This window comes from Exiguobacterium sp. RIT341 (assembly GCF_000632205.1).
Lineage (GTDB): Bacteria > Bacillota > Bacilli > Exiguobacteriales > Exiguobacteriaceae > Exiguobacterium_A.
The window spans coordinates 519,044-749,729 of sequence record NZ_JFYW01000001.1 but is presented as its reverse complement, the minus strand read 5'-3'; the positions used below and the strand labels follow the sequence as shown (position 1 = coordinate 749,729).

The window sequence follows — 230,686 nt, the reverse complement described above, 5'->3', positions numbered from 1 at the left end:
GTTTAAGCATTGGAATACCAGAAGAGCAGAAAGCTTCGCTAATCAAATTAAGCAGTTCGCTATTGAGAATGAGCGACTCCGTCTAAAGTTATTTTTCTTAAACAATTAAAGAAAAACGAAACGAGGCGACGTTAACACAGACTCGTAATTGTGATGAGTGACTAAGCCATTCAATTATTTACAGAATAATAAGGATATTACCTCATATCAGTACAAAAGCTTGATGAGGTACTTCGAGCCAGATTTTACAAATTTATAAATTATATATCGACGGTACAGTAAGACTAGTATTTCAAAGAACAAGTCAAGTACTTTAAGATGAAAAATATTGCATAAAAAATTAAGGATCATGCTTTAAGAAGGGAATTCGCGACGAATTAGATCTAGATACAAGTAATAGACGAACTGAGAATAGTATCTCGTCACGCGATTACCCAATCTGCTCAAGATGTCTTGATACGTCCACTACTATCGAAGAACTTGTCTGACAGGTTAAATCAAATATGTATTGATATAGTCAGCTATTCTAATGATTTACCACAAATAAATGATTAGTGTCCTATCTCCGTACAGATGTGCTACTCGAAGCTCAAGATTTTCTTTATGGTTTAATAACTTCACCTCATCTCATATGCTATATTTATTTAAAATGTCTAATCTGAATGAGGAAGTATCGTTCGTATAATGAGAAGATGAGTCGCACCGAATCTTCTACATCGGAATCCTACAACTTTCTATCAGGCTTCATGAAATGTATGAAAATTTGCGAATAAATCACATAACTTTATCTTTTGGGAGAGATGTTTAATTTGGTTATTTAATATGAAAATTGATTGAGAGTTATAGTCACAAATATTTTATTCTGTTCAAAGCATGGAATACTAATATCTTTAGATTATCAAAACACTTTACGAGAAATGAATCACCCAAAGTACGCTTCTACTCTATGAATGCAACCATAGAATGATTTTTGCGTTCTCAAGTCTGAACTTTTCTCTCTTAAGAAGTTCAACTAAATGAATTATTTCAAGTATGAAATTTAGCACTCTAATGATTATTATAATCATCTTTATACTATGACAAACTCAAAACCTCTTTCCTCAGATAGTTAAGTTCAAATAATAAATTACTTATTTTATAAATTGTTTTATTAATCTCTACAATTTAAAATTATATTCTTATCAATATGAGATTTATTTGTATTACTGAAGATAATTACAATTCACATTAGCAACTCCTCAATTGAATGACTCAATGCTTCTTCACAAAACCATTCACTATCTGCCAAAGCTTTAAACAAAGCAGTCTTCCACGAATTTTTGTGATTATACCGAAAGCTATCTAAAGATTTATTTATATCCTCCTTAACTGCTTTTGAACCACCACTTTCAAATATTATCTTTAATATATATATTTTCTCGGAAAGCTCTTCACTAACATAACTACTATATAGTTGACCTAAGTGAAATTTTTTAAAATGGTTTTTAACTCTCTCTTTTTTTATTTCACTCCATGTTTCAGGCGGCATTACTCTATATCGAACAGTAATTGGTACCGACTCTAATACTTCCGAGTACAGCCAAAAATCATCATCGATATCATCAAAATACGGATGCAAAAATTCCTCAGCTGCTGTAGTGGGTGCTCCTTCTCCTTTCTTTTTATTACATCCTAAACAGGCTGGAATTAAATTTATTGGACTAATTGCAAGTGCAGGAAACTTTCTTTTAGGCAAATAGTGATCTAGACTATCAACTGGTCTGTAACCACAAAAAGGACACATGTTATTTTTAGCCGAATTTTTTATCTGATTATAAAGTTCTCTACCAGGTCCCGTTTTCTTTGCGAACTTATCGTCATAAATATTGACCATTTCATTACTACTAACATTCTGTGGGATACATAAGTCCTTGTTGATTGTATGTACTGTATTGTTTATTATATTACCCTCAAAAATTTCGGCCCATTCAGTTAATTCTCTCTCAGCAGATTTTAAACGATCAATTAAATCCTTGTCCTGATAATTTGCAATAGATGTCAAAAGTATTTCTTTAGTAGAAAGGCTTGGTCTAGGTATTTTGCGCATTTTTAATTACTCCTTATACAACAAAAGTGATCTTAAGATACCTCGTGCTTCCATCCCTAATTTATCATCAAAAATTTGTAATATTTCTTCATATTCCTTTCCTTTAGCTACTAAATCCTCTAGAATTTTGTGGAATCCAGAGTAAGTAACTTCTAGTCCAAAAACTTCTCGAGTTAATGTACCGACATTTTCCCCAAATGTTTCAATTTCAGGTCGTTTCACGCTTCCACTTTCACCGTTTCTTTTAATAATAGAAATACAACTACTTGGTAATTCTTGCAAAATCACTGGTGAATGTGTAGCTATAATCGCAACTCCATTTTGAGAAATTAAAATATCTGATAATGCTCTAATAAATGCAGAAAGTAGTGGCGGATGTAAGTGTGACTCTGGTTCATCCAGAACTATTAATGATCTTTCGTCCACTTTTTCAATTAACTTGGTGAGCGTCAACAAGATAACTTTATGACCCGAGCTTAAGCCCCGAAAAGCTTCTTTTAACTTTTCAACATCCTTAGACTCCATTTCTTTTAAACCAAAATTTTTAAAGAGCTGATCGCTTTCTACTGTTGCTATCGCTTCTTTCCACTTTTCTAATTTTCTGGTATCACTCGACTTTTTTATAATCTTATAACTTTTTATAAGTTCATCAATTAACTTCTCAGGTGTCTTTGAAATAAAATTCTCTTCATCTTCATTACTGTCATTTTTGTTTAACTCGCTATCTTTCAAGCCAATATAAGAATATAGCATCCCTTTCTTCTCATCTTCTTTATCTTTAAAGTGATCAGTATTATCAAACGCACTAAAAGAGATGAAAATAGTATTGGCAAACAAGTTTCTTGTACTTTGTGTTTCTGAATCGTAAAAAACATTATCAGTCGACGTTACATCATCAATATTTATTAACGAATTAATCATGTTGTTAATTATCGTTGTCTTCCCTACTCCATTACCACCTATCAAGGCATGTATATTTGTAGGAGGCATAGAATTAGGCTTTACATTAAATTCGAACGTCATAGCTTCTTGATTGTTGTAAACATGATTATATTCAAATTGGTAAGGCGTAAGAAGAACACCTCCCTGTGTCATCCTGTGAAATTGATTTTTAATAGTAAAAGTTTTAATATCTCTTAATAAAGAAGTCTGAGTAACTTCATGCTCGCTGACTTTCTCAAATAGAGTTAAGTCTGTAGCTATGTCGTTTAGACCTTCTAAGATAGCATCACGAATTGCAGGTCCTAACTTATTTAATCTGCTATAATATTCTCTACTTTGTCCTAAGCTGAAATATGTATTTTCTAATGAGTCAAATTCTGATGGTATGACAGTGCTTTTCTCGTTATTAGTCATCCCAATTTTTACATAACCAATGTCGTGTTTCTTGGTTAATTCATCTACGTAATACAATCGAAAAAGAGTATAATATCCCCAATCATTCCAATTATCTGTTACTAAGTAAGCTCCTGGGATATTTAAAATTTGCCTATAACTAGCTTTATAAAAAATCATTTACCCAACTCCTTGATGTGAATTTTCAACATATAAATTCCTATAAAAATTAAGTTCTAATGAGCGACTTTTGTGTTAAGAAGAATTTAGAACTTTTTTTTAATTTTCGACTGTCATATTTTTAATTGATTTGCAGAGGGTTACAATTTTAGCATAACAGGAGTAATTACTAGATACTTTGTATTTTAATATTGCAATCTAATTCTTCGAAAGGAAAAAGAATAAAAATACTAATAAATATTTTTATTGAGTTAATTATTACAAAATTAGACTATTTATCAACTTATATTTTTTAATTTCAATTCATACGAAAAATGGCAGAACTTATTCCTCGATAATTTTATAGCAATTCATTTTGATGTTAATGTCGTCAGTTATGCTTAATTTTAAGTTTTATAAAGACGGATAGTATCTTAGTTCGTTCTTTTCTAGAAAAAGTTTTTATCGTTTGAACCTTATATACTTTTGTCATTATTTCTTCAGCTTTTTAGCTTATTGTTTTAATCTAAAGTAAATGAATTCAAGACTTTCAAGCGCTTATACATAATATCATAACTAAACCAAGCTTCATCTCTTCCCTCCTTTTCAATATTTTACCATCTCCACTCTAGCTCGGAGTGATTTTTCTTTCTTTTCAGTCAATTTTTCATTAGAGTAAGTGATGACTCTCAATAAAAGGACGTGACATCATGTATCTTCCAAGTTTTTCGTTAACCGATCAGACATTTCTCATCACAGGAGCTGGTCGAGGCATCGGACGTGCGCTCGCCATCGGAATGGCAGAAGCAGGTGCCGACATCATTCTCGTCGCCCGGACGGAACGCGATTTGAAAGAGACGGCACAAGAAATCGAACGACTCGGTCGAACGGCTTACATATTCCCGTGCGACATCACTGACCGGAAACAAGTCGTCGAGACGGTAGCTCGTGCCTACGAACAAGTACCGCAGATTGATGGGCTCGTCAACAATGCCGGAATGAACATTCGTTCGAAGGCACTTGATGTGACGGAAGACGAGTGGGAAACGATCCAGCAGACCAATCTGAAATCCGCGTTCTTCTTTGCTCAAGAAATTGGTAAACGGATGCAGGAGACAGGTGGAAGCATTTTAAATATCGCCTCGGTTGCTGGTCACGTCGCCTTACGGACCGGCGTCGTGTATGCGACGACGAAAGCGGCAATGATTCAGATGACGAAAGTACTGGCGCTTGAATGGGGACCACAAAACATTCGTGTCAATGCGATCGGACCGTGGTATTTTAAGACACCATTAACGGAACCATTACTGAAAGATCCTACATACCTGCAAGAGATCGTTGACGTGACACCGCTCGGTCGGGTCGGTGAATTAGAAGAACTGGTTGGACCAGCTGTCTTCTTATCGTCTGCTGCAGCCCGTTACGTGACCGGACAAACGCTTTATGTCGATGGTGGGATGACGATTAAAGGTTTTTAAAGACAGAAGAAGACGGATGCGCATCTGCCCATCCGTCTTCTCGTATCTGAAAGGAGTTTCATCATGTCAAAACGGATTGCACTCGTCGCTGGCGCCTCGCGTGGTGCCGGACGTGGCATCGCTTATGCCTTGGGTGACGCTGGAACGATTGTCTACGTCACAGGACGGAGTACGAATGAACAGACAACGGATCAACGAAGCGAAACGATCGAAGAGACAGCTGCTGGTGTCACAGCACGCGGCGGACTTGGCATCCCAGTCTTTTGTGACCATACGAATCAAACGGACATCGATCGTCTGATTCAGCAGATTCAGCACCAACATGGTCGAATCGATTTCCTCGTCAACTGCGTGTTCGGTGGTTCGGAAAGCCACTTGCCGTCTGGAACCGGACGACGGTTTTGGGAGCGACCACCGGAACATTGGGACGCGATGATGTCTGCCGGACCAAAAGCGTATTTGTGGACGATTCGGGCTACGATGCCATTGCTACAACAAAGTCCAGCTGCGCTCGTCATCAATTTGACGTCATTCACTCCAGATCAGGTGGCCGGAAACCTCTATTATGATTTGGCGATGCAAACGATTAATCGAATGACACACGTCATGGCGCAGGAGTTAGCTCAGACGACCATTTCTGTCATCGCGCTCTGCCCCGGTTTCATGCGGACTGAACGGGTCGTCGATGCTGGATTTGCGAGTGCTGCGACTGAATCGACGACCTATATCGGACGAGCCGTTACAACGCTGATGGCGGATGACGCCGTTAGCCGTTATTCTGGACAAGCCGTCTTCGTTGCCGATCTCGCGAAGACCTATCACTTTACGGATCAGGACGGAACGCAGCCACTACCGTTTTGAGCTATACCGTTTGAGGAGCGTGAACTATGTGTCCTGAAGATAATCAATTGATTTCGATCGCTCTATCACGATTTGGGATTTCATATGATTCTGCTATTGATCATTCAATCTCTTTATCGACTTTCGGAATTCATGGTGACAAACATTATCGAATAATCTGTAATAGTAACGCTTATTCTTTACGCCTTGTTGCGGATGATCGATATAGTTCTGAGACAGAACTTGCCTCTGCATCTGATTTGAATCAGCAATTATACGCAACTGATAGGATACGTGCACACGGACTCCCCTTCATGAAACGCGTTCAACCGACAACTGACTCAAATACATTTTCATTGATTCGGGATGATGCTGGTCAAGCATGGCGCTGTGTCCTCTTTGATTGGATAGACGGCACACATATTACTGCACAAACTAAATCATCAGCGTCAAAAATGGGTGCGTTGCTCAGGCAACTACATGATATACCGGTCGATTCGCAATTTTCTTTTCCGGTCGTTGACCATACCGTCGCCTATCAAAAATGGCATCATGATTTATCAAAGGTGGATACTGTCATCACCTCAATAGAACAACAAAGGTTAGGTAACTATCTCGATCTCGTTCAGTTCCATATCTATCAGGCACAACGCAGATCGAAGAACGATATGCTACCTGTTTTATCAACAGACCTCAATGCACTAAATATATTATGGAAGAATGATCATATCGTCGGAATCGTTGATCATGAACATATCGGTTACTCTGATCGTATACAAGACATCGCATGGATCCTTAAATGGTACGCACGGAATGAAGGGATTCATTCTTTTAGCGTGTCCCCTGAACTAGCGCAAACGATTTTAGGAAACTATGACATGAATATTTTTGATCACGATGATTTTGTTCGACTTAAATCGTTACTCTGGCTTTCGGGTTGTTTCAATTTTCATTTCGTTCGACAAACATTTAATCTTTTATCTGATTCTATCGTTTCAAACGAGGAATTGAGCAATCACCTAGAACGTTACCGTCAAAGAGGAAAAGCTCTTCTCTCACTACTAGCTAGTTGATCAATCGAAGGACCATGTCACTTCCGTTCCGGTCGTGCTGGATCAAAGACCTCTTTCGCATCAAAGAATGGATCTAGGACGCTCGTCTTTCCAGCAACGGCTTGACGTAAACGAATCCCATCAACGTTGATTCGAGCTTGGCGGAAGTAGTCGGGTCCAACTTGTTTCCACGCATGTTGACTCGCATCAACATTGAAGAAATAACGGAAACCGCTATCGATGAGCAAACGATATTTCTCACCCGAATACTCGTGCCAATCCCCGACATCACTGCCATATGGATAAATCAGTTGCGTCGTTTTTCCGATCAGCGGGGCAACGTCCTGTTTGTAGCGTTTAAGATCCGCGCGAATCGTCGTGACTGATTCTTTCCCGACCCAAATATGTCCGTACGTATGACTCGCGAACTGCCAGCCATCCTGTTTTAATGCGACGGCGGTCTGTTTCGCTTGTTTTCGTGCCGTTTCGACCTGTTTATTGTGTCCGTACTGGTTGTAGGAGGAACGATACCCGAGCACCCCATTATAACCTGTAATACCGAGCAACCCTTTTGCTCCTTTATAGGAAAAGTCAGGATGAGACTGGACGAACGCATCGACGATCGGTACGAGATCATAAGCGCCATCCGGCTTTCCGACCATCGTGTTGACGATTTTGCCATCCTTCACTTTTAAATTCTTCGCAAATCCATCGCCTTTCATGTATTCGTAATAATTGACGTCGTCCTGCGAGAGCACGAGCGGGTGTTTTCCTTTTGGTAAACGGACGGTTGTCTCGACGATCTTCCCGTTCACCTCTTTTGCTAAATCTGTTGGTCGGACGAGTACGTAGTTGTTTTTGTACAACGCATCTAAAATCCGTTCGAACTCCTGTTGTGTCACCATGTAATCATCGTATCCCGCTTCCTTCCGGTCGCCATCAAATGCTTGATTTGGATCAGCAATCAATGAATGGAAAAAGAGATGTGGCACAGGTTTCGTCACAGGCAGGAGCGTCTGCTTTTTCTGTTCGTATTCTTCTTCCCTCTGTTTCGTCTCTTTTGTGCGTACAGGTTTTAATACCTTGATTGCTCGCTCATAATCGTACTGGGCAGCGTAACGCTCGGCACGCTGTATCGTCTTTTCTATGTATGCTTGCTGAGTAGCTTGCCTTTTTTGTTCAGTTTCTCGTGGTTTTTCAGACTTTTTCTCGGCGACTTCGCTTCCCCCACATCCACTTAGTAGTAAACTTAGCACCACACCGCTAATGATCCAGTTCCGTTTCATGACTTTCGACCCCTTTATCAATTTTGACATTTTCATTCCCCATTTATTGTAACTGTTCCCGATTATTCAGTCGATTAACTATTTTTTGAGTCATTCCGTTTCGTTATGACTGTCCATCCAAAGCGGAACTTCCGTTCACTCGTCTTGAGGTGTTTAATAAAGAACGTAACGAAATTCACGGAGGTGCAACAAGATGATTGAAAAGAACTTAATTAATGGGGAATGGTACGATAAGTCAGAAACGATTCCGGTCTATGACCCAGCAACGAAAGCGTTACTCGGACATGTTCCGGCCAGTTCAGCGGAAGACGCACAACGTTCCGTTGATGCAGCGAGCGAAGCATTCGTGAAGTGGTCAAACGAAACCGCAGACATACGTGCGAATTTAGTCGACGCCTGGTATCGCTTGATCAATGAACACCGCGAGGAACTCGCCCGAATCATGACGACGGAACAAGGGAAACCGTATGTCGAAGCGCTCGGTGAAGTCGATTACGGCAATCAATATGTTCGTTGGTACGCTGAAGAAGCACGTCGGATTTACGGTGAAACGATTCCGGCTTCCGTTCCAGGAAAGCGACTGTTCGTCGAAAAAGAACCGGTTGGTGTCGTTGCAGCAATCACACCGTGGAACTTCCCGGCAGCGATGATCACACGTAAACTCGCACCGGCTCTTGCAGCGGGTTGTACGATTGTCCTTAAACCATCGGAAGAGACACCGTTTACGGCACTTCGCCTCGTTGAACTAGCAGAAGAAGCAGGTATCCCTAAAGGTGTCATCAATGTCCTAACAGGTGACGCGGCAACAATCAGTGGTGTCTGGCAAGCCGATTCCCGTGTCCGGAAGATCACGTTCACAGGTTCAACAGCCGTCGGGAAATTGATCATGCGTCAAGCAGCCGATACGATGAAAAAACTATCACTTGAACTCGGTGGTCACGCACCCTTCATCGTCACGGAAAATGCGGATCTCGATAAAGCTGTCGAAGGGGCAATGCGTTCAAAATTCCGCAACGGTGGTCAAGCGTGTGTCGCGACGAACCGTTTCTATGTGCAAGCATCTGTCCTTGATGCATTCACGGAAAAATTCACAGCAGCCGTCAAACAACTACAAGTCGGGAACGGCATGGACGCTGACTCGACAGTTGGTCCATTGATCAATGCGAAAGCCGTTGCAAAAGTCAAAGCACACATCGATGACGCTGTCGCAAAAGGAGCAACGATTTTGACTGGTGGTACGATTGACGAATCGGTCGGCTACTTCGTCACACCGACCGTGCTTGCGAATGTCACGGAAGATATGCTTTGCATGCAGGAAGAGACGTTTGGTCCGCTCGCACCGATTTCTGTCTTTGAGACACTTGATGAAGTCATCGAACGGGCGAACAACACACCATACGGACTTGCGGCTTACGCGTTCTCTGAACGCATCGATGAAGCATTGATGCTCGGAAAACGACTCGAATACGGGATCGTCGGTCTGAACGATGGTGCGCCATCAGCTGCACAAGCCCCATTTGGTGGCTATAAAGAGAGTGGTCTTGGCCGTGAAGGTGGCGTCTACGGCATCGAAGATTATCTCGAAGTCAAATACTTGTCGCTCGGTTAATCCATCAGACATTTCGTTTGAAACGAACCATCTTTATTCATAGGTAACCCCTCATTTCTAAATCGAAATGAGGGGTTTTTGTACGGCTGATGCTTACATACTATTTTGTAAGGTATGATTGAATTCAAATGATTATACGAAAAGGAGTGATTAAACAATGGATGTCATCACATTCGGGCAGAGACAACAGAACCAACACTACATCACGAGACCTGCTGTTTATGCGGTCATGCGCGACCCTCAAACAGGTAAAATCGCCGTCATTCAAAAAAAGGACGGCAAGTTGTTTCTTCCGGGTGGCGGTATTGAGGCCAATGAGACGCCAGAAGAATGTTTAAAAAGAGAGGTACTTGAAGAAACGGGAATGGACGTCAATATCGGTGATTTCATCGGACGAGCCAATCAATATTTCTATTCACAAAATGAAACGACATATTATTTGAACGAAGGGCAGTTCTATCGTTGTGATGCTGGAGAGGAAGTACAAAGTCCAATCGAGGATGATCATGTCTTACAATGGATCGATCCGTCTGATGCAATCGATCATCTATTTCATGAACATCAAAGATGGACTGTTCAGAATGCACTAAAGAAAAAATATAAAAGTGTGTAAAAAAAGTAAAATCAGGGACTATCAATTGGCTGTAAATTCATGATTGCTCCGTAGTATTGAGATGCTGTACAAAATGTAATGAATGCACATAATTCACTGATTTCTGGAATAGTAAATGTTTCATTCATGAGTAAAAATATTGAATCAGGGATATTTCCTTTCACCTTTAAAAAAAGATCTGCAAATCCAGTTGCTAAAATCATTTTTTCATCCATCATTTTTTTCTTTGGCTTTCCTTTTGCCTTGCAATATGCACATCCATTTGATTGCGCTAATGTTCTTCTAACTTGTTCTTTCACATCCGAACTTAAGGCTCCCTCTTCAATCAAATCTTTTTCTAGCCTTGTCCAACTGGATAAGATTTTAGGATTATGACCTAGTAATTTTTGAAATGGTGTTTCTCCTATTTGGGATAAAGGTATTTTTGTCATTTTATTCACTCCTTCTACAATAATTTTATATAATGATTAAAAATTATCACATTTCATTTGAAACAAATATCGAACTAATACTTTATATCCAACAACTTATTTTGAAGGAGGATTTACATTTGAAAATCGATATGATTGATCGACAAATATTAAATGAACTGGCTCAAGATAGTCGACTGTCGATGCGTTCATTAGCTAAACGAATTAATTTATCAGCTCCTTCCGTAACAGAGCGTGTCCGACAAATGGAATCTTTTGGACTCATTAAAGAATACAGTTTAAAAATCGATTACGAAAAGCTAGGTTCTCCTATTGAATGTTTAGTAGAAGCAACCATTAAAGAAGGACGGTACGATTCATTTAAAAATCATATTCAGCAACTTACTAACGTTGACTTTTGTTATCGAATATCTGGTGATTCTTGCTTCATGCTAAAATTACATTTCCAAACGTTTCAAGAGGCAGAATTTTTTATAGAACAAATCCATCCTTATGCGCATACAGTTACTCGTTTTATTTTTTCAGAAGTTGGCACTCAAGTCGTGATATAAAAAAAGACAAGAAGAGCATTAAAAGTTTGCTCTTCTTGTCTTTTTTTAAATATTATTCAACGTATTCGTAGAGAACGACACTCTCGATATAGTGAATGAAGCGGCGTAACTCCTTCTCCTCTTCGTTCGAGAGATCCCCTTCTTTTGACATATTGGCGATTTCAAGACGCTGGACTTCGATGGCTTTCAAGCAGAGCTCTTCCTTCTGCTGATCGACGTCCTTGCCACCGATTGGTGATGACCAACGCGTATGTTTGAAACGAAGTCGTTTATAGAACTCAAGCACACTTTGAACGACGTCTGGTGGATAAGACGTGCGGCAATTCTCGAGACGTTCGATGACTGTGCCCATGACCTTTTCATACAGATCATGCTCGACTTGCGTCATTTGAATTAACGCATCCGACGACATGTTCGATCGTTTCCGTTTCCACCACAATTTACGAATCGGCTGGACGATCTGGAAACGCGAATCCTTACCGATCGCCTTGCGACGATTTTCAATCGAGCGGAAAACATCCTTTTTCAGCAGATCCGGCACCTTGTTCTCAGCGACGAAACGTTTTGATTCTTCCTTTTCCCACTGGACGGCTTCAAGACGAAGTGCCTTCAACTGATCATTGAATTGATCGAGCTCTTCTTGACTTTTTTCCTGCGCGCGCAACAACCGGAGCATCACATGATACTCATTGAGTAAATCAAACGCAACGACCGCATTGTCTTCGTCCGTCACTTGTTTGATCTCTGAGATCGCCCGGCGAATCATCCGTTGTTTTTGGGCATTCAGGTCGAGTGCGATCGGCGTTGCCGCCTCACCACGGTTCAATACCGGTAAGAGAATCGTCGCGAGAACGAGCGTATAGATGATGACACCCGCTGCAAGGAAGATAATCAATGAGCGTTCGGGGAAGGCTTCGCCGGACTCCGTCAAGAACGGTAATGACAAGACCCCGACCATCGTGATCGTTCCGCGAACCCCGACCAGTGTCGTAATTAAATCTTGTTTGAAGGACGGTCGACGATGATCGCGGTCCTCTTTTTTAAAGAACCGATGATCGAACCAATTGAAGAACATCGTCCAGACGAGACGGATCGCGAGAATGAATGAACCGATTTCGATGACATATAGCATGAGACGCCAGTTGTTGATCGCGTCATCCGCAAAAATCTCGCGTGTCGCTTCTGGCAACGTCAAACCGAGCAATAAGAAGATAATCCCGTTTAACGTATACGCAATCATCGTCCAGATGTTATCCGTCAACGTCTGCTCTTGCGCAAAGAACGTTTCTGTTCGTTCTTTGATCAAGGCATGCAAGATACCACCTGTGACGACGGCGATGACGCCTGATGCATGAAATCCTTCTTCAGCAACGAAGAAGATGATAAATGGTGTCAGGATTTGCAGTAAAGCGTAGAAGACGACATCTTCAATACCCGCTCGACGCAAGCGTACCTTGAGAAAGTTCATCGTGAGCGAAATCAACAATCCGATCAAGGCTCCAACGAAGAACATGTAAAAGAACTCTGTTGTCGCACTCTGAATCGAGAAGTAACCCGTGACAACAGCGGCAACAGCATAACTGAACGCGACTAATCCCGATGCATCATTGATCAGCGATTCTCCGCGAACGAGTGTCAAGATTTGTTCTGGAATCTGGACACGTTTTGCAATTCCGTTGACGGCAATTGGATCCGTTGGCGATAAGATTGCGGCTAAGGCAAACGCAGCAGCGACTGGAATGACCGGAATCAACCAATTGATGAAGTATCCTCCGACGATCGTCGTCAATAAGACGAGGATGATTGCATTACCGAAGATCGCTGTGCGCATCCGCCACAAATCTTCGCGCGGAAAGTGAGAGCTATCGTTATAAAGTAACGGAGCAATAAATAACAGGAGGAACCATTCGGATTCGACCTCAATCGTCAAGCCACTCATCAGGAGAGCGGCGACGGTTCCGGCAATGATTTGGATCAAAGCCGTTGGGATGAAACGGATGTAATGTCCGACGACTTGCGTCAGTAAGATGAGCGCAAGCATCAATAAAATCAGTGATAGTGTTTCCATGGAAGACCCCTTCCTCTATTGTTTCTTTCTAGCTATATCGTAACATAGTTTTTTGATCAATTCTGTCCGAACGGCTTATCGGACTGTTGCACAGCGATCATTTTTTCTGCTTGACGAATCAATTGTTCGCGGAGATCCTGCGGTTCTATGACTCGAACTTCCGGACCGAGCCGCATCAATTGTCGTCCTAAAAAAGTGAGCTCGCGAATCGGAATTTGCCATGTTCGGTCACGACGAAGAGGTAAAATGCCTTCGAGCATTCGTTCACCTAAAGAAGTTAATTCTAGTTTCACCGTCGTCATCGGTACATGTGTCATGTTCTTTTCTAAATCAGAAAAGGTCAAATCAGTTGCAGGCAACTCATGAAGCGATACACCTAGAACTCGGTCGACACGGAACTGCCGAAATCCACGGTCAGTCCGTCCATAAAAATACCAGCGATTGTGTTCGAACGATAAGCCGATCGGATCCACTACGATCGACTTTTGACCTTTTGTCGTCTCATAGAGAATATTCCCCATAAGTCCGCTCTCTAAAAGGTCGAGTAACGCAGGATTTCGCGGTGACGGTGGTGTATCGACCGCTTGAAATCGAAAGCGGTCTTTCCATTTTACAATCTGTTGCTCCGTCATCTTCGGTAACTCGTTCGCATAGCGTTCAGCGACTTCCTGGCGGATCGTCCCGAACGGAAAATCTGGAATCTGACCGACCCATTCGAGTAGCATGAACAAGACAATCGTCTCTTCATTTGTCAAAACGAGTGGCGGCATATTCCGGTGCGGCAGCATCCGGTAGCCCCCGGCTACGCCCGGTTCACTATAAATCGGATAACCATTTGCTTCAAGAACCGTCATGTCTCGTTGAATCGTCCGGATCGATACCTTACATTCTTCCGCTAGCATACGTGCAGAAAAGTGTTCCCCCCGGTTTAATAAACGGACCAAACGCCATTGTCTCGTATTCATAAAGTTCCTCCTCAAATGACGACATCTTTTGTCGTCATTATACGCTAAGATGAAGTCACACAAATCCTAAGGAGGAATTTTAATGTCTCAATCTACGACCGTACTGTATATCGCTTGTAGTCTTGATGGAAAAATTGCTAGACACGATGGTTCCCTCGACTGGTTATTTGCTGTTGCTGGAGACGGTGATAATGGCTATCAAACTTTTTATGAACAGATTGGTGCCGTCATCATGGGTCGAAAAACGTATGAGGAAGTCCTTCAACTCAGCGAGACGTATCCATACGCGGATATTCCAAGTTATATTTACAGCCGGACGCAACGAACGTCAGAGACGGTCACCTATACGGATGAACCGCTCGATCAATTACTTGAGCGGATCACACCGACAATTGATGGCAAGGTCTGGCTTGTTGGTGGCGGCGAATTGATTCAAGAAGCGCTACGGTTACAGTGCGTCAGTTCAATCGAACTCGCGATGGCCCCTGTCATTCTCGGAACGGGTATCCCGTTATTTCCAGAAGGAACCGTTGAAACGAATCTTCACTTGAAGGACAGTCGTCAATCGGGACAATTCCTGATGGCGACATATGATGTCTTGACTTAAACAAAACAACAGCCAGTTCGAGAAATCCGAACTGGCTGTTCGTTTACATCGTATTACGCATTTTTCTTTGTCTTTTTCTCTTTCGGTTCCGTCCATTTGAAGATTTTATTCATGACGTTGTAAATGCGTTTCGATTCCTTTGTCATCAGTGGTCCGAGAATCGCGAGAATCAAGACGTACAGAGCCGAAAATGGTGACAAGATATCCATCAATCCACCGGCGATTCCGAGATTCGCGACGATGATCGAGAACTCCCCGCGCGAGACGATCGTCAAGCCGATGTTCGATGAAGCTTTATGCGAAAGTCCTGCTTTACGTCCTGCAATCATTCCCGCGACATAGTTTCCGACAATCGTGATGACGACGGCACCAAGTGCGAGCCAGACAGCATCTAAGAGCATCGTTGGATCGATACTCAATCCGAAACTAAAGAAGAAGATGGCACCGAAGAAGTCACGGAACGGGACGACAAGATGTTCGATCCGCTCTCCTTGATCGGTTTCCGAGAAAACGAGACCGAGTAACAAGGCACCAATTGCTTCTGCGACATGAATCGTTTCCGAAAAACCAGCAACGAAGAACAGGGCAGCAAAGACAACGATGATGAAGACTTCATCCGAAGCGATTTTTAGCATTTTGTTCAAGAGTGGTGTCGCTTTTCGAGCAATGATGAAGAACAACAACATATACCCAAGAGCAATCAAAATCGATGTGACAGAAGACATTAAGGTTGTTCCGTCACCAAGCAAGAGTCCAGATAAAACAGACAAGTAAACTGCTAGGAAAATATCCTCGAACATAATGATTCCAAGGATCAATTCTGTCTCCGTATTACCAGTCCGACGTAAGTCGACTAAGACTTTTGCGACGATCGCACTCGAGGAAATCGTGATGATTCCAGCGATGATCAACACTTCGTAAAGTGGGAACCCGGCGATGAATCCATAGAGTAGACCACCCGTAAAGTTAATGGATAAATAAATCGTTCCACTCGTAACGATTGATTTCCCAGACCGGATCAATTTACCAATCGAGAACTCGAGTCCGAGATAGAATAAAAGGAACAGGACGCCGATTCGTCCGAGAAAACTGATGAACTCAGCACTTTCGATGAACTTGAAGTCTAGTATCCCGATTGTCGGAGCGTGCGGTCCAACAATCATTCCTAAAACAATTAAAAACGGAATGATCGAGAAGTTAAGTTTGTTCGCGAGCAACGCCGCGATCGCCACTAAGATAAGCGCGGTACCGACTTCAAATATGAGATGATCCATATATTATCCGCCTCCTTCGATTGAGAATAATGCTTTCGTGATGTGACGGACGTTTTGACGCTCACCTGATAAGACGATCGTATCTCCCACTTCAAGACGCGTTTCTGGTCCAGGATTCAGCGATTTTGAACGGTCATGCTTGAGCACGGCAATAATCGAGATATCGTACTGGTTGCGGATATCGAGTTCCCCAATCGTTTGATTGTTGACTTTTGAATCCTGACCAACTTTAAACCATTCGATCACAAGATCATCAAATGCTAATTCGATTTTCTCGAGATCTTTCGGCTTATAGGACAGTCCTCCGAGAATTCCTGCCATTTGACGAGCTTCTGCGTCATTAAACGTCACACTCGAGATGCTCTCATCAAAATCATCATCATCATAATGATGGACCTCTCGACGTCCGTCGTCGTGAACGATGACGACCACCTTATCTCCTCGTGTCGTGATGCCTTCGAACTTCCGTCCGATTCCTGGTAAATCTACTTCTCGCATATCCATGTTATATTTCCTCCTATTTTTAAATTTTACAAATGGTGATTCGCTTTGTGGATGAGTGCCTTGAACGTCTCATCACTCAATATATCTTGAAGATCATGCAGCTGTTTCAAATCCGCTTTCGCCATGATGACAAATCCGTCCTCCTCAATGAATGCCACGCGATCTCCTTCCTCCACTTGCAAGGCTTGCCTAATTTTTTTTGGAATGGTGATCTGTCCTTTTGACGTTAACTTTGATAGCTCCATTACGAACTTCCTTCTTCCTGTGTTTTTCTTGTATTCCTTACTTCCTTACTTTTCTTATTTCCAATATATCATAAAATTAAACTTATTCCGAGTTTTTTGCTTTGAATTAAAATTTAAAAAATGAATAAAGAAAAAACGCATCCTAAGCTGAGTGGATGCGTTCTTCGTCTTATTGTTATTCGGAGGTGATTTTATGTCGCAATTATTTTTAATTGCGTTTGTAATCTATATTTTATCGTTGAACGTGGCAGCAATCTATCTTATCTATAAACGAATCGTACCAGCTTTAGTCGCTGGCTTAACAATTCTCTTCCTGATTCCAACCGTCAGTTGGACCGTCATGGTACTTTTTGTATTCGCTTTATTCGTCACACCAGTCATGGATTGGTTTGAAGGTTTAGAAAGTCTGATTAACCTGATGTGGATTGGTCTGCTGAACGGATGCTGCTACATCTTATTCGGAACCGTTAGATGGATCAATTCAATGATTCGGAGATGATTCTTTGGCTGTATCGATCTTTAGCCCTTTTTCACCTAAGTGATGGATGGACCGTTCAATCGCTGTTTCGATGTATCCGTCCAATTGATGCGGCAACAAGATATCATATTCTTGTGGCAGAACGGTTCGTCGGTCCTCTTCTACCTCGCCAACAAATTGTGGAAGTGTTTTCCACCTCGACTGTACACTCACTTCATGAAGCGCTCCGTTGATCGCTTGTTCATTCCATTTCACGAACGGAGCGATGCGTGTATTGTACCGCCTAAAGTCATCATGATATCTTGAACCGATCGAGGCGTCGGCTATGATCGCTTGTCGTAACCACCCCATATAAAAACCGCGTAACCAAATATCGTCCGCTATCAGATGGACGTAGTAGCCACTTCGAAAAGATGGATTCCAAGACGTCGAGTCTCCCCAAAATGCTTCGTAGTCAATTGTTCGTGTCCCGCTCGCTAATTCACCCGTATAATAGTGGGCTTGCTCCTTCTCGTCATAGCGTGCATCAGGAGCGATCGTACCGAGAAGAAATCGAGCGGGGTCAAGTTCCGGTAATGACGTAATCAATCGTTGTCCGATGTAGGCATGCATCAGTCGTGAACCCATCGCTTACCTTCCTTCAAAATCACTACGCGTGATCGCATAAATCTTTAAGTCCCAGAAACGCTCTTTAACAAATAAAGCACTCCGCGAGATTCCTTCGAACGTCATACCGATCTTTTCCATGACACGAGCAGATCCATCATTTGCAACAAAACAACGAGCTTGAATGCGCTCGAGTCCGAGTGTCTCAAAACCGTACTGTACAAGACGCGCTGCTGCTTCCGGCATCAAACCTTTCCCCCAGTACTCGCGCGACAGCGCATAACCGAGTTCTGCTTGCTGGTGCTCAAACGAGACTTTGATGAAATCAATCGTTCCGATGACCCGTCCGCTCGTTTTGTCTTCGATTGCCCATGGTGCAGGATTCCCTAGTTCGTATTGGCGAAGGATGTGTTCGACGAATTGTTCAGAATCCGTAAGGCTTTTATGCGCATGCCAGCTGACATATCTTGCTGTCTCTTCATCTTTCGTATAGGCATAGATATCTGCTGCATCTTCTGTGCGAACTGGTCGCAAACGGAGTCGTTCCGTTTCAAGTACAGGCAAAGCTTGATATAAATCGATGGTCGTTAACATGATCGAACCCTTCTTCCTTTGATTTTTTCCAAGTATACCCACTCTTTCTTAAAAAGTATAGAGATATATGAAAACGTTATCTGAATTTTCTGGTATACTATTGGAAAATGATGTAAGAAAGGATGCTGTCATGTCTTCTCGTGAACGGACGCTCCTAAGCGCTCTCGGTATCTCACAGTTCGGCGACTTCATTTATCTTGTTGCGATTAACGTTTATATTTATCGCTTAACCGGCTCCGCGTCCGCTGTTGCTGCGCTTTGGATCATCAGCCCGGTCGTCTCACTCGGCATCAAGTCGTTCGCAGGTAGTTGGGTCGACCGATCCGACTTACGTCGCTTATTGATTCAGACCGATCTACTCCGTGCAATCTTGATTGGCATTTTGCCATTTCTACCACTATCCATGCTCTATATCAACTTGCTTGCCTTAGCCGTCATTAAATCTATCGTCGAACCAGCGACCTTAACCTATATCACGACGCTTGTACCGAAAGACGACCGGACATCATTTAATGCCTATCGTAGTCTGATCACGTCTGGTGCTTTTTTAATTGGTCCAGCTCTCGCTGGTGGACTCTTATATGTCGCTTCTGCTGACGTTGCGATTTGGCTCAATGCCGTCTCATTCCTCGGATCAGCGGTTCTGTTGATGCGGTTGCCGCGTTTTTCCGCTTCGGTCGATCGAGGGATGCAGCTACAAGACATCCTGTCCGATTGGCGGCTTGTCTATCAGTTCAGTAAAGACGCGCATTATGTGACTGGATTGTATGTCCTCGCGATGCTAATGATGATTGCGACGCTTGCACTCGATACGCAAGAAGTCGTCTTTTTACAGCGAAGCATCGGCTTATCGGAAACCGATTATGGTTTACTGATGAGTCTGACTGGGATCGGTTCCGTCGCCGGCAGCTGGGTCGTCGCCCGCTACGCCAAAACACTCTCCGTTCGGATGATGCTAATGATTGGCTATGTGTTCGTCGCGGTCGGTTACATGCTGTATGCGAGTGCGAATTCATTTTCAATCGTCTGTATCGGTTTCTTGTTACTCGGTTGTTTCCACGCATTTGCGGGGACCGGTTTCCTAACGTTCCAACAGACGAATATTCCACTACACTTAATGGGACGCTTTACGAGTCTTTACGGAGTCGGTGTCAGTCTGCTACAGATTCTAGCAATCGTCGCGATCGGTCTGCTCGGTGACATCTGGTCGATTCGCTTCAGTACGATTCTATTTGCCTGCCTCCTCGTGATCGTGACAATCTGTTTTCTCGGATTGGTTCTCCTCCCGAGCAAGCAACGGTACTTTACGACGAACGAAGTTGAAGCAGAACGACACGCCTAAAAAACAGGGAACCCCGTCAACGCGGTGTTCCCTGTTTAAATTGCTGTTCTAGCCGTTCTTTTATCACTTCTGCGTGTGTGACGAGCAGAAAAGTTCCATTTTGTAGTTGTTTCTGCAATTGTTTAGCTTCCACCCAAGCGAGCGTGTATTCCGCTTCTGAGATAATCCCTTGCTCCTGCGCTGCTTCCAGTTCGTCCGCATCGACTAATAAGACTTCTCCTGATGGCAAAACGATCAGATCGAGAAACAGATCCTCCCAGTAGACTCGTCCGTCCTCCACTCCGGTACGAAGACAAATATCGATATAGGTTTGTACCAACTGACCTGTGGCGTCAAACATCGAGGTCACGGCATGATGAGCATCGCTTGGGAATTGTTGTACCCAGACGTAACCAGCGTCAGCGATTCGAATCGTTTCGTCACCATAACGGACATCTAACGGTGAAGCGACTTCAATCAGTTGAAGAAGTGTCACATGTCCGTTAAACACTTCGTTTTCTACTTGTTCATGAACATAGTGTCGTTGTGTGATGCGACGCCAGTCATGTCGATCGGCATAGCGTTTTTTGATCATTTACCGGTCCCCCGTTTTTTCCTTAGTGTGCCATACCCCACTACTTTTTCATTCTAATTCTTAAAAAAAAGAGGCAACGGATTTTTTCCGTTACCCCTTACATCATCATTTGGCCGTCTCTGAACTGTGTAACGCAGCACCGTTCGTCTCGATGACGTGACGGTACCAATCGAACGAATCCTTTTTCATCCGTTCCATTGATCCTTTGCCCTCGTTATCCCGGTCGACATAGATCATGCCGTAGCGCTTTTTCATCTCTCCTGTCGTAAAAGAGACAATGTCGATGACGCCCCACGGCGTGTAGCCGATCAATTCGACGCCATCTTCGAGCACGGCTGCTTTGAACGCTTCGATATGCGCACGCAAGTAATCGATCCGCGCTGTATCATGAATCTGACCATCCTCGATCGTATCGATCGCACCGAAACCGTTCTCGACGATGAACAACGGAATCTGATAGCGGTCATAGAGACGATTCATCGCATAGCGCAGACCAACCGGATCAATCGCCCAGCCCCAGTCGCTCGACTGGATATATGGGTTCTCGACACCATTCGCGAGACCACCGTTAACGATGTTACCTGTATTATTGACGACGGCATCATGTTTGACAGTCGTCGACATGTAGTAACTGAATCCGAGATAGTCGACCGTTCCGTTACGAAGAATCTCCGCATCTCCGTCTAAGATTGGAATGTCATATCCTTCTCGTTTGAACTCATTCAATGCGTAAGACGGATAATAACCACGGACTTGAACATCCGGGAAGAAGTAACGCTGACGCATCGATGTCTCAGCAAGTAGAATATCTTCCGGGTGCGATGAGTACGGATAGATCGGTACGTGCGAAACCATTGCTCCGATCTCGAAGTCTGGGTTGATCGCTTTCCCTTTTGCGACGGCAAGCGCACTTGCGAGCAATTCATGATGTCCCGTTTGATACATGACTTCCATCGCGTTCTCTTCCGGATCGAGGAGGACACCGGAATTCGTCCAGAGGAACAGTGGATTGCTGACATCCATCTTGTTATTGATCTCATTGAACGTCATCCAGTACTTGACCTTGTCTTTATAGCGCGTGAAACAGACTTCTGCGAATTTCTCGAAGAAAAATGCCACTTTCCGATTACGGAAACCGCCATATTCACGCGCAAGGTGAAGCGGCATCTCAAAATGTGACAACGTAATGATTGGTTCGATACCGTATTTGAGTAGTTCGTCAAAGACGTCATCATAAAACTTCAGTCCTTCTTCGTTCGGTTCAGCTTCGTCTCCGTTCGGGAAAATCCGGCTCCAACCGATTGACGTCCGGAGACATTTCAGTCCCATCTCAGCGAACAGGGCGATATCTTCTTTATAACGGTGATAAAAATCAATCGCCTCGTGATTCGGATAGAATTCATTCTCCTCTACTTGATCCGTGATACGTCGTGCGACGCCGTGTGCTCCTGCCGTCAATACATCAACGACACTCGGTCCTTTGCCACCAGCGTTCCAGCCACCCTCAAATTGATGCGCTGCTAGCGCACCGCCCCATAGAAAATCGTTTGGTAATGTCTTCATTTTCATGTCCTCCTTCTATTTCTCTTACTTGATGATTGTTAAAATCCTTGTGTTTGCCGTCGTGGCGGTCTCGTCCGTCGGTAAGATTTGCGCATAACTTTGGGTGTTCGTGATGATGATCGGCGTAATCGTCTCGAGTCCATGCGCTTCAATTGCTGTCGCATCAAACGTCAACAAGCGGTCACCGATCGTCACAGCTTCACCTTCTTTGACGTGTAACGTGAACGGTTTACCGTCGAGCGTCACCGTTTCAAGTCCGACATGAATCAGAACTTCAACGCCAGTCGTTGACCGTAGCCCGATTGCGTGGCCGGACGGGGCAATCATGACGATAGTCCCATCAAATGGTGCGTTTACCACATTGCCTGTTGGACGAATCGCTACTCCCTGACCCATTGCCCCCGAAGCAAAGACGGGATCCGGTACATCCGATAAGGCAACGATTGTTCCTTCAAGCGGTGCACGTAGCGTCTCTTCGTTCGTTAGTGTCACACTGACTTCTTGTTCAACAACAGGGGTCGCTGTCGTTTCCGTTGCGACGACTGGTCCTGCTTGTTCACCAAAACCGAATACTTGAATCAAGACAATCGGCAGGATCAAGGCAATCGCTGTTCCGATCAATAAACCGATGATGGACGACGGGTAGTCGGAATCGATTCCGTTGACGAGCGTCAATGGTCCCGGTAATCCGGCGTAAGCAAAGTAATACGGTTTAAAGAAACTCGCCGTGACAGCGCCGATCGCACCAGAGATACAACCGTAGATGAACGGTTTCTTAAAACGAAGCGTCACACCATAGATGGCTGGTTCTGTAATGCCGAAGATACCTGTTAGTCCTGCTGAGACACCGACTTTTTTTGTTTCTTTGTTTCGTGCTTTTAAGATGACGCCGATGACAGCACCGATTTGGGCGATGACGGCAATCGTTTGATACGCCTGGAATGAATCACGACCATATTGTTCGAAGTTCGCAAGCACCATCGGCGTGACACCCCAGTGGACACCGAAGATGACGATGACTTGCCAGAAGCCACCAATGATCAGACCAGCGACCGCAGGAGCATTCTCTGCTAAGTAGTTATACCCATTTGCAATCCCTTCTGCACCAAGTGTCGTAATCGGTCCGATCAAGAGAATCGTGAATGGAACCATCAACACCATACTAAAGAATGGCACGAACAATGGACGAACGACTTCGTGGATCGTCTTGTTCAGGAATCGTTCGACGTAGGACAAAATCCAGACGAGGAATAATGGAGGTAAGACCGATGATGTATAAGTTGTTCCGGATAAAGCAATTCCTAGAAACGTGATGGATTCACCTGCAGTAATGCGCGCCGCGATGTCTGCCCATGTTGGACTGACCAGTGCCGCACTACACGCAACGGCAATGAATGCATTGACTTTAAAATGGTTCGCTGCCGTGATGGCAATGAAAATTGGCAAGAACGTAAAAGGCGCCCACGAGATAAAGCTGAAGACTTCATAAGTGCCCGTCTTCGCGAATGCCGGAAAAGCAAGTGTGGCTAAAATCAATGTTCCCTGCAGAATCCCTGCTGCAGCTAAAATATAAACGAACGGTGCAAAAACGGCTGACATCGTCGCTATGATTCGGTTAAGGACCGTCCCTTTCGGTGCCTCTTCCGTGTCCGGTTGCTCTAGATCGACGAGTTTCACAAATTCTTGATGGACTTCTCCAACGTGTTGACCAATGACGATTTGAAATTGCCCGCCAGACTCAACGACCGTAATGACGCCAGGTAATGCACTGACCGTTTCTTTGGCTACTGGATCTGAACGTTTTAAGACAAGACGAAGTCGTGTAGCGCATCGAACAGCACTGATGATATTTTCTTCTCCTCCGACCGCTTCTAAAATCGAGTGCGCCAGTTTTTGATAATCGCGAACCTTGCCCATATTGTGTACCTCCCCTGAATATGAAGCGTTGAATACCTTTTCATTTTAATTGTACATGCACAATTAATCAATACATAAATAATTTAATTAACTATTCTATTTTGGAGACATCAATAATATGCTAAACTCACATTAGAAATCAGTTCGTGAGAAAAGAAGGTGTCCTATGCTGAAATACCAGCAAACTGCCGATGAAATCGAGCAATACATAGAAAAACATGAGTTAAAGCAAGGCGACAAACTACCCATCCTCGAAGAACTAATCCGGCAGTTCGCCGTCAGTAAAACGACGATGACAAAATCACTCGAATTGCTTGAACGAAAAGGCATCATCTTTCAAGTCCGTGGAAGCGGGATTTTTGTCCGTAAGACGAATCGGACCGGCTATATTCGACTGTTCTCGACTCAAGGATTCAAGCAGAATCTCGTCGGTCATACGATTGAGTCAACTGTTCTCGTACTCGAACCAATCGATGCAACGGATAATATCGCGAAGAATCTTGGGATCGAATCGGGTGAGACAGTCTATTACGTTAAGCGAATCCGTTTCATTGACGGCAAAATCCTCTGTCTCGAAGAGTCTTATTATCGTCAATCGATCGTTCCGTACTTAAATCGCGAAATCGTCGAACAATCGATCTTCGAATATTTAGAGACAGCACTGCAATTGAACATTGGATTCTCGGATATGTACATGCACGTCGGGAAATTAAGCGCAGAGACGGCTCGTCATCTGGATCTCGCCGAGGGCGATCCTGGATTGACGATCGAGACAGTCTTTCACTTAACAAACGGTCGTCCGTTCGACTATTCCGTCATCACCTACCACTACGAACATTCACACTTCGTCGTCCAGGCGAACGGACTATATTTATGAGAAACGGAGCAAACTTGAATGAATCGTGAACTTATTCAATACTATGGAATGCTCATCCTCGGAATCATTACACTTTTTGGCGGCGTTTTTTTTACGATTAGTACATGGAAAGACTCAACAGAATCATTTAAAACCAAACTTCAATTCATCTTGATCACGTTATTTGGAGTTGGACTACTCTACTGGACGGTTCCTAGCCTTACGCAGATCGTTTTCAAGAACCATGCTGTCATCAAAGGTGACTGTTATGTAGAGGAAAACTCGGGCAAGACTCACTCCATTTCTATTATTTTCGACTCAACAGAGGATTATGAGGATTTCACCTTCCTAGAAAATCCGGAATTAGGAGCGTACGGAGAAGACGTGCCCTATTATTGTCGCGTCATTTCAACGAAGAATCATCAGTTCCCGATTTCCTATAAAATTTATGATTCTAAGACCCATAAACAACTCTCCTCTTCTAAAGACGATTAAAACAAAAAGGATTGCATGAGCCAGTGCCATGCAATCCTTTTGAAGTTCTTACAGCAATAATCCAATCATGGCCTCATTTTGTGATTTTATAATCGAATGTCTTCTTTACTAGAATTTTCGAGATACAGTTCCCCATCAAATGTCGTCAAGGCAACCACTTTCCCTTCTTTTTCATACCACGCGGTTGCGCCTTCACGATCAAATTCTTCCCAACCGGCTTGTCGGATCCGAGTTCTATACAGTAAACCCGGTCCATCGGTTTCCGAGACAAGTCGAGTTTTGATCTTCCACTCACCTTGTTTTTCAATTGCCGTAGCAAATCGCGGCACCGGAAAACCAGATACTTGTGATTCTTTAAAACTGACATACCAACCACCAATTATTACAATGAGACCGATAACCAGAATTGCGATCCATTTCTTTTTCATATGTACTCCTCCTTCACTTTTCCATCTGAGTTTTTAACTTACCAAAATATGGTCCTCCTGCCCTCCTTCTATAGGCGGATTACTGATTTTTTAAATTATGAAAACACATGAAAATTGTTTCGATTTTAAGAAAACATCTAAAAAAATTTCAATTTTTTTCATAAAAAATGCACACCCCTGTTCGTCCTTAGAGCATCAACGGTTTGACAACCCCCGGCATAGAGCCGTTTTCAGTCATTTTCAATTGGTTAAGCACATTGGTAACTTGACTTCATTTCTCCCTATGGTACGATACAAACTTATCAAAGGGAGTGAACAGAACTTATGAAATTCAGAAAAGAAAAAGTCAATGTCGTTGACATGCAGCAAACCAAAAAGAGTGTCTACGCGACCGGAATTGGGAATGCGATGGAATGGTTCGATTTTGGTCTTTATTCCTATCTCGCAATCATCATCAGTCAAAACTTCTTTAGCGCTGTTGAAAATGATGAACTGAAGCTTGTCTTTACTTTTGCGACCTTTGCGATCGCTTTTTTAATGCGACCAATCGGCGGAATCGTCTTTGGACGCATCGGAGATCGACTTGGACGGAAGGTCGTCTTAACGACGACAATTGTTATGATGGCCGGTTCAACGCTTATCATCGGATTATTACCGACCTACGATCAAATTGGAATTTGGGCACCCATCCTTTTACTATTAGCCCGCATCTTACAAGGGTTCTCGACTGGCGGAGAATATGCCGGAGCAATGGTCTACATTGCCGAGTCGTCACCTGATAACAAACGGAGTGCTCTTGGAAGTGGTCTTGAAATCGGAACACTCGGTGGGTACATTCTTGCCTCATTACTTGCTACAACACTTTTTGTCACTTTATCAGATGATCAAATGGCATCTTGGGGATGGCGGATTCCATTCATCCTTGGAGCACCACTCGGTTTATTCGGTCTCTATTTACGTCGTCATTTGGATGAGTCGCCAATCTTCGAAAATGAGATTAATGAAAATACAGAAGAACCCGCGACATTCCGCGAAATCTTACGCGATCATAAGCGTGATATCATCCTTTGTTTCATTGCTGTCGCGTTCTTCAACATTACGAACTATATGCTCTTGTCCTACATGCCATCATACCTTGATGAAGTCATTGGTATGTCAAGTTCGACAAGTACGATTCTCATCACCGGTGTCATGGTGATCATGATTCCACTCGCTTATTTCTTCGGAAAACTAAGTGATAAAAAAGGCAATCGCAATATCGTCCTCTTCGCGTTAGCAGGACTATCGTTGCTTTCGATCCTGTCGTTCTTCTTGATTGGTCTTAAACCACTCTTGTTCGTCGGAATCGGAATCTTCATCCTCGGATTCTTCTTGGCGATCTTTGAAGGAACGATGCCTAGTCTGCTACCAAGTATCTTCTATACGGATGTCCGCTACCGGACACTATCCGTGACGTTCAATGTCTCGGTCTCGATCTTCGGTGGAACGACGCCACTCGTTTCGACTTGGCTCGTCCATGAGACGCAAAATCCGCTCGCTCCTGCTTTCTATTTAACAGCAGTCAGCGTCATCGGATTCGTCACGTTCTTCTTCCTCTTTAAAAATACAGCCGGTAAAGCACTTAAAGGATCGCATCCGACTGTATCGAGTGAAAAAGAAGTCGCGTCGATCGCAAAAAAACCAGATGATGCCCTCTGGTGGGCAGAATAATTGCTACAAGTAAGAGCCGTCTTCCGCAGAAGACGGCTCTTTTTTTAGTAGACAGCACTCAGCTCTGTTACGATTCGGTCCGCGACTACGAGTTCCTGCTCTTGCGCAAAATCGAACTGGCAACCGATTGCTACTAGTCCGTTCGCTTGCGCCGCTTTGAAATCGGACAATCGGTCGCCGACGACGTATCCGGACGAGATGTCGTGCGTCTTACAAATCTCTCGTACGAGTGCTGATTTATCGCCGTAACGAATGTCTTCAATGCTATAGACATGATCGATATACGCCTCAAGACCATACGTCGTTACGATCGCTGATAGGTAGGACGGCCACCCGTTACTAGCGATATAGACCGAGTGACCCGCTTGTTTCAAACGAGCGAGCAACTCGACCGTTCCTGGATATAGACAACCATGCCCGGACTTGACTGCCTGCTCTAAGCTATGTCGAAACTTTTGATCCACAACCTGTTGGTCTGCGGCTGAAAAATCCGGAAGTAATGTCTCCCATACTTTCGGTAGCGAGACGCCCATGATCTTCTGATAGAGCGCGAGTGGAGTCTCTCCTTCCCAGCGCCCCGTCTGACGCAATTCATGAAAGACCTCTTCTAACGTATGCGCAAGCACAGCATTTGTTTGAAACAATGTTCCATCCATGTCAAAAATATAGTGTGTCATTGACTCTCTCCTATCTGCTCACGCTTTATTATCTGAATCATGGCTTCTATGGATCTATCCTCAGCAATCAGACGATCCGTCGGGCGGTGATCCTGATCAATCCACCAGCGTTTCATATCCGTCTCAGAAAACTCCGTCGGCTGGCGCATTGCGTGGCGACGGACGGTTTCTTCGAATGAAACGTCAAAATAATATGCCACGTACCGTGAAGTAAAGCGTCGTTCCAACCGGTCAATCATCTCACCGTACCAATCCTGTGCGAGAATTCCTTCTAGCAGAATCGTCGCATGACGTCCGTCAGCAAGTCCAACCAACTCCTCGATCCAGCGAATCGTCGGATTTCCTGGTCCATCTTTTACGTTCAACATTTCTCTACGGATGACATCTTGCGAAAACAGGATACTATCCGGTAAGACCGATCGTAATGCCTTAGCTAGCGTCGTTTTTCCACTACCGGAGTTTCCACGGATGACGATCAAGCGCGACTTCATGTCGTGAACCAGTCTCCGTTCAAGGCAGCAATGTACCGCTCTGCAGAGCGCGCTACAGCTTCAGACGCACCGGTTTCGATCTTCCGATAAAAGGCGTCATATAATTTTTCAAAGCGAAGCGGGCGTATCGTTTCTGCCATGCGCGCGACCGTCTTTGCAGGAAGCGGAATCATATTCGGATAACTGTACATGAAACTGACCCATGCCCGATCGGCAACGATTCGAATGATGTCTCCTGTCAATAAAAGTCCTGCTGACGCATCTTTTCGTTCACAGATGACTGCTCCTTTGAAGTGACCACCGACGCGATGTAACATCAAATCTTCCGTTAACTCCAAGCATTCACCACTCCAGAATACGATGCGCTCACTTGGTCGCGTCACGAACGACGCATCGTCTTCATGAATATAGATCGGTACGTCAAAAGTCTCCGCCCATTCGACTTGTGTCGCGTAATAATGCGGATGTGATAAAGCGATCGCCTGAAGCCCGCCTAATTCGTCAAGCTGCTCTTTCGTTGCGGAATCAAGATATGTAATGCAGTCCCATAACAGGTTGAACGATTTTCCTTGGACGAGATATGCCGTTTGACCGATGCCGAATGCTGGTGTCGTCTGAATCGCATAGACACCTGCTCCGTCGTCCATAATGATATTTTGGTACGTTCCTGACGCTTGCATGGCAGCGAGTGTCGTCCATGTTTGACCGGTCGGATTGACATACTGTCGTTCTTCTAAGCAAATCGGACACGTTTCGCGATGCGGATTGATTTGTTCGACACCACACGTCGTACAGATGATGGTTTCCATATCATCATTCCTTTCCAATTCGTAAATGATTTTCCTGATACATCATAACATATTCCAATTATAGGGATTAAGATGTGCTCGCTGAAATGAACATGTATGAAAAATGAAGCATGAGATTATTATGTCGATTTCGTTTCCTCTCATTGTGCACTGTTTGAACACTGTCTTTTAGATGTAAAACGTTTCGCCGCTTGGTATCACTAGTTACTTCAGCTGCCGTTTGATTCGTTATGTGTCACGTCAACTGTCTATAATAATCCCTTCGAAGGTCCAGCTCGTTTAACGCTCGATGATCACACGAATGACGCAATAGGCATAAGATAAGACAAAAGCAGGTCGAACCACTGATGTGGCTCGACCTGCTTTATTTAATAAGACGTTCGATCGTCAGTTATGACGCTTTGAAAATGTTCTGTGAATCGATTGATCGCTTCTTCTGTATCAAGATTTCCAGAAAACCAGATCTTTTTGTCTTCTGAAAATGTAAGATGCAATGAGTCATCTATTGTAGACTCCACTTTAAGTGTAGCAATCGTATCTGACTTCATTAATGTCTTTTGTGATAGAGTGACCAGTTCATTCGTCAACGTTTCGCGAGTATCTTCTGACGTCTTTTCCTGAAGAAGATCAACTGTTTTATGAAGCAATACGGCTTTTGAGACACGCGATAGATTCAACTCTCGAATTTCAAACATATAAGCGTCCTCGTGTTCATGCTGACGCTGGACGATGAATCGTGGAGAATGTACTAAATGTTGAACGAAGTGAACGAACATTTCGATGGTCATTTCGGACATACCGAAACCCTCCCTTTTGCATGGATCAACGGACGAATGCCTTTAATCCTTTATGTGAATGGACAGTAAGAGTCCTGTATGAAATCAAGCAGGTGAATTGGGAAAAAAACCTCCCTTCTGTAAAGTTATACCACAAAAACAAGTACAAAGTGTACATGTTTTTGTTTCAAAACTAAGATTCGAATAGCCTCCGAATCTTGTTTATAGTAACATAAAAGATACTAGTTATAATCATATTTAATATGATCATCTGATAAAAATCTGCATGACTGGAATATGTACACGGATAAAGAGCCAGAGATCATCTATTCCTCTCTGACTCTTCCATCAATCGTTCATCGTTGGCGCGATTAAATCTTGTAACGTATATGCCTGCAGCGCGTGTGTAAAGGACGTGAATGCTTGATCGAACGCTTGTCGTGTGTTTTGCAAACTACCATTTTTATTTGGAACTGTCACATTTTCAAGATAGGATACTTCTTCAAATAAATGAACGATTTCTCCTAACGTAATCGTTTCTGGGGATTTTGCTAATTTGAACCCACCATTACGACCTTGTACAGAAATGATGAGACCAAACTTGCTCAATGAATGGACAATCTTCATCAAATGATTTTTAGAAATATCATAATGGGTTGCCACTTCCTGAATTTGCACGAGCCGAGTCGGATGCGACGCTGCGAAAATAAGCACACGAATGGCATAGTCCGTAGAGCGAGTCATCTTCATCCATTTCACCTTCTTTTTCTTTCCTTTATATAGACATAGTACAGAAGCTCACTCATTTTCACAATCAATAGTATGGCTTAAAGTGTCGTTTATAGTGGTTTTGCACATATGTATATCGTTTATCTTAAAGGATATGAAGTGTCAAAATCTAGGCATTTCTCGGAAAAAGTAAAATGATATTTTAATTTGATGAAGCAAATTATTTAGTTATTTCAAGTCTATGATAAGATTCTTTTAAACATGTACGTTTAAAGTTTATTTATATATTTTTTAGAAAGAGGTCTTGTCATGAATTGGCTCTCATCAAGTATGTTCCATCGGTTTTATATTTTATTGTTTTCGAATTTCTTAATTTTTGCAAGCATCAGCGTCTTAACATTTTACATTGCTCAAAAAGAGCTAGAGCAACACCGAACTTCATCACAGAAGATCACATTACAAAAAACGCAAGCTCGCACGCTTTGGAATGAAGCACAACAAGTCAATCTCCAAGTCCAACAAATTGATTTTAATGATCAAGATGATCTGAAGCAAATCAATAAAAGATTGAAACGTTTACAAAAAAACGTTGAATCGTTCAGTCAACGTTATTCAGATCCATCAGACGAACGATTTGCGCATCAACTCGTTCAATTTTCAAGATTTTTGGAACAGGAAGTCACTTTGCAAATACGTACGGATAATCAAAAGCTGGTTCAGCAGTCTGACTTCGTCGTTAACGACTACTTTCGAATGATTCATAATGAAGAGAAAAACGCACAGCAGTCGCTACAACAAAGAACCGCTGAAGTATTACGCTACGCCTTTGGTGTGATGATCATCGCTTTTTGTCTTCTCAGTTACTTGATTTTAAGACTTGTGCGGTCTTTTCGAACAGATTTACTCGATCTCGTCGATCAAACGAAACAGCCTGATCGATTGGAACAGAATGATTTTCAGAACCGTTACGATGAAATTGGTACACTTGGGCGATCGATGCAACAAATGACGACGTTGCTCGCATTTGAACACCAGCAAACACAAGTTGCTAATTTACAACTTCAAGAGTCTTTATACCAACAAAAAACAATCGAGCGACAACTTCAATTTCAAAATCAGTTAGCCACTCAAATTTTGCGTCATCAATCTACTTCAGGTCTTCACACCTGGCTACAAGTAATCGGTAGTCATTTTCGGGCGGCTCATATCTATTTTTCACCGCAGTCGGAGAATTTTGAACCTGTCCATATCGCACTATCAGACGAACAAATTTATGACAAAGAACGGTTGGAGTTAGAAGCGAAGACCGAGCTAGATACATCCATCCATCTAATCGAGAAGGAGCAGTTGACGTTATGTGCTCTCCCTTTACACAGTCCGTCAAAATTCATTGGTTCATTGACGTTACAATTTAATCATCGTTTTACTGAGACTGTCGCACTTCAGAAAACGACTCATTTATTAAATATCGGGTTGATGCGATTGCTTGATGACATCCGTATAAAAGAACACCATCAATTGATTCAGCGCATTTTAAATGGTTTACGAGAAGCTATCTTATTCGTCGATGTGACGAATACGAATATCTTTACGAATCGCGTGTTTCATCAATTATTTCCGAACTGGTCACCTTCTGAAAACCAATCTGAAAACTTAGCATTCGTCATCGAAGCCTTCGAACCGTTGATTCTCGAAACAGAGGCGTTATATGCATATGTCGAACAAATCAAAGCAGGCTTTGACCACGCATCAGTTATTCCAGCTCAGGATTTTTCAATGCCAGACGATCGTCATTTACGACTTTACACAGAATTTTTACCCGAACGTCAAGGTATTCTATTTGTTTTTCGTGAACGCACAGTTGAAGTCAACCATGCTAAAAAGGAGCAAAACTTCATTTCGGTTTTATCACATGAGCTTCGAACGCCACTTGCATCCATCGAAGGGTTCAGTGAATTAATGTTACACCGGTCGTTATCTCCTTCAAAACAGCGAAAATATTTAGAAACCATGCGGAGTGAGACACAGCGACTCAGTCAACTGTTAACCGAATTCCTAGATTATCAGCGACTTAGTCATCAAAAAGAATCCTATCAGTTAGAATCATTTTGCATCGAACATATGCTCATCGAGTTAACAGAGTGGTTGAACGTTGCGACATCGACGCATCATTTGCAAATCCAAACTGACGGTCCTTGCCTGATTACGGCTGACCAAGAAAAAATCCGGAGGGTCTTATTAAACATCTTGAATAATGCGATAAAATACTCTCCCGTTGATTCAAATATCCAAATCTCGTTAGCGTGCTGTGAAGCTGAAATCGTCATCACCATTAGCGACGACGGATATGGTATCCCAAAACAAGATCTTCCCTACCTCTTTGATCCGTATTACCGTGTCGAACAAGCAGACCACCTCCAAGTTCAAGGAACAGGTCTCGGTTTACCGATTTGTAAGGAAATCATCGAAGCGCATGGTGGGAGAATCACCGTTCATTCAGAAATCGGAAAAGGATCTGACTTTTTTATCCGTTTACCTCGTGATGAAGAGTGGAACACAACCAATAACATGTACAATAACAGTATGAATAATCTACAACTAGGAAGTGAAGAACGTGGAAGCTGATTTAAATCAAATCGTTCACTGTTTAAATCAAGATTTTAAACAGCATAAAACTGTCTTCAGTGCAATGGCACTGAAAGAAACCAACCCCTGCATCGTCTTGATGGAGGATCACCGCAAAAGACGATTGAATGATGCTTTGTATCAATACTCTGATTTCATCGCTGAATTGGAATCACTTATTTATCGCTGTTTAATCGATGTCCGGGGAGCCCGTGAATCAGCCTCCCCTTCCGAGATTTTTATCTCTAAAGCCCAACTCTATTCGCCTTATCATTATTTGATTACTTTTTTATGAGAGGAGTCCACCATGACTGTTCAAGAAAATACAGCATTGTTGATCATTGACGTCATTAATAAGATGGATTTTGAAGGAGCTGAGCAGTTAATGCAACAAACGCTCCCTATCCTCTCACCACTCACAAAATTAAAACAACATTGTAAACGTCAAAATATTCCCGTGATTTACGTCAATGACAATTTTGGTCTGTGGCAGGAAAATGTCAATCAAATCATTGATGAGTGCCGCGGGGGTCTTGGGGATGTACTCATCGAAGCACTTCATCCAGAAGAGGATGATTACTTCATCATCAAGCCCAAGCACTCAGGTTTTTTCGGTACTCAGCTCGATATTTTATTGAAGCATTTGGATGTCTCGCGTCTTATCATCACCGGTCTAACGACCGACATGTGTATCTTATTTACAGCAAATGACGCCTATATGCGGGAATATGCCATTCATGTCCCTGCAGACTGTACGGCAGCAGAAACCGCTGTCGCAAAAGATCATGCCTTAGAAATTCTCAGTTCGACATTATCACTGGATTGCTCCTCGAGTTCATGCTTGATGAATAAGGAGGAATAACCATGCTTCATTATTTTTCTGGAACGTATGAATCAGCACGCGAACGTTTCAATGAGACTGCACAGTGCATTCTTTCTCAGCATTATCCGAAGCTAACGCATGATTCACTGGAACAACGAGCGTCACTCTATTCCGATTGGTGGCACGGCCAGTCCGGTAATAATTCAACATTATTGATCCTAACCAGTGGACTACATGGAATCGAAGGGTACGCAGGGAGTGCCATGCAGCTCCAGTTTTTATCAGACCATATGAAACAGGTAAATACGGGAGAAGTCGATATTTTGCTGATCCATGGTATTAATGCATATGGGATGAAACATCATCGAAAAGAAACACAGCATAACCTCAATTTAAATCGAAACGCGATTCACGATTTTTCAAAGGCAGATTTACGCAATCCGGGTTTTGATGAGTTGCAATCTTTGTTTATAAAACGGTCAGGTTCAGGACGGCGTCTGGATTACATACCGTTTACACTGCATGTCTTATACGACTTGCTTCGTCTAGGTCCACACGCTTTTTTAAAGGCTGCGACACTTGGACAATTCAAGCATCCGACCGGATTCTATTATGGCGGACATACGCAAGACGCTTACTTCTCCGATGTGTTAAGTCGGCTCGTCGATACACTATCTGCTTACCATACGGGTTATGGACCAGCGGGTCAAGTCCAACTCGTCATGTCGTCGGAAGATCCACGACACGCTAGGGAGGTAGAAGTATACACACGTTATCCGATCGTCGATCAACCACGAGATCAACAGTTTTATGCAATTGAAGGAGAATGGTTAAACTATCTGTATGAAGAAACAAAAAAGCGACACATCGGTTTTTTAGGTTTAACATTAGAGTGTGGAACGCTTGGAAAGCATCCTTTTGCCCTACTCCGAACGTTAAAAGCAACGATTGATGAAAATCGTCTCTTTTTCAATCAAGCAGTTGCCCCTCGACGGATTAGAGAGCGATTCGATGCACTTTACATCCCTAAAAATAAACAGTGGCGACGGTCCATCTTGAACGAGACATTCTTCATCTTTAACAACATCACTGAATGGATCAATGATCCTAAAAGTCATTCTTTGATTAAACGTTCACTTCAACCTATCGAAAAATAAGGTAAAACAGGTTTGAAAGAAACTGATTAAGGTATATAACATGTGTAAATCGCATATGTTTAAAACTTAAAGGGGGTTCTTTTCATGTTTCGCCATCAAAAAGAATTACAATTCGAAGTCAAGGTTGATCGACCCGATCCAAAGGTTGCTCGGGCCGTGCAAGAGGTACTCGGTGGACAATTCGGTGAGATGACGGTCATGATGCAATATCTTTTCCAAGGCTTCAATTGCCGTGGTGAAGAAAAGTACAAGGATATGCTGATGGATATCGGGACGGAAGAAATCGGGCACGTTGAAATGCTGTGTTCCCTCATTTCTCAATTGCTCGACGGGGCGTCACCGGATGATCAGGCAGAAGCTGCCAAAGATCCAGCGACGGCAGCAATTCTCGGGGGTATGAATCCACAGCATCTTCTTGTCAGCGGTCTCGGTGGACTGCCATCGAACGCCAACGGCATTCCGTGGAACGGATCTTATATCGTCGCGAGCGGTAACTTATTGGCAGACATGCGTTCGAATTTACATGCTGAATCACAAGGTCGTCTTCAGGTCGCTCGCCTCTATCATATGACGACGGATGAAGGCGTTCGCGCTACCTTCCGTAAGATGCTCGCTCGCGACCGGTATCATCAGTATCAATGGATGGCTGCGATCGAAGAACTGGAGACGAAAAATGGAGTTGTCGTGCCTGCTACTTTCGCACCGGAAGATGAGATGGAAGCGCAACCGCATGCTTATGAGTTCTGGGACCTATCGGAAGGCACAGCTTCAAAAGAAGGTCGCTGGGCTCAAGGGGAAGCGCAGGATGGAACCGGTGAATTCGTTCATCTAGAAAATCCTGCACCGCAAGGAAATATTCCGAACATGAAGGTACCGGCACACAAACTTCACCACGACCTAGCAGAAAAAACAGGTATGCAAAACGTCAAAGATACTGTCAAACGTATGTTACATGATAAGGAGTGAGATCGATGGCTAAATCACCACTTGCAATCCATGAAACACTCGAAATTCATTAGCCGTCCCAGTCGACGAGTTGATTGCGACAGACTTCTTGATCAGCAGCAAATCACTTGTCCGCGCTTATGCTGTTGCAATTACAGAAACGGCTTCTCCTGACGTTCGAAAATTCTTGACTGAACAGCTGAACAAAGCCATTCAGACTCACGCAGCAATCGCCGGATACATGATCGATCATGAGATGTATCACGTGCATGACTTGAAAAAACAATTAAAACACGATCAAGAAAAACTAGAAGTCGCTAAAGGCTTACTATGACGTTCCCCCTTCCCTTCTGATTTCGAAGTGGAAGGGGTTTTCTTTCAGAATTCGTGTAAGGAGCGATCAGTCTCATGATTGACATCAATCATATTCAAATCAAACAAAGTGGAGAAACTGTTTGTCTCACCTGGGAAGGGACAAGTAACGTCCGTCTCTTATTAAATAGTAGACCGTGTTTCATTCAGAACTCGAATAGCTATCAAACGGAGACACTTCCTTTATTTGAGCCTTTGTCATTCGAACTGATCGATTCAGATTCGAAGACACGTATCGTCACCGCTCTTGTTTCAAGTACAGATGATTTGTTCTGGAACCGAAAAATGACTGTCCTGATCCAACAAGATCATGCTGTCCGACTGTTGTGGGGTGAAATCCCAGAGGTATCGCATTATACGGTATTTCAAGATGGGCATCGATTAGGTCAAACTGCGTCACCCGAATGGAAAGGAACGATTAACCCTGAACAATTTACACGTTTTGAAATCCGGGTGCTCCGTCCAATTTCAAGAAAATCGATGCCATTCGCACGGATGATCGAGACGTTCGCTCGCGTTACGAATCAGATAAAACAGGAACAAGACCGTGAACGAGAATTTGAACAATTCGTGCTCTATTTTTCTTTGTACCCGCTATCCGCTTCACATAAGAAGGTTTCTTCTTACCGATTGCGTGTACTGACGTTCATTGCTCCTCCAATTCTCATGAACCCGAATCCGTTTTCTCCGCATCGTTATTTCGAAGGCGATGCGCGACAATATTCGCCTTTTTCAAAAGAGTATCGCACCTTTACAGAAGTCCTGACATTTGATGGTGAAACCACTCATCAACTATCAAAACAAGCAAACCCTACCCGATCTTTTGATGCTCGTCATCAGTTATATCGAGAAGATGTAGCGTCGACTCAGCGGGTCTATTTATCAGATCAATCAAAAGCACGATATACGCTCCACCACTCTGTCGGCAATCCGCTCGTCGTCTCACCTAATATCGACTACGAAATCAAGGTAGCGCATCATGCAAATCTTTGGCGTATCGCAGGAACACATCTCCAATCACCGCACCATGAAGTATATCTGGATGAAGGAGACGATTGTTTTGAAACAATCCACCAAGCCCATGATTTAGGTTTAAGTTTCCTCGGCAATCCGTTGCCAAGTTGTCACTGGTTGCATGTGACCAACTAATGAACAGAAGAAAACCGCGACCGATTCGTCGCGGTTTTTCATATTTAGTCGTGAAATCGAGCACGTGTCTCCGGAGACGGCAGTGCACACTGCTGCTTTTGTCCAAACCAACGATGACGATTGTTTGCAACGAAATCATAGACGCGATCCCGGAGTGAACGTGGAACAATGCGAAGCACTCTCAACAGACGCCATCCACCTCCTAAATGACCGGCAATCCGTAACGCAGCATCCGATTTGATATACGGTACACCCCGGTCAATTACGACGACACTGTCAATCGTTTCCGGGAGATTGTGGCGCCTTACGAGTTCTTGCCCTGTCTCCCCTTGTAACGATGCAAAATCATGGTACCCCTGGTCTCGTTTTAAGATGAACTGGACGCTCGCGTCACAGAGATTGCATTCTCCATCGAATAATACGATTGCTTTCATGATTGATTCACCCTTCCCTACCTGTTTAACGAATGATTTTGTACACTTTTCCTTTACCACACTTTAGGTATAAACATGCAATTATTTAGTATGTTAAATCATGATAACGCTTTCTCTTCTTCTCTTCATTCCGTTATACTGATTCTGTAAACATTTGGTTTTTACAAATCCATCTACTTAAAAGGAGCATATATATGACAAAACGATCGATTGCCATCGTGACCGGTGCCAGTCAGACACGCGACATCGGAGCTGCAATCTGCCGCCAACTTGTCTCTTCTGGACATGACCTGGTCTTTACTTATTTTAAAGCAACAGCGGATTGGGCGGCTAGTTTTACAACCGAACTCGAAAATCAAGGTGCCCGAGTCCTTGCGATTGAACTTGATTTAAGTCAATCAAATGCTGCTGACGAGTTATTCGCACGCATAGAAGATGTTGGAGCACCAAGCATCCTGATCAATAACGCTGCTCATTCGACAATGACAGATTGGCAAACGCTCGATGCAGCAAGCCTCGACCAACACTATGCCGTTAATCTCCGGGCACCGCTATTACTCGCGACACGTTTTACAAAGCGATTTGCTGAAGCACATCTAACTTCCGGTCGTATCATCCAATTGACGTCCGGACAAGACCTCGGTCCAATGGCTGACGAGATTGCGTACGCTACGACGAAAGGTGCATTGTCAACATTTACGAAGACGTATGCGGCAGCCGTAGCACCGCTTGGTATCACCGTTAATGCCATCAATCCGGGTCCGACTGACTCGACTTGGATGGATGAAGCAACACGGACAGCGCTTAAACCTAGTTTTCCATTTGGGCGAATCGGTGCGCCGGAAGACGTTGCACGATTGATTCAATTCCTCGTTAGTCCAGACGGTGGCTGGGTGACCGGACAAGTCATTCATTCCGAAGGCGGATTCGAACGCTAAACGTGTAGCATGCAAAAACATCCCTCTGACGTCAAAATCAGAAGGATGTTTTTCATTATCGAAAGACCGGACCCATTTCCGTCAAAAAATCGTTCCAGGCGACTTGATGCAAGTCGCTATAGAGTTCTGGCATCTGGTCTCTTTCAAAAAAGGCAATGTCCAATGATTCATTGGAGTCGATCGTTAACTGTCCTCCATTGACTTGGCAAACAAAAAAATGAACGATTGGTTGGGCGACATCCCCATTCGGATAAATCTCTTCGTACTGCGAATAAACACCACTCAAACGTTCAATCGCGACATGAATTCCGGTCTCTTCGAAAATCTCACGCTTGGCTGCTTCGACAATCGACTCTCCGAGTTCCAGTGCGCCGCCGGGAAAGCCCCACGCTTGTTGCTGCCGCCGTTTTTGTAGAAGAATGCGTCCCTCTTCGTCGAAGACGATGCCACCTGCAAAGTTCAACATCACTTTTTCCTGACCGACCTTACTGCGGAGAAAACGTATATAGTCCATCTGTCGCCCCTTGAAGTTTGACTTGCTTCACCCAGACAATCAGTTGTTCGATCATCGCCTCCGTCACAGTATGATTCACACCCGGAAAAACACATAATTCAGTCGTTTGCGTCATACCTGCTTGAACTGCTGTTACGTGATAGTACTGCTGGATTGATAGTGGAATATGGACATGAAAATCAAGCTTCATTTTTTAGCTTCTCCTGGTTCAAGCGGACGATCGTTCTCGCAAAGTCATCTTCCGGTAATCGTTGTCCGTTCTCGAGAAACGGTTTCCAGTACGGTCGAATCTTAAACAACGAGACCGTATCGCGATAAACTGTTCGACGGACGATTTGTTTCGTCGTCAACGGCAATCCGTTCTCGCTCTCGACCTGAATACCACAGATCTGACCACCAATCGTTTTTCCATTCAACAGTTTTAATTGCGCGACTTCTCCTAGAAAACTGATCGTCGGTTGTGTCACGACGGCGTGAACGACTTCTGACTTCACACGTCGTAATACCGTTTTTTCGATGACGACGGAAAGTCCGAGATAGACAGCCTGGTTGATGATATACGCACCGATTCGTCGTTTTGTTGTTGAGTGCATGGATGATCCTCCTTATACGTTAAAATAGACGACAGCGCCGAGTGCACTGACAGCAATCAAATAAAAGACGATCGCGAGTCGTTTGTTTGCGGTAGAGATATCTTTTCGGACAAGGATTTTACTGTACCGAAACGTCAAGAATGCGAACACGAGCAAAGCCAAAATCAATAAAGATGCCATACAAGAATCTCCTCCTCCATTTTTATCATACATGAAATACGCTATCGAATTGTTATATTTTACAAGTGAATTGTGGTATGCTTACACATATTTGGTTCTTTATTGAAATGGGGTTTGCATTTTGAACACTACAACGACCTGCTGTCTCGTTGAGCTGAAGAAGCCTGGTTATCTCGTTCGGAACCTACCGCCGCTCGGCATCCATGACGTCCACGTCCGCACCCTTGCCGGTGCCATCAGTATCGGTGCTGAACTTTCTCAATGGCTTGAACAAGATATGACTGAAACCGATTATGGCTATCCGCTAGAGACCGGATATGAAAATTACGGTAAGGTGCTTGCTGTTGGTGAAGCGGTCCAAACCGTCAAACCCGGTGATCGGGTCGTCGGCTTCTATGGTCATTAAGATCAAGCGGTCGTACCTGAGTCGAAGGTCATTTTGATTCCTGCTTATGTCTCACCACGTGAAGCCTTGCTACTGATTCTATCTTGTGACGCGGCAAAAGGCGTCCGAAAACTGACATTGACGCCCGACGCGAGAGTCTTAGTTTCTGGAATGGGTACGATCGGTTTGTTGACGGTACATTACTTACGGCATTACGTTAACGTTCGCCAGATAGATATCATCGAGCCGCTCGCCTCCCGAGCTGAATTAGCACGTCAATTAGGGGCACACATCGTCACGCCGGATTCAGACACGTATGACGCCGCCATCGAATGTTCCGGGCGTCAAGCGGCCTTTGCCGAACTTCAATCCGCTGTCCGTCCTCATGGTGCAATCTGCGTCTTATCGGACGGCAACCGTGAATCCTTGACGTTGACGCCCACGTTTCATGCAAAGGAACTTCAGATCATTGCATCGAGTGACGGTTGGAGCTACCATATGAACGCGGACTGGCTTTTTTCCAACGATCGTCACGCGACATTACCTGCTTTGTTCGAACAGGAAACTTCGTTTTCGGAGCTCGCCAACTGCTTCGCTGCCTTAATGGCATCGACCGATCTCCCAATCAAAGTCTTCGTTGATTATGAGCAGACGAGCTGAACACCGTTCGGATCCGTGCCTGCTAGCGATACGTCGGAAAAGACTGCTTCTTGCAAGACGGTCTTCTCCCCGCGGACGGTTTGGATTTGCGGAACCGGTTGATCGAACAGTTTCGCTAAATCCGCCTCTAATCCTTCGAGCGGCGTCGCTAGGATCAGACGCTCAAGTGTCGTTCCATCCGTATCCGCAATCACATCTTCATGGATTTGCAGTTCAATCCGTAATCCGTATGGTGTCTGCAAGAACGTCCGACGCTCATTCGGTTGGGCTGTAAACGAAAGTGTTTCTGCACGGTCAAGGATCATTTGCAAGTCATCTGATTGAATCAAAAATCCGATGTGGTCGAAGCGAATGACCTTCCCGTACCCGATAGTCACGTTCACTGCCCCGCGTTTCATTTCAATGATCCGAAACACAATCTTATCCGTTCGAAAATCGTTCCATGTCAGAGGTGGATTAAACGAAGAAAATTCTCCATTTTTCTTCCCAATGCGCTGGGAAACGTGAAATCCGCGTGCTGTGTACCAGGCTTCTGTTTCCTCCAAATGTGGTGTCCAAATATGGTAGTGAAATAGCATTTACATACACTCCTTATACTTGTTCCAATCGTTCCATGTCATCACTACAACTTGGTTCGATTCATTTAAGTATTGTCTTAATAGCGGAAGATGCGCAGCACCGTACAAACAGACGATTCGCTCGGTCGTCTGGGCAAGTTGCAGTAGACGATCGGCAATCTTTTGATTACGGGCATGCCAGTAGCATTCGATCCAAATCCGCCCGTTTTCCAGCTGTTCGATTTGATCGTAGACCTTAGCGGACGCTGCAATCGTCTCTTCAGCGTGCAATCGATCGAGCCATTCTGAAAAGGATAACTGCTCCATCGCGTTCTCTAACTGTTCAGTCCGCTTCATCTCAGCAGTGACGATTGTCTCGAAAGCTTCCGGATGATGTGAACGGACTATTCCTAAATCCGGTACGCCTGGTACGATTTCGTTCCAATCGATTCCATGCAACTGTGCTAATCCTGCCATCCGGGCTAGGCGAAAGCCGATTTGTTGCCGTTCATTAGCGGTTAAATCACTCTCGTGTTGATAGGTGTCATATATATGTTGCAGGTCACTTATGCGTTCAGGTGACGTTTCAAGAGCAATGCAAGTCGGTTGAAATCTGTTCAATCGAACAACGACTTCCTTAACTTCCTGTTGCCGTCTCTCTGATGCGACATCAAAAATTACTGGACGAATCAGATCACCATTTGCCGGTCGATCAAGATGGAACATGCCTAACAGTAAAATCTGGGGCTTCATCTACATTCCTCCTTTTCCTTATTTTACCTTATATTTGGTAAAGGAAGCGACCTTTACCTATTATGAATTTACGTTACCATTCAACAAATACTCATATAAGGAGGTTCCGATGAAAAGGATATTCGTCATTGTGTTCATTGGATTTTTATTCGGATGCAATCAAACCGGTATAGAGGATGAAACTAGTTATGCCATGATCGTCATTGTGAACAATAAAGAATATAACGGAACAGAAGCTGAATTGGACGCATCTAAACAACAAGGAGAAAAAATTAGTATGATACTAAAGAAAACAAAAGCATACGAAATGCCCCAAGCGAACAGTCAATCGAATCTCTTTTCAGTCGGATCCACCATCTATGCTGTTAAAGGAACAGAAGATTTCATCATCGTAAAAGACAAAGAAAATAAAAAATGGCTTTTACAAAAGGTAAGGGATATCGAAAAAAATCTAAATCAATGAGGCACTTTAACACTTTTAACGTGGTACATCTTTAGAAATACTATCAGCGGAGATGCTTTTTACTTTTACACGAGGTATGGTGAGAAGAAATTAGAAAGGGGCTGACTCAAAAGTCAGTTTCTACAAAGATAAGGGTGGTAAAATAATGATCTGCCACCCTTATCTCATAACCAAAAGAATGACGCGTTTCACGCAACTCTTACAGGAAAAAGCGCATCTTTGCGCTGTCAGAGACAAACAAGACCCGCTTTCCTGCTTGAATGAAACAGGAAAACTGGCTCGTGTCTCGTCTGAAGACAGGGCGTGAAAAGACACGTCATTCTTTTTTTGGGTCAACCTCTTTCTTTTATCCTGTTAAGCTTGATTTAATGAGCAAAATCTTTCCGCTTTCCTCAGCATCGATATATGAAACGGCTTGGACATCAAGTTTGATATCACGACCAAATAAACGGTACAGACGCTCCATCAGAAGGTGTTCGTCTGATTGGCTGAATCGCTCCGCGTCAGGAACGTAGTAGATCGATACGCTATCCGGCGTCGATTGGACATATTGAATACGCTCGATATTGTTTGATAAATGTTTGACGATACTCGACAGTTGCGCTTCAAAAATCTTTTGACCATCCGGTTTTTGGATGAACGCCCGCCCCCTTCCGTCAATTGATTCGATGATTGGTCCCGGGTGACCACAGGAACAGGTGCACTGACTGAGCGTCATCCGATCTCCGACCCGGTAGCGAATGAGGGGGGTGCCGTGTGTATCAAAACTCGTCACGAGAATCTCCCCGTCTGTATCGAGTTCGATGATCCCCATCTCATGATGCAGATGTTTTTGACCAAGTCGACATTCCGAGACGATTGGTGCTCCTTCAGACGATGCATATTGATCAAAAACTGGTCCATGAAACACTTCTTCGATGACCTGGCGCTCTTCCGCATCGATTCGTTCAGCCGTTGGAAAAATCGCAATCGGTTGACATGTCAAGCGGATCCCTTCTCGCTTCGCAAACCGGGCGAGTTCAATCATCGCTGACGGAAGACCATCGATTGTTTCTGGTTGAAAACGTTCGATGGCTTCAAGATACGCTGCCATCGTCCGTGGGGATAATCGTTTTACCGTGAATAAGAGTTGATTCGCCGCTCGATTCATCCGCCAGTAGACGTCCGTCTGTTGACGCTCGGGTACGAGATCCTGTGCCGTAAAGCTGATCCGTCGCATGCCACGGTAGACATTGTGGGTCGCCTTAAAATAATCCAGATGGGCCATTCGAATTTGCATATCCGGTATCGTATATCGTACTTGCAGTGATGTGCCTGTTGTTCCGCCAGTTTTCCCTATAATTGGCGCAACAACATCTGTTTGAATGTCCTCCATTTGCGTTCGTAATATTTCTTTTGACAGTACAGGAATATGTTTTAGTTCGGATAGGTCCTTTAACGGTAAAAGAATGCCATGCAAAATGAAGAGCTGACGATAATAGGAACTGTATTCAATGCAAAAGCGAAGGAAGTCATTTAAACGGTCAAGTTGTTCCGCTTTGACGTCGATCGTCGATTGTTCTCGTTCGAGGAGCATCCGAAACCGTTCTTGATAGACCGGTCCATAACGTTCGCGATGCAATTGATACCCATAGAGGGTTGTGAAGAGGTGCTGGAGAAATAGAGGAGAGCGATTGTAGATTTGCTCTTTGATACCCATGTCATCACGTCCTTTCGCAAGGGAAGTAACGGTTTCGATGTCTCTACGATAGCCTATGTACCTGACAAGAATATGACAAATACAAGGGAACATGCATCCTGACAAATTGATATCACCTTGGACAGGTCCGATGATCAACGCTCTACTATACTGAAAACAAGGAGGTGACAAGATGTGGCTCGAATCGATTCAACGCGTCATTGACTATATCGAAGATCATTTAGAAGACTCGATTGATCTCAACGTTTTGACAAGCGTGGCGCAGATGCAAACGTATACTTTACAACGAACGTTTTCCTTACTTGCGATGATGACCTTACCGGAATACATCAGAGGGCGACGTCTGACGCTTGCTGCGCAACAATTGACACAGACGGACGAAAAAATCATCGATCTTGCCTTACGTTTTGGTTATGAGACACCGGAAGCTTTCACAAAAGCTTTCAAACGTCAGCATGGTTGTTCCCCGACGTTGATGAGAAACGAGCGACGTCGGGTTCACGCCTATAACCGCCTGAGCATTCAGGTGACTTTGAAGGGACTGGATCAAATGGATTATCAACTCATCGAACGACCTGCTTTACAGATTTCAGGATGGCGAAAACATTTCCCTACGCAAGATGGTGCCCAACAGCAACTGATTCCATTGTTTTGGAATGATGTGAATCATTCCGGTCAAGATGCTACCTTGTTCAAACAAAATGACGGTCAGATTGATGGTGTGATTGGTGTCTGCTCCAATTTCACCGAAGCATCGATGGATTATTGGATCGCGACGACGACAACGGAAGTCCTGCCTGGTCAGGAAACGATGACGATTCCGGCGAGTCTTTGGGCGACGTTCCCAGTTGTCGGTCCGATGCCGCACGCCATTCAAGAGATGTGGCACCGCATCTACCAAGAATGGCTTCCGTCACATGGTTATGAGCCGTTACCTCATGCAGAACTCGAAGTCTATTCGGCAGGCGACCCGTCTGCCGCCGATTATCAATCTGCCATCTGGATTCCGGTGCGTCCGCGCGACTGATGGTTTCAGGACATACGAAAAGGCGAGATCATCGGCGATCTCACCTTTTCGTATGTCATACATACTGTTGCTTAATCAGTAGCGTCTTTCCACTGATTTCTTTCGGAATTTCGGGTACGGCACGCATGACGACATTCAGTTGTCCTTCAAACAATCGGTCAAGAACGAAAAAGAGTTTCTTCTCGTGTTCTTTTTCGAAACACCGTTCATCTGGTACATACAATAACACAATCTCATCCCGCGTCTCTTGAATATATTGCACACGTTCGATACAGTTCGGGAACGCTCGAACGATTCCCGCGAGCTCCCCTTCAAAGACACGGTGTCCATTTCGTAATTGGATGAAACTTCGTCCTCGTCCGTCAATCGAAGCGATGATCGGACCTTGGTGACCACAAGGACACGTTTCCTGGCTGAGCGTCATGCGATCTCCAACTCGATAGCGAATAAGTGGTGTGCCGTGCGTATCGAAGCTCGTCACGAGAATTTCGCCATCCTCATCGCGTTCAATGATTCCCATCTCATAATGTAAATGTTTTTTGCCATACGGACATTCCGCGACGATCGGAGCCCCTTCTGAAGACGCATACTGATCATAGATTGGCGCATGGAAAACATCCTCGACAAGTGCTCGCTCTTCTGCCGTCATCATCTCAGCCGTCGGAAAAATCGCTTTTGGACGAAATGTGCAAGTCAAACCATATTTTTTAGCGTATCGTGCAACTTCGATCATTCCTGAAGGCAAACCATCAATTGATTCCGGCTGAAACCGATTGAGTTGTTCAATATATGCAGCTGCGGTTTTCGGATTGATGTTTTTGATCGAGAACAACATTTGATTGATGACTTTATTTGTCCGCCAATAAACCGGTGCCTTTTGTTGAGGCGAGGCAAGCATTTGACCGGTAAAACTCGCACGGCGCATCCCTTGATCGACGCCATGTGTCCATTTGAAAAAGTCGAGATGCGCCATGCGGATTTGCATGTCTTCTTTCGTGTAATGGACTTGAATCGATTTGCCGGTCGTACCGCCCGTTTTCCCGAGAATCGGAGCATGGACGCGCGCATGGACATCCTCATTTTGTTGTCGTAAGATTTCTTTCGTCAAAGGAGGAATTTGTGTTAGTTCGTCAATCGATCGTAGAGGGAGCTCTAACGCAAGAGAGGAAAACAATTCCTGATAATACGGACTATGCGTTTGGCAAAAAGAAAGGAAGTCGTTTAATCGATGCAACTGTTCCGCCCGTATGTCATTCGGTCGTCCTAACTTCTGCTTCAGTTCTTGTAGGCGTTGTTGATAGGCTGGACCATATCGTTCGTGGAACAGGCGACGTCCTTGTAAAGTCGTCAACAAGTTTTGGATGAAGATCGGTGAGTGAAAGTAGATCGATTCTTTGAGCTGCATGATGTCACTCCTTCCATAGATAAACCACCTTTTACTGATACTTTCATCTTATTTCCAGTCGTCGCCCACCTCAATTAGTTCTTCGTGAATAAACTTAGCTTTTATTTTCAGGACGATTTATTTTATTGAACTCTAATTTACGAACATCTTCTCATCGATTCTTGAACTTACAACTTTTCTTCCATCATAAAAAATCCGACCGACGAATCAGGAAATCTCTTCGTCGATCGGATTCATATACGTGTACCATTACGATTTCGCGACTTTTTGTAGCATCTGACACCCGTAAGCCCGTAATTTAATCGATTCGAGTACAAGCGACATCTGTTGTTCATCCAATCGTTCAATCAACTCGATGATCGTTATCGTCGTTCGCCCATTATATAATTGTACGATCAAGTGGATGATTGCTTCTAACGCTGGACTTGGATAGGGTTCTGACAGAAATTCACGATCAAAAAACTCACCACTATCCGGAAAGAAATAATCCGAGAATCGTTCGAGCACTTGTGGCTGTCCTGTTGCGAGATACAGCATCGAGACCATCGCTGCATCTTCTCGTTGTTTCGGCTTTAAGCGTCTCCACAACAGATCGAATCGTCGTTCATGTTCCGCTTGCATGAATTGTATCGTCTGCATGGTTGAAGCCTCCTTTGTTTTTCATTCTTCCTGTTGATTCTTTTCCTTATATTTTTATTCCCTATTCCATCCAACTGAATCATCTCAGCGTATCCTCTTGCGATTGAACTGACACGATTGGGGGTACATTACAACAGATATAAGAGAGGAGTTTACATCCATGCCAACGCGCCTAGCTTTAGCCGGAGCTACCGGTTACATCGGTCACAATCTACTGAACGAACTGAAGAAAAAATATGACGTCATTGCCCTTTCTCGAAACGGCGATGATAAGGACAATGAGGAACGTGTCGAATGGCGATCGTGCGATCTCTTTTCTCTAGACGATACGATTGCTGGTATGAAAGGAGCGGACATCGCTGTCTACCTCGTTCATTCGATGATGCCTTCTGCTAAATTGACACAAGGATCGTTTGAAAACATGGACTTATTGTTAGCCGATAACTTTGCCCGTGCAGCAAAAGAAAATGGTATCCGACAAATCATTTACTTAAGTGGTATCATTCCTGAGGAAACAGAAAATCTATCGCGTCACTTAAAGAGCCGACTCGAGGTCGAACGCGTTCTTGGTGCTTATGGCACACCGGTGACGACGATCCGTGCCGCATTGATTGTCGGTCCAAAAGGCTCATCTTTCCCAATCTTATCGAAGCTTGTCAAACGCCTCCCCGTCATGGCACTCCCACGATGGACACGTAACAAGACACACCCCGTCGCTTTACCGGATGTCATTCATGCACTTGGTGAAAGTGTCGATCGCGATGATGTTAAAGACCGGGCAATCGATATCGGTGGACCGGAAGCGATGACCTATAAAGAGATGATCCTTCGAACTGCTGACATCATGGGAAAACGACAACCGACCATCGATATTCCTTTATTGACCGTTAAATTATCTCGACTTTGGGTGACGCTCGTGTCTGGAGAACCAAAAGAAACCGTCTATCCACTCGTTGAAAGCATGGTTCATGAGATGGTTGCAGATCCAGAAAAAATGGTTCCAGGGATCAGTGACGGAAAAATTACATTCGAACAATCGGTCCGTGATGCGCTAAAAGAGGAGGAAGAAAAAAAAGGTTCTTCTTCCTCGTCGTCTTCAACACCAGACGCCCTTGACGTTCGTTCAGTTCAACGTGTTCTTTTGCCGAAGGATCGCGATGCCGACTGGGCAGCTGACGATTACATGGATTGGTTATCTTCGTTTGCGCGTCCTATCCTATCATCAACTATGAAAGATCAAGTCGTTGGAATAAACATTCCATTTTACGAACAACCCCTACTTGAATTGACGAAGGAACCGGTTCGTGATCGACAAATGGCGACATACCGGATTACCGGCGGACTGTTCGCAAAAGTCGAGGAAGATAGCCGGGGTCGGATTGAATTTCGGCAAATTCCCGGTACACAGGAATGTATCATTGCCATTCACGAATTCGTCCCTGCTTTACCGTGGATACTCTATAAGGTGACGCAGGCGAACGTTCACTTGCTCGTCATGTATCTCTTTAAATTACACTTATTGCGTCGAATTCATTCGACGGAACAAGAATCAACACACGCAGACGAAATCGTTCCGTCATCTTGATCCCGATTAAAACGATCCGCCTCTTCCTTGGCGGATCGTTTTTTGTGGCTTGCAGAAGGATGACGAAACTAAAAAAATCGTGATACACTGAACGATGACTGAAAGAAAGGGGTTTCATTGCATGCGCTCATTTGAGGAACGATTATCGAACCAACTCGAAGCGACAGCTTCACTCGCCACGTTGATTCAACCTTCAACGGATCAACTCCGTTTAGATAAACTAGATAAATTCGCTATGAAACTATTGAAACGAGAGTTCACGATTGCTTTCGCTGGTCATTTCTCGGCTGGAAAGTCAAGCATGATCAACGCCTTGACGGGTGAATCGGTCTTACCGACAAGTCCGATTCCGACGAGTGCGAACATCGTGACACTTCAACAAGGGGACACTGATTCAGCGATCGTTCACTTTCATGAACAGCCTTCTGTTCGTCTGACAGCAACAGAGCAAGAGGAGCATCTTAAAACACTTGGGAAGAGTGGTGATGTACGTCAAATCGATTTGACACATGCTGCTTCCGATCTGCCTCCTGGTCTCGTCTTGATGGATACACCAGGCGTCGACTCGGTCGATGATGCCCACCGTGTATCAACGGAATCCGCCCTTCACTTGGCTGACATCTTGTTTTACGTCATGGACTACAATCATGTTCAATCTGAATTGAACTTCATAGTGACGAATGAATTACAAGCTGCCGTACCGGAACTATATTTAATCGTCAATCAAATCGATAAACATCGTGAAGATGAACTATCATTCGACGCCTTCCGCCGCTCGGTCCATGCATCTTTCGCTGAACATGGCGTCGCACCGAAAGGGATCTTCTTTACAAGCCTGCGGAAACCAGATCATCCGTATAACGATTTCATGGAAGTCGAACAGCTCGTCAAACAAAGCATTCGTGATGCTCAACCGAAGTTGTTGGCTTCTGCCGCTTTAACGCTTGAAAGTCTTCATCAAGAGCATACACGTTATCTCACACGTCTCGTCTCAGAAGCCCACGAGACGATGGCTGAACAATTGAATGACGCTGAACGACGTGATCCAGAGACGATCGAAACCGAATTAGCCCACGTTTCGCAACAATTAGAAGCACGTCAGCCGGACCGCTGGGTACAGACGTTTTCGTTGCATCGAGATCAACTATTGAAAAATGCGACATTGATGCCGTTCGAATTACGCGAGAAGATGCGCCGTTTCCTCGAGTCACGCCAACGCGACTTCAAGGTCGGATTGTTCCGAAGTACAAAAAAAACGGAAGCGGCTCAAGCAGAGATTGCACAAGATGTGTTGCGTGCCTATCAGACGGTGACCGCTTCCGAGATTTCGCTCCATTTACGTAACTTGATGAAACAATCGTTACGCGACCTTGGTCTCCTGCAGGATATGCATATCGTCGCGATCGATCAGCTTTCACTCGCCCCGCCGCTTTCCGTACTCGAGAGTGCCCTGCCGACTGGCATTACGATCACGGGTGAATCGGTGCTCCAGTTCACGAATCGTGTCGCCGAACAGACACAAGCTTGGTTCGTCAAGGAAACGAATGCGTGGCGGGAGCATGTTCGACTAGAGTTGACATCAACTTTCCCGAAAGAACAAGCTGAGCTATTGCAACAACAAACGTCATTACAGCATAAATGGGACAACGTTCAAGCATGGCAACAGGCTACCGTAGCACTCGAGCGATATGAGCATGGCGTTGCCAATCCATCTGACCAACAGTTCGAACAGGCTCGGACACAAGTTTCAGTCTGGGAAGAGCAATTGATTCAGCAAGAAGCGACAATCGTTTCCTTTACCGGGTATGAATCGGTGACAGAAACAACTGCGTTTGAGCTCGCGAAGACAATCAGTGAGCAACAATCCGTCCGGTTTACACCAGAAGATGTTGCTCAAATCCGTCAGCAGCTGAATGGTCTACAGGGCTTTGAAGAAGCCGTCGCTTATTTAAATGACAAATTGGATCGACTGACACACCAATCGTTCACGATTGCCTTATTCGGTGCCTTCAGTGCCGGAAAATCATCGTTTTGCAATGCTTTGCTCGGAGAGAAGGTACTACCCGTCTCTCCGAACCCAACGACCGCGTCCATCAACCGGATTCATCCCGTTGACACTACACACTCGCACGGCGTGGCAGAAGTCACATTCAAGTCGGAAGCAGCGATGCTTGAAGACTTAAATGAAGCGATGGTCGCAACGATGACGTTCGAGTCAACGAAACAGGCATACGATACGCTCTTACCACGTGCCGCATCGCTGACGGATCCGTTCTTGCGTGCTTTCTTGACAGGATTCCCAACCGTTCAATCATTCATCGGTACCGTCCAGACGGTCGATCAAGAAGCTTTTAAACAATATGTCGCACAGGAAGAACGAAGCTGTTTCGTCGATGTCATCGATTTCTATTATGATAGTCCCTTAACTCGTCTCGGCGTGACACTCGTTGATACACCAGGAGCGGATTCAATCAATGCCCGTCATACCGATGTCGCCTTCGATTACATCAAAAATGCGGATGCAATCTTGTTCGTCACGTACTTCAACCATGCCTTTGCTCGCGCTGACCGTGAATTCTTGATTCAACTCGGTCGTGTCAAAGATGCGTTCGAACTCGATAAGATGTTCTTCCTCGTCAATGCGATTGATCTCGCTGCTTCAGAAAGCGAACGTCAAGATGTCTTGAACTATGTCGCTACGGAACTGCAACGCTTCGGGATTCGGTCGCCCCGACTGTATGGAGTCTCGAGCTTACAAGGACTCGCCGAAAAGCAGCAAGAGCGAACGGATTCAATTTCCGGTTTACCCGAGTTCGAGGAGGCATTCCATAACTTCCTAGCGGAGGACTTGACCGGTCTTGCTAAAGTATCGTTGTCTGAGCAGACGGAAAAGACCGTCGAGCGCCTCGAACGGTTCATCGTTGCGACTGAAGCAAACCTCCTGCGAAAAGAAGAACGGCTGGCTGAACTGTCTACTTTAGAACAGCAGGTCACCGATCGTTTCGAAGACAATCGTGCTACTTTGATCGAACCTGCACTCAAAGCAGAGATTCATGAACTGTTGCACCATGTCGTACAACGCATTTATTACCGTTTCCCTGACTTCTTCAAAGAAGCCTATAATCCCGTTCGTTTTGCTCAAACGAGTAAAGGAGTAGCACTACAGGAGGCCTTGACGGAACTGTTGACATTCCTCCGGTTCGACTTTGAGCAGGAGCTCCGGGTCACGCATTTCCGCGTCGACCAATGGCTTGAAGCGGCCTTAGTCCGTCGTCAGCAAGAGGAGCAACAGTTGCTTGAGCAATGGAACGAATCTTTCCAGCTGGCGCCTGTCACGGTCTCTCGGTTGAACGAAATGACGTTCGACGGACCCTTCGAGGATGCAACCCCTTATATTGGTGTCAAACGCCACTTCCGGAATGCGAAAGCCTTCTTTGAGAAGAATGAGAAAGAACAACTGAAGGAAGAACTGGCGACGTTAACTAAACAAGAAGCACTCGCATACACTACTGCTCAAGAAGAGCGTTTGCTGACAGTCGCGACGGCACATCTAGATGTCTCTTTAACATCCCTTTCAGAGCACCTGTTACGCCAAGCACTCGAACAACTCGAGAGTGAACGTGCGACGTTACAGGCACAAGAGACACTGACACCTTATAAACAAGCTGCCGCAAAAATTCGCAATCTGATGCAGCACGTCACGTCATGAAACATGATCAATCCATACAAAAGACCGGAGCGCGACGCGTTCCGGTCTTTTGTATTTTCTTCACCGCACAGGCGTTGGCCAGAACGATTGAAAATAGTGGACGATGTATTGATGGACGTGCCGGACGACTGGGCGTAATTCTGTCCCGACAAGTCGGTTCAACGAGACATCCCATAACATCGGCGGCTCGAACGGGATGATTTTAATGTCATCCGCATGATGAAACCGCAGAATCGGTTCCGGTAGGATCGAGATGACGTCGAGTTCTTGAACCATCCCGATCAACAAGTCCCATGCACCAGACATGAAGAAGATATTCGGTTCTTGCTGCACTTTGCGAAACTCCGATAGTATTTGATGATGTAACATGAATCGATCATTTAAGATGACGAGTGGTTCATTTCCGATATCACTATAAGATAGAGCTTCTTTTGCTTGAAACGGATGATTTGGGCGAACGGCAACGACGACTTCATCTTCAATCAATCGAAAACGTTCAATGCCATAGGATTCACCTGGTTCGATCAAAATGGCCAAATCGAGTTCTTCAAGTAGCAGTCGACGTTTGAGTTCAAACGCCCCTTCTTCGATGATTTCGAGTTCAATCCCAGGATGTTCCGCCATGAACTTCGGGATTAACTGTGAAAATAACACAGGGAGAATGACAGGCGGGATTCCGAGACGGACTTTCCCTCGGACGACGTTTGAGCGTTCGCGCAGATGCCCCATCAATGCTTGATGACGTGTCAGAACAATCTTCGCATCTTCATACAATTGACGTCCCGTTTCCGATAACCCTGTCAACCGTCCGTGCTTTCGAATGAATAGTTCCACTTGCTCCAGCTGTTCGAAGTCGCGAATCATCTGACTAAGCGCCGGTTGCGAAATCGACAAGTGTTTCGAAGCACGCGTTAAGTTATAGCCTTGCTCGACAATTGTCGTAAAAAAAAGTAACTGTCGAATATCCACTTACATCTCTCCTTATTCATCAAACCAACGATTTTTTTTGAAGAACAGAATCATTCCTAAAGCAAGAAGTCCCATTGCCCCTAACGTCACGAAATAACCATACCGGGTGGTCAGTTCTGGCATATGTTCAAAGTTCATGCCATATATACCAGCGATGAACGTCAACGGCATGAAAATCGTCGTAAAGATCGTTAACGTCTTCATGATGCTATTCATCCTGTACGAGTTGAGGGAAATGAAGTTATCCCGAAACTCAGATGTCATCAATCGGTTGTATTCAATCATTTCGGATAACTTTAGTAAATGATCATACAAATCGCGAAAGAATGCTTGCTTCTTCGGATGAATCGATAACCGCTTCGATTCGACGACCCGATACAATAAGTCCCGCATCGGCATGACCGTCCGTGAGATTCGAAGTAACTGCGCTCTTAGTTCGAAAATTTCTTCCATCAACCGACGATCGTTTCCGCGTGATCGATAGCGTTCCTCAAGCGCAAACAATTCATCTTCTGTCGCATGGACGATCGGAAAATAACCGTCGACGATCTTATCCATGATTTTATGTACGAGATCGACCGTTTCTTGTGTGTGTAGGCAATGAGTGTATTGTTCAAACACGACGTCAATTTCCGGCGAGGATTGCTCATGGTAGCTAACAAGATGCCGATCACTTGCGAACAAATTGATTTCACGACTCATCAACGTTCCTTCATCAAGTGCATGAAGGACAAAAAAACTATGATCCGCATAATACTCGAGCTTCGGACGTTGTAAATAATGAAAACAGTCTTCAATCGCCAGCGGATGAAAATCAAAGACATCGATCAATTTTTGCTTTTCTGTATCTGTCGGTTGATTAAAATCAACGAAATAGCGTTTGATACCCGGCTCTTGTATCCGAAATATATCATCTGTCAAAATGATCGTATCGTTCGCATCGATCAATATACAACGAATCAAGTTCCTCTCCCCCCTTTTATTATTTAAGCGTACTATATTTTTTCAAATGCAACAAAAAAGGATTCCAGAAAGGGAATCCTTTTTCTTACGAACGATTAACCATGTTCAATATAAAAACCGCTCCAATATACTTGACGATACGTAAATTCTTTACCGCTTTTCGTCGTTACAAGCATTTCATCTTCTGCCATGACGGCGATTTTAATCGGAACTTCACCGTGATCCGTCAAATAATTGAGGATCTCAAGATGCCGATTCAACCAGAGACGACGACGGAACCATCGAAAACGACTAAACGCTGCACTGAAGTGGAGTAAAGCGAGTGACAGAATAATCAAGGCAAATGGAAGTGGAATATCGAACAAAGCAATCAAATATACATCTGCGATGAGTAAAGATAGCGAGAGACCCATTTCCGTCATCTCCATAAAAGATGCTTTATAGGTCGCGAAGTAGGTCATCACGCGAAACAACAAGATGACCGTTAGATACGGTACGAAATACATTTGAAACACATGGTCCGTGCCACTGTTGACGAACATGAGCAGTGGCAGGAAGAATAGCAATTTCCAGATTAGGATGGCGGAATAAAATAAAGTATGATCCGTGTAGCGTTTGCGTACGATGGCTTGACTCATATTCATTGCCTTCCCCTCCTTCATGATGGACCGTTTCAAAGTCAATGATGACAGGACATGATGCCTATAAGGGTATGTTTCCAAATTCAACTGTTTCTAATCATCTAATTCACAGTTTATAGAAACTGTATATTTAGTATACGTGATTGGTTTCGAAAAAGTTCACTTTCCCCATCATTTCCCATTATTCGATGTGCTACCGATCCGATTTTCACTCTTGCTAGTCCTCCGGATCTTCTACTGCTACAATATAAGATATTCCAATTGAATAGAATCGAGTTGAATTTTTCATGTACACCCATATCATTGTCGGTGCCGGAATTCTTGGTGCCTCGACAGCTTATCATTTATCAAAGGCTGGTGAACGCGTCTTACTCGTCGATCGGAAGGAACCCGGTCGCGCCTCCCATGCGGCAGCCGGCATCATCTGTCCATGGATGACACAACGACGCAATAAAGCATGGTACAAGTTAGCGAATAACGGTGCTCATTTTTACAAGACATTGATTCCTGAACTCGAAGCACTCGGTGAGACGAGCACAGGTTATCAGCAAGTTGGAGCGATTGCCTTACACGAAACATCAAAAATCGATAAGATGGAGACGATTGCGCAAAACCGCTTTCCAGAAGCCCCTGCTATCGAACGGATCGAACGACTCGATCAAGAACGTGTCAAAACGCTGTTCCCGCTCGTTGAACAGATCGAAGATGCCTTATTCGTCTCTGGCGGTGCACGTGTTGATGGACGTGCCTTATGTGCCGCTATGATCCGTGGTGCTGTCGAACACGGTGCGACTGTACTAGAAGGAGATGCTTCTCTTGTCGTAGACAAAGGAGTCGTCACCGGTATAACCATGGAAAACGAACAGTACTCGGCAGACCACTTCATTTTAACGGCAGGCGTTTGGTTGAATGACCTTCTTCGGCCGCTTGACCTTAAAATCGATTTGCACCCAGAGAAGGGACAAATCCTACAACTCGACTTGACGGATTCTACATCAACGACGTGGCCTGTCGTCATGGGACAACGCGGATTGTACCTGGTTTCGATCCACGAAAAGAAACTGATCGTCGGTTCGACACACGAGAAACAGACCGATTACAACTTAAAGCCGACCGTCAAAGGAATGCATGCTTTATTGAATCGTGCTTTACCTGTCTTACCAAGTCTCGAGGAAACAACAATTGATGAACTCCGTATCGGCTTACGTCCCTATACAAAAAACTCGTTACCAGTAATCGGACCGCTTCAAAATCATCCAAACGTGTTCTTAGCAAACGGACTCGGCGCATCCGGTTTGACGATTGGACCTTATCTCGGTAGCCAATTAGCGAAGCTTGCAAATCATCAAACGCTTGATATCGAATGGCAGACCTATGAGCCGACATACGTCTCTTTCGACTCCTAACTCACTTTATGCTTTCTGAAAGGAAGTACGTCATTGTCCATGAAACCAGTAGTTTCACTTAAATTATTTGATGCTTTAGATATTCGTGTCGGTACGATCCAGTCGATTTCGAATCGCACGGATGGCTCAATTCAGCTTGAGCTACAATTCGACGGATTTACACGTTCTTTTTCACTCGCTTGGGATTCACTACGACCTGATGTCCACGAGCTGCTTGGAAAACAAGCGATTGCTGTACTCAACGTACCTGGTCGTACGCCAGAAGAGTCCGGACGAGTGCTTGAGATTGGGCGTTCAGAACAATGGATGCCGATTCTCGTCGTGCCGGAACATCCGATACCTGAAGGTGCACGGATCGAATAAGACACTTTAACCTATGAAAAACACTCCCCAGTCATGCTTTTGACGGAAGCTTACGTGTAGGAGTGTTTTTTAGTTATGACGCCGTTACATTTTTTCTAAATAATGCACGCTAAATCGTTTGTCATCATCAATCCAGCAATTGACCGGATGAAAACCACTTTGACGAGCGAGAGTCTCAAACTCTTCTTTACTGTATTTATAGGAGTTCTCCGTATGAACCGTCTCCCCCTGTTTAAACGGAACCGTCACGTCTCCGACTTGTACTAATTGATCAAGTTGACTCCGAAGATGCATTTCGATTCGTCCTTTTTCTTCATTATAAAAAGCATGATGTTTAAATCGGGTCACATCAAACGTTCCATCGAGCATCTGGTTCAAGTGCGTCAACATGTTCAAATTGAATGCTGCCGTGACACCGGCTACATCGTTATAAGCACGTTCAAGGACATCGGTCGATTTTTTTAGATCAACGCCGATCAAGAATCCATCTCCACTTTCAAGGATCCGCGATGAATGACGTAAAAAGTGCATCGCTTCCTCCGGTTCAAAGTTCCCGATCGTCGAACCCGGGAAAAAGATGACCCGTTTTTGAGACTCCTCTACCGGTAAGGAAATGGCTTGTGAATAATCTCCACAAACAGCTTTAATATGCAATGCAGGATACCGCTCCGATAATTGACGAGCAGATTCCATCAAAAAGTCTTTTGAGATGTCGATCGGCATGTACGTATCCAAGTGCGTAAACGTCTCAAGCAACATCTGGATTTTACGACTGCTTCCGCTTCCATATTCGATCAGTGTATGCACATCCCCAATACTCTGAGCGATTTCCGCTCGGTGTTGCTCCAAGATAGCAAGTTCCGTTCGTGTCGGATAATATTCCGGTTGTTGCGTGATCTGCTCGAACAACTGGGAGCCGATATGATCATAAAAATATTTCGCCGGTAAGACTTTTTGTTCGCGCATCAGACCTTCGATGACTTCTAAACGCATGTTTTGTTGCGGAGTGTATAAGTCGTAGCCAATGACCGTCTCGCGCATCACATATCACCCGCCAATCGGAAGCCGCCAAATAACCAGCGTTTATCGGGTGGGAAGAAGTTTCGGTACGTCTCGCGAATATGATCGTCAGGCGTCACGCACGCTCCTCCACGTAGTACCATTTGATTACACATGAACTTCGCATTGTACTCTCCAAGTGCTCCCTCGAGTGGTTTACTGCCTGGGTACGAACTATAAGGACTTGATGTCCATTCCCAGACGTTACCGAACATGCTCGCAAGTGTCGTCTCTGACTCTTTGACTACGACTGGATGAAACGTACCGTTTCCCATCATGTTGCGCTTCGTAACGGAATCGACTTGACGAGAAGCCCATTCCCATTCCGCTTCTGTCGGCAAACGCTTCTCTTTAAAACGGCTGTAAGCATCCGCCTCATAAAAGCTAACGTGACAGACTGGTTCGTCGAGCCGTAATGGTTCGACGCCATTCATCGTAAAGATCGTCCATTCTCCCGCGTCATCCTTCATCCAATATAATGGCGCTTTCCAGCCTTCTTTTTGAACCGTCGCAAAGCCATCAGATAACCAATACTCTGACTTTTCATAGCCACCTGCTTCAATAAATGCCAAATACTCCCCGTTCGTGACAGGACGTGTCGCTAATTCAAACGGATGCAGCCACGTTTTATGGCGCGGACTCTCGTTATCAAACGCAAAACCGTCTCCTGTATGACCAATCTCGACGAGTCCTTCCTCAAATGGAATAAAGGATGTTTCCATGAGTGCATTTTCAGGCACGTCCGGTTCTAACGACTTTGACTGATAGGCAGGTAATAACGGATTCGTGAAAAAGTTATACTTCACGTCCATCAAAATCAATTCCTGATGTTGTTGTTCGTGTTGTAGTCCCATCTCGACCAATGCTTCGATTTTTCGTTGATCTTCTGGAGTCCGTTCTTCTTTCAAGAACTCGATCATTTGTCCATCGACATATGCCCTATAAGCGATGATGTCCTCGACGGTCGGACGTGACAACATTCCCCGTTGTTGACGAGGTTGATAAGGTCCGATTGAATTGTAGTACGAGTTAAACAAATAATTGTATTTCGGATGGAAGACTTGATAGTTTTCACTATATTCCTGTAGTATCATCCGTTCAAAAAACCAAGTCGTATGGGCAATGTGCCATTTTGGCGGACTCACGTCTGAACTAGCTTGAATGATGAAATCCTCTGCTTCGAGCGGTTCGATTAAGGCGATCGTTTGGTTGCGAACGGTTGCGAATTTTTCAATTAAGTACGATGTCGTTTCAAATAGCATGTCAATCACTCCCTATCCAAAATATTCCGAATTTTTTGGTCCATTTGACTTATACCCGTCCTATGGAAGAGTTATGCTAAGGAAACAAAAAAAGTCCGCTCTGTTAAGAGCGGATTCATCATACTTAAAATACTTTATCACCGTTGAAGATCGAGTTTTTGACGACAACGTAGTCGACCGTCCGAATCGCCTTCAATTTATTTCCACCAGCGTATGAGATCGCTGATTGCAAATCTTGCTCCATTTCAATCAATGTATCTGCTAGACTTCCTTTATGCTCGACGAACATCTTTTTCCCTTCAACATTCTTGCGTTCGCCTTTTTGGAACTCAGAAGCAGAACCGAAATATTCCTTGACGAGCACCCCGTCCACTTCATGTGTCTCACCAGGCGATTCTTCATGCCCTGCGAAAAGTGAACCGATCATGACCATCGAAGCACCGAACCGAACCGACTTCGCGATATCCCCATGCGTCCGAATACCACCATCAGCGATAATCGGTTTGCTTGCTGCCTTCGCACACCAACGAAGTGCTGCGAGTTGCCAACCACCTGTACCGAACCCTGTTTTAATTTTCGTGATACAAACTTTACCTGGTCCAATCCCGACTTTTGTTGCGTCTGCTCCTGCGTTCTCAAGTTCGCGTACCGCTTCCGGTGTACCGACGTTTCCAGCAATAACGAAACTTGTTGGCAAAAGCGACTTGATGTGGCGAATCATCTGAATGACTGCTTCCGAATGACCGTGTGCGATATCAATTGTGATGTATTCAGGAGTTAGCCCCTCTGTCGCGAGCTGTTCGATCAGCTGATATTCTTCTTCCTTGACACCGACGCTAATCGAAGCGAACAGTTGACGCTCTTGCATCATACGAACGAACGCTAGGCGACGTGCCGGTTCGAATCGATGCATGATATAGAAATAATCGCCTTCAGCTAAGAACAAAGCAATCGATTCATCAATGATCGTTTGCATGTTTGCGGGTACGACCGGAAGCTTGAAACGACGACCGCCGAACTCGACTGACGTATCACATTCCGAACGACTACCAACGATTGATTTTGCTGGAATTAATTGAATATCTTCATAATCAAATACTACATCCATGAATAACACCTCTAATTACGAATATTTTTTATATATCAGCGATAATCATTCGCCCCTTGACTACTATAACGAACTGTTATCATGGTGTCAAAGAAATTTTTCGCATTTTTAAGGTTTTCATGAACTTTTTTTAGTTAACAACAAAATAATGTTCGGATTTTAACAGTATTGTTGTTGTAAATCAGTCAACCATTGTTCTTCCCACTCGAAATAACTCGATGCCTCCGATTTCTCAAACACTTGATCAGGATAAGGCAAGGCAAGTGGCGGACGCTCATTTTTTGGAAAATAAGCCAGTTGCTTAGATTCCCCATCAATGGCCTCGAGCGTCCCACTGACTACCTCACATTCGAACATCGTTGCTACATACTCGACCTCGTTTCCGTCAGGGTACGTAAGTCGAAACGATTCCCCACCAAATGTCGCGATTAGTCGGACGGGTCGAACGAATAGACCCGTTTCTTCATAGACTTCGCGAATGACTGCTTGTGCAGGGGATTCTCCTAGTTCAATCGCCCCGGCAGGCAAACTCCAAAACGGACCACCTGGATCTTGGAAAAGGATATGCCCTGCTTCGTTTCGAATGATTGCTGCGACGCATGGTGTAAACAGACGTTGTGTTCCGACATATCGCCGTAGATTGGCATAATAATCAGAGATTGGCATGACGTGACTCCTCCCGGTCTTCTTTTAATAGAGCAAACAGAATAAAATCTTCCCAGGCATCATTGATGAAGAGATTTTGTTTCGCGATTCCTTCTTTACGAAATCCGACTTTTTCAAGAACTCGGATTGATCCGATGTTCCCCGGCATGACCTCAGCACGAATCCGGTGGAACTGATGGACATCAAATAGATGGTCTACGAACAATCCGACTGCTTGAGCCATATATCCTTTTCCGCCATAAGCTTCATCTAACTGATAGCCGATCATGCACGTCTCGGCTGGTCCACGCTGGATGAACATCGCTGAGACATCGCCAATCAATTGATCATTCTCCGTTAAATAAACACCGTAAGCATAATACGCATCTTGTTTCATCAACTCTTGATGACGAAAAATTCGTTCCCGCTGCCCCTCTAACGTGTACTGTTCGGGTAACGGCTTAACTGGCATCCAGTATTCGAAGTGTTCACGATTTCGTAAGTTCATCTCAAGAATAACTGCCGCATCATCTAAGACATACGGACGAATATATATAGGTAACATCATTTTTCCTCCTTTAGATTATTATCTTTAGTTCAAGAAGTTTGTGTGTTTCATAATTCATCCAGCGGGAATCTACATAATAGTTCATTACATTACAGTGACAGCATGCTATAAAGAAAACTGTCGAAGAAGGAGTGACCTATGTATTCAGACACTGATTTGCTCAATCAAATCAAACGGCGTGATTCTGTCGCGCTCGAACGATTATACGATCGTTACGAAAAAACACTCTTTCTTTTATTTCGTCGTACACAGGTTGATGAAGCACTTATTCATTCTGCAATGACCGAGTTATTCCGCACTGTTTGGGAACAACCGACACGTTACCCGAACTTCCAAGGATTCATTTTGCATACATTACGACAACTCAGTAGTAAAAGAGAACATATTCCGACTTAATTGAAAGAATCAGTTATACTCTTTCGACACAGGTAAAATGAACCCTTTAATTCAATGATGTATTTAGAGAAGAACAGCTTACTTTGTTCTTTTTTTGTTTTGTCCTTTCTTTTTCGATACGGGCATGCTATATTATTAAGTAATTATTGTTGTTCGGTGGAGATACGAAGTGTTTCACTTTATATTCGATGAAATTGATCACGGTAGTAATAATCAGTGTGCCAGTCACACGCAGGAGGCAATACACATGGAACAAGGTAAAGTAAAATGGTTTAACGCAGAAAAAGGATTCGGCTTCATCGAGCGCGAAAGCGGAGACGACGTATTCGTACACTTCTCAGCAATCCAATCTGAAGGTTTCAAATCACTTGACGAAGGTCAAGAGGTTTCTTTCGAAGTTGAAGAAGGTCAACGCGGACCACAAGCAACTAACGTTGTAAAACTTTAATTTCTTTTAGACCCTGCTCCGGCAGGGTCTTTTTTTGTTTAAATATGCTACACTGGCGATTCAAGAAGAAAGGAGATGTAACATGACACTCGAACAAACCGTGCAACATCTTAAAGATGCTATGCTAAAAGGAGATTCATCACAAGTCTCACATCTATTATCTCCCGAATTCACGTTCATCGATGCGTTAGGGCGATCGTTCGACGCCGAAACGTATCTTGATCATTACGTTGACCCTGCGAATATCCGCTGGTTATCCCGGACCGATGATTTTTCATACATCGATCACTTTGAAGATACAGCGATTCAGTATAGTTTAATAGAAGATCGTTTTGAATACGGGGCAACTCAATACGTAGGACGTTTCCGGATCGTCTCAATCTATCGTGCTACGTCAGATGGTTGGAAATGGCACTTTGGTCAATTAACATCTCTTGATCCGTCGTGACGGATTCAAGAGATGTTTTTGTTTTCATTTTCCATTCATCGTTAGTTAGAATTGCTTCTCATTTTTCATTCCGTTACACTGAAGTGGTACATATTTTCTGAAAATTCAAGAAGGAGTGTATCTCATGACGGTTTATAACTTTTCTGCCGGTCCTGCAGTCCTTCCTGCCCCGGTCTTAATGAAGGCTCAATCTGAGCTACTTAATTATGAAAATTCAGGACAATCGGTTCTTGAAATGAGTCATCGTTCGCCAATCTTCGAATCGATTCGAGATGCAGCCGAACAATCATTGCGAAGGCTCATGTCGATTCCTGATACGTACTCCGTCTTGTTTCTTCAAGGTGGAGCTACACTTCAGTTCGCGATGTTACCCCAAAATTTAGCGACGAAGACCGGACGGATTGATTTCATCGATACCGGTGGCTGGTCGACCAAAGCAATTACGGATGCCAAACAGTATGCGACGGTTAATGTCCTCGCCTCTTCTGCTGATCACGGTTATCGTTTCATTCCAGAAGGTCCGTTCACGTCATCAGCCGACTATTTGCACATCACTTGGAACAACACGCTTGAAGGAACGACGTATCAAACACCGCCTCACGTCGATGCGCCACTCGTCGTCGACGTTTCTTCTTCCATTTTGTCTGAATCTTTGCCAATCGAGGCATTTGATGTGTTGTACGCCGGTGCTCAAAAAAACCTTGGCGTCGCCGGTTTAACGGTCGTCATTCTGAAGAATGAGTTGCTAAATCGTGTTCCTGACACGATTGGTGCCTATTTACGGTATGACGTCCATGCCAAACAGCGGTCTCTGTATAACACGCCGCCGACATTCAGTCTTTACATGACGAAATTAGTACTCGATTGGATTGAAGAGACGGGACTCGAGACGATTGAGGCAAGAAACGTCTCACAAGCGCGCATGTTATATGAAGCAATTGATCAATCCGATCTATTTCATAACCATGTAGCCATCAAGGATCGAAGCCGGATGAACATTCCATTTTCGACCGGAAGTGAGACGGAAGACGCTGCTTTCTTGACCTTCGCTGCGCGTCACGATCTAATCAATCTTGCCGGTCATCGTTCGATTGGTGGAATGCGCGCGAGTCTTTACAATGCGATGCCGACCGAAGGGGTTACGGCACTGATTCACATCATGCACCGTTTTGAACAGGGGGAACGTTAAATGTATCAAGTCCAACTATGGAATGATCTATCGGATAAAGGATTAAAACGATTCACAGACAACTATCACGTCCAGCGAGAAACGGAGCAGCCAGACGCCTTTCTCGTCCGCAGCAAGGATTTACATGACATGCGCTTTCCGGACAGTCTTAAAGCCGTCGCCCGAGCTGGCGTCGGCGTCAATACGATTCCACTCGATCAACTTGCGAACCGCGGGATTCCCGTCTTTTCGACACCAGGCGCTAATGCAAATGCCGTCAAGGAACTAGTCATCGGCAGTTTATTCCTGACGGCGCGAAAGCTCGTCCCTAGTCTGCTTTGGACGAACAACTTACGCGGACCGGATATTCCGGAGCGGATTGAAGCGAACAAAAAACAATTTGTCGGAACGGAGTTGCTTGGGAAACGAATCGGAATCGTAGGACTTGGAGCAATCGGCGCGAACTTAGCTAACACTCTCCATGAGCTTGGCATGACCGTTACAGGCTATGATCCACATATGTCCGTTGAGTCCGCTTGGCGCGTCTCAAATCAGATTCAGCGGGCAACACAGCTCGAGGATCTGCTCGCGACAAGCGACTACATCACCTTGCATCTTCCGCTCGTTGACGCAACGACAGGTTTACTCGATGCATCACTCTTGTCGAAGATGAAACACGGCGCGACTTTGCTTAACTTCTCTCGTGGCGAACTCGTCGATGAACAAGCGTTAGCCGATGTACTCCGGTCTGGTCGTCTGGCCAATTATGTGACGGATTTCCCGAATGCCTTCATCTTGTCCCTTCCACGGGTCATCGCTTTGCCACATATCGGGGCATCAACGAGTGAAGCGGAGGAAAACTGTGCCATCATGGCGGTCGATCAACTGCGTCTGTTCCTTGAGACAGGAAACATCCGTAATGCTGTCAATTTCCCAGCTGTCGAGTTACCGTTCACCGGAAAACGACGGATTACGATTGCTCACCATAACATTCCGAATATGGTCGGTCAAATTGCCTCCGTGTTAGCACAAGAGTCGATCAATATCGCGAATATGATCAATGGTAGTAAAGATGCTATTGCCTATACGATCATCGATATCGATAACCATGCGGATGAGTCGATTTCGCTCGACCGACTGAATCAAATTCCTGGCGTCTTGAAAACACGTCTACTCTAAAAGGAGTGATCCCCATGCCAACGTTCGAACCTTTTGCCGCGTTACGACCGGATTCAAAATATGCAGCAGACTTTGCTGCTTTGCCCTATGATGTTTATTCTCGCGAAGAAGCACGATCTGAGATTCGTCGTCATCCGCTGTCTTTTTTACGGATCGATAAAGCAGAAGCCACGCTTCCGTCATTAATCGCTGAAGATGATCCACGCGTTTATCAGCAAGCAGCTCTTGCCTTCGAAGAGAGTCAAACAAACGGCATCTTACAGCTCGACACGGACGAGACGTATTACATTTATCAACTGTCTGACGGGACACATATCCAATCCGGTTTCGTCGGGTGTGTTTCCGTTAGCGATTATGAAACGAATCAAATTCGTAAACATGAGTTCACGCGTCCGGACAAAGAGCGCGATCGTGTCCGACATGTCGAACATCTAAATGCTCATACGGGACCGATTTTACTTGCCCATCAAACGGATGCCCAGCTTCAAGAAATCGTCTCGACGATTACTGCAGGTGATTCTCTATACGACTTTACTGTCGATGGGATCACACACCGAATTTTTAAAGTCATCGATCGCCATCATCTGTTGACGATCGGAAGCCAGTTCGCGCGCCACGACGCCCTCTATATCGCTGATGGTCACCATCGTGCTGCAGCGGCAGCCATCGCTGCCAGTCGGACGGATCAGGAAGAAGCCCAACGCTTCCTTGGTGTCTCCTTTCCACAGGAACAATTACGAATCCTCGGCTATCATCGGGTCGTCGAAGATCTGTACGGTCAATCCGTCGTTGATTTCCTTGAGCGATTAGCCCATCGCTTTACGATCACAAAAGGACGTGCCGAACAAACAAAACGTCACCAAATCGAGATGTATCTCAACCGGCAATGGTATACCCTTTCGTACGATTCTGAACGAACAGGGACGAAAGCGAATCTCGACGTGTCGATTTTACAAGAAGAGTTGTTGACACCGTTACTTGGTATCGAAGATCCACGGACGGACGCACGTATCCAGTTCGTCGGTGGTCATAAGGGGTATGCCGGCCTTGAGCAAATCGTGGATTCCGGACATGCCGCGGTCGCTTTTCACTTGCATCCGACTTCGATCGAAGATTTAATGGCTGTGGCTGATGCGGGAGAAGTAATGCCGCCGAAGTCGACTTGGTTCGAACCGAAGCTTCGGAGTGGTTTACTGATCCATCCGTTTGATTCGTAATGCACACGCACTAAAAAAGAAAGTCGTGGATATCGTATCCGCGACTTTCTTTTTCTTAAACGTGTCGTAAAAGAAGAGCCGACACAGCTTCTACTTGAATAGTTCCCGACAACGTCGTTGTATCTAACAGACTTTCATATGTTTCTTCGAGCGAAAGAGATTGTTCTTCTTCACTTAAGTTGACTACGAGCAAGTAAATATTTTCGCCCTGACGTCGCTCGACGACAAATATCTGTTTTGTATCATCAATCATTTGGAAATGATACGTTCCGGCATTTGCTAAAACCGGATGCTGTTTTCGAAGGGCGATCAACTGTACAACGTGATCGAACAAATCACGGTTCTGCTTCGTCTCATCCCATTCCATGCATGCACGGTTGGCCGGGTCTTGTCCGCCCATCATTCCGATCTCATCACCATAATAGATGACAGGCGTACCCGGAAACGTCAACAGTGTAGTGAAGAGCAATTTCATCCGTTCGATATTCCCCTTCGCACGCGTTAAAGCACGCGGCGTATCATGCGAATCAATCAAATTGAACATGACCTCGTTGACATTTTGAGAATGCCAGTTTAAATTTCTGCTGACTGCATACGAGAAATCACGAACGCTGGTCTCGCCCGTCGCAAAACAAGTCAGGAAGCTCTCTGTCAAACCGTAATTCATGACGGCATCGAACTGATCGCCGAGGAGCCACGGTTGTGAATCCGTCCAACATTCGCCGACGATATAACACGTTCCGTTCGCAGCCCGGACTTCCTTTCGAAAGTCACGCCAAAACGCATGATCGACTTCACTTGCAACATCCAGACGCCAGCCGTCGATTCCGAATTCCTCAACCCAATAACGTCCGACATGAAGCAAATATTGTTTGACGTCTGGATGAGCGGTGTTCAACTTTGGCATGTTCCGTTCAAATGCAAACACTTCATAGTTCGGGATCGACGGATCGACCGGGAAAGAGTCAATCGTGAACCAGTTGACAAATTTTGAGTCTTGTCCCTTTTCTAAGACATCCTGAAATGCGGGGTGATCTTCACTAATATGATTAAAGACGGCATCGAGTAATACGCGGATACCGTTCTCATGTAGCACATCTATCATCTTGCGGAACGTTTTCTCGTCACCAAAGGCAGGATCAAGCTTTAAGTAATCAAGCGTATCGTATTTATGATTCGATGGTGCTTCAAACACTGGACAGAAGTAGACACCGGTGACGCCGAGCCGTTGTAAATGATCGACGTGATCGATGACACCTTGAAAATCTCCACCGAAGAAATTCTGAAAAGCTGGTGCTTCACTTCCCCACTCCTTCGTTCCCGCTGGATCGTTCGTGGGATCGCCATTTGCGAATCGTTCCGGGAAAATTTGATACCAGACCGTATCTTTCACCCAATCCGGCGTATCAAAGACGTCCGTCGCATGAACATATGGAACAGAAAAATAATAGCCAGGATGATCGAGTGGCGCTTCGTCATACCAACCACGTTCGGTCAAAATGGCTGTCGTTTCGCCATGAACCTCGAACCCATACCTTACCCGCTTCCGTTCTGGACGGATTGCAATGAACCAATAGTCATACGTCGCGTCACTTCCATTGTATTGCATCGACTTCCGTTGCACTTTCCAGTATTTTTCTTTATCAGGATCAAAATTCCAATCTCGGTCTTCTTCTTTTTCCGCTTCCCATTCATACGGATCACCATATATCAATTCGACTTTTTCAATATCGTCTTTAGCCGTCATCAGTCGAACATGAACGGTCTCTTGATCATAGGCATAAACGAATGGTGATAATGCGCGATGAACTACTCCAGCCTGGTTCAAATACTGTCACTCTCCCTTAAATTGATATTTCTCTATCGGTAAAGTTCCTTTCTTCCGCATTGCTTAAACGCATTTGGTAGAAATTCAACTGTTCGACCGACATTTTAGTTCAGTCTATCAGGTAGTTTAAGGTATACTGATAACGCATAGGAAATCACAGATTTCTGACATTACGGAAAGAGAGTGGATACGCAATGGGTCGTAAATGGAACAACATCAAGGAAAAAAAGGCATCAAAAGACAAAAATACGAGTCGGATCTACGCAAAGTTCGGTCGTGAGATTTATGTAGCGGCTAAACAAGGTGAGCCCGATCCAGAATCAAACCAAGCATTAAAGGTCGTTTTAGAGCGAGCGAAGACATACAACGTGCCCCGTGCCATTGTTGATCGGGCGATTGAAAAAGCAAGAGGTGGAGCGGAAGAGAACTATGATGTACTTCGTTATGAAGGATTTGGTCCAAGCGGTTCAATGGTCATCGTCGAAACGTTGACGAACAATGTTAACCGGACGGCTTCTGATGTGCGTGCTGCATTCGGAAAAAATGGCGGAAACATGGGTGTGAGCGGATCCGTCGCTTATATGTTTGATGCGACGGCAATCTTTGCCTTCGAAGGTAAAACTGCGGATGACGTGCTCGAATTGATGATGGAAGCGGATATTGATGTGCGCGACATCCTCGAAGAAGACGAATCTGTCATCATCTACGCTGAGCCAGAACAATTCCATGCTGTGCAAGAAGCGTTAAAAGCTGCAGGGATTACCGAGTTCTCCCTTGCTGAACTCGTTATGCTTGCACAAAACGAAGTGGCTTTGTCCGAGGACGATGTCGCACAATTCGAGAAGATGATTGATGCACTTGAAGATCTTGAAGATGTGCAACAGGTGTACCATAACGTAGAGTTATAATCAAAAAGACAAGAGGATGGTTACGCCCATCCTCTTGTCTTTTTGATTATACAGTTTCTGTATCGGCTAACGCCCGCAATCGGTTACGCACCGTCTGTCATCATCATAAAGTATGAAACGCGTTTCATAACAAGATTAAAAAAGATTCATTGTTGATGTTTATTTCTTCAATTTAATGGGAAAAGTAATATTCGAAGTTAATTATAACTTATCTTGTTTTGGAAGAAATAAAGGGAGGAACGAAAGGTGACATATTCTTTGATTGAAACATTTAAGCACATCGTAAGCGAGGCGACCCGTTTCAAGCGTGTTGATTTCGGAGGTTACGATATTTATATGCAGACGACAGACGGACGGACGATTACGGCACATATCCGCTATGACGGTGGTGGCACTGATTTTAATGAGGCTTATCTAATGCTCGAATCCAGCACTGGGCAACGTCGTACAGCAACCTTAACGCTTTATCAGTTCGAACACCTCTCTTCTTATACAGCACACAGTGAACGGACACGTGCCCTTGTCACAACGAGTGCTTGATGATTATAAAACACGCCTCTCGTGCGAGAGACGTGTTTTTTAGTTCTCTTCTCGTTCTAAGCGTTCGAGTTCAGCATGGGTTTGTGGAAATCCATTCGCTTGCCAGTCTGCGCTATGAATGGAATCGAGTTGCGTCAACCCTACCTCTGCCGGATCACGCTTTGCATCAACACTTGGTCGATGATCAATATCGTTAGAAGTCGTTTTTCGCTGTTGGTATTGTTGATAAGCGATCGTTGCAATCGCCGCTAGACCACCTAAAACGACACCTGTCTTAAATGTTGCTCGCATGAATTTTCCCCCTCTGTGATCGATACGTATACTCTTGATAACTGTACCCATGTTCATTGATTTCAAATCCTTTTCATCTGAAATCGCTTGATTTTCAAAAAAATTTTTAAAAAATTTTTGCTCTTTTTTACCGTGTTCCTACATATTTAACAAGCAAATGAAGAAACGGCTCCATCCCTTATGCTTCAACGCTTCACGTCATGCATGAAGGAAAAAGATACGCTATACTTGATTCAGAAACATCTTCGACGAACAAAATGAATTGTGTCTTCTACTGGACAGTTCCGAGCTTCAACAGCTTGCGTTCGCGTCCCTTTTTCATTTTTGGTCGTCGATGTCACAAAGGAGGGAATTTCGTGTCCGTGATGCATGGGGCTATTCTACTGCCCATATTGATCAGTCTTTTCATCCCGCTTTTAGCGAAGCGCCTTCCGAACATTCATACCGGTTGGTTTGTACTCGTCGTACCTGTACTGCTCGTTTCGTATTTTAGCCGCTTTCTCCCTGGTACGATGTCAGGTAAGACCTTTACGGCACGCATGCCGTGGATACCATCGCTTGGAATCGATTTCGTCACGTATCTTGACGGACTCGGCTTATTGTTCGCATTATTAATCACAGGAATCGGCACACTCGTCGTTCTCTATTCCATTTTTTATTTAGATGCGAAAAAAGAAGCACTCGGTACATTTTATGTCTATTTATTGATGTTCATGACCGCCATGCTTGGGGTCGTACTGTCAGATAACATGATCGTCCTCTATCTGTTTTGGGAATTAACGTCGATTTCGTCGTTCTTATTGATCGCCTACTGGTACGAGCGGGAACGTTCTCGTTACGGTGCTCAAAAATCGATGCTCATCACCGTCTTCGGTGGACTAGCGATGCTCGGTGGAATCGCCATTCTCTCAACACTTAGCGGATCGTTTAGTATTCGTGAGACCTATGCGTCGCTTGAATCGATTCAAGGTGAATCCTTCTTTACGGTCGCCGTTGTTTTATTCCTATTAGCGGCATTCACAAAATCTGCTCAGTTTCCGTTTCACATCTGGCTTCCGGATGCGATGGAAGCACCGACCCCTGTCAGTGCCTACTTGCACTCGGCAACGATGGTCAAGGCAGGATTGTATCTTGTCGCTCGCTTCAGTCCGATTTTCGCAGGTGAGTCGCTTTGGTTTTACCTCGTCTCATCTGTCGGAATATTCACCTTATTCTGGGGTTCACTCAATGCGGTGAAACAACATGATTTGAAAGGGATTCTCGCCTACTCGACGATTTCTCAGCTTGGATTGATCATGTCCTTACTTGGACTCGGGGCCGCCGCCCTGCACGTCGACGCGTTAGACGATGGACTGTACACGATTGCAACAGTTGCTGCAATCTTCCACCTGATCAACCATGCGACGTTTAAAGGCAGTCTCTTCATGATGGCGGGAATCGTCGATCACGAGACTGGTACTCGCGACATTCGGAAGCTCGGTGGTCTTGCGCAATTGATGCCGATCTCGATGACGATCGCAATGATCGGGACCCTTTCGATGGCTGGAATTCCGCCGTTCAATGGTTTCTTAAGTAAAGAGATGTTCTTGACGGGTGTTCTTCAAGTATCAGGATCAGACTTGTTCCACTTACCGTCTTACGGATGGATCATTCCTGTTCTCGCCGTCGTCGGAAGCATTTTTACATTCGTCTACAGTCTCTTGATCGTCCGGAAAACCTTCTTCGGTAAACGCCAAGACGACCAGTTGCCGAAAACACCACACGAGGCACCGATTGGTATGTTGATCCCACCACTCGTCCTTGTCTCGCTCGTCGTCATCATCGGACTTTTCCCGAATATATTGTCGAATACGTTGATTCGACCAGCAGTCGAAGCGATCTTACCTCAAGTCGTTGATGCCGGTGGCAAGATTGATGTCCATATTTCAATGTGGCACGGATTCAATACCGAGTTATTTCTTACACTCGTGATCATCAGTGCTGGCATAATTTTGTATAAAACACTCCCACGCTGGCAATCGCTTTACCACCGGATGCCACGTGACGTCTCACTGAATCATCAATATGACGCCTTGTTACGTCATGGTGAACAGACATCGACACGTATTCACGATACGGTCATGACGGGGTATATGCGGTCGTATCTCGTTTATATCTTCGGATTCGTCGTCATCTTGATTTTGACAGCACTATACGGGTTCGACGCTTTCCGCTTCGCGGTAGATCCGATTAGCTCGATTCATGCTTATGAGATCATTCTCGCTCTCGTTCTTGTCTCAAGTGCTCTCTCGATCACTTTTGCACGATCGCGGCTGACATCGATCATCTTACTCGGTGTGACAGGTTATACAGTTGCCCTGTTCTTCGTCTTATTTCGAGCGCCAGACCTCGCCTTGACGCAACTCGTCATCGAGACGGTATCGGTCGCCTTGTTCCTCCTCGTCTTTTACCGATTGCCTGAAATCAGTCGGAAGGAAGAACGGATTCCGTTTAAACTCGGGAATGCTTTAATCTCGGCACTCGTCGGATTGACAGTGACCCTTGTTGCCCTTGCTTCGCTCAGTCAGCGATCGTTTGCTTCGATTGCCAAGTACTACATTGACAATGTCGCAGATCTTGCCGCCGGTGGGAACATGGTCAACGTCATACTCGTTGACTTCCGTGGCTTTGATACGTTGTTTGAGATTGCCGTTCTCGCACTTGCCGGAATCGGTATTTACACGATGATTAAATTCAGACGAACAGGAGGGATCGATAAATGAAAAAGCAGGCAAAAAAGCATACGAATGACGTCATCTTAGAGTCCGCGACTTCCTTCATTACGTTCATCATCTTCCTGTTTGCTGTCTACTTGTTCTTTGCCGGGCACTATACACCAGGTGGCGGTTTCATTGGTGGTCTCGTGACGGCGTCTGCTCTTGTCTTGATCTTACTTGCTTATGATATCAAGACGTTGCGACGGATTTTGCCATTTGATTATAAATGGATCACGGCGCTTGGCATGTTGATTGCCGTACTGACGGCTTCAGGAGCGCTTGTCTTTAACGTCCCGTTCTTCACACATGCCCATGACTATTTCAACCTACCGTTATTCGGTAAGACATCACTTCATACGGCGATGTTGTTTGATCTTGGTGTTTATCTTGTCGTCGTCGGTGTGACGATGACGATTATTCAAACGATTGGGGAGAGTGATTAATATGGAAATCATCATGGCGATCGCCGCAGGCATCCTGACGATGTGTGCCATTTATCTCATTCTTTCGAAAAGCATTCTTCGTATCATCATCGGAACAGGGTTGCTCAGTCACGCTGCCCATCTGCTCGTCATGACGATGGGGGGATTAAAACGAGGCGCGGCTCCGGTTTTAAAGGACGGCGTGACTTCCTATACGGATCCACTGCCGCAGGCACTCGTCCTGACTGCCATTGTCATTAGCTTTGGTGTCACTGCCTTCTTCTTGGTGCTTGCGTATCGCGCTTATCAAGAGCTCGGGACCGATAATATCGAAGAGATGAAAGGAACCGATTCGAATGATTAACTTACCGCTATTACCGATCATCATTCCTTTGTTGACCGGTGTCATCTTGATGTTTTTCCCGCGATACCTCAAAGGACAACGGATCGTTTCCATCATTTCGACGATTTTAACTGTCTGTGCTTCCATCTATCTAGTGCTGACTGTCCGGTCGAATGGCATTTTAACCGTCACACTCGGTAGCTGGCCAGCACCTTTCGGGATTACGCTTGTCTCTGATATGCTGTCTGCCCTACTCGTCACGACGACGAGCATCCTCGTCCTTTGTATCATCTGGTATGCCATCGCCTACTTGAGCGACGCCTATCAACGGTACTACTATTTCATTGCCGTACAGTTCCTGCTCGTTGGGGTCAACGGTGCGTTCACGACAGGTGATATTTTTAACATGTTCGTCTTTTTCGAAGTCTTCCTGATTTCGTCTTATGTCTTAATCGTTCTCGGTGGAAAACCGGCCCAATTACGAGAATCGCTCAAGTATCTTTTGATTAACGTCATCTCGTCCGCGTTATTCGTCATGACGGTTGCCTTCTTGTACGGGATCATCGGTTCACTCAGCATGGCGGACATCAGTCAGAAGATCACAGAGATTGGACAACCAGCGATTCTAAACGTCATCGCCTTGTTGTTCCTGATTGTTTTCGGATTAAAAGGCGCGATTTTCCCACTCTACTTCTGGTTACCTGGTTCTTATCAAGTACCACCGACACCTGTTCTTGCCTTGTTCGGTGCCTTGTTGACGAAGGTCGGGGTATATGGAATTTTACGGACGTATAGCTTGTTCTTCTCAAACGAGATCGGGACAATTCATCAAATCTTAAGTGTCCTTGCCCTCAGCACGATCATCATCGGTGTGATTGGCGCATTAGCGACACGGGATGCGAAACAGATCATCATCTACAACATCATCGTCGCAGTCGGGGTCATCTTGTATGGGGTTTCCCTTATGACACCGCAAGCACTAGAAGGTGCGATTTTCTACCTGCTTCACGATATGGTGATCAAGGCTGCATTGTTCCTGCTCGTCGGCATCATGGTCGGAATTGCCGGATCAACTAAACTAAAGGATATGGGTGGCATGATCAAAGCCTTTCCGGTGCTGGGTTGGACATTCTTCATTGCAGCGTTATCGCTTGCCGGCATTCCACCGCTTAGTGGGTTCATCGGGAAGTTCTTGATTGTTCGTGGCGGCATTGAAGCTGGTGAATTGGTCGGACCGATCATCGTTTTGCTATCGAGTCTGCTCGTCTTGTATTCGGTCGTCCAACTGTTCATGCGTGCTTTTTGGGGGATACCCAAACCGTACTCAGGTGAGAAGCAAGCGCTCGTTTCTCGACTGCTAGCACCTGCGATTGCCTTAGTTGCGCTTAGCGTCCTCTATGGCGTAGGCGCTGAGGCGATGCGTCCACTGATTCAACAAGCCGTTGAACCTCTGACGAATCCAACGCTCTATATCGATGCCGTACTCAAAGGAGGTCGTTAATTCATGGCATTTCAAGTCTTGCTCAACTTATTTCTTGCATTCTTGTGGATGTTTCTTGCGAATAATTTCTCGGCCTCCGGTTTCGTCATCGGCTATGCATTAGGTCTGATTGCGATGTTCGCTTTCCGTCGCGGCTTTAAGGGTCGTTTTTATCTCGGACCTGTCGTCGCACTCGTCTTGTTGTTTTTCCGCTTTCTCTATGAACTTGTCGTAGCGAACATCGATGTCCTAAAAATCATCTTAAAGCCGAAGTTAGATATTCAGCCTGGTATCTTTGCCTATGAGACGGAACTCGATCAACCGTGGCAAGTCACATTGTTATCGATGCTGATTACCTTGACACCTGGAACACTTGTCGTCGATATCTCGGACGATAATAAGATACTCTATATTCATGCGCTTCATATGCCAGAAGTCGACGAAGCCGTAGCATCGATTCGCGATAGTTTTGAGAAAGCCATTCTGGAGGTGAGTCGGTGATGTTCGATACTTTAATCTATATCGCACTCGGGGGTGTCTTCCTCTCGATGCTCGGTCTATTCTACCGTGTCATTAAAGGTCCAAGTGTTGCGGATCGAGTCATTGCGCTGGATTCGATTGGTATCAGCTTGATTTCGATTGTCGGTCTTGTCTCAATCATCTTACGGACGAGCGACTACCTCGAAGTCATTCTTTTGATTGGTATCCTTGCCTTCATCGGTACGGTTGCCTTTTCAAAATATATCGAGAAAGGAGAGATCATCGAACGTGATCGCAATCAATGAATGGATCGTCGCGGTCTTCGCCTTGCTCGGTATGGGATTTAGTCTCGTTACCGCGCTCGGTTTGATCCGCTTACCCGATGTCTATACGCGTGCGCATGCCGCATCTAAAAGTGCGACATTAGGCGTCATGTCGATTTTGATCGGCGTCATTATTTATTTCGTCACTGAAGATGGATTTTTCTCCTCTCGTGTCGTGCTTGGTATCCTATTCGTACTCATCACGGCACCGATTGGTGGACATTTAATTGCGCGTGCTGCTTACTATAGCGACGTGCCATTATGGAAATCGTCTGTCCGTGACGACCTGTCTAAGAATAAAGAACATGTGGAACCGAAGAAACGCCAAGATGACATGTGAGTATATCGACATGACAAAACCCTCGCTTCCGCTTACGGAAACGAGGGTTTTTGATTAGGAACGCTGTAAGGGTGAAGCAGCAAATAAGAGCGCCAACTCATCACGATTATCAAGCAACTCTTCTAGTGTATGCTGTTCCAGTTCTCGGATAAAGGCTCGCAATGCTCGCCCAAGCACACCTTTTAATCGACACCCAGGTTCGATGACACAATGACCGTTGCTTCCGAAGCATTCAACGATATCCATCGGTTCCATTTCACGAACGACTTTTCCGATGTTAATGTCCTTTGGATCACGAATCAAACGGAGGCCCCCTGAGCGACCTCTCGTTGATTCGACATATCCAAGTTTCGCTAACTGTTGTGTCACTTTCATTAAATGGTTGGATGAGATGCCATAATGCTGGGCAATCTGCGGCATTGGTGTGATAACATCCCGGTGCACACCGAGATACATCAACACGCGTAAACCATAATCCGTATACTGTGTAATTCTCACAATCCTCACTCCATTCCTTCCCAAAACTGCACTGTTATCGTAACATGAAACACTCTAACGACTACATAGTTTTGTCTCACTATTCATCTCATAATTCGAATTTGTCATCATGCTCTACACAGATTACGTAAGGAAGGAAATATTGGATTTAAAATACGAGATTTCATCAAAAAAAGAGCAATTCCTTATTTCGCATTCGAAACGAGGAATCACTCTTTGAATTATTTTGAAATTTTTTTGGACGATTCTTTAATGACTGCATTAAAGCGATCCGCGTAGTTCGTGAAGACACCTGTAACACCATAGTCAAGCAAGCGAACCATTTCGACTTTTTCATTTACTGTATACGGATGCAACAGCAAGCCCTGTTGACGAATTGCTTTAACATTTTCACGTGTCAATGCTTTATATGAAGGACCGACTCCAACTGCATATTTACGGATTTCCTTTAATTTCGTACTGGTTAAGGAAGACACCTCCTTTGCTTCCATCAATTGAATCAACGGGACTTTTGAATCGATGGATCTGACTTTTTGAAGACTTTCTGCACTAAACGACTGAATCAAGACTTGTCCTGATTTCACACGATCACTAGACAATCCGTTCCGTTTCAATAAATCGAGTAATTTCTTTTCCATTCCTGGATATACTTCAGGGGACTTCGTCTCAATGTAGTAATTCGCATGTTTCCCGTACTTATTCACGACTTCTTGGAGTGTCGGGACTTTTAATCCTACATATGATTTTTTAGCGAGTGTTGGATTTGCTTTATTAAACCAACTACCCGCATCAAGTTTCTTGATTTGAGCTAATGTCTTCTCTTTGACAGCACCCGTTCCGTTCGTCGTCCGATCGACGGTTTCGTCATGCATCGCAATCAAATGACCGTCTTTTGTCATCTGTAAATCAATTTCGATGTAATCTGCTTTAAATTTCTTATGTCCCATTTCGTAAGCTGGCATCGTATGCTCCGGCGCATAACCTGAAGCTCCACGATGAGCAACGTTAATGATTCGATTTGAATCGAGTAACGATTTGCCTTTTGGTTGTGCACCGACATCTTCTGTCGGAAGTCCTGTACTTAATACGGCTCCCGCTACCATCGTCAATCCGATTTGTTTCAGCATCATCTATTCCCCCTTGAAATATTCTTACAACACTTATCTTAAATTGTTTGTATGAAGATGATATAGAGAAGCTGTTAACGTCATTTCTTGATTTAATGACAAAACGATATCATTCCATAAAAAAGACCCATGATTAAACGGGTCTTTTTTTATTCTAAGATTATGCTTCGAAAATCAATGACTCTGGATCTTCAAGGAGATCTTTAATGTGTTTCAGGAACGTAACTGCTTCTTTTCCATCCACGATCCGGTGATCGTAAGAGAGAGCAACATACATCATCGGACGATTTTCCATGCGTTCTGCATCAATGGCAATAGGGCGCAGGTTGATTGCGTGCATGCCGAGAATCGCGACTTGTGGACCGTTTAAGATCGGCGTCGACATGAGTGAACCGAACGTACCACCATTCGTGATTGTGAACGTACCACCCGTTAAGTCAGATAGACCAAGTTTATTATCACGCGCTTTGACCGCTAATTGAATGATGTCCTTTTCAATTTCAGCGAAGTTCTTTTTGTCCGCATCACGAACGACTGGAACAACGAGACCGTCTGGTGCTGAGACGGCAATGCCGATATCATAGAATTTCTTCAGGACGATTTCATCGCCTTGAATCTCAGCATTCAGGTATGGCATCTTTTTGAGTGCTGCGACTGCTGCTTTCGTAAAGAATGACATGAAGCCGAGTTTAACTTCGTTTTCTTTCACGAACTTTTCTTGACGGCGTTTACGGAGCGCCATGACAGCAGACATATCGATTTCATTGAATGTCGTCAACATCGCTGCCGTTTGTTGAACTTCAACAAGGCGATTCGCAATCGTCTTCCGGCGACGTGACATCTTGATTCGCTCTTCTGGTTTCCCAGGAGCAGCCGCTTGAGCTGGTGTCGGCGCAGCAGGCTTCGTAGGAGCAGGTTTTGCTTGTTCACGTGGCGCTACTTCAAACGTCGCGACATCTTGGACACGGATCCGACCAAGTGGATCTTGCGTCGCCACTTGTGCTAAATCAATTCCTTTTTCACGAGCCAATTTACGGGCAGCAGGTGAAGCAATCGGACGATCTGCAACGGATGTACTTTCCGTCGCTGCTGCAGCCACTGGTTGTTCCGCTTTTTCTTCTGCTTTTGGTGTCTCTTTTGGAGTTTCTTGTGCTGTTTCTGTTGCAGCCGGTTTTGAAGCTTCGCCACCAGCAGAGATGACAGCAATCGTTTCCCCGACGCGGACTGTATCTCCCTCAGCAGCCATTACTTCCGTTAACGTACCCGCTTCATCTGACGGTACTTCGATGTTGACCTTATCTGTCTCGAGCTCAACGATGGCTTCCCCTTTTTCCACGTGATCACCTGGTTGTTTTAACCAAGATGCCACCGTTCCTTCAGTAATTGATTCGGCAAGTTCTGGTACTTTGATTTCCATCGTATTCTCCCCCTATGACTCGTTTCTATCTTACGTTATGATGTGTGATTCGATACGTGTGATGGTGCTGATGGTGTAGAAGCCGTTGCTGTGAGCGCATCATTGATGATACGTGCTTGCTCTACTTTATGACCTGCCGGGTCACCTTCTGCTGTACTTGAACGGCGACGACGACCAATGTAACGAACATTTTGAATTCCGTTCGGTGCGACTGTTTCAAGCCGTGGTTCCATAAAGGACCACGCCCCCATGTTTTTCGGTTCTTCTTGCACCCAGACCATCTCTTCGACGGATTCATAGCGCGCAATGACTTCTTGTAAGGCTTTCGCTGGGAACGGATACAGTTCCTCAACCCGGACGATTTGTAACCAGTCGAGATTCTCCTCTGATTTCGAGACCGCTTCCGCTAAATCAATTGCCATCTTACCAGAACAGAACACAAGACGTTTGACACGATCTGGTGCTTCTCCAAGTCCCGCTTGTTCAATGACACGACGGAAACTACCCTCCGTCAATTCAGAGACGTCAGATGTCGCAAGCGGATGACGCAAGAGACTCTTTGGTGTCATGACCACGAGCGGTCTAACTTCCTCTTTTCCGAGGATTGCTGCTTGTCGACGCAACAAATGGAAGTACTGCGCAGCACTCGATACGTTCGCAACTGTCCAGTTCTTCTCACCGGATAACGTCAAGAAGCGCTCTAAACGACCACTCGAGTGTTCTGGTCCTTGTCCTTCATAGCCGTGCGGAAGCAACATAACGAGACCTGACGTTTGTCCCCATTTGGCTCGGCTCGCAGAAATAAACTGGTCAAAGATGACTTGACCTGAGTTTGCGAAGTCTCCGTATTGCGCTTCCCATAAGACAAGCGTTTCTGGTGCAAAGACATTATAGCCGTATTCAAAGCCAAGAACACCCGCCTCAGAGAGTGGACTGTTATAGACCGAGAACGAAGCTGTTGCCGTTGATAAAGCATGAAGTGGCGAGAATCCTTCTCCCGTTTTCACATCATGAAGATTGATATTCCGTTGTGCAAACGTTCCCCGTTCAGAATCTTGCCCGCTCAATCGGATTGGTGTTCCATCCGAGAGAATTGAAGCGAATGCTAATGTTTCGGCATGTCCCCAGTCAATCCCGTTCTTCGTCGAGAATGCATCTGTCCGGCGCTTCAGGACTTTCTCAAGTTTATGGAACACTTGGAAGCCATCTGGCCACTGCAACAATTCTTCATTGTATGCAGTTAATGTTTCGATCGCTACTCCTGTTTCGATCGTCGGAACGCCTTTAAAGACGACGTCCGGCATGACCCCACCATACTCTTTCTCTACATTTGGGACTTTTTCTCGAGCCGCCTTCATGTGATCATTGATTGACGTCTCAATCGATTGAATTTCCTCAGCTGTCGCATCCCCGTTCGCGACAAGCGTCTTTCCGTACAAGACACGAATCGGATCATGCTTATGGATCAAATCGTATAAGACCGGGTTTGTATTCATCGGTTCGTCCATTTCGTTGTGTCCAAAACGACGATATCCGATTAAATCGATCATGACGTCTTTCTTGAATGTTGCACGGTACTCGCTCGCGAGTAGCGCAACAGCGAGACAGCTTTCAGGTTCATCGGCGTTGACGTGGAAAACTGGAATCTCATACCCTTTAGCCAGGTCACTCGAGTAACGCGTCGAACGCGAATCTGTCGGTTCCGTCGTGAAGCCGATCGTATTGTTCGCGATGATGTGAATCGTTCCGCCTGTGTTATATCCTTTGAGGTTTGCTAAATTCAAGGTTTCAGCAACGATTCCTTGACCTGGGAACGCTGCATCCCCGTGAATCAGGATCGCAGCAGCGGCTGCCTGCTCTTGACGTGGTGCGCCTTTTTGGGTCCGGTCATCTTGTGCCGCACGCGTGAAGCCCTCGACGACTGGGTCGACGAACTCTAAGTGCGACGGATTGTTCGCGAGCGTCATCCGGATGTCACGTGTCTTTTGCTCGAGTTTCCGGTTTAGTCCGAGGTGATACTTCACGTCGCCCGTCCAACCGTATGTGATACCGATTGATCCTTCAGACGGTACGAGATCATGATTTGGTGCATGCTGGAACTCAGCAAAGATCATTTCATATGGTTTACCGAGTACATGAGCTAAAACATTTAATCGTCCACGGTGCGCCATTCCGATATTGATCGTCTCCGAGCCGTTCGAAATGAGGTGTCCGACGATCGTATCGAGCAATGGCACCATCGCATCGAGCCCTTCGATCGAGAATCGTTTTTGACCGACATATGTTTTGTGCAGATATTTTTCGAAAAGGTCCGTTTCAGCCAAGCGTTTGAACAATTGTTTCTTTTGCTCAGCATCAAGCGTCGCCGTCAAAGCACCTTGTTCGATTTTTTGACGGAGCCATTTCTTTTCCTCTAAGTCATCAACATGCTGGAACTCAACAGCCGCTGCTCCCGTGTATTGCGCTTTCAAGTGCTCGATGCCTTCAAATGCATCTTGAACACCCGCTGGCGGCTCAGGACAGACGAGTGAAACCGGCATTTTCCGAAGATCTGCCTCTGTCAGTCCAAACTGATTTAGTTCGAATAATCCTGTTTCTCGCGGATGGTCCTTCAGCGGATAGATATCCGCCGCAAGATGTCCTTTTGCACGAATTTGTTCCGCTAAACGATTCGCCGCAAGATATTTTTCGAAATCTCCCGTCTCGACTTGCATCGGTACTACTGGTTCCGTCACAGGTGCACCATGCTCTTCGAAATAAGTACGTGTCTCCTCATCGACGGATGTTTTGTCTTCTAAAAAACGCTCGTACAATTCAATGATGTAGCCAAGGTTTGGTCCATAAAATGCTTGTTGATCTTGCTCGTGGCCTGCCATGTACGGTTCCCCCCGTTTCTATATTTCTCCCCTCACATTTAGCATCGGCTAAATATGTTTCCAGCCCTCTACCTGTTAGCGCTTTCAAAAGAAATTGCATGAATGATGCGCTAAAACGTCATGAGAAGGAACGAACGTGCCATTCTTCCATGAAAGTGCCTTCGTTACTATATTACTACTCTTTTCCTGCGTGTGCATTTCGAATTCCCAAATTCTCACGCTTAAATGTATAAGTTTTTCTTATGAGCGCTTAGCCAGTAATTTATGAATAAGCAAAAAACCGGCGTATCTGCATTTAGATACGCCGGTTTAATCATAACACTTTACTGAGGAACGATTGCGTCCGTTCATGCTGTGGAGAATCAAAGAGCGCTTGTGGCACATTCTCTTCGACGACATACCCACCATCCATAAACAACACGCGGTCTCCGACTTCACGAGCAAATCCCATCTCATGGGTCACGACGACCATCGTCATCCCTTCGAGAGCAAGTTGTTTCATGACGGCAAGCACGTCCCCGACCATTTCCGGGTCAAGCGCTGACGTTGGCTCGTCAAACAACATGATTTTCGGGTTCATCGCGAGTGCTCGGGCAATTGCGACCCGTTGCTTTTGACCCCCGGATAATTCGCCTGGATAATTATTCGCTTTTTCCCGTAGCCCAACTTTATCGAGTAGTTCCAAAGCTCGCTTTTTCGCCTGGTCCTTATCCGATTTACGTACTTTAATCGGTGCGAGCGTGACGTTCTCAAGCACGGTCTTATGCGGGAAGAGATTAAAATGCTGAAAGACCATTCCGACCTCTTCCCGAACTTTGTTGATATCGACCTTCGGATTTGTGATGTCGAAATCATCGATGATGACCGTTCCACCCGTAATCTCCTCCAGTCGATTCAAACAGCGTAAAAACGTACTTTTCCCAGATCCCGACGGACCGATGACACACACAACTTCTTTTTCGGCTATCGAGACGTTAATGTCTTTTAAGACTTCGTTCGAGCCGAATGATTTCTTTAGATTCTTCACTTCAATGATACTCATCGTAATGTAAACCTCCGTTCCAAGAACTTCGCCACTAATGACAAGAGATAAATGATGACGAAGTACATCAATCCGACGACAGACCAAACGATGAATGGCTCAAACGTCGTCGATTGCTGAACTTGACCTTGTTGCGTCAAATCAGCGATGCCGATGATCGATAACAACGATGTATCTTTTAAGCTGATGATCGATTGATTCGTAATTGTTGGTAACATCCGTCGGAATGCTTGCGGTAAAATGATTTGAACCATCGTTTGACGTCCTGTCATCCCGAGTGAACGTGCGGCTTCTGTTTGTCCCTTATCAATCGACTGGATACCTGCTCGAATAATTTCCGCGAAATAAGCACCAGCATTGATCGCGACCGTCAGTATCCCTGCATACATCCGGTCCATCGATAACCACTCAAGCGAGTTGAGTCCAAAGTAGATGAAGAAAAGCTGAACGATGAACGGTGTACCACGAATGACATCGATATAGATGATCGCGATTGCGTTCAAAATCTTTAACGGTGACAACCGCATCAATGCGACGACTAAGCCAATCAGAAAGCCGACGATGACCGCAATGATGAAAATATACAATGTGACTTGAAGCCCTTCCAAGAAAAATGGAAATGCGGTTTTGACCACTTCCATTGGCTATCCCACTCCCTTATCGCCTTGCGACTTATTTCAGATACGTGTCAACGATTTTATCGTATTCACCGTTTTCTTTCAGATTCGCAAGTCCTTTGTTGATTTTCTTCAGCAGATCCTTATTCTCACCTTTTAAGACAGCGATCCCGTAGTTATCACCGTTGAGACGATCACCGACAAGTTTCAATCCAAGGTTTTGTTGTTTGTTTGCATATGAGATGACCGGATAATCTTCAATCAAGGCAGCTGCGTTACCGTTCTTTACTTCTTGGAACATCGCTGGACTGTCATTGAACTGTGTAACAGTGAAGCCAAGTTTATCCGCGTTGTCCGTTGCATATTTTGCACCCGTCGTTCCCTTTTTGACGGCTACTTTTTTCCCTTTAAGATCGTTAACGGATTTAATACCATTCTCATCTTTTTTGACGACTAAAATAAGACCAGCTTTGAAATATGGGTCTGAGAATGTGACGACTTTTTTCCGTTCTGGTGTAATACTCATACCGGCAATGGCAACGTCCAATTGATTTGCTTGAAGTGCTGGAATGATACCGCTGAAATCCATTGCTTCAAATTTAATCTTGAAGTTTTGATCCTTAGCGATTGCTTTCATAAGATCGATGTCGATTCCTTTGTACGTGTCCCCGTCTTTGTACTCAAATGGTGGATACGTGACGTCGATACCAACTTTATACGTCTTTCCTTCTGAAGACCCTTCATCCTTCGAACCGATACTACATGCACCAAGTACGAGAATACAGCTCATCAAGAGCGCTAGCAAAATACTTCCTTTTTTCATGTTTGTTTCCCCTCTCCTATGTGTTAAAGATTGTCGACTCCACCTAGTACTTTCCCTGAAGAGTACCCTCTTTAAAACGTATTTTACCAGAAAAGTTCTAAAAAGATAAACATTTCTGAATTTTTATTCGATGCAACCGTTTTCTATTCATTATCAAAAAAGGAGGCAACCCCTTGATGGGATTGCCTCCTTCAATCATTTATGCCGCCGAGAGGACTTGAACCTCCACGGTGTTGCCACCACTAGATTCTGAGTCTAGCGCGTCTACCAGTTCCGCCACGACGACGTTGATTTATGATATTAATATAGCGGGTAACGAACTGAGTTGTCAATCATTTCGCAAGATGTTCCGGACGAACTTCTCAACGACGTCATCATACAATGCCGGATCCTCGAAATATGCCATAGCGTGTGCGGCATTCGGAATGACGACCAGTTCCTTTTCCGTTGGACAGGCTTCGTACAGCTCATACACCATATCTGTCGGTACGAACGTATCCGCACCACCATGGATGAAGAGAATCGGAACCTGTGCCTTTTTGACCTGTTTCAGCGCTGATGCTTCACGGAACGTATAACCTGCCTTTAGCTTCGTCAATACGCTGGTCATCCCTAAAAACGGGAAGTGTGGTAGTCGATACATCCGCTTCATCTGATACGCAAGAACAGCATTGACGGACGTATAGGCACAATCAGAAATGATTCCTTTGATTTGTGGTGGAAGTTGTTCGCCACTCGTCATCAATACGGTCGCCCCTCCCATCGACACACCATGTAAGAACAGTTTCGCATCCTGTCCAATCCGTTCAATCAGATAGTTCGACCAGCTGAGACAATCTTCACGATCATGCCATCCGAATCCGATATAATGACCGTCACTCATTCCGTGTCCTCGATTATCGGGCATCATGACATGGAAACCGGCCTGATGGTACAGATAGGCGAATCCGGCTAAATCCGTTCCGACGCCTCCGTATCCATGCACGAGAATGACAATCCGGTCTGACGGAACAGGAGACGGGAGGAAATGTCCGCGTAACGTTAAACCATCTTTTGCTTCAATCTCGATCCGCTCGAGCGGCTGCTCCTTGATCCATGTCTGTCCAGGTTGCATTAACCGGACCATCTCATCACTCAAATCCCGATTATTCGATAAGAACGGCTTCGGATTCGTGGCGATTGCCATCTCATAAAAATAATAACTCGCTGCTACTAATCCGGATCCGATGACTCCGATTCCAATTTTTGTTCTGCGACGCATCTGCCCCACTCCTTCTTTCCGTTATAGCTCGATCTTCAGTTGAGCAGCATGGTCATCCTCTTCATCCTGCAAGACTTGTTGACGTAATCGTTGTTCCTGTTGCTGACGCCGGTAGGCAAACTCTTGGACAAGCTCTGTACCCGTGAATCCATCTTCTACGAGTTCACTCAATAAATCCGTTTCTGTCTCGACAACTTCCCCCGGACGACGCATGACGAGAACATCTCCGACTTGTGCAATCAGCAATTCATCTTCTAGACGAAGTGCATCGTAAAACGGTTCCGGTAACGTCATTCGACGTGTTTCCGGGTTAATATGGACGCGTTTGTAAACGCCTAATGCTTGAAACTTACGACGTGCCATTGCGTGCTCTCCTTTTTAGTTGAACGTAAGATCGATTCGTGAATCTTTTCCTTGAATACGAACCGTACCCGTCGCTCCATTGATTAACGTTAACTGTGGTGGCTGATGACCGATGTCAAGATCATATAAGACTGGTAAGCCCGTTTCATCGGCTAGATAGTGATACACGTCTAGCCATGTCAGATCTTCTGTAATCCTTGCAGACGTACGGCCAAATAAAAAGCCAGCCGCATGGTCGAACCACCCAGCATACGCCATTTGTCGAAGCGTCCGATGCACCTCGGCAGAACTCGCTTCAGACACCTCGAAGTACCAGAGAATCGGTTCTCCGTTGATCTCTTCATGTTGGAAGCGCTTCACATCTCCGTACGGTGTCCCAATCAGATGGCGAATCGTCTCCAGACAACCCCCAAGTAACCGTCCGGTCACTTCTGTTCGCTCATCAAGTGCTTTCCATTCTGTCGCTTCCGTCAGCTGAAATAACGAACCTGCTGGACGTTCTTCGTCTGTCCACGCGGTTTGATAACGATCGGAAGCCCACTGTGTGACGGTTTCTCCAGATGGCGTCGCGAGAACCCGTCGCCAGGCACTTGTCGTCTCGTCCCATTCTTTACTCCGAAGCTCAACGAAGTTCGGACCATGTGCTGTCGCAATTCCCGTCTGAAGCGTCAAACTGAGCAATAACGTACTGATATCGGAATAGCCAAGCAACCATTTTGTTTGGTAAGCAGTTGGTGTCAACTCGGGTAAAAGATCAATGGCGCGTTCCCCACCAAATGGCGGGATAACAGCATCAATCGTCTCATCCGTCATCATGTGATTGAATTCTTCGGCGCGTTGTTTGACCGGTGCACTCTCAGCAAGTTGATGCGACCAAATCGTTTCACCTAAACGGACGTTCATTTGCCGTGCTTGTACCTGTTCAACTGCTCGTTCGACCCATTCCTGTTGCTGTTCACGTAATCCGGAGGAGGGCGCCGTCACTCCGATCGTGTGACCTGTCCAACCTAAAAATGGATATTTCATGGTGACCCCCTATAATGTCATAGTGTGAAAAAATCTTCTCGTCAAAATATGAGTTCATTATACCGTTCTTATGCCGCATTACCAACTTTTATCCTGTTAGAACGCTGTAATACGAACAAAAACACGATTCTGTACAAGCAACCTGAATGAACAAGTCGCCTAGACAAAATCGCGTTTATATCCTTCATTAACTTGATGCTGATAGTTCAGCGTATTCCTCTTGCGTGAACGCACGGGAGCGTGTCAAAAAACGTTTCCCTTCGACACCCTCAAGAGAGAACATTCCGCCTCGACCATCCACGACATCAATGATGAGTTGGGTATGTTTCCAGTACTCATATTGATCTTCATGAATATAAAACGGGCAACCACCGATCTCTCCTAGTTTTTTATCCTGATCTCCCAGGAATAAATCGCCCTGCGCAAAACACATCGGGGAACTGCCATCGCAACAACCACCAGATTGATGAAACATCAACGGACCGTGTTTTTCTCTCAACTGGTCGATCAACTCAAGACAAGCTGCTGTCGCCTGAACACGTTCCACCATTTGCATCCACGTCCTTTCCGACTTAGAAGAAACCGAGTTTATTCGGGTTATAGCTAACAAGTAGGTTTTTCGTCCGTTGGTAATGGTTGAGCATCATCTTATGGTTCTCGCGTCCGATCCCTGACATTTTGTAACCACCAAACGCCGCGTGAGCTGGATATTGGTGATAACAGTTCGTCCAGACGCGCCCTGCTTCGATCGCACGACCAAACCGATAAGCACGGTTCATGTCACGTGTCCAGACGCCGGCACCAAGACCATATAACGTATCATTCGCAATTTCGAGTGCTTCTTCTTCAGTCTTGAATGTCGTGACCGATAGAACCGGTCCGAAAATTTCTTCCTGGAAGATGCGCATCTTATTGTGTCCTTTAAAGATCGTTGGTTGAATGTAATATCCTTCTGCGAGATTTCCTTCGAGCATGTTGCGCTCTCCACCGATTAGACACTCTGCGCCTTCCGACTTACCGATTTCAAGATACGAAAGGATTTTCTCCATCTGTTCGTTCGAAGCTTGAGCACCCATCATGACGTCGGCATCAAGAGGATTTCCGATTTTGATGGCTTTGACGCGCTCTAAAACACGTTCCATGAACGGTTCGTAAATCGATTCTTGAATCAAGGCACGCGACGGACACGTACAGACTTCCCCTTGGTTCAACGCAAACATCAATAATCCTTCGATTGCTTTATCAAAGAATGCATCGTCTGCCTGCATGATATCTTCAAAGAAAATGTTCGGTGATTTCCCACCGAGTTCAAGTGTGACCGGGATCAAGTTCTGCGAAGCATACTGCATGATCAAACGTCCTGTCGTCGTCTCACCCGTAAAGGCGATTTTGGCGATTCGTTTGCTTGAGGCGAGCGGTTTCCCTGCCTCAAGACCGAATCCATTGACGATGTTGAGCACACCTGGTGGAAGTAAATCTTCGATGATCTCAACGAGTACCATGATGCTCGCTGGTGTTTGTTCTGCTGGTTTTAAGACAACACAGTTTCCTGCTGCGAGAGCTGGTGCTAATTTCCAGACAGCCATCAGGAGCGGGAAGTTCCACGGAATGATTTGACCGACGACGCCAAGTGGCTCATGGAAGTGATACGCAACCGTATCTTGATCGAGTTCGCCGACCGAACCTTCTTGTGCACGAATGACCCCAGCGAAATAACGGAAGTGGTCGATCGCGAGCGGTAAATCGGCGTTAAGTGTCTCACGAACGGCTTTTCCGTTCTCAAGTGTTTCCACATAAGCGAGCATCTCGAGATTTTCTTCCATTCGATTGGCGATCTTATTTAAAATATTCGAACGTTCGGTTACAGATGTTTTTCCCCATGCTTCTTTTGCCGCATGTGCTGCGTCAAGAGCGAGTTCGATATCTTCCTTTGTAGAACGAGCGACTTGGCACAACACCTTACCAGTAACAGGTGTCACATTATCAAAATATTCTCCCCCGACTGGTGCCGTCCATTTTCCATTAATGTAGTTTTCATACCGTTCCTTGTACTGTACTTTTGACCCTTGCTTGTTCGGAATGTCATAAATCATGCGTTATTTCCTCCCTCAACTAAAATGGTCAAGCAGTGAGACGGATGCTTGTATGCGCTTACATTTTAATATAGGCTAAAAACAGTCCTCTCGATACCATCGTACCAAAATTATATGAAAAGTCAAAAAATTCTGGTAAATACCTGTGATATTTTTTCGAAAAAAAACATCTCCATTTTCGGGAGATGTTTTGCTGGTCAAGACCGTGTCGGATCGATTCCATCTTCTTGATCAGACGGTGTATCAGAACTACCAAAGTCACTCACTTTCGAGAATCCGTCCGTATCACCGTCGATGTCTTTCCCGCGAGCTGTGACAGATGGATCTAGTACATCTTCTTCGCTTGGTCGCGAATTCGGATCGTTCTCGTTTTGTTCTGCTTCTTCTTTTGCATGCTCAATGCATAATAGGGTTTCTGGAATGATATCAAGACGTTCGATTTCAATCTCTTTTCCACAGACTTCGCAAATGCCATACGTTCCGTCCTCGATCGCTTTTAAGGCGCGATCCACATCTGATAGCATATCCTCTTGCATATCCGTGATTGCTTGATCACGTTCCCGTAAGAACAATTCATCGCCGGAATCGGCAGGATGATTATCGTAACTCGACAATTCACCTTCATCGTAATCGGTATCGCGTTGTTCGATGTTTGATGTCGTCTTTTCTTTTTCCTTCAATAACCGTTGCTTAAATTCTTCCGTCTGTTGTTTAGATAACATAATTGTTCGACTCCCCTTCGTTAGAAACTCTGTTAAGAATGTAGCCTATTCGAAGAAGAATTAAACCATCACGAACACTTATAAGACCGAATTGATCCATGAAGATCACAGATAACCGTCATACATTCATTCCCATCGTTAAAACAAATCTGATGTGATCGTCCATTCTTGGATGTCGTGATGTCATCAATCCACAGTTGCGAAGCATCTGCTGAAGACAGCATCGCGATTTTGTCGCGAATCATGAATAAATCAAACGGTAACAGATTCAAGGATTGAATCGTCAAACCATGTTTACGGAAGAGTGGATCAAGCTGATATTGCGAGAGACTGTACAAACACTTCTCGGCTCCACCAATCAACAACTGAATCGAATGGGAGGGTTCATGACTATCGATTCGCTCCTTATGCAGGATAATTCGTCCTCGAACACCAGACTCATTGAAAATTCGTTGCGTATCCTCTTGTGAAAGGCGTGGTCCACCTTCCTTAACCTTTAAGACGATGTGAGCGAATTCCGCGAAATCCGGTTTTCCGATTTCAAGCGCTGGGATATGACGAACTTCTTCACGTTCAATGATTTCAATCAAGTCACGCTCGACTTGGATGCTGACCGTATCTGTTGAAAAGACACGGACGTCGATCACGAATTGATCAAGTACCGCATTTACTTCGATCGTATACGTTAAATCCAGGTTTTTTTCTTGCTCAACCAACAATCGATTCAAGATGAGTTGATGCAATAAATGGACTGGTGTACGTGAAGAAAACTGACTCGAATAAATCAAATGCTTCGGTCCGGTTCCTTTTGTTGCTTTTGGTCGTGCTCCGTTTAATCTATATACATTCACTTTATAATTTAACATATGATCACCTTCTCTTACCTGAAAAATCGGAATAGAGATGTTCCGTTCATATAGCGTACAATGTATTTTAATCGCTAAATATTCGTTTTCGAATATTCCAAATTTAATATACAAATTGTAATCAAATTGTGATAGTAAGATTTTTAGAAACTGCTTTTTTCGTTGATACCAAGACATATTTAAATCGCAAACTAAAAACACCCTCCACAGATATGAAAGGTGTTCGGCTTACAGAGTTATTCAATCTTAAGCAATCGAATTGACTTGTTGTTGCATCGCTTCATAATGTTCAACGATTCGAGATCCAAGTGGATCCGTTGCTGACAGTTGTAGATATGCGTTCAGCGCATCTTCGATTCCATGTTTCGTAATATATGCATTTAATTCTGAAGATTCTGAATCATTTGGATCGAAATAGGTTAGGGCTGCTGCGATCCCACGTGCTAATCCATCTGCTTCGATCCCACGCTCCATCAATTCCTTCGCTGGTTTGACAAGTCGGTCACTTGGACTCAATTTACGAATCGGCGAACGGGCGACACGAATGATTTCATCATGAATTCGCGGGTTTTCAAAGCGTTTCATATTCTTTTGGATGTACGCACTATGATCGACCGGATTAAAGCCGTACTTTTCAAGCAACAACCACCCTGTTTCGTAAAGTGCCGTCTGGACACCCCGACGGATGCGTGGATCCGTTAAACTTTCAGCGATCGTCTCTTTATGAAATAGTGCTCCGAGGTATGAAGCAATCGCATGTCCCGTGTTGACAGTGAACAGCTTCCGCTCGATGAACGGTTCGATGTTCTCGACATAGGTGACGCCGTCGATCCGTGGATAGGCTTCCGGTAGTCCAGTCGTTTCGATCACCCATTCGAAGAATTCTTCCACTTCGACGTACAACGGATCTTCGTGATGCTGAAGTGGAACGATCCGATCAACTGCTGCATTCGGGAAATACCAATTCTCCGCTACCGGTTGATGTTTCGCCACCTCTGTTTGTAAGTGTTTTGACCCACCAATCATGTTTTCACACGCAATGACGTAGACAGGTGTCTGTTGATCCCGATGACGTAACCCTTCCGCGATCAAAGGAGCTACTTTAGACAACAAGCTCGGTCCGACAGCTGTCGTGATTACATCTGCTTCACGAATCGCTGCAATGACCTGATCTGGTTCAGATAAACTGTTAAGTGCCGTCACGCCGTCGACCCGTTCACGCCCTCCTCTTTCAGAGGCATAACCCACCTCATAGGTATGTCGTGTTTTTAATGCATCGACGACCGTCGTATTGACATCTACGAAGCATACTTCGTAACCCGTCTTGACGAGTTGTAAACCGATGAATCCTCGTCCGATGTTACCGGCACCAAAATGGATGGCTTTCATGGTTACACCTCCGCTGTCAATAACGCGATGATTTCTTCTTTTGATGTCGCTGCTACGATGCGCTCGACGTTCTCCTCATCGGAGCAAATGACTGCGATATTTGATAACAACTCGAGGTGTTCATCACCGACGCCAGCGATGCCGATAACGAGTCGTGCTTGTTCCGTTCCGAACGCTACGCCTTGCGGTACTTGTAGAATCGATAGCCCCGTTTTCTTGACCTGTGATTTAGCCGACTCTGTTCCGTGTGGAATCGCGACATGGTTGCCAATGTAGACCGTTGATAAGGCATGACGTTCCTGCATTGAATCGATATACCCCGCTTCGACATATCCGTGATCGACGAGGAGTTGACCGGCAGCCTTGATGGCTGCCGTCTCGTCTGCGAATTGTTGATCAAGTAATACAAGTTCCGGTGAAAGGTTCATTGTCGTTGTCATGTTTATTCCTCCTTGAGTGTCTCTATCTTTATCTTTAAGAAATCTTATTTCTTGCTGTTTCGATCTCGTGGACGAGTTGATCATAATATCCGGCATTTAAGAAATTATCGACTGATCGGTGTTCTGCCGTTGGTACCTGTTCCTTCGCCCGCTCCGTCAAATCACGATGCGTGATGATCAGTTCGGCGTTTTGCGGCAATTGACTGATCGACGTATTCGTTACCTTGATCGGTAAGCCCGCTTTATTGATCTTATTGCGAAGGACGGATGCTCCCATCGCACTCGATCCCATACCAGCGTCACAAGCGAAGATGATATGTTCGACTTCCGCAAGTGGTTTGGCATCAGCTGAAACGAGTGTCGAGGCAATCGATTGTTTTCCTTTCATCGCACTGACGTTCGCGCTCGCCTCTTCAAGCGACGTTTCTTTTGCCTTGCTAGTTTTTAGCAGGACAGTCGAGACAACAAATGTCACAGATGCTGAAACAAGTACACCTGCAATCAATCCGACGTAAGAACCGCGTGATGCCATTGCGAGGACCGCGATGATACTACCTGGTGAAGCGGGTGCGACTAATCCGACATCAAACAGGACGAAAGTGAGGATACCACTCATGCCACCTGCAATCATCGCAAGCAACAAGACTGGCTTCATCAAGACGTATGGGAAATAGATTTCGTGAATTCCACCGATGAATTGGATAAATGCTGCACCGGGTGCTGTCTTCTTCGCTGCACCAGAACCGAAGAACGAGTAAGCAAGTAACAATCCAAGACCTGGACCTGGGTTGGCTTCGAGTAAGAACAGAACTGATTTACCCGCCTCGTTTACTTGGTCGAGACCAAGCGGGCTTAAAATACCGTGGTTGATCGCATTATTTAAGAACAAGATTTTTGCCGGTTCGATGAACAAACTCGCTAATGGTAGCAAATGTGCGCTGACGATCGCACCAACTGCTGCGGCCATGATGTCGTCAAGACCTGTCATGAGTGGTCCGAATACTTTGAATCCACCGAGCATCAACAAACCACCGATGATTCCGACTGAGAAGTTATTGACGAGCATCTCGAGACCTGGTTTGACTTTTCCTTCAATCAACTGATCGAACTTTTTGATGACGTATCCACCAAGTGGTCCCATGATCATGGCACCGAGGAACATCGGAATCTCTGTTCCGACGATAACCCCCATCGTCGCAAGCGTCCCGACAACGCCTCCCCTGACGTCATGCATTAATTTCCCGCCCGTGTATCCAATCAGCAACGGTAAGAGATAGGTGATTGTCGGACCGACAAGTTCACCGAGTTCCTTATTCGGTGCCCATCCAGTCGGGATGAAGAGTGCCGTGATGATCCCCCAAGCGATGAATGCACCGATGTTCGGCATGACCATACCGCTTAAAAAGCTACCGAACCGTTGAACTTGTACACGGATACCCCGTGCTCCATTTTGAGCTGTCGCCATTGCGTTAGCCTCCATTTCGTGTATGAGTTGATAAGATGATTGCTTTGCTATGCCCTTATTGTAAGATCATTGCAAGCGCTTACTCAATCTTTCCTAGTTCAGTCTTTGTCCAAGAAGTTGGACAGACTGGAAAGAAGCCTGCCTGATCCAAGAAAAAATCCCTGCCACTTCAAGGATCAAGTGACAGGGGTTTTTCAAGTATTGCCTAGGAATTGATCAATTACCGTTCGAAACGTTCGATTTAAAAGCAGACGAATTGCATGTTCCTCTCCGAACTCAAATTGATCCATTTGTTCGGGACTTTCAATGATTGCGGCACTAATCGAACTGAGTAATTCAAGCAGTTCGTTCGAGGTCTCTTCCGGTGCGACAAGGACAAGAAGCCTTTCGACGGATTGCAACTGTTGATCCATCCCGAGTAAGTCGATTGGTTCAGGCAATTCAAAAATGAGAAATCCTCCTCTTTGAATTGTCGCATCACGTCCGTGGAATAAAGCAAGCCGTGTTCCTGGAATACCAAGACCCGACATCTCATGACGACGCAACAATTGCGCCGAGAGTGAAACAGCTGATTTTGCTAATCCTTGATCGACCATTCGTGTGCTGATCTCAAACAATAACGATTCAATTCCATCGTCCACACGCTCCAACCGTTCCATTTGAAATCCGTTCGACACTTGAATCGACGATGCAACGAGCCTATGCAATTGCTCGAGATCGAGCCATTCTGTTTTCGTCTGCCGTGGTTCCGGTTGGAAGGATTTTGGTAAGGCAAGAATCAATTTTCGGATCCGTTCGACTTCATCCTGAGGGAGCAACGGGTTGACAAGAAGATGTGGTGGGCGGATGTCAGGCAACGGCACGGTCGATAAAACGAAGTCATACGATTCAATCGGTAACCGTTCAATGCCAAACAGCGACGAGTTATCGATATGTTCGAGTTCAGCAAATTCTTGCCGTAACCGATTCATCAATAGCTTTGAAGAGCCAAGTCCAGCAGAGCAGACGACTAAAACGCGATATGGTAGTTTAGGTGTCGGTTTGCTGAGAACAGCACCGAAATGCATGACCCAAAATGCTAAATCCACGTCTTCAAATGTCGCATCTGTGAAGATCGACAGCGCTGCTTGTTTGACCGCATCGAACAGACGTGGATACTCCCGTTCAATTTGTTTGATGACATAGGACGGATTGACGCTATTTTGACGCGTATAGGATTGAATATGCGAAACGAGCCCCCGCTCCAAAGCATAATCTTTCGTAAAGTTCGTTCCATATAATAAAGAGACGTGTTCAATCAATCGTTTCACACGGAGGCGTGTGACGAGTTCTTCCGTATCTCCTGCGTCCGATTGAAAAAACGCGCGCAACTCTTCTGATAACCATTGACGTTCGGCAATCGACAATGTGTCAGGTAATCGCTCTTCGACGCGTTCCACCCATTTGAGAATTTCGACTGGGTACGCTTTTAACTCGTAACGCATCGGAAACTGATCTTTGCGCAACGCTTGTAAAGCTAAGCTGAGTGTGGCACGCATGATTTGTCGGTCATTGAGACGTCCTTCTTTCGTCAACGGTGCAATGACTGCATACGCTTGATTGATCATCTCAAGCCATGATGTTCGGTTCATTTGTAACAGATGGGGTAACTGATCGACATCTCCTTGCAACAACCGATAGAAAGCAAGAACATCCCATTGTGTAAAGATCAATGAGATCAATAAGCGTCGTTTGTTGATCTCTTCGCCGATGACTTCGGCACCAATGCCTTTTTTGCGCTTGATTTCAAGGTCATATTGCATAAACCACTCATCAATCCGCTCTAAATCCTGGCTGATCGTACTCGGTGCCACGTACATCGCATGGGCGATCGCCTGTAATTTGACCATCCCGTCTTCTTGCAGTAGCCGATACGCTAACTCGACTTGGCGATCCTCAGCAGTCGGTAATTGTTTGTGTGATAACAATAATTGGTCCCGTAGTACGTGTTTGGCTTCATCCGTTCCCTCAATCAACAGACCTCTACCGCGGACATATGTCAAACGTAACTCATGGTCTTCTAAAGACTGGGCAAGACGATCCCGTTCACGCTGAATCGTTCGTTCCGATGTCTCGAGCGTTTCCGCGATTTCTTGTATTTGAACAGGTTCCTCACGTGATAAGAGGAAAAATAAAATATCGTGTTCCCGTGGTGTGAATTCAGTCATGTAGCCTCACTCTTTTCCGCCAAGATTCGAGGATGACGTCATATGCAGTCGGATCCAGAATCCGATCGACTGGATGAACAGAACAATACGCTTTCCAGACGTGTCGATGGATAAGTTGTGCTTCTCCGACGATAAAAGATGCCTGATCAGGAAGATCTACGATTCGACATGTCTTGACGTCTGTCGTAATCCCACATTCAAGTAAGCGTTTTCTAAAAATCGTAGCCCCTATGACACTACTTGCCATTCCACTCTCGCATACGAAATAGATGATTTCTGGATTCATCCGTCATTCCTCCCCTTCATTTTATAAGAATATCAGAAATAGTTTAGGGGTTTTACCTTGAAACAAAATCAATAGTTATTTTTGAACTGGCAGATTTCCTTGCCAAACACAAAAAAAGCCTGGATTTCTGAAGATGCCAGAAAATCCAGACTGCGTGATTTAGCCAGTTTGTTGCATTGTTCTTAAATATTGATCGACGGCTTCCGCCACTTCACGACCTTCTCGAATTGCCCAGACAATGAGCGATTGACCACGTCGTGCGTCACCTGCGGCAAATACACCTGAACGGTTCGTCGCATAACGAATCGTCTTGATTTTTCCGCGTTCCGATGCAACCGCTAAATGCTCGAGTATACGCTCTTCCACACCGCTGAATCCGATAGCGATCCAGACTTGATCGACCGGGAAGTAACGATCGCTCCCTTCGATTTCCTCAAAGATCACCGCACCCGATTCATTTTTTGTTTTTGTCGTCTGAATCGTCCAGACACCGGTGACTTGACCCGATTCACTTGTCGTGAATCGCTTGATGGCGATCAAGTATTCACGGGGATCTCGACCGAATTGTTGGAATGCTTCCGCATATCCATAATCGATCGAATAAAGCAAAGGTGTATCCGGCCACATGTTTCCTGTTGCACGTGTCGTACCTGGTTGTTCATGCTTGCCGAATTGGACGACGGAGCGGCAGCGTTGACGGAGCGCCGTCGCTACACAGTCCGCTCCTGTATCGCCGCCACCAATGACAAGAATATCCTTATCTCTCGCATCGTGATCAGGAGACAACGGTTCTTTCGAGAGCACGTGGCGTGTCACTCCAGTCAGATAATCCATCGCATAACCGACTCCTTGCGTTGGTGCTTCTGTCAATTTTCGTGGTTCCGTCGCACCGACACACAAGATTACAGCATCATACTCTGCTTCAAGTGTCTCGAGCGTGATATCTGCGCCGATCGTAACATTCGTCCGAAAGTGGATTCCTTCTGCTTCAAGCAAATCAACACGACGCTGTACGACCTCTTTATCGAGTTTCATCGCTGGTATACCGTATGTCAAAAGCCCGCCGACGCGGTCCTCTCGTTCAAAGACGGTGACCTGGTGCCCTGCTTGATTCAGCTGATCAGCAGCTGCAAGACCGGCAGGACCAGATCCGACGATGGCAATAGAATGCGACGAACGTATCATTGGAATTCGAGGCACGACCCATCCTTTTTCAAACCCGATATCAATGATCGATCGTTCAATATCCTTGATTGCAACTGCAGGTTCATGAATTGATAACGTACACGATCCTTCGCACGGCGCTGGGCAGACGCGACCCGTGAATTCAGGAAAATTGTTCGTCTCAAGCAGTCGATCGAGGGCCTCTTGAAAACGTCCTTCTTCTACGAGTAAATTCCATTCTGGAATTAAGTTATAGACTGGACAACCGATCTTCACTTGATCAAATACTTCCCCTACATGGCAAAACGGGGTGCCACAATCCATACATCGACTTGCTTGTTGACTCGCTTCCGCTTCCGTCAAAGCCGTCTTGTATTCACTAAAATCCCCCACCCGTTCGCTTGGGTGTCGTTCCGCTCCGCTTGAACGAGCAACTGTCATGAATTGATCGCGTCGTTTCATCGTACTCCTCCTGTTCTTCGACCAAGATGTGTCTCGAATGCGAGTAACATCGCTTCTTCAGTGTTATGTCCTTGTTTTGCGAAATCAGCCATCAATGTTGTCACTTTCTCGTACGTCGATGGAATGACGCGGATGAATGAATGGATGACATGATCCCAGTTCGCTAGAATCGCATCGCCCTGCTCACTTCCGGTCCGTTCGACGTGCCGCTCGATGAACGTCTTCAGTCGCGTGATCTCTTCGGCATGCGTGACGGGTCCGGTCGAGACGAGTTCGCGGTTGACACGTTGTAAAAATTGTTCGGGATTACGCGGTAAGACATAAGCGACACCGCCTGACATACCGGCTGCAAAGTTTTTTCCGATATCGCCAAGGACAACGACAGATCCACCGGTCATATACTCGAGTCCATGGTTGCCGATTCCTTCGACGACGGCAACGGCTCCACTGTTTCGAACCGCAAATCGCTCACCTGCCTGACCGTTCACATAGAGTTCTCCACTCGTCGCCCCGTAAAGTGCGACGTTACCGATGATCGACTGATCGGACGAGACGAACGAAATCGAACGTGGTGGATGAACGGCGATGATACCGCCGGACAACCCTTTCCCTACATAATCATTCGCTTCTCCCGTGACATCAAGCGTCATCCCACGTGGGAGATACGCACCTAAACTTTGCCCGGCAGATCCCTGCAGTTCAAGTTTCAATCGATCCGTCGGAAGACCAAGTGCCCCAAATCGTCTGGTCAGCATCGCACCAGTCTGCGTGCCAATCGCACGGTCTGTATTTTGAATCGTTAAACGTAGTGTCTGTGGTTGACTGAAATCTGCCGACTCTAAATACGGTGCGACTTCACGGGCGTCAAAGGAACGCTCGACGTGATGCTGTTGTTGTTCAGCCGGACCGTGTGACACATGAACGAGGAGACGAGAGAAATCAAGACTTTTTGCCTTCCAATGCGTTCGTTGTCGTTCCGATGGTTCGAGTAAATCCGTACGCCCTACGAGATCTTGCAACCGTCTCACACCGAGCTTTGCTAAATGTTCTCGTACTTCCTCAGCGATAAATGTCATGAAATGGACGACATCATCGGCAGATCCGGTAAATTTCTTGCGGAGCTCTGGATCCTGTGTCGCGACACCAACAGGACACGTATCGAGATGACACGCACGCATCATGATACAGCCGACAGCGATAAGTGGTGCTGTCGCAAACCCATATTCATTCGCTCCGAGCATTGCTGCGAGGATGACATCACGACCGGTCAATAGCTTTCCGTCCGTCTCGAGAACGACACGCTCGCGTAACCCGTTTAATGTCAACGTTTGATGTGTTTCAGCAAGACCAAGTTCCCATGGCAGTCCGGCATGTTGAATACTCGTCTTAGGTGAGGCGCCCGTTCCGCCGTCATGACCACTGATGACGATAACATCTGCTAACCCCTTCGCAACGCCAGCAGCAATCGTTCCAACGCCTCCTTTGGCGACGAGTTTGACGCTAATCCGGGCTTGATCATTCGCACGTTTTAAGTCATGAATCAACTGGGCCAAATCTTCAATTGAATAGATATCATGGTGTGGAGGTGGTGAGATCAATCCAACACCCGGTGTCGATGCACGCACCCGTGCGATCCACGGATAGACTTTTTCACCAGGCAATTGACCACCTTCTCCGGGCTTCGCACCTTGTGCCACCTTGATTTGTAATTCATCGGCATGTACCAGATAATGACTCGTCACTCCAAAACGACCAGAGGCGATTTGTTTGATTCGGCTCATCCGGAAGTCACCATTTTCATCCCGTTCGTATCGTTCCTCCTCTTCACCGCCTTCACCACTATTACTCTTTCCGCCTAAGCGGTTCATCGCAATCGCAAGCGTCTCGTGCGCTTCTTTTGATAACGAGCCGTATGACATCGCACCTGTTTTAAAGTATTTGACGATTTCGCTGACAGGCTCAACTTCTTCGATCGGGATTGCGGTCGTCTCCTTGAACGTCAACAGATGTCGTAGCACCGTTGCTGGTTCCTCCTGAATGCGTTGAGCGTACTTTTGATAGAGCCGGTAATCATTCGTACGGCATGCGTGTTGCAACAAATGAATCGTCGCTGGATTAAACGCATGATGTTCTCCTGCTTGACGGTACCGGAAGACACTGCCGGACTCTAAATGAATCCGTTCATCTGCAACCTGTTGTGCTCGTCGGACTTCTTCTTCCATCAGCTCAAGCGTCATCCCACTCAATTGAGAGACCGTGCCAGTGAAATGCTGTTCGATGACAGAGCGATCGATTCCGACTGCTTCAAAGATTTGAGCACCCCGATAACTGAAGATCGTCGAAATGCCCATCTTCGACATGACTTTGACGACGCCTTCCGTGACTGCTTTTTGATAACGTTTGGCTACATCCGTAAAACGATCCCCTACTGCTTCTTCAAGCGTCGCATATGCAAGGTACGGATAAATCGCATCCGCACCATACCCGATCAACGTGGCGACATGATGGACTTCACGAATTTCTCCACCTTCAACGATCAAGCTGAGATTTGTACGTAATCCCTTACGGATCAGCGCATGATGAATCGCACTCGTTACTAAGAGGATTGGCATCGGTAATGTTCCAGGGCGAACGAGACGATCCGATAACGTCAATAATTCATACCCGTTTTGTGCAGCGGTCACAGCCTCATCAACGATCATGTCAAGCGCTTCTTCAAGCGAATCGGTGAACGTCGTTGAGATCGTTTTCTGCTTAAGTCCACATTGTTTAAGCACATGGGCTTCGTCTGGTCGCAGGATCGGCGTCTCTAAGCGAACACGACGACAGTTCGCACGGTTCGGCGTCAGCAGCTCCCCTTGTCGACCAAGCCATGTTAGCGTCGAGGTGACGATCTCTTCGCGTAACGCATCGATCGGTGGATTCGTGACTTGTGCGAATAGCTGTTTGAAATAACGGAACAAGGATTGAGGACGTTCACTTAAGACCGCTAGCGGTATGTCCGTTCCCATCGCGCCTAACGGATCCTTTTGTTCTTCGACGAGTGGAATCAAGTATTGATCGATATCTTCACGCGTGTATCCAAAATGCCGTTGTTTCGTTCCAAGTTCAATGAGTGTTTCCTTGAAGTCGTTACTTGAGAGGGAAACGACTTCTTGAGCGAGCCACTCCGCGTAAGGGTGACGTGTCGCTAACTCCCGCTTGATCTCTTCATCTGCGATTAACTGACCGGACGCAAAATCGAGTAAAAGGAGTTCACCCGGTGCTAATCTTTTTTTGTACAAAATGTCTTGTTCACGAAGAGGGAGTACTCCTGCTTCTGACGACAACATGAAGTGACCATCGCGTAACAATACATATCGCGCCGGGCGTAAACCGTTTCGGTCAAGCGTCGCACCAATCTGTTTTCCGTTCGTGAAGACGATGGCAGACGGACCATCCCACGGTTCCATCATGCTACTGTGATACTCATAGTACGCGCGCTTCGCCGGTCTGATTTCGGCATGTTCGAATGGTTCCGGCACGAGCATCAGTGCTGTCTCAGCGAGAGAAAGACCTGACAGATGAAGAAACTCAAACGCATTATCAAGCATTGATGAGTCGCTACCTGTCTCATCCAATATCGGTAACACTTCCTCTGCCCGATTACCGTACGTCGTCTCAGCAAGTCGACGTTCTCGACCGCGCATTGCCCGAATGTTTCCTTGCAACGTATTGATTTCGCCATTGTGAATCAAATAACGGTTTGGATGGGCACGTTTCCAACTTGGGAACGTGTTCGTACTAAAACGTGAATGTACAATACCAAAGCCTGACTGATAGCGTTCGTCTCGTAAATCATCAAAGTACGCACGTAGTTGATCCGTCGTCACGAGTCCTTTATACACGATTGTTTCACTCGAGCTACTCAAGACGTATTGCTCAAGACCGAGTTGCTCCGATTCACGTTCAAACGCTCGTCGAATCAAAAAAAGTGTTCGTTCAAATGTCAATCCTTCCATCGCCTGTGCACCAATGAAGCATTGACGAATGACTGGCTCCGTACGACGTGCACCTGATCCAAGCACTTCGGACCGAACAGGTACGGTCCGCCACCCTAATACGTTTTGCCCTTCTGTCAAAATGATTGACTCTAACGTTCGTTCGAGTCGCATCCGTTCCCGTTCCTCACGTGGCAAGAACATCATGAAAACGCCATAATCCCCTTTTTTAGGAAAGGAAATGTGCCGAACCGTTTCACGAAACAACCGATCTGGTAATTGCGTTAAAATACCCGCCCCGTCTCCAGTCTTCGCATCACTCCCTTGTCCACCACGGTGTTCCATTTGACAAAGCATGGCCAATGCATGTTCAACGATTTCATGACTCGCTCGTCCTGTTTGATGTGCGTAAACCCCGATCCCACACGCATCATGTTCCATACGAGGGTCGTATAAGCCCTGCTGTTCAGGGTATTTATGAAATGTCATAGTAGCACTCTCCTTGCCTTCTTAATTTTCTGTATATTCAGTTAAGTTACACTTTACACCCTTTTATGTTTATTCGCTACTATGCATAATCACCATCTTGTCCACCCTCAGGAGGTAGAATTACCATATATCAACATTGATAACGCTTACATATACTTGGATATTCATTCAATATTTTTTTTAATTAAATCCAACACTTTATGCGCGTATTGTTTTGCCCGAACATGTGATTCCGTGGTATTTTTAAGTAGGAACAGCGTTACTGATTACGGAAATAAAGAGAGGAATAATACGATGAAAAAAACAATGCAATGGACGGGACTCTTGATTGCAGGAAGCTCGATTCTATTAAGCGCATGCGGTCAACAAGACGAGAAAGCAACCGCATACGATAAAATCCAAAAAGAAGGCACAATCGTCGTCGCAACAGCAGGTACACTTTACCCGACGTCCTATCATGATGAAAAAAGTAATAAATTGACGGGGTTTGACGTTGAAGTCGTCAAAGAAGTAGCCAAACGGCTTGATTTGAAAGTAAAGTTCAAAGAGATGTCTTTCGACGGTATGTTGACAAGCGTTAATACAGGTCAGGTTGACCTTGCGGCTAACGACATTACGATCACCGATGACCGTAAAGAAAAATTCGCTTTCTCAAAACCATATAAATATACGTATGGTACGGCAATCGTCCGTAAAAGTGATTTGTCAGGCATCAAGTCTCTAGAAGATCTAAAAGGAAAAAAAGCTGCCGGAGAAGCAACAACGACATATATGCAGATTGCTAAAAAATACGGTGCAAAAGAAGTCACTTACGATAATGCGACGAACGATCAATATCTACGTGATGTCTCAAATGGTCGCACAGACGTCATCTTGAATGATTATTACTTGCAAACACTGGCTGTCGATTTCTTCAAAGACTTCGATATCACGATTCATCCGGACATCGCCTATAACCCGAGCCAAGTCGGTTTAATCATGGATTTAGACAATAAAGAACTTCAATCCAACATTAACGAACAACTCGATAAAATGAAGGAAGACGGTACATTAAAAGACATTTCGAAGCAATTTTATGCCGGAAAGAATGTTTCCCAAATGCCTGACGTCAAAACGACGATTGTCGATGTGAACTAATGATGTCATCGATTGATTGGCGGTCCGTCTTCAATCCTGAATTGGCGGTTGATTCGTTTCCATATATTTTAAGTGGACTTGGACAAACATTATGGATTTCTTTGCTCAGCATGGCGATTGGTCTTGGAATTGGGTTAATTCTTGCGCTTTGTCGTCTCTCTCATTTTCGAGTATTGCGTATTGGAGCGAGCGCCTACATCTCATTTATGCGTGGTGTACCCATCCTTGTGCTATTGTTCATGTTGTATTTCGGGCTGCCAGTCATCAATATTCAACTGAACGCGTTGACTGCTGCGATTACTGGTTTTAGTTTAAATAGTGCGGCATACATGGCAGAAATCATTCGTTCTTCCTTACTCTCGATTGATCGTGGGCAGGAAGAGGCGGCAGCGTCCCTCGGTTTATCTAGGTATCGGACGTTTGTTGGCATCATTTTGCCGCAAGCGATTCGAATTGCCATCCCACCGCTTTCGAACGTCTTGCTAGATCTTGTTAAAGCTTCGTCGCTTGCTGCCATGATTACTGTCCCTGAAATTTTTCAAAAGGCAAAAATCGTTGGTGGGCGTGAATTCGACTATATGACCGTCTATTTTGTCGTTGCGTTCATTTACTGGGGTATATGTTCATGTATCGCAGTCATCCAAGAGATTCTCGAGCGTCGTTTTGCCCGGTATCTCTGATTTATTATCTCCTATATGGTAATACAAACAGGCGATGGACATGATCCTTCGCCTGTTTGTATTTTCAATTGTTTGATATCTGTTTAGCCTTCTCGATACATCGCTAAAAAATGTTCTAATTGTTGCGGCTGTAGCGGTCGATAGAATAGATATCCTTGCAACGTATGACACCCCATCTGTTCGAGCAATGTTGCCTCTTCTTCAAGTTCGATTCCTTCTGCTACGATTGTCATATTTAATCGTTTTCCTAATTGAATGATCGTCTCGATCATTGCTCGTTTCCTTTCAGAATGAATCGCTTCTTGAACGATTTCTTTTGGAATTTTTAATTGATCGAACGGTAGTTCCACGAGTGGTTGCATGGATGAGAATCCAGTTCCAAAATCATCAAGAGCGATTCGAATGCCATACAAATGGAGTGCGTTTAATGTTTCGATAATTTGCTCGGTTCCTTCGATAAAGATATGTTCTGTCATCTCGATTTCAAGTAGGGATGGAGGAAAACCTGTTTGCTTTAATATAGTGAGCACTCGATTCGTAAAATCAGCTTGTCGTAATTCCCACGGTGAAACATTAACCGAAATCGTCAGAGGTTCCTTCCCTTCCTCCAACCAAGCTTTTCCTTGAAGACAGGCTTGACGCATGACCCATCGCCCTAATGTCTCAATAAATCGTGTTCTTTCCGCGAGTGGAATGAACTCAACTGGTGGAACAAGACCATATTCCGGATGATTCCAACGAATTAAAGCCTCTACACCTGTAATTTGACGCGTTCTCGCATTGACTTGAGGTTGAAATAAAATAAAGAAGTCTCGATCCAATTCTGCATCATATAAATCGCGCGTTAACTGGAGTGCTCGCTTCCGTTCATTTTGTGTTGCTAAGTCTGTGATCGCATACGTGTTCTTTCGATTTGCTTTGGCTGTAAATAATGCAATCTCCGCGTCATTGATGACATGGTCCGTCGATTCATCATTAATATAGGAAACACCAATACTCGCAGTAACATTGATTTGCTTAAAGTCAATTTGTACACGTTCTGATACACTTGATAAAATATCGTCACAGAGGACTCGTGCATCATGATGATAAGGCGCATGAAGTAAAAAAGCACTACCGCTCGCTTTCGCAATCGTACAATCTGAAAAACGATTCATCAATCGTCGACCAATGATGTGTAATGAACGATCACCAGTTCGGTAACCGAATGCATCATTTACTGTTTTGAAATCATCCAAATCCACGAGACAAATCATATCGCCATCTTGTTTTTTCTTATCTACTTCAATGACAAACGAAGAGCGGTTTGGTAAACCTGTCACGGGATCCGTAAATGCTTGTTCCTGTAAACGGGCTAAGTATTCAATATTTCGTTCAAGACGGGTAACATATTGATTATGGATCAGTAAACTAATGATCGTCGCAATCAAGATAAGTCCAATACGCGCGATGTGATCGGATACAAACATCGAAGTGTTTTCAAGTGATGGAGTTTGATACCAAATATAAAGAAGAGAAACCGTCGTGATGCTTGTTGCGTACAGTAGCATCGTTCGGTTGATGACGACTAAGGAAGCTAATATGAATAGAAGGGCACATGCCCAAACTGTCTGGACTCCCCTACTGATGAATGGATGATAAATATATGGAATCAATAAAAAAACGCTAGACATCATATGTGGCTTTAGTCGGTCTGATAATGTACTTTTACCGATGAAGTATTGAACACTCCCAGCACTCGCAATGACAAGTGCACGTATCCAATCCTCTCCTTTCAAACCATAACTACTAAATGTATTGGCAACGATATATAAAACGGCACCACAACTCGTCAAAATAAAAATGATCATCCCGAACAATTGATAATTTGCCCGAATTTCTCGATGATATTGCTGACTATTGGAAGAACGTCGCTGTGTATTCATCGCCATCCCCTCTTTCAAGTTCCTGTCGTTTATTTTCCTTATCAGAACCAAAATAAAACTTGAATTTTCTAAAAATAATAAAATAATGGGAAGTCATGATTTTAAGCAAAATGGGAATAGATAGGTATAGAAAGGAGCGATCACTATGTCTCATTTACTATTCATCGAAGCAAACGATAGCACGCATCAAAAAAAAGGCATTAGTTCTGAATTAAACGATGCCTTTCTGAATGCTTATCGTGAAAATCATCCTGAGGACAAAATTACGGTTTTGAATTTATTCGAGGAACGTCTTCCCTTCTTTGATCTAAAACTTGCGAACGCGGCAGGGCGGCTATTTAAAGGGGAAGAATTAACTGGAGATGATGCGACTCATGCACAACGGCTTCAAGAATATTTAAACGGATTCTTAGATGCCGATAAAGTTGTCTTTTCATTTCCGATGTGGAACTTAACGGTTCCGGCACCGCTTCACAATTACATGGATTATCTCGCCCAGGCTGGTCAAACGTTTCGTTATACAGCCGAAGGTTCGATCGGACTTGTTGAAGACAAACAAGTGCTGTTGATTCATTCACGCGGTGGTGATTACTCGACAAAAGAGAAAGCCCCAAGTGAACACGCGGTTCGCTATATGTTAGACTTGTTAGCATTCTTTGGGATCAATGATGTATCAACTGTCATTTTAGAAGGACATCAGCAATACCCAGATCGTGCATCTGAATTGATCGAACAAGCGCTTCAAGAGTGCCGACAATCCGGTCGTTCGTTTTAAATTGGGAATAGAACATACTCTGCATATTCTTCCAGAAGACGTTTTTCATGAATCGGCATATCAAATGCACAAAATAAGGAATAGGCCATCGTAAAATCACGCTGGATATCTGAGAGATCACCATTTAATTGCTGCTTAAAGTATCCCCTTTGAAAGTAAAAGTGACCTAAGAAATGACCGTCTTCCAATTGAAGACTCTCCTGAATACCTTGTTCGGTGATTTTTAGACCAGCAAGGTATTTTTTTTGCAGTGAAAGTTGTTGTCCATAGTTATATAAAATCTTGATTCGAACTTTTTTTAATTCGATCGTTTCGTATTTTGCTTGAATCAAATTCTGAAAAAGATCATCCGCTAATTCAAAGTCACCGTGTTCGACATACAGATTCGCCATCCCCATCTGAATCCGTAGATACAAGGTAGCTGATTCAAACCAGAGTTGTTCTTTATTTAGTAACCGTTCGAGCGATTGAACAGCTTTTAAGTAATGAATTTGACCACTTCTTTCCTGCACGATGACTTGATAATATCTTGCTAAATTACGTACCTGTTCATATTCAGTTGTAGACAGTACGTGTTCGCTCAATTTCAGAGCATCTACATATTGATTAGTACGTAACAAGTCCGCTAATTGTTCATCATATGATTGAAAGACATCACTTCGTAAATGATCTTGAAACAACATCGATAATGGTACTTTCAGCCGTTTTGCCACTTGTTGGAGTAAATCAATGGTAGGTGAATTTTTACCGTTTTCGACTTTACTAATTTCAGCTTGGCTACAGATGCCTTCACATAATTCTGCTTGTGTGATCTTTTTTTCTTTTCGAAGTCGCTTGATTTCATAGCCAATGGAGACGGGTAAATGATTCAAATTATACTCCTTTCTTTTACTTCCATGATTACATTTGAAAGTAGAGAAACTGGTTTTTTCCTTTTAATACTAGCGCGGCATGATTTTCATTACCAAAAGCAGTAAAAAGAGAATAGGCGTAGGTAAACGCGTCACGAATATCACGTTCTGCGTAACTCAATTCTTCATAGAAACATCCCTTTTGATAAAAGAAGTGTCCTAACATCGCTGTATCTTTTCGCTCAACGGATAAGGCGATTCCTTTTTCAGTAATCTCTAACCCTGTTACAAAATCATTTTGAAAATAGAGCTGTTGCGCATGATTATATAAAATTTTACATTGTAACTTTTTCAGCGTATCCGTCGAGTAATCATAGGTTAGTAATTCTTGATAAATTTTTCTCGCGTACGGATACTGACTGTTTAAATAATAATAGTTTGCAACAGACATCCGAATACGTAAATAAAGAACAGGGTACTCTGTTTCCATTTGTTGTTCATCCGATAACCGAAGCAACTGTGAGATACATGTTCGATAATCGATATCTTTTTTCCCTTCGCGAGCGACCCATTCAAAATAACGAATCAATAACTGAACGGAAGGAGGAAGACTAGTTGGTAAACATCTCATGAAATCAAGCATTTCATCATAACGACGTTGTCTAGAAAAGTCCGCTAGTTGTACCTCATAGCGCTGAAATAGTTTTACTTCATTTGAATCGATGAAAATCTGATCCATTGAAATATGTAACTTTTGAGACAAACGCTGAACAAGATCAATTGTTGGTATAGTTTTCCCATTTTCAATCTTACTTAATTCAGCTTGACTGCATACATCCTTCGCTAATTCTTTTTGTGTCAACTTCCTCTCGATCCGTAGTTGTTTGATCTGTTTACCAAATGATTCAATACGCAACGTTTCTCCTCTTTTCTCGTTTGTTAAGCAATGACCTCATTCAGGCATAGACTGCAAAAAAGAACGTTTCACCTCTAGAACGATGTCAGCATATTGTTTCATCTGAAAGGCAGAGAATAATTCGTAGGCCATCGTATAATCATGTTTCGTCTGCAAGATATCTACACCCATTCGCTCATGAAATTCACCACGTTGATAATAGAAGTGCGCTAAATAGGATGTCTGTTTCAATTTTCGACTGAGCAGTATCCCTTCCTCGATGATACGAAGTCCCTTTTCTGACTGATTAACTTTATATAATAATTTCGCATAATTATAAAGAATCTTAAGTCGTTCTTCTTTTAAACCGCTAATTTCTGTCGTGAACTGTAATACGTCAGTATATATTTTTTCTGCTTGTTGATACTGTTCGCACTCCGCATATAAAATGGATAGTGCCATCTTGACTCGAAAGTAAAGAATCGGATCCTGCACCTGTAAACCTTCTTGATCGATCAATCGTGCAAATAAGACTGAGGTCGTTCGATAATCAACGTGCTGTTGCCGATAGGCGATCACGATTTCATAGTATCTCACTATTCGCCTTACTTCGTCAGAAGATCGACGGGATGAGACTTGTTTCATTACACGAAGGCATTTATCAAATTTATTTTCTCGTACTAGCTTACGAAGTGCTTGGTCAAGAATACGAGCTTGTTCCAAACGATGTTCAGCACCATCTTTAACGAGTTCGGATATAGGCACACAAAGTTTTATAGCAAGTTGCTGTAATAATTCAACGGTCGGCATCACCTTACCGTTTTCAATTTTACTAATTTCAGCCTGACTACAGATCCCTGTACTAATGTCTTTTTGTGATACGTTGTTCAAACGTCGATAAAATTTCAGTGTCTCCCCAATTGGATGTACGTTTTTCATCTTATCACCTCTCACTACTCATTTGATTGCACTTTTAATAAAAAAACCTTCTTGTTTGGCAAGAAGGTTACGCATCCTATTTATCACTTTTCAAAGGTAAATAACATATACTTTTCCTTCATGCGAAGAATCATCTGTTTTCGAACATCATGCTCAAACGCATGAAACAACACATATGCGATGGAATACTGTTTTTGAAGTGACATTTCATCTTCACCCGATTGTTCGTGGTAGTGCGCGAGTTGATAATAAAAATGTCCAAATAAAAATGTATGGTTATGCATCAAACATAGTTCGTATCCTTTCTTAGCGATGACGATACTATCCTCAGACTTTTCTTGGTATTCAAGAATCTGACAATGATTAAAATAAATTTTCAGTAACGCATTCAGATGAGCAGTCGACTGGAGCGCTTCAATTTCTTTTTCTAATTCCTGGTATACGGATTCTGTTAAATGAAATAGATCCTGTTCTGAATACATATTCGCAATCGCCATTTTGATTCGAATGAACAATTGAATGGAGTGCGACCACACTTCTTTTTCATTCAACAAGTTACTGAGTAGGCTAGCAGCTGTTCGAAAGTCAATCCGATTTTGTTTTAGATCAATGATCGTTTTAATGTAATTTTTTAAAATATCGACTTCAGTGATCATATTTTTTTCTTGCTGATTAATTCGCTCCATTGCTTCTTCGTACTTCTCTTCTCGAAGCAAATCGGATAAGAATTGATCAATTTGAAAAAATTGTTCTTCATCCGTATATTCTTGAAATAATAAAGAAATGGGCACCTTTAACCTTTTGGCAATTTGTTGCAACAAATCAACAGTCGGTGAATTTAAGCCGTTTTCGATTTTACTGATTTCAGCTTGGCTACAAATATCTTCACATAGTTCATTTTGTGTCATCTGCTTCTCAATTCGCAGTTGTTTGATTTTTGTACCAATCGATGAAGTTAATGCAGTGATCTCCATCGTTTACTCACTCACTTTCATTAAGCGGAAATAAGAGATGTTCGGAAAAATACGTTTCAAGGATTTTTAAATAAGAGTGATTCTGAGTCGCAACAAAAAAGGAATAGGCGGTCGTATAGGCTTCCGTTGTATCTCGTTCCGATGCTTTTAACGCCTCTAACAAAATGCCTTTTTGAAAATAAAACTGTCCAAGATACGTTAAATCTTGCAATTGTTTCGTTTCTTTAATTACCTGCTCAACTTTCTGCAACCCTTCTTCGAATCGTTCAAACTCTACTAAGTTACGAATGAAATTATACATGATCTTCATTCGAATTTTTTTGTATTCTCTCGTTTGATAAGGTAACTCTAATAATGCCTTGTAGATTTGATGAGCACGATTATATTCTTCATGGTTCGTATAAAGTACCGCTATCACCATCTGAATTCGTGTATAAAGTAAAAATGATTTTTCTTCCACCCGTTCCTCACTGACAACTTGCAACAAGGACGCAATACAGGTCCGAAAATCAACATTTCCTCTTTCATATTCAAGTAATTCTTGATGATAACGAATTAAAATTTGAGTTTCGACAGCGTTTTTTGATTTTTCATATAATATTAAGTCCTTTGCCATATCTGAATATGTTTTTTCGCGTAAATGACGAATCATTCGTTGATCAATTTCGTTTAACTTATGTGACACGATTTCATCTTCAAAAAACAATGAAATCGGAATGCGCAGTCTTCGACAAATTTGCAGTAGTAAATCAATCGTCGGAGAATTTCGACCATTTTCGATTTTGCTGATCTCAGCCTGACTACAAATTCCTTCACAAAGTGCTTTTTGTGTCATTCCTTGTTTTTTTCGTTCTTGCTTGATCTTATCGCCAACAGAATGAATGACTGGATGCATGAAGTTCACTCCTCAATCAAAGATGAATCCATCATAAAAAAAGTCTTTCGTTTCAAGTATATATCACTTGAGACGAAAGACGCGTGTATGCTTCCGGCGAGAATCGAACTCGCACTGCAGCATTACCATTGCTGAGGTCTGCCATTAACCTACGGAAGCTTGTAAAATCTGTTTCTAGTATAACTTATAAAAAAAGACAAGACAAGAAGTCGACGTGATTTCCACGCAACTCCTTGTTACTTTTTTACAGTGTCGTTTTTGTTAATGAATTATCATAGACGACTAAAACCGAATAATGTTCATCCGCTTTAGACGCGACGAATGTTGAAAACTTCAACGTAATGATGGCGTTTGACCCAACACCATTGTTCTCAAAAAATTCGTTCAATCGTTCTTCTAATTCTTCAGGTGTTCGCCCGACAACTACTTTAGAATGTAACATGATCATCACTCCGTTCTGTTATGGTAGGTTCGAGTTAAATAATTGCCTGATCGAATAAATGTTAAACCTTTTATTTTCCGACTTGCTCCTTTCTCTCTTTATCCGCTATGGTGAAATGGAGCAGTTTAACTTAAAAAGAATAGGAAGTGAAGTCTGATGGAACAGATTAATTTCGATGAAACGATTGAGAAACGAAATACAGGATCCGTCAAATGGGACGGACTTCATTCACTTTATGGATCCGATGAGCTGATTCCGATGTGGGTCGCCGACATGGATGTCCGTCCACCGCATCATCTCACAGAACGGTTGACAAGACGTGCTGCTACAGGTCATTTCGGTTACTCGATGTTTGAAGAGGAAGCAAAACAAGCGATTCAGCATTGGTTTCTGAAGCGATATGACGTAACGATCACTACCGATTCCATTCTTTATTCGAACGGTGTTGTTCCAGGACTTGCCCATACAGTCCTAGCGCTAACTGAACCTGGTGATTCAATCATCATCCAGACACCTGTCTATCCACCATTTCATCAGATCATCCAGTCTAACCAACGGCAGATCGTTGAGAATCCACTTCTTTTAGAAGAAGAGACGTACCGGACGGATTTCTCGCTTCTCGAACAACAAATGCAGACTGCGCAGATGATGATTCTGTGTAGTCCTCATAATCCAAGCGGAAAAGTCTTTCCTAAAGAGGAATTACAGCGCATCGTAGCACTCGCGAAACAACACGATGTCTACCTTGTATCCGATGAAATTCATGCGGATCTCGTCTATAAGGGTTCTGTGCACACACCAATTCTTGCCTTAGATTATGAAAAAATCATTTTGGTCAGCGCACCATCCAAAACATTCAATATTCCTGGACTTTACGCGTCTTATTTGGTCGTACCAGACACTTCGATTCGTCAACGGATCGAGCGTGTCCAGCAACGTCATTTTGTTCATCCAAACGCATTGGCTTCAACTGCTATTTCGGCGGCGTACGGAGATCATGCGAGTGAGCAATGGTTAGCGCAACTCCTTGTTTATTTGGAAGACAATCGTGACCATGCCGTCCGTCGTATTCGTCAAGAAATGCCGAAATTAAATGTCATCATTCCAGAATCTACATTCTTGTTGTGGATTGATTTCAAAGCACTTAATCTCGATAGCAAAACGCGCGCCGATTGGCTCGTTAAGGAAGCAAAACTCGCTTTGACACACGGTTCTTCATTCGGTTCCCATGGAGAAACGTTTGAACGCTTAAATATCGGTTGCCCTCGCGCACAGCTCGATCAAGCTCTAGACCGCTTAAGCGCTGCGTACGAACGATTTTGGAGCAATTAATTTGACTCGAATGACCTTAAATCATTAAGGTCATTTTTTAATGCAGTGAATTATTCGGAATATTTTGATTAGAAGAACTTTAATAGGAACTAAAACCGTTTCAATCTCTTGAGGCACTAGGCATGGTGGCACTTTTCCTGAAAATGAAGTGGCTTGCAAAGTCGTTTTATCCTCTGTAAGGTGGGGAACATATCATTTGGCGAACAGGTCAATGTATGCTTGATCGTAAAAAAACTATTGTATTTGGAGGATTTAACTTTATGACGCAAGAATGGATTTCAATCATTCTGTATCTTGTTCTCATGTTGGCAATCGGTTATTTTGCCTACAAACGAACGACGAACACAGAGGATTACATGTTAGGCGGACGCGATCTCGGTCCTGGTGTTACAGCACTTTCTGCTGGTGCATCGGATATGAGTGGATGGATGCTCATGGGACTTCCCGGCGCCATGTACGCGACAGGTGTTTCAGCACTCTGGCTCGCACTCGGATTATTGATTGGATGTTACGTAAACTATTTAGTACTCGCTCCACGTTTCCGACTCTATACGGAAATGGCAAATGACTCGATTACAATTCCTGATTTCTTAGAGAATCGTTTTGAAGACAAATCACGCGTGCTTCGTACTGTGTCAGCACTCGTCATCATCATCTTCTTCACGTTCTACACATCAGCTGGAATCGTTTCAGGTGGAAAATTATTTGTCAGCTCATTCGGATTTGATTACCACTATGGTATGCTCTTGACGATTGCGGTCGTAATCGCCTACACCTTATTCGGCGGTTTTCTCGCAGTTAGTTGGACCGACTTCGTCCAGGGCTGTATCATGTTCATTGCACTCGTGCTCGTTCCTGTCGTTGCATTGACCGACGTCGGCGGAGTCGATGGTGCATTCAACTATGCTGAAAAATTAGACCCTTCGTTGTTTGATCCATTTAAAGGGACAACAGTTCTTGGAATCATCGGATTCCTTGCTTGGGGACTTGGTTACTTTGGTCAACCACATATTATTGTTCGTTTTATGGCAATTCGCTCTGTCCAGGACTTAAAAAGTGCTCGTCGCATCGGTATTGGATGGATGTTCATCTCTATCATTGGTGCCATGATGACAGGTCTAGTTGGAATTGCCTATTTCGAAGGACAAGGGAATGGACTAGGTGATCCGGAAACAGTCTTTATCCGTTTCTCGGATGTACTATTCCACCCGTATATCACAGGGTTCTTGATGGCTGCGATTCTCGCGGCAATCATGTCGACGATTTCCTCACAATTACTTGTCACATCAAGTGCGTTGACAGAAGACTTTTACAAGACTTTCTTGAAAAAGAATGCAACAGATAAACAACTCGTCTTAACAGGTCGAATTGCTGTTCTTGTCGTAGCTATCGTTGCGAGTATCCTCGCTTGGAATCCGTCAGCGACAATTCTTGCACTTGTCGGTTACGCTTGGGCTGGATTCGGTTCTGCCTTTGGTCCGATCATCTTGCTTTCCCTCTACTGGAAACGGATGACGAAACAAGGCGCATTAGCAGGTATCATCTCAGGTGCCTTGACTGTCATCATTTGGGTGCAACTCGGGCTTAGCACGACGCTTTACGAAATGGTACCTGGATTCTTCACCAGCTTGATCTTTACGGTCGTCGTCAGCTTGATGACGAAACAACCGGTCAGTGCCGTTCAGGAAACGTTCGAAGAGATGGAAGACGAATTAAAAGGCGCTATTCAATAATCACTATCAACAGTGAGACCTCTGCCGCAAAATCGGCAGAGGTCTTTTTTGACTTACAGTTCAATCACGCCATAATGCAACTTCGACGTCTTACGCTTGGATCGTTCAAATCCAAAGCGCTCAAACAGCGGGCTCTCATAATGTGCTTTTAATACGATGCGCTGACGTGCCACACGCTTCGCCTCAATCATCGCTTCAACAGATAAGGCTTCATAATTCGCAAGTTTTCGTAAAGCGTCTAGATGTGTCGATTCTTCAACAGTCTGTTCAAACATGGGGTCAAAGTAGATGACATCAAAGCAATTATCCGGACATTCTTTCAAAAATGCGAGATGGTGTCTGACTTTTACTTCGATTCGTCGCATCGCCTGATTGATTGGTTCGTAAGATTCTTCCCAGCGTTTTAATCCGTCCTTGACGACAAAGGCTGTCTCAGTCTTGCTTTCTAGACCGATGATCCGCCCCTGCTCTCCAATGGCATGACTCATGACAATCGCATCTGCACCTAAACCGAGTGTACAATCTAACACATGCATCCCTTCTGATAGGCGTCCCATCGCAACGAGAGGATCTCTTCCACCTGCATCAATTTGTTTGATGCGAAAGACCGCACTTGAAGGATGGAAAAAGAACGATGTCGTTTCGCCTAGTGGGTATAAATCTAGTCGTTTCTTATCGACGACTAATACCGGCAATCTCGTCTCCTGTTGTAGGTGTTCTATGCTTTTTTTTTGCCGTGCGATATAGACGAAGTGTATCGTCTCATCCGCTAATAACTGCTTCACACGATGATGCACGACGTCAGTCGGACGAAGACACGTCGTCAGTCCAATGGTTGGTTTCATGCTTATTTCCCCCATAAAAAATAAGCCAGCCGCAGCTAGCTCATTTCTTTTTCTTCAATAATCCTTCAATATCTTCGATCAATGCTTTTTTCGAAATCAGGTCTTCTTGCTTTTCCTGTTCGACTTTTGCATCGACCGTAGTCCGTTTCATGAGAGCTTGAAGTGTCTCATCGATGCTTGACTTCAAATGATCACGATCTTCTTTGTTAAGAGAAAGATCATGTTGTACTTCATCCCCTTGTTCATCTAATTGGCGTAAGCGTTCCGTCAATTGTTTCGCTTCACGATTCAAGTCCGAATACAATCGTTCGATTTGCTCTAAACGCAATTTGATTCCGTCACGTTCTGTGAACACGTTTCCAGCCCCTTCCAGTATGCAGTTGTCTACATCATTACTTTACCATATTTCGAGGTAATTAAAACAATCACAAGATGATTACAAAATGATTTTTTTAAATTTCTTCCTGCGGATCGGTTCCAGTTAATTTTTGCAATTGCAAGGAGGGTATCGCTATAATGTAAACGAAGCATCAATTGGGATGAGGGAGGATTTTGTGATGGAATTAAGACGTCGAGCATTACGTCATGTCGATCAAGCTGAGTACGACCATTTCTTGAAGTATGGCGAGCAAGCATATGGGCTGTCTCCGCAAGAAATCAAAGGGTATGACCATGAGCTTGGAGAAGAGCGAGCTTTTGATTCCGTCGAGCACAGTTATCCTGAAGATTACTACTTTGATATCGTTGAAGCAGATACGATCGTCGGGCGGGTTCTACTTTTGAAAATGGGTCACTATTTTCAACTCGACTTTATGGTGTTTGATCCTTATACACGACGTGGTATAGCTACTCAAGCAGTTGCCGAAGCATTAAAGCATTCGGGAGTACTAGATCGTCATGAAGTACGCGCGCGTGTTCTCGATCAATCACCACACGCTTTTTACGCGAAACGTATTTTAGAAGCAAATGACTTTACGTCGATTGAGAACTATTACGTCAAAGGGAGACGACGTCGATATTCTTTACAACGACTCGGTTGAACACTATCTGAAAGACCATGAGATTCATGGTCTTTTTTTATATTGGTCACATGTGTAACTCACCTTTGACAGGCGATCGATTTCAGCGTACAATTTCCATCTGTATGAACAGAAAGGAGTCTACCTCATGAACGAATGGTTATGGATCCCTTCCATTTTATTAACGATGGGATTATTGATTTTCAGTTATTATCTATTTGGAAAGACCGGATTGTTGATGTGGATTGCCATCGCAACAATCATTGCAAACATTCAAGTCACACAAACCGTCGATATTTTTGGTTTCGTCTTCACGTTAGGAAATGTCGTTTATGGCAGTTGTTATTTAGCGACGGATATTCTCAATGAGAAATATGGCAAACAGGTCGCTCGAAAAGGTGTCTATATGGGTTTCTTTTCCTTGATCACGACGACCGTCCTCATGCAATTCAGTCTCTTGTATACCCCACTCGCCGATAAAGCAGCACTCGAAACATCTGATTCTTTACATCTACTATTCGGACTCCTGCCATGGATTGCTGTCGGTAGTCTTGCCGCTTATCTCGTGTCGCAATTGTTTGATGTCTTCATTTATTCGAAGATTCGTCAAAAGACAGGCGAACGAAAACTTTGGTTACGGACGACGGGATCAACTGTATTAAGCCAATTGCTCGATACGTTGACATTTTGTGCGATCGCCTTTCACGATATGCCATTCTCTATTTGGTGGCAAATCTTCATTACGACATATCTCGCAAAATTCGTCGTCGCCTGGTTCGCGACACCATTCATGTATTTAGCAAAGCGCATCCATCCGACGAAACGATCAACAGATGCTGCAGCCTGATAAAAAAGACTAGAAGAGTTTTGCGAATTGTCGGATAATGGGAATGGAGGTGCCTAGATGAAGATTAAACGTAATGAACCGTTTCGCTATACATTGAAAACACCCGTAACGGGCGAGTTTTATTTGCTGAAAAATGAGCAACGGACACCAAAAGGCTTGATGAAGATTCATAATATCTCACCAAATGGAATCGCAATCACTACTGCATTAAAACTGCCTCTTCAAAAATCAATGAAAATCGTTGTTGAGTTCTCGTTAATCGAAGGGCACGAGCCGCTCTGCATCGATGGATTTTTATTGCATGAGAAGCCTTCTGGTCCTGAGCGGTTGTACGGTATCCATCTTAATTCGACAATAACTGATCGCGAAAAAATTATTTCACAAGTGAAACAGATAGTGCAATTAGAACGGTCACTTCATAAAGACTAAAATGGCATCGCCCTACATTTGTAAGGGCAATGCCATTTTTTAATCAGAAAATTTAAGCGTCAAACGTTCGGAAAACGACAGATTCATATGGCCGTAATGTCAAGCCATCCGATGTATTGGTGTCAGCGTAGTTACCAATCACGCGATCCGTTGTCGCGTGAGAAATCGGTACATGAATGTCATGATCTGCAAACGAACAATAGATATACCACGTTTCTCCTTCAAGCGTCCGCGAATACGCGTAGACTTCCGGATGATCTTCAAGTAAGAGTTCATAGCGACCGTATACGACGAGTTCATGATCATGTCGTAGTCGAATCAATTGCTGGTAGTAATAGAAGATGGACTGTTCATCGGCAAGCGCCTGTTCCACATTGATGTTTGGATAATTCGGATTGACCTTCAACCATGGTGTTCCAGTCGAGAAACCAGCATTTTCCGATGCATCCCACTGCATCGGTGTCCGCGCATTGTCGCGTCCTTTGATATGGATGGAACGTAGTAGTTCCGCCGGTGATGCTCCTTGTGCCGTACGTTCTTTCCACATGTTCCGAATTTCGATATCTTCATAGTCCGTAATGTCTTCAAACGCGACATTCGTCATTCCGATTTCTTCGCCTTGATAGATATATGGCGTTCCTTTTAGAAGGTGTAAGAGCGTAGCGAGCATTTTAGCTGACTCGACGCGATACGTCGTATCATTACCAAATCGACTGACGACTCGAGGTTGATCGTGGTTGTTCCAATAGAGGGAGTTCCAGCCTGTTTCATGCAACGCTGTTTGCCATTTGGTGAAATTTTGCTTGAGTTTAAGCAAATCAAACGGAATGACATCCCATTTTCCGTTCGGACCTGAATCAAGATCCATATGTTCGAACGTAAAGACCATGTTGACCTCTTTACGTGCCGGATCCGTGTAAAGAATGGCATCATCTGTTGTTGCTCCCGGCATCTCACCGACTGTCAGGACATCGTACTTTCCAAACGATGCTTCGTTCATCTCATGTAGAAATTCATGGACACGCGGTCCATTGATATAGTGTTCTCCACCATCTCCATACAATGCTCCTGGATGGACCGTCGCATCGGGTAATCCAGGTGTCTTTGAAATCAAGTTGATGACATCCATCCGGAAACCATCGATTCCTCGATCTAACCAACGACGGATCATCCCATAAACCTCTTGACGCATCTGTTCATTTTCCCAATTCAAGTCAGGCTGTTTTTTCGAGAATAGATGTAAGTAATACTCATTTGTTGACTCATCATATTCCCATGCAGGACCAGAGAAAATCGAACCCCAATTGTTCGGTAATGAACCGTCTGGATTTGCTGGACGCCACATGTAATAATCCCGATACGGATTGTCCTTGCTTTGACGCGATTCTGCAAACCACCGATGTTCATCCGACGAATGATTGATGACGAGATCCATGACAATTTTGATATCTCGTGCATGCGCTTCATCTAGAAGACGATCAAAATCATTCATTGTTCCGAATTCCTTCATGATGGCTTCATAATCTCGGATATCATATCCATTGTCGTCATTCGGTGAATCATAGACTGGACTTAACCAGATGACGTCGATGCCAAGTGTCTTCAGATAATCCAATTTTTCAACGATTCCGTTTAAGTCACCGATTCCATCTCCATTCGAATCCTTGTAACTACGAGGGTAAATTTGATAAACGACACTATCATGCCACCATTTACGTTCCATCTTCTACACTCTCCTCTTTTATGTACCTGTCGTGCTACATATTGAGCAAACGATTGCATCAATTTGTAAAAGCGCTTTCAATTCTCACAACGTCATCTTAACATGTTCATAAGAGGGTGCTCAAGTGAGAACTTTTACTTATTTGATATCATGGAATATGAAATAGGGGCGTTTACCACATCTAATATAATGGGAAAGAACGGTATGAGAAAGGAGTGTGGGCGAATGTATCGTCGGTATTTGCTCTTCTTGGTCTGGGCGATTGCCATTGTCTTTATCTTGTTATTTGGAAATAATCGTGTCTTTCCGGAAGGTTTCTTAATTTCATTTTTACGTTTCGATCAAAGTCAATTTGATACTTCCGCATTAAGTTTGTTTGCTTTACTTGGCATTTATCCATTTGCTTTCTTTTTATTATTTTTAGATGAAAAACGATTCATGCGACCAGGACCGCTCGTTGCAAGCATAGGGTCGTTCTTCTTAGGTGCATTCGTTTTAATGCCCTATGTCGCACTCGCTATTCCAAGGAAAACCTTTTTACCGTTTCAGCGTCGAGGTTGGATTCCAACTGTCGTCGCTTTACTGAGTGTCGTGACGACATTATTGCTTTGGCTTGCCCTCGCACGTGCCGATTGGAATATTTTCCGTATTTATTTCGAGACGAATCAATTTGTTCGAACGATGACAGTCGATTTATTACTGTTTTATATTCTTCAGATTTATTTATTACGACGCATTCGTCTTCGAAATGAACAATCATTGCAATGGCAAGACGGCATTCCTCTTTTTGGTCTATTCCGCTATCTGTTCACAAGACATCTGCCAGCTTCCTCAAAATCGTGATGGTTTATGATACAATGGAAATTGGATTTTTTTAAAAGGAGCTGTCATCCGATGGAACAATATCATGCACTTTGCGAACACATTTTAGAACACGGAACAAAAAAGGAAGACCGGACAGGAACGGGAACGCTGAGCGTGTTTGGTCACCAAATGCGCTTCTCCCTTCAAGATGGCTTTCCGCTTATCACGACGAAAAAGCTACATATGAAGTCAATCATCCATGAGTTGATCTGGTTTATTTCGGGTGATACGAATATTCGTTACTTGCAGGAAAACGGAGTGCGCATTTGGAACGAATGGGCAGATGAGAATGGGGATTTAGGACCTGTGTATGGGGCACAATGGCGTTCTTTTCCACGTCCTGACGGAACAACGGTCGATCAACTCGCACAAGTCATCGAACAAATCAAGACGAATCCGGATTCCCGTCGTTTGATCGTCAGCGCTTGGAATCCTGGACAAGTCGATGAGATGGCGTTACCTCCATGTCATCTCTTGTTCCAATTTTATGTCGCTGACGGAAAACTGTCCTGTCAGCTGTATCAACGTTCTGCCGACGTCTTTTTAGGCGTACCGTTCAATATTGCATCCTATGCCTTACTGACACATATGATTGCTCATGTGTGTGGACTCGAAGTCGGTGACTTCGTCCATACGCTCGGAGATGCCCACATCTATTCGAACCATGTGGAACAAGTCAATCTTCAATTGACGCGTACCCCTAAAAAATTACCGACGCTGCGCTTCGCTCGAACAGTCGATCGTATTGAAGACTTCCGCTTCGAAGATATCATCATCGAAGGATATGATCCTGATCCGCATATTAAAGGTGTAGTGGCTGTATGATTACACACATCGTAGCGTACACGAAAAATCATGTCATCGGACGCGATAATGCCATGCCGTGGCACCTTCCATCTGATTTAGCACACTTTAAGCGTACGACGCTTGGTAAACCGATCATCATGGGGAGAAAGACGTTCGAATCAATTGGACGCCCGTTACCTGGTCGAGAGAACATCGTCATCACGCGTGATCAAAATTATGTAATAGATGGCGTGACAATTTGGCATGATTTATCTACCTTACACCCATATGTTGATTCAGAGGAAGAAGTCTTTTTGATTGGTGGAGGAGAATTATTCGCTCAAACGCTTCCTCTCGTACGGCGCATCTATGTAACAGAAATTGATGCGACGCTTGAGGGAGATGTCTATTACCCCGAGATCCCGTCTACTTTTCAAATCACGTCTGAAACGCATTATGATGCAGTAGAAGGAAATGATTACTCCTTTGTCATTCGTCAATATGATCGATCATTATAAAACCAGCCTCTTCCATCCGAATAGCGGAAGGAAAAGGCTGGTTTTTTTACGGTATTTGCATAATCCACTCTGTGATCCATTCTTCCACTTCTTGATCTACATGAGTTACCATCACATAATCGGTAGCACCTCGAGATAAGGCTTCTGCAAGACGATCATCTTCTTGTTCTGTCACGACCAAAACATCAATGATTGAATCTCGTTGTTTTCTCCATTCTTCTAGTCGCAGAAAGTTCTCGATCGCTAATTGATCAAGCGAAAGAATCGCCAGTTGTAGTTGTGTTGTCTGCTGATCGTCTAATGGAACCACTTCGAAGTGGTATTTGGGATGATCGGGTAGATCCAACTGACGGACTTGTTTAAGCAATCTTTCCTCGACACGGATAGACACAGATAATTTTTCAATCGATATTGCCGTAGAATAGGAAAGGACTTGGTTACGTCCATTACGTTTTGCTTGATATAACGCTTCATCTGCCTCCGCCGTCGCTTGAGCAAGCGTCGTATGTATATCAAATGAAAAGGATAGACCAATCGAAACAGTAATTTTTAATCCATTCGCAAAAACATGTCGTTCGATACGTTCACGTATTTTATTCATATTAGCGATTGCTTGAGGCAATGTTTCTGCTGAAAACAGTAAAATGAATTCCTCACCACCGAAACGAATGAACTCATCGTCGAGACGAGCCGCTTGTTGAACGACGGTCGCTAGTTCGGATAGGACTAAGTCTCCTGTCGGATGTCCATGTAAGTCATTGATTCGTTTGAAGTGATCAAGATCAAAAATCGCTAATCCAAATGTTCGTTGTTCACGTTCTAAACGTGCTGTGCGACGATCAAATGCATTCTGAAGGTATTTCCGATTATAAGCCCCTGTCAATTCATCGACCAAAATTGTTGACGATACAACTCTCAGTTTTCGTAAAAGTCGCGCAAGGCGGACATGACGTTCTTCATTCCTCACGGTTTCATCCCAATAATCATCGGCCCCCATCTCATAACTACTTTGTCGGACTTCTGATTGGCTCGGACCGACGATGATGATCGGAACGAATGCGGATTCCATCTGCTTCATGAGCTTTTTGAACACTTCCACTGAATCAGTGATACATGCATAATCGATGATGACGGCGTCCATCGTAATGTCGTGTGACATTGATAAGGTATCTTCTACCGAGCTAAAAAAACGTGACATATAGCGCGCTTGTTCCAGTGACTTTTTCCATTTGATATTCTCAAGAAAACGTTTTGTCACAGTGACGACTAATTCCTTTCGGACCCGGTTAGCACGTGAGCGCTCTGATAACTGATCGACGATAGGTTGCAATAATTCTTTGACGCTTGACTGATCAATGACAACGTCTACTCGTTCCCAAGTAATTTTTTCATGGCTTACTTGATCGGCGAGTCCCTTAAAGAGTTCCTCTCTGCCGAGTCCTTCCATCCAGCTCGCCAATGCAAGCAATTCTGATCGTGGTACAGCCGGCATCCGAAGTAATGTCTCTACCATGTTGATCGTTTGCTGTAATTGTTTTTCTGCCCGCTTTCGATTTTGCTCCATGCAATTCCCTCTCTTTCTATAGATCCGAATAACATTTCTCGGATAAAGAGAAAGCGAGGGAATATCCCCCGCTTTTTCAACTCATGCTTTTAAGTTCGGACGAACCATGTCTGCTGGTACAATCCATTGATCATATTGTTCTTCTGTTAGTAATCCTGTCGCAAGTGCCGCTTCTTTTAATGTCGACCCTGACTGATGCGCCGCTTTCGCAATTTTTGCCGCATTCTCATATCCGATATGCGGATTGAGCGCTGTTACGAGCATCAGTGACCGTTCGACGTTCTCAGCGATGACGGACTGCTCTGGTTCAATGCCAATCGCACAATGGTCATTGAACGAATGCAAGGCGTCTGTAAGTAAACGAACGGATTGAATAAAGTTATACATGATGACCGGCTTGAAGACGTTTAGTTCAAAGTTACCTTGACTTGCAGCAAAACCAATCGTTGCGTCATTTCCAAGGACTTGCGCAGCGACCATCGTCAATGCCTCACTTTGAGTCGGATTGACTTTTCCTGGCATGATTGAGCTCCCTGGTTCATTTTCTGGAATCGTGATTTCACCGATTCCTGCTCGTGGACCAGATGCAAGCCAGCGGACGTCATTTGCAATCTTCATCGCGTCCATCGCTAGTGCTTTGACAGCACCATGTGTGAAGACGAGTTGATCGTGGCTTGTTAAAGCGTGGAATTTGTTTTCCGCACTCGTGAATTCATAACCCGTCTCTTCACTCATCTTCTTCGCTGCCAAATCACCAAACTCAGGATGCGCATTAATCCCCGTACCAACTGCCGTACCGCCGATTGCTAGTTCCGTTAATGGATCAAGCGTCCGTTCGATCATTTGCTTCGAAAGCGCAAGCATCCGGACCCAGCCGCTGATTTCTTGACCAAGTGTGATTGGTGTAGCATCTTGCAAGTGTGTTCGTCCGATTTTAACGATATCCGCAAAAGCCTTTGCTTTTTCATCAAGGGTCGCATGCAGAGCATCGATAGCTGGGAAAAGTGATTCCAATAAGACTGTTTTTGCCGCTAAATGCATCGCTGTTGGATATGTATCATTTGAACTTTGTGATTTATTGACATCATCATTCGGATGAATCGTCGTTTCACTGCCTTGTTCCTTTAATTTGCGTGTCGCGACCCGAGCGATCACTTCATTGACGTTCATATTAGACTGAGTACCTGAACCCGTTTGCCAAACGACAAGCGGAAACTCATCATCGAATTTCCCCGCGATGATTTCGTCACATACTTCAGCAATGGCACCAGCTTTTTCTGTCTCAAGCACACCTAAGTCGCGGTTCGCAAGCGCCGCTCCTTTTTTCAGGACTGCAAAGGCACGAATGACTTCAATCGGCATTTTTTCCGTTCCGATCTTAAAGTTTTCTAGACTACGTTGTGTTTGTGCGCCCCACTCCTGCGCTTCCGGTACACGAATTTCCCCCATCGTGTCACGTTCTACACGGTATTCCATAAACAAATTCCCCCTTTTGATTACTTCTCTTCTAGTTTACCGGAAAGCTCGCAGAATGGGAATGAGGGAGACAGTTTTGGGGAATAGTTTATTATCGAAAAGGAGTGAAGATTTCATGTGGTTAATAAATTTAATAATTGTTTTATTATTGATTCTGGCGAACGGTATATTTGCGATGACCGAACTTGCTTTGCTCTCTTCCAAACGATCGAAATTAGAAAAAGCAATGGATGATGGTAAAAAATCAGCCCATGTCGCATTAGAGTTGCTGGATCGACCGACTGACCTGTTATCGACTGTTCAAGTCGGCATCACGTTAATTGGAATCGTCAATGGTGCATTCGGTGGTGCCGCGCTCTCTGGTCCTGTCATCAATTGGCTCGCTCAATTCGGATGGATCGCTCCTTATGCCAGTACAATCGGTTATATTCTTGTCGTGACAATCATCACCTATATTTCGCTCGTCATCGGTGAACTCGTTCCTAAACGTGTTGCTCTTGTCAGTCCAGAACGAGTTACGATGTGGCTCGCCCCACCGATGCGCTTCTTCTCGATCGTTCTTCGACCATTCATCTGGGTTTTGAGTAAATCGACGAGTTCCATCTTCCGCTTGATTGGCCTCGATCGATTGCAGACGAAAGACGAGACGGAAGACGAAGTCCGGCAATTACTAATTCGTGGCACGAAAGAGGGAACATTTAATCGTTCAGAAGCTGAGCAAGTTTCTCGTGTCTTTGATTTTCATGATTTATATGCATATGAACTGATGGAGCCCAGAACGGTTACGGAGTGGATTGACTTAGCTGATGAACCCGACACGATCCTACAAGAGCTCCGACAAGCGCGACACCGAAACTTACCGGTCGGTCACGGGGATTTGGATCATTTTGTCGGATTCATCGATGCAAAAGAAATACTATCAACGGAACATCCTGTCAAAGAACTTGAACGATTAATTCAATCTCCACTGATTGTTCCCCGCCAACTGAAAGCAACCGTTTTACTTGAACGGATGCGGAAGGAAACTGTATCGATTGCATTCGTTTTAGACGAGTACGGTGGTTTTCTTGGCATGATCACCTTGTTCGATATTCTCGAAGCATTCGTCGGCGAGATTTCAAGCGTCGAGGAAGAGCCGGAACTCGTCATGCGGAAAGACGGTTCGTTCCTAGCGGACGGATTATTGCACATCGATGATTTAAAACGAACGCTCGGCTATACAGATGACTTACCCGGTGAACAGTTAAACGCCTATCATACAGTTGCCGGTTTAATCCTGTATATGTTAGGTGATGTACCAACGCGTGGAAGTGCTGTCGTGATTGGATCATACCGATTTGAAGTCGTTGACTTAGACGGACGTCGCGTCGATCAAATCCTGATTGAGCGCATCGAACATGAACAAACACCCCTTCCATAAGGATAGGGGTGTTTGCCTTCAATTATGCTTCGTATAATCGTAATGCCTCGCGTGCGACGCGATCTGCTTTATTCTCAGACCGCGGAATCCACTTCACGAAGGCGAGTGGTAAGAGTTGATAGCGTTCAAAAGCAGGATCAAAGATCGTCTGCGTTCGTTTATTCTTGACGAATTCACGTTCGACCGCTAATGCAACCGCTTCTGAATCCGTCCGAAACGAAATGACGCTCTCTCCTTGAGTAATTAGTTCGTGCGCCCACTCGACGGCTTTTGCAAATGCGATGAATTCTGCCTCATGATTATTAATTGCTTGAATTTGATACATTTTTTCTGTGACTTCGCCCTCGGAGCTTTTGCTAAACAGTCCAACCGCTGCTTCGTCGTTTGAGGGACGGACCGTTCCGTCAAAATAAAGTTCAACCATGTTCAATTGCCGCCTCGATTCCTTTTCGTATCGCTTGCTCATCTAGCCCTTTTCCAATGAAGACGAGCGTCGTCTTTGGTTGTTCGCTAAATGGTTCTCGGATTGCTGTTCCGTAAATCATCCCTGTCCCTTGTAAGATTACTTTTCGTTCTGTATCTGCAAAATGGATGATCCCCTTATAACGATAGAGATCTTCCGCGTAGGCTTCTAACACCTCACGTAGGACCATACCGAATCGATTTCGATTCAATGGTCGTTCCTCAACGATCGTTAGTGCCGTAAAATCTTCGACGGATTGATGAATCTGATCTGTTTGTTGGCTGAGTCGCACTTGTTCTTCTTTTGGAAAATGGAATGTTTCAAATAGTCGATTTGATTCCAGTTGTCCCTGTTCCGTTTCAATGATGGCTGCAGATGGATTTCGTTCGCGCAGCAAAGCAATCAACGTTTCGCGTTCTGATGCTTTAATTAAATCCATCTTATTTAATACAAGTACATCAGCAAATCCGATTTGTTTCACATTTTCTTGGAACGTCAATTGTCGTTCTAAGTGATACGCATCGATGACTGTGACGACACTTGAAATCTGATAAGACTGTTCAACGGCTGGTTCAAAATAAAATGTCTGAAGAATCGGTCCTGGATCAGCGACACCAGTCGTTTCGATCAATAATCGATCGAATGATAGTTCCCCATCACGGCGACGTTTGGCAATCCGTAGCAATGCATCCCGTAAATCACCTCGAATAGAACAACAGATGCAACCATTTGTCAATTCGATCATCTCTTCATCGCTTCGCTCAATCAATGCTTCATCAATGTGAACAGAACCTACTTCATTGACAAGCAACGCAAACTTCTCTGTCGGTTGAGAAACAAGATGGTTGAGTAACGTGGTCTTACCAGCACCTAAAAAACCAGTAATGACGGTCGTACGTATTTTGTCTTGCATGATTTCACTCCTTAGCGTCCTTGTTGCTGACGCCATTTTTCTTTTCGTGCATCGAGCAGATCAATCGCATGAAGATACCAGGCATCCGCCGTTTGCGGCGTAACACTTGATCCCCACTCGCGTTTCCCATGGTGTGATAATACCATATGCATGAGACGGTGATAGACCGCTCGTGGTAACCGAATATCTTCTTCTCGAAGCGTTTGTTCGAGCACGAAGCATCCGTATGGCATATGTCCTATAAGAACACCATCTGGATCAAGCGCAATACCTGCTAGTTCTTCTTCTTCTTCTTCTTCTTCTTCGGTTACGTGTAACAGTCTCGAAAAACGATCTGTCGATGCACCTGCATGTGTATATTCCCATAGTTTACCGATATCGTGCAATAAAATACCGAGCAACAATTCATTCGGATTCGGTCGTTGATCTAACAGAGCAATTCCTTTTGCTGCTTGATAAAGCGCATCAAAGCTGTCATCCCAAGAAAATTGACGCATCTCTCGTTCAGATGCTTGGAATAGTTCATTTTTGTGATCGGCCTCTGCTTCTTGGATACATTTCAGCAATGTCAAATACGGTTGTTCACTATCACAGATTCCTTGACCAATCGTCATCATACAGGCAGTATGTTTTAATAATCCACCGATATAGGCATGGTGATGAAATAAGGCAGCCGGTCGCGTTGAAAAGTCCGCCCAGTACTGTCTCAGAATCGATAGCGCGATTTCTCGGTAAGGCGTATCTAGTTGATCGATCAATCCAAGTAACTGATCACGATACGTTTCAAGCGACTCCTCTGACGGTAGCTGCGGCAAGAACTGCGTAGGTGAAGCATCATAAATCGGTGTGACGCGTTGAACCGTCAATGATTTATTACCGGATTGCGGCGGATACTCTTCTACTTTTGCTTCGACTCGAACAATTCGTGTCTCGAGATATGGACGGAGTGCTTCTTCTGCTGTTCCTTGATTGATCCATTGTTTTCCTTTACAAGATCCAGCAGGCGAGTTGAATGTAAACTGTAACCACTCTCGTCCGGTTTGACCTGTGCGAATTTCACCCGAGGCAACGAGTAGTACTTCTTCGATTCGCTCACCAGGAACAAGTGTATCTAGCGAAAGTCCAATCGGTTGATTTGATTGATTGATAGAAAAAGCGTCATTTTCATTAGAAGGCATCGTCACTTCTGGAAGCGCCTTGAATAATTGTATCACTTCATCTCACTCCTTTTTCTTCATCCATATCATAGCAGAGACGATTTCATCACGACTACTATCAAACATATATTGTAAGCGTTTTCTAAATGAATTATGATGAACGTAGAAGTCAATTTTTATGCTTAAAGGAGGAGAAACGATGATTCGACCACTTACTCATTTATACAGCGAAGCTGTCGTCACACACGATCAATTGGATCCATCCAAAATCGTGACACGCGACCAGATTCGGCAAGCTGTTCAATCGTATGATCCGTACCAATCGCATACGTCGCATGCACTGGAAGAGTTGTTGCTTCATGAGTTACGTCAGGCATGTCATTGTGTTAAAGAAGAAGGACTATCCTTGGCTGATATGCAGACGGAATTGTTGATCCTCTCTGCTTTCCAATGTGATGCAGGTTATTTAGCAGAAGAAATTCAACATATGTCACCGACCGCTATCAAACGACATCTTTCTACACTTGATGCCGCTTTCAATCGACTATTGCATCAACTGTTTTTACATCAGTCGCAACCAGACATTCTTTGTCAACGGTTTATGACAATCCTCGCGGGTGCAGTCGCTACGAAATGTAAAATCCGTGCTAAGCGTCTCAAGGAAACCATGCTTGTTCATCCATAACAAAAAAATCCTGACTCGTATGAGTCAGGATTTTTCATTCAACGACCTGGCATTCCAGCTCCTTGATTGGTTTTGTATGAAAATGCGGCGTTCCGCTTCGTCATATTCTATTGTCATCATGCCAAACTATTCAAGTCTTGTCAATTCTTTTCTAAAAAAAGTGGACCGATTTTCGATTGAAAATCAGTCCGAATGGAAGAGTGAATAATTACCATGGCAATGCTTGATTTCATCATACAATGCCATGGAAGCGTTTACAACCCTTTTCCGTTAAATTTTTTCAAGAAAATATTCGTTTGCGAGTGGCAAGTGGATGACTTCGATTCCACTTTGTCGCATCAGGTTCAATCCGTCCCCATATTCATATCCTGTCGAATAGACGACACGATCAATTTTAGAGGCAATGAGCGCTAAACTACACGCATGACACGGACTATGTGTAACGTATGCTGTCGCATGACGCGCACTCGTCGAATCGGCAGCTAGCTTACCGAGTGCATTGATTTCAGCATGAATCTCATGCTGCTTCGACCACTCATGATGTTCCTCTTGATTTTCACAACGATAAAAGAGAATCCCGTTTCGTTCAATCGACTCTTCAGTAATCGGATGGTCGGATCTTGATGTATAGAGAATACCCTCTTGCTTTAAGTAAATTTCATTACAATTCACATGCTGACTGGGTGTTCCGTTTATCCCGATCGAAATCGGCTTTTCGTCTTTGACGATGACACAAGCAACGGATTTTGAGGCGCATTTTGAATGACGATCTGCCATCATCCGCGCAAATAATAACCATGTTGTGTCCCACTTCAATTGCTTCTCTTTTATATTCATTTAAAATCCTTCCTTTCATGAAGGAAAGGAACACGAAAATTCGTGTTCCTTAGTATGGTCGATTCGGTAATTCTCTACTTTTTGAGGCAACTTCGATGACTTTTTGTTTCAATTCGTTTTCCATTCGTTCTAATTCATGCTCAGCGTCGCGACGTTTTTGTTTTCCTTCTTGTTGAATGCGTAATGTCTCATCAAGTGTCTCAATCAAGTTTTGGTGTGCCACTTTTAATGATTCGACAGAAACAATTCCTTTTTCGTTTTCTTCCGCAATTTCAATCGACGATTCTTTCAGTAACTTCGAATTTTGCTCAAGTAGCTGATTCGTCGTGTTGGTGACATCCTTTTGCATTTCGAGTGCTGCTTTTTGACGTGATAAACTTAAGGATAAGACGACTTGGTTCTTCCAGAGCGGAATCGTATTGACGACTGCCGATTCGATTTTTTCCGCTAATATTTGGTTGTTTTGTTGAATGACGCGAATTTGCGGCGCCATTTGCAAACTGATCGTTCGTGATAATTTTAAATCATGGATTTTCTTTTCGAAACGGTCCGTCAATTGAATCAAGTCATTTAATTCCTGTAACTTCGTCTGATCCCGAGATATCTCGACTTCTGTCCGTAGCGGTTCGATTTCATGCTGACGCACATGAGCGATTTTCGTCTCGCCAGCCGCAATATAGACGTTCAATTCTTCAAAATAACGTTTATTTTTTTGATACATTTGGTCGAGTAAAGTGATGTCTTTCATCAATCCAAATTTCGATCGATCAAGATTGTGTACGACTTCTTCGAGATAAGCACTCATTTTCTCATACTGCAAGAAATACGTTTCTGCTTTTTTCTTTGCTCGCCCAATAACCGGAACGTTCGACCAGAAACTCTTTTTTTCTTGAAGTGTGTCTGGATCCATTTGACGTACACGTTGCATTAAATCACTCAGCAGTTTTCCTGCCTCCCCGCCGTCCTTCATTTTTACTTCACTTAAGACTTGATCGGAGAATTGAGAGAGTTCACGCTGGACGGGTGCTCCAAATTGCATGACGGCATCCGTCTTTTGAAGATCGATTACTTGCAGCAAACGTTCGATCTTTTGTCGTTGTTCTGCTGGAACATCCGAAGGAATCATCTCTTCGACAGGGCGTGCCGGCATTTTAGGAGGTGTCTCCGCTATATTTAGATCGACCGACGGATCAGAGATCGTTGGTTGATCTTGCTCATCAGGCCATTGTTGCCACGTTTCTTTATCAGAATGGGTCATGTCGGTAACTCTCCTCCTGTTTTTGTTGTTCGGTCTCTTGTGCTAGAACCTTTTCAATCGTCAAGAGTTCCCGTTCTAAATCAACGGTATCCCCTTCGAGCAATAAGGTTTGTTGTTGTTTTAATTTTTGACCAATCATTTTCAAATTCGAAATCAGTTGATTTTTCGTATCAACTTGAACTTGGGCACCTCGGCGTTCCAGATCGGCGTATTTTTCTGAAATCGATAATAAGGAATCTAGGTAGAATGTAAAGAAGTCTCGGACTTTTTTGACGTCTCGTGGACTTTCATATAACTCTTCGAACAATACATGGGCTTCGCGTGAAACCATTCGCATCTCACTTCTAATTTCACCATCTCGTATGGAGGGAACGATTTGATCATACGTCTGGATTTTCACAAATCCTTCCTCAATCGTCCGTTGCAAGACTTGAAGTTCTAAATCATCCGTCTCCTCAAAGCGTCGTGTCGCCCGCTCGGGTTTTAAGATGACACTGCCCACAAACTCATCTTCGTCATCGAGTAGTAGTTTCTTTTTGACATTTTTCCGCTTGATTTCGGTCGATTTTCGTTCAGTCCGATATCGTCGTCCTGGTTTAGTCCGGTAACCACTCCAAATGAACCATAACCCAAGTGCGATGAAGATTCCCGAAAAGTTGAACGTATCAGCCAATTGTAAAAATACGAACATCATACCGATGGAGCCAAATATCCACCATGAAGACTTCATATCATCCCCTCTTCCTTCTTGCTGATTCTTTTATCAGGTCTACGTGTCTTTATTTTAACATTACGTAACGTTTAACAAAAAGTTTCCCGTTTTCCCGAAATGTTACGCCTCGTATATTTATATTTCAACATACTTTTGCAGTAATGACATCAGACCGAAGAACGAACTGTTCGCCTTTTTTTATATCAACTCTTACGATAAAGAAGGTAGTCGACACACGTTGTCGACTACCTTCCGAGAGTTTTATTTATATATCATCCAAAAATTGGCCAGATGAGAATAATCAAAATCGCAATCGGACTCAAGTAGCATACGCTTACCCGCCACACAGGAACGATTTTTTTCATGAATGGACTTGTTACTAACTCCTGCTCGATAAGAGTTCGGTCGAGTTTGTAACCGGCAAAAATTGAAATCAATAATGCACCAATCGGCATTAGAATGTTTGAGACGAGGAAATCAACACTGTCAAAGAATGTTTTCCCCATGAATTGTGCATCACCTAGAATTCCAAACGAGAGTGCAGATGGAATCCCGACGATGGCGATTGCGAGTGTCGCAAGCCAAGTCGTCCGCTTTTTATCGCGCATCGTCGCGTTTTCTTTTCGATCCGTCAAGGAAGCAACGACGACCTCAAGCATCGCAATCGATGAAGTGATCGACGCGAAAGCGAACAACAAGAAGAATAGTATCAAGAACAACGAACCAAATTGAATTTGGCTGAAGACGGTCGGCAAGACGATAAAGAGTAACGCTGGACCTTCTGCCGGGTCAAGACCTGAAGCAAAAACGGCTGGGAAAATCGCAAATCCTGCTAATAATGAGACGGCTACATTCATCGCAACAATCCATGCTGCCGAACGGTTAATTTCTCCACGTTCCTTCATATAGGATGCATACGTCAGCATCGCTGATACACCGAGCGATAAGGAAAAGAACGCTTGCCCAAGGGCACTCAGGACAGAAGTTCGGTTGAGCACCGAGAAATCAGGCTGAACGAAAAACTTGACGCCTTCCATCGCACCATCAAGCGTTAACGATCGTAAGACTAGAATGATGAAACACACGAATAATAATGGCATCATGATCTTACTCATTTTTTCAATACCAGATTGAACACCACGTAAAACGATCCAACATGTCAGAGCGAGGAAAATCAATTGCCCCGAGATGACATAAAGCGGTGAGGCTGAAATCGTTCCGAACAATTCACCGAGTGCTCCACTATCCATTGTCGTTAACCGACCTGTAAAACCAAGAATGGTATAAATTAAGACCCAGCCTCCGATGACGCTGTAGAAAGAGAGCAACAAGAAACAGGCGATGACACCCAGGACACCAATGAACGTGAACTTCTTATGACCAAGCGCCGAGAACGCTTGAAGTGCCGTTTTCCCACTCGTTCGACCGATTAAAAACTCAGCAATCAAGACAGGCAATCCAAGTAGCAAGGTAAACACGAGGAATAAAAGTAAAAAGGCGCCCCCTCCGTTTGTTCCAGTCGTATACGGGAATTTCCAAATGGCCCCCAGACCAATGGCGGATCCCGCTGCTGCTAAAATAAATCCAACTTTTGAAGCCCATGCGTTTCCTTTCATGGTGCTCCACCTCCTTTTCAAAATACTTTTTCATTGTACAGAAAGAAATCATGAAAGTCATCCTTTATCAAATATTTTCTTTAAAGCGTCAAAGCATAACCGCATATACGCATTGCATGAAAATAAAAAAGAAGGTCGAATATTATCTCGACCTTCTCTCGACTCAATTTGTATTAATCAGTGCCACCATACATTCGAAGATATTCCGGTAACACTTTGACGGTAATTGGCGTATGGATGGCTTTTTCACCATCTGTATCAATGACTTTTGCTTCTTTTGTCTTTAATTGAAATCCGCTCGTCAAGATATGGGTAAAAGATGGATCATTGGCGAGACCAATTTTTTGAAGAATGACGTCCCGGATTGTCGTCAGATTTACCTCATCAACAATTACCAAATCTAGTTTTCCATCATTATAAGCTCCATCCGACAAATTCGTCTCGATTCCACCCAGTGATTCTCCATTTGCTGCCAGAATCAATACTGCTTCACCTGTCATATGACGACCTTCATCTAAAATTAATTCATATTCGAATGGTTTTGCTTCTAAACTCGAGCGAATCGTCGATAAATAATACCCCATCTTCCCAAGACGCGCTTTTTCTTCTGTATCGATCCCAATCGATGCTTCGGCGACGAGACCGACACCGAGAAAGTTCAAGAAATAGCTATCTCCGACTTGCCCAAGGTCGACTTGAACGACATGCTGCATAGCAATTGCTTCTGCTGCAAGCCGTGGCGCCATCGGTAAGCCAAGTGTTCGTGCGAAATCATTACACGTACCTCCAGGAATAATGCCAAGTATCGGGCGATTTTCTAATTTCGCTACACCATTGATCGTCTCAAAGACCGTCCCATCTCCACCGATGACGACGACAGCGTCAAACGCGGATGATTCTTCCGCAAAATGCATCGCATCTCCTGCTTGTTTTGTATTTCGAATGACGATCTCGTCGAACAACGTACTTAACGGTTCGATGACTTCTCCAAGTAATCCTGTACCATTCGTACCGGCTGTCGGGTTACTGATCAGTAATAGTTTCATTGGATGATGCCTTCCTTCTTCAAGTAATCGCGGGCGACCGCATTTGCAGTTTTTCCACCATACGCGACAGCTTCGTTCATTTTCGACATCTCTTCATCGGAAATCTTACCCGATAATTGCTCAAGCGCTTGTTTTACCTCTGGATACTCATCGATTGTCTCTTGACGAAGTAAAGGTGCTCCTTCGTACGGTGGGAATAATTGCTGATCGTCTTTTAGAACAAGCATGTCGTATTTCGCAATCTCTGGATCGGTCGAGTACGCATCAATGACATCGATTTCACCAGATTCAATCGCTTTATAACGCAATTTCGGTTCCATCGTGACGACCTTATTGAACTTGACATCATATTTATCTTGGATTCCTTTATAACCATCTTGGCGATCCTTGAATTCTAATGTAAATCCAGCCGTCAGTTGATTCGCGACCTGTTTTAAATCAGAAATCGTCTTTAAATCGTAGCGTTCCGCTAATTTCTTCGGAACGGCTACAGCATAGGTGTTGTTATAGTTCATTGGTGGCAATAAGGTCAAATCTTGTTTTTTCAGACCGGTTTTCGCCTGTTCGTATACTTCTTTTGCATCGTTTGATTTTGGTTTTTCATTCGTCAAACTAGCGAGCACCGTTCCTGTGAATTCTGGATAAGCATCAATGTCTCCTGACTCGAGTGCTTTATAAACGAATGTCGTCTTCCCGAAGTTTGGTTTGACTTGAACCTTTAAATCCGTTTCATCTTCGATGACGATTTTATACATATTCATTAAGATTTCCGGTTCCACGCCCAGTTTTCCGGCAACGACGAGATCTGGTCGTTCGCTACGTCCGAATGCGAAAGGTGCGATGACGATTGCGACCATTAAGACGACTGCTGTCACGAGACGTGCCGTCTGCCGCTTACGAGTTGCGACTTCCGTTTGGCGTAGTAAACCGTCAAATAGAAGAGCAAGGAGAGCTGCTGGAATCGCACCAAGCAAAAGGAGATAGTTATCATTACGGTCAATTCCAAGGAGAATGATCGACCCTAGTCCACCAGCACCGATCAAAGCAGCAATCGTTGCCGTACCAATGATCAATACCATCGCCGTTCGAATTCCGGCCATCATGACAGGCAAAGCTAACGGAAGTTCGACTTTCCATAGACTTTGCATCGGGGTCATCCCACATGCGCGTGCCGCCTCTTTGATTGAAGGATCGACTTCGGCGAGACCTGTATATGTGTTTCGAACGATTGGTAATAAAGAATAGAGAACAAGTGCAATGATAGACGGGACTGTACCAATTCCGACAAGTGGAATCATCAGACCAAGTAGCGCTAATGATGGAATCGTTTGAATGACGGAAGTCACACCAATCGACCACTCACTCAGACGTTTATTCCGTGATAAGTAGATCCCAAGCGGAATGGCGATGATACATGCGATAAGTAACGAAATGACCGATAGTTGAATATGCTCAATTAACGCTTGAAGCAATTCACTTTTCCGATCTTGATACGTTTCAATCAAGCCATTCATTCGACTTTCCCCCTGACTTGACGCATGAACTCTTGAACAAATGGATCATTACTCGCTAGTACTTCTTCCTTTGTTCCGATGAAAGCAATCTCCCCAGCGTTCATCAGACAAATGCGACTGCCCAGTTTTAATGCCTCGTTCATATCGTGCGTAACGAATAAAATTGTTTTTCCAAGCTCTTCGTTTAGATGCAACAAATCATTTTGTAATTGTTCACGTGAAATTGGATCAAGGGCGGAGAAAGGTTCATCCATCAAGATGACGTCTTGCTCTGCTGCGAGCGCACGCATGACACCGACACGTTGTTGTTGCCCCCCCGAAAGTTCACTCGGGTATTTCTTCTTAAGCGATGTGTTTAAACCTGTCAGACGGAATAATTCATCGACTCGACGCGCCACCTTTTCTTTGTCCCACTTTAATAATTCTGGCACGACACTGACATTTTCTTCGATCGTCATATGTGGAAAGAGGGCAATCTGTTGTAAGACGTAACCGATTCGCCGCCGCAATTCATGTTCGTTGATTGACATGATCGGCTCACCGTCGATCCAAATTTGACCCTCTGTGTGATCGATCAATCGATTGACCATCTTCATCGTTGTTGTTTTTCCGCAACCCGATGGACCAATCAAACAAAAAATCTCACCCTGATCAACGGTGAAGTTAACGTGTTGCACCGCTTTTGTTCCATCCGCATACGTTTTGCCGACATCTTTGAACTCAATCACTCCTCATCCCTCGTTTCCCCTGTTTATTATCTTTGTAAAATTCCCCTTTCTCTCGTATTCTAAAACCTATTTTGACCAATTGATCTCTCGTTTCCTAAACAATTTGTTTTACAACCGAATACTGATTCATCTTTACTAACACAAAAAAAGACGATGGAGTTTACCCATCGTCTAGTCTCGATATTCATTTATTCGAACGTTACCGTCACTTGGCGGCGTCCCCATTCTAGTGCTTCTTGTTTTGATCCTACTAGAAGGTCCATGATTCTTCCACGAATCGCACCACCTGTATCGAGTGCGATTGCGTCACCAAAACCTTCTACATGAACTTTTGTTCCAAGCGGCACGATAGATGGATCAACAGCCACGATCCGACGACCTTCATATGTAATCGTATTCGTGACGTCATAACCTGATGCCGTTAAGGCACGACCATTATACAAGCGGCTTCCATTGTTTTCTGGATTTGTCGTATACGCTGTCGTTTCAAATGTTACCGTACGTTTTGATGAACGATCCGTCTTCACTTGCTTCCGGCTTTGCTTCGCAGCTTGTCGTGCTCTCTTTTTAGCATTTGCTTTCTGCTCCGCTTCTGCTTTTTGTTTGGCTACGGCTTGTAATCGAGCTCGCTTTTCTGCCTCAGCTTGTTCCCGCTTTTTTTGAGCAGCTTGACGTTTCATCTCTAACGGATTTTGTACGATCGTCTTCTCTGTTCCAATCCCGATTTGTGCCGCTGAAGCTTCATGATGCGGCAAAAGAATAAATATGAATCCCGCTAAACAGAGGGATAATAGGAATGATGTTCGTTTCATGTTGGTGCCAACCTTTCTCGCCGTTTTACGACCCGCACACCGTATCACGGCGACAAACCGTTTGAAAAGCGAACACCATGATTTGAAATATATCTGTCAAAAAGTAACGAAATGGTTACACGCTTACAAAAAACGCTCTCATTCGTTGTGTAGCAACGTTTTTATATTTTGTAACCGTTCTGTTACGATTTATCTTTTGTTACTCTTTTGTAATAAATGTATCTTTTCGATGTTTTCAGTCATTTCGATTGACCTATCAATACTCCAGCCAATATCATATTTCATTATTATTCATTTTTTTGAATGAACATAAAAAAAGCACACCATAGTAGCTTGGTATGCTTTCATGTATTATTTTGTTTTACGTTCTAACAATTCGATCTCTGACTTTAACAAGACTTGTTTTTCAAATTCTAAGCCGAGTGCCTCAAAGTTTTTCGTATGGGATACATCACCGACGACCGTATTTGTCAATACAGCTGTTACTTCCGCAACCCAGCCTTCTTTTGTTTTTACCATATCACCAACGATATAATCGAATAACTCTTCTGTTTCTTCCATTTGACTCATCTCCTGACACGTTCAATTACAGTTAATCATATAAAATAACGACCAAAAAAGCTAGTCACGCGTCAATTGAGCTAAGAACTGGCGCAAGATTTTAGCGGTTAATCCCCAAATTAGATAATCCCCGTGCTCATAGAAATGCTCCGTAACTGTATACGTACGATCGAGATATGCTTCTCGATTCGCCATTCGTTCGGTCGGCACTTCCTTACCAGGGCGTATCCGCCACTCCATGTCCCCTTTGATTGGTTTAGAAGTCATCAATTCTGTCAAAGATACGAGAAAGACATGATCGACTTCTGCCGGTGAAGGATTAAAATCCGTTGCATGTAGAATACCAAGATACGGATAAATAATTGACCGGTTCGGTGTCACGAGTGGTTCGAGCGTTCCAATCACTTCAATCTCGGAAGCACTGACATTTAATTCTTCAACCGTTTCACGGATGGCTGCTGCTTTCGGTAATTCACCAATATCGATCCGACCACCCGGAAAAGCGATTTCGCCTGGTTGCGAACGTAGGGTTTTGGCTCGTACTTGAAATAACAGATAGACTTCGCCATCCTGTTCAACCAAAGGAACGAGTACGGCTGCTGCATGTCGAGGTAAACGTTCTTCTGAATCTACATAGTGTTTTCGGATATCGGCTAAGTTCACCTGCTTCATCGCCCTTCTTGTGCAACATGATGATACGCTTCTTCAAGATGGCGCATACGAACGATCAGATCCGCATTTTTAGCGATCCGGTCCGATAAAATCGATCCCGCTACCGTCTTGTAGTAGGCGTTTAAAGCATTGCGCTTTGTCAGATGAGCCTCGTTCTGACGGATATATTCCTTAAAATTCGCAATCAATCGTTCTGTCGTAAAAAGTTGTTCGTTCACAAGTTTCATCCTTTCACACGTCGAGCGTGTCATCAATAGTTTAATGGTAACGAGTTTTGGCTAAGATGTAAATTAAGGGGGGTTATCCGTGAATAAAAAATTAGATGTCCTCATTATTGGTGCCGGACCAACCGGTTTAACACTCGCACTCGCACTCTCGCGCTATGGATTATCCTTCCGCATCGTCGAACGTGCAAGTGGACCATCTGTCGTCTCCAAAGCCATCGGCATTCAAGCACGTTCCCTTGAATTGTTCGCAAGACTTGGCGTGGCAGAAGATTTAATGGAAAATGCGATTAAAATCAATCAAGGAAACCTCTATGTTAATGGTGCATGGCAGGCAAAGCTTGATTTTACTGATTTAAATACACCTTTTCCGTTTGTTACGCTCTTGCCTCAAAGTGAGACGGAACGGATTCTCGAAGCACGACTCGCCACTTACGGACATACCGTTGAACGAGAGACGGAATTAACAGGATTCGCTCAATTCCCAACGTTCGTTACTGCTACCTTACAACATAAAGGAGAGACAGAGACGGTAGATGCTTCCTTTATCATCGGAGCTGATGGCGCGAATAGCTTTGTTCGTCGAGAACTTGGACTTCCATTTAGCGGAAAATCGTTCAAAGAGTCGTGGGCATTGGCCGATATCGAAGTCGACTGGCCACTCTCTTCCGAAGAGGTCCACATTTTCTTCTCTGATCATGGGGTCATCGAGTCTTTCCCACTTCAGTCGAATTTATTCCGCATTACGGGCAATCTAACGAGCGGACCTGTTCCGACTGATCATAAAGCGATTGATGATTTTTTACAAAATCGAGCCAAAGTACCGTTCGAGCTAAAAAAAGTCCATTGGTACTCCATGTTCCGTGTCCATAATCGAATTATCGAGAAATTTGGTCACCATCGAATTTATTTGATTGGGGATGCGGCACACATCAATTCCCCTGTCGGTGGTCAAGGAATGAATACAGGGATTGCTGATGCGATGAACCTTGCTTGGAAACTTTGGTGTGTGCATCAGTTCAAAGCGAGTTTTCCGTTGCTTGATTCTTACAGTGTCGAACGCCGCGAAGCGGCACAAGGTATCTTACGATCAACGAATTTAGCAACCGAACTCTTGCAGATCAACATTCCGTTTTTGTTGCCTCTACAAGAAAAAGTCATTCGAAATAGTCTCAAGATCGCACCCTTACATCATTTCGTGACAAATCGAATTGCTCAACTCAACAGTCACTACCCAGCAAGCCTGACCTTTGTCACGCAAGGACACTTCAGTCCATTGACACCTAAGCCGGGTGAACCGATGCCCTACAGTGAAGTCGTACATCCGCGGACGAAAAAAAATGAACTCTTGTTACGTCGCGCGGATCGAAATTTCTTATTACTGTTGTTCTTACCAAAAAACGCAACTGACGATCTTCTTGAGCCATTTAAGGAACTCGCCTATACCTATCCAGATCTATTTGAGACAGTACCCATCCATCAATCCCTTAAAGAGGATGGCGTCGTCGATCAAGGTGGCGAACTCGCACGACGCTTCGGCATTAAGCAATCCGGACTATATTTGATTCGCCCTGACGGTTATATCGCGTATCGCCAGCAAGGTTTAAAAAGTAAATCGTTCGCCCGTTATGTTGAACGTTTACTTTATGCGCGCTAACTCGGTATGATAGAAGATGAGGTGAAGGCAGATATGGATATACAACTGATTCGAACGATTTTGATCATTCTTCTGATTGTGGCATTTCTTGTCATCGTCAGTAGACGAGCGAAGGAAAATCTTCGATGGTCGCTTCTCGGAGAAGCATTCGGTGAAAAAGGAGAAGATTTATTGAAGGATGCTGCTCGACTTGAGGCAGCTGATCTAGACATTCGAGTCGAACGCGGCGTCAAGACTTCGTTTTTATTCCGACGCTTCAGTAAAGATTTAGACGATCGCGTAGCGGTGTATGTCTTAAAAGAAGACATGGATCAAGCCGAGAACATCCTTGCGTCTCGACCAAGACGATAAATTTAAATAAAAGGCAGTGAAGCGTTCGCTTCACTGCCTTTATTCATTCCTGTTGCTGCGCGAGATAAAACGCGACTTGTTTTCGTTCTTGCTCTTGAACAGGAGAGGATTTCTTTGAAACAATGAACGCTCGCACATCTTTGAATGTATGACCCGTCGGAAATTTAATTCGTTCCGTCCGCATCTGTGGTGCATTCGGAAAAAGTGTGATGCCATGAATCGGTATGACGATCCCTTGTTTTTTTAGCGTTTTTCGAACCATTTGGACAATTCGTTTCGATTGATTAATCGGATGGGGTGAAAACACCTTTTTCCCATGCATAGGATCGATGACATGACAGGATTCTTCCGTCATCCATTCTACGACTGCATCGTTTTGCAACACAAGAAACAACCCTTTTGGACCAATCAAAGCAAAGGGAATGATAATCGTTTCAGTTAGACGTATACGTTCAAATAACATCCAATCAAAACGACATACATGACGGATTTCATTGCAGAGCGCATCTGTTTCATGCGTCATCGTATTCACTTGCTTACTTGCAAAAAAGCGACGGCGTGGTGGTGCCGGAACAGAAGCAGTCATGACTTGTAACATGATTCATCATCCTTTGTAATATGTATTAGTAGTTATCTTAACACCGTTTTCGTATACATGACGATTCTTTCAAAAAGAAGGAAATCAAAAAAGACATTTCTGACGATTGGCAGAAATGTCTTTTTTCATTAGTCTTGATGAGGGCGACCGAAAACCGCCTTCTCAAGATTCGAAATACGACGTAACATATCATAATTGGATGAACTCGACACTTGTGGTTCAACGTGTTCAACACGACGCTCTTCCCGTTTTTCTGGTTGAGCAGGTGCTTGTTTCAACGCCTCATTCTCTTTCTTCAGACGCTCGATTTCACGTTCGAATCCTTCATAGTCTTTAATGATTTGATCCAAGTATCCATCGACATCCTCGATGACATAGCCACGGAGGCCGGTCTTGAATTCCTTTTTGTAAATATCGTCCGCTGTCAACAATGGCTTATACATCCTCTTCACTCCCACTGATCATTGTATTGTAATTCTTGTTCGAGCCAAGATAAATCATCTTGTGTAATCAAAAATAACTGATAATCGGATTGTTCCATTTCCATTCTAGCACGCTCTACTAAAAATTTCGCTGATCCTCCATGCTCTTCATCAAAAACCGACAACAATCCTTGGCTTTTTTGGATCATGAATTCAGTTTTATTGCGCAACTGCGATGGATCCGTATACGGTTTCTGACTGATTGCTTCGACAAAGTCAGCTTGTTCAAGAATCGAAAGATACTGTGCTTGGACTGGTTCTTTCCAGCGCGCTTCCTGTTCTAAAAACGGCAAGAGGATACCAAGATGAATATCTGGATACTCTTCTTTTAATTCAAGAACGACCTCGCATGCCCAGATTTCGCATCCAGGCGAGGCATTTGTAATGAACCACTCTGTTCCACGGTCTTCAATCAAGCGAATCATCCGCTCTCGGTATGCTGCCTTTAAGACCCGGATACCCGGGTGTTTTTGATCAAAGATGCCTAGTTCATTTGGTTTGTATCCTGTGATGGCGACTACTTTCACGAGTTACACTTCCTTTTTAACCGACGTTCTCGATGATCCAGTTCAGCTAATATTCGTTCTTTTTTAGTGATTAACCAATGATGCCGTTCGACGTGTTGTCGTGCTCGTTCCGTATAATCATAAGCAAGCACAGGATTTTTTGCAATGTGCTCTGCCCACTTCGCAAGTTCGAGATACCCCAAGTAACTATCGCTTTTTAAAAAGCAGTCTCTAGCTTGTTCATGGTTCTTCATTTTTTTATGCAAATACCCTTGGCGTAGCCATCCTTCTGCTGATAATTCTTTAACCTGCTGAAAATGAGCATGGGATCCTTCATGGATTCCAAGATCCGCTAACCAAATCGCGATGTTCTCTTGAATAGGAGAAGGTGCTTCCGCCCGATGCGTGACAAGACGGTTACACGCATCATACAGTCCAACGAGCGTTAAACAGTCATCTAGATGATGTTGTAAGACGCCCGTCATGATTTCCGGTTGCTGATGTTCAACATATTGGAAATAATGCATTGGTGCCAAAAAACCAGGTAGGTCACCTTCCCGCTCGAATCCAATCCGCTCTTCCATCGCTGTCAATCGATACGAGTCATACATTCCTTTAAAAATGCGCCGCGCAACATGGAGTAAATCAAGATGACCGACTTTCGGTAATCGTGGAACACGTTCCCGAACGAAAACGTGTCGTGTCTTGATTTGCGGCCAATCAAAGCTTTTTCCATTATAGGTCACGAATCGGACATCATCCCCGATATCATGCAGGAAGTGATGGTAAAAGGCAGCCTCAAAGTGCGGATGCGGTAAGAAATATTGTCGCATCAACAATCCTCCCTGCTCAAAGCGCGCAAACCCGAGTAAAAAAATCGTCGTTCCGGCTCCCCGCAATCCTGTCGTCTCCGTATCAAAGAAGATGACCTGCTCAAGTGGGACATCCAGCGCAAGTGGTGGATGAGGAAGCTGTAAAGACTCATACACTTCGGCAAAACTCCGGTCTCCATGCCGGTCCGTCAGAGCATAGCGTTTGTCGACCCTGACAATCCACTCTTGTTCGAATGTTAAGATATCCGCCCCACGATCAATCCAGGCTTGTTGCTCTTCAGTCCATCCGCTTGTTGGCTTTAGCGTTTCCACTTCGAGGACAGAAGGCTCTATATTCTCCGATGAGACGTCTGATGTAGATTTCAGCATTCGTCTAAGACGATTTTTCATGATAATTCCTTCTCCATTTCTGCTAACAACTGAATCGTTCGTTCTTTCTCGTCTGCTACGCCGACCATGCCGATACAAGCAGGACAACCGTCCTGGCAAGGACATGTGACAATCGAATCACGCGCTGCGCGTAGCATGACACCGCGTTGTTTGTAGATTGATTCCGCGAGACCAACGCCTCCAGGATAACGATCATATAGATAGACGGTCGGTTGCTGCGTGTGTGTCGCCTTGACTTGCGGCACGACGAAGACATCACTAGCGTCACACATCAAATAAAGCGGAGCAACACGTCGTAAACTATTCGCGACACCTTCCAACACTTGTTCAAGCTCCGTCGAGGAGCGTGCATGATCGGGTAAGGTGAACCAGACACCTGTCGTATGAATCTCTCGTTCTGGTAAGTGAATCGGACCAGACCCGATGTTCTCATGTGTTCCGAACTTGATCTTCTTGAACATCGTCGCCATCCCCCGAACACTGACATCTCCACGCGCAACACTGTATTCTCCCTCTGCATACTGTTCATCTTCTTCGAGAACGGAAAGGTCGACTGAAAAATTAGCATCTGTATAATAATCAACGTCTACTGCACGGACGAATGCTTTTTTCTCCTCAAAATCCAAGTACTCGACTTGGTATTGATCGGCCCCATGCAAATAAATGGCCTCGTCATGTAACAACGTCATTGCACTAAAGGTATCCATCTCGCCGATGACTCGATTCGGTACCTCGGTCTGATCGACGATGATGACATTCTCTTGATCACTGGACCGTAGCGATATCCCGTGTGCTGGAAACGCGTCATTCATCCAATAAAAACGATCGCCTCGCTCGTGCAGGACACGCTCTTCGACTAAGTACGCGAGGATGTCTTCCGTCTCAAGCGTTCCAAATGATTCGCCTTTCGTAAAAGGCAGTTCAAACGCCGCACATTTGACGTGATCGACGGCAATGATCAAATTATCTGGATCAAGTCGCGCTGCTTCCGGGGATTGATTCAAGAATAACTCTGGTCGTTCTGCAACATATTGATCGAGCATACCAGATGAGGCGACAAGAATGATTAGTGCATCATCTTGCCGACGCCCCGCTCGTCCTGCTTGTTGCCAAAGTGAAGCAATCGTACCCGGATAGCCGTTCATGATACACACTTGCAGTTGACCGATGTCGACACCGAGTTCAAGAGCATTTGTCGAGACGATACCTGTGATTTCTCCTTGGCGTAACCGTCGTTCGATATCGCGACGTTCACTTGGTAAATAACCACCTCGATACCCTTCGATGGATCGAGGACCAAGCTCGTGCGGATAGATACTTCTCAGATACGTCAGTAAGACTTCGACGCGGACGCGAGACCGTGCAAAGACGATTGTCTGAAACTTGTTCTTGATGAAGCGCATCGCTAATTGTTTTGTCTCAAGTGTCGCCGAGCGTCGAATACCGAGTTGTGCGTTGACGATCGGTGGTTGATAGACGAGAAAATGTTTACGTCCTGTCGGCGCACCATTCTCATCAATTAGTCCGACTGTTTTCTCCGTTAATCGTTCGGCTAGTTCCTTTGGATTTGCAATCGTTGCACTTGTCATGATGAAGACGGGATTACTGCCATAATACCGACAAATCCGTCGTAAGCGACGAATGACATTCGCGACATGACTGCCAAAGACACCGCGATACGTATGAAGCTCATCGATGACGATATATTTTAAATTCTCAAATAGTTCGATCCATTTTGTATGATGTGGTAAGATTCCGGAATGTAGCATATCTGGATTCGTAATGACGATGTTCCCGGCTTTTCGTACTTTTGTTCGAATCGTCGGTGACGTATCTCCGTCATATGTGAAACAACGGATTGGAGCCTCTAATTGATCGATCAGTTCGAGTAATTCACTATTTTGATCTTGTGCCAGCGCTTTTGTCGGGTACAGATACAACGCTCGTGCATTTGGATGTTCGAGCAAGTGTGATAAGACCGGTAAATTAAAACAATAGGTCTTTCCCGAGGCGGTTGGAGTGACGATGACCGTCGACTCGCCTGCTTGTACGCGTTCATACGCCAATCCTTGGTGACGGTATAACTGAGTGATGCCACGTGTCCGGAGGGCTTGGCGCAAGCGTTCCGGTAACTGTTCTGGAAAATCGACATAGCGTCCCGCTGTCGCTTCCATCGTTTTCATATACGTAATCCGCTCCATGAATGAACGGTCCTGTTTCAATTCTTCAAGAAATGCAACGAGCGTTTGTTTCGCTTGCATGCCTTCACTTCCTTCCACTTTTCATTATACAAAAAAAGAAGCAAGACCAAAGAACGATCTACTCGTCTTTGGTCTTGTCTTTCTTTACAAGTCGTGCTTATGGTGTTGTAGAATTCGTAGCGTCGTTTCCACGACCATTATTTCCATTATCATTCGAGTTGTTTCGTTCCGTTGAACCGTTCGAATTGTTTTGTGCATTCGCACCATCATTTGAATTCGGTGTATCTGTTGACGGTTCATCCGTCGTTGGTTCGTCTGTCGTTGGCTCGTCCGTTGACGGTTCGTCCGTCGTTGGCTCGTCCGTCGTTGGCTCGTCCGTCGTCGGCTCGTCCGTCGTTGGCTCGTCCGTCGTCGGCTCGTCCGTCGTTGGCTCGTCCGTTGACGGTTCGTCCGTCGTTGGCTCGTCCGTTGACGGTTCGTCCGTTGACGGTTCATCCGTCGTTGGCTCGTCCGTTGACGGTTTTTCTTCTTCAGGATCGGTGACCGTTACCGTCGTCGAGACTGGTCCCGATTTTTCTCCTGACGCTTTCGCTACGACTTGGAATATCGAGCGACCTGGCTTTAATCCACTGATACTGATTCGATTCGTCGTACTCGTTCCGACTGTCGATGATTTACCATCAGCATCTGTCATCTTTACTTCAAATGATACATTATCATACCCATTGGCACGAAGCGCAGCGTCATTGTAGTTCCAAGTCAGTTCACCGCTCTTTTTGTCTTCATCGTAAGATGCTTGTAATCCAGTCGGAGCGGGTACCGTCTTTTTTTCAACGACAGGTTCCTTCGTCCCTTTCACGTATAATTCGTTTCCGATACTGAGGACAGAACTTGGTTGTTCAAATGGCGCTGGCGTTCGATCGCGTGTTTTCGTGATGAAATCTTTCCAGATTTGCTGTGCCATCGTACTGTTATACGGACCACTGAGTCCGGATCCATTGTTGTTTCCTGATTTCGTTGTTCCTGTCCAGACACTGATCGAGACATCAGATGTATATCCTGCAAACCAGACATCTTTATAAGCATTGGTTGTCCCTGTCTTACCGGCTGCATCAAACGACAACCCAGCACTTGGGAACGTACCGCCTGGTTTTAAGACATCACGAAGCATATCCGTCAACATATAAGCTGTGTAGTCTTCCATCGCCTTTTTTGATTTGATTGGTGACTTGATTTTAGATCCGTCACTGTACTCAATCGATTTAATGACGTGCGGTTTGATATAATCGCCCCCATTACCCAGTGTTGCATAAGCTCCTGCCATCTGAGTCGTATTAAAACCATGCTTCATCCCACCAATTGCATAAGCTGGTGAAATCGACTCATCGTCTTTCATTTTCAAGCCAGACTTTTCAGCGAATGCTTCGACTGCATCCCCACCAATTTCTTGGAACGTTTGAATGGCAGGTGTGTTAGCCGAGATTTTCAACCAATGACGAATCGTATTCGTACCACGATATCCATCATAATAGTTTCCAATCTCTTTTCCGTTGACTTCTGTCGGCTTATCCGTCAATTGTTTCGCAGTCGACCATTTGTCATTTTCGATGGCCGGACCGTATGCGAAGAATGGTTTTGCGGATGATCCCGGTTGATGGGGTTCATTTGCATAGTTTCGTCGCGCTGTTCCTTTACCTGGATTTTTACCATCGACGACTGCAAGAACTTCTCCGGTTTGCGTATTAATTGCCGTAGCAGCCGTTTCAGCATATTCCGGTAATTGAACGATTTGATCTTTTTTGATCGCTTCGTTCATATAGTCATGCATCGGCTTATCAATCGACGTATAGATCTTTAACCCTTGACCATAGATATCTTTTCCTTCTAGACCAAAATCATCTTCTAACTCTTTTGATACCATGTCGAAGATGACACTATCATATGATTCATCCTTCGTTGACTTCGGCGCCGGATTGATTAATTTCGAAATTGGTTGTTTGACCGCTTTATCTCGTTGCGCTTTTGTAATGACGCCTGTCGTTTGCATCGCATTGAGGACTTGTGTCTGACGCCATTTCGTTAGCTTCGGATCTCCTTTGATTGGATCATAAGCTGTCGGACGTTGCGGTAATCCCGCGAGCATTGCAGCTTCCGCATAATTCAACTTATCAACTGATTTATTGAAATAGGCTTTTGAAGCGGTCTGGATGCCAAATGAGTTTTGACCATAGTAGTTTTTATTCAAGTACATCTCTAAAATCTGATCTTTCGTATAATCCTGCTCTAAGCGGATCGCAAGCCATTGCTCTTGGACTTTCCGTGTGATTGTTTTATCAAAGCTGAGGAATGATTGTTTGACGACCTGTTGCGTAATCGTCGAAGCGCCTTCAGAACCAAATCCATCAGTGACGTTCGCGATGATGGCACCTCCGAGACGGCGGAAATCAATCCCGTTATGCTGATAAAAACGACGGTCCTCGATCGAGATGAATGCGTCCTTGACGACTTCTGGTACTTCATCGATCGACACATATTCTCGGCTCGTTCCACCTTTTGTGATTTCCTCTTTATTACTTGCATAAATCTTTAACGGTAAAGCATCACGAAGCTCTGCTTCATCAAGCTCAGGTGCCGTAGCAATCGCATAAGCCGCAAATCCGCCTCCGATCAACATCATCAAGATGAATAATCCGGTAGCAATCAACAATAACTTTTTCCAGAGTGGACCTTTCCCACCGGATCCTCCACCTGATTTTTTCTTTTGGGGACGTTTCGTCCGTTTCATCTTTTTCTCAGATGACTTCGTCTCTTCACGACGTGCGACACGACTTCTTTCCATATGCTATCCTTCTCCTTCAATCAAAAAGTGTCTGAATTGAAATATAGTTCGTCCACTGCCTTTAAATAATCGATAGCAGGGTACGCGCCAGTCTCGACTTTGATACCGTCTTGTTCGATGATCGTCAGCGGAATGGATTTCCGTCCGCTTTCGAGTTGATCCCACCAGGGGAACACGTGCTCGACTGAAAGCACATATTGCACATTATACAGACTGAATCGAATGATGACAAAACAAATTCCTCCATGTTCGACACATTGACGCATGTGTGCGATTTGATGGGGGTGAAAATTTTTTATCGGGAAGGACGTTTTATTCGTCGTCTCCTTCGCTTCGAAATCAATGTATTTTCCACGGTACACGCCATTATAATCAGTCGTCGACGGTTGCTTGAAGTAGGCTTCCTTAACGACCGCTGCCGACCGTTTCGGATAATCCACTTGAACGATTTGTAACGGAGTGGGTTTCTTGTGAATGATTGCCCGATTATGAGTCAGATAAAACGTATTACTTTCATTCAATAATTTTTCGAGCGTCATCCCACGATTTGAAAAGGTTGAATCGGTTGATCGTGCCTTCTTGATTCGGGTTCCGTGCGACTCGAGTGGCTTTTGAAATTTTTTCCCATTCGGGTAATTCAAAACGATTCCCCTCCTATCGCGTTTATTGTACCATGATATGTGATTGTACCGTATCGGCCGAGAGGAGTAGTTAAAAACCAATGACAATTGAACCGTTATTACAAGAGATTGAACGTATATATCAAGAAGGACGTGCCGGAACCGAATATGACTTCAATCGAGACGTCGTACCGTTCGTCGAACGAGCAGATCAACTGATTGCGCAGTGGCAAATGAATGCCCAAGATAGTCCTTACTTACGTCCGAGCATGGTCGAAAGTGCTGTGGATCAACTGAAGCAGATTTCTGTCCAAGCCTTTCAGCCGAAGACGAGTCTGAAACGTTTCAATGAAACGATTAAATCCGTCCGCTATATCGATCGATTGATGAATGGCGAAGAATAATAATTAAAAACAGGAATTATCTTCCTTGAGTCGAACACCTAATCTATAAGGGAATGTTTCACCGGTTTCACTTGCCAGGCTATAGCTTTTCAGTCGCCTAGCGTGTAAAGTGGCATCAAGAGCATTTCTTTCTTAAGACTGTGTAATTATCGTGCAATTGGAGGAGATTCATTTGAACAAACGGGTACAATCGAACGTCAAAGGCGTTGATGTCAAAGGATTTCCTAAGAACTCAACCCCTGCCCCGAAGAAATACATCATGTTCGTTGACGAGACGGGAACACCTAAGGGGAATACACAATTCAATCTAACAGGTGTCTTGATGGAATATAAATATGCCATCGATTCGGATGAGACGGGCGAACCGAGTCCGCTTCGTCAACGTTTGATGGACTTCAAGGCAAAAGTCTTTGAAGATCCACATATTCCGCTTCATCTCAAAGAAATTTTAAAAGCCGAACATCCATATGGAAAAGAAGACGGGATCACGATCGATATGTTGCGTCACTTCTGGATTGCCTTACCGGAATTTTTAGTTGATATCGATTGTACGATCGTCAGTGTCGAAGTCGATAAACAGAAGCTGCAAGACTTCTTCTCGACACCGAAGGATCCGTATGTCGTTGCCTTCGCTCATCTGATGAAATCGTTCTATTCCTTCCTTGATGAGACAGAAGCGACGAGTGCACGTGTTGTGCTTGAAAGTCGTGATGATTATCAGAACTTGCTGATTCAAAAGGCATTCTTCGATATTTTCAATTCAGGAACGGTCCATCTCGACGTTGAAAAAAGCCGTCAAAAAATCAAGGGCTTCATCTTTGCTGAAAAAGACAGCGACCTCTACCAATCTGGTCTTGAGATTGCCGATTTGGTCTGCTTACCTTTGTCCCGCGTCCGTCGTGGTGTCATCGAGGTAAAACCACGGTTTGTCCATTATGGGGACGAAAACCGGATTTTTAAAGCCATCAAAGATAAAATTTACATTCGCCGCGATAGCCCGGACCAAGATTTCCGAAACTGGGGTTTCAAAAAAGTACCGATCACGAAAAAGCGTCGTGAATGGTCCGATACCCCTTGGAATGGTTGATGACTCAAAAAAAGTGGATCCGATAGGGATCCACTTTTTTTATGGTGTCGCTAATCCTTTTGTCCGCTTTTTCCCTTCTCGACACATGTCGAGTAACGGGCAAGCTTCACAGTTCGGACGTTGTGCCTTACAGTGATAACGTCCAAAGAAGATGAATTGATGATGGAGTTTTGACCAACGTTCTCGTTTGAAACGGCGCATGAGTGTCGCTTCAACCTGTGTGACATTATCCTTCCACCGACAGATTCCGAGACGTTTCGAGACGCGCTCGACATGTGTATCAACCGCAAATGCCGGGACATCGAAGGCGACAGACAAGACGACGTTCGCCGTTTTACGCCCGACACCAGGTAATGCTTCAAGTCCGGCTCGTTCCGTCGGGACTTCACCGTCGTGTTGCGCAAGAAGTTGTGCCGCCAGTGCCTTGATGTTTTTTGCTTTATTCCGGTATAATCCAAGTCGTTTGATCTTGTCCTCGATTTCCTCAACCGGTGCCGCAGCAAGTGAAGCAGGATCCGGATACGCAGCAAATAATCCAGGCGTCACCTGATTGACGAGTACGTCGGTCGCTTGCGCACTCAGTGCGACCGCGACGACCAGTTCAAACGGATTGCGGTGAATCAACTCGCAAAATGCATCCGGAAACATCTCTTCTAACGTCGCTTCAATCCGATTGATTTCTGCTTTCCGTAACATCTACTCAGCCTCCTCGCCCGGCAAGATCCTCAAGTGTCTTGATGCCTTCGCGTTCCCATGTTCGTAAAATTTGATTGATATAAGTCATCTTGCGAACGTTATGATAGACCGCTTCTCGAAGTGCGGCAAGTACCAGCTCTTCCGAAATGTTCTCGATCGTCAACCACTGAATGATTTGCTCCATCTGAAACGGTGACATCATCCCGAGTTCCCGCTCGAATTGTTGGAAGACGGATGGGTTGATTGTATCAAAGTTCGGTGCTTCCTGTTCCGGTGGTGCCATCAGTTTTTCGTAAAGCGGCACAAGCGAATAACGTTCTGATCCGTTGACGTTCTCCATCGCTAGTAATCCTTTTTGTAATAAACCGAGTGTCGTCTCGATTGTTTCCGTCTCGGATAGTCCAAGTCGATTACTTAACTCTTCCGGTGACGGCATCTCCATGCCCTCTGCCCGACAGGCAAACAGTTGACCAATTAACGTGAACTCGACAAAACTGATACCTAATCGTTTCGCCTCTGTGAACAATCGTTTTGGTAAGACGACCGTCCCTTCCTCGAATAATTGCACTAAATTATGATTCATCGTAATTCCTCGATTCTCTAGTCTAAACAAGAAATCGACCCGTCGAGACGATGGGTCGATGTTTTTCCTTACTGCTTATGGATAGAGGCGGTTCAGCAGACGTGGGAACGGAATCGTTTCCCGAACGTGCTCGACGCCTGTAATCCAAGCAACTGTCCGCTCCAAACCAAGACCGAAGCCACTGTGTGGAACAGAACCGTATTGACGTGTTTCAAGATACCATTTATAGGCACCCGTCTCATCAAGACCATGTTTCTTCATCTCAGCGAGAAGTTTGTCATGATCTTCTTCACGTTGTGAACCACCGACGATTTCCCCGTATCCTTCAGGGGCAATCAAATCATCACATAAAACGAAATCTGGGTTTTCCGGATCTTCTTTCATGTAGAACGGCTTAATTGCTTTTGGCCAATGCGTGATGAAGACAGGGCGCGCAAAGCTGTTTGCGATCGCTGTCTCATGTGGTGCACCAAAATCATCCCCGAATTCGATATCGTCGAATCCTTGCTCTTTGAGCATGTCGATTGCTTCTGTATACTTGACGCGTGGGAACGGTGCTTTAATGTTTTCAAGGACCGTCAAGTCACGTCCAAGCAACTCAAGCTCCGCACGGCAGTTCTTCAGTGCCGATTGCACGAGGTGCGAGACGTAATTTTCTTGGACTTCGAGGTTCATCTCGTGATCGTGGAATGCCATCTCCGGCTCCATCATCCAGAATTCGATCAAGTGACGACGTGTTTTTGATTTTTCAGCACGGAACGTCGGACCGAACGAGAAGACCTTTCCAAGTGCCATTGCTGCCGCTTCCATGTAGAGCTGACCAGATTGTGAAAGGTATGCATCTTCATCGAAATATTTCGTATGGAACAATTCTGTTGTTCCTTCTGGCGCACTACCTGTTAAGATTGGCGGATCCACTTTGATGAATCCTTCTTGGTTGAAAAATTCGTACGTCGCACGAATCAATTCATTCCGAACGACCATGACCGCATGCTGACGCTTTGAACGTAACCAGAGGTGACGGTTATCCATCAAGAAATCCGTTCCGTGTGCTTTTGGTGTAATCGGATAATCGATCGCTTCATGGATGACTTCGATTTTTGAAATTTCCATTTCATGACCGATCGCTGTCCGACCGCCATCTGATTTGATGACACCTGTTACCCAAAGTGACGATTCCTGTGTTAAGCCTTTTGCTTGTTTAAATAAGTCTTCGCCGACCGTTTCTTTAACGACGACACCCTGCATGAATCCAGAGCCATCCCGAAGTTGGAGGAAGGCGATTTTACCACTCGAGCGTTTGTTTGCTAACCAACACCCAATCGTCACTTCTTCTCCTACATATTTATTTACATCCCGAATCATTGTTTTCAACAGTCAACATCCTCTCTCTATTAAACGGCTGTATGGGCCGTGATGAATCCTTCAATCCGGTCGAGTGCCTCTAAGACACGTGCCGGATCCGTTGCATAAGATAGGCGGACATAGTCCGGTGCACCAAATCCTGAACCTGGAATCAAGGCAACCTTCGCTTCAGATAAAACAGCTGTACACCAGTCATCGACATTATCGAATCCACACATCTCAGCAGCGTGCTTTGCATGTGGGAACAAGTAAAATGCCCCTTCCGGCTTCAGACACGTCAATCCTTTAATCTCGATGAGTCGTGCGTAGATTTTTTCAAGTCGTTCTTCAAAGATGACACGCATCGCTTCGACCGGTGCATCACCCTCTGCATACGCAGCAACCGATGCTGCTTGCGCAATCGATGTCGGATTCGACGTTGAATGGCTCGCTAAGTTCGTCATCGCTGCGATGATATCTTTAGGTCCAATCGCATACCCGATCCGCCAGCCTGTCATCGCATGTGATTTTGAGACACCATTGATGATGACCGTCCGTTCGCGCATTTCTGGTAAGGACGCGATCGAGATATGTGTCACACCGTTATAGAGCAACTTTTCATAAATCTCGTCACTGATGACGAGTAAATCGTGCTTGATTGCAACATCTGCTACCATCTCAAGCTCTTCTTTCGAATAAACCATCCCCGTCGGATTCGATGGTGAATTCAAGACAAGTGCTTTCGTCTTCGGAGTGATATGTTGCTCGAGCAATTCCCGTGTCACTTTGAAGCGAGACGATTCGTCCGTCTCGAGAATGACAGGGACACCGTCACTGAGTTTAATTTGCTCTGGATAACTGACCCAGTATGGTGCTGGGACGATGACTTCATCGCCTGGGTCGAGAATTGCTTGGAACAATGTCGAGAGCGCATGCTTTGCGCCAGAAGCGACCATGACTTCTGAACGTTCATATGGCATCCATAAGTCACGGCGTGTTTTTTCAATGATCGCATCCTTCAAGGCAACCGTTCCGCCAGACGGCGTGTATTTCGTATCGCCTGCTTCTGCTGCCTCGAATGCTGCTTGAATGATGAATTCCGGTGTATTGAAGTCGGGCTCTCCCGCACCTAAACCGATGATGTCTTGACCTTCTTCACGTAGTGCCTTAGCTTTCGCAGTGATGGCTAGAGTCGTAGATGGTGTCAATTGTCGTACGCGTTTCGATAACATGTCGCCCACTCCCTTTACTTAATTCGTAATCTTTTGATAAAAGATCCTTCTTGATATGTGTAATACGAATAATCATAGCCTGTCTTCGTCTTTGAAACGATCTCGATGACAGCACGGTCCTCAAAACCGTATTTAGCAGACACGATATCTCCGAGTTCCGGATGATCCGCGATGACCGTTTTAATGGCAATACCATCAGCAACCGGTCGTGTCTCAATCGTTCCTTTTTCCGGAACAAACGCCCGTACCGCCTGTCCACTCTGCTTCATCGTAAAAACGACATATTGGCGTTTTCCGCTAAAGACAGATTCGAACCGGACGTCTGTCGGCTTTAGTTCTTTTTTCAGACGCGTCTCTGCTTGTTCCGCGACGCTCTGTTCTCGGTCTTTTGCCTCAGCGATCGTCACCTGATAAACAGCTGTTCCAAGAACAGCCAAGATGAGGAGTGCACTCAGTAGACCAAGCGTGACTTTCCACTTCATGTGCGATAGATGGTGAAAACCATCTGCTCCTTGTCTTTTTCATCGAGAGCAAGACCGAACATTAAATCTTCCGTTTTCAGCGTCCGGTTCAATAAGTCGACGATTTTATACGTATCGTCATGGCGGTTCACTTTGACGGTCGCAAGTGTTTCAATTTTTGAATCCATCTGTATGTCCTCCCTCATTTTTCTCTATCTATTATAATGCGATAGGGTTTATCTGAATAGACTCAATCGCCATCATTCAAGAACAATTCAAGTTCTGCGGTCAGTTCATCAAGCGGTTTTGATAAAACAGGCACTTTCGGCAGACTCGTAACGAATCGTTTTCCGTATCGCGTCGTCTCAATCCGGCGATCGAGCACGAAGACAACACCACGATCGTTCGTCGTCCGGATCAAGCGACCAAACCCTTGTTTAAAGCGAATGATTGCTTGCGGTAGGCTGTATTCGAAAAATGATGATTTTCCGAGTTTTTCGATCCGTTCCGAGCGTGCTTGGACAATTGGTTGATCTGGTGGCGCGAATGGTAGGCGGACGATGACGAGACAACTGAGATCATCTCCCGGGATATCGACCCCTTCCCAAAAACTAGCCGTCCCGAACAAGATACAGGCATCGAGTTGCTTGAACTGTTTCATCAGTCGTTGCCGTGAACCTTGCGTGACCCCTTGCGAGAGTAATGTAAACCGGTCTGGCAGCAACGGCTTCGTCGCCTCATGCGTCAGTCGTAGCAAGTCGTTCGAGGTAAATAAGACAAGCATCCGTCCCTCCGTCACCTCTGCGATTTGTAAGATTGCTTCCGCAATCGTCTCCGCGAATTCTGGCAATGGCACATCCTGTAAGAGTGGGAGATCCGTCGGAATCATCAGTCGCACATTATCGGCATATCCGAACGGCGACGGCACGACGAAACGACGAGTCTCAAAAGCATCGAGTCCTAATCGGTTCTCAATGAATTGGAATTTGTTCGAGACAGTCAACGTCGCAGACGTCAGGATACACGTGCGTTTTGAAAAGACATCGCGTCGTAATCGCTCTGAAATGTCAATTGGTTGTGTGTATACGCGTGTTAGCTTTCGGTTCTTAACGGACGTCTCGATCCAAGATACCGTCTCATCGTGCGGAGCAAGCATCGTCTCGAAGATCGCGAGCTCTGCTTCTTCGATTTGTGCCGTGATCGCTTTTAAATCCGCGACGAGCGAACGCTCCCGATAACTCATTTGCTCCCGATGTTCATGGAACAGTTTATGAATCGCACGAATTGCTTGACGCAAACGTCGCAACACCAATTCAACCCGCTTGGCACTCTCTTGGACGGCACGCATCGAACGATCGAGTCGCTTAAAGCGAATGCTGACCATTCCTTCCCGTCGTGCTTTGCGGGAAGCCAGTTCGAGCCCATATGCTTGAACGATCATCAGTAGGCCGTCTGCTTCTTCGAGCAACGTCGTCAGTGCTTCATCGACCGTCTCACTATGGGCTTCAACCATCTCGGCAATATCCCATTCTTCCGACAGATCAAGCAAACGGTGCAATAATTTTTTGTCAGATGAATACCCGAGTTGGCGGAACAGACGATCAAACGTATGACCATCAAAAACGAGACCAAAATGATGGCTCGCGACTTCTTCGATTTGGTGTGCCTCGTCGAGAATCAACGGGCTTCCTTTCGGTAAGACCCCTGCTTCGAACTGCAGATCACTAAACAACAACGCATGGTTAGTGACGATAATCGTCGCATCTTTCGCTTGGCGAATCGCATGCTGGAAGAAGTCCCGACTGTACCAGGGATCAAACCGTCCAAGCTGCGATTGACTATCGGATTGAATCAATTGCTTGATTCCGATATTGCCTTGCGCTGCACCACCCGGTAAGCTGACTTCCTCTAAATCTCCTGTTTCCGTCTCCGTCAACCATACGAGAAGAATCGCTTTTGCGAGCGTAAAATTATAGACATCCTCTTGATCATTCAAGAAAAATTCGAATTTCCGTAAATCGATATAGTTACTTCGTCCTTTAAGCAATGCAATCTGGACCGGCGTATCGAACAATTGACGCAATAGCGGTAAATCACGCGCAAACAGTTGCTCCTGTAATTGAATCGTGTGTGTACTGACGACAATCGGCACTTCGTGTTCGAGCGCGTAGTGCGCTGCAGGCACGAGATAACCGAGCGATTTCCCGGTCCCTGTTCCCGCTTCGACAAGTAACGGCGTTTCTTGATCGAGCGACTGATAGACATGACGCATCATCTCGAGCTGCCCACGTCGCTCTTCATATCCTTCGAATAGACGAGGGAACGTCACGGCATTCAATTCATCAACGAACGGTCCGAACGGTTCAAGAATGGGCGGATGTGACAAACGTTCTATTGTCTGACGCTTTTTCAAAGCGATTTTACGAAAACGATCGAATCGCTCATCCTCTTCGATGCCGACTAAACGAATCGCATGGTCGATTTCCTCTTCGATGGCACTAAATAGACGTGGTGATAACCGTCTGAGATGTTTTAATGTCTCGAGCGGCAACGTATGTAGTCGCTTGAGTAGTTCAAGTAACAATTCAGCCGTCGCCGAAGCATCACTTCCTGCCCGATGTGCTTCTTGATGAGCAAGATGCAATGATTCTGACAGATGCGACAACGCATGGCTTTCTGCTGTTGGAAGTAAGATTCGCGCAAGTTCTACCGTATCAATGACGGGACCTGTGTACGGCAAGTATCCTTCTTCTTCTAACGCATCGTTTAAGAAGTTTAAATCGAACTGCACATTATGTGCGACGAAGACGCCACCATCGAGCAATGATAAAACTCGTGGTGCGATGACATCGAACGTCTCGGCATCTTTGACATCTTTATCCGTGATGCCCGTCAACTGGGAAATGAATGGAGGAATCGGTTGGGTCGGACGGACGAATGCAGACAGTTGTTCTGTCAACTGTCCATCTTCAATGACCGCCATTCCGATCTCAATCATCTCATCGCCAGCCTTTATGGAATGACCTGTCGTTTCCAGGTCGACTACGACGTACTTTTTCTTCAACACTGATCCTCCACCTTTAATCCATCCTATCCATGATTGGATGGCATCTCATTCTTCATCTTAACAAAAAAGAGACCCGCTGACATAATCGGGTCTCTAAAATTTCATAAGATCGTGTGGGCGATTTCTTGAGACAACATTTGTTTGATGTCATTCTGCTCATTTAGAACAGCCACTTTTGGGACATGTGTCGCAATTTCTTCCGTCGACAATTGCGCATACGCCATGATAATGACCTCATCTCCGACTTGAAAATGGCGTGCTGCAGCACCGTTCAAACAGATGACACCTGAGCCGCGAGCCCCTTTAATCGCATACGTTTCAATCCGCGCACCGTTCTGATTGTTCGTCACTTGGACTTTTTCATTTTCAAGGATCCCGACAGCATCGAGTAAATCCTCATCAATCGTAATGGAACCAACGTAGTGTAAGTTTGCCTCGGTGACCCGGGCCTTGTGTAGTTTAGCGTGCATGAATGTGCGTAACATCGTCATACTCCTCTCGTATATAGTAAATTATCGATTAAGCGTGCCGATGCGAACTGCACGGCAACAGCTAAGAGAATCGTAGTCGTTTGTTCAGTGGCAGGTCGTAGTGATGGATAGTCGACAGCTTCGACGTAATCAATCGTCGTCCCCTCAAATTGAAGTGCTGCGCGCGTCTGTTCGAGAACCTTTTCAACAGGCACTCCTTGATCGAGTGCTTGTTTCGCTTGTTGCAACGCCTGTTGAATTCCCGGTGCTTGCGTGCGTTCCGTCTCCGAAAGATAGACATTTCGTGACGATTTCGCTAGACCATCCGCTTCGCGAATGATTGGGCAACGGACGATTTCAACCGGAACGAAGTAATCAGCGACGTACGCTTCAATCAAGGCGAGCTGTTGTGCATCCTTTAAGCCGAAATATGCACGGGTTGGACGGACGACGTTCAACAGCTTACTGACGACCGTCAAGACACCGTCAAAATGTCCTGGTCGCGATGCGCCGCATAAGACATCATCACCAGACCGTACTGTGACCCGTGCCATATCAAGCGGATACATCGTCTCGTTCGTCGGATAAAACAGATAATCGACACCTTCTGCCTCCGCGATCTTCTGATCGCGTTCCGCGTCTCGTGGATAACGATCCAAATCTTCGTTTGGTCCGAATTGTGTCGGGTTGACGAAAATACTTAAGACGACGACATCATTCTCTTGTCGTGCTTGTTTTAGCAATGAGGCATGCCCTTCGTGCAGGAATCCCATCGTCGGTACAAATCCGATTGAACCGGCTCCCGCTAGACGTTCTCGTAACGTCTGAATATCTTGAACAATCTTCATTCCTTGTTTCCTCCATAAAGCGCACCGATCAGTTCCTCGTCCATCTGGAACGAATGTGCAAGTTCAGGGAAGGCACCGGCTTTGACATCTTTGACGTAAGCAGCGATTGCTTCTGTTCCTGAAGTATTCCAGTCCGTATACGCTTTGACGAACTTCGGTAAACGTCCGACGCCATACGTCAAGATATCATGATAGACAAGTACTTGACCGGCGACATCTGCACCGGCTCCGATGCCGATGACGGGAATCGAGAGGAGCTCTTGAATTCGTTTCGCGAGCGGATGCGGCACACACTCAAGGACAAGCATTTTCGCTCCGGCACGCTCTGCTTCCAAACTATCTGCAATCAGTTGTTCGGCTGCTTCTAGTGATTTCCCTTGGACCTTGAATCCTTCAAGAACTCCAACGGATTGTGGTGTTAGTCCGAGATGTGCGACGCAAGGCATCCCAGCGTCCGTCAAACGACGAATCGTTTTTAAGATCTCCCCTGCCCCTTCTAGTTTCAAAGCATCCGCCTGTGATTCTTGGAAAATACGGGCCGCTGATTCAAGCGTGCGATCAAATGAACCATGATAGCTTGCGAACGGCATATCGACGATCATGAACGTCTGTGGTGCGCCGCGGCGAACAGCACGCGCATGGTGGACCATGTCGTCGACCGTGACGGCAATCGTTGAGTCATAGCCGAGAATGACGTTTCCGAGGGAGTCCCCGACGAGTAACATATCGACCCCTGCTGCCTCTGATAATTTTGCTGAAGGATAATCATATGCCGTCAACATGACGAGCTTCTCTCCAGCTTGTTGTTTTTTTAATAATGGACCCATTGTGTGCATCGTGTTCTCTCCTTACGTGTGTAGGGAGGACAAAAGGAAAACGCCTTCTTCTCCAAAATAAACGCATGCGGAAAAGAAGGCGGAATAATTGAATATCGTCCTTCTGTCCCTGTCCGTTAAGATCAAGGCAGTTGAAACAGCTAAAACTGGCACCTGTCAATTCGGTATGATTCCGACGAGCGGATACCATCCGTGGCTTTATTATACATGACGGGAAAAGCTCTCTGCAAACCGTCTGATTCAAATCTTCATTCTTTTTCCCAGTAAATCAGCTCTGCCGAATGGAAACGGGTCTCGCCTGCATTCGTCTCAATCCGGATCGTTCCCGTCTCGTCAATACCGAGCAATGTTCCGGAAGCGGTCGCTTGACGTGTCCGTAGCGTCACTTGTTCATGTAGGCGATCAGCGAGTGTTTCCCATTCGAATACGAAAGGTCCGAACCCTAGCTCGACCCACTGCGTATATAGTCGTTCAAATCGATTCAAAAAAGCTGCGACGACTTCCGCACGTCGGAAAGTTCTTCCTGATTCTCGGACAAGTGAGGTAGCACGATCTTTGATCCCTTCCGGAAACTGTTCATGATGCACGTTGATTCCGATGCCGATGATGACTGAACTGATCCGGTCTGCCTCGGTCTGCATCTCTGTTAAGATGCCAGCTACCTTGCGACCGTTGATCAAGATATCATTCGGCCATTTGATTGTAACCGGAACATCGAATGTCCGGAGAGACTGCGCAAGCGCAATACCTGCTACGAGCGTCAATTGTCCCGCTTGGTGCATCGGTACATCCGGGCGGACGAGCAAACTCATCGCGATCCCCTCATTCTTCGCCTCATGCCAAGTCCGTCCCAGTTGTCCGCGACCATTCGTCTGATGATCACATACGACAAGTGTTCCCTCCTGCGCCTGCTGTTGTGCTTGTTCATGTGCGATCCGTTGCGTCGTGTCCAGTTCTTCGAAATGAAGGATGTGTCGACCGAAACGCACTGTTGTTAATCCGTGCTCAATTGCAATCGGTGTCAACAAGTCACCTTCATCGACCAATTGATAGCCTTGTTTTTTATTGGAGATGATCTGGTATCCTTCTTCCTTTAAGGTTTGCATATGTTTCCAAATAGCGGTACGTGAAATATTTAGTGTCTCCGCTAATTCCTGTCCGGAATACCACGTCCGCTTGCGCAGTGCTATCAAGATTTGTTCTCGGACTGTGTGTGCCATCGCTCTACCTCCTTCATCAATACCGTTCGGTCGTTTGGACAAGACCGTATGACGACGCTGTACTCCAAGTGCAAGAGTGCTTCTTTAATCTGTTGCTTTCGAAGACCAAGACGAATCATGTCTTTTCCGTCAACAGCGAGCTCTTTGCGACCGCGAATCGGTAAATCCGATCGATCCGGATAATCCATTCCAGTCATCTCCCGCAGAATCGCCAGTTCTTCATCCGACAATTGATAACGATCCCAGTCCTGTAACGGTCGGTATAACAGAGGGACTAAACGCACAGCGAGCTGCATTTGATGTTTCGATCGTTTCCAGCGTGTCAATTGATCGCGCGTTAGACCGGCATCAAGTACGAGTGTCCAGACGGCATCCTTTGAAACACCCCGAAACGATTGCTTGGCGAGTCTCTCGACGATTTCTGAAGTCATGCCGGGTAGATAGCGTTCGATCCCTGTCCGGAGCATCGCCTGTAACGCCTGCTGTTTCCCTGGACCAAGTAAGAGTTTCTCAAACTCGGTCGCGATCCGCTCAATCGCAACGGCCTCTAGATGCGGAGCGAGTTCAAAGATTGCTTGCTCGGTCGTCTCCTCAAGCGAAAAATCAAGTTGACTCATAAAGCGGAACGCCCGCATCATACGGAGTGCATCTTCATTAAAACGTTCGACTGGTTCACCGACCGTGCGGATGATCCGCTCTTCGATGTCGCGCGCTCCGCCGAACAAATCCACACGTCCGGATGGTCTGAGTGCCATCGCGTTGATCGTAAAATCACGCCGGGTCAAATCCTCTTCCAAACTAACGCCAAGCGTCACCGCATCCGGTCGCCTACGATCGCTATAGGTTGCTTCCGAGCGGAACGTCGTGATTTCGTACGGTACGTGGTTGAGAACAACCGTTACGGTTCCATGCTCGAGCCCTGTCGGAATGACGACAGGGAATAAGTCGATGATCTGTTCCGGTAACATCGAACTCGCTAAATCATAGTCTCCTGGTGTCCGGTCGAGTAACATGTCGCGAACGGCACCACCAACGATATAAGCCTCACCACCCGCTTGTTCGATCGTCTGAATGATATGATGCGCGCCTTCAAGCAAGTTCATGACGCGCACACACCCGTTCATAGACTTGTTCATAACGACGGACGATCTCATTCGAATCAAAACGACGACGAGTATCGCGAATACCCTCTTCTGCCATCCGTTCTCGTAACAACGGATCATCCGCAAGTTCACCGATGCGCGCCGCAGCGACCTTAACGTCGTAAGTCGGAACGATATATCCTGTCACGCCGTCCTGAATGACTTCTGGTAATCCACCTGCTGTCGAGACGACACTTGGGACACCAATTGCCATCGCCTCGAGGACGACGAGTCCAAACGCTTCTTTTTCCGACAGCAACACATGAATGTCACTGATGGCGAGCAGCTGCGCGACATGTTCCTGTTTACCAGCGAAAATGACTTTGTCGTCAATGCCAAGTTCCTTCGCACGCCGTCTCGTTTGTCCCATCTCTGGACCATCTCCGACGAGCAACAGACGCATCTTCCGATCTTTTGCCGCGATTGCGAATGCCGCGACTGTATCGTCAATTCGTTTGACCGGTCGGAAGTTCGAGATATGGATGACGACGACTTCATCCGATTCGATACCGTAATGCCGCTTCAATCGTTCATCCCGCATCGGATAATAGACACTCTCATCAATCGAGTTCGCGATGACATCGATGTCGTAATGGGCGTTAAGTGTCGCATTCGTCTCAAGCGCAAGACTCTCAGAAACAGCCGTGACCGCATCCGATTGTTCGATACCATACCGAATGGCCGGTTGCATCTCTAAGTCCTGACCGATGACGGTGATGTCTGTTCCATGTAATGTCGTGACGACGGCGACGCCTTTTTTCTTCGCCATGTTTCGTCCGAGTTCTGCACAAACGGCATGCGGAACAGCGTAATGGGCGTGGATCACATCGAGATCGAATAAATCAATGATTTCTGCGACTTTTGACGCTAACGTAATGTCATAGGGTGGATATTTAAAAACAGAATACTGGTTGACCTCAACCAAATGGACCGTGATGTTTGGTCGATATTCCGTCAGCCGAAACGGCATGCTCGATGTAATAAAGTGAACGTCATGTCCACGATCTGCTAGCTTCATACCAAGTTCAGTCGCGACAACCCCACTACCGCCGACTGATGGATAACAGAGAATCCCAATTGCTTTTTTCATGATAAAACCACACTCTCTTTATGACTTCTATTCGTCTCTATTCTAAGCAATATCGATCAGAATGACCATACTGATCACTTTTCGACTGATTTTCGTAGGAAAAGCTAGTCTTTTTCCGACCGTGCCGTTACCCTAGAGAAAGAGTCTTGATTTGAAAGGAGCACACGGAAATGGCACCTCCATTCCAGTTTCCGATTCGGGTTCAGAACATTCTCTGGATTTTAGTCGGGTCATTCATCTTTGCTTTTGGTATTTATCATTTTAACGTCCAAAACGAATTGGCAGAGGGCGGTTTCACCGGAATCACGCTGATTCTAAAAGGACTGTTCGGGTTATCACCATCGATCACGAACTTAGTGCTGAACGTTCCTCTCTTTTTCGTCAGCTATAAGATTTTAGGGCGAACGACGTTCGTCTATACGTTGATTGGTACATTCAGTTTTTCCTTTTGGTACGGAGTGATTGCGAAGTATTCACCACTCGTGATTGATTTACGAGAAGACATGGTCCTTGCTGCCCTGTTTGCAGGTGTGTTCATCGGGGTGGGACTCGGAATCATCTTCAACAATGGCGGAACGACGGGTGGTGTCGATATCATCGCGCGTCTGACGAAACGCTACTTTGGTTGGTCGATCGGTCGAACGTTCTTAGTCTTTGACTTCTTCGTCATCGTTGCTTCTTTGACGTATCTCGATTATAAGCAGGCAATGTATACGTTACTTGCCGTCTACGTCGGTGCCCGTGTCATCGATTGGATGCAAGAAGGCACTTACGCTGGTAAAGCGGCGATGATCATCAGTGACCACCGCACGGAGATCGCGGACGGCATCCATGCGACGATGAACCGAGGTACGACCCGTCTGATTGCGAAGGGTGGATACTCGGGACGCGACCTCGAAGTATTATATGTCGTCGTCGCTCGAAACGAGATCAATCGCTTGAAGACACTCGTTAAAAGTGTCGATCAGCATGCCTTCATCACCTTGCATGATGTCTATGAGGTGACGGGGGAAGGTTTCACGTTCGATGAGAATCGGATTCCGATCAAAGAAACGTAAAAAACACGGATCGCTCGTTTGAGCGATCCGTGTTTTTCGTTTTAGTCATCACTTGACGGGTTGAAGACGATTAGTGCGAGACGAAGGAACTCGGCGACGGCAACGAGTGTTGCCGCGACGTATGTCCAAGCGGCTGCGTTCAAGACACGGCGTGAACCACGTTCTTCTTCCGCGTCGATGATTCCGTGATCTGTCAATTGCGCCATTGCTCGGTTCGAAGCATCGAACTCGACCGGTAACGTGACGAGTTGGAAGATGACCGCTCCAAGCATCAGGACGACACCTAGCATCGCAAGACCAGTGAACCCAGCGAATAGACCAATCAACAACAGAGGGAACGATAAGTTCGACGTGATTGAGGCGACAGGTGCAATGCGGTGCCGGACACGCATCATGTTATAATCCGTCGCATCTTGGATGACGTGACCAATTTCGTGTGCCGCAATCGAAACGGCTGAGACCGTCGAACCGTAATAGACGTCTTCTGAAAGCCGGACGACTTTATTTGTCGGATCATAATGATCGGACATCGTTCCACCAATCGGCTCGAGCCGGACGTTCGTAATCCCGTTCTGCTTCATGATGAAGTCAGCGACCTGTGCTCCTGTCACCCCACTCTGAATCGGAACATCTTGATATTTTTTATAGGTGCTCCGCACCCGCATCTGAGCCCAAATCGGGACGATCATGATGATCGCGAGATAAATCAAATAGTTTGCCACGAGACATCGTTCCTTTCTTTTTTGTTTATAGGTCTATTTTATGTTCAAGCGACCTTATTGTCAATTGAATCGCGTGCGACAAACAGATATCCCATCAAAAGACATAATCCAGTCAACCAGAAAGAACCGTATCCGATCCATTTGATGTGCTCTGCAAGCGCCGGGTACCGGGGCCATTGCCCAAGGACATAATCGACGACATCGTTATGAACGACCCAAATCGCAACGAGAACAAGTTCCTTGATGCGAAATGTCATCAAAGGACTGAATAACAACGCCTGAAACGCCATCGCTCCGTGCGACACCATCAGCATCAGTGCCATCGTTGTTAAGTAGGCGTTTGATGTGCCGAGTTCGTTCAACATCAAGGCATTCATGACGACCGCCCAGACACCATATTTGATCAATGTCACGAATGCGAGCGCTTCAAACAAGCGGGAACGTCGTCCGAAAATCCATAGAAAAACGATGATCGTAAAGAACAGCGATGCGGTTGGGCTATCCGGAATGAACGGATAGAAGTACCACTTCGATGTCGCGAGTTGTGGTTCATACCAGTAGTAGCCGTATAAGGTGCCTGCTAAGTTGATCAATCCGACGATCCAAAGCACGGCTTTATGACGGAGTAAAGTAAATATTCCTTGCAATCGTTTCACCTCATCATCGACAAAAGCCGGAGGATTGCTCCCCCGGCTTTTGGCTTATTTATTGTTTTCGCCGCCTTCACCGTATGAAGCGATGAATTTCGCAAGTTCTTTATGATCGGCATCTGAGCCTTTGAACTGACCAGCCGGCATCGAACCGACACCTTTGACTGCGATATCATAAATCTCTTTTTCAGTCTTTTTCGTTCCGACGAGCGCTGGAGCTGCTGCTCCACCTTCGAGGTTCTTACCATGACAGTTGACACATGACTGGTTCGAATAAATTTCATATCCTTTTGCCGATGTATCAATTTTTGGTCCTTCGTTCATCGTCAACTCACCTTGCTTGTGGATGGTATCCCAGTGTGTCGTTTGAACAGATTCCCATGTCAAGAAGACGATCGAGACGACTGCGAGGAGCATCATGCTGACGGCGACTGGCCGTTTCGCAGGACGGCGTTCAAGACCTTGGTCGAGCCATGGCGCGACGAGAAGTGCTGTGAACGCAAGACCTGGAAGGATGACTGTTCCCATCAAGATGTATGGACCTGCAGCGAATTGGTATTTCAAGAGCTGATAGAGGAATAGGAAGTACCAGTCCGGAAGTGGAATGTACGACGTATTCGTCGGATCGGCAATGTTTTGAAGTGGTGCTGCTTCTACGATTGTCAGAGTCATGAAGCCGATCAAGAAGACCGCTCCAACCATCCATTCGCGAAGTAAGAAGTTCGGCCAGAACGCTTCCGTTCGACCTGGATATTCCGAATAGTCTTTTGACTTGTTCGGCATCCGGTTATTGATCGACACCCGTGAATCGGTGACGAATTTCATTCCTTTACCACGATGCATCGTGTTCTCCCCCTTTTTTGTTGTCTAGATGATAGTCGGTTTAAAGTGGTCCAGAGATCCCTTGTTTACGGATCATCATGAAGTGGGCCCCGAGCAAGACGAACAATGCTGCAGGAAGGAAGAAGACGTGAATCGCAAAGAATCGAGCGATTGTACTTGCGCCGACGATTTCTCCACCCGCAAGGAGGGTCTTCGCGATACCACCGATGACCGGGATACTTTCAGCAATCTGAATCGTAACTTTTGTCGCGAACAACGCTTTCATGTCCCAAGGCAATAGGTATCCTGTCAGACCGAGAGCTAAGACGACGAAGAACAAGAGAACTCCGACGACCCAGTTCAATTCACGTGGTTTTTTGTATGAACCAGTGAAGAAGACACGTAATGTATGTAGGAACAACATTACGATAACGACAGACGCACCCCAGTGGTGCATACCACGAACGATTTGTCCGTGTGCGACTTCGTTTTGTAGATAGTAGACGGACGCGTGTGCGTTGATGATGTCCGGTACATAATACATCGTCAAGAACATCCCCGAAAGAATCTGGATGACGATCGTAAAGAACGTCAATCCGCCAAAACAATAAACGAAAGCTGAAAAGTTATGTGCCGGGTTGACGTGCTCCGGTACTTCATGATCGGCGATGTCTCGCCAGAGCGGCGTAATATCAACGCGCTCATCAATCCAATCATAGATTTTTTGCATCATCGCTTACGCACCTCTTTCGACTGGTTTACCAAGGTAGAGGTAACCATCTTTCTGTTGCATTTCATACTCATCGAGTGGTTTCGTTGGAGGCGTACCAGGTACGTTCGTGCCATCCTTCGTATACCGTCCGAAGTGACATGGGCAATAGAATTGCTCCGGGTGCGTTGGATCTGCGCCGAAGCTGACTTGGCAACCTAAGTGTTTACAAATCGGTGAAAGGGCCAAAATTTCTCCCTTATCATCTTTGAACACCCAAGCCGACAACGTTTCTTCGAACTCATACCACGCATCTTGCGTTTGTTTCTTGAAGTCGACCCGTTTTGGTTCTGTCGTGATATCCGACAACTTCATTACTTTTACTTTATCGCCTGCTCCTGATTTCTTCAGGACTGGATCAACTGCGAAGTTGACCATCGGCATGACCATTGTCGCAGCCATGAAACCGCCGACGCCTGTCAATGTATACGTCAAGAATTGACGACGTGTTACGTTAGACCCGTTTTGAGCCATCTCGATCCCCCCTTGTGATGTACGCTGTGCCCCAAGACGACAGTACTTCACACAAATTTCTCACATGGTAATAGTATCTTAATAAAATCATTGCGTCAACCGCTTCATAGCGCGGTCCAACGGTTTCCTAACTGTTCGAGAACTTGTCCAACAAAATTCCCGACCATCTGACCTTGTTGGTCACGACTCATCGTCTCAAGAGCTAGACGTGGCACGTAGATAATCTCTTCTGCGGCAGTCTCCTTCCACCTTAAATCAGCGGTGATGAAGGTGATGAAACGGAATTGCCCGGAAGCAGCCGCTTGACGCCATCCTTCCAACTGTTCGATCGACGGTACATCGATGTAGGTCATGGCAGGTAAGAGCAACGCCCGTCCAGATAGCTGGCGTTCGACTTCGGACGCCACCGTCAATGTCATGTCTGCGCATTCCGCATAAGCATGCATCGCCTCATCGAAACCGATCGGAAGCAAAGGCACGATTAGCGTGTCGATATACGCTTGCTCGCTTCGTGTCCGCTGTACGTCGGATGGTTTGAAACGCAAGTCATTTCCCCCTTTCTTTCTTACTTACAATTCGTCACATTTAATGTATCATATCCACATTTCCTCCTGCTCTCTTAATGTGAACGTTTTATGAAATTCCACCCTATTTTTCTTCATATTTTGCACAAATCTTCACATACGAAAAAGACTCTATCGCCTGTTATAAGCAATAGAGTTCTTTGATTAAGGGAGTTGATTTCGAACGAGACGTAACTGTTCGGAAAGGGAGTGGAATCGATGTTGATCGCGTGCATCAAGTGCTTCATCGATCAATCGGACCAACCGTTCTTCTTCTTGTCGATTGACCGTGACAGCGATGAAATGAGTCGCTTCATCTGCTAAACGCGGTTCAACAGCGACTTCCGGACGAAATGGATTTTCTTCCAGTAAAGACAAGTATTCATCGTCCATCATCATGCCTTGGAAGTTTAGCTCGATGTAGATATCTTCCGATGTCAAACGAATGTCATGATACGCTTTTTCTGGATCTAGCGTCGTGACGTCCCCTTTTTTAAAAAGAAACGGTTCCGCATCGAATCCATATGTCGTCATGATAATGGCTTTCGGAGCGAAAGTCGCATTTTGAACGAAGTGTACCTGCTCGAGTTTTGCCTCGTTACGCAACCAGTAATCGATGATCCATTTTGCTTCCCGTCGCTTTAACGTGTAATAGGTCAAGATGCGGCGTAAGAATCGCTGCTTTCTCTCTATCATCTCAATCCTACTCCCTTCTCCCGTGAAGTCATCCATCCATTCGTTCAACATAGTCGACGAGTTCGTTATCCTCTGGTGTCAACTGTGCAGCGCGTCGTAAGAGACGTTGTCCCTCTTCACGCCGTCCTTCCTCGACGAGTGCAAAACCATACTCTTTCAAGAAAAGCGCGTCTTCCGTGAATGCGCCTTCGACTATCGCATAGTTCTCCATCGCTTGCGTGTATTCCTCTAACGCATATAAAGCGCGCGCCCGGTACCATGTCAGAATCGGAGCCGTGACATGTTCTTCAATGGCTGAGATCGTCTCAATCATTGCTTCATGATCCTCGTCTTCTGCCAGTAACGAAAGCAAACGTTCCGCTGCGACGATTGATTCCGGGTTTAAAGCGAGTGCTTCACGTAACGCTTGAACACTTCCTGCGCGATCGCCGAGTTTGAGAAGGAATAAGGCTTCCATCGTCCGTAACTCGTCATTATAATCATCGCGCTCCATCCCTTGCTTGATGACGTTCAGTGCTTCTTTCGTCAGCCCAAGTTCGGCTTGGCTTTCTGCGTACGGTACATACGCTGATGTATAATCCGGATCCTGCGCAATCAATTGTTGGAATGTCTCGACTGCTTTTTGGTGTTGACCGACACGGTGAGCCGTCATCGCAAGACCAAACAGCGTATGCAAGTCGGAACGTTCTGCGACAGCACGTTCATACAGTGGAATCGCATCCTCAAATTGTCCTGTCATCGCGAGTGATTCCGCGTACAGGGCATCGAGCGGCAATTCAGCACGTAACTCTGGACGCTCTGCGATTTCAGCGAATAGTGGTACCGCTTGATCAAACGCACCGAGCGTCATGTAGAGCTCGGCTAATCCGTATGCCAGTAATGGTTCTTCAGGAGCGAGATTACGTGCTTCCTTCAGCTTCGCTAATGCCACTTCGTCAAGACCTTGTGACTGATAGAGGTCAGCGAGTAATACGAGAGAACGGGGACCATATTCCATGTCCGTTGTGTCGACCTGCTCAAGGACAGAAATCGCTTCCTCTTCCCGGTCCAAATCGATATAACATTCTGCCAGTAACAAGGCGACTCCGGCGTTACCTGCGTATTCGACGTAAAGCGGTGCCAATAGATTAACTGCTCGGTCTGATAATCCAAGTTCGATATAGAGATCGGCAACCGCGAGGCGATCCTCATCCGTCCCTGTCTTTTCGAGTTGTTCTAGTGTTGCTAAGGCTTCCGAGGTATGACCGTGTTCTAGTTCTTCGATGATGCCATTCAATACTTGTTCATTCAAGGCAAACGCCCCACTTTCTGTCATCCGCCTATTTCTTACTCAGATCGGTCGGATTGAAGTTTCTTTAAATCATCATAGAACGTTGGGTAGCTGACTTCAACTACTTCGCGTCCATGCACTATAATTTCCGGGTTGATTGTCGCCGCGATCGTCAACATCATCGCGAGTCGGTGATCACCTGCACTGTCGACTTCCGCTGCTTGCAAAGGTGTCGGTCCTTCGATAATCATACCGTCATCCGTCGCCTCGATATTCGCCCCGAGACGCCGTAACGCCGTCACTACCGTCTCGATCCGGTCCGTCTCCTTGACACGGAGCTCTTCCGCATCGCGAATGATCGTTCGTCCCTCTGCTTGCGTCGCAAGCAATGCAAGTAACGGGATCTCATCGATCAAGGAAGGGATTTGTTCACCTTCGACCGTGGTCGCTTGCAACGATGTCGTCTCGACGGTCACATCTGCCGTCTCCTCTCCACCATCTTCTGAGCGATGATCGATTTCGACACTTGCCCCCATCTGGCGCAACGTCTGTAAAAAACCGATCCGTGTCGGATTCATCAAGACGTGCGTCGTCGTGATCCGACTATCCTGCCCGATCGCTGCTGCCGTCCACCAAAACGCTGCTGACGATGGATCCCCCGGGATGTCGAGTGACGTCGCTTGTAAATGTACAGGACCTTGAACACGAATATGTCGACCATCTTCGTAGTCATCGATCGATACGTCAACGCCAAACTGCGGCAGCATCCGTTCCGTATGGTCCCGTGATAGAATCGGCTCGATGACCGTCGTCTCGCCCGTCGCATGTAAACCTGCGAGTAAGACGGCACTTTTCACTTGCGCGCTTGCGACCGGTAACGTATACGTCGTTCCGACAAGTGGCGTTCCCGTAATGTGAAGCGGCGCCGTCTCACCTGTTATGTTCGCTCCGAACAAGGCAAGTGGTTCCGTGATCCGTTTCATCGGACGTCTGCGCAAGGAAGCATCTCCATCGAGTACATACGTTGCTTGACCGCCTGCTAGAATCCCACTTAAAAGACGGATCGTCGTTCCCGAGTTTCCGCAATCGATCGTTGCTTCATGAAACGTTTCCGTACCGGTGATGCGAATTTCTCCTGCTGTTCGCTCGACGTGTGCCCCAAGCGCTCGCATCGCTTCTAATGAAGCGAGACAGTCCGCTCCTTCGAGTGCATTTCTGACATGTGTCGTTCCTTTAGCGATCCCACCGAACAGAAAAGCACGGTGTGTCATTGATTTATCGCCCGGTACTTGTACTGTTCCTCTTAATCCCATTCTAAACACCTCATTGTTTGATTGAACGCTTGTTGCAATCGTTCTTCACTGATTGCCTCTAAGTCAAAACGTCCTTCTTTCTCAAGGACGAATCGGATCGTAGTTTGGTGATTCTTTTTGTCGCGACGCATCAGTTCCAGATATGTCTCGAACGATTGTCGGTCCGGCAATCCGGTTCCGAGACGGTGGAGCAACCGTCCGAGTTGTTCCGCCTGTTCCTCATTTCCTTCCAAAAACTTGACGAAGACGAGTCCGATCCCTACTGCCTCGCCATGCGACAGACCCAGGCTCGCATATTCAACGGCATGCCCGAATGTATGCCCATAATTCAAGAAGGCACGCATCCCTTGCTCCGTCTCATCTTGTTCGACGATATCCCGTTTAACGTTAATCCCTCGTGCGAGCCAGTCTTCAAGATCAAGCCCTTTGATAGTATCCAACGAGACATCGAGTAAGGTATCTGCAAACGATGGTCGTGCGAGGAATCCATGTTTGACCAATTCAAAGAAGCCGCTCCGCCATTCCCGATCTGGTAATGTCTGAAGAAGCGTTAAATCATACACGACACCGCTCGGTTGATAAAATGCCCCGACCAAGTTTTTTCCAAGCGATAAATTCAAACCGACCTTTCCACCTACACTCGAATCATGTGCTAAGAGTGTCGTCGGAATTTGAATGAACGGGATGCCGCGCAAAAAAGTCGCTGCAACGAATCCCGCTAAATCACCTATCATGCCACCACCAAACGCAAGGATGATACTATGTCGTGTCATTCCATGACGTATTCCCTCTTCCAATAAAGAACCGTAGACCGCAAGTGATTTACTCTGCTCCCCAGTTGGCACAGTGCTGACATGAATGCTTGTTGATTGAGATATAGACCCTAATGCCTCTTGCAACGTGTGCAAGTGCAAGTCTCGAACCGTCTCATCCGTAATGATCCAGATGCGATCCGCCTCGTTCAGCGCCGAAAGATGCGATAAACGTGCTAATGCCCCATTTCCGACAAATACTGGATATGACGTTTTCAACCGGATATCAAGCTCGATCAAAACGTTCGAACCTCCTCTGTATAAGCGGCAACGGCAGCTTGAAGACGATCAATCGTTGATGTTCCGAACATTTCAAGGATAGCGACCGCAATCTCAAACGCAACGACGGCTTCTAAAACAACAGATGCGGCAGGAACGGCACAGGCATCACTTCGCTCGATTTGTGCCGTGAAGGCTTCCTTCGTCTCAATATCGACTGATTGCAGGGGACGATAGAGAGTCGGAATCGGCTTCATCGCGACCTGGACGCGAATCGGCATCCCTGTCGACATCCCTCCTTCGATTCCACCTAGATGATTCGTCCGTCGATGATATCCGGATGCATCATGGACGATCTCATCTTGGACGGTACTTCCTTTGCGACGACCGAGCTCGTACCCGTCACCAAAACCGACTGATTTCATCGCATTGACGCTGATGACAGCTTGCGCGATTCGACTGTCGAGCTTTAGATCGTTTTGGGTAAAGGATCCAATGCCTGGCATCATGCCCGTCACGACGACTTCGATCTCACCGCCGAGTGTATCGCCTTCTTTTTTGGCAGCATCAATTTCCTCCATCATTCGTTGTCCTGCAAGTTCGTCGGCACAGCGAACAGGTGAAGCATCAATGGTTTCCTGATATTCTACAGGATCTTTCCAAGGGGCATCAATCCCACCGATCGATCGTACATGCGAGAATACTTCAATTCCGAGTTCATTCAGTAATTGTTTAGCGAAGGCACCGACGGCAACACGTGCTGCTGTCTCACGCGCTGAAGAACGTTCCAGCACATCGCGTAAATCGCGATGACCGTACTTCAATCCTCCGACGAGATCCGCATGTCCGGGACGTGGACGCGTTAATGTCCGTGGGCGTTCCAACTCTTCTTCGAGCGGTTCCGCCTGCATGACTTGTGTCCAGTGCGTATGATCCTTATTCTCGATGAACAAACTGATCGGTGATCCCGTCGTGTATCCGTGGCGAATCCCACCACGTGCATCAATCTGATCTTGTTCGATTTGCATCCGTCGACCTCGTCCATATCCCCCTTGACGACGCGTCATTTCACGCTGAATGGCTTCGAAATCAATCGTGAGTCCTGCCGGCATCCCGTCAATGATGACGGTCAATCCTTTTCCGTGCGATTCTCCTGCTGTCATGTAACGCATTCGCTTCATCCCTTCCTGTTCAACCGATTTTTTCGTAAAAGAAGCTTTGTTTCATCTTTAATCCAAATCGTTCTGGTTGGAAAATTTGTTCCGTTCCTCCAACGAACAGAATACCGCCTGGTTTTAATGCCTCGACGAACGAACGATAGACATGTGCTTTCGCTTCTTCCGTAAAATAAATCAGTACATTACGGCAGATGATTAAATCAAAACCGGTATCGTACCGGTCGCCTAACAAATTATGTTTACTGAAACGAACAAGTCGTTTGATTTCTGGAACAACTTCGAATGTCTGCTCCTGCTCGATGAAATATTGCTTTTTCCGCGCTTCTACGACCTCATTCAATGCGGAAGCTCCGTATCGACCAAGCTTCGCTTTTTCAAGGACAAGCTCATCCAAATCCGTTGCTTGAATCGTAAAAGCCGACGAATCGAGTCGTTCACTTAAGATCATCGCTAGGGAATACGGTTCCTCTCCCGTCGAACAGGCAGCACTCCACGTTCGAATTCGTCCATGTGCACGTGATTCCAAGACCGGTAAGATGTCTTGCTCCAATTGTTGCCAACGTATCGGATTACGGAAGAATTCACTGACATTAATCGTCATCCGATCTAGAAATTCTTCGTATAACGAGGTACTTTTGTCCATTGCCTGCATATAGGACGCAAACGTACTGTACCCTTTTTTGTCACGTAACGCCGTCAACCGTCGTTTCATCTGTGCTTCTTTATACTGACCGAGATCAATCCCTGATTTGATCTTGAATCTTTGAATGAAAAGTTCATAATCTTCCAATTGGCACACCTCGCTCACTCTCGATATCAAATGGTCATTTCTTTGACCGGTTCAACTTATTTTCTATAGTAGCATAAAGCTATAGGCATTCCAAAAAGCAATTAACCAATCCGGTCAGTCCGTTTTACAAGAATACGACAAAAGGGATTCGATTGAATCGAATCCCTCCCCGCTTGTCCTACTATTCATGTATTAGACATTAACTGGCTGTCCTTGAAACCAAAGACCAAGCTCACGCTCCGCACTTTCGATACTGTCTGAACCATGAATGACGTTCTCACTCATCGTGTTCGCAAAATCACCACGGATCGTTCCAGGTGCTGCTTCAAGTGGTTTTGTTTTTCCGATCATCAAACGAGAAACGGCAACGACGTCTGCCCCTTCAACACGCAAAGCGACGACAGGACCTGACGTCAGGAAAGTGACCAACTCTCCAAAGAATGGTTTCTCCGCATGTTCCTCGTAGTGTGCTTTTGCGAGTTCTTCTGTAACGTTCATCATTTTCATTTCACGAATGATGAATCCTTTGCGTTCGATCCGTCCGATGATTTCCCCAATCAATCCACGTTCTACGCCATCCGGTTTGACCATTAAAAATGTCTGTTCCATCTCTAGTTCCCCCTATGAAATGCTTTTAGAAAAGCGCTTACATAGTCAGTTTACTGGCTTTTTAGAAGAACAGCAAGAAATTTTTGACAATCTTTATCCTTTTCGTTTACCAACGTAGCGCGCCACTTCTTCGAGCGATCGTTTAGCGGAAGATTTAGGTAAGGGTTCGAGCCGGTTGATGGCACGACGAATGTAAAGATCGACCGTTCGTTGTGTTCGTTCGAGGGCACCTGAAGTTTGAAGAAATGCTAGCAATGGTGCAACTTCTTCATGGGTAGGCATCGTCTCGATTTTCGAAAGACTTTCGTAAAAGGCAGCATCTTCCGCTCCATAAAAGACGGGTAACGTCTTATGTCCATGACGTAGATCCTCTGCCACTGGCTTACCAAGTTGCGTTCGATTCGCTGTGAAGTCAAGCAAATCATCAGCAATCTGAAAAGCGAGTCCGATATCTCGTCCAAACAGTCGTAACGCTTTCGTATCGGCCGCTGAACAATTCGCAACGATTGCACCTAGATGGCAACTTGCTTCAATGAGAATGGCTGTTTTTCGTTCAATTCGTTTGATATAACGTTTAATCGACTGTTCCCAATCATATTGATCATAGATCTGTTCAATCTCACCCTCGCAAATTTCACGCATCGTATGGACCATGACTTGGACCAGCTCTGGTTTTCCGACTTCTCCAATCAACCGAATCGCTTCCCCAAACAAATAATTGCCTGAATAAAGCGCCACTTCTTCATCGAAGTATTGCATAACGGTCGGTTTTCCTCGTCGTAGTTCAGCGTCATCAATGACATCATCGTGTACAAGCGATGCCATATGGACGAGCTCAAGACTTGCTGCTACACGGATCAGTTCATCTCGATCTGCCTCACCGAATTTAGAGGCTAACAATACGAACGCTGGTCGAATCCGTTTTCCACCAGCTTTCAACAGTTGTTTTCCTGCTGCATCAATCGTTGGTTCCTCCGAAGCGATATGACTGATCAGAAAACGATCGACTAAATTAACTTCCTTCGTGACATCACGGTAGATGGAATGCAGTGACATCTCACCACTTCTTCCCAAGGTGCATCGCAGCAGCCCCACCCGCGAATGCTTTGACTTCCACTTGCATGAAGCCTGCCTGTTCGAAGAGTTGTTTCAGTTCGACACGGTCGAGGAACACTTCCGTTGATTCTTGTAACCAGTTGTATTGATCATACGATTTAGCAAGCAAACGACCTACTTGTGGCATGATTTTTCCAAAGTATAGCGAATATGCTTCTCGGAAAATCGGTGCCGTCGGTTGACTCGTTTCCAGACAGACGACCGTTCCACCTGGTTTTAAGACGCGATGCATCTCTTTAATGACCTGAAGGTAATCAGGAACGTTCCGTAAACCGAAACCAATTGTCACGAAATCAAATGAGTTGTCACCAAACGGTAAATCCATCGCATTTCCGTGAATCAATTCGATGTTTTTCATATCGAGCGCTTCTACTTTCTCCACGCCGACTTTTAACATGTTCTCTGAAAAATCAAGTCCCTTGATGACACCAGTCGGACCGGCTGCTTTTGCCAGTTGAATCGTCCAGTCTGCCGTTCCACAACAAAGATCAAGACATTTAGCACCTGGGAAGACTTGCATCCGGCGCATCGTTTCGCGTCTCCACAATTTATGCAGTCGGAAGCTGATGACTGAATTCATTTGATCATAGTTCGTTGATATCGATTGGAACACTTCATACACTTTTTTTTCTTTATCTTTTGTCTGCACACTGCTCACCCTTTCCAAGATCTCATGCTACCGCCATCTGTTCGAGATGCGATAACAGTAATTTCTGTGCGACCAGATCTAGCTGCTCTGCCTGTTGTTGAATGATCTGCCGTCCTTGTCGTGTCAGCCATTCTCGTTTGGTGATTGCCGCGAGTCCTTGCATTAATCCGAACTCTGCTGTTAACCATAAGAGAACCCGTTCTTCCGTTGATTCATAGTTCATTTCGTGTAAGGCACACTTCGCTTCATTGACACGTTGAATGGTCCGTCCGAGTGAGACAAGAACCTCTTTCGGCAAACCCGCTAATTGTTCGAAGAAGTAGCTCGAGAAAAGATCTCCAGCTAATACAAGAAGCTGTCTTTCCTTCGAACCGCGTAATGTTTTACTGACGCGTTCATGCAGACGTAAAGCGACTTGTGCGAAATGAATCGCTTTGACGAGTGCTTCTGAATCTAGCTTGTCATGTTGAGCGACATCAATCAACCAACGGATCTGTTCACGATCGATGGAAGGGAAATCCACATGTCGAGCCAATCGTGTAGTTTGTTTAGTGGTGAGTGCAGTGATGATTTCATCCACGCGCAGCTCATGTTGTTCCATGCTTTTACCCCCCGATCTCCAGTGCCATCTCGTTGATGGACGTTCTTCTTTTTTAATATACCATAATCGGCGGGCTTTCACGCTTCTGAATGTCCACAAAAAAGCCGCCCGAGAAAATCTCGGGCGACTATGTAGCCGGATTACTTCACAGCATCTTTCAATGCTTTACCTGGTTTGAAGGCAGGTACTTTGCTTGCTGGAATCTCGATATCTTCTTTCGTACGTGGGTTGCGACCTTTACGGGCTGCACGCTCACGGACTTCGAAGTTACCAAATCCAATCAATTGGACTTTCTCTCCAGACTGAAGTGTCTCAGTGATCGATTCGAATGTTGATTCAACAACTTTCGTCACGTCTTTTTTTGTAAGACCTGATTTTTCGACGACTGCTTGAATGAGTTCAGTTTTGTTCATTACTTTCACCCCCTCCCAATCACTTCTTCGAGGGTAATCATACCCTATAAACGTTGCTATTACAACATTTTCGTGTAAATAACGTTCAATTTTCAGATTCTTCGCTCGATTTCTCTGAAAACACAGGTTCGCCTTTTTCGTTTATCGTGTAGCTTTGAGAATAGGCAGGAACAAAAGGTTGATCTTCATAAAGCAAATACCGAATATCCTGACCGACTTTCGGCTTTTTCTTCGCAGTTTGTACAGCTTTCTTCAACTCTGGCAAATAGTTGATGAAAAGACGACCTTGACCATCGACATAGATCGATAGCTTTTCATCTGAGTACGGACTTGGGACAGTCGGTTCTTTTTTGATGAATAACTTTTTATAGTCAAGGGTAAACTGATTTTTTCCGATGGAGCCTTTAAATGGGTACTTATCATTCTTCTTGCGATACGCATCAATTCGGACTTGAAGCTTCTGTAGTTCTTCCGCGACAAGCAAATCCATCAATTTGACAGTCGGCTTCGTCTCAACGTCGACCAACAAATAGATGAATGTTCCCCCGCCTTCGAAACTGTTCGTTGGTGGATCACTCATATAACGAGGTATCAGACGGCCCAGTTCGATTTGATAACGTTCCATGAGTGGCGTATCTGCCTCCATCGTTTTGATCGGCAAAACACCTGTGTCTTTCTGGTATGCATCGACGGCATCCTGAACGGTACGTAATTGTTGCGGATACGGCACGCGGTTCGACGGTTTCTGGCTGTCCGGAAAGAGACAACCTGATAATAACGTCACCGGAATGAGCATGAGTAGTACGAACCACTTTTTCATGCGCTCGGTCCCGCCATGACGATGAATACCATGATGATCGACGCAACGATGAAACAAACGAATGCCAAGGTTGACACGAGAATCTGCCAAATCCCTTTCAACTTCGTCCGACTGACCGTGACCAGCAAGACACTGATCGCAAAGAGTCCGATGCCAGCGAACGAAATCCACATTTTTAATAATCCTGGACTCAAGGTTTCCACCCCACTCCGTTAATCTTTCGTCGTGAAGAGATGCTCGATCTCATTTTTTTGTGGTCGTTGCATCAACTTTTTGACTTCTTCTTCCGGTGTATGACCGTCAAAGAGAACATGGTATAAAGCAGAAGTAATTGGGAGTTCACATTGTTTCGACTCTGCTAGATCATATGCAGCTTGTGTCGCACGAACACCTTCTACGACCATTCCCATGTTTTCAAGCACTGTCTCTAGTTTTTCTCCTCGACCGATGGCATTTCCCGCACGCCAATTTCGGCTATGGACAGAAGTACAAGTGACGATTAAGTCACCCATTCCTGTCAAGCCGGTGAACGTCATTGGGTTTGCCCCAAGCATCGTTCCAAGACGAGCCATCTCGACCATTCCACGCGTAATCAAGGCTGCCTTGGCATTGTCCCCGTAACCGAGACCATCTGTCATACCCGCAGCAAGTGCAATGATATTCTTCAGTGCTCCACCGAGTTCTGCCCCGATGATGTCCGCATTGAGGTAGACACGGAAGTTTTCATTCGTAAACAATTCCTGCACACGACCAGCCTCTTCTAAATCATCCGATGCAACGGTCACCGTCGTCGGTTTACGTAACGCAACCTCTTCAGCATGTGAAGGACCTGTCAAGACACAAACCGCTTTACGTTTCGCCGGGTCGACCTCTGCTTCGATCAACTCAGACAATCGAAGATGTGTCTTCGGTTCGATTCCTTTTGATGCATGAATCAGGACGACTGGTTCTGTCAATAGTTCATTTAATTGACGAGAAACCGCACGAATCGCAGATGACGGTGTCACGATCAAAATATGTGTTGCGCCTTCGACCGCCACTTTGAGATCCGTCGTCGCCTTCAATGATTGTGGCAACACGACGCCCGGCAAGAATTGCGCATTTTCATGATGCTCATTGATACGGTCGACATTTGTTTGTTCACGACCGTAAAGAATGACTTCCTGATCATTATCGGCTAAGACGAGCGAGAGCGCTGTTCCCCAGCTTCCTGCTCCGATGACAGCGATTTTGGTCATACTGAATCACCTCATTATTGTTTTTGACGAGCTAAAATCCGGATTGGTGTACCTGTGAAATCAAATGCCTCCCGAATCCGGTTCTCGAGATATCGTTTATAAGAGAAGTGAAGCAATTCTGGATCATTGACGAACAAGACGAACGTTGGCGGACGCGACGCGACCTGAGTCGCATAGTTAATCCGTAAACGAACTCCTTTATCTGTCGGCGCAGGGTTCATAGCGACAGCATCGACGATGACATCGTTCAAGACACTTGTCTGAATCCGTTGCGCATGACTGTGCGCTGCTTGCTGAATGACTGGTAATAACGTTTGTAAACGACGTTTTGTTTTTGCTGAGACGAAGACGATTGGTGCATAGTCAAGGAAACGGAATTCTTCCCGAATCTCTTCTTGCATCTTTTTCATCGTCTTATCATCTTTTTCAACAGCATCCCATTTATTGACGACAATGATGACCGCGCGACCTGCTTCATGGGCATATCCTGCTACTTTTTTATCTTGTTCGATGATACCTTCTTCACCATCAAGAACAACACAGACGACATCTGCTCGTTCGATTGCTTTTTGAGCACGCATGACACTAAAGCGTTCTGTCGATTCATAGACTTTCCCGCGTTTTCGCATCCCTGCCGTATCGATGATGACGTATTCTTGTTCATCCCGCGTAAATGGTGTATCGATTGCATCACGTGTTGTACCAGCGATATTCGAGACGATGACACGCTCTTCACCAAGAATCGAGTTCGTCATACTTGATTTCCCGACGTTTGGACGACCAATCAAGGCAAACTTAATCGTACTTTCGTCATATTCCAACTCTTCTTTATCTGGTGCTAATTCAAGGACACGGTCGAGTAAATCACCAAGTCCAAGACCATGTGTACCAGAAATCGGGAATAAGTCCCCGAATCCAAGAGAGTAGAATTCATACATTAAATCACGCATCTCAAAATTATCCACTTTATTGACAGCTACGACGACTGGTTTGTTCGAACGGAACAACATGTTCGCGACTTCCTCATCCGCTGCTGTGATTCCTTCGCGTCCGTTCACCATGAAAATGATGACGTCCGCTTCATCAATGGCGAGCTCCGCCTGATGACGCATCATTTGAAGTAGGGGCTCATCCCCAACTTCGATTCCACCTGTATCAATCAAATGAAAATGACGATTCAGCCATTCTCCAGTTCCGTAAATACGGTCGCGGGTAACGCCTGGCTTGTCTTCTACGATTGAAACCCGATCTCCAATCACCCGGTTAAAAATCGTCGACTTTCCGATATTTGGGCGACCTACGATCGCCACGACTGGAATTGCCATCCCAACACCTTCTTTCTCTTCTCTCGCTTCATAGCCGTTCTATTGTATCAAATCAAACTCTCATATACCATAACAAACCGCATATAAAAAGCGGACACGCTTGTGTCCGCTTTGTGTCATCCTTTATTCTTTCGTCTCTGAATCGTCTTCTGTCAAGTCAGCGACAGAAAATCCTTCTGATTGATTCGAGTAATCCGAATAGTCCTCAGAAGACCCTTCTTCCTCTTCGAGAACACGTGTCGAGAGCGAGATCTTGTGCTCATCAAGACGCACTTCGAGTACCTTCGCTTCAATTTCTTGTCCTTCTTCAAGTACTTCTGAAGGCGATCCGATATGACGGTTCGCGATTTGTGAAATATGCAAAAGCCCTTCTACCTGCGGTGCAAGCTCAATGAAGGCACCGAACTGGACAAGACGACGTACGCGTCCTTTGACAATATCCCCAGCTTCGATTTTCCCTTCCATCTGTTGCCATGGACCCGGTTGTGTTTCCTTGATCGACAACTTAACCTTTTCTGTATCACGGTCGACGCCAAGTACTTTGACTTCGACTTTCTGACCTTCCTTGACGATGTCCGAAGGACGTTCGACACGATGGTGTGCCATTTCCGAGATATGAACGAGACCATCGACGCCACCGATATCAACGAAAGCACCGAAATCTGTCAATCGTTGGACTGTTCCTTCTAGAACTTGCCCCACTTCTAGATTTTCGAGTGTCTCTTTTTTCTTCGCGTTCAATTCACCTTCAACGACGGCTTTGTGCGAGAGAATGACACGGTTCTTCTCTTGATCGAGTTCAACGACCTTGACGTCAATCGAACGACCGATGTAATCCGAGAAGTCCTCGACGTAATGCCGCTCGACAAGCGACGCTGGGATGAATCCACGGACACCGATATCAACGACGAGACCACCTTTAACGATGTCTTTCACGACAACTTCAAAGATCTCACCTGATTTATACTTCTCTTCAACTTGCTCCCACGCTTTAAGTGCATCAATTTCTCGTTTTGAGACGACGACCTCTTCATCCGTGATTTTCTTGACCTTCACTTGTAGTTCATCTCCGACGTTCAACACACCACGAATATCATCGAGATGAAGACTCGATACTTCGCTGATCGGTAAGATGGCTTCTGTTTTATATCCGATATCAATGAGTGCTTGCTTGTCTTCAATTTTCACGACCATTCCGGTAACTACCTGGTCCCGATGAATTTCAAAATCAGGCATATCTTTCATTTCTTCGACCATTCCAAAACAACCTCCTCACGATGAGTACAAGAAACGCCTGACACGTGTCAATGCGTTTATCCTGCTTCTAACTTCTTACAATTCTGACTATTTGTCAAGGTATTAAGCGTGATTGAAGTAGACGGATTTGATTTCGTCCATGATTCGATCAGAAATCGCTTTCGCAGCACCACGTTGATCACGTAAATCCGAAATATCGACCGGTTTTCCGATCGCGACGCGCATTCGTTTGAATGGGCGATACGATCCAATGATGGCAATCGGTAAAATCTGAGCATTCGATCGTAAGGCGAAGAACCCTACACCGGGTTGTGCTGATGTGAATTCTCCTGGAGCAGAACGCGTTCCTTCTGGGAAAATGCCAACAGTCTCATCCGTATTTAACAGCTCGATCGTCCGTTTCAAGGCTTGACGGTCCCCTTGACCACGACCGACAGGATAGGTTCCTGCCGCAATCATCAGCTGCTTTAAGGCAGGGACTTTAAACAACTCCTCCTTCGCCATATAACGAACCGAACGTTTCGGTGGAATCGCACTAACGAGGAAGACGGGATCCCAATTTGAACTGTGGTTGGCACAGATGAGTAAGGAACCGTCTTTCGGAATATTCTCTTGCCCCGTCACCTTCAATCGGAAGACTGTTTTGGCTATGACCCAGACGACAAACCGCGCAATCCGATAAACGGTATCTTGACGTTTCATTTTAGAACACCTTCCGCTAGTTCCATCAGGCGAACAACGACTTGATCAATCGTCATCTCTGTCGTATCTAGATATAATGCGTCGTCTGCTTGGCGTAGAGGAGAGACTTCACGTTCACTGTCCCGTTTGTCCCGCAGCGCGATTTCTTCTTGAAGAACTGTGATATCGCTATCCATCCCACGCGCGATGTTCTCCCGGTGCCTTCTAGCTGCACGCTCTTCCACAGTTGCCGTCAAGAAAACTTTTAATTCAGCATCAGGTAATACGACTGTACCGATGTCACGACCGTCCATGACGATGCCACCCTGATCTGCTAATTTTCGTTGCGCCGTGACGAGTGCTGCTCGAACTTCTTTTTGACGAGCGACGAACGATACGTTATTCGTGATTTCGATGGAACGGATCGCATCCGTCACTTCGCGATCACCAATAAAGACACGTTGCCCGTTTTCGCCTGGTGTTAAACGAATATCAAGCGATTTCATCAATTCGCCAAGCACTTCTCCGTTGTTCAGATCAAGCGATTGTTCGAGTGCTGCGAGCGTAACGGCACGATACATCGCCCCTGTATCGATATATACATAGTCAAGGCGTGCCGCCAGTTGTTTTGCGATCGTACTTTTCCCAGCACCTGCTGGTCCATCTAATGCAATTTGAATCTTCTTCATCATCCATCCAATCCTTCCATCTTCCCCATATTTGATGGGGATTCATTCTTCCGAACGTTATCATAGCAAAAAAATGCGGTCAGGTGAATGGATTCATGCCCCTTCTTGAACTTTTCATTTGCATTTGATAACAGTGACGCAATACTAGCTCACGACTTCTGTCAGGAATCATTGTAAATTGGAATGCGAGTTCATACCGTTCTTCCCGTCGATCGATACGGACGAGCTCAGCAATAACATCTAAAGTACTCGAAATACCGTCACCAGTAGGTAGAATGAATGTCATCTCCACCTCTTCCTCTTTTTGAATCGGTAACTGATCCGACAAAATCATCATGCCACCAGCCGATAAGTCAAGCGTCACCGTCGTAAACGGATCAAATTGCGTTTTATGCGGATGAACGGCGACATCGAGCATTTGTGGTACTCGAACGAATTGACGTCGTTGGATGCGCTCGATTTGATCATCACTCGGTCGCTTTAAGGCGTACCGCTGACCACGAAGTGGATCATTTTGTCGTTCCACGACGACCGTATCAAATCCAAATAATTTACCTTTTTCTTTAAAGAAGTAAAACGAAACTTCTTCGTGGTCTGACAAGATGAACGTTTTTAATGTCGCGACCTCACTTGGTGCCTCGATCCAAATCAATCGATTCGTTACGGCTGTTACTTTTGACCGTCCTTGTCGATCTTCACTATTCGAAAGCATTACTAAATCCCCGATTTCCATCATCCTACTTCGCTCCTACTTTCTATTCGATGCCATCTGAATGTTGTTTTTTTCGTTTGAATCGACGATTCAAACGGTTGGCACCTCGTACTTGAAATAATCCGATCGTCCATAAAATGATCATGAAGACGATTGGCAAAACAGATATACCACCATTTTCCAATATTAACAAATTAAATAAGATATGTGCAAATACCGGAATCGTTATCGATAAGGACAACCACCGATACGGGTGAGGCGAGAATTTCGCCATTCCCATGAAGAAACCCATGATGACAGCAAACAAAGCATGACCGGATACCGGTAGTAAAGCTCGGAATAGCATGTGTTCGACCGTTCCATTCACCATCAGATATAAGATGTTCTCAAGGGTAGCAAATCCAAGCGAGCACGCTACGGCATAGATGATCCCATCATAATAATCATTAAACCGTTGATGGATATACACGGTATAAAAGACGACGAACCATTTTGCAAACTCTTCTGTGACTGCTGTTCGAACCAATTGCACCTCTTCACGCCCACCAAACTCCGTTTGAACGATATAGTCGATGAACATCAAGGGAAAAACGAGTAAAATTCCAAAAATGAAGCTTCGAAGGATATATCCAACAGGCTCTGATTCATGTTCGTGACGTAGATAAAAATAAGTTAGGAGTGCGATGCCTGGGGCAACTCCGGAGAAAACGATTTGAATCACGCTTCCTCTCCCCCTTTCTTCCTCTCCATAAGAATAAAGGTTTCTTGGAAAAAAGAAAACGTCCTCGTTGTTTCGGGAGGGAAAAAGGTTACAATATGGAAGAACTAATTGAATATGCTATAGAAAGTAGGTGAAGGTCTTTTGTCTTTTGACACAGACCATTTAGAATGAAATCATTATTATTAATTCATACGGGTGGAACGATTGCGATGGCGCAAGATCACTCCGGTCACGTCTTACCGAATGACATCAATCCACTGGATGCTTCACTACCTCGAGCGACGGATATCGCAAACATCACAACGCGTCATTTTTCAAATTTACCTTCTCCACATATGACGCCCGACATCATGCTACGGTTGGCACACTTCATCGAAAGTGAACTTGCTAAAGAACACTACGATGGAGTCGTCATCACCCATGGGACGGATACGCTTGAAGAGACCGCTTATTTCTTACATTTGACAATTGGTGCACCTGTTCCGATTGTTTTGACTGGAGCCATGCGTTCATCCAACGAAGTCGGATCGGATGGCGAGTTTAATTTGATCACGGCACTCCGTGTCGCAGTCAGTGAAGCAGCGCGTGAAAAAGGTGTTCTCGTCGTCTTTAATGGTGAGATTCATTCGGCATTCAACGTCACGAAAACGCATACGTCATCCGTCGATACGTTTAAATCGGTTCACTTCGGAAATCTTGGCATGGTGACGAAAGATCACGTTTACCTATTCAACACGCCACTTCTGAAGCAAACACATATGGTAACCTCGCTCTCTAAACGTGTTGCTGTTTTGAAAGTATATGCCGGAATGGAACCAGATTTATTACTATCCGTGAAACAACTCGGTTACGATGGACTCGTACTTGAAGTTCTCGGTCAAGGAAACGTCCCTCCGAGTATCGTCGATGCCATTGCCGAATTGATCGCAGTCATGCCGATCGTCATCGTTAGTCGATGCTTCAATGGAATCGTGCAAGATGTTTATGGATATACAGGTGGCGGTCAACAGTTAAAAGAGATCGGTGTCATTTTCTCAAATGGACTGAACTCACAAAAAGCACGACTTAAATTAATGATTGAACTCGAAATCAATGCGACCCAATCAGAACTCGAAGAGTCATTCAGGGTCGAATAAATGAAAAAACCTCTTGACTCGGAACTCATCATTCCGAATCAAGAGGTTTTTTTAGACGTGAATTGATAGACCACGTAATCGTTCGACGAGATGATTCGCGATGTTCGCGCCATGAAAACGTCCGTTTTCAATGAATATCTTATTGGCATCGTATCCTGCTGCAACGACGCCGGCAATATAAATCCCAGGAACATTCGACTCCATCGTCTCTTCATCATGACTCGGAACACCTGTCTTGCGATCGATCGCGATACCAGCATCAGCGAACAAGCCGACGTCTGGTGTATAACCCGTCATCGCAAATACGAAATCTGCTCGGACAGTCCGCTTGTCTCCCTCCACTCGGTAAACGACTTCTTGGTCCGTGATTTCCTCGATCATCGCGTCAAACACCATCTTGACCTTTTCCGAACGAACGAGTGATTCGAAGTTCGGCAAGACCCATGGTTTGATCGATGAACTATACTCGGGTCCACGATAAAGTACAGTTACGCGTGCTCCTGCTTTTTCAAGCTCGATTGCTGCATCAACACTTGAATTCTTCCCACCGATGACGACGACATCCTGATCAAAGTATGGATGCCCTTCCGTAAAATAGTGCGATACGTGGGGTAACGTTTCTCCTGGGACGTCCATTCGGTTCGGTAACCCATAATAACCTGTCGCAAGCACAACAGATCGTGCTTCTCGCTGTTTCTTCACTCCAGAGCGTTCTGAATGGATGATGAAGCGATCCGCCTGACGTTCAATGTGCTCGACTGTCTCAAATGGACGAATCGTCAACTGCTTTCGTTTGACGACTTCTCGATAATAGACGAGTGCATCGAGACGACGTGGTTTTAATTCCTTATTGATGAACGGCACGCCACCGATTTCTAATTTTTCACTACTTGAAAAGAACGTTTGATGCGTCGGATAACGATAGATCGCTTCAACGATATTTCCTTTTTCGAGCACTTCGACGTCTAGTCCTCGATCTTGCATTTCGATCGCTGCCGATAAACCACATGGTCCTGCACCGATTACGATACAATCTAACATTCGAATATCTCCTCTTCCGGTTGCTTTTTTTATATCTTAGCAAATCTCATCAAGAGACGAAAGAAATTGCAATAGGAAAACACCCGCTCCTCATCTAGAGGAACGGGTGGTACGTATTTTTAACGTTTAATTAGACCCAACCACGGAAACGGGATGCTTCTGCCATTTTCCGCACACCTACCATATAAGCGGCGAGACGCATATCGACATTTCGCGTCTGTGCTGTCTGATAGACTTGGTTGAATGAGTTCACGAGGACCTTTTCGAGTTTCTCATGGACTTCCTCTTCCGTCCAGTAATACCCCTGATTATTCTGTACCCATTCGAAGTAAGAAACCGTTACGCCACCACTCGAAGCAAGAACATCCGGAACGATCAAAATGTCACGTTCTGCAAGAATTTTCGTCGCTTCGTTCGTCGTTGGACCGTTTGCTGCTTCTACGACGATCGCTGCGTGGATATCATGTGCATTGTCTTCTGTAATTTGATTCTCGATTGCCGCAGGAACAAGAATATCACATTCGAGTTCAAGCAATTCTTTATTCGAGATCGTATTTTTGAACAATGTCGTAACCGTTCCGAATGAGTCGCGACGGTCCAGTAGATATGGGATGTCGAGTCCGTTCGGATCATGAAGTGCACCGTAAGCATCACTGATGGCGATGACTTTTGCACCTAAGTCATACATGAACTTCGACAAGAAGCTACCTGCGTTCCCGAACCCTTGAACGACGACGCGTGCTCCTTCAAGTGTAATGCCTTTTTTTGCTGCCGCTTCTCGGATCATGATTGCGACACCTTTCGCCGTTGCTGTTTCACGACCGTGTGAGCCACCAAGAACGAGCGGTTTTCCTGTGATGAAACCAGGAGAGTTAAATTCATCGATCCGGCTGTACTCATCCATCATCCAAGCCATGATTTGTGAGTTCGTGAAGACGTCAGGTGCTGGAATATCCTTTGTCGGTCCAACGATCTGACTGATGGCACGGACATATCCACGGCTGAGACGTTCGATTTCGCGGAAGCTCATCTCACGTGGATCACAAATGATCCCGCCTTTCCCGCCGCCATATGGTAAATCAACGATACCTGCCTTCAGACTCATCCAGACGGATAATGCTTTGACTTCGACTTCCGTCACGTTTGGGTGGAAACGAATTCCCCCTTTTGTCGGTCCAACAGCATCGTTATGTTGCGCACGATATCCTGTGAAGATTTTCGTCGAACCATCATCCATTCGCACCGGAATCCGGACTGTCAACATCCGGAGTGGTTCTTTAAGTAATTCATACATTTCGTCTGGATACCCTAATTTCCCTAGTGCTTCCTTGACGATTTCTTGTGTTGCTTCCAGTACGTTCTTGCGATGATTCGCATGTTGTTGGTCAGTAATCATTCCAACGTTCCTCCCCATAAGTGGCATCCCCTATGCCGTTTCCTTGTTCGGATAAAGTATACTCTTTTCTCGAACGTAATGAAAGGGGTTACGCCCATATTTGTAAGCGCTTTCTCACTTCTTTTCCTAGGATATCAATGATTGGATTACTTGATTTGGGCGTGGCGTTCAATCGCTAATTCCATGAAATACTCGACCAATTCCGGATATTCGATACCAACTGCTCGTGCTCCGTCCGGGAATAAACTCGTTGATGTCATACCTGGCAATGTATTCGTCTCTAAAATAACTGGATTTCCGGACTCAGGAACAAGGAAATCTGACCGGGAATACCCAGCACAACCCAGTACTTGATGTGCTTTGACGGCCCACTCCTGAAGTATTGCTATCGTCGTCTCATCTAGTTCGGCAGGGCAGATATGCTCTGAACCTCCGATTGCATATTTCGATTCGTAATCATAAAAGGCATTCTTCGGAATGATCTCGATGACCGGTAATGCTTTTTCTGCACCTTTATGACCAACGACTGGAACCGTCACTTCGCGTCCTTTAATGAATTGTTCGACGAGAACCGCATCATCGGCTTCGAACGCTTTTGCAATCCCCTCACGTAACATCGTCTCGTCTTGTGCGATTGTCAATCCATTCGATGAACCTTCTTGTGCTGGTTTAACGACACAAGGGAATTGACCATTCCATTCTGCGATTTTCGCCTCGACATCATCTTCACGTTCTAATAATACATCACGTGCAATCGTGATACCCGCTTTATCAAAGTGAACTTTTGAACGTGCCTTATCCATCGCAAGTGCTGACGCTAACACACCTGAACCTGTGTATGGAATATTCGCAAGTTCAAGTAACGCCTGCACGCGTCCATCTTCACCAATTTTCCCATGAAGAGCGATGACAGCCACATCTACATCCAGCTGGAAGAGTTCATGTGCTCGATCAGGATGGAAATCAACAGCCGTGACTTCATGTCCTTTACTGTTTAACGCTTCCATGATTGATTTTCCACTGTTTAATGAAACCTCCCGTTCACCTGAAGTCCCACCATATAACACTGCCACTTTCATCCTACTTCACTCCTTCTTCTTACGTTCAATGATTATCATACCATCCTTCTGACCACGAAAAAATACAAAATGGTGCCACTTCTGGTAGAAGATAAAAAGGTGCGACATTGCCTGACGAGGCAATGTCGCACCTGATGTTCTAAATGTGGAATTGTTCCGCAATCGTGGCAATGGCTTGTTTCGATTGAATCGTTTTTCCGTACTCTGACATGACGAGCGGACTTTTCGGGCTCGGTTCCCCGTATTCTGACAAAATCGTCGTCACCGTACGCTCGAGCGCGTCATTCATTCGTTCCTGGAAATAGAGATAATAGCTGCCTTCGAAGAAATAAAGACTACCGCCTGTCTCCGTGTACGACATATGTCGTAATAACCCATGGCTCGCTTGAATGACATCTTCGAGCGAATTCAAGGCATACAAGACATGATGGACGATGTCGACCGTCATGCGAATTTCGACTTGATCAAATTCGTCATTCATCTCTTCCGGTAAATCACCTTCACGACGCACATCAACGAGCATGCCGTCATTCGGAAAGAATGTGACGAAAAATTCGAGTGTTCCTGCTGCCTGAAAACCAAAATTCGATTCAGCTTCCTCTAATAAATTGCGCAATAGAGCTTGTCCCTTCCCAACGGCCAACGTTTCTGGTCGGACATCGTGAAGTGATAACTCTTGCTTCGTAATGAAGACACGAAGGTGTCCTTGTTTCATTTGTTCAAACCTCATATAGACTCCTCCAGTCAAGACCGGAAACATAGGTGTCTCCGTTCGCTATGAACCATACTATACACCAGATACCGGAGTGAGTCGACTTAACCAACTTTTCCACGATTGATCGTCCGCACCAAGTAAGTGTGGTCCGTATCGTTCCGGAAGCTGATCGACTGCGTATCCTCCAAGTCCAATTTCAAGATTCGGAAAATCAGCCATCAAACAGTCTAATGCTTCATCAAGCAATGGTAAATGATCGGATAACGTGCACGATAAGATGACAGCTTTCGGTTGCAATTGATGTGTCACGGCTACTAAGTCCGGCACCGGAATACCAGAACCGAGGAAAATCACATCAAAACCCGATTGCCGCAAGTAGAGTGTGAAGAAGAGTAGTCCGAGCTCATGTTCTTCTTCTGGTGCACAGACACAAACGATTCGCGGCAAGAACGGATTGATCGGCATCTGTAGTGATAACGTCGAAAGACGGGCTCTTAAGAAAGCTGTTGCAAAATGTTCATGCGCAATTGTAATCTCTCCTGACTCCCATTTCAGTCCGATTTCATGTAAGAGTGGACCAACGATATCTTGAATGACTTTATCGAAACTAAACATCGAGAACGCTTTATTCATGATGTCATGCGCGTGTCGTTCTTCGAAGTTCGTCAATGCACGGAATAACTGATCTCGTAGTTCGACTCCGTAATCATGGGGCACTTCAGCTCGATTGACAGGCATCTCATATAATTGAATTGCCTTTGAAACCGACAATCCTTCTTTTTGTTTATCGACGATCCAACGCAATTTCGCAACGTCACTATCACTATAAATGCGATGCCCGGATTCACTTCGATCCGGATCAAGCACTTGATATCTCCGCTCCCAAGCACGAATGGTCGTCGGGTTGAGTCCCACCAACGCAGCGACTGCTTTGATATTGTATTTCCCACGATCCATGCATCGTGCCTCCTTCCCCTTCCTTTCTAGTATACGCTGAAAGGAAAAAAATCTCCGTTCACAATGTGCCTTTACATCATGAAACCGATGGAGACGAAGGCGATGATGATCGTGATCATGAGTACCGTTAGCGTGATTGCTAGCGGATTTTTTCGAAATGGCTGCTTCAGTCGTTCATTTCGAACGTGTTCGATTCGCGAGGAACGTGGTGGTAAGAGTTGCTCCTCTTCGTTCTGATGTAACCGCCGTTGATCTTGTTTACTCAATGTTCATCACCTTTTCTTGAAAAAAATAAGGATATTTTCTAGTTTACACCGAATCTAGTGATGAAAAAAAGACTTGTTCTAAACGCTTTTTCCAATTTACCGTTTGAAGCACCTTACTCTTCACGGGATCCTGCCATTCGATCGTACCGCATATATCACAACAACGTGGCTGAACGATTGCCGGTTCATCAAAATGATGCAATAACATCGTACGGCGACATTCATTCCGGTGAATATAGTCCATCATCCGGCTGACTTCTCGTCCTTTGAGCTGTTTTCGTTCCACCTGCCATTGCATGATACGTTCCTTCGACCAGCCATTCTCAAGTTGCGATTTCAGTAACCGATATGCTGGATCTTCCGGATTGAGGTGTAGACGAGTCTCGATTTTCGCGTAGGACTCCCCTCTTCTCACCCCTTGTTGTAACTGATCAATCCAAAGGACAGGCGCATATTGTGTCTCAATCAGAAAGGTTTGTAATTGTTCATCCTGAGGAGCATAAAGCAAGATCGCCGTCGCCTCTTTTCCGTCCCGACCGGCACGTCCGATTTCCTGCATATAAGCTTCAAGCGTCGCCGGCATCGTGTGATGGATAACTGTACGAACGTTTCCTTTATCAACACCCATTCCAAATGCGCTCGTACAAACGAGACAGTCCATTTCATCATGAAGAAACTGTTGTTGAACAAGCTGACGGTCTTCCATCGTTAATCCGGCATGATAGTAGGTTGCCCCTTCAATGATTCCTGCAATCCGTTCCGCTTCTTTACGCGTTGTCGTATAGATGACACATGGACGAACGATACGTGTCATCCAACGGTCGAGTGCTGCGTCTTTTTCTTCTCGATCGACGCGATCCACGGTGTATTGGATTTCCGGTCGATTGACGGAACGACGGATGACATGCGGTTCTCGCATCTGCAATTGTATTCGGATATCTCGTTCAACAGCTTGAGTCGCTGTTGCGGTTAAGGCGAGGCACTGCGGAAAACCTAGTTCCCGGCGAATTTGCCCAAGTCTTGCATACTCAGGTCGAAACTCGTGTCCCCACTGCGAGATACAGTGGGCTTCATCGACGACGAATAGCGCGATGTCGACCTGTTTCAGACGAGCCCGTATTTGTGGTAACGCGAGTTGTTCCGGTGATAAGTAGAGATACCGTAGATGTTCGAGTACGGATAAGATTTGCTCTTTTTCTTCTCGCGTCTCAACAGATGTTAATTTTGCGACAGAACGTTCTCCCCGACGTTTGATTTGCATGACTTGATCCTCAATCAAAGAGAGCAGCGGAGACAAAATCAATGTCAGTCCCTCTCCTTTTACATACGAAGGAAACTGATAACAAACAGACTTTCCTCCACCTGTCGGTAAAATTGCTAACGTATCTGTTCCATTCAGGATGGATTCGATGATTTGGCGTTGTCCAGGTCGAAACGCTTCATAACCGAAATGTCGATGCAATAACGCTTCCATTAACTTCCCTCCCATTTACTACGAGCTAAGACCAATCGAATTTGAAAATAGGATACGTCTGATTGCATCGCGCTTTTGATTCGCTTGAGCGCATAAGTTTTGAGTTGTTGTGCGATATGTCGAATTTCTTCTTGTTGAGCCGTATCAACGAAAAGATCTAACGGAAAAGTGGGTGCATACATTGCAATTTCAACAAGATGATCTTCCATCGTGCTATTTTTTAGACGTCTTCTGACCGCAACATCTTCAACAGTGAGTCCTTGTTGCAATAATTCCCAAGTCGTTTGAGCAGACTGCGTCATCTTCGGAGTGTGGAGACCGGCTCCGATTTGTTGAATGAGCGGTGTACTTTTTAAGTCATTGATGCATCTTCGCCAAGCTATGATAAATTCGAACTGGACCGTCTCGACATCTACCTTCATCATTCGTGCCAATTGAGGATATGACCATCCCGTTTGCACACCTGATAATCGATGACTGATCAATGTCGCATCTCGTTCCGGTAAGCGCTCAAGGAGGAGCGTCAATTCTTGATACATCTGCGCTAACCAATCTGCTCGATTCGAGATGGTCGGAAGAACACTCTTGACCCACTCCCGAACGATCGTCTCTTGTTGCACGGGAATGAATGGTTGTTGCGCTTCTAGACAAATTACCGTTTGAACGAGAAGACTGAGCCGTTTCCACATCATTTCAGCATATCCCCGAAGTTCACCACCAAGTTGATCAATGATTACTCCATCCGTTTGTCCTACTAGTCGAGCGCCTTCGCTCGTCAGTCGAAGTGTCTCTTGCCGTTCGATCCACTTTTTCTGAGCGAGTTCCGTTAAAACCGACTCGAATCGCTGTTTACTGACTAATACGGTACCGAACGTCGACTCTAAATCATAAAAATGAGCATCTTGAAGAGAAGTTGCTGACTTCTTCCCTTGAAAAACATGATAAAGACTCCGGTCCGAACGTTCGTCTCGAAGACGCTGAATCGATTCTAGAAAAATGCGCTCTAGTAATGAAATTTCCATCTGCCACGCTCCTTTCTGATATATAGTGTTTATCGATTTGAAGATGATACCTCATCCATTTTCTTTTCGTTACGTTTTAGACATACTGTTTGCGGGCATGTGATGATATATACATTTTCTGTTATCACTTACGCTTCGTCATTGAAATGCAACGATGAGTCCGATACAATGACATATAGATGAGAACAGCGTGTTTCAATAATGTTTTCGTATAGAGAGGAGACCGTTCAATGGCTAAATTTACGATTGTCGACAAAGATACTTGCATCGCTTGTGGTGCTTGTGGAGCAGCGGCACCAGATATCTATGATTATGATGATGAGGGTTTGGCATATGTCATTCTTGATGATAACAATGGTACTGCCGAAATTCCAGAAGCATTATTCGACGATATGATTGATGCATTTGAAGGATGCCCGACGGATTCAATCAAAGTAGCAGATGAATCGTTCGAAGGCGATGCGTTAAAATTCGAATAAGTGAATAAAAAAAGATGTTTCCTTGCGAAACATCTTTTTTTGTTGGTCTTTTATTCACGCGATATATCTATCAATCATTAAAAAAACCGGGTGTCGCCATTTGGCAACATCCGGTTTCTAAGTGGTAAAAAATTTAGCGTTTTCCTTTGATATATGGTACACCAACAGCTTTTGGTGCATCCGCCCGACCAACGACACCAGCGAGTGCTAGGATCGTCAAGAGATACGGTGCAATCAATAGATACACTTGCGGAATTTGATCGAGTAACGGCAATTGCTGACCGATGATTGAAATCGCTTGAGCGAATCCGAAGAATAGTGCAGCACCCATAGCCCCGAGTGGATTCCATTTTCCGAAGATCATCGCCGCAATCGCGAGGAACCCTTGACCGAGGATCGTCGTGACACTGAAGTTCAGTGAGATCGATGTCGCATAAACAGCACCAGCAAGACCACCGAAACCACCAGAGATCATGACACCGATGAAACGCATCTTCGTGACGTTGATTCCCATTGTATCTGCCGCCATCGGATGTTCCCCGACAGAACGTAAACGAAGACCAAATGGCGTCTTGAAAATGATGTACCACGCGACGAAGGCAAGGATGATCGCGATATACGATGTGTAGTAGACGTTCGCGAAGAACATCTTCAGCACAGGAATATCAGACAAGAATGGCACGTTCTCTTTTGAGATTCGGTTTGGAATCGAATCCGTTTGTCCTTTTCCGTAAAGCGCCCGGACGAGGAAGATGGCAAGACCGACTGCAAGCAAGTTGATCGCAACTCCAAGAACCGTTTGATCAGCCCGGAAAAGGATTGCCGGAATCGCAAGGAAGAGCGAGAAAACTGCTCCGACGACAATCGCAATGAGCATCGCAAGCCAAGGACTCGCAGCACCCAAGCCCATTTTTGATAGCGTCAATGCCGTGACGACACCCGTGAAGGCACCCATGACCATTAAACCTTCTAACGCGATGTTAACGACGCCAGAACGCTCACTGAAAATGCCGCCAAGTGCTGCAATGATCAACGGAGCCGAATAGGCAAGTGCGATTGGCACGATGATATAAAGTACTTCAAGAAAGCCCATTACTGACCGGCTCCTTTCGCTTTTTTAGATTCTTTCTTAACTGCGAACTTCTCGATGACGAGACGAATCGCGTATCCAGAAGCCACGAAGATGATGATGAACGCAATGATAATTTTGATCAGTTCCGGTGGAATACCAATCTGTTGCATCGACAGACCACCGATATTGAGTCCTGCAAATAGTAATGCAGCGAGCACGACGCCGATCGGATTATTCGCACCTAACAAGGCAACCGCGATCCCGTCGAATCCAACACCAGTGAAGGACGCATTCAGCGTCATGTTTTGGAACGTCCCAAGACCTTCCATCGCCCCAGCAAGACCAGCGAACACACCTGAGATGACGAACGATAAGATGATATTGCGGTTAACGCCCATCCCTGCATATTCAGCAGCATTCTTATTGAATCCAACAGCTCGAAGTTCATAACCGAGTGTTGTTTTCCAAAGAATAAACCAGAAGACGAGTGCAGCGATGATTGCGATGAAAATTCCGTTATGAAGACGTGAGAAATCCGTGATTTCTTGTAAGAACGGTGACGCAAGTGATGCTGATTCCTTGATTGTCTCCGTCCGCTCATTCGTAATGCCGATGACGTGACGTAAAATATCGTTCGTGACGTATAACGCGATATAGTTCATCATGATCGACGTGATGACTTCATGTACGTGGAATTTCGCTTTTAAGATACCAGGAATCGATGCCCAAAGCGCACCTGCTAAACCTGCTCCAATCAAAGCGAGTGGTAAATGAACAACTGTCGGCAAATCAAACTTGATTCCAATCCAGACTGCAACCATCCAGCCGACGAGCACTTGACCTTCGACACCGATGTTAAAAAGTCCTGTCCGAAAAGCAAACGCGACAGCAAGACCCGCGAAGATCAATGGAGCCGCCGCACGCAATGTTTCACCGATGCTGTACGGTTCGCCAAAAATACCATAGAATAATTGATCAAACCCAGCAATCGGATCATACCCACCAATGAGCATGACGATTGCCCCGACGACCATCCCAAGCACGATGGAAAGAATCGGAATGAGGATGCCGTAAAAACGCTCTAACTTCATGAATGACCTACCTCCTCTTTCTTACCGCCGGCCATCAGGAAGCCAAGCTCAATTTCGTTCGTTTCTTTCGGATCCAAGAAGGCCACTGTTTTTCCTTCATATAACACGGCAATCCGGTCAGAGACTTGCAGAATTTCTTCGAGTTCGAATGAAATCAACAAGACAGCACGACCTTTTTCGCGCTCAAGAACCAATTGTTCATGAATGAACTCGATTGCCCCAACATCAAGACCACGAGTCGGCTGAGCCGCAATCAGCAAATCTGGTGAACGATCGACTTCACGCGCGATGATCGCCTTCTGTTGGTTACCACCAGACAAGGCACGAGCGAACGTCTCTGGACTTGGAGTTCGGACGTCGAACTTCTCGATGAGCGTTTTGGCTTTTTCCATGACTTGTTTATAGTTCATGATGCCTGCTTTTGAGTACGGTTGTTTGTAGTACGTTTGTAAGACCATGTTATGTCCAATCGAATAATCAAGGACAAGTCCATGTTTATGTCGGTCTTGCGGGATATGACCGACACCTGATTCCGTTACTTTCCGTGGCTTCAGGTTTTTAATCGATTTGTTGTTGAGGAAGATTTCGCCACTGTCTGCTTTACGAAGACCTGTAATGGCTTCAATCAATTCCGTTTGTCCGTTTCCGTCGATTCCGGCAATTCCAACGATTTCTCCGGCACGAATGTCGAGATTCAATCCATCGACTGCTTTGATGCCACGACCGTCCTTGACGACTAGATTCTTGATATCGAGAACGAGTTCTTGTGGAGTTGCCTTGGAATACTCCGCATTAAAGTTGACTTCACGACCTACCATCATTTCAGCAAGACGCGACTGTGTCATCGTCTCATCAATATCGACCGTGCCGATATATTTACCACGGCGAATCGTCGTACAGCGATCAGCTACTTCCATGATTTCTTTCAGTTTATGCGTAATGAGGATAATCGACTTTCCTTCCGCAATCAAGCGATTCATGATTTGAATCAATTCTTTGATCTCTTGCGGTGTCAAAACAGCAGATGGTTCATCAAAGATCAAGATGTCTGCCCCACGGTACAACGTCTTCAAAATTTCAACACGTTGTTGCATTCCGACTGAAATATCCTCGATTTTTGCATCAGGATCAACAGCAAGACCATACTGTTCAGAAATCTGGCGTACCTTTTCACGCGCCGATGCACGATCAATCTTAATCCCTGTACGTGGCTCTGCACCTAAAATGATGTTTTCAGTAACAGTGAAATTTTGAACGAGCATGAAGTGTTGGTGCACCATGCCGATTCCAAGATCATTCGCGACGTTCGGACTCGTAATATTGACTTTTTCACCGCGTACACGAATTTCTCCAGCCTCAGGCTGATACAAACCAAATAAGACGTTCATCAGCGTCGATTTTCCGGCACCGTTTTCACCAAGTAAAGCGTGAATCTCACCTTTCCGAAGCTGGAGCGTGATATTATCATTTGCGACGAAATTGCCAAACTCTTTTCTGATGTTCAGCATCTCAATGACGTATTCCAAGAAAATCCACTCCCATGTTTAGTTTAAAAGGGGAGTCGCAATGCTAGCGACCCCCGCTTTCATTATTATTTAAGTGACGCTTCGTACTCTTTATACTCGTCGTCAGTCGATGGAACTTTAATGTCACCATCGATGATTTGTTTTTTGTACTCTTCGACTTTGTCGAGTGCTTCTTTTGAGACGTTGTCTTTTGAAGGAGCGATATCGACACCGCCGTCTTTTAGACCGAACTCAACGACTTTACCTGCTGGGAAGTTGCCGTCCTTCGTGTCTTTCGCGACTTGCTCTACTGCTGTATCCACACGTTTGACCATTGATGTCAATGTGACGTTTTCTGGCATACCTTCTTCGACTTGGTCACGGTCTACACCGATAACCCAAACATCTTCACCGTTCTTTTTACGGTTTTTCGCTTCTGTGAATACCCCTTGTCCAGTACCACCAGCTGCGTGATAGATGACGTCGACTTTTTTACCGTACATACCTGAAGCGATTGCTTGTCCTTTTTCAGCAGCGTTGAAATCTTCTGCGTATTGAATTTCGATTTCCGCTTTCGGGTTAGCCGCTTTAACGCCTGCTTTAAATCCGCTTTCGAACTTTTTGATCAAGTCCGAGTTGACACCACCGACAAATCCAACTTTATCCGTTTTCGTCGTTAGACCTGCAACGACACCAACGAGGAACGAACCTTCGTTTTCTTTGAAGACGATTGAAGCGACGTTTGGTTTATCGACGACTTGGTCAACGAGTGCGAAGTTGTTCTTTTTGAACTGATCCGCTACTTTACCGATATCTTCAGCCATCAAGAAACCAATCCCGAGAATTAAGTCGTATTTTGCACGTGCTAATTGCTGAAGGTTCGGTTGATAGTCTGATTGTTTTGCAGATTGGAGATATTTATAGCCAGTACCTTCTTTTAAGTCATTGTCTTTCCCGAACTTTTGGATACCTTCCCAAGCAGATTGGTTGAATGATTTATCATCCACGCCGCCTGTATCTGTAACCATACCTACTTTAAAGCCTTCTGATTTGCTGCCGCTACCTGAATCTTTCGAATCGTCGTTGCCACCACATGCTGCAAGGACGGAACTCATTGCTAAACCTGTTGCTGCTAATGCGAGAAGTGACTTCTTTTTCATCTGGAAAAATCCCCTTTCGAATATGGTCATACAAAGTTCAAGACTACGTCTAGCACCTGAGGCTGGCGATGAGGAGCGTTACGTAGGTTTTGACGGGAAGCGCTTTCAGTATTCATCCTAAAACAATGGCTCACACACGTTTACGGATGACGTGGAAATCGAACTTATCTGCTCGGAAATAGTTCGCTGAAAAAAGAACGGAACGGTCGAGCTCATCATAATGCGTCTGACGCAAAGCGAGCAGAGGTTGGTCCGTATGTAATTGTTCAGCGATTTTCGGATCAATACGCGGCTCGATATGCGTCACAGCATGTGTGACACGTCGTCCGAGTTCTTTTTCTAAAGCATCAAACAATGATGTCGAAGAGGTGAACTGCTCTTCATTTTTAATATAATGGCTTGGAATCTTATCGATACAATAGACGACAGGAACATCTCCTGCGAGTCGGATTCGTTCGATTCGATATACCAATTCATCCGGACCAAGTTGAAAGCGTTCTCGGTCGCGCTCAGTCGGTTGGACCATCTCGGATGATAGCACTTCTGAGGTCGGAATCATGCCTGCGCGCGCGATCATCTCTGTCACGCTGTATAACTCCTCGATACCAGAAGTAAACGGTGGTCTTGCATTGATAAACGTACCGACACCGTGTTTACGGATGACAATGTTCTCATCTTCAAGAATTCGTAATGCCTCTCGAAGAGTAGCTCGACTGACGCCAAGTTGCTTTGAAAGTTCAAACTCTGAAGGGAGCTTCTCGCCTTCCTTGTAAACGCCGTCATCGATGTCTGACTTGATTTTTTCAATCACACGTAAATAAAGCAAACGATGATCTAGTTTAATCGACATGACGCATCTCCATCCTCTATCTAGTTGTAACCAGTGCTCAGACTTCTGACGTATGAGAACTCCAGCCAAGATAAGTATATGACGCTTAACACAATCCTGCAATCATTTTGTAACAGGTTAGAAGTCTGACTTCTGGCGCTTTTGTAACCCTTTTCATAACGTAATCAATAATGGAAGAAAATAGGGCATTCTACCTAAGAATGCCCTTTATCTTTTCAACGCTTATTGCTCAGGTACTTCGATTTCCCCTGAAACGACAGCCGCTTTTGCTTTCTCAAGCGCAGTCATCGTCTTCTTCGAGATTTTTTCAGATGGGACGATATCAACGCCGTCTTCCTTCAGACCATAACGAACCGTTTTACCACCTTCGAGTTTTCCATCTTTCGCTGCGTTAGCTGTATCTTCAACTGCGCGGTCGACACGTTTGATGACCGATGTTAACGTCACGTCTTCCGGCATACCTTCTTCTTTTTGATCACGGTCGACACCGATGACCGATACATCTTCTCCATTTTTCTTACGGTTCTTCGCTTCTGTGAAGACACCATTTCCTGTACCGCCTGCTGCTGGGAAGATGATATCCGCTCCTTTACCGTACATGCCGGCTGCGATGGCTTGACCTTTTTCAGGTGCTGCGAAGTCCTCTGCGTACTGAACATCGATTTTGATTTTTGGATTGACGGATTTCGCTCCAGCTTCGAAACCAGCTCGGAACCGCTCGATGACGTCCATTTTCATGCCACCGACGAAACCGATGTGATCTTTTTTCGTCTCCATAGCAGCAACGATCCCTGCAAGATACGCCCCTTCATTTTCCTTAAATGTGATCGATGTGACGTTTTTCCCTTCAACGACATTATCAACGATTGCAAATTGTGTATCCTTAAATTGATCTGCTACGGTTTTAACATCTTCATTGAATGTATTCCCGATACCGAAAACGAGATCTTCTCCACCACGTGCAAGACGTGACAAGTTCGGTTGATAATCTTGTTGTGATTTAGACTGTAAATAAGAGAACCCTTCATTTTGCTTGAGTTTGTTATCTTTACCGTACGCTTGCAGACCTTCCCAAGCTGATTGGTTGAACGATTTATCATCGATTCCACCTTTATCCGCTACCATAGCGACAGAGAACTGATCTTTTTGGTCAGCTTTCTCACCTGAACCGCCGCAGGCTGCAAGTCCAACTGTTGCTACTGACATCATCGATACGATTACCTGTTTTTTCTTCATATCATCCATCTCCTCTGCATTTATGAGAGCGCTTTCATTATCTATTTGTGAAAAAGTCGCTCCCAGCCCTCATGTTGAAGGTCGGTCACTCATATGTCTGAGTATGCCAAAAAAAATATTGAAAATCAACAGACGTCTGACAACTATTTTCATGAAAGCGATTTTATTTTATTTTTGTCTTTTTTCCTTCCTTTCATTTCTAATTTTCTCATCTCATATACGACTCCTGTGTCATTTTTTTGAGCACATTATACGCTCATCCATATATATCCATTATTTTAATAAAAAAGAATCACGGTGGATACCGTGATTCTTGATTAACGTCCCATGACGCGGCGTGGTTTTGATCCTTCAGAAGGACCAATCAGACCATTTTCTTCTAGAGCATCAATCAACCGGGCAGCTCGGTTGTAGCCGATACGATACTTTCGTTGAATCATCGACGTCGATGCCGTCTCTTGGGTCAGAATGAACTGGACGACCTCATCATAGAGTGAGTCATCGACCTCTGTTTCACCTTCAGGTACATCTTTTGGAATCATCGCTTCAACATACTGCGCTTTTTGTTGACTGATGACATGATTGACAACCTTCTCGACTTCTTCGTCTGATAAGAACGCACCTTGTACACGGACGGGTTTGTTCATGCCGTTACCGAGCAACAACATATCCCCTCGTCCAAGCAATTTATCAGCGCCTCCCGTATCAAGGATCGTCCGTGAATCCGTCGCACTCGACACACTGAAGGCGATACGTGACGGAATATTCGCTTTGATGACACCAGTGATGATATCAACACTTGGTCGCTGGGTCGCGATAACCATGTGAATCCCAGCTGCTCGCGCCATTTGTGCAAGTCGCATGATTGCATCTTCAACTTCGTTTGACGCGACCATCATCAAGTCGGCTAACTCATCAACGATGACGACAATATACGGTAATCGTTGATGCACTTTTTCCTCTGCGTTCATCTTATCGATTAGTGCATTGTAGCCTTCGATGTTGCGCGCTCCGTTTTGACTGAAAATCTCATAACGACGTTCCATTTCCGAGACGACCTGTTTTAACGCCTGCGCCGCCTTTTTCGGATCGGTGACGACCGGTGCCAAAAGATGAGGAATACCGTTGTAGACGTTTAATTCGACCATTTTCGGGTCAATCATCATCAGGCGGACTTCATCCGGTCGAGCTCGCATCAAAATTGAGACGATCATCCCGTTAATGCAGACCGATTTACCGGAACCGGTCGAACCGGCAACTAAGACGTGTGGCATCTTATTCAGCTTTGCTGTCACCGTCTCACCAGAAATGCTTCGTCCGAGTGCGACGAGCAAACGATCATTGTCGGATTGAACGCTCTCCGCTCCTAACACTTCTCGAAGTGATACCATGGCGACTTCACGGTTTGGCACCTCGATTCCGACAGCCGCTTTACCAGGAATCGGTGCTTCGATTCGAATATCTTTCGCCGCTAACGCAAGCGCTAAATCATCGGCGAGTCCTGTGATCCGACTAAGCTTGATACCTTGTTTTGGTTCAATCTCATACTTCGTGACACTTGGTCCGAGATGAATCTTCAACACTTTCGCTCCGATTCCGAACGATTTTAAGGTCGCAATCAATTTCGTCGCATTATCCTTTAGTCGCTTATTCTCACCCGATAAGTCTTTGGACGTCGGCTCTGCTAATAAATCAAGCGACGGCAATTGATATCCGTCCGGTGTCTCCGTCATCGTCAGTGGTCCTTGTGTCTCCGCTGCTTGCGGTTCAACGTGATCCGTAAAGCCGATAATTGGAACGTCTTGAATGTTGACCGAAGGATCCTCTGCTTCTTGCTCTGTTTCGATTGGTTCCTCAACAGTTGCTGGTCGCAACGTCTTTGCTTTTTTCTCGCGGACCGGTTTCGGTGTCAGGTCTTTTTCGATCCGAGGACGAGGTGTCCGTTCACGATTACGAAATTCTTCTGCGCGTTCCCGCAGTCCAAGCCATAGTTCTCCATAAAACGAAGGGTGTAGTAGATGAACAGCTGCGCCGATGAAGAACAGACCAATCAAGAAGGCACCGCTACTTGAAATGTAATATGCTGCGTTTTGATAGAGCCATCCATTGAGAATACCACGCGGTGCTCCGAGCATTAGATCAATCCAGACGACTGAACCCATTAGTAGCATCGACCATGCCCATTTCTGAGCCCGTGACGCGTTCGATAGTAGCAAGAGTAGCACGGCACCTATCCCGCCGTATAATAAGGAACCGAACTGACCGATTAATCGTTCTCCTCCATCAGCTAGCGTCAGTCCGACTTTCCCGAATTCCCCAAATGCGAGAACGAAGGCAAGTAGTGAAACGATTGCGATGATGGTCGCATATGTACGATACGCAATCGGCTGACGTTGTTTCTTCGCTGCCGGTCGTTTCCGTGGCGGCGTTTTTTTTCGTACGGTTTTTCGTTTCGTCGTCGCCATACGTCATCCCTCCTGATAAAAAAACGGCTCAGTGGACCAGGTATTGGTCAATCTGAGCCGCTCGTTTGTTAAATCTCCATGATGATTGGAAGAATCATCGGGCGGCGTTTCGTCTGTTCATAGAGATAAGCACTGAGTTTATCTCGAATCAACGACTTCATCTCCGTCCAATCCAATTCTCCGTTTAATTTACCTTGTAGTTGTTTCGCGACGATTCGGTTCGCTTCATTGATCATATCTTCTGATTCACGCATATAGACGAATCCGCGAGAAATGATTTCGGGTCCCGAGACGATCGTTTTGTTTTTTCGGCTAATCGTAATGACACAGAGGACGACACCATCTTGTGACAACAAGCGACGATCACGAAGGACGATGTTTCCGACATCACCAACACCGATTCCGTCGATCAAGACGTTTCCGGCGTTCACTTTGCGTGACATCCGTGCTTTACGCTTCTCAAACTCAACGACATCTCCATTCTCGATGATGAAGATATTGTTCGCATTGACGCCAACCGTCTGTGCGAGACGACTGTGTGCCTTTTGCATCCGGAATTCTCCGTGAATCGGTAGGAAGAATTTCGGTTTAATCAAGTTGAGCATCAGCTTCAGATCTTCCGCATGACCGTGACCGGAAACGTGTACTTTCCGTTGGTTGTAGATAACATTCGCACCCGCACGGAATAAGAGATCGATCGTTTTCGAAACCGACTTCTCGTTACCTGGAATTGGGGAAGCCGCGACGACAACCGTATCATTCAAGCGAATATTGACTTGCTTGTGTGCGTTACGTGCCATTCGTGTTAAGGCTGCCATTGGCTCACCTTGAGATCCTGTCGTCAAGATGACGACTTGGTTATCATCGAGGCGATTGATGTCAGATAGATCAATCAATGTTTTCTGCTTGAAGCGTAAGTAATTCAAACGCTGTGCCACTTCAACGTTGTTGACCATGCTACGACCGACGACCGCTACTTTTCGATTGTTCGCTTCTGCTGCTGCAAACACTTGTTGTAGACGATGAATGTTCGAAGCGAATGAAGCTACAATCACACGACCCGGTGCTTCATAAATGACGTCGTTCAATTCAGAACCGACAATCGATTCTGACCCAGACATCCCTGGTCGCTCTGCATTCGTCGAGTCAGACAGCAAGCACAGTACGCCCCGTTGACCAATCGCTGCAATTTTCCCGAAGTCTGCTTGTTTTCCATCGACTGGTGTGTAATCGAACTTGAAATCCCCCGTATGAACGATGGCACCTTGAGACGTTTGAATACAAACCCCAACTGCATCCGGAATCGAGTGGTTGACCCGGAAGAACGTAATAAAATGACCTGCAACGGTTAATTTCGTCTTGGCATCAATTGGACGAAGATCTGCCTTTTTCAATAAACCGGCTTCTTTTAATTTGTGTTCAATCAAACCGAGCGTCAAACGTGTTCCGTAAACAGGTACCTTCAAGTCACGCAAGACGTAACTGAGTGCCCCGATATGATCCTCGTGACCATGGGTAATGAAAATCCCTTGAATCCGCTCTTTGTTTTCTTTTAAATAACTGATGTCTGGAATGACTTTATCGATTCCAAGCATCTCATCTCCTGGGAACATTAACCCGGCATCGATGACGAAGATGTCCTCGTCGAGTTCGACGACGTACATGTTCTTACCGATCTCACCGGCGCCACCAAGAGCAAAGACGCTTACTTTTTCCGTCTTCTTCTTTGACACGACATGACCTCCTATAATTCATATTCACTTTTCGTGAGCCGTCCACTTATCACTATCACTATTCTAGCCGAATTTTCACAATCTGCCAACAATCGGACTAGGAAATCTAAAAAAAACGTCATTCCTGCCACATTACTCCAGGAATGACGTTAATCATGTATTCAACAAATCTTCGACTTCTTCTGTTCGTTTCGCTTTTTCCGAACGGCTTGGACGTTCACCAGCCTTCAGTTCGTCGAGCGAATACCCGAACGTCATCTCAAAATGAGGGTAATCGACGAATCGCTTCCAATCGCCTCCCCATTCAAAACCGAGTGCTTTCCCGATATCAGCGACTTCACGCCAATCACTTTTCCCTGACCGATTCCCATCATACTCAAGATCATACGAAATCTGTCCATTTACGAGTTGCACGAAATCAATTGCAAGTCCGTAGTTATGCATCGATTCACCGCCTCGTGCATTCGTGACGACTTCACCTGCCTCAGAACGCCCTTGTTCAAAAAGTGTGTTCTGTTGCTGGATCGAGCGGTACCCTTGCGTGATCTTGATATCAATATTGTAGCAAGAATGTGCAACACGGATCAGATCCTTTGCCCCTGCCTCGACAGCTGGATGGAGACGCTTCAGGTTCGCCTCGCTTGCATTGATCAAACGGTTTTCCCCTGCTACGTCTCGTGGGCAACTATCAATCCCGAGTTCCGGTTGGTCCATCAAAATCGTCGGCATCCGGTTCATGGATGCCGCAAGAAACAATCCAATCGCAAACATCGTCAATAAAAATACGATCCAACCGAAGATTGTTCCCCGTTTCATCAGCGGCGAAGCTTCTTCCGAAGTTTTTGTAGAATCGGTAACCCCGTCTCAAGCAACAGATAGAGCGGACGATTGAGTACATAATCAAACTCACCGATTTTTTCAATCATTCGGCTGCCCCACCCAGATTTAAAGGCATAGAGTCCCGCGTAATGATCATCCGGGTCGGTCGAACCACTGACTCCACCGAAGTCATAGGAGAGCGCACCATGTTCTTTCGCATATTGCATCATCGTCCATTGCATCAAATGGTTCGGCATGAATTCCCGGTACTCGTTCGATGAGGCTCCATATAAGTAATAGGAACGACGACCAGCAAGCGTCAAAAGACCACCAGACAGGATGACACCGTTTGGATGTTTGGCAGCAATCGTCATCAGTTCCGTTTTCGACTTCTCTGCTTTTTCGATTTGTGCTGTCGTCTGCTCCAAGCGATTGTTTAAGCTTTTTAGCTTCTTCTCAGCCGTCTCTTTCTCAAGCTGACGGTGAATCTTCGAGAGTTCCTTATCGGCTTGAAGTAATAAAGCTTCCGTATTCTCAAGAGCACGTACGACATCAAGTTTCGTCAAAAACAAGACCGCATCACCCTTTGGATGGAGATGATCATACAGATTCTCGAAATAATCCAGACCGCGGATCGAGAACCCATCCCGTTCGCCCGTCTCGACCATCAGCTTCGCAAATGTCTTGAGTCCTTCACGATCCGCTTGTTCGCATACGATCCCTTTGCGTTCAGCAAGACGGACGTTGTAGCGGAACTTCGAATGGAAACCGTCGAAGATCTCTTTTTCTGTTCCTTCAAGATTCGTCTCCATCGTAAAGCGTGGTTGCGCGTAGTCAAAACCGCCGCCAAAACCGTTATGTTTGAAGCCAAGTCCTTGCATCTCCTGTAACAGACCTGGATATTCTTCCCGCTCGACGTTCGGATCGAATTTAATCGCAATCGCCTTCTGTTGTTTTGCGACACGTATCGCTTCATCACGAAGAGCACGAAGTGCGTCCGTATCCGTATAATCGACGACGAAACCGCGCGGTGCATAACAAAGCGTGAACGGTAGCTTCGGTACTTTCTTAAACAAGAGCAGACCAACTCCGGCAATCTCACCAGTAGTTGTTCCGACCGCGATCCGTTCATGTGTCCATCCTGTCGCGCTTTTGACTTCTCCCCATGCTGGAAGCTGGAGTAAGTCGCCTTTTGGATGTGTTTTTACGAATGTTTCAAATTGATCTATGGTTACAACGATTGGTTGATAAGTCACTTCTGTTCCTCCATTTGCCGTATCATCTCTTTGACGATGACTTCCTCATCGAGAGGGATTTTCTCATCCCCAATGATTTGATATTTTTCATGACCTTTACCGGCTAAGATGACGATATTATCTGGTCGTGCGAGTCGTGCTGCATAACGCACGGCCTCTTCCCGATCACCGATTTCAACGAACTGATCGTGGGTCATCCCTTTGGCGATGCCGGATGTAATTGACTCATATGCTTCATATCGTGGATCATCCGTCGTGATGACGACGGTTCCTGCGTAGGTCGAAGCCAGTTCGCCCATCTTCGGTCGTTTCGTCACGTCGCGGTTTCCACCTGTCCCGATCAGGAAGACGATCTTTTCCTTCGGTACGTCAACGAGTGCTTTCAGACACTGTTCAATGCCGTCAGGAGTATGCGCGTAGTCGACATACACGTTATATCCTTCAATTGGTAAGCGTTGCATCCGACCTTTTGCCGGACGGATTGCTGAAATCGCTCCTGCAATCGTCGTTAGGTCGTATCCGCAAGACAAGAGGATCCCTGTCGCAAGCAACAGATTGTAGACGTTAAAGCGACCGATGAAATTCGCCGTGACGTCGACTTGTTCTTCTTTGTACATCATCGTGAACGTCGTTTGTTGAAGTGACTGTTCAATCGCCGTTGCTCGGAGGTCAGCTGCGTTGTCGATACCGTACGTCATGACACGAGCACCTGTCATCATTTCGTACAGTTCGCTCGTCGGATCATCGGCATTCAAGACCGCGACTTTCTCTGTCGACAGCCGTTGTCCGAGCTGTGCGAATAACAATCCTTTGGCACGCGCATAGTTCTCAAACGTTTTGTGAAAATCGAGGTGATCATGCGTCAGATTCGTGAATCCCGCAATGTCGTAATCGACACCCGTTACTCGACCAAGCTCTAGTCCATGCGAAGAGACTTCCATGATGACGTCTTGGACATCTTCTTTATGCATTTGATGCAAAAATGCTTGTAATTCGGAGCTTTGTGGTGTCGTATTGCGACTTGGTACGACGCGGTCACCAATCTTGACTTCGACCGTTCCGATGATACCCGTTTTCCGACCAAGGTGCGCTAATATATCACGGACAATCGTCGTCGTCGTCGTTTTCCCGTTCGTTCCTGTAATACCAATCATCCGCATCTTTTCAGAAGGATAATCATAGAATTTGCCAGCCAATTCGGCAATGGCACGTGATGTACTACGAACGAGAATGACAGGAATCGACACATTGACCGGTTGTTCCGCAACGATTGCGACCGCTCCTTGTGCTTCTGCCTGTTTGGCATAGTCGTGTCCATCAACAGTATACCCTTTGATGGCGACGAACAATGTTCCCGGTTTAACATCCCGTGAATCGGTCGTGATGGACGTGACGTCCACTTCTACCATTCGTTCGATTTTTTGCGTCTGTATGACTTGAATCAGTTCAGCTAAATTCAACGGTATTCCTTCTTTCTCGACATCGTCATTTCATATGTTTCATCTATTCCGTTCTGCTGTCATGCTTCCTCTTCCTGGTCTGCCGGAAGAATATAGGCCTTTGCCGGTTCCTCCGAAAAGATGTGCTCAATCAGCCCTTCGATGTCCGATGGACGAATTCGTTCTACATCCGCTAGTACTTCTTCGAGTGACGGGTGACGATGCAGATGCAACTCATTTCGGGCATTTCGGTTCATATGGCTCGATGTGCCTTCGTTTCCTAAAATCAGAGAACCTTTTAGCTGTTCAATGCCATCTTCGAGTTCCTTAGCGGATAGTCCGTCCCGCTTCAAGCGATCAATCTCAGCAGCGAGAACCTGTTCGACCTCTTCGACTGATTCCGGAGACGTACCGACATAAATCGTGAACGTGCCATGATCGTCAAACGTCGTGTAATAGGAAAAGACTGAATAAGCAAGACCGCGTTCCTCTCGGATTGATTGGAACAAGCGACTCGACATCGTCGCACCGAATGCATTGTTGAGTAAGGCGAGGGCAGGCAATCGTGGATCAGCAGAAGGAATCGCACGGAAATTATAACAAATATGTGCCTGTTCCGTATCCTTTTCCTTACGAATCACACCATTTTGTAACCTTGGTGACGCTGTCTCACGGGTCTTCGATCGTGATATGAGGATCGACATCCGCTCTTGAATCTGCGTAATCAACTCGTCTGAGACGTTTCCGGCAACGGAAATGACGATTTGATCCGGAGCATATGCTTCTTCGAGATACTGTTCAATCATTGTACGATCAATCCGAAGCACACTCTCTTCCGTTCCAAGAATCGGACGAGCCATGACATCCTCTCCGTAAGCCGCAACAGCTAATAACTCATGGACGAGATCATCTGGTGTGTCATCGTACATTTTAATCTCTTCAATGACGACCTTTTTCTCTTTTTCTAGTTCCTCCGCATCGAACGTCGATTCGAGGAACATGTCCGCCAACACTTGAAAGGCTTCACCTGCATGTTCATCTAATGTCTTGACGTAATAACACGTTTGATCCTTACTCGTGAACGCATTAATATTTCCACCAAGTCGGTCAAAATAAACCGCAATCTCTTTTGCCGTATGGCGTTTTGTTCCTTTGAACATCATATGCTCGATGAGATGACTGATACCATGCTCCTCGATCTGTTCCGTCCGACTTCCTGCTTGAATGAAGATTCCGGTCGCGACGCTGCGTGCTTCTGGCATCCGTTCAACGATTAGTCGAACCCCGTTTTCTAGTTGTATCCGTTCGATCATAGTAATTCCTCCAAATATAGGAAACAAGGTGGCTCTCGTTGCATTCTCTGCACCGTCGAGCCACCTTGGATTCATTAGTTACGACGTGGTGGACGTTGTCCGTCACGTGGTGGGCGTGAACCCTGATCCCGGCGTGGCGGGCGGTTCTCACGCTCTGTCTTTTTCTTTTCTTCGTATGCGGCACGGTCTTCTTCGCTTAATCCTTCGACGAGCAGGACTTTGTGCGACGCGTTAACGCGTCCTTTGTCATCGATTTCTGTGACACGGACTTTTAGCTTATCTCCAAGTTTAACGACATCTTCCGTTTGACCAACACGGTCAAGTGCGAGTTCCGAGATGTGGACGAGTGCGTCTTTTCCTTTGAACAATTCGACGAATGCACCGAATTTCTCAACGCGACGGACCGTTCCATCGAATTCTTCACCGACGACGACTTCACGGACGATATCTTCGATCAATTGACGGGCACGATCGATGCCAGCTTGATCCGTCGAAGCGATAAAGACTGTTCCGTCTTGATCGATGTCGATCTTAACGCCTGTCTCATCGATGATACCGTTGATGACTTTACCACCAGGTCCGATGACATCACGGATTTTATCTGGATTGATTTTAAGTGTGACGATTTTCGGCGCGTATTGCGACAATTCGACACGCGGTTCAGCAATGACAGATTGCATATGCTCAAGAATATGCAGACGACCAAGACGTGCTTGTTCAAGTGCTTCTTCAAGAATTTGACGCGTGATTCCGCCAATTTTCATATCCATTTGGAGAGCTGTGACACCTTCGTGAGTTCCAGCGACTTTAAAGTCCATATCTCCGAGATGATCTTCCATCCCTTGGATATCTGTCAAGATCGAGTAATTTTCGCCTTCCATGATCAAGCCCATCGCGATACCAGCGACAGGTGCTTTTAATGGAACACCCGCATCCATCATGGCAAGGATCGAACCACAGATGGAAGCCTGTGATGAAGAACCGTTCGACTCAAGCACTTCTGATACGAGACGAATCGTGTACGGGAAATCAACTTCATTCGGAAGAACTGGTAAAAGTGCGCGTTCTCCGAGTGCCCCGTGACCAATTTCACGACGACCTGGTGCACGCATCGGACGTGCTTCCCCAACTGAGAATGGTGGGAAGTTATAATGGTGCATGAAACGTTTCTCTTCCTTCAGACCAAGTCCATCAATGATTTGAGCGTCACCCGCAACACCAAGTGTCGCTACAGACAAGACTTGTGTCTGACCGCGTGTGAACAGACCTGAACCGTGTGCACGTGGCAAGAGACCGACTTCTGAATCAAGCGGACGGATCTCAGCAAGACCACGACCATCTGGACGAACTTTGTCTTCCGTGATGAGACGACGGACTTCGTCTTTGACGAACTTGTTGAGCACGCCTGATACTTCAGCCAGTTGCTCTGCTGTGACGGACTCGTCAGCTGCATACAACTCGATGTATTTTGCGATGACTTCGTTGATAGCAATGTCACGCGCTTGTTTTTCTTCAACTTGAACCGCTTGTGTGACTTCTGCTAATGCTTCTGCTTTCAGGCGATTGACGATTGTCTCATCGAAGCTTGATACCGTATATTCGAACTTCCCTTTACCGACTTGTGCGACGATTTCTTCTTGGAACGCGATCATTTCCTTGATGACATCGTGTCCAAGTAAAATCGCTTCAAGCATTGCTTGTTCCGATACTTCCTTCGCACCTGCTTCAACCATGTTGACGGCATGTTTTGTTCCAGCAACTTGAAGGTCGATGTCGCTGACTTCCATTTGCGCTGAAGTCGGGTTCACGACGAATTCTCCGTCGACGCGACCGATCGTCACACCTGCGATTGGACCGTCGAATGGAATATCCGAGATCGAAAGCGCAATCGAAGCCCCGATCATCGCAGCGACTTCTGGTGAATTGTCAGCATCTGACGAAAGAACCGTCGTCGCCACTTGTACGTCGTGACGGAAACCATCCGGGAATAATGGACGGATTGGACGGTCGATCAGACGCGAAGTCAAGATCGCGCTCTCTCCAGGACGTCCTTCACGTTTAAGGAATCCACCTGGGATTTTCCCTGCCGCATATAATTTTTCTTCATAGTTCACTGTTAATGGGAAGAAATCTAAGTCCTTTGGTTGTTTTGATGCAACGACCGTAGCAAGAACGGCTGTATCACCGTAGCGAATCAATGCTGCTCCGTTCGCTTGTTTTGCTAATTGACCGATTTCAATCGTTAATGGACGTCCACCGAGTTCGGTCGAAAACGTCTGTTTTGTTTGTGACATGCACAAATCTCCTCTCACTGCTATCCGTTTTTTCATTCAAATCTAATTATGTAGGTTCTTGCGCAAAAAGTCCATGAATCGGCAAAAAAAAGAAACAGGAGACGATGCTCCTGCTTCCCTACCTCGTTCTCGTCGGGATTAGCGACGGAGACCAAGACGCTCGATCAACGAACGGTAACGTGCAACATCCTTGTTACGAAGGTATGTGAGCAAGTTACGGCGACGACCGACCATTTTCAAGAGACCACGACGTGAGTGGTGATCCTTTTTGTGTGTACGTAAGTGATCGTTCAAAGTTGTGATCTGTTCAGTTAAAACAGCAACTTGTACTTCCGGCGAACCAGTATCGCCTTGTTTCGTAGCATATGCTTCGATGATTTCGTTTTTACGTTCTTTTGTGAGTGCCATTGTCACTCCACCTCCATCTTATGAATGACCGTATTCCCGAGCATCGGATGGTGAGACCAGATGCCAAGTGAATCGGCTGTACGTGATCGTACTGACCTATCATAACGAACCCTGTCCGTACTGTCAAACGCTTAATTGTACATTTGCTTCTTCGCGGTCCCGTGCCAATTGTTCTTTCAATTGATCGATACCGTTGAAGGCTTTTTCATCGCGTAAGTAAGCGATCCATTCAAGCGTCAATTCTTGACCATAAAGATCTTCATCAAAGTCAAGAAGATGCGTCTCGATACTGACGTCTCCCGTCTCATAGAACGTTGGGCGTCTCCCGACATTCGTCATCGCCTTGAACCGGCGACCGTCTGCTAAGCGAACGAATGTCGCATACACACCAAGTTTCGGAATGACGTAGGCGAATTCCGGTCGCATGTTGGCTGTCGGGAAACCGATTTGCCGTCCGCGTGCGTCACCGTGAATGATCGTGCCTTTGATTTGGTAGGGTTCTCCAAGCAAACGTGCAGCCGGTTCGACTTCTCCTGCAGCAAGTAAACGACGAATCCGGGTTGAGCTGATCTTTTCAGCTTCTTCTTGGAATTCTGCTACAACGGTATGCGTAAATGTGCCACGACTATGAAAATCAAGCGTCGCCATTTTGCCGGCTCCGAAGCGACCGTAGGAATAATCGAATCCAGCAACGACGTGTTCTGCTCCAGACGCAATCAGATATTCGTCGACGAAAGCTTGCGGTGATAATTCCGAGAAAGGAATCGTAAACTCAATCACATAAACACGATCGACACCAAGCTGCTCGAGTTTCTCTAATTTGCGTTCAAGCGGCGTGATGTAGTGGACTGGTTCATCCCCTTTACCAAGCACTTGTTTCGGATGGGGATCAAAGGTCATGACAGCCAAAGGCAGGCGACGAGCCTCCGCTTCTTTTAGTGCTGCTGCGATGACTTGCTGATGTCCGAGATGTACACCGTCAAAAAAGCCGAGTGCGATGACAGCAGGGTCTTTTTGAGGTTGTTCCGGATATGTTAAATGTATGATGTCCATGATGCTCTCTCCGATCTTAATCGATTTGTAGCATGACCTCAACGCGTGCTACCTGTTCTTCTGGAAGACGTCGATATAGCGCTAAAGGTACGTCTTCTTCATTATAGACAGTAAACAGCTCGAATTCGACTGGAATGCTTGTCAGCTTTGCTCCGTTCAACACACGCTGTGCAGTCGACGCATCGACCGTCAAGCGTGGCCATTTTTGGATGACGTGTTCAATCGGTAGAACGTGTTGCATCCGTTCTTCGACCGTCTCATACGATTCGAGTGTCTCAAGAGTCACTGTATCCGTCTCAGCAATCGCACCAGAGCCTGTCCGGCGTAGTTCACTCATGTGTGCCGCGTAACCAAGTCGTTCTCCGATTTCTACTGCTAATGTCCGAATATACGTTCCTTTTCCACAAGCGATATCAAGACGGAAACGACAAAGACCACCTTCGAACACAAGGTCTGATGTCCGTTCTAATCGATCGATGCGGACGATTCGTGTCGGTCGTTCGACTTCAATGCCTTTTCGGGCATATTCATATAATTTTTTCCCATTCACTTTAACAGCTGAATAATACGGTGGCGTCTGCTCGATCTCTCCTGTCAATTGAGTCAAGATGTCCTCAATTGCTTCCTCGGTAATAGTTCCCGGTTCAACCGCTGTTTCGCGAACTGTTTCCCCGTGCGCATCTTCCGTTGTCGTTGCAAAGCCAATCGTCACTTCCGCCGCGTAGCGCTTTCCTTCATCTGTGATGAAGCGGGCAAGCTTCGTCGCTCGACCGAGACAAATCGGTAAGACACCCGTTACTTCCGGATCAAGCGTACCAGTATGTCCGACTTTTTTCGTTTGAAACAAGCGACGTAGACGAAAGACGCAATCATGACTCGTCATACCCGCTGGTTTATCTAACGGTAATACTCCGATGGGTTCCACGTTATTTCCTCCTTGAAAAAAGGCAACCACACACGTGGTTGCCTTAGATGTTAATCTTTGTTCAAATTCCGAAGCAACTCATCAATGCGTGATCCGTATTCGACAGAAGAATCGACCTCGAACAATAGTTCAGGTGTTTTCCGTAGACGAATCCGCGATCCGATTTCCTTGCGCATGAAGCCTTTTGATCTTTCGAGACCGATGCGCGCATCCTCACGTGCTTTTTCGTCACCGAGGACCGAGTAGAAGATCGTCGCTTGTTGTAAGTCTCCTGTCACTTCGACACCTGTGACGGTAATCGTCTTGACGCGAGGATCCTTGACATCTTTGATGAGCAATTGCGTAATTTCCTTACGCATCTGTTCGGCGACACGATTCGAGCGTAAACTCATAGTTATTCCCTCCAGTTCGGAAGAATGGATTCCGTTCTGTTACTTCCGTTTGACTTCTTCCATGATGAACGCTTCGATGACATCATCGACTTTGATATCATCATATTTTTCAATCTTAATTCCACACTCATAGCCAGTAGCGACTTCTTTGACATCATCTTTGAAACGACGAAGTGTATCGAGTTTTCCTTCGTAGATGACGATACTGTCACGAACGACACGGACGCCTGCATCACGCGTCAACTTACCTTCTGTGACATATCCACCTGCGATCGTACCGACTTTCGATACTTTGATGACATCGCGGACTTCAGCTTGACCGATGATTTTTTCAACGAATTCAGGATCAAGAAGACCTTTCATCGCTTGCTCGATTTCTTCGATTGCGTTATAGATGATCCGGTGAAGACGAATTTCGACTTTCTCCTGATCCGCCATTGATTTCGCGTTACCATCCGGACGAACGTTGAATCCGATGATGATCGCATTCGCTGCCGAAGCAAGGATGACGTCACCTTCCGTGATGGCACCGACACCTGAGTGTACGATGTTAATTTTAACACCTTCGACATCAATTTTCTTCAATGAACCGGCTAAGGCTTCAACTGAACCTTGTACGTCACCTTTGATGATGATGTTGAGGTCCTTGACTTCGCCTTCTTTAATACGATCGAAGAGATCTTCTAAGCTGACTTTCGCCGAATCACGACGTTGTGCTTCGATTTCACGCTGGTAACGCGCTTCACCGATTTGGCGGGCTTTTTTCTCATCTTCGAATGCGAAGAATTGATCGCCTGCTTTCGGTACGTCGTTCAAACCTGTGATTTCGATTGGCGTCGATGGTCCAACTTCTTTAACACGACGACCGATATCGTTGACCATTGCCCGGATACGACCGAACGTGTGACCGACAACGATTGGATCCCCAACACGAAGTGTCCCGTGTTGTACGAGAAGCGTCGCGACTGGACCGCGTCCTTTATCGAGTTTCGCCTCGATGACTGTTCCGCGACCGTTCATTTCTGGTGTTGATTTGTATTCTTGTACTTCTGAAACGAGAAGAATCATTTCGAGCAATTCATCAATGCCGTCACCTTTAAGTGCTGAAACGGGTACGAAGATCGTATCGCCACCCCAGTCCTCTGCAACGAGTTCGAACTCTGTCAATTCTTGTTTGACACGGTCTGGGTTTGCGCCTTCTTTATCCATCTTGTTGACAGCAACGATGATTGGAACGCCAGCTGCTTTCGCGTGGCTGATCGCTTCTTCTGTCTGTGGCATGACACCGTCATCCGCTGCAACGACGATGATCGCGATATCCGTGACATCTGCTCCACGTGCACGCATCGTCGTGAACGCCGCGTGACCTGGTGTATCGAGGAACGTGATTTTCTTGCCGTCGATCTCAACTTGGTAAGCACCGATGTGCTGTGTGATCCCGCCAGCTTCGCCTGCAGTAACCTTCGTGTTACGGATCGAATCGAGCAATGTCGTTTTACCGTGGTCAACGTGTCCCATGATCGTAACGACCGGTGGACGCTCAGACAATTCGTACTGGTCGAGATTCAATTCGTACTGATCAAAGTCCGTCTCATCGACTTGGACTGTCTTCTCGACTTCAAAGCCGAACTCTGTCGCGAGAAGTTCCACTGTCTCGTCATCAAGATCTTGGTTGATGTTCGCCATGACACCGAGACCCATCAATTTCATGATCAGTTCATTCGGTTTTTTCGCCATTTTTTCAGCGAGTTCACCGACTGTCAAGTTGTCAGAGTATTGAACGACGTTTGCCATCGCCTCTTCTTGTGCACGGCGAGCAGCTTTACGTTGACTTGACTTCGAGTTCGGATCCGCTACTTCAAGTTTACGCGGTTCTGCTTTCTTTTGGTTCGGACGACGTTTGCCGCCACGGTTGTTACGGTTGCCGAATTCTGGGCGTCCGCCTTTGCTATTACGTGATTGGTTACCTGCTGGTTTGTTTGTACTTCCTGGTCGGTTCGGTTTATTATCTGATTTCACTTGTTTTGGAGCCTCCGTCTTTTGAGCCCGATATTTCTCGGGATTAAATACTTGATCGAGTTGCTGTACTGTCTGTTCATCTAATACTGCCATATGATTCTTGACTGGTTTCTCCAGCTTTTCAAGCTGGGTGATGACCTGCTTACTTGTTACATTTTGTTCCTTGGCGAATTCGTATACACGTTTACCCAAAGGATCCACCTCCAATTAGTCGTTCGAGAGGAGTTCAGTTAGCTTTTTCGCAAATCCGGCTTCATTGACTGACACGACAACACGCGCATCCTTTCCTAATGCTTGACCGAGAATCGTACGGTCGGCGACTTCTAGGTAAGGAACCTGATAACTCGTACATTTATCTGTGACTTTCTTACGCGTGGCAGCCCCCGCATCTGCTGCTAAAAGAACAAGCTTCGCTTGCCCTCCTCGTACTTCTTTCAGTACGAGTTCTTCTCCCGTCGTCACTTTTCTAGCTCGATTCGCGAGACCGAGAAGGGATTCCCATTTACTCATTTGTACCTCCCGCGATTTCAAGCAATTCATCGTATAAGGCATCTGTCGTCTTGACCTTTAAATGATGATCAAGCGTCCGTTTTTTCTTCGCCGTCGCAATGACTGCCGCATCTTTCGATAAATAGGCACCTCGCCCATTCATCTTACCATTTAAATCGATGACGACCTCTTGTTCAGGTGTCCGGACGACACGAATTAATTCTTTTTTCGGTTTCATTTCTTGTGTGATGACACACTTACGTAATGGTACCTTTTTTTGCACGAATTATTCCTCGCCTTCGACTTGGACCGCTTCTACTGCCGGCTCTTCCGTCGCGAAGACATCTTCGAGATCCATCGCTTCCGCTTCAGACTCGCTCTTGATGTCGATTTTCCATCCTGTCAATTTCGCTGCGAGACGTGCGTTTTGACCACGTTTCCCGATTGCAAGCGACAGTTGGAAATCTGGAACGACGACGATTGTCGCTTTCGCTGGTTCGTTGACATAGACCGCAACGACTTGAGCTGGGCTGAGTGCGTTCGCGACATATTCTTTCGGATCATCCGAGTAACGAACGATATCGATTTTTTCCCCGTTCAAATCATTGACGATGCGTTGAACACGCGCCCCTTTTTGTCCGACACATGCACCGACTGGATCGATGTCGTCCGCTGCGACTGCGATTTTCGAACGGTCGCCCGCTTCACGCGCCACAGACTTGACTTCGACTTCGCCACTTGAAATCTCTGGTACTTCGATTTCAAAGAGACGTTTTAAGAGACCTGGATGTGTCCGTGATACGAGAATTGATGCTCCTGATCCTTTGACCATCGGATCAACCTTCGTGACGTACACCTTGATGCGATCACGAATCCCGAAACGCTCGTTCGGCATTTGCTCGTGTGTCGTCAAGACAGCTTCGATACCTTCTAGGTTGACGTACAAGTTGCGTGCATCTTGACGCTCGACGATACCCGTCATGATCTCGTCTTCACGATCCGCGAAGTGATTGTAAATGCGTTCGCGTTCTGCTTCACGCATTTTTTGTGTGACGATTTGTTTTGCTGTTTGTGCCGCAACGCGACCAAAATCGCCTGGCGTCACTTCGACTTTATGGAAATCGCCGAGTTCATATGTCGGATCGATTTCGTGCGCCTCTTCAAGCGAGAGTTGTTCCTCTGGTTGCGTCAATCGTTCGACGACTTCCTTGAGCGCGAAGACACGAATGTCTCCTGTCTGCTGGTCGAATTCGACCTTTACAGCCTCCGACTCTTTTCCGAAGTTGCGTCGGTACGCTGAAATCAATGCCTGTTCGAGCGCATCGATGATGATGTTCTTGTCAATTTCCTTCTCTTTCGCGATTTGATTGATCGCCTCGAGTAACTGTGGTCCCATCGTTCTCTTCCTTTCCGTCAGAACATTACCGCAAGTCGCGCAAGTGAAATCTTGTCGACCGGTATCTCAATTTTCAATTTTCTTGTTTTGACACGCACTTCGATTTCAAGCATCTCAGGTGTGTACGCGAGCAACGTTCCTTCGAATTCAACCGCATTCTTTACTGGATCGTGCGTTTTGATGTACACATGTTTCCCAATCGCCTTTTCGAAGTCCTCGTCTTTCTTCAGTGGACGTTCCGCTCCTGGACTAGCGACGTCGAGGTAATACGGCTCGTCGATCGGATCATTGTCATTCAATGCTTCCGATAACTGTTCATTGATTTTGACGCAGTCTTCAAGATCTACGCCACCCTCTTTGTCGATGGAGACACGTAGGAACCAATCCGCCCCTTCTTTGACGAATTCAACGTCGACTAGCTCCATCCCCTCTCGTTCGACGATTGGTTTTGCGAGCGCTTCGACCTTTTCCGTTACGTTCGTCATCTTCATCCTCCTTCAAAAAACAAACAAGAAAGGAGCAGGTCCCCCTACTCCTTCCAAGTCGTAGTATAAAAAACATTTCCTCACTCAATATAGCATAGGAAAGCGCTCAAAGCAAGTGTTCCTAAGGGCTTACAAGTCGAACAAGGAGAGCTGATTCTCGTCTGGTAACCCTTCGAGACAGCCTAGGTTATCGAGCGTCTCGATGATCGATTTCGACAATTTGGCGCGTTTTTGGAGGTCTTCCTTCGAGAGGAATTCGCCGCCTTTACGTGCTTCGACGATTTGCTTCGCAGCATTCGTCCCTAGACCTGTCACGGCGTTAAAAGGTGGTAACAACGTATCCCCGTCAATGAGGAATTCCGTTGCACTCGAGCGATAGAGATCGACCTTTTGGAACGTAAAGCCGCGTTCGATCATCTCAAGCGCGATTTCAAGAACCGTGTACAATCCCTTATCCTTCGCCGTCGCTTCGAAACCTTTGTCCTTGATGTCTTGCAAGACTTTCCGAACGGCAGCAGAGCCCTTATTCATCGCACCGATATCAAAATCACCCGCACGTACCGTAAAGTACGAAGCGTAGTAATACATCGGATGATGGACTTTATAATAGGCAATCCGGACAGCCATCAAGACGTAGGCAGCAGCATGGGCTTTCGGGAACATGTACTTGATTTTCTTACAAGAATCGATATACCAGAGTGGCACATCGTTCTCAATCATCGCCTCTTCCATGTCAATCGAGAGTCCTTTCCCTTTACGGACCGACTCCATGATTTTAAAGGCAAGTGACGGTTCAAGACCGGCGTAGATCAAGTAGACCATGATGTCATCTCGACAACCGATGACATCTTTTAGTTCACACGTTCCGTTGTAGATCAATTCGCTGGCGTTTCCAAGCCAGACATCCGTTCCGTGCGAGAGTCCTGAAATCTGAACGAGCTCTGAGAACGTCGTCGGTTTCGTCTCCTCTAACATTTGGCGAACGAACTTCGTCCCAAACTCCGGAATACCGAGCGTTCCGGTTTTTGAATCAATCTGTTCCGGCGTCACACCGATCGATTCCGTCGAACTGAAGATTTTCATCACTTCTGGATCATCGACGGGAATCGTCTTCGGATCACGTCCCGATAAATCCTGTAGCATCCGGATCATCGTCGGATCATCGTGACCGAGGATATCGAGTTTGAGTAAGTTATCGTGAATCGAATGGAAGTCGAAGTGTGTCGTCTTCCATTCAGAACCCATATCGTCTGCCGGATACTGAATCGGACTGATATCATAGATATCCATGTAGTCCGGTACGACGATGATCCCTCCCGGGTGTTGACCAGTCGTCCGTTTGACGCCAGTGACACCACTGACAAGACGATCGACTTCCGCATTCCGATATGTCAGCTCATTCTCTGACTGATACCCTTTGACATAGCCATACGCCGTCTTCTCAGCGATCGTACCGATTGTTCCGGCACGGTAGACGTAATCGTCACCGAACAAGACTTTCGTATAGGCGTGTGCTTGCGGCTGGTATTCTCCACTGAAGTTCAAATCGATATCCGGTACCTTATCCCCTTTAAATCCAAGGAACGTTTCAAACGGAATATCATGACCATCCTTGAACAATGGGATATCACATTTCGAACAGGACTTATCCGGCAAATCGAATCCAGAACCAACGGAACCATCATCAAAGAACTCCGATTCCTTACAATTCGGACAGACATAGTGTGGCGGCAATGGATTGACTTCCGTGATCTCCGTCATCGTCGCAACGAGACTTGATCCGACCGACCCCCGTGAACCGACCAAATAGCCGTCGTCGAGTGATTTTTTTACGAGTTTATGGGAAATCAAATAGATGACAGCGAATCCGTGACCGATAATCGACTTCAACTCTTTTTCGAGTCGGGCTTCGACGATCTCCGGTAACGTCTCGCCGTAAATCCGGTGCGCCATATCGTACGACAAATTCCGAACTTCTTCGTCTGCCCCTTCGATCTTCGGTGTATAAAGATCTTTTGGAATGATATCGATGTTCTCGAACTGTTCCGCGACGGCTTGACTGTTCGTGATGACGAGACGTTCCGACACATCCGGTCCGAGGAACTTAAAGTCGTCCATCATTTCCTTCGTCGTCCGGAAATGCGCCGGTGGCAATTGTTTTCGCATGTTCAGCATGTTCGCTCCACCTTGCGTCCGGATCAAAATTTCTCGATACGTGGCGTCATGTTGATCGAGATAATGTACGTTACCAGTCGCGACTGGTAAGATGTCATGTTCTTCCGCGACACGGATGATCTTTTTGATCAGTTCGCGCAGTTCAAGTTCATTCTGAACGATTTCCCGTTCGATCAAATGACCATACATCGCGGGTGGTTGAATCTCGATGAAATCATAGAATTGCATCACTTTTGCTAAATCTTCGTCCGACTTATTCAAGGCGGCATCAAATACCTCGCCGTTATCACAAGCTGACCCGATGATCAATCCATCCCGATGTGCGATGAGTTGCGAGCGTGGTGTCCGCACGACACGGTGCACGTGTTTTGTGTGAGCAATCGAAATCAATTGGTACAGATTCTTCAAGCCCGTCCGGTTCTTCGCATAGACCGTCGCGTGGTATGGTCGTGCCCGCGAGATATCTTTTCCCATCTCTCGGTTGAGTGAGGCATGTGTCTTCATGTTGAACATCTCATCTGCCATTTGAAGCAACTTGACCATCAAATAGCCTGTCGCTTCCGCATCATAAATGGCGCGGTGATGCTGCGTCAATTCGATGTCAAATCGTTTCGCGAGTGTGTTCAACCGGTGGTTTTTAAGTGTCGGCATCAGGACACGGGCTAACTCAAGCGTATCAATGACCGGTAAGACTGATTCATCGTGACCACCAGACCGGAGTGTCGCATTCAAGAATCCAATATCAAACGAGGCATTGTGGGCAACGAGAATCGAGTCGCCGACCCAGTCCATGAATTCCTTGACGACTTGTTCCGGGTCTGGTTTTCCCCGGACCATATCATCGGTAATCCCTGTCAAGTCAATCGTCGTCGCCGACAATAGATGCTTCGGATCCGCGAATGCTTCGAATTTATCGATGATATCACCATCGTGGATTTTAACAGCTGCAAGTTCGATGATCTTGTTGTACATCGCCGATAAACCAGTTGTCTCGACGTCAAAGACGACGAATGTCGCGTCATCCAAATTGCGCTCCACCGGATGGTAGGCGACTTGCACCCCGTCATTGACGACGTTTGCTTCAATTCCGTACAGTACCTTGATATCGTTTTTCTTTCCGGCATAGTAGGCATCCGGAAAACTTTGTGCACCGGCGTGATCCGTGATCGCGACAGCAGGGTGACCCCATTTTGCGGCACGCTCGACGTATTTTGTCACGTTCATGACGGCGTCCATCTGGCTCATTTGCGAGTGCGCATGTAACTCGACGCGTTTCTCGCCTGCCCAAGGGTCAGCAGGGGCTTCCATCTTCACTTCTGACAGTTGGGCAATCATCATACAGAGATCGCGCAGGAACGTATCGAACTCGACACGACCTGCTGCTTGAATCCACATGCCTTTTTTGATGGCTGAGAGGATTTTGACGTCTGTTTCGTCACGCGCAAACATTTTGACGACGAGCGAGTCCGTATAATCTGTCATCTTGAACGTAAAAATTGTCTTCCCACTTCGTAGTTCACGACTCTCAGCTGAGAAAACAAGACCACGGATCGCAATCCGTCGTTCCTCATCTTGAATCGTCTTGATCGGAACGATCTCATCTTGAATTGGTTTCCCGATCCGGATTTCGACAGGGCCATCATCGTCATCTCGCGATTGTTCCCGTTTGAATTGCAACTCGAGCATCCGTTTTGCTTCTTCCATGTCTTCCTGTTTCACCTGATTTCGCAACGCTTCTTGTTTCGATTCGTTGATCTGAACAATCGGTTCACAGTTGAATTTTGGGAATCCGTAAGCACTATAGAGTAATTGTAATTCCCCACATAAGCTACTCTTTAAGAAACCTGCTTCCGGTTCACTTCGGACCGGAATGAATAGTTTCTGTTCTTTAAACTCCGGTAAGACACGCCCGAGTTGTGTCCGCATTGCCGATGAGACATCTGCGAGATCCTGCACGACATATGGCCAGTAATCATGATACATCCGTTCATCTGGACGGCTATCTGCGTGTAATATGATTTTGACTTCGGCAAATTGCTGATACCGACTTGTCAAACGACTCGTAAAGAGTTGATAGACGTTTTGGGGTAAAACATGTGGCAAGCGAATTTCAAATGTCCAGGTTGCCTTTGCTTTATTGACGCGAAGCTTCTCGAGAACTGCTTCGTGAAAGTATTCTTCAATGATACCGTTCGGTAATTCCAAGTCACTGAGCAACAGTGACATGCGTTGTTGTGTATCCACTCGCAATTGTGCTGTCTGATCGCTTCACACCGTGACAGCAACTCCTCCTCCTCTTGCGGATTGCCCAAGGGGCGAATGGGTGTGAGACAAGAAAACAGTCACTTTATGAAAAGTGACCGTCTCCATTCTTTATTCTAAACCTTCATAGAGTGAACGAACAGCCTCAACGACTTGTTCCTGTCCAACTTCTTCTGCATCGCCACCACGACGGGCTTTTAATTCGACGATTCCTTCTGTCGCTTTTTTCCCGACGTTCAAGCGAACCGGTAGACCGATCAAATCAGCATCAGCGAACTTGACACCTGCTCGTTCTTTCCGGTCGTCAAGCAAGACGCTGAATCCTGCAGCCGTCAACTCACGGTATAGTGTCTCTCCGAGTTCGAGTTGTTCTGCATTTTTACCGTTGACGACGATTAAATGAACATCGTATGGCGCGATTGCTTTTGGCCAAATGATTCCACGCTCATCATAATGTTGTTCAACGACTGCCGACAATGTCCGCGAGACACCAATGCCGTAACAACCCATGATGAGAGGTTGTGCTTTACCGCCCTCGTCGAGGAACGTCGCTCCCATTCCTTCTGAGTAACGTGTTCCGAGTTTGAAGACTTGACCGACTTCAATCCCGCGAGCGAACTTGACTTGACCGTTACCGTCTGGTGACGCGTCACCTTCTTCTGCGAAGCGCAAGTCTGTATATTCTGCTTCGAAATCACGGCTTGGGTCGACATGGATATAATGCGTTTCCGCTTTATTTGCACCACAGACAGCGTTCGTCAAGGCACGAATCGCGTAGTCCGCGACGACCTTCATATCTGCCCCGATTGGTCCAAGTGTTCCAGGCGTTGAGTGAAGCGCTGCTTCAATCTCTTCGTCGCTCGCCATCGTGATGTCGAGTGCACCGAGATAGTTTTTCAACTTGATATCGTTGACTTCGTGATCGCCCCGGACGAGTGCCATGACAAGCCCTTGCTCCGTCTTGAAGATGACGGTCTTGATTGATTCGTTTGCTGGTAAATTCAAATGTGCGCTGACCGCTTCGATCGTCTTCGCATCTGCCGTATGCACTTCTTCAAGTGCTTCTGGTGCTTTGTCTTGCTTCGGATAGGCATCGATCGACTCTGCCATCTCTAAGTTTGCCGCATAGTCCGACTGATCCGAATAGACGATCGTATCTTCACCGATTGCTGCTAACGCATGGAACTCATGTGTTCCACTACCACCTATCGCACCTGAGTCAGCGACGACTGGACGGAACTCAAGACCGACACGTGTGAAAATCCGCGAATACGTATCAAACATGTTTTGATACTCTTCGTCTAAGCTCTCTTGTGACGAGTGGAACGAGTAAGCATCTTTCATGATAAACTCACGACCACGTAATAAACCGAAACGTGGACGACGTTCGTCACGGTACTTCATTTGAATCTGGAAGAGATTGACCGGTAACTTTTTGTACGAGTTCAATTCATCACGAACGATCGAAGTGATCAGTTCCTCGTGTGTCGCACCGAGCGCGAACCGGCGATCATGACGATCCGTCAAGCGCATTAATTCAGGTCCATAGATATCCCAGCGTCCTGTTTCTTCCCATAGTTCAGCTGGTTGAATCGCTGGCATCAGTAATTCTTGCGCACCCGCCGCTTCTAATTCCTCGCGGATGATCGTCTCGATGTTTGCGAGTACTCGTTTTGCGAGTGGTAGATACGAATAGATCCCAGCGGCATTTTGACGCATGAATCCTGCACGAAGCAAGAGTTGGTGACTGATGGCTTCTGCATCAGATGGTACTTCACGCAACGTTGGCATGAATAGTTTTGATTGTTTCATAATGAGTCACGAACTCCTTTGACTGAGTGATTAATTAAAAGAATTTTTGAATGTCGTTCCAAGTGACGACGAGCATGAGTAGCATCAAAAGCGCGAAACCGACGAAGTGAACCAATCCTTCTTTTTGAGGATCAACTGGTTTACCGCGTAAGGCTTCAAGGAAGAGGAACAACAGTCGTCCTCCGTCAAGTGCTGGAAGTGGCAATAAGTTGAAGACTGCTAAGTTGACGGACAACAATGCTGTCCATGTCAATAGCATCGAGAACCCACTATCTGCGACCTGATCGGTCATTTTGACGATCCCGACTGGTCCTGATAATTGATCGACGCCGACGACACCCGTCACGAGATCTCCAACAGCTCCGACAATGAGCGTCGACATCCGCCATGTTTCTGAAACTCCGGTTTGGAGTGCTGTCCCGAATGATTTTTCTGTCTCATTCGTGACGCCGATGATGCCGACCTTCTGTTCTCCTTGCTGTTGTACTTTTGGCGTAATTTGTGTTGTCGTTTCTTTCCCATCACGTTCGTATTTCACTTCTGTCGCTTTACCGGCACGATCTTGGAATCCAGCACGTAAATCAGTCCATTTGGCTGTATCCTGACCGTTGACCGAGACAATCCGGTCACCTTCAACAAGTCCAGCTTGATCGGCCGGAGAACCCTTTTGAACTGTTCCGATGACGCTGTCCCCCGTTGGAGAGCCATTATATAAGGCAAGACCGAACAGGATAACGAACGCGAGGACAAAGTTCATGAACGGTCCTGCAGCGATCGCAAGGACGCGCTTCCATACGGATTTCGAACCGAATGTACGATCGTACGGTGCAATTTGTGTCCGTGTCTGACCTTCAACGAGAAATGCTGTCGGTGAAACGGGGTAGCGAACCGATGTCTCGTCTTGTAATCCAACGAGTTCGAGTTGACGCAATAAGTCAATCCGTTCGACAGTAACGACTTGGTCGACTTGTGGCCGATCCGCATCGAAATAAATCGTCTCGATGACGCCGTCCTTTAACTGTAATCCGACGGTTTGACCTGATTTGATCTCAACGAGTTCCGGTTCTTCACCCGCCATCTTGACGTAACCGCCGATTGGCAACAGACGTACCGTATACAACGTCTCATTCTTAAACACTGAAAAGATCTTCGGTCCA

230 protein-coding genes and 2 tRNA genes (1 of these 232 only partly in view) are annotated in these 230,686 nt (G+C 45.4%); 64 read left to right on the top strand and 168 right to left on the bottom strand.

Annotated elements, in window-relative coordinates; all coding sequences use genetic code 11:
- Window positions 1-1,222: 1,222 nt before the first annotated feature.
- Together BW42_RS03745 and BW42_RS03740 are read right to left on the bottom strand one after the other, a co-directional pair.
- Window positions 1,223-2,086 (bottom strand): HNH endonuclease, encoded by an 864-nt coding sequence (locus BW42_RS03745; protein WP_035407635.1) that lies wholly within the window; start codon window positions 2,084-2,086, stop codon window positions 1,223-1,225.
- A gap of 6 nt (window positions 2,087-2,092) precedes the next feature.
- Entirely contained in the window at window positions 2,093-3,601 is a 1,509-nt protein-coding gene (locus BW42_RS03740; protein ID WP_035407632.1) for an AAA family ATPase, read from the bottom strand.
- 689 nt (window positions 3,602-4,290) lie between these two features.
- Here BW42_RS03740 and BW42_RS03735 point away from each other — a divergent pair.
- The 3 genes from BW42_RS03735 to BW42_RS03725 all read left to right on the top strand — a co-directional run bounded on the left by BW42_RS03735 (window position 4,291) and on the right by BW42_RS03725 (window position 6,971).
- Window positions 4,291-5,058, top strand: coding sequence for an SDR family NAD(P)-dependent oxidoreductase (locus tag BW42_RS03735; protein ID WP_035407629.1), 768 nt, complete (start codon window positions 4,291-4,293; stop codon window positions 5,056-5,058).
- A gap of 63 nt (window positions 5,059-5,121) precedes the next feature.
- On the top strand, window positions 5,122-5,919 hold the full coding sequence (locus BW42_RS03730) for an SDR family NAD(P)-dependent oxidoreductase (protein ID WP_035407625.1): 798 nt from the start codon (window positions 5,122-5,124) through the stop codon (window positions 5,917-5,919).
- Between the two features lie 26 nt (window positions 5,920-5,945).
- Window positions 5,946-6,971 carry a phosphotransferase gene (locus BW42_RS03725; RefSeq protein ID WP_035407621.1) on the top strand — a complete coding sequence of 342 codons (1,026 nt, stop codon included), beginning with the start codon at window positions 5,946-5,948 and terminating at the stop codon, window positions 6,969-6,971.
- Window positions 6,972-6,988: 17 nt separating this feature from the next.
- On the opposite strand, the gene BW42_RS03720 is transcribed toward BW42_RS03725, so the two are convergent.
- Window positions 6,989-8,236, bottom strand: a complete 1,248-nt coding sequence (locus tag BW42_RS03720) for a polysaccharide deacetylase family protein (RefSeq protein ID WP_081780356.1) — start codon at window positions 8,234-8,236, stop codon at window positions 6,989-6,991.
- 193 nt (window positions 8,237-8,429) lie between these two features.
- On the opposite strand from BW42_RS03720, the gene BW42_RS03715 reads away from it, so the two are divergent.
- A complete protein-coding gene (locus tag BW42_RS03715) occupies window positions 8,430-9,845 on the top strand; it encodes an NAD-dependent succinate-semialdehyde dehydrogenase (RefSeq protein WP_035407615.1) in 1,416 nt (471 codons plus the stop codon).
- Window positions 9,846-10,002: 157 nt separating this feature from the next.
- Window positions 10,003-10,458, top strand: a complete 456-nt coding sequence (locus BW42_RS03710; RefSeq protein ID WP_035407612.1) for an NUDIX hydrolase — start codon at window positions 10,003-10,005, stop codon at window positions 10,456-10,458.
- 11 nt (window positions 10,459-10,469) lie between these two features.
- On the opposite strand, the gene BW42_RS03705 is transcribed toward BW42_RS03710, so the two are convergent.
- Complete coding sequence (locus BW42_RS03705) at window positions 10,470-10,889, bottom strand: carboxymuconolactone decarboxylase family protein (RefSeq protein ID WP_035407609.1); 420 nt, start codon at window positions 10,887-10,889, stop codon at window positions 10,470-10,472.
- A 119-nt stretch (window positions 10,890-11,008) separates the two neighbouring features.
- On the opposite strand from BW42_RS03705, the gene BW42_RS03700 reads away from it, so the two are divergent.
- The gene (locus BW42_RS03700) at window positions 11,009-11,440 is read left to right on the top strand and encodes an Lrp/AsnC family transcriptional regulator (RefSeq protein ID WP_035407606.1); all 432 of its coding nucleotides are present in this window, start codon (window positions 11,009-11,011) and stop codon (window positions 11,438-11,440) included.
- A gap of 52 nt (window positions 11,441-11,492) precedes the next feature.
- Here BW42_RS03700 and BW42_RS03695 read toward each other — a convergent pair whose 3' ends face one another.
- Together BW42_RS03695 and BW42_RS03690 are read right to left on the bottom strand one after the other, a co-directional pair.
- Window positions 11,493-13,508: a Na+/H+ antiporter gene (locus BW42_RS03695; protein ID WP_035407603.1), complete on the bottom strand. Its 2,016-nt coding sequence runs from the start codon at window positions 13,506-13,508 to the stop codon at window positions 11,493-11,495.
- A gap of 56 nt (window positions 13,509-13,564) precedes the next feature.
- Complete coding sequence (locus BW42_RS03690) at window positions 13,565-14,473, bottom strand: YafY family protein (protein WP_035407600.1); 909 nt, start codon at window positions 14,471-14,473, stop codon at window positions 13,565-13,567.
- Window positions 14,474-14,555: 82 nt separating this feature from the next.
- On the opposite strand from BW42_RS03690, the gene BW42_RS03685 reads away from it, so the two are divergent.
- On the top strand, window positions 14,556-15,080 hold the full coding sequence (locus BW42_RS03685; RefSeq protein WP_035407598.1) for a dihydrofolate reductase family protein: 525 nt from the start codon (window positions 14,556-14,558) through the stop codon (window positions 15,078-15,080).
- Window positions 15,081-15,133: 53 nt separating this feature from the next.
- On the opposite strand, the gene BW42_RS03680 is transcribed toward BW42_RS03685, so the two are convergent.
- The 3 genes from BW42_RS03680 to BW42_RS16625 are packed head-to-tail and all read right to left on the bottom strand — an operon-like array spanning window position 15,134 to window position 17,103.
- On the bottom strand, window positions 15,134-16,354 hold the full coding sequence (locus BW42_RS03680; protein WP_035407596.1) for a cation:proton antiporter: 1,221 nt from the start codon (window positions 16,352-16,354) through the stop codon (window positions 15,134-15,136).
- A gap of 3 nt (window positions 16,355-16,357) precedes the next feature.
- Complete coding sequence (locus BW42_RS03675) at window positions 16,358-16,858, bottom strand: cation:proton antiporter regulatory subunit (protein ID WP_035407594.1); 501 nt, start codon at window positions 16,856-16,858, stop codon at window positions 16,358-16,360.
- 26 nt (window positions 16,859-16,884) lie between these two features.
- The gene (locus tag BW42_RS16625) at window positions 16,885-17,103 is read right to left on the bottom strand and encodes an AbrB/MazE/SpoVT family DNA-binding domain-containing protein (RefSeq protein WP_035407592.1); all 219 of its coding nucleotides are present in this window, start codon (window positions 17,101-17,103) and stop codon (window positions 16,885-16,887) included.
- Between the two features lie 193 nt (window positions 17,104-17,296).
- Between BW42_RS16625 and BW42_RS03665 the strand changes: the two genes are divergently transcribed.
- Complete coding sequence (locus tag BW42_RS03665) at window positions 17,297-17,602, top strand: hypothetical protein (protein ID WP_035407589.1); 306 nt, start codon at window positions 17,297-17,299, stop codon at window positions 17,600-17,602.
- On the opposite strand, the gene BW42_RS15975 is transcribed toward BW42_RS03665, so the two are convergent.
- Entirely contained in the window at window positions 17,585-18,208 is a 624-nt protein-coding gene (locus BW42_RS15975) for a zinc dependent phospholipase C family protein (protein WP_052019005.1), read from the bottom strand. The genes BW42_RS03665 and BW42_RS15975 overlap by 18 nt on opposite strands.
- Window positions 18,209-18,211: 3 nt before the next feature.
- The gene (locus tag BW42_RS03655) at window positions 18,212-18,781 is read right to left on the bottom strand and encodes a GNAT family N-acetyltransferase (protein WP_035407587.1); all 570 of its coding nucleotides are present in this window, start codon (window positions 18,779-18,781) and stop codon (window positions 18,212-18,214) included.
- 130 nt (window positions 18,782-18,911) lie between these two features.
- Here BW42_RS03655 and BW42_RS03650 point away from each other — a divergent pair, with 130 nt between their 5' ends.
- On the top strand, window positions 18,912-20,123 hold the full coding sequence (locus BW42_RS03650; protein WP_035407583.1) for an MFS transporter: 1,212 nt from the start codon (window positions 18,912-18,914) through the stop codon (window positions 20,121-20,123).
- Between the two features lie 16 nt (window positions 20,124-20,139).
- Here the strand turns inward: BW42_RS03650 and BW42_RS03645 are convergent, their stop codons facing one another.
- From BW42_RS03645 to BW42_RS03635, 3 genes are all read right to left on the bottom strand, one after another.
- Window positions 20,140-20,697 (bottom strand): DUF402 domain-containing protein, encoded by a 558-nt coding sequence (locus BW42_RS03645; RefSeq protein WP_052019004.1) that lies wholly within the window; start codon window positions 20,695-20,697, stop codon window positions 20,140-20,142.
- 105 nt (window positions 20,698-20,802) lie between these two features.
- The gene (bglA, locus tag BW42_RS03640) at window positions 20,803-22,260 is read right to left on the bottom strand and encodes a 6-phospho-beta-glucosidase BglA (protein WP_035407578.1); all 1,458 of its coding nucleotides are present in this window, start codon (window positions 22,258-22,260) and stop codon (window positions 20,803-20,805) included.
- Between the two features lie 24 nt (window positions 22,261-22,284).
- Window positions 22,285-24,177, bottom strand: coding sequence for a beta-glucoside-specific PTS transporter subunit IIABC (locus BW42_RS03635; protein ID WP_035407575.1), 1,893 nt, complete (start codon window positions 24,175-24,177; stop codon window positions 22,285-22,287).
- Window positions 24,178-24,343: 166 nt separating this feature from the next.
- Between BW42_RS03635 and BW42_RS03630 the strand changes: the two genes are divergently transcribed.
- Together BW42_RS03630 and BW42_RS03625 are read left to right on the top strand one after the other, a co-directional pair.
- Window positions 24,344-25,054 (top strand): GntR family transcriptional regulator, encoded by a 711-nt coding sequence (locus tag BW42_RS03630; protein WP_035407572.1) that lies wholly within the window; start codon window positions 24,344-24,346, stop codon window positions 25,052-25,054.
- A gap of 18 nt (window positions 25,055-25,072) precedes the next feature.
- On the top strand, window positions 25,073-25,528 hold the full coding sequence (locus BW42_RS03625) for a hypothetical protein (protein WP_035407569.1): 456 nt from the start codon (window positions 25,073-25,075) through the stop codon (window positions 25,526-25,528).
- Window positions 25,529-25,614: 86 nt separating this feature from the next.
- On the opposite strand, the gene BW42_RS03620 is transcribed toward BW42_RS03625, so the two are convergent.
- Window positions 25,615-25,956, bottom strand: coding sequence for a hypothetical protein (locus BW42_RS03620; protein WP_035407566.1), 342 nt, complete (start codon window positions 25,954-25,956; stop codon window positions 25,615-25,617).
- 324 nt (window positions 25,957-26,280) lie between these two features.
- On the opposite strand from BW42_RS03620, the gene BW42_RS03615 reads away from it, so the two are divergent.
- Window positions 26,281-27,666, top strand: a complete 1,386-nt coding sequence (locus tag BW42_RS03615; protein ID WP_035407564.1) for an MFS transporter — start codon at window positions 26,281-26,283, stop codon at window positions 27,664-27,666.
- A gap of 44 nt (window positions 27,667-27,710) precedes the next feature.
- Here the strand turns inward: BW42_RS03615 and BW42_RS03610 are convergent, their stop codons facing one another.
- The 5 genes from BW42_RS03610 to BW42_RS03590 all read right to left on the bottom strand — a co-directional run bounded on the left by BW42_RS03610 (window position 27,711) and on the right by BW42_RS03590 (window position 31,169).
- A complete protein-coding gene (locus tag BW42_RS03610) occupies window positions 27,711-28,343 on the bottom strand; it encodes an HAD hydrolase-like protein (RefSeq protein ID WP_035407561.1) in 633 nt (210 codons plus the stop codon).
- A complete protein-coding gene (locus tag BW42_RS03605; protein ID WP_035407558.1) occupies window positions 28,340-28,834 on the bottom strand; it encodes an AAA family ATPase in 495 nt (164 codons plus the stop codon). Before BW42_RS03605 ends, BW42_RS03610 begins: the two co-directional genes overlap by 4 nt.
- Window positions 28,831-29,643, bottom strand: a complete 813-nt coding sequence (locus tag BW42_RS03600; RefSeq protein WP_035407555.1) for a hypothetical protein — start codon at window positions 29,641-29,643, stop codon at window positions 28,831-28,833. Before BW42_RS03600 ends, BW42_RS03605 begins: the two co-directional genes overlap by 4 nt.
- Before the next feature lie 368 nt (window positions 29,644-30,011).
- Window positions 30,012-30,440, bottom strand: a complete 429-nt coding sequence (locus BW42_RS03595) for a hypothetical protein (protein ID WP_035407552.1) — start codon at window positions 30,438-30,440, stop codon at window positions 30,012-30,014.
- Between the two features lie 327 nt (window positions 30,441-30,767).
- Window positions 30,768-31,169: an Rrf2 family transcriptional regulator gene (locus BW42_RS03590; protein ID WP_035407550.1), complete on the bottom strand. Its 402-nt coding sequence runs from the start codon at window positions 31,167-31,169 to the stop codon at window positions 30,768-30,770.
- 288 nt (window positions 31,170-31,457) lie between these two features.
- Between BW42_RS03590 and BW42_RS03585 the strand changes: the two genes are divergently transcribed.
- The 7 genes from BW42_RS03585 to BW42_RS03555 all read left to right on the top strand — a co-directional run bounded on the left by BW42_RS03585 (window position 31,458) and on the right by BW42_RS03555 (window position 38,219).
- Window positions 31,458-33,773, top strand: a complete 2,316-nt coding sequence (locus BW42_RS03585) for a cell wall metabolism sensor histidine kinase WalK (RefSeq protein ID WP_035407548.1) — start codon at window positions 31,458-31,460, stop codon at window positions 33,771-33,773.
- A complete protein-coding gene (locus tag BW42_RS03580) occupies window positions 33,763-34,068 on the top strand; it encodes a hypothetical protein (protein ID WP_035407545.1) in 306 nt (101 codons plus the stop codon). The genes BW42_RS03585 and BW42_RS03580 overlap by 11 nt, the downstream gene beginning before the upstream one ends.
- 12 nt (window positions 34,069-34,080) lie before the next feature.
- Window positions 34,081-34,635 (top strand): cysteine hydrolase family protein, encoded by a 555-nt coding sequence (locus tag BW42_RS03575; RefSeq protein ID WP_035407544.1) that lies wholly within the window; start codon window positions 34,081-34,083, stop codon window positions 34,633-34,635.
- Between the two features lie 2 nt (window positions 34,636-34,637).
- Window positions 34,638-35,753 carry a M14 family metallopeptidase gene (locus BW42_RS03570; RefSeq protein WP_035407542.1) on the top strand — a complete coding sequence of 372 codons (1,116 nt, stop codon included), beginning with the start codon at window positions 34,638-34,640 and terminating at the stop codon, window positions 35,751-35,753.
- Between the two features lie 84 nt (window positions 35,754-35,837).
- On the top strand, window positions 35,838-36,719 hold the full coding sequence (locus BW42_RS03565; RefSeq protein ID WP_035407540.1) for a manganese catalase family protein: 882 nt from the start codon (window positions 35,838-35,840) through the stop codon (window positions 36,717-36,719).
- A 70-nt stretch (window positions 36,720-36,789) separates the two neighbouring features.
- A complete protein-coding gene (locus BW42_RS03560) occupies window positions 36,790-37,032 on the top strand; it encodes a spore coat protein (protein WP_052019003.1) in 243 nt (80 codons plus the stop codon).
- 74 nt (window positions 37,033-37,106) lie between these two features.
- Complete coding sequence (locus BW42_RS03555; RefSeq protein ID WP_035407538.1) at window positions 37,107-38,219, top strand: hypothetical protein; 1,113 nt, start codon at window positions 37,107-37,109, stop codon at window positions 38,217-38,219.
- A 44-nt stretch (window positions 38,220-38,263) separates the two neighbouring features.
- Here the strand turns inward: BW42_RS03555 and BW42_RS03550 are convergent, their stop codons facing one another.
- Window positions 38,264-38,653, bottom strand: a complete 390-nt coding sequence (locus tag BW42_RS03550) for a thiol-disulfide oxidoreductase DCC family protein (RefSeq protein WP_035407536.1) — start codon at window positions 38,651-38,653, stop codon at window positions 38,264-38,266.
- A gap of 188 nt (window positions 38,654-38,841) precedes the next feature.
- On the opposite strand from BW42_RS03550, the gene BW42_RS03545 reads away from it, so the two are divergent.
- Window positions 38,842-39,591, top strand: a complete 750-nt coding sequence (locus BW42_RS03545; RefSeq protein WP_155960144.1) for an SDR family oxidoreductase — start codon at window positions 38,842-38,844, stop codon at window positions 39,589-39,591.
- A 55-nt stretch (window positions 39,592-39,646) separates the two neighbouring features.
- Here BW42_RS03545 and BW42_RS03540 read toward each other — a convergent pair whose 3' ends face one another.
- The 4 genes from BW42_RS03540 to BW42_RS16245 are packed head-to-tail and all read right to left on the bottom strand — an operon-like array spanning window position 39,647 to window position 40,878.
- Complete coding sequence (locus tag BW42_RS03540) at window positions 39,647-40,105, bottom strand: NUDIX hydrolase (protein ID WP_035407531.1); 459 nt, start codon at window positions 40,103-40,105, stop codon at window positions 39,647-39,649.
- Window positions 40,077-40,295: a hypothetical protein gene (locus BW42_RS03535; RefSeq protein WP_035407528.1), complete on the bottom strand. Its 219-nt coding sequence runs from the start codon at window positions 40,293-40,295 to the stop codon at window positions 40,077-40,079. The genes BW42_RS03540 and BW42_RS03535 overlap by 29 nt, the downstream gene beginning before the upstream one ends.
- Window positions 40,285-40,698, bottom strand: a complete 414-nt coding sequence (locus BW42_RS03530; RefSeq protein ID WP_035407525.1) for an RDD family protein — start codon at window positions 40,696-40,698, stop codon at window positions 40,285-40,287. The genes BW42_RS03535 and BW42_RS03530 overlap by 11 nt, the downstream gene beginning before the upstream one ends.
- 12 nt (window positions 40,699-40,710) lie before the next feature.
- Window positions 40,711-40,878, bottom strand: a complete 168-nt coding sequence (locus BW42_RS16245; RefSeq protein ID WP_155960143.1) for a hypothetical protein — start codon at window positions 40,876-40,878, stop codon at window positions 40,711-40,713.
- Between the two features lie 121 nt (window positions 40,879-40,999).
- Here BW42_RS16245 and BW42_RS15970 point away from each other — a divergent pair, with 121 nt between their 5' ends.
- Window positions 41,000-41,284: an alcohol dehydrogenase catalytic domain-containing protein gene (locus BW42_RS15970; RefSeq protein WP_052019002.1), complete on the top strand. Its 285-nt coding sequence runs from the start codon at window positions 41,000-41,002 to the stop codon at window positions 41,282-41,284.
- Between the two features lie 33 nt (window positions 41,285-41,317).
- On the top strand, window positions 41,318-41,923 hold the full coding sequence (locus tag BW42_RS03525; protein WP_052019001.1) for a hypothetical protein: 606 nt from the start codon (window positions 41,318-41,320) through the stop codon (window positions 41,921-41,923).
- On the opposite strand, the gene BW42_RS03520 is transcribed toward BW42_RS03525, so the two are convergent.
- Both BW42_RS03520 and BW42_RS03515 read right to left on the bottom strand, forming a co-directional pair.
- Window positions 41,905-42,501, bottom strand: a complete 597-nt coding sequence (locus tag BW42_RS03520) for a glyoxalase/bleomycin resistance/dioxygenase family protein (protein ID WP_035407521.1) — start codon at window positions 42,499-42,501, stop codon at window positions 41,905-41,907. The genes BW42_RS03525 and BW42_RS03520 overlap by 19 nt on opposite strands.
- A complete protein-coding gene (locus BW42_RS03515) occupies window positions 42,502-43,233 on the bottom strand; it encodes a DUF5694 domain-containing protein (RefSeq protein ID WP_035407518.1) in 732 nt (243 codons plus the stop codon). It abuts the gene before it with no gap.
- A gap of 109 nt (window positions 43,234-43,342) precedes the next feature.
- Between BW42_RS03515 and BW42_RS03510 the strand changes: the two genes are divergently transcribed.
- Window positions 43,343-43,696: a hypothetical protein gene (locus BW42_RS03510; protein WP_035407516.1), complete on the top strand. Its 354-nt coding sequence runs from the start codon at window positions 43,343-43,345 to the stop codon at window positions 43,694-43,696.
- A gap of 346 nt (window positions 43,697-44,042) precedes the next feature.
- On the opposite strand, the gene BW42_RS03505 is transcribed toward BW42_RS03510, so the two are convergent.
- On the bottom strand, window positions 44,043-45,395 hold the full coding sequence (locus tag BW42_RS03505; RefSeq protein ID WP_035407513.1) for a phenylacetate--CoA ligase family protein: 1,353 nt from the start codon (window positions 45,393-45,395) through the stop codon (window positions 44,043-44,045).
- A 172-nt stretch (window positions 45,396-45,567) separates the two neighbouring features.
- Here BW42_RS03505 and BW42_RS03500 point away from each other — a divergent pair, with 172 nt between their 5' ends.
- Window positions 45,568-46,422 carry an AraC family transcriptional regulator gene (locus BW42_RS03500; protein ID WP_035407510.1) on the top strand — a complete coding sequence of 285 codons (855 nt, stop codon included), beginning with the start codon at window positions 45,568-45,570 and terminating at the stop codon, window positions 46,420-46,422.
- Window positions 46,423-46,477: 55 nt separating this feature from the next.
- Here the strand turns inward: BW42_RS03500 and BW42_RS03495 are convergent, their stop codons facing one another.
- On the bottom strand, window positions 46,478-47,827 hold the full coding sequence (locus BW42_RS03495) for a phenylacetate--CoA ligase family protein (RefSeq protein ID WP_035407506.1): 1,350 nt from the start codon (window positions 47,825-47,827) through the stop codon (window positions 46,478-46,480).
- Window positions 47,828-48,076: 249 nt separating this feature from the next.
- Window positions 48,077-48,466, bottom strand: coding sequence for a hypothetical protein (locus BW42_RS03490; protein ID WP_035407503.1), 390 nt, complete (start codon window positions 48,464-48,466; stop codon window positions 48,077-48,079).
- Window positions 48,467-48,626: 160 nt separating this feature from the next.
- On the opposite strand from BW42_RS03490, the gene BW42_RS03485 reads away from it, so the two are divergent.
- Window positions 48,627-50,051, top strand: coding sequence for an NAD(P)H-binding protein (locus BW42_RS03485; RefSeq protein ID WP_035407500.1), 1,425 nt, complete (start codon window positions 48,627-48,629; stop codon window positions 50,049-50,051).
- Window positions 50,052-50,172: 121 nt separating this feature from the next.
- A complete protein-coding gene (locus BW42_RS03480; protein WP_035407497.1) occupies window positions 50,173-53,760 on the top strand; it encodes a dynamin family protein in 3,588 nt (1,195 codons plus the stop codon).
- Window positions 53,761-53,820: 60 nt separating this feature from the next.
- On the opposite strand, the gene BW42_RS03475 is transcribed toward BW42_RS03480, so the two are convergent.
- The 3 genes from BW42_RS03475 to BW42_RS03465 form a co-directional block, all read right to left on the bottom strand.
- The gene (locus BW42_RS03475; RefSeq protein ID WP_035407494.1) at window positions 53,821-54,729 is read right to left on the bottom strand and encodes a LysR family transcriptional regulator; all 909 of its coding nucleotides are present in this window, start codon (window positions 54,727-54,729) and stop codon (window positions 53,821-53,823) included.
- Window positions 54,730-54,741: 12 nt separating this feature from the next.
- Entirely contained in the window at window positions 54,742-55,692 is a 951-nt protein-coding gene (gene corA, locus BW42_RS03470; protein ID WP_035407491.1) for a magnesium/cobalt transporter CorA, read from the bottom strand.
- 95 nt (window positions 55,693-55,787) lie between these two features.
- Complete coding sequence (locus BW42_RS03465; RefSeq protein WP_035407488.1) at window positions 55,788-56,336, bottom strand: hypothetical protein; 549 nt, start codon at window positions 56,334-56,336, stop codon at window positions 55,788-55,790.
- A gap of 284 nt (window positions 56,337-56,620) precedes the next feature.
- Here BW42_RS03465 and BW42_RS03460 point away from each other — a divergent pair, with 284 nt between their 5' ends.
- Both BW42_RS03460 and BW42_RS03455 read left to right on the top strand, forming a co-directional pair.
- Window positions 56,621-57,739 carry an FAD-binding oxidoreductase gene (locus BW42_RS03460; RefSeq protein WP_035407485.1) on the top strand — a complete coding sequence of 373 codons (1,119 nt, stop codon included), beginning with the start codon at window positions 56,621-56,623 and terminating at the stop codon, window positions 57,737-57,739.
- Window positions 57,740-57,778: 39 nt separating this feature from the next.
- A complete protein-coding gene (locus BW42_RS03455) occupies window positions 57,779-58,102 on the top strand; it encodes a hypothetical protein (RefSeq protein WP_035407482.1) in 324 nt (107 codons plus the stop codon).
- Between the two features lie 84 nt (window positions 58,103-58,186).
- On the opposite strand, the gene egtD is transcribed toward BW42_RS03455, so the two are convergent.
- The 5 genes from egtD to BW42_RS03430 all read right to left on the bottom strand — a co-directional run bounded on the left by egtD (window position 58,187) and on the right by BW42_RS03430 (window position 62,741).
- Window positions 58,187-59,143 carry an L-histidine N(alpha)-methyltransferase gene (gene egtD, locus BW42_RS03450; protein WP_035407479.1) on the bottom strand — a complete coding sequence of 319 codons (957 nt, stop codon included), beginning with the start codon at window positions 59,141-59,143 and terminating at the stop codon, window positions 58,187-58,189.
- A complete protein-coding gene (gene egtB, locus BW42_RS03445; protein ID WP_035407475.1) occupies window positions 59,143-60,423 on the bottom strand; it encodes an ergothioneine biosynthesis protein EgtB in 1,281 nt (426 codons plus the stop codon). The genes egtD and egtB overlap by 1 nt, the downstream gene beginning before the upstream one ends.
- 124 nt (window positions 60,424-60,547) lie before the next feature.
- Entirely contained in the window at window positions 60,548-61,531 is a 984-nt protein-coding gene (guaC, locus tag BW42_RS03440) for a GMP reductase (protein WP_035407471.1), read from the bottom strand.
- Between the two features lie 159 nt (window positions 61,532-61,690).
- Window positions 61,691-62,197, bottom strand: a complete 507-nt coding sequence (locus BW42_RS03435; RefSeq protein WP_052019000.1) for an NUDIX domain-containing protein — start codon at window positions 62,195-62,197, stop codon at window positions 61,691-61,693.
- Window positions 62,184-62,741 carry a GNAT family N-acetyltransferase gene (locus BW42_RS03430; RefSeq protein WP_035407467.1) on the bottom strand — a complete coding sequence of 186 codons (558 nt, stop codon included), beginning with the start codon at window positions 62,739-62,741 and terminating at the stop codon, window positions 62,184-62,186. The genes BW42_RS03435 and BW42_RS03430 overlap by 14 nt, the downstream gene beginning before the upstream one ends.
- Window positions 62,742-62,882: 141 nt before the next feature.
- Here BW42_RS03430 and BW42_RS03425 point away from each other — a divergent pair, with 141 nt between their 5' ends.
- The 6 genes from BW42_RS03425 (at window position 62,883) to BW42_RS03400 (ending at window position 67,600) form a co-directional block, all read left to right on the top strand.
- Entirely contained in the window at window positions 62,883-63,140 is a 258-nt protein-coding gene (locus BW42_RS03425; protein ID WP_035407462.1) for a hypothetical protein, read from the top strand.
- Window positions 63,141-63,387: 247 nt separating this feature from the next.
- Window positions 63,388-63,588, top strand: a complete 201-nt coding sequence (locus BW42_RS03420) for a cold-shock protein (protein WP_023468529.1) — start codon at window positions 63,388-63,390, stop codon at window positions 63,586-63,588.
- Between the two features lie 82 nt (window positions 63,589-63,670).
- The gene (locus tag BW42_RS03415; RefSeq protein ID WP_035407460.1) at window positions 63,671-64,036 is read left to right on the top strand and encodes a nuclear transport factor 2 family protein; all 366 of its coding nucleotides are present in this window, start codon (window positions 63,671-63,673) and stop codon (window positions 64,034-64,036) included.
- A gap of 124 nt (window positions 64,037-64,160) precedes the next feature.
- A complete protein-coding gene (gene serC / locus BW42_RS03410; RefSeq protein WP_035407458.1) occupies window positions 64,161-65,225 on the top strand; it encodes a 3-phosphoserine/phosphohydroxythreonine transaminase in 1,065 nt (354 codons plus the stop codon).
- Entirely contained in the window at window positions 65,226-66,383 is a 1,158-nt protein-coding gene (locus BW42_RS03405; RefSeq protein WP_035407455.1) for a phosphoglycerate dehydrogenase, read from the top strand. It abuts the gene before it with no gap.
- A gap of 14 nt (window positions 66,384-66,397) precedes the next feature.
- Window positions 66,398-67,600: a DUF1015 domain-containing protein gene (locus tag BW42_RS03400; protein WP_035407452.1), complete on the top strand. Its 1,203-nt coding sequence runs from the start codon at window positions 66,398-66,400 to the stop codon at window positions 67,598-67,600.
- Window positions 67,601-67,655: 55 nt separating this feature from the next.
- Here BW42_RS03400 and BW42_RS03395 read toward each other — a convergent pair whose 3' ends face one another.
- A complete protein-coding gene (locus BW42_RS03395; RefSeq protein ID WP_035407449.1) occupies window positions 67,656-69,428 on the bottom strand; it encodes a glycoside hydrolase family 13 protein in 1,773 nt (590 codons plus the stop codon).
- Between the two features lie 194 nt (window positions 69,429-69,622).
- Between BW42_RS03395 and BW42_RS03390 the strand changes: the two genes are divergently transcribed.
- On the top strand, window positions 69,623-70,336 hold the full coding sequence (locus BW42_RS03390; protein WP_035407447.1) for a YebC/PmpR family DNA-binding transcriptional regulator: 714 nt from the start codon (window positions 69,623-69,625) through the stop codon (window positions 70,334-70,336).
- A gap of 246 nt (window positions 70,337-70,582) precedes the next feature.
- Window positions 70,583-70,876: a hypothetical protein gene (locus BW42_RS03385; protein WP_035407444.1), complete on the top strand. Its 294-nt coding sequence runs from the start codon at window positions 70,583-70,585 to the stop codon at window positions 70,874-70,876.
- 39 nt (window positions 70,877-70,915) lie between these two features.
- On the opposite strand, the gene BW42_RS03380 is transcribed toward BW42_RS03385, so the two are convergent.
- Window positions 70,916-71,167, bottom strand: coding sequence for a hypothetical protein (locus BW42_RS03380; protein ID WP_035407441.1), 252 nt, complete (start codon window positions 71,165-71,167; stop codon window positions 70,916-70,918).
- 356 nt (window positions 71,168-71,523) lie between these two features.
- Here BW42_RS03380 and BW42_RS03375 point away from each other — a divergent pair, with 356 nt between their 5' ends.
- From BW42_RS03375 to mnhG, 7 genes are read left to right on the top strand one after another with little or no spacing between them, the layout of a single operon-like run.
- Window positions 71,524-73,929 carry a Na+/H+ antiporter subunit A gene (locus BW42_RS03375; RefSeq protein ID WP_035407438.1) on the top strand — a complete coding sequence of 802 codons (2,406 nt, stop codon included), beginning with the start codon at window positions 71,524-71,526 and terminating at the stop codon, window positions 73,927-73,929.
- Complete coding sequence (locus BW42_RS03370; RefSeq protein ID WP_035407436.1) at window positions 73,926-74,366, top strand: Na(+)/H(+) antiporter subunit B; 441 nt, start codon at window positions 73,926-73,928, stop codon at window positions 74,364-74,366. Before BW42_RS03375 ends, BW42_RS03370 begins: the two co-directional genes overlap by 4 nt.
- Before the next feature lies 1 nt (window position 74,367).
- Window positions 74,368-74,709 carry a Na(+)/H(+) antiporter subunit C gene (locus tag BW42_RS03365; RefSeq protein ID WP_023468540.1) on the top strand — a complete coding sequence of 114 codons (342 nt, stop codon included), beginning with the start codon at window positions 74,368-74,370 and terminating at the stop codon, window positions 74,707-74,709.
- On the top strand, window positions 74,702-76,189 hold the full coding sequence (locus tag BW42_RS03360) for a Na+/H+ antiporter subunit D (RefSeq protein ID WP_035407433.1): 1,488 nt from the start codon (window positions 74,702-74,704) through the stop codon (window positions 76,187-76,189). Before BW42_RS03365 ends, BW42_RS03360 begins: the two co-directional genes overlap by 8 nt.
- A 3-nt stretch (window positions 76,190-76,192) precedes the next feature.
- A complete protein-coding gene (locus BW42_RS03355; protein WP_035407430.1) occupies window positions 76,193-76,669 on the top strand; it encodes a Na+/H+ antiporter subunit E in 477 nt (158 codons plus the stop codon).
- A gap of 47 nt (window positions 76,670-76,716) precedes the next feature.
- The gene (locus BW42_RS03350; RefSeq protein WP_369792030.1) at window positions 76,717-76,953 is read left to right on the top strand and encodes a Na(+)/H(+) antiporter subunit F1; all 237 of its coding nucleotides are present in this window, start codon (window positions 76,717-76,719) and stop codon (window positions 76,951-76,953) included.
- Complete coding sequence (gene mnhG, locus BW42_RS03345; RefSeq protein ID WP_035407423.1) at window positions 76,937-77,311, top strand: monovalent cation/H(+) antiporter subunit G; 375 nt, start codon at window positions 76,937-76,939, stop codon at window positions 77,309-77,311. Before BW42_RS03350 ends, mnhG begins: the two co-directional genes overlap by 17 nt.
- A gap of 54 nt (window positions 77,312-77,365) precedes the next feature.
- Here mnhG and BW42_RS03340 read toward each other — a convergent pair whose 3' ends face one another.
- From BW42_RS03340 to gltB, 22 genes are all read right to left on the bottom strand, one after another.
- Window positions 77,366-77,809, bottom strand: coding sequence for an Rrf2 family transcriptional regulator (locus BW42_RS03340; protein WP_035407421.1), 444 nt, complete (start codon window positions 77,807-77,809; stop codon window positions 77,366-77,368).
- A 221-nt stretch (window positions 77,810-78,030) separates the two neighbouring features.
- A complete protein-coding gene (locus tag BW42_RS03335; protein ID WP_035407417.1) occupies window positions 78,031-78,936 on the bottom strand; it encodes a glycerophosphodiester phosphodiesterase in 906 nt (301 codons plus the stop codon).
- A gap of 160 nt (window positions 78,937-79,096) precedes the next feature.
- Entirely contained in the window at window positions 79,097-80,353 is a 1,257-nt protein-coding gene (odhB, locus tag BW42_RS03330; RefSeq protein ID WP_035407413.1) for a 2-oxoglutarate dehydrogenase complex dihydrolipoyllysine-residue succinyltransferase, read from the bottom strand.
- A gap of 35 nt (window positions 80,354-80,388) precedes the next feature.
- Complete coding sequence (locus BW42_RS03325; protein WP_035407410.1) at window positions 80,389-83,229, bottom strand: 2-oxoglutarate dehydrogenase E1 component; 2,841 nt, start codon at window positions 83,227-83,229, stop codon at window positions 80,389-80,391.
- Between the two features lie 313 nt (window positions 83,230-83,542).
- The gene (locus BW42_RS03320) at window positions 83,543-84,271 is read right to left on the bottom strand and encodes an amino acid ABC transporter ATP-binding protein (protein ID WP_035407405.1); all 729 of its coding nucleotides are present in this window, start codon (window positions 84,269-84,271) and stop codon (window positions 83,543-83,545) included.
- Window positions 84,268-84,912 (bottom strand): amino acid ABC transporter permease, encoded by a 645-nt coding sequence (locus BW42_RS03315; protein WP_035407403.1) that lies wholly within the window; start codon window positions 84,910-84,912, stop codon window positions 84,268-84,270. The genes BW42_RS03320 and BW42_RS03315 overlap by 4 nt, the downstream gene beginning before the upstream one ends.
- A gap of 31 nt (window positions 84,913-84,943) precedes the next feature.
- On the bottom strand, window positions 84,944-85,711 hold the full coding sequence (locus tag BW42_RS03310) for a transporter substrate-binding domain-containing protein (RefSeq protein ID WP_035407400.1): 768 nt from the start codon (window positions 85,709-85,711) through the stop codon (window positions 84,944-84,946).
- A gap of 202 nt (window positions 85,712-85,913) precedes the next feature.
- Window positions 85,914-85,997, bottom strand: a tRNA-Leu gene (locus BW42_RS03305).
- Between the two features lie 42 nt (window positions 85,998-86,039).
- Entirely contained in the window at window positions 86,040-86,972 is a 933-nt protein-coding gene (locus BW42_RS03300; RefSeq protein ID WP_029341930.1) for an alpha/beta hydrolase, read from the bottom strand.
- Between the two features lie 21 nt (window positions 86,973-86,993).
- Window positions 86,994-87,335, bottom strand: a complete 342-nt coding sequence (locus BW42_RS03295) for a hypothetical protein (RefSeq protein WP_023468553.1) — start codon at window positions 87,333-87,335, stop codon at window positions 86,994-86,996.
- Between the two features lie 15 nt (window positions 87,336-87,350).
- Window positions 87,351-88,361, bottom strand: coding sequence for a S66 peptidase family protein (locus BW42_RS03290; RefSeq protein ID WP_035407398.1), 1,011 nt, complete (start codon window positions 88,359-88,361; stop codon window positions 87,351-87,353).
- A gap of 187 nt (window positions 88,362-88,548) precedes the next feature.
- Window positions 88,549-88,911, bottom strand: a complete 363-nt coding sequence (locus tag BW42_RS03285) for a DUF779 domain-containing protein (RefSeq protein ID WP_023468555.1) — start codon at window positions 88,909-88,911, stop codon at window positions 88,549-88,551.
- Between the two features lie 22 nt (window positions 88,912-88,933).
- Complete coding sequence (gene adh / locus BW42_RS03280; protein WP_035407393.1) at window positions 88,934-90,454, bottom strand: aldehyde dehydrogenase; 1,521 nt, start codon at window positions 90,452-90,454, stop codon at window positions 88,934-88,936.
- 197 nt (window positions 90,455-90,651) lie between these two features.
- Window positions 90,652-91,176: a TraR/DksA C4-type zinc finger protein gene (locus tag BW42_RS03275; protein ID WP_035407390.1), complete on the bottom strand. Its 525-nt coding sequence runs from the start codon at window positions 91,174-91,176 to the stop codon at window positions 90,652-90,654.
- Between the two features lie 68 nt (window positions 91,177-91,244).
- A complete protein-coding gene (locus BW42_RS03270; RefSeq protein WP_035407387.1) occupies window positions 91,245-92,042 on the bottom strand; it encodes a hypothetical protein in 798 nt (265 codons plus the stop codon).
- Window positions 92,043-92,288: 246 nt separating this feature from the next.
- Window positions 92,289-93,431 carry a mannitol-1-phosphate 5-dehydrogenase gene (locus BW42_RS03265; protein ID WP_035407384.1) on the bottom strand — a complete coding sequence of 381 codons (1,143 nt, stop codon included), beginning with the start codon at window positions 93,429-93,431 and terminating at the stop codon, window positions 92,289-92,291.
- Between the two features lie 2 nt (window positions 93,432-93,433).
- On the bottom strand, window positions 93,434-93,871 hold the full coding sequence (locus BW42_RS03260; protein WP_231496845.1) for a PTS sugar transporter subunit IIA: 438 nt from the start codon (window positions 93,869-93,871) through the stop codon (window positions 93,434-93,436).
- A 34-nt stretch (window positions 93,872-93,905) separates the two neighbouring features.
- Window positions 93,906-95,336: a PTS mannitol transporter subunit IICB gene (locus tag BW42_RS03255; RefSeq protein WP_035407382.1), complete on the bottom strand. Its 1,431-nt coding sequence runs from the start codon at window positions 95,334-95,336 to the stop codon at window positions 93,906-93,908.
- Window positions 95,337-95,530: 194 nt separating this feature from the next.
- Window positions 95,531-97,543 (bottom strand): BglG family transcription antiterminator, encoded by a 2,013-nt coding sequence (locus BW42_RS03250; RefSeq protein ID WP_035407379.1) that lies wholly within the window; start codon window positions 97,541-97,543, stop codon window positions 95,531-95,533.
- Window positions 97,536-97,829: a hypothetical protein gene (locus BW42_RS03245; protein WP_035407375.1), complete on the bottom strand. Its 294-nt coding sequence runs from the start codon at window positions 97,827-97,829 to the stop codon at window positions 97,536-97,538. The genes BW42_RS03250 and BW42_RS03245 overlap by 8 nt, the downstream gene beginning before the upstream one ends.
- A 159-nt stretch (window positions 97,830-97,988) precedes the next feature.
- Entirely contained in the window at window positions 97,989-99,455 is a 1,467-nt protein-coding gene (locus BW42_RS03240; protein WP_035407374.1) for a glutamate synthase subunit beta, read from the bottom strand.
- Window positions 99,452-103,924 (bottom strand): glutamate synthase large subunit, encoded by a 4,473-nt coding sequence (gene gltB, locus BW42_RS03235; RefSeq protein ID WP_035407371.1) that lies wholly within the window; start codon window positions 103,922-103,924, stop codon window positions 99,452-99,454. Before gltB ends, BW42_RS03240 begins: the two co-directional genes overlap by 4 nt.
- A gap of 294 nt (window positions 103,925-104,218) precedes the next feature.
- Here gltB and BW42_RS03230 point away from each other — a divergent pair, with 294 nt between their 5' ends.
- Entirely contained in the window at window positions 104,219-105,061 is an 843-nt protein-coding gene (locus BW42_RS03230; RefSeq protein ID WP_035407369.1) for a transporter substrate-binding domain-containing protein, read from the top strand.
- The gene (locus BW42_RS03225; RefSeq protein WP_035407367.1) at window positions 105,061-105,741 is read left to right on the top strand and encodes an amino acid ABC transporter permease; all 681 of its coding nucleotides are present in this window, start codon (window positions 105,061-105,063) and stop codon (window positions 105,739-105,741) included. Before BW42_RS03230 ends, BW42_RS03225 begins: the two co-directional genes overlap by 1 nt.
- 83 nt (window positions 105,742-105,824) lie before the next feature.
- On the opposite strand, the gene BW42_RS03220 is transcribed toward BW42_RS03225, so the two are convergent.
- On the bottom strand, window positions 105,825-107,666 hold the full coding sequence (locus tag BW42_RS03220; RefSeq protein WP_035407365.1) for a bifunctional diguanylate cyclase/phosphodiesterase: 1,842 nt from the start codon (window positions 107,664-107,666) through the stop codon (window positions 105,825-105,827).
- A gap of 145 nt (window positions 107,667-107,811) precedes the next feature.
- Between BW42_RS03220 and BW42_RS03215 the strand changes: the two genes are divergently transcribed.
- Window positions 107,812-108,441 (top strand): FMN-dependent NADH-azoreductase, encoded by a 630-nt coding sequence (locus BW42_RS03215; RefSeq protein ID WP_035407362.1) that lies wholly within the window; start codon window positions 107,812-107,814, stop codon window positions 108,439-108,441.
- Here the strand turns inward: BW42_RS03215 and BW42_RS03210 are convergent.
- From BW42_RS03210 to BW42_RS03180, 7 genes are all read right to left on the bottom strand, one after another.
- A complete protein-coding gene (locus BW42_RS03210; RefSeq protein ID WP_035407359.1) occupies window positions 108,438-109,313 on the bottom strand; it encodes a helix-turn-helix domain-containing protein in 876 nt (291 codons plus the stop codon). The genes BW42_RS03215 and BW42_RS03210 overlap by 4 nt on opposite strands.
- A 28-nt stretch (window positions 109,314-109,341) precedes the next feature.
- Window positions 109,342-110,208, bottom strand: a complete 867-nt coding sequence (locus tag BW42_RS15965; RefSeq protein ID WP_052018999.1) for a helix-turn-helix domain-containing protein — start codon at window positions 110,206-110,208, stop codon at window positions 109,342-109,344.
- Between the two features lie 36 nt (window positions 110,209-110,244).
- Window positions 110,245-111,126, bottom strand: coding sequence for a helix-turn-helix domain-containing protein (locus tag BW42_RS03200; RefSeq protein ID WP_035407355.1), 882 nt, complete (start codon window positions 111,124-111,126; stop codon window positions 110,245-110,247).
- A gap of 83 nt (window positions 111,127-111,209) precedes the next feature.
- Window positions 111,210-112,100, bottom strand: a complete 891-nt coding sequence (locus BW42_RS03195; protein ID WP_035407352.1) for a helix-turn-helix domain-containing protein — start codon at window positions 112,098-112,100, stop codon at window positions 111,210-111,212.
- Between the two features lie 7 nt (window positions 112,101-112,107).
- The gene (locus BW42_RS03190; RefSeq protein ID WP_035407350.1) at window positions 112,108-112,995 is read right to left on the bottom strand and encodes a helix-turn-helix domain-containing protein; all 888 of its coding nucleotides are present in this window, start codon (window positions 112,993-112,995) and stop codon (window positions 112,108-112,110) included.
- Window positions 112,996-113,083: 88 nt separating this feature from the next.
- Window positions 113,084-113,154 (bottom strand) — tRNA-Thr (locus tag BW42_RS03185).
- Window positions 113,155-113,239: 85 nt separating this feature from the next.
- Window positions 113,240-113,437, bottom strand: coding sequence for a hypothetical protein (locus tag BW42_RS03180; protein WP_035407347.1), 198 nt, complete (start codon window positions 113,435-113,437; stop codon window positions 113,240-113,242).
- Between the two features lie 156 nt (window positions 113,438-113,593).
- Here BW42_RS03180 and BW42_RS03175 point away from each other — a divergent pair, with 156 nt between their 5' ends.
- Entirely contained in the window at window positions 113,594-114,769 is a 1,176-nt protein-coding gene (locus tag BW42_RS03175) for a MalY/PatB family protein (RefSeq protein ID WP_052018998.1), read from the top strand.
- A gap of 260 nt (window positions 114,770-115,029) precedes the next feature.
- Window positions 115,030-116,502: a sodium/proline symporter PutP gene (gene putP, locus BW42_RS03170; protein WP_035407344.1), complete on the top strand. Its 1,473-nt coding sequence runs from the start codon at window positions 115,030-115,032 to the stop codon at window positions 116,500-116,502.
- Window positions 116,503-116,555: 53 nt separating this feature from the next.
- On the opposite strand, the gene BW42_RS03165 is transcribed toward putP, so the two are convergent.
- Together BW42_RS03165 and BW42_RS03160 are read right to left on the bottom strand one after the other, a co-directional pair.
- The gene (locus BW42_RS03165) at window positions 116,556-117,347 is read right to left on the bottom strand and encodes a class I SAM-dependent methyltransferase (protein ID WP_052018997.1); all 792 of its coding nucleotides are present in this window, start codon (window positions 117,345-117,347) and stop codon (window positions 116,556-116,558) included.
- 40 nt (window positions 117,348-117,387) lie between these two features.
- Window positions 117,388-117,702: a hypothetical protein gene (locus BW42_RS03160; RefSeq protein ID WP_023468579.1), complete on the bottom strand. Its 315-nt coding sequence runs from the start codon at window positions 117,700-117,702 to the stop codon at window positions 117,388-117,390.
- A 202-nt stretch (window positions 117,703-117,904) separates the two neighbouring features.
- Between BW42_RS03160 and BW42_RS03155 the strand changes: the two genes are divergently transcribed.
- The 3 genes from BW42_RS03155 (at window position 117,905) to BW42_RS03145 (ending at window position 119,642) form a co-directional block, all read left to right on the top strand.
- Window positions 117,905-118,387: a GNAT family N-acetyltransferase gene (locus tag BW42_RS03155; protein WP_035407341.1), complete on the top strand. Its 483-nt coding sequence runs from the start codon at window positions 117,905-117,907 to the stop codon at window positions 118,385-118,387.
- Window positions 118,388-118,514: 127 nt separating this feature from the next.
- The gene (locus BW42_RS03150; protein ID WP_035407338.1) at window positions 118,515-119,213 is read left to right on the top strand and encodes a queuosine precursor transporter; all 699 of its coding nucleotides are present in this window, start codon (window positions 118,515-118,517) and stop codon (window positions 119,211-119,213) included.
- A gap of 57 nt (window positions 119,214-119,270) precedes the next feature.
- The gene (locus BW42_RS03145) at window positions 119,271-119,642 is read left to right on the top strand and encodes a PilZ domain-containing protein (RefSeq protein ID WP_035407335.1); all 372 of its coding nucleotides are present in this window, start codon (window positions 119,271-119,273) and stop codon (window positions 119,640-119,642) included.
- A gap of 52 nt (window positions 119,643-119,694) precedes the next feature.
- Here BW42_RS03145 and BW42_RS03140 read toward each other — a convergent pair whose 3' ends face one another.
- Entirely contained in the window at window positions 119,695-121,365 is a 1,671-nt protein-coding gene (locus tag BW42_RS03140; RefSeq protein WP_035407332.1) for an alpha-glucosidase, read from the bottom strand.
- A gap of 225 nt (window positions 121,366-121,590) precedes the next feature.
- Between BW42_RS03140 and BW42_RS03135 the strand changes: the two genes are divergently transcribed.
- The 3 genes from BW42_RS03135 to BW42_RS03125 are packed head-to-tail and all read left to right on the top strand — an operon-like array spanning window position 121,591 to window position 123,533.
- Entirely contained in the window at window positions 121,591-122,208 is a 618-nt protein-coding gene (locus tag BW42_RS03135; protein WP_035407330.1) for a hypothetical protein, read from the top strand.
- A 51-nt stretch (window positions 122,209-122,259) separates the two neighbouring features.
- Window positions 122,260-123,054, top strand: coding sequence for a thymidylate synthase (locus tag BW42_RS03130; RefSeq protein ID WP_029341960.1), 795 nt, complete (start codon window positions 122,260-122,262; stop codon window positions 123,052-123,054).
- Window positions 123,051-123,533, top strand: a complete 483-nt coding sequence (locus tag BW42_RS03125) for a dihydrofolate reductase (RefSeq protein ID WP_035407327.1) — start codon at window positions 123,051-123,053, stop codon at window positions 123,531-123,533. Before BW42_RS03130 ends, BW42_RS03125 begins: the two co-directional genes overlap by 4 nt.
- A gap of 46 nt (window positions 123,534-123,579) precedes the next feature.
- On the opposite strand, the gene BW42_RS03120 is transcribed toward BW42_RS03125, so the two are convergent.
- Together BW42_RS03120 and fumC are read right to left on the bottom strand one after the other, a co-directional pair.
- On the bottom strand, window positions 123,580-125,097 hold the full coding sequence (locus BW42_RS03120) for a diguanylate cyclase (RefSeq protein ID WP_035407322.1): 1,518 nt from the start codon (window positions 125,095-125,097) through the stop codon (window positions 123,580-123,582).
- An 81-nt stretch (window positions 125,098-125,178) separates the two neighbouring features.
- On the bottom strand, window positions 125,179-126,573 hold the full coding sequence (fumC, locus tag BW42_RS03115) for a class II fumarate hydratase (protein WP_035407319.1): 1,395 nt from the start codon (window positions 126,571-126,573) through the stop codon (window positions 125,179-125,181).
- Between the two features lie 115 nt (window positions 126,574-126,688).
- Here fumC and BW42_RS03110 point away from each other — a divergent pair, with 115 nt between their 5' ends.
- The gene (locus BW42_RS03110; protein WP_035407316.1) at window positions 126,689-127,993 is read left to right on the top strand and encodes a hemolysin family protein; all 1,305 of its coding nucleotides are present in this window, start codon (window positions 126,689-126,691) and stop codon (window positions 127,991-127,993) included.
- 22 nt (window positions 127,994-128,015) lie between these two features.
- Here BW42_RS03110 and BW42_RS03105 read toward each other — a convergent pair whose 3' ends face one another.
- From BW42_RS03105 to BW42_RS03095, 3 genes are read right to left on the bottom strand one after another with little or no spacing between them, the layout of a single operon-like run.
- Window positions 128,016-128,417, bottom strand: coding sequence for a reverse transcriptase-like protein (locus tag BW42_RS03105; protein ID WP_035407314.1), 402 nt, complete (start codon window positions 128,415-128,417; stop codon window positions 128,016-128,018).
- A complete protein-coding gene (locus BW42_RS03100; protein WP_035407311.1) occupies window positions 128,410-129,369 on the bottom strand; it encodes a GTP-binding protein in 960 nt (319 codons plus the stop codon). The genes BW42_RS03105 and BW42_RS03100 overlap by 8 nt, the downstream gene beginning before the upstream one ends.
- An 11-nt stretch (window positions 129,370-129,380) precedes the next feature.
- Window positions 129,381-130,583 (bottom strand): HD domain-containing protein, encoded by a 1,203-nt coding sequence (locus BW42_RS03095; protein ID WP_052018996.1) that lies wholly within the window; start codon window positions 130,581-130,583, stop codon window positions 129,381-129,383.
- A 142-nt stretch (window positions 130,584-130,725) separates the two neighbouring features.
- Between BW42_RS03095 and BW42_RS03090 the strand changes: the two genes are divergently transcribed.
- The gene (locus BW42_RS03090; protein WP_035407308.1) at window positions 130,726-131,211 is read left to right on the top strand and encodes a hypothetical protein; all 486 of its coding nucleotides are present in this window, start codon (window positions 130,726-130,728) and stop codon (window positions 131,209-131,211) included.
- Window positions 131,212-131,481: 270 nt separating this feature from the next.
- On the opposite strand, the gene BW42_RS03085 is transcribed toward BW42_RS03090, so the two are convergent.
- The 11 genes from BW42_RS03085 to yvfG all read right to left on the bottom strand — a co-directional run bounded on the left by BW42_RS03085 (window position 131,482) and on the right by yvfG (window position 141,194).
- Window positions 131,482-132,048, bottom strand: a complete 567-nt coding sequence (locus BW42_RS03085; RefSeq protein WP_035407304.1) for a deaminase — start codon at window positions 132,046-132,048, stop codon at window positions 131,482-131,484.
- Between the two features lie 49 nt (window positions 132,049-132,097).
- On the bottom strand, window positions 132,098-133,306 hold the full coding sequence (locus BW42_RS03080; protein WP_035407301.1) for a toxic anion resistance protein: 1,209 nt from the start codon (window positions 133,304-133,306) through the stop codon (window positions 132,098-132,100).
- Complete coding sequence (locus BW42_RS03075) at window positions 133,293-134,036, bottom strand: 5-bromo-4-chloroindolyl phosphate hydrolysis family protein (RefSeq protein WP_035407298.1); 744 nt, start codon at window positions 134,034-134,036, stop codon at window positions 133,293-133,295. Before BW42_RS03075 ends, BW42_RS03080 begins: the two co-directional genes overlap by 14 nt.
- Window positions 134,037-134,290: 254 nt before the next feature.
- Window positions 134,291-135,634, bottom strand: coding sequence for a sodium-dependent transporter (locus tag BW42_RS03070; protein WP_035407296.1), 1,344 nt, complete (start codon window positions 135,632-135,634; stop codon window positions 134,291-134,293).
- A gap of 173 nt (window positions 135,635-135,807) precedes the next feature.
- Window positions 135,808-136,680 (bottom strand): diacylglycerol kinase family protein, encoded by an 873-nt coding sequence (locus BW42_RS03065; protein ID WP_035407293.1) that lies wholly within the window; start codon window positions 136,678-136,680, stop codon window positions 135,808-135,810.
- On the bottom strand, window positions 136,677-138,194 hold the full coding sequence (locus BW42_RS03060) for an ABC transporter permease/substrate-binding protein (RefSeq protein ID WP_035407290.1): 1,518 nt from the start codon (window positions 138,192-138,194) through the stop codon (window positions 136,677-136,679). Before BW42_RS03060 ends, BW42_RS03065 begins: the two co-directional genes overlap by 4 nt.
- Window positions 138,191-138,922 carry an ABC transporter ATP-binding protein gene (locus tag BW42_RS03055; protein WP_035407287.1) on the bottom strand — a complete coding sequence of 244 codons (732 nt, stop codon included), beginning with the start codon at window positions 138,920-138,922 and terminating at the stop codon, window positions 138,191-138,193. Before BW42_RS03055 ends, BW42_RS03060 begins: the two co-directional genes overlap by 4 nt.
- Before the next feature lie 188 nt (window positions 138,923-139,110).
- A complete protein-coding gene (locus tag BW42_RS03050) occupies window positions 139,111-139,734 on the bottom strand; it encodes a 3D domain-containing protein (protein ID WP_035407284.1) in 624 nt (207 codons plus the stop codon).
- A 351-nt stretch (window positions 139,735-140,085) separates the two neighbouring features.
- Window positions 140,086-140,295: a hypothetical protein gene (locus BW42_RS03045; RefSeq protein ID WP_023468601.1), complete on the bottom strand. Its 210-nt coding sequence runs from the start codon at window positions 140,293-140,295 to the stop codon at window positions 140,086-140,088.
- A 60-nt stretch (window positions 140,296-140,355) separates the two neighbouring features.
- On the bottom strand, window positions 140,356-140,967 hold the full coding sequence (locus tag BW42_RS03040) for a CoA pyrophosphatase (RefSeq protein ID WP_035407281.1): 612 nt from the start codon (window positions 140,965-140,967) through the stop codon (window positions 140,356-140,358).
- Window positions 140,964-141,194 (bottom strand): protein YvfG, encoded by a 231-nt coding sequence (yvfG, locus tag BW42_RS03035; protein WP_231496844.1) that lies wholly within the window; start codon window positions 141,192-141,194, stop codon window positions 140,964-140,966. The genes BW42_RS03040 and yvfG overlap by 4 nt, the downstream gene beginning before the upstream one ends.
- A 79-nt stretch (window positions 141,195-141,273) precedes the next feature.
- Between yvfG and BW42_RS03030 the strand changes: the two genes are divergently transcribed.
- Window positions 141,274-142,848 carry an FAD-dependent monooxygenase gene (locus BW42_RS03030; protein ID WP_035407276.1) on the top strand — a complete coding sequence of 525 codons (1,575 nt, stop codon included), beginning with the start codon at window positions 141,274-141,276 and terminating at the stop codon, window positions 142,846-142,848.
- 33 nt (window positions 142,849-142,881) lie between these two features.
- Window positions 142,882-143,199: a hypothetical protein gene (locus BW42_RS03025; RefSeq protein ID WP_035407272.1), complete on the top strand. Its 318-nt coding sequence runs from the start codon at window positions 142,882-142,884 to the stop codon at window positions 143,197-143,199.
- 43 nt (window positions 143,200-143,242) lie between these two features.
- Here the strand turns inward: BW42_RS03025 and BW42_RS03020 are convergent, their stop codons facing one another.
- From BW42_RS03020 to recU, 7 genes are all read right to left on the bottom strand, one after another.
- Window positions 143,243-143,797 (bottom strand): nuclease-related domain-containing protein, encoded by a 555-nt coding sequence (locus BW42_RS03020; RefSeq protein ID WP_035407270.1) that lies wholly within the window; start codon window positions 143,795-143,797, stop codon window positions 143,243-143,245.
- A gap of 128 nt (window positions 143,798-143,925) precedes the next feature.
- Window positions 143,926-144,240, bottom strand: coding sequence for a cell division regulator GpsB (gene gpsB, locus BW42_RS03015; RefSeq protein WP_035407267.1), 315 nt, complete (start codon window positions 144,238-144,240; stop codon window positions 143,926-143,928).
- 5 nt (window positions 144,241-144,245) lie between these two features.
- Window positions 144,246-144,806 (bottom strand): SLOG family protein, encoded by a 561-nt coding sequence (locus tag BW42_RS03010; RefSeq protein ID WP_035407264.1) that lies wholly within the window; start codon window positions 144,804-144,806, stop codon window positions 144,246-144,248.
- Window positions 144,803-146,008, bottom strand: coding sequence for a ribonuclease H-like domain-containing protein (locus tag BW42_RS03005; protein ID WP_035407260.1), 1,206 nt, complete (start codon window positions 146,006-146,008; stop codon window positions 144,803-144,805). Before BW42_RS03005 ends, BW42_RS03010 begins: the two co-directional genes overlap by 4 nt.
- Complete coding sequence (locus tag BW42_RS03000; protein ID WP_035407256.1) at window positions 146,005-148,269, bottom strand: DEAD/DEAH box helicase; 2,265 nt, start codon at window positions 148,267-148,269, stop codon at window positions 146,005-146,007. Before BW42_RS03000 ends, BW42_RS03005 begins: the two co-directional genes overlap by 4 nt.
- Window positions 148,270-148,366: 97 nt before the next feature.
- Window positions 148,367-151,048, bottom strand: coding sequence for a PBP1A family penicillin-binding protein (locus tag BW42_RS02995; RefSeq protein ID WP_052018995.1), 2,682 nt, complete (start codon window positions 151,046-151,048; stop codon window positions 148,367-148,369).
- 20 nt (window positions 151,049-151,068) lie between these two features.
- Window positions 151,069-151,695 carry a Holliday junction resolvase RecU gene (recU, locus tag BW42_RS02990; RefSeq protein WP_035409519.1) on the bottom strand — a complete coding sequence of 209 codons (627 nt, stop codon included), beginning with the start codon at window positions 151,693-151,695 and terminating at the stop codon, window positions 151,069-151,071.
- A 74-nt stretch (window positions 151,696-151,769) separates the two neighbouring features.
- Here recU and BW42_RS02985 point away from each other — a divergent pair, with 74 nt between their 5' ends.
- Both BW42_RS02985 and BW42_RS02980 read left to right on the top strand, forming a co-directional pair.
- The gene (locus tag BW42_RS02985; protein ID WP_035407253.1) at window positions 151,770-152,072 is read left to right on the top strand and encodes a DUF1798 family protein; all 303 of its coding nucleotides are present in this window, start codon (window positions 151,770-151,772) and stop codon (window positions 152,070-152,072) included.
- A gap of 172 nt (window positions 152,073-152,244) precedes the next feature.
- On the top strand, window positions 152,245-153,159 hold the full coding sequence (locus BW42_RS02980; RefSeq protein ID WP_023468614.1) for a DUF3800 domain-containing protein: 915 nt from the start codon (window positions 152,245-152,247) through the stop codon (window positions 153,157-153,159).
- 39 nt (window positions 153,160-153,198) lie between these two features.
- On the opposite strand, the gene nth is transcribed toward BW42_RS02980, so the two are convergent.
- The 10 genes from nth to panB all read right to left on the bottom strand — a co-directional run bounded on the left by nth (window position 153,199) and on the right by panB (window position 162,696).
- Window positions 153,199-153,855 carry an endonuclease III gene (gene nth / locus BW42_RS02975; protein WP_035407250.1) on the bottom strand — a complete coding sequence of 219 codons (657 nt, stop codon included), beginning with the start codon at window positions 153,853-153,855 and terminating at the stop codon, window positions 153,199-153,201.
- A gap of 4 nt (window positions 153,856-153,859) precedes the next feature.
- Window positions 153,860-154,438: a DnaD domain-containing protein gene (locus tag BW42_RS02970; protein ID WP_023468616.1), complete on the bottom strand. Its 579-nt coding sequence runs from the start codon at window positions 154,436-154,438 to the stop codon at window positions 153,860-153,862.
- A gap of 75 nt (window positions 154,439-154,513) precedes the next feature.
- Entirely contained in the window at window positions 154,514-155,812 is a 1,299-nt protein-coding gene (asnS, locus tag BW42_RS02965) for an asparagine--tRNA ligase (RefSeq protein ID WP_035407248.1), read from the bottom strand.
- A 20-nt stretch (window positions 155,813-155,832) separates the two neighbouring features.
- A complete protein-coding gene (locus BW42_RS02960) occupies window positions 155,833-157,014 on the bottom strand; it encodes a pyridoxal phosphate-dependent aminotransferase (protein WP_035407245.1) in 1,182 nt (393 codons plus the stop codon).
- Between the two features lie 14 nt (window positions 157,015-157,028).
- Window positions 157,029-157,496: a hypothetical protein gene (locus tag BW42_RS02955; protein ID WP_035407242.1), complete on the bottom strand. Its 468-nt coding sequence runs from the start codon at window positions 157,494-157,496 to the stop codon at window positions 157,029-157,031.
- Window positions 157,493-157,663: a YpmA family protein gene (locus BW42_RS16110; RefSeq protein ID WP_012370646.1), complete on the bottom strand. Its 171-nt coding sequence runs from the start codon at window positions 157,661-157,663 to the stop codon at window positions 157,493-157,495. The genes BW42_RS02955 and BW42_RS16110 overlap by 4 nt, the downstream gene beginning before the upstream one ends.
- Window positions 157,664-157,725: 62 nt before the next feature.
- On the bottom strand, window positions 157,726-160,542 hold the full coding sequence (gene dinG / locus BW42_RS02950) for an ATP-dependent DNA helicase DinG (RefSeq protein ID WP_231496843.1): 2,817 nt from the start codon (window positions 160,540-160,542) through the stop codon (window positions 157,726-157,728).
- Window positions 160,543-160,643: 101 nt separating this feature from the next.
- Complete coding sequence (gene panD, locus BW42_RS02945) at window positions 160,644-161,027, bottom strand: aspartate 1-decarboxylase (protein WP_029341994.1); 384 nt, start codon at window positions 161,025-161,027, stop codon at window positions 160,644-160,646.
- Between the two features lie 2 nt (window positions 161,028-161,029).
- Window positions 161,030-161,860: a pantoate--beta-alanine ligase gene (gene panC, locus BW42_RS02940; protein ID WP_035407239.1), complete on the bottom strand. Its 831-nt coding sequence runs from the start codon at window positions 161,858-161,860 to the stop codon at window positions 161,030-161,032.
- Window positions 161,857-162,696, bottom strand: a complete 840-nt coding sequence (panB, locus tag BW42_RS02935) for a 3-methyl-2-oxobutanoate hydroxymethyltransferase (protein WP_035407228.1) — start codon at window positions 162,694-162,696, stop codon at window positions 161,857-161,859. Before panB ends, panC begins: the two co-directional genes overlap by 4 nt.
- A gap of 88 nt (window positions 162,697-162,784) precedes the next feature.
- On the opposite strand from panB, the gene BW42_RS16620 reads away from it, so the two are divergent.
- Complete coding sequence (locus BW42_RS16620) at window positions 162,785-162,907, top strand: hypothetical protein (protein WP_255344361.1); 123 nt, start codon at window positions 162,785-162,787, stop codon at window positions 162,905-162,907.
- Between the two features lie 37 nt (window positions 162,908-162,944).
- Here BW42_RS16620 and BW42_RS02930 read toward each other — a convergent pair whose 3' ends face one another.
- The 3 genes from BW42_RS02930 to bshA are packed head-to-tail and all read right to left on the bottom strand — an operon-like array spanning window position 162,945 to window position 166,148.
- Window positions 162,945-163,916: a biotin--[acetyl-CoA-carboxylase] ligase gene (locus BW42_RS02930; RefSeq protein ID WP_035407224.1), complete on the bottom strand. Its 972-nt coding sequence runs from the start codon at window positions 163,914-163,916 to the stop codon at window positions 162,945-162,947.
- Window positions 163,886-165,019: a CCA tRNA nucleotidyltransferase gene (locus BW42_RS02925; RefSeq protein ID WP_035407222.1), complete on the bottom strand. Its 1,134-nt coding sequence runs from the start codon at window positions 165,017-165,019 to the stop codon at window positions 163,886-163,888. Before BW42_RS02925 ends, BW42_RS02930 begins: the two co-directional genes overlap by 31 nt.
- Window positions 165,006-166,148, bottom strand: coding sequence for an N-acetyl-alpha-D-glucosaminyl L-malate synthase BshA (gene bshA, locus BW42_RS02920; RefSeq protein ID WP_035407220.1), 1,143 nt, complete (start codon window positions 166,146-166,148; stop codon window positions 165,006-165,008). The genes BW42_RS02925 and bshA overlap by 14 nt, the downstream gene beginning before the upstream one ends.
- A 170-nt stretch (window positions 166,149-166,318) precedes the next feature.
- On the opposite strand from bshA, the gene BW42_RS02915 reads away from it, so the two are divergent.
- Window positions 166,319-167,206: a YitT family protein gene (locus BW42_RS02915; protein ID WP_035407218.1), complete on the top strand. Its 888-nt coding sequence runs from the start codon at window positions 166,319-166,321 to the stop codon at window positions 167,204-167,206.
- A gap of 41 nt (window positions 167,207-167,247) precedes the next feature.
- On the opposite strand, the gene BW42_RS02910 is transcribed toward BW42_RS02915, so the two are convergent.
- The 26 genes from BW42_RS02910 to prsW all read right to left on the bottom strand — a co-directional run bounded on the left by BW42_RS02910 (window position 167,248) and on the right by prsW (window position 188,315).
- Window positions 167,248-167,928 carry a zinc metallopeptidase gene (locus tag BW42_RS02910; protein WP_035407205.1) on the bottom strand — a complete coding sequence of 227 codons (681 nt, stop codon included), beginning with the start codon at window positions 167,926-167,928 and terminating at the stop codon, window positions 167,248-167,250.
- Window positions 167,929-167,972: 44 nt separating this feature from the next.
- Window positions 167,973-168,575: a DUF1405 domain-containing protein gene (locus BW42_RS02905; protein ID WP_035407193.1), complete on the bottom strand. Its 603-nt coding sequence runs from the start codon at window positions 168,573-168,575 to the stop codon at window positions 167,973-167,975.
- Window positions 168,576-168,629: 54 nt separating this feature from the next.
- Window positions 168,630-169,421 carry a menaquinol-cytochrome c reductase cytochrome b/c subunit gene (locus BW42_RS02900; RefSeq protein WP_035407183.1) on the bottom strand — a complete coding sequence of 264 codons (792 nt, stop codon included), beginning with the start codon at window positions 169,419-169,421 and terminating at the stop codon, window positions 168,630-168,632.
- A gap of 40 nt (window positions 169,422-169,461) precedes the next feature.
- Window positions 169,462-170,133, bottom strand: coding sequence for a menaquinol-cytochrome c reductase cytochrome b subunit (qcrB, locus tag BW42_RS02895; RefSeq protein ID WP_012370658.1), 672 nt, complete (start codon window positions 170,131-170,133; stop codon window positions 169,462-169,464).
- A 3-nt stretch (window positions 170,134-170,136) separates the two neighbouring features.
- On the bottom strand, window positions 170,137-170,643 hold the full coding sequence (locus tag BW42_RS02890) for a ubiquinol-cytochrome c reductase iron-sulfur subunit (RefSeq protein WP_035396830.1): 507 nt from the start codon (window positions 170,641-170,643) through the stop codon (window positions 170,137-170,139).
- A gap of 104 nt (window positions 170,644-170,747) precedes the next feature.
- Window positions 170,748-171,188, bottom strand: a complete 441-nt coding sequence (locus BW42_RS02885) for a DUF2487 family protein (protein ID WP_035407181.1) — start codon at window positions 171,186-171,188, stop codon at window positions 170,748-170,750.
- Between the two features lie 183 nt (window positions 171,189-171,371).
- Window positions 171,372-171,902 carry a ReoY family proteolytic degradation factor gene (locus BW42_RS02880; protein ID WP_035407179.1) on the bottom strand — a complete coding sequence of 177 codons (531 nt, stop codon included), beginning with the start codon at window positions 171,900-171,902 and terminating at the stop codon, window positions 171,372-171,374.
- A 28-nt stretch (window positions 171,903-171,930) separates the two neighbouring features.
- Entirely contained in the window at window positions 171,931-173,217 is a 1,287-nt protein-coding gene (locus BW42_RS02875) for a tetratricopeptide repeat protein (protein WP_231496842.1), read from the bottom strand.
- Window positions 173,218-173,228: 11 nt separating this feature from the next.
- A complete protein-coding gene (gene aroA / locus BW42_RS02870; RefSeq protein WP_035407177.1) occupies window positions 173,229-174,485 on the bottom strand; it encodes a 3-phosphoshikimate 1-carboxyvinyltransferase in 1,257 nt (418 codons plus the stop codon).
- Window positions 174,476-175,537, bottom strand: coding sequence for a 3-dehydroquinate synthase (gene aroB, locus BW42_RS02865; RefSeq protein WP_035407175.1), 1,062 nt, complete (start codon window positions 175,535-175,537; stop codon window positions 174,476-174,478). The genes aroA and aroB overlap by 10 nt, the downstream gene beginning before the upstream one ends.
- Window positions 175,534-176,688, bottom strand: coding sequence for a chorismate synthase (gene aroC, locus BW42_RS02860; protein WP_035407171.1), 1,155 nt, complete (start codon window positions 176,686-176,688; stop codon window positions 175,534-175,536). Before aroC ends, aroB begins: the two co-directional genes overlap by 4 nt.
- Window positions 176,689-176,707: 19 nt before the next feature.
- A complete protein-coding gene (locus BW42_RS02855) occupies window positions 176,708-177,484 on the bottom strand; it encodes a protein-glutamate O-methyltransferase CheR (RefSeq protein WP_035407169.1) in 777 nt (258 codons plus the stop codon).
- Window positions 177,485-177,676: 192 nt separating this feature from the next.
- Window positions 177,677-178,093 carry a nucleoside-diphosphate kinase gene (gene ndk / locus BW42_RS02850; protein ID WP_035407166.1) on the bottom strand — a complete coding sequence of 139 codons (417 nt, stop codon included), beginning with the start codon at window positions 178,091-178,093 and terminating at the stop codon, window positions 177,677-177,679.
- Window positions 178,094-178,186: 93 nt separating this feature from the next.
- Entirely contained in the window at window positions 178,187-179,149 is a 963-nt protein-coding gene (locus BW42_RS02845; protein ID WP_035407163.1) for a polyprenyl synthetase family protein, read from the bottom strand.
- Window position 179,150: 1 nt separating this feature from the next.
- Window positions 179,151-179,858, bottom strand: a complete 708-nt coding sequence (locus BW42_RS02840) for a demethylmenaquinone methyltransferase (RefSeq protein WP_035407160.1) — start codon at window positions 179,856-179,858, stop codon at window positions 179,151-179,153.
- 22 nt (window positions 179,859-179,880) lie between these two features.
- On the bottom strand, window positions 179,881-180,459 hold the full coding sequence (locus BW42_RS02835; RefSeq protein ID WP_035407157.1) for a heptaprenyl diphosphate synthase component 1: 579 nt from the start codon (window positions 180,457-180,459) through the stop codon (window positions 179,881-179,883).
- A 140-nt stretch (window positions 180,460-180,599) separates the two neighbouring features.
- Window positions 180,600-180,872, bottom strand: coding sequence for an HU family DNA-binding protein (locus tag BW42_RS02830; protein ID WP_012370671.1), 273 nt, complete (start codon window positions 180,870-180,872; stop codon window positions 180,600-180,602).
- 85 nt (window positions 180,873-180,957) lie between these two features.
- Window positions 180,958-181,692, bottom strand: a complete 735-nt coding sequence (locus tag BW42_RS02825; protein WP_035407154.1) for a hypothetical protein — start codon at window positions 181,690-181,692, stop codon at window positions 180,958-180,960.
- The gene (locus tag BW42_RS16105; RefSeq protein ID WP_231496841.1) at window positions 181,689-181,886 is read right to left on the bottom strand and encodes a DUF2768 domain-containing protein; all 198 of its coding nucleotides are present in this window, start codon (window positions 181,884-181,886) and stop codon (window positions 181,689-181,691) included. Before BW42_RS16105 ends, BW42_RS02825 begins: the two co-directional genes overlap by 4 nt.
- 18 nt (window positions 181,887-181,904) lie before the next feature.
- Window positions 181,905-182,930, bottom strand: a complete 1,026-nt coding sequence (locus BW42_RS02815; protein ID WP_035407152.1) for an NAD(P)H-dependent glycerol-3-phosphate dehydrogenase — start codon at window positions 182,928-182,930, stop codon at window positions 181,905-181,907.
- 14 nt (window positions 182,931-182,944) lie between these two features.
- Window positions 182,945-184,255, bottom strand: coding sequence for a ribosome biogenesis GTPase Der (der, locus tag BW42_RS02810; protein WP_029342014.1), 1,311 nt, complete (start codon window positions 184,253-184,255; stop codon window positions 182,945-182,947).
- 123 nt (window positions 184,256-184,378) lie between these two features.
- Window positions 184,379-185,512 (bottom strand): 30S ribosomal protein S1, encoded by a 1,134-nt coding sequence (gene rpsA, locus BW42_RS02805; protein ID WP_035407150.1) that lies wholly within the window; start codon window positions 185,510-185,512, stop codon window positions 184,379-184,381.
- 102 nt (window positions 185,513-185,614) lie between these two features.
- Window positions 185,615-186,214 carry a 1-acyl-sn-glycerol-3-phosphate acyltransferase gene (locus BW42_RS02800; protein ID WP_035407149.1) on the bottom strand — a complete coding sequence of 200 codons (600 nt, stop codon included), beginning with the start codon at window positions 186,212-186,214 and terminating at the stop codon, window positions 185,615-185,617.
- A complete protein-coding gene (cmk, locus tag BW42_RS02795; RefSeq protein WP_035407146.1) occupies window positions 186,211-186,885 on the bottom strand; it encodes a (d)CMP kinase in 675 nt (224 codons plus the stop codon). The genes BW42_RS02800 and cmk overlap by 4 nt, the downstream gene beginning before the upstream one ends.
- 76 nt (window positions 186,886-186,961) lie before the next feature.
- On the bottom strand, window positions 186,962-187,618 hold the full coding sequence (locus tag BW42_RS02790; RefSeq protein ID WP_035407143.1) for a flagellar brake protein: 657 nt from the start codon (window positions 187,616-187,618) through the stop codon (window positions 186,962-186,964).
- 19 nt (window positions 187,619-187,637) lie between these two features.
- Window positions 187,638-188,315: a glutamic-type intramembrane protease PrsW gene (gene prsW, locus BW42_RS02785; RefSeq protein ID WP_035407140.1), complete on the bottom strand. Its 678-nt coding sequence runs from the start codon at window positions 188,313-188,315 to the stop codon at window positions 187,638-187,640.
- Between the two features lie 167 nt (window positions 188,316-188,482).
- Between prsW and BW42_RS02780 the strand changes: the two genes are divergently transcribed.
- Complete coding sequence (locus tag BW42_RS02780) at window positions 188,483-189,451, top strand: asparaginase (RefSeq protein WP_035407137.1); 969 nt, start codon at window positions 188,483-188,485, stop codon at window positions 189,449-189,451.
- A 51-nt stretch (window positions 189,452-189,502) separates the two neighbouring features.
- Here BW42_RS02780 and BW42_RS02775 read toward each other — a convergent pair whose 3' ends face one another.
- The 8 genes from BW42_RS02775 to BW42_RS02740 all read right to left on the bottom strand — a co-directional run bounded on the left by BW42_RS02775 (window position 189,503) and on the right by BW42_RS02740 (window position 197,401).
- Complete coding sequence (locus tag BW42_RS02775) at window positions 189,503-190,492, bottom strand: YpdA family putative bacillithiol disulfide reductase (protein WP_035407135.1); 990 nt, start codon at window positions 190,490-190,492, stop codon at window positions 189,503-189,505.
- 130 nt (window positions 190,493-190,622) lie between these two features.
- On the bottom strand, window positions 190,623-191,888 hold the full coding sequence (locus BW42_RS02770) for a Glu/Leu/Phe/Val dehydrogenase (protein ID WP_035407132.1): 1,266 nt from the start codon (window positions 191,886-191,888) through the stop codon (window positions 190,623-190,625).
- Between the two features lie 146 nt (window positions 191,889-192,034).
- Window positions 192,035-192,967 (bottom strand): D-alanine--D-alanine ligase, encoded by a 933-nt coding sequence (locus BW42_RS02765; RefSeq protein WP_035407130.1) that lies wholly within the window; start codon window positions 192,965-192,967, stop codon window positions 192,035-192,037.
- 139 nt (window positions 192,968-193,106) lie between these two features.
- A complete protein-coding gene (locus tag BW42_RS02760; RefSeq protein WP_035407127.1) occupies window positions 193,107-193,697 on the bottom strand; it encodes an adaptor protein MecA in 591 nt (196 codons plus the stop codon).
- Between the two features lie 57 nt (window positions 193,698-193,754).
- Window positions 193,755-194,639 (bottom strand): B12-binding domain-containing protein, encoded by an 885-nt coding sequence (locus BW42_RS02755; RefSeq protein ID WP_035407123.1) that lies wholly within the window; start codon window positions 194,637-194,639, stop codon window positions 193,755-193,757.
- Between the two features lie 71 nt (window positions 194,640-194,710).
- A complete protein-coding gene (locus tag BW42_RS02750; protein ID WP_035407120.1) occupies window positions 194,711-194,905 on the bottom strand; it encodes a hypothetical protein in 195 nt (64 codons plus the stop codon).
- 43 nt (window positions 194,906-194,948) lie between these two features.
- The gene (locus BW42_RS02745; RefSeq protein WP_035407118.1) at window positions 194,949-196,379 is read right to left on the bottom strand and encodes an ATP-dependent DNA helicase RecQ; all 1,431 of its coding nucleotides are present in this window, start codon (window positions 196,377-196,379) and stop codon (window positions 194,949-194,951) included.
- Entirely contained in the window at window positions 196,379-197,401 is a 1,023-nt protein-coding gene (locus BW42_RS02740; protein ID WP_035407116.1) for a helix-turn-helix domain-containing protein, read from the bottom strand. Before BW42_RS02740 ends, BW42_RS02745 begins: the two co-directional genes overlap by 1 nt.
- 230 nt (window positions 197,402-197,631) lie before the next feature.
- On the opposite strand from BW42_RS02740, the gene BW42_RS02735 reads away from it, so the two are divergent.
- Window positions 197,632-197,880: a ferredoxin gene (locus tag BW42_RS02735; protein WP_029342027.1), complete on the top strand. Its 249-nt coding sequence runs from the start codon at window positions 197,632-197,634 to the stop codon at window positions 197,878-197,880.
- A gap of 133 nt (window positions 197,881-198,013) precedes the next feature.
- Here BW42_RS02735 and BW42_RS02730 read toward each other — a convergent pair whose 3' ends face one another.
- The 25 genes from BW42_RS02730 to rseP all read right to left on the bottom strand — a co-directional run.
- Window positions 198,014-198,973: an ABC transporter permease gene (locus BW42_RS02730; protein ID WP_035407114.1), complete on the bottom strand. Its 960-nt coding sequence runs from the start codon at window positions 198,971-198,973 to the stop codon at window positions 198,014-198,016.
- The gene (locus tag BW42_RS02725; RefSeq protein ID WP_035407110.1) at window positions 198,973-200,043 is read right to left on the bottom strand and encodes an ABC transporter permease; all 1,071 of its coding nucleotides are present in this window, start codon (window positions 200,041-200,043) and stop codon (window positions 198,973-198,975) included. Before BW42_RS02725 ends, BW42_RS02730 begins: the two co-directional genes overlap by 1 nt.
- Window positions 200,040-201,569, bottom strand: a complete 1,530-nt coding sequence (locus tag BW42_RS02720; protein ID WP_035407107.1) for an ABC transporter ATP-binding protein — start codon at window positions 201,567-201,569, stop codon at window positions 200,040-200,042. Before BW42_RS02720 ends, BW42_RS02725 begins: the two co-directional genes overlap by 4 nt.
- Window positions 201,570-201,634: 65 nt before the next feature.
- Window positions 201,635-202,708: a BMP family protein gene (locus BW42_RS02715; RefSeq protein WP_035407104.1), complete on the bottom strand. Its 1,074-nt coding sequence runs from the start codon at window positions 202,706-202,708 to the stop codon at window positions 201,635-201,637.
- A 130-nt stretch (window positions 202,709-202,838) separates the two neighbouring features.
- Window positions 202,839-203,558, bottom strand: a complete 720-nt coding sequence (locus tag BW42_RS02710) for a GntR family transcriptional regulator (protein ID WP_035407101.1) — start codon at window positions 203,556-203,558, stop codon at window positions 202,839-202,841.
- 222 nt (window positions 203,559-203,780) lie between these two features.
- A complete protein-coding gene (locus tag BW42_RS02705) occupies window positions 203,781-204,794 on the bottom strand; it encodes a BMP family protein (protein WP_035407099.1) in 1,014 nt (337 codons plus the stop codon).
- A gap of 317 nt (window positions 204,795-205,111) precedes the next feature.
- The gene (locus tag BW42_RS02700) at window positions 205,112-207,259 is read right to left on the bottom strand and encodes a DNA translocase FtsK (RefSeq protein WP_035407095.1); all 2,148 of its coding nucleotides are present in this window, start codon (window positions 207,257-207,259) and stop codon (window positions 205,112-205,114) included.
- A gap of 68 nt (window positions 207,260-207,327) precedes the next feature.
- Entirely contained in the window at window positions 207,328-208,992 is a 1,665-nt protein-coding gene (locus BW42_RS02695) for a ribonuclease J (RefSeq protein ID WP_023468670.1), read from the bottom strand.
- A 153-nt stretch (window positions 208,993-209,145) separates the two neighbouring features.
- Window positions 209,146-209,808 carry a M15 family metallopeptidase gene (locus BW42_RS02690; RefSeq protein WP_035407091.1) on the bottom strand — a complete coding sequence of 221 codons (663 nt, stop codon included), beginning with the start codon at window positions 209,806-209,808 and terminating at the stop codon, window positions 209,146-209,148.
- Window positions 209,808-211,067 (bottom strand): lipid II:glycine glycyltransferase FemX, encoded by a 1,260-nt coding sequence (locus BW42_RS02685; RefSeq protein WP_035407088.1) that lies wholly within the window; start codon window positions 211,065-211,067, stop codon window positions 209,808-209,810. Before BW42_RS02685 ends, BW42_RS02690 begins: the two co-directional genes overlap by 1 nt.
- The gene (locus BW42_RS02680) at window positions 211,064-212,527 is read right to left on the bottom strand and encodes a UDP-N-acetylmuramoyl-L-alanyl-D-glutamate--2,6-diaminopimelate ligase (protein WP_035407085.1); all 1,464 of its coding nucleotides are present in this window, start codon (window positions 212,525-212,527) and stop codon (window positions 211,064-211,066) included. The genes BW42_RS02685 and BW42_RS02680 overlap by 4 nt, the downstream gene beginning before the upstream one ends.
- Before the next feature lie 59 nt (window positions 212,528-212,586).
- Complete coding sequence (locus BW42_RS02675) at window positions 212,587-213,819, bottom strand: pitrilysin family protein (protein ID WP_035407082.1); 1,233 nt, start codon at window positions 213,817-213,819, stop codon at window positions 212,587-212,589.
- Window positions 213,820-213,893: 74 nt separating this feature from the next.
- The gene (pnp, locus tag BW42_RS02670; RefSeq protein WP_035407078.1) at window positions 213,894-216,113 is read right to left on the bottom strand and encodes a polyribonucleotide nucleotidyltransferase; all 2,220 of its coding nucleotides are present in this window, start codon (window positions 216,111-216,113) and stop codon (window positions 213,894-213,896) included.
- A gap of 138 nt (window positions 216,114-216,251) precedes the next feature.
- Complete coding sequence (rpsO, locus tag BW42_RS02665) at window positions 216,252-216,521, bottom strand: 30S ribosomal protein S15 (protein WP_023468676.1); 270 nt, start codon at window positions 216,519-216,521, stop codon at window positions 216,252-216,254.
- A 123-nt stretch (window positions 216,522-216,644) separates the two neighbouring features.
- Window positions 216,645-217,574, bottom strand: a complete 930-nt coding sequence (locus tag BW42_RS02660; protein ID WP_035407075.1) for a bifunctional riboflavin kinase/FAD synthetase — start codon at window positions 217,572-217,574, stop codon at window positions 216,645-216,647.
- A gap of 16 nt (window positions 217,575-217,590) precedes the next feature.
- A complete protein-coding gene (truB, locus tag BW42_RS02655) occupies window positions 217,591-218,499 on the bottom strand; it encodes a tRNA pseudouridine(55) synthase TruB (protein ID WP_035407072.1) in 909 nt (302 codons plus the stop codon).
- Window positions 218,500-218,549: 50 nt separating this feature from the next.
- Complete coding sequence (gene rbfA / locus BW42_RS02650) at window positions 218,550-218,891, bottom strand: 30S ribosome-binding factor RbfA (RefSeq protein WP_035407069.1); 342 nt, start codon at window positions 218,889-218,891, stop codon at window positions 218,550-218,552.
- 39 nt (window positions 218,892-218,930) lie between these two features.
- The gene (gene infB / locus BW42_RS02645; protein WP_035407064.1) at window positions 218,931-221,102 is read right to left on the bottom strand and encodes a translation initiation factor IF-2; all 2,172 of its coding nucleotides are present in this window, start codon (window positions 221,100-221,102) and stop codon (window positions 218,931-218,933) included.
- A gap of 15 nt (window positions 221,103-221,117) precedes the next feature.
- Window positions 221,118-221,420 (bottom strand): YlxQ family RNA-binding protein, encoded by a 303-nt coding sequence (locus BW42_RS02640; RefSeq protein ID WP_023468681.1) that lies wholly within the window; start codon window positions 221,418-221,420, stop codon window positions 221,118-221,120.
- Window positions 221,413-221,682 carry an RNase P modulator RnpM gene (gene rnpM, locus BW42_RS02635; RefSeq protein ID WP_023468682.1) on the bottom strand — a complete coding sequence of 90 codons (270 nt, stop codon included), beginning with the start codon at window positions 221,680-221,682 and terminating at the stop codon, window positions 221,413-221,415. Before rnpM ends, BW42_RS02640 begins: the two co-directional genes overlap by 8 nt.
- 3 nt (window positions 221,683-221,685) lie before the next feature.
- On the bottom strand, window positions 221,686-222,795 hold the full coding sequence (gene nusA / locus BW42_RS02630; RefSeq protein WP_023468683.1) for a transcription termination factor NusA: 1,110 nt from the start codon (window positions 222,793-222,795) through the stop codon (window positions 221,686-221,688).
- 17 nt (window positions 222,796-222,812) lie between these two features.
- On the bottom strand, window positions 222,813-223,280 hold the full coding sequence (rimP, locus tag BW42_RS02625) for a ribosome maturation factor RimP (protein ID WP_023468684.1): 468 nt from the start codon (window positions 223,278-223,280) through the stop codon (window positions 222,813-222,815).
- Between the two features lie 129 nt (window positions 223,281-223,409).
- Window positions 223,410-227,681 (bottom strand): PolC-type DNA polymerase III, encoded by a 4,272-nt coding sequence (locus BW42_RS02620; protein ID WP_197026226.1) that lies wholly within the window; start codon window positions 227,679-227,681, stop codon window positions 223,410-223,412.
- Between the two features lie 147 nt (window positions 227,682-227,828).
- Window positions 227,829-229,529 carry a proline--tRNA ligase gene (locus BW42_RS02615; RefSeq protein ID WP_035407061.1) on the bottom strand — a complete coding sequence of 567 codons (1,701 nt, stop codon included), beginning with the start codon at window positions 229,527-229,529 and terminating at the stop codon, window positions 227,829-227,831.
- A gap of 34 nt (window positions 229,530-229,563) precedes the next feature.
- Window positions 229,564-230,686: the 3' portion of an RIP metalloprotease RseP gene (gene rseP, locus BW42_RS02610; RefSeq protein ID WP_035407059.1), read on the bottom strand. It continues 119 nt past the right edge of the window; only the last 1,123 of its 1,242 coding nucleotides appear in the window; its start codon lies off the right edge, out of view; the stop codon is at window positions 229,564-229,566.

Excerpts from the sequence above, each read along its gene's own strand:
- BW42_RS03745 (WP_035407635.1), bottom strand. The coding sequence starts at position 2,086 with ATGCGCAAAATACCTAGACCAAGCCTTTCTACTAAAGAAATACTTTTG.
- BW42_RS03740 (WP_035407632.1), bottom strand. The coding sequence starts at position 3,601 with ATGATTTTTTATAAAGCTAGTTATAGGCAAATTTTAAATATCCCAGGA.
- BW42_RS03735 (WP_035407629.1), top strand. The coding sequence starts at position 4,291 with ATGTATCTTCCAAGTTTTTCGTTAACCGATCAGACATTTCTCATCACA.
- BW42_RS03730 (WP_035407625.1), top strand. The coding sequence starts at position 5,122 with ATGTCAAAACGGATTGCACTCGTCGCTGGCGCCTCGCGTGGTGCCGGA.
- BW42_RS03725 (WP_035407621.1), top strand. The coding sequence starts at position 5,946 with ATGTGTCCTGAAGATAATCAATTGATTTCGATCGCTCTATCACGATTT.
- BW42_RS03720 (WP_081780356.1), bottom strand. The coding sequence starts at position 8,236 with ATGAAACGGAACTGGATCATTAGCGGTGTGGTGCTAAGTTTACTACTA.
- BW42_RS03715 (WP_035407615.1), top strand. The coding sequence starts at position 8,430 with ATGATTGAAAAGAACTTAATTAATGGGGAATGGTACGATAAGTCAGAA.
- BW42_RS03710 (WP_035407612.1), top strand. The coding sequence starts at position 10,003 with ATGGATGTCATCACATTCGGGCAGAGACAACAGAACCAACACTACATC.
- BW42_RS03705 (WP_035407609.1), bottom strand. The coding sequence starts at position 10,889 with ATGACAAAAATACCTTTATCCCAAATAGGAGAAACACCATTTCAAAAA.
- BW42_RS03695 (WP_035407603.1), bottom strand. The coding sequence starts at position 13,508 with ATGGAAACACTATCACTGATTTTATTGATGCTTGCGCTCATCTTACTG.
- BW42_RS03690 (WP_035407600.1), bottom strand. The coding sequence starts at position 14,473 with ATGAATACGAGACAATGGCGTTTGGTCCGTTTATTAAACCGGGGGGAA.
- BW42_RS03685 (WP_035407598.1), top strand. The coding sequence starts at position 14,556 with ATGTCTCAATCTACGACCGTACTGTATATCGCTTGTAGTCTTGATGGA.
- BW42_RS03680 (WP_035407596.1), bottom strand. The coding sequence starts at position 16,354 with ATGGATCATCTCATATTTGAAGTCGGTACCGCGCTTATCTTAGTGGCG.
- BW42_RS03675 (WP_035407594.1), bottom strand. The coding sequence starts at position 16,858 with ATGGATATGCGAGAAGTAGATTTACCAGGAATCGGACGGAAGTTCGAA.
- BW42_RS16625 (WP_035407592.1), bottom strand. The coding sequence starts at position 17,103 with ATGGAGCTATCAAAGTTAACGTCAAAAGGACAGATCACCATTCCAAAA.
- BW42_RS03665 (WP_035407589.1), top strand. The coding sequence starts at position 17,297 with ATGTCGCAATTATTTTTAATTGCGTTTGTAATCTATATTTTATCGTTG.
- BW42_RS15975 (WP_052019005.1), bottom strand. The coding sequence starts at position 18,208 with ATGGGTTCACGACTGATGCATGCCTACATCGGACAACGATTGATTACG.
- BW42_RS03655 (WP_035407587.1), bottom strand. The coding sequence starts at position 18,781 with ATGTTAACGACCATCGATTTATATCAAGCTTTGCCTGTACTTGAAACG.
- BW42_RS03650 (WP_035407583.1), top strand. The coding sequence starts at position 18,912 with ATGTCTTCTCGTGAACGGACGCTCCTAAGCGCTCTCGGTATCTCACAG.
- BW42_RS03645 (WP_052019004.1), bottom strand. The coding sequence starts at position 20,697 with ATGATCAAAAAACGCTATGCCGATCGACATGACTGGCGTCGCATCACA.
- bglA (WP_035407578.1), bottom strand. The coding sequence starts at position 22,260 with ATGAAGACATTACCAAACGATTTTCTATGGGGCGGTGCGCTAGCAGCG.
- BW42_RS03635 (WP_035407575.1), bottom strand. The coding sequence starts at position 24,177 with ATGGGCAAGGTTCGCGATTATCAAAAACTGGCGCACTCGATTTTAGAA.
- BW42_RS03630 (WP_035407572.1), top strand. The coding sequence starts at position 24,344 with ATGCTGAAATACCAGCAAACTGCCGATGAAATCGAGCAATACATAGAA.
- BW42_RS03625 (WP_035407569.1), top strand. The coding sequence starts at position 25,073 with ATGAATCGTGAACTTATTCAATACTATGGAATGCTCATCCTCGGAATC.
- BW42_RS03620 (WP_035407566.1), bottom strand. The coding sequence starts at position 25,956 with ATGAAAAAGAAATGGATCGCAATTCTGGTTATCGGTCTCATTGTAATA.
- BW42_RS03615 (WP_035407564.1), top strand. The coding sequence starts at position 26,281 with ATGAAATTCAGAAAAGAAAAAGTCAATGTCGTTGACATGCAGCAAACC.
- BW42_RS03610 (WP_035407561.1), bottom strand. The coding sequence starts at position 28,343 with ATGACACACTATATTTTTGACATGGATGGAACATTGTTTCAAACAAAT.
- BW42_RS03605 (WP_035407558.1), bottom strand. The coding sequence starts at position 28,834 with ATGAAGTCGCGCTTGATCGTCATCCGTGGAAACTCCGGTAGTGGAAAA.
- BW42_RS03600 (WP_035407555.1), bottom strand. The coding sequence starts at position 29,643 with ATGGAAACCATCATCTGTACGACGTGTGGTGTCGAACAAATCAATCCG.
- BW42_RS03595 (WP_035407552.1), bottom strand. The coding sequence starts at position 30,440 with ATGTCCGAAATGACCATCGAAATGTTCGTTCACTTCGTTCAACATTTA.
- BW42_RS03590 (WP_035407550.1), bottom strand. The coding sequence starts at position 31,169 with ATGAAGATGACTCGCTCTACGGACTATGCCATTCGTGTGCTTATTTTC.
- BW42_RS03585 (WP_035407548.1), top strand. The coding sequence starts at position 31,458 with ATGAATTGGCTCTCATCAAGTATGTTCCATCGGTTTTATATTTTATTG.
- BW42_RS03575 (WP_035407544.1), top strand. The coding sequence starts at position 34,081 with ATGACTGTTCAAGAAAATACAGCATTGTTGATCATTGACGTCATTAAT.
- BW42_RS03570 (WP_035407542.1), top strand. The coding sequence starts at position 34,638 with ATGCTTCATTATTTTTCTGGAACGTATGAATCAGCACGCGAACGTTTC.
- BW42_RS03565 (WP_035407540.1), top strand. The coding sequence starts at position 35,838 with ATGTTTCGCCATCAAAAAGAATTACAATTCGAAGTCAAGGTTGATCGA.
- BW42_RS03555 (WP_035407538.1), top strand. The coding sequence starts at position 37,107 with ATGATTGACATCAATCATATTCAAATCAAACAAAGTGGAGAAACTGTT.
- BW42_RS03550 (WP_035407536.1), bottom strand. The coding sequence starts at position 38,653 with ATGAAAGCAATCGTATTATTCGATGGAGAATGCAATCTCTGTGACGCG.
- BW42_RS03540 (WP_035407531.1), bottom strand. The coding sequence starts at position 40,105 with ATGGACTATATACGTTTTCTCCGCAGTAAGGTCGGTCAGGAAAAAGTG.
- BW42_RS03535 (WP_035407528.1), bottom strand. The coding sequence starts at position 40,295 with ATGAAGCTTGATTTTCATGTCCATATTCCACTATCAATCCAGCAGTAC.
- BW42_RS03530 (WP_035407525.1), bottom strand. The coding sequence starts at position 40,698 with ATGCACTCAACAACAAAACGACGAATCGGTGCGTATATCATCAACCAG.
- BW42_RS16245 (WP_155960143.1), bottom strand. The coding sequence starts at position 40,878 with ATGGCATCTTTATTGATTTTGGCTTTGCTCGTGTTCGCATTCTTGACG.
- BW42_RS03520 (WP_035407521.1), bottom strand. The coding sequence starts at position 42,501 with ATGCTATTTCACTACCATATTTGGACACCACATTTGGAGGAAACAGAA.
- BW42_RS03515 (WP_035407518.1), bottom strand. The coding sequence starts at position 43,233 with ATGAAGCCCCAGATTTTACTGTTAGGCATGTTCCATCTTGATCGACCG.
- BW42_RS03510 (WP_035407516.1), top strand. The coding sequence starts at position 43,343 with ATGAAAAGGATATTCGTCATTGTGTTCATTGGATTTTTATTCGGATGC.
- BW42_RS03505 (WP_035407513.1), bottom strand. The coding sequence starts at position 45,395 with ATGGGTATCAAAGAGCAAATCTACAATCGCTCTCCTCTATTTCTCCAG.
- BW42_RS03500 (WP_035407510.1), top strand. The coding sequence starts at position 45,568 with ATGTGGCTCGAATCGATTCAACGCGTCATTGACTATATCGAAGATCAT.
- BW42_RS03495 (WP_035407506.1), bottom strand. The coding sequence starts at position 47,827 with ATGCAGCTCAAAGAATCGATCTACTTTCACTCACCGATCTTCATCCAA.
- BW42_RS03490 (WP_035407503.1), bottom strand. The coding sequence starts at position 48,466 with ATGCAGACGATACAATTCATGCAAGCGGAACATGAACGACGATTCGAT.
- BW42_RS03485 (WP_035407500.1), top strand. The coding sequence starts at position 48,627 with ATGCCAACGCGCCTAGCTTTAGCCGGAGCTACCGGTTACATCGGTCAC.
- BW42_RS03480 (WP_035407497.1), top strand. The coding sequence starts at position 50,173 with ATGCGCTCATTTGAGGAACGATTATCGAACCAACTCGAAGCGACAGCT.
- BW42_RS03465 (WP_035407488.1), bottom strand. The coding sequence starts at position 56,336 with ATGAATATGAGTCAAGCCATCGTACGCAAACGCTACACGGATCATACT.
- BW42_RS03460 (WP_035407485.1), top strand. The coding sequence starts at position 56,621 with ATGTACACCCATATCATTGTCGGTGCCGGAATTCTTGGTGCCTCGACA.
- BW42_RS03455 (WP_035407482.1), top strand. The coding sequence starts at position 57,779 with ATGAAACCAGTAGTTTCACTTAAATTATTTGATGCTTTAGATATTCGT.
- egtD (WP_035407479.1), bottom strand. The coding sequence starts at position 59,143 with ATGCGCGAGACGGTCATTGGCTACGACTTATACACTCCGCAACAAAAC.
- egtB (WP_035407475.1), bottom strand. The coding sequence starts at position 60,423 with ATGCTATTTGAAACGACATCGTACTTAATTGAAAAATTCGCAACCGTT.
- guaC (WP_035407471.1), bottom strand. The coding sequence starts at position 61,531 with ATGGATGTAGTATTTGATTATGAAGATATTCAATTAATTCCAGCAAAA.
- BW42_RS03435 (WP_052019000.1), bottom strand. The coding sequence starts at position 62,197 with ATGCCAATCTCTGATTATTATGCCAATCTACGGCGATATGTCGGAACA.
- BW42_RS03430 (WP_035407467.1), bottom strand. The coding sequence starts at position 62,741 with ATGTTACCTATATATATTCGTCCGTATGTCTTAGATGATGCGGCAGTT.
- BW42_RS03425 (WP_035407462.1), top strand. The coding sequence starts at position 62,883 with ATGTATTCAGACACTGATTTGCTCAATCAAATCAAACGGCGTGATTCT.
- BW42_RS03420 (WP_023468529.1), top strand. The coding sequence starts at position 63,388 with ATGGAACAAGGTAAAGTAAAATGGTTTAACGCAGAAAAAGGATTCGGC.
- BW42_RS03415 (WP_035407460.1), top strand. The coding sequence starts at position 63,671 with ATGACACTCGAACAAACCGTGCAACATCTTAAAGATGCTATGCTAAAA.
- serC (WP_035407458.1), top strand. The coding sequence starts at position 64,161 with ATGACGGTTTATAACTTTTCTGCCGGTCCTGCAGTCCTTCCTGCCCCG.
- BW42_RS03405 (WP_035407455.1), top strand. The coding sequence starts at position 65,226 with ATGTATCAAGTCCAACTATGGAATGATCTATCGGATAAAGGATTAAAA.
- BW42_RS03400 (WP_035407452.1), top strand. The coding sequence starts at position 66,398 with ATGCCAACGTTCGAACCTTTTGCCGCGTTACGACCGGATTCAAAATAT.
- BW42_RS03390 (WP_035407447.1), top strand. The coding sequence starts at position 69,623 with ATGGGTCGTAAATGGAACAACATCAAGGAAAAAAAGGCATCAAAAGAC.
- BW42_RS03380 (WP_035407441.1), bottom strand. The coding sequence starts at position 71,167 with ATGCGAGCAACATTTAAGACAGGTGTCGTTTTAGGTGGTCTAGCGGCG.
- BW42_RS03370 (WP_035407436.1), top strand. The coding sequence starts at position 73,926 with ATGAAAAAGCAGGCAAAAAAGCATACGAATGACGTCATCTTAGAGTCC.
- BW42_RS03365 (WP_023468540.1), top strand. The coding sequence starts at position 74,368 with ATGGAAATCATCATGGCGATCGCCGCAGGCATCCTGACGATGTGTGCC.
- BW42_RS03360 (WP_035407433.1), top strand. The coding sequence starts at position 74,702 with ATGATTAACTTACCGCTATTACCGATCATCATTCCTTTGTTGACCGGT.
- BW42_RS03355 (WP_035407430.1), top strand. The coding sequence starts at position 76,193 with ATGGCATTTCAAGTCTTGCTCAACTTATTTCTTGCATTCTTGTGGATG.
- BW42_RS03350 (WP_369792030.1), top strand. The coding sequence starts at position 76,717 with ATGCTCGGTCTATTCTACCGTGTCATTAAAGGTCCAAGTGTTGCGGAT.
- BW42_RS03335 (WP_035407417.1), bottom strand. The coding sequence starts at position 78,936 with ATGCTGAAACAAATCGGATTGACGATGGTAGCGGGAGCCGTATTAAGT.
- odhB (WP_035407413.1), bottom strand. The coding sequence starts at position 80,353 with ATGGAAATCAAAGTACCAGAACTTGCCGAATCAATTACTGAAGGAACG.
- BW42_RS03325 (WP_035407410.1), bottom strand. The coding sequence starts at position 83,229 with ATGGCAGGCCACGAGCAAGATCAACAAGCATTTTATGGACCAAACCTT.
- BW42_RS03320 (WP_035407405.1), bottom strand. The coding sequence starts at position 84,271 with ATGAGTATCATTGAAGTGAAGAATCTAAAGAAATCATTCGGCTCGAAC.
- BW42_RS03315 (WP_035407403.1), bottom strand. The coding sequence starts at position 84,912 with ATGGAAGTGGTCAAAACCGCATTTCCATTTTTCTTGGAAGGGCTTCAA.
- BW42_RS03310 (WP_035407400.1), bottom strand. The coding sequence starts at position 85,711 with ATGAAAAAAGGAAGTATTTTGCTAGCGCTCTTGATGAGCTGTATTCTC.
- BW42_RS03300 (WP_029341930.1), bottom strand. The coding sequence starts at position 86,972 with ATGCGTCGCAGAACAAAAATTGGAATCGGAGTCATCGGATCCGGATTA.
- BW42_RS03295 (WP_023468553.1), bottom strand. The coding sequence starts at position 87,335 with ATGGCACGTCGTAAGTTTCAAGCATTAGGCGTTTACAAACGCGTCCAT.
- BW42_RS03290 (WP_035407398.1), bottom strand. The coding sequence starts at position 88,361 with ATGAAATATCCATTTTTAGGTTGGACAGGTCACACGATCGGAGTGACG.
- BW42_RS03285 (WP_023468555.1), bottom strand. The coding sequence starts at position 88,911 with ATGGTGGAACGTGTTCAGGCGACAGCAGCTTGTCTTGAGTTGATCGAC.
- adh (WP_035407393.1), bottom strand. The coding sequence starts at position 90,454 with ATGATTTATGACATTCCGAACAAGCAAGGGTCAAAAGTACAGTACAAG.
- BW42_RS03275 (WP_035407390.1), bottom strand. The coding sequence starts at position 91,176 with ATGTTATCTAAACAACAGACGGAAGAATTTAAGCAACGGTTATTGAAG.
- BW42_RS03270 (WP_035407387.1), bottom strand. The coding sequence starts at position 92,042 with ATGTTAAATTATAAAGTGAATGTATATAGATTAAACGGAGCACGACCA.
- BW42_RS03265 (WP_035407384.1), bottom strand. The coding sequence starts at position 93,431 with ATGAAAGCCATCCATTTTGGTGCCGGTAACATCGGACGAGGATTCATC.
- BW42_RS03260 (WP_231496845.1), bottom strand. The coding sequence starts at position 93,871 with ATGACAACGACAATGAACCTTTCACCGGAACTTGTATTACTTGATCAA.
- BW42_RS03255 (WP_035407382.1), bottom strand. The coding sequence starts at position 95,336 with ATGGCGACAGCTCAAAATGGAGCACGGGGTATCCGTGTACAAGTTCAA.
- BW42_RS03250 (WP_035407379.1), bottom strand. The coding sequence starts at position 97,543 with ATGACTGAATTCACACCACGGGAACACGATATTTTATTTTTCCTCTTA.
- BW42_RS03245 (WP_035407375.1), bottom strand. The coding sequence starts at position 97,829 with ATGAATCCAGAAATCATCTATTTCGTATGCGAGAGTGGAATGGCAAGT.
- BW42_RS03240 (WP_035407374.1), bottom strand. The coding sequence starts at position 99,455 with ATGAAACGACGCGATCAATTCATGACAGTTGCTCGTTCAAGCGGAGCG.
- gltB (WP_035407371.1), bottom strand. The coding sequence starts at position 103,924 with ATGACATTTCATAAATACCCTGAACAGCAGGGCTTATACGACCCTCGT.
- BW42_RS03230 (WP_035407369.1), top strand. The coding sequence starts at position 104,219 with ATGAAAAAAACAATGCAATGGACGGGACTCTTGATTGCAGGAAGCTCG.
- BW42_RS03225 (WP_035407367.1), top strand. The coding sequence starts at position 105,061 with ATGATGTCATCGATTGATTGGCGGTCCGTCTTCAATCCTGAATTGGCG.
- BW42_RS03220 (WP_035407365.1), bottom strand. The coding sequence starts at position 107,666 with ATGAATACACAGCGACGTTCTTCCAATAGTCAGCAATATCATCGAGAA.
- BW42_RS03215 (WP_035407362.1), top strand. The coding sequence starts at position 107,812 with ATGTCTCATTTACTATTCATCGAAGCAAACGATAGCACGCATCAAAAA.
- BW42_RS03200 (WP_035407355.1), bottom strand. The coding sequence starts at position 111,126 with ATGAAAAACGTACATCCAATTGGGGAGACACTGAAATTTTATCGACGT.
- BW42_RS03195 (WP_035407352.1), bottom strand. The coding sequence starts at position 112,100 with ATGGAGATCACTGCATTAACTTCATCGATTGGTACAAAAATCAAACAA.
- BW42_RS03190 (WP_035407350.1), bottom strand. The coding sequence starts at position 112,995 with ATGCATCCAGTCATTCATTCTGTTGGCGATAAGATCAAGCAAGAACGA.
- BW42_RS03180 (WP_035407347.1), bottom strand. The coding sequence starts at position 113,437 with ATGTTACATTCTAAAGTAGTTGTCGGGCGAACACCTGAAGAATTAGAA.
- BW42_RS03175 (WP_052018998.1), top strand. The coding sequence starts at position 113,594 with ATGGAACAGATTAATTTCGATGAAACGATTGAGAAACGAAATACAGGA.
- putP (WP_035407344.1), top strand. The coding sequence starts at position 115,030 with ATGACGCAAGAATGGATTTCAATCATTCTGTATCTTGTTCTCATGTTG.
- BW42_RS03165 (WP_052018997.1), bottom strand. The coding sequence starts at position 117,347 with ATGAAACCAACCATTGGACTGACGACGTGTCTTCGTCCGACTGACGTC.
- BW42_RS03155 (WP_035407341.1), top strand. The coding sequence starts at position 117,905 with ATGGAATTAAGACGTCGAGCATTACGTCATGTCGATCAAGCTGAGTAC.
- BW42_RS03150 (WP_035407338.1), top strand. The coding sequence starts at position 118,515 with ATGAACGAATGGTTATGGATCCCTTCCATTTTATTAACGATGGGATTA.
- BW42_RS03145 (WP_035407335.1), top strand. The coding sequence starts at position 119,271 with ATGAAGATTAAACGTAATGAACCGTTTCGCTATACATTGAAAACACCC.
- BW42_RS03140 (WP_035407332.1), bottom strand. The coding sequence starts at position 121,365 with ATGGAACGTAAATGGTGGCATGATAGTGTCGTTTATCAAATTTACCCT.
- BW42_RS03135 (WP_035407330.1), top strand. The coding sequence starts at position 121,591 with ATGTATCGTCGGTATTTGCTCTTCTTGGTCTGGGCGATTGCCATTGTC.
- BW42_RS03130 (WP_029341960.1), top strand. The coding sequence starts at position 122,260 with ATGGAACAATATCATGCACTTTGCGAACACATTTTAGAACACGGAACA.
- BW42_RS03125 (WP_035407327.1), top strand. The coding sequence starts at position 123,051 with ATGATTACACACATCGTAGCGTACACGAAAAATCATGTCATCGGACGC.
- BW42_RS03120 (WP_035407322.1), bottom strand. The coding sequence starts at position 125,097 with ATGGAGCAAAATCGAAAGCGGGCAGAAAAACAATTACAGCAAACGATC.
- fumC (WP_035407319.1), bottom strand. The coding sequence starts at position 126,573 with ATGGAATACCGTGTAGAACGTGACACGATGGGGGAAATTCGTGTACCG.
- BW42_RS03110 (WP_035407316.1), top strand. The coding sequence starts at position 126,689 with ATGTGGTTAATAAATTTAATAATTGTTTTATTATTGATTCTGGCGAAC.
- BW42_RS03105 (WP_035407314.1), bottom strand. The coding sequence starts at position 128,417 with ATGGTTGAACTTTATTTTGACGGAACGGTCCGTCCCTCAAACGACGAA.
- BW42_RS03100 (WP_035407311.1), bottom strand. The coding sequence starts at position 129,369 with ATGCAAGACAAAATACGTACGACCGTCATTACTGGTTTTTTAGGTGCT.
- BW42_RS03090 (WP_035407308.1), top strand. The coding sequence starts at position 130,726 with ATGATTCGACCACTTACTCATTTATACAGCGAAGCTGTCGTCACACAC.
- BW42_RS03085 (WP_035407304.1), bottom strand. The coding sequence starts at position 132,048 with ATGAATATAAAAGAGAAGCAATTGAAGTGGGACACAACATGGTTATTA.
- BW42_RS03080 (WP_035407301.1), bottom strand. The coding sequence starts at position 133,306 with ATGACCCATTCTGATAAAGAAACGTGGCAACAATGGCCTGATGAGCAA.
- BW42_RS03075 (WP_035407298.1), bottom strand. The coding sequence starts at position 134,036 with ATGAAGTCTTCATGGTGGATATTTGGCTCCATCGGTATGATGTTCGTA.
- BW42_RS03070 (WP_035407296.1), bottom strand. The coding sequence starts at position 135,634 with ATGAAAGGAAACGCATGGGCTTCAAAAGTTGGATTTATTTTAGCAGCA.
- BW42_RS03065 (WP_035407293.1), bottom strand. The coding sequence starts at position 136,680 with ATGAAACTATTACTGATCAGTAACCCGACAGCCGGTACGAATGGTACA.
- BW42_RS03060 (WP_035407290.1), bottom strand. The coding sequence starts at position 138,194 with ATGAATGGCTTGATTGAAACGTATCAAGATCGGAAAAGTGAATTGCTT.
- BW42_RS03050 (WP_035407284.1), bottom strand. The coding sequence starts at position 139,734 with ATGAAACGAACATCATTCCTATTATCCCTCTGTTTAGCGGGATTCATA.
- BW42_RS03045 (WP_023468601.1), bottom strand. The coding sequence starts at position 140,295 with ATGGAAGAAACAGAAGAGTTATTCGATTATATCGTTGGTGATATGGTA.
- BW42_RS03040 (WP_035407281.1), bottom strand. The coding sequence starts at position 140,967 with ATGAAGCAGGTGAACTTAGCCGATATCCGAAAACACTATGTAGATTCA.
- yvfG (WP_231496844.1), bottom strand. The coding sequence starts at position 141,194 with ATGAAACTTGTGAACGAACAACTTTTTACGACAGAACGATTGATTGCG.
- BW42_RS03025 (WP_035407272.1), top strand. The coding sequence starts at position 142,882 with ATGGATATACAACTGATTCGAACGATTTTGATCATTCTTCTGATTGTG.
- BW42_RS03020 (WP_035407270.1), bottom strand. The coding sequence starts at position 143,797 with ATGTTACAAGTCATGACTGCTTCTGTTCCGGCACCACCACGCCGTCGC.
- gpsB (WP_035407267.1), bottom strand. The coding sequence starts at position 144,240 with ATGTATAAGCCATTGTTGACAGCGGACGATATTTACAAAAAGGAATTC.
- BW42_RS03005 (WP_035407260.1), bottom strand. The coding sequence starts at position 146,008 with ATGAAAAATCGTCTTAGACGAATGCTGAAATCTACATCAGACGTCTCA.
- BW42_RS03000 (WP_035407256.1), bottom strand. The coding sequence starts at position 148,269 with ATGCAAGCGAAACAAACGCTCGTTGCATTTCTTGAAGAATTGAAACAG.
- BW42_RS02995 (WP_052018995.1), bottom strand. The coding sequence starts at position 151,048 with ATGGAAAGAAGTCGTGTCGCACGTCGTGAAGAGACGAAGTCATCTGAG.
- BW42_RS02985 (WP_035407253.1), top strand. The coding sequence starts at position 151,770 with ATGACAATTGAACCGTTATTACAAGAGATTGAACGTATATATCAAGAA.
- nth (WP_035407250.1), bottom strand. The coding sequence starts at position 153,855 with ATGTTACGGAAAGCAGAAATCAATCGGATTGAAGCGACGTTAGAAGAG.
- BW42_RS02970 (WP_023468616.1), bottom strand. The coding sequence starts at position 154,438 with ATGAATCATAATTTAGTGCAATTATTCGAGGAAGGGACGGTCGTCTTA.
- BW42_RS02960 (WP_035407245.1), bottom strand. The coding sequence starts at position 157,014 with ATGTTATCGAAACGCGTACGACAATTGACACCATCTACGACTCTAGCC.
- BW42_RS02955 (WP_035407242.1), bottom strand. The coding sequence starts at position 157,496 with ATGAAGTGGAAAGTCACGCTTGGTCTACTGAGTGCACTCCTCATCTTG.
- BW42_RS16110 (WP_012370646.1), bottom strand. The coding sequence starts at position 157,663 with ATGGATTCAAAAATTGAAACACTTGCGACCGTCAAAGTGAACCGCCAT.
- panD (WP_029341994.1), bottom strand. The coding sequence starts at position 161,027 with ATGTTACGCACATTCATGCACGCTAAACTACACAAGGCCCGGGTCACC.
- panC (WP_035407239.1), bottom strand. The coding sequence starts at position 161,860 with ATGAAGATTGTTCAAGATATTCAGACGTTACGAGAACGTCTAGCGGGA.
- panB (WP_035407228.1), bottom strand. The coding sequence starts at position 162,696 with ATGCACACAATGGGTCCATTATTAAAAAAACAACAAGCTGGAGAGAAG.
- BW42_RS02930 (WP_035407224.1), bottom strand. The coding sequence starts at position 163,916 with ATGGCACACACAGTCCGAGAACAAATCTTGATAGCACTGCGCAAGCGG.
- BW42_RS02925 (WP_035407222.1), bottom strand. The coding sequence starts at position 165,019 with ATGAACTTGCTTGAAGGCGCGCATCATATCATTCAGACGATCGAACAA.
- bshA (WP_035407220.1), bottom strand. The coding sequence starts at position 166,148 with ATGAAAAAAGCAATTGGGATTCTCTGTTATCCATCAGTCGGCGGTAGT.
- BW42_RS02915 (WP_035407218.1), top strand. The coding sequence starts at position 166,319 with ATGGCACCTCCATTCCAGTTTCCGATTCGGGTTCAGAACATTCTCTGG.
- BW42_RS02900 (WP_035407183.1), bottom strand. The coding sequence starts at position 169,421 with ATGCATCGTGGTAAAGGAATGAAATTCGTCACCGATTCACGGGTGTCG.
- qcrB (WP_012370658.1), bottom strand. The coding sequence starts at position 170,133 with ATGATGCAAAAAATCTATGATTGGATTGATGAGCGCGTTGATATTACG.
- BW42_RS02890 (WP_035396830.1), bottom strand. The coding sequence starts at position 170,643 with ATGGCTCAAAACGGGTCTAACGTAACACGTCGTCAATTCTTGACGTAT.
- BW42_RS02880 (WP_035407179.1), bottom strand. The coding sequence starts at position 171,902 with ATGATAGAGAGAAAGCAGCGATTCTTACGCCGCATCTTGACCTATTAC.
- BW42_RS02875 (WP_231496842.1), bottom strand. The coding sequence starts at position 173,217 with ATGACAGAAAGTGGGGCGTTTGCCTTGAATGAACAAGTATTGAATGGC.
- aroA (WP_035407177.1), bottom strand. The coding sequence starts at position 174,485 with ATGGGATTAAGAGGAACAGTACAAGTACCGGGCGATAAATCAATGACA.
- aroC (WP_035407171.1), bottom strand. The coding sequence starts at position 176,688 with ATGCGTTACATGACAGCAGGAGAATCGCACGGAAAAGGATTGACCGTC.
- ndk (WP_035407166.1), bottom strand. The coding sequence starts at position 178,093 with ATGGAACAGACATTTTTAATGGTCAAACCGGATGGCGTAGAACGTGGA.
- BW42_RS02845 (WP_035407163.1), bottom strand. The coding sequence starts at position 179,149 with ATGTCACTGCATTCCATCTACCGTGATGTCACGAAGGAAGTTAATTTA.
- BW42_RS02835 (WP_035407157.1), bottom strand. The coding sequence starts at position 180,459 with ATGGAACAACATGAGCTGCGCGTGGATGAAATCATCACTGCACTCACC.
- BW42_RS02830 (WP_012370671.1), bottom strand. The coding sequence starts at position 180,872 with ATGAACAAAACTGAACTCATTCAAGCAGTCGTCGAAAAATCAGGTCTT.
- BW42_RS02825 (WP_035407154.1), bottom strand. The coding sequence starts at position 181,692 with ATGAAAAAGTGGTTCGTACTACTCATGCTCATTCCGGTGACGTTATTA.
- BW42_RS02815 (WP_035407152.1), bottom strand. The coding sequence starts at position 182,930 with ATGACCAAAATCGCTGTCATCGGAGCAGGAAGCTGGGGAACAGCGCTC.
- der (WP_029342014.1), bottom strand. The coding sequence starts at position 184,255 with ATGGCAATTCCAGTCGTGGCGATCGTAGGTCGCCCAAATATCGGAAAG.
- rpsA (WP_035407150.1), bottom strand. The coding sequence starts at position 185,512 with ATGGTCGAAGAAATGAAAGATATGCCTGATTTTGAAATTCATCGGGAC.
- BW42_RS02800 (WP_035407149.1), bottom strand. The coding sequence starts at position 186,214 with ATGAAACGTCAAGATACCGTTTATCGGATTGCGCGGTTTGTCGTCTGG.
- cmk (WP_035407146.1), bottom strand. The coding sequence starts at position 186,885 with ATGATGAAGAAGATTCAAATTGCATTAGATGGACCAGCAGGTGCTGGG.
- BW42_RS02790 (WP_035407143.1), bottom strand. The coding sequence starts at position 187,618 with ATGATGGAAATCGGGGATTTAGTAATGCTTTCGAATAGTGAAGATCGA.
- BW42_RS02780 (WP_035407137.1), top strand. The coding sequence starts at position 188,483 with ATGAAATCATTATTATTAATTCATACGGGTGGAACGATTGCGATGGCG.
- BW42_RS02775 (WP_035407135.1), bottom strand. The coding sequence starts at position 190,492 with ATGTTAGATTGTATCGTAATCGGTGCAGGACCATGTGGTTTATCGGCA.
- BW42_RS02770 (WP_035407132.1), bottom strand. The coding sequence starts at position 191,888 with ATGATTACTGACCAACAACATGCGAATCATCGCAAGAACGTACTGGAA.
- BW42_RS02765 (WP_035407130.1), bottom strand. The coding sequence starts at position 192,967 with ATGAAAGTGGCAGTGTTATATGGTGGGACTTCAGGTGAACGGGAGGTT.
- BW42_RS02760 (WP_035407127.1), bottom strand. The coding sequence starts at position 193,697 with ATGAGGTTTGAACAAATGAAACAAGGACACCTTCGTGTCTTCATTACG.
- BW42_RS02755 (WP_035407123.1), bottom strand. The coding sequence starts at position 194,639 with ATGGATCGTGGGAAATACAATATCAAAGCAGTCGCTGCGTTGGTGGGA.
- BW42_RS02745 (WP_035407118.1), bottom strand. The coding sequence starts at position 196,379 with ATGGAAGCGTTATTGCATCGACATTTCGGTTATGAAGCGTTTCGACCT.
- BW42_RS02740 (WP_035407116.1), bottom strand. The coding sequence starts at position 197,401 with ATGGAAATTTCATTACTAGAGCGCATTTTTCTAGAATCGATTCAGCGT.
- BW42_RS02735 (WP_029342027.1), top strand. The coding sequence starts at position 197,632 with ATGGCTAAATTTACGATTGTCGACAAAGATACTTGCATCGCTTGTGGT.
- BW42_RS02730 (WP_035407114.1), bottom strand. The coding sequence starts at position 198,973 with ATGGGCTTTCTTGAAGTACTTTATATCATCGTGCCAATCGCACTTGCC.
- BW42_RS02725 (WP_035407110.1), bottom strand. The coding sequence starts at position 200,043 with ATGAAGTTAGAGCGTTTTTACGGCATCCTCATTCCGATTCTTTCCATC.
- BW42_RS02715 (WP_035407104.1), bottom strand. The coding sequence starts at position 202,708 with ATGAAAAAGAAGTCACTTCTCGCATTAGCAGCAACAGGTTTAGCAATG.
- BW42_RS02710 (WP_035407101.1), bottom strand. The coding sequence starts at position 203,558 with ATGTCGATTAAACTAGATCATCGTTTGCTTTATTTACGTGTGATTGAA.
- BW42_RS02705 (WP_035407099.1), bottom strand. The coding sequence starts at position 204,794 with ATGAAGAAAAAACAGGTAATCGTATCGATGATGTCAGTAGCAACAGTT.
- BW42_RS02700 (WP_035407095.1), bottom strand. The coding sequence starts at position 207,259 with ATGGCGACGACGAAACGAAAAACCGTACGAAAAAAAACGCCGCCACGG.
- BW42_RS02690 (WP_035407091.1), bottom strand. The coding sequence starts at position 209,808 with ATGAAACGGGGAACAATCTTCGGTTGGATCGTATTTTTATTGACGATG.
- BW42_RS02675 (WP_035407082.1), bottom strand. The coding sequence starts at position 213,819 with ATGATCGAACGGATACAACTAGAAAACGGGGTTCGACTAATCGTTGAA.
- pnp (WP_035407078.1), bottom strand. The coding sequence starts at position 216,113 with ATGTCACAAACAAAACAGACGTTTTCGACCGAACTCGGTGGACGTCCA.
- rpsO (WP_023468676.1), bottom strand. The coding sequence starts at position 216,521 with ATGGCACTCACAAAAGAACGTAAAAACGAAATCATCGAAGCATATGCT.
- BW42_RS02660 (WP_035407075.1), bottom strand. The coding sequence starts at position 217,574 with ATGGACATCATACATTTAACATATCCGGAACAACCTCAAAAAGACCCT.
- rbfA (WP_035407069.1), bottom strand. The coding sequence starts at position 218,891 with ATGAGTTTACGCTCGAATCGTGTCGCCGAACAGATGCGTAAGGAAATT.
- BW42_RS02640 (WP_023468681.1), bottom strand. The coding sequence starts at position 221,420 with ATGAGTAAATGGGAATCCCTTCTCGGTCTCGCGAATCGAGCTAGAAAA.
- nusA (WP_023468683.1), bottom strand. The coding sequence starts at position 222,795 with ATGGGACCACAGTTACTCGAGGCGATCAATCAAATCGCGAAAGAGAAG.
- rimP (WP_023468684.1), bottom strand. The coding sequence starts at position 223,280 with ATGACGAACGTAACGGAAAAGGTCGAAGCGCTCGCAAAACCAATCGTC.
- BW42_RS02620 (WP_197026226.1), bottom strand. The coding sequence starts at position 227,681 with ATGTCACTGTTGCTCAGTGACTTGGAATTACCGAACGGTATCATTGAA.
- BW42_RS02615 (WP_035407061.1), bottom strand. The coding sequence starts at position 229,529 with ATGAAACAATCAAAACTATTCATGCCAACGTTGCGTGAAGTACCATCT.